The following is a 176,538-nucleotide window of genomic DNA, read 5'->3' as shown; positions in this document are numbered from 1 at the left end:
GTGCTGGGCTTCGGCTAGATAGGCCTCGCTGCGGCGCAGCTGCTGTTCTGCTCGTTTAGTCGCCGAAACATCCGTAGCTGCCCCAATAAACTCGATATCACCAGAGGCTGTCCTCGTCATTCGTGCCTGCGCATGAATGTGCTTGACCGAGCCATCCGGTAGCAGCAACCGGTATTCGTGCTCGAAATCGCTCGGGTCTCGCATCGCGCGATCGATAATTTCTCGAACCGACGCCCTATCATCTGGATGAGTGCGCTCAACGACGAGCTGCGGCCCCGGTGTTACTGTCTCAGGATCTAATTGGAAGATCCGAAATGTTTCCTTGGACCAGAAGGCCTCCCCCCTGGTGACGTTCCAGCTGAAGCTGCCCGTATGACTCAACTCCTGCGCCTGGGCCAAATGTGCTTCGCTCCGCTGCAGGGCAAGTTCGGTCCGCCTTCGCTCCGTGATACCCCCCCCCCCCCCCCCCCCCCCCCCCCCCCCCCCCTCTTCGCAGGCGACAAGGACAATGGGCTGCTCATCCGCCCAGAGCATGGCTTTGGCGCTTTCACGTACCCACAAGACCGAGCCGTCCTTCCTGACTTTCTGGACGTCCCACGTGTGCGATTGACCGATATCCTCAAGGCACGTCCGAATGCATTCCCCAACGAACGCGCGATCCTCCTCGAGAAATACGCGCAGCAGGGACTGACCAGTCAGTTCAGCACGAGCAAAACCCAGTTGTGTCGCGCCGAACGTATTGACGTTCAGGACAGTGCCGGCTTCGTCGACCATGAAGTACATGGCCGGATTGTGCTCGAAGATTGCGCGCCAGCGTTTTTCGCGATCCTCCAATTCGGCCGCACTCCGCTGAAGCTTGGTCGCAATCACACGCGCAGCCTCTCTTTCCTGACGGAGCGTACCGATCAGGTGCGTTCCCACGATCGAGGCAATAAAGAATGCAACAATCACCGGCAGATCTTGGGGGTCATCGATTCGTAGGCTGAATGCCGGCGGCGCAAAGTAGTAAGCGAGAGCAGCGAAGGTTACGATGCAAAGCGCGGACGACGCGATGAAGCTGCCCATCAGCGAAAACAGCAAGACCACTAACAAATAAGCGAACGCCGTCGCGGCGAAAGGCGCGTGAAGATACAAGCAGGCCAGTGTTACCACTGCCAGCGCTATGCTGGCGAAGGTAAACTGAAGGGCTGAACGTTCTAAACTGCTGATTTGGCTACGCATTGTGATACCGTCCGGCCTGTTCTTCGGCGGGAGAGCTATAACGTTTTAGGGCAAAGTCAGGACAATACCGGGCGCCAGGTCAGTTGTCCGCGCAGTTCCGGTTCAGGTGATTAGGCGGGTTTGCCGCGCAACCATCCCTTCATTTTGAGACCGTCCCGCATGTTGAGAGCAAGAAGTGTAATGTTTGTTGCGCCCGCGACGAGCTCGATCGCCTGCACGGCATAGAAGGTAGCATCGAATGCCGCAGCCTGAGCCTTGGACGCGAGGAAGAGCGCAGACGGGATAAGGATCAGGATGCCGTTTCCTGCAATGAATGGCATTCGCTTGAATTTGGCCCCGATCAGTCCGGCCCGGCGCCCCTTTGCCAAGATGACACCTGTACTACCGGTGGCAGCGAGCGCCGGAATCAGCAACAAGAAACCCCACGGTATGGTGCTCTTAACCGCTGCAACTGTGGCATGGGACGCGAACAGCTCGCTGAGTACCGTCGATAGCCAAAATGTGCCGATCGTTGCGATAGCCAAGGCGCCAGCGACGGGATGGATCAACTTGATCATGAGTATCTTCCCTTCCGAAAAACAGCAGGGCTAGGCAACGCAGATGCCGGGCACGGCAACTTTCTGGAACAGATGAGGGGAAGCTATCGCAGAGGCCGGATAGCTGGCAATTTTTGCTCCCCCCCCCCCCCCCCCCCCCCCCCCCCCCCCCCCCCCCCCCCCCCCCCCCCCCCCCCCCCCCCCCCCCCCCCCCCCCCCCCCCCCCCCCCCCCCCCCCCCCCCCCCCCCCCCCCCCCCCCCCCCCCCCCCCCCCCCCCCCCCCCCCCCCCCCCCCCCCCCCCCCCCCCCCCCCCCCCCCCCCCCCCCCCCCCCCCCCCCCCCCCCCCCCCCCCCCCCCCCCCCCCCCCCCCCCCCCCCCCCCCCAATAGCGATCTGGCGGTCGATCGGAAAGGAAGGGTCGAGTGGGCGTAGCAGCGACATGAGTGGCTCCATTGCTATTTAATATACGATGCCTAATTGGTATTATGATTACATAACAGCTTGACATTATGATGTCAAGATAAAACAATGGTGACAAATGAAAAGAGCCAAGCGAACCCCCGAGGGTGAAGCCCTGACCGACCTTGTTCTCGATCTATTCAGGCTCGACAGCCTACTTCTGACGGCCGGCGACCGTCTGGTCGCCCCGCTTGGCCTAACAAGCGCACGCTGGCAGGTGCTTGGCGCCATTGTGTCCGCCGAACGTCCCCAACCGGTCGCTTGGCTCGCACGCGACCTCGGCGGCAATCGTCAAAACGTGCAGCGGATTATCAATGATCTGCACAGGGAGGGCCTCGTATCTTTTGAGGTCAACCCGCATCACCGACGGGCGCAGCTCGTCGTGCTCACTGCGAATGGACAGCGCGCCTTCCAAGCCGCAATGGAATTGCAGGCTCCCTGGATCAACGATCTTTCAGAAGGGCTGTCGGTCAGGGATATACGGATTGTCCATCGCGTGATCACGGCCTTGCGAGATAAGCTTGAGGGCAGCCGTGAGGACAAGTCGGCCTGACATGGCAAAAGCATTGTGCTCGGCCGGGCGCCCGTGATTCAAGCTCCCAAACTGGGGCCACTTGTTCAGTTCGACACCTTCCGCCGTACATTCGTCAGCCGCTTCGCCGTCGCACAACTCGTTGCAACGGCTCCATGCAAATCAGCCAGCTTGCCCGCGGCGCTCAAATCCCCATAGCACCTGCGGCACGGCCTCACGTTCCCTAAGCGCGGTTTCCTGCCTTGGAGGCTTTCGGACGCCGGCCGCCGATTGCGCGGCGCTGTCCCTCGATCGACCGGCCTCCGAAACCCTTCACATGAGCGGACGTCGGTTTCGCCTTCTATTTAGCTGCCGGCTTATCGTAGAGGGGCTTGCCTTTATCGACGATATGCACCGTCGGAAGTTTCAGCGTCTTGTCGCCGACCACCTTGTAAGCCCGATGAGGCACATCCCGAACATTCATCCCAACGGCGCCGATCGGAATAGGCACCTGCTTTCCATCGGGTAACTCGATGAGACCGCCCTCAAGAAAGTAGTACGACTCGTCACCATGATGAATATGCAGCGTCGATGTCTCGCCGGGCTTTATCTCGCTGATGCTGGTGACGATTTCCATGTTCGTGCCCGTTGAGTCACCTCGCTACGAACTCGCTGATTATGAATGGATTGCCATCAAGCCCATGCTGCCGAACAAGCCGCGTGGCGTTCCGCGGGTTAACGACCGTCGTGTCCTCAATGGAATCTTCTGGGTCTTGCGCTCTGGAGCACCTTGGCGTGATCTGCCAGAGATGTGTAGTCCGACACCACATGTTACAACCGCTTTGTCCGTTGGCGGCGGGCTGGTGTCTGGGGCCGCATCACAGACGCACTTGCTGCGGCCCACGATGCCGCTGTCCAAATGATCGACACCTCGATTGTTCGCGTGCATCAACATGGAGCCTGCATCACTAGCAATTGGCGCCAATCGATGGGAAGGTCACGCGGCGGCTTGACGAGTAAAATCCATGCGGTGGTCGATAGCAATGGTTTCCCGGTACGGTTGGCCTTGAATCCGGGCGAGGCCCACGACCTTCGACTTGCCCGAAAAGCCCGGCTCAATTCTGCTTGCCGACCTTGGCTGTGACGCCGACTGGATCAGGGAGCTTGCCGCGAAGAAGGGCACGTGGGCCAACATCCCGCCGAAAAGCAACCGCAGCAATCCAATCTGCTTCAGCCCGTACCTTTATCGCGCTCGTAACCAGGTCGAACGGTTCTTCAACAAGATCAAACAATGTCGTCGTGTGGCGACGCGCTACGACAGGCTTGCGGGAAACTACCTTGCCTTCGTCCAACTCGCTTCTGTGGCTGGCAGCACGTTATGAGTTCAGGCCCTAGCTAGTTCGTTGTCGTTGGTGTCGCTAAAGCAACAAATTCCAATTTTGGGCTGCGGAGAACACCCTTACTCCACCTCGTGGTGTCGATAGACTTCCGAACGTCTAGTTGGAAGGATCCTTCCATCGGATCGTTCAAACGCCGAAATTCGGACAACCACAGATACTGCTCCGTATAGCAGAGATTTCGAGCCCCCCAATTCAGGTAGTGTGACGCGGCACAAGGCGGCATTCTAAATCTCTCCATCGAAAATGGGGAGTCCTGCAATGAACGGCGGAAGCATCGGCTCGCGAACCGCGCCAGCGAGCGACGCGCCTCCAAAGCGTATGAGCCCGTCGGAGCGGCTCGACGCGATTGACGTTCTGCGGGGCTTGGCCCTGTTCGGCGTGCTCGCCATGAAAATCGTGACCGTGTTTCGGGTCTCCATCTTCGCGCCGTTCTTGCCGAGCGCGGGGCCGCTCGACCGGGCGGTCGAGGCTGTGCTGACGGCCGCCGTCGGCTTCGAGGCGGTTGCGCTGTTCTCGCTGCTGTTCGGCGTCGGCCTCGCCATCCAATTAGAGCAGCTTGCCGGCAACGCACAGCGCATGATCTTGCTCGTGCGAAGGCAGGTGGTGTTGCTGGCGATTGGCCTGGTGCATCTCTATTTGATCTGGGACGGCGACATTCTCGTCGAATATGCGCTGGCGGGCCTCGTGGTGCTGCCGTTCCTGGGCGCGAGGTGGCCCATAGCGGGTGCAGCCCTGCTGCTCCTGGGGCTCTACGCCACCATGCTGCTGTTAGCGCCGATCGTGCCTCTGCCGGGTGCAGCCGAGATGGCCGCTCTTGCCGCGGACGCGACGCGTGCCTACGGCGCGGGGGGATTTTTCGATGTGCTCGCGTTCCGGATCCGCGAGGTGCCGGCCATTGTTCCGCTGCACGTCATGGTCTTTCCGCGCACTGTCGCGCTGTTCCTGGTCGGCGCCTTCGCGTGGCGCAGCGGGGTTTTGCGTCGGGCTTCGGCGAACCGACGCCTGCTGTTCGTCGTCGTAATCTTTGGCATTCTTATCGGCGGCGGATTGAGTCTCGCGGCAGCAGGACAAGAGCTCTTCGATGGCCGTCGCTCGGGCGGGCGCATCTTCCGGTGACACAGCTGGGGGCCGTCGTGTTGGCCCTGGGTTATGCGGCCGCAGTTATCGCCGCTGTGAACCTCTCGGGCGGACGGAGGATGCTGGGCTGGGCCGCGCCGCTTGGCCGCATGGCGCTCACCAACTACCTGGCGCAATCTGTGATCTGCGGCTGGATCTTTTACGGCTATGGTCTAGGCCAGTTTGGCCGCCTCGGTGTGGCCGGGACACTGGCGATCGGCATTTTCTTGTATGTCGCGCAGGTGGTGTTCAGCGCGTGGTGGCTGCGCCGCTATCGGTTCGGTCCTGTCGAGTGGCTCTGGTGCTCGTGCATGTATGGGCTACCGCAGCCGATGCGGGCAAAGGACAATTTAGCCATCTGCGCGCGACTATAGCGGATTGATGCGCCCCCAGATACGCAAGCTGCGTTCTGCTTCAAGCGGACGCTGCCCCCGGCGGGTACGGCTGGTTTTGACCCTTCCGGCGAACTCGGGAAATGTCCGCTCTTTCGCCGCTGTTGCGGGTAGAGCCGACATCGGGCGACCAGCTGTTTAATGAGTACACGGCATAGCACTACTTTGGCAGATTGTTGATTTTGCCGCGTTTTAGAGGATTCCCGAATCAATTTTTCAATGATTCATGGGTGGTCGGCTCTTGGAGGGCTGACCATGCCGGGATGGGAAGACGAACTCGAACGCTGGCTGATGCCGTTCTTGGACCGGCTGGGTCATAAGACCCGGCAGCGGATGTGTCCTCTATATGTTGCGGGATTGATCGGTCCTGGCGATCGCAAGAGCGTTCAGCCGATGGCAGAACGCCTTGCCACGAGCAGCTACGACCAGTTGCACCATTTCATTGCGGACGGTGTCTGGGACCCGACGCCGCTGGAGACAGAGCTGCTCAATCAGGCGGACCGACTTGTCGGCGGCAGGGATGCGGTGCTGGTTATTGATGACACCTCGCTGCCGAAGAAGGGGGAGCGCTCGGTCGGTGTTGCGGCTCAATACGCGTCGGCTCTCGGCAAAACGGCAAATTGCCAAACGCTGGTGTCTTTAACGCTTGCGCGCGGCGAAGTGCCAGTGATGGTCGCGTTACGTCTTTTTCTGCCTGACAGTTGGACAAGCAACATGCCTCGTTTGAAGCGCGCTCGCGTGCCAGTCGAACACCGAACGCCACGGTCCAAGCCGGAGATTGCTTTGGCCGAGATTGACCGCGCGATGGCGGCCAACGTGCGCTTTGGATGTGTGCTGGCGGATGCAGGATACGGACTCAGCGCACCGTTTCGACAAGGGCTAACAGAGCGCGGGCTGGCCTGGGCTGTCGGTATCCCTCGGCACCTGAAAGTGTATCCGGTCGATGTGAAGCTCATTTGGCCGATCACCAAAGTCCGCGGGAAACCACGAAAGCACCACGTGCCCGATATCTTATCGATTGCGGCAGAACAAATGCTGGCCAGCGCCAAATGGAAAACCGTGAGTTGGCGTAGCGGGACGAAAGGTCGGCTTAAAGCCCGATTTGCTGCTCTCCGTGTCCGGACCGCCGACGGCCCTCCGCAGCGGATATGGGATAAAGGTCAGCAGCATCTCCCGGGCGACGAAGCCTGGCTCATTGGCGAGCAACGTGCCTCCGGGGAGAAGAAATACTATCTCGCCAATCTTCTTGCGGCGACGGATCTGCGCACGCTGGCCGCCACCATCAAGGTACGGTGGATTTGTGAGCAGGCGCATCAGCAGTTGAAAGAGGAGCTTGGACTTGATCACTTCGAAGGGCGATCATGGCAAGGTCTTCATCGCCACGCCCTGATGACAATGATTGCCTACGCCTTCCTGCAACATCGTCGCCTCGCATGCGCGGGTCGGAAAAAAAAGAATCAACGGGCCTCCGCCTCAACCAACCATGCCCGCCGTGCGCCACGCAATCGTCGATCTCATCCTCCGGCCGCCGCCTCAGCACTGCCCATATTGCCGAAAGCAAATCCTTGAAAAACAGCGGCGAAAGCACAATCTGCCAAAGTAGTGATAGCATGCCTCGTACCGCAATCTGCCGCTAGAACCACCTCTGTTGGCCCAACACATCAACGTGGAAGTATGAATGCTGTCGGCGGTGGTATGTGTGTTTCTTGGTGCTGGCCTCGCGTTGCCAACATGAGTGACGTAGAATAGAAGGAGAACTAAGAGGCCGCGCATACCAAAGGTCCTCCCGAAGCTGTGACAATTGTGGAGCGAATTGTATTCGGTGCGTTTGATGCCGCCGATGGACGTGCGAATTCCGCTGAACTCGACCGAAGCCCTGGTTAGGCGGCACACGAGTAGCCGACCGCGCGAAGGCGCCAGCGTCAGCCCAGCAGATCGCCCCTTCCGGTGTCGAGCCGATACAGGGCCGCGACGACCTTCAGCCTGCTCTGCACAACTGCCGCGTTCAGAATCGGCCCAGTCGATTTGAGTTTGTTGACGTTATCGATTACATTTTGTCGGGGTCGCATCGGCGAACGTGTCACCAGCTTTGCTGGAGAGATCCTTTTACCGCGGGTGCAAGAGCAGCAACGAGGGATGAAATGTGCCCCGGCGGCGGCTGACCGTCGTGGAGTGACTTGATCGTGGCGTCTATCGCACCGCAATGATCGTCGCCAACTACCAGGATCACCGCCGTGTTCAGCACGGCGGCCGCATATTCCATACTGGCGAGCGTGTCATCGCTGGCGAAGTTGCCGGCGGGGCAGCAGACAAACAGATCCAAGTCCGCTATCGAAGACAAGTTCAGGCGCCACACGTGAATCGGAGCAACTCAGAACCGCTGCATATGGATTTTGCCCATCGACCAAAACCTGGCGCTCGCGTTTGAAATCATCGCCTCCTGATGCGCCCTCGACATAGCGATTGTTCCCTTCCATCAGCCGCTTCAGCGCAGCATCCGGCGAGAGCAGGTTATCAGGCTTGGGCAGCGCCCTTGTTTCCTTCGCATCGACAATGTTGTTGCTAAGCCGCAGGCAAGCCGCCGAAAAGGCGAAGAGCAATAGCGAGCGGCGCGATGTTGGTCGGATGGACAATGCGTGTTGCCTCAGCGCGCGGCTTTACGCCAGCCGGTGGCCACGGCTTCCGCTTCGCTGCATAACCAGCGCCCACCGGGCTCCTCCGCCATGTCGATTTGTCCGTAATTTAGTTGTCCGGGCAGGTGATAAATGCGATCGCCGTTGCGGTCCGGGGCGCCCTTTATCAGGCACTCGGGCGACGGCGGGTCCGATAGCAGAGCGGGTCCGAGCAGGAGCTGCCGAGCGTCGACCGGAACGGAGCTCGCGCCGACGATGATCGTCCACCTGTTGCGGCGACGCCACTCCCAAGGTGCGATGAACGCCCCCGACCACAGCCCCGCAAGGGCTGTACTCGCCACCAATTCGGATACAGCGTAGCTAGGGATAGATGGACCCCATGATAGTGCCCAGCCCGAGCGTACCATCCAGGCGTTCACATCCTCGCCTTCGATGAAGCACCTGCCGAGTGACCTTTCGTACTTATCAACTCCTGTGGTATGACAATCCCAAGTTCGCCCGTTCGAATGCTTGATAAGCTCGTCGCGAGAAGCTACGCCGCAGGCCCATTTGCCGCCGCGGGCGTCGAGGCAAATCTGATCAGTCTCAGGTGCTTCGATGCCTGAGAGCCGAACCGTGGTTTGCTCGATCTCGATCGTATTGCCGTCGACGATGCGCGGAGCGCCGCTAAGTGTCGCCGCGCAGACCGGCGATGTGATGACCGCGAGCAATGCGACCTTCATTACGCGGTGTTTCATCCCGACAATAACCTTTCGCTCTTGATCCATTTTCACGCACGACCCGGCCCCGCCGCATTCGACTGCTTGACCACACCATGTCCTTTTATTGGGCTGGCATCGCCGACGTGTGCTTTGTACAAGCTTGTCGTGAGTTTCCTACCTACGACCTGACGCAGCGTGAGATTCAAGCGATTTCTTCAGGTATCCTTCGAGCCTCGCCGGTCTCTCTCAGTGGGCGCGCACTGCACCGTTTCGGCCTAAAAGAGATCCCCACCGCTTGAACTTGCGATGCACGGAAAATCCGTACTCTCAAACGCTGTTTCTCACGGGCTTGAACAAAAAGCGTCGATGTTCGGCGGCCGAGCGGAAGTCAGGCGTGGAGGAGCGACCTTGCGACGCTTCGTGCAACTTTCATCGGCAGACAGAAGGCTGCCGGCGGTTTCGACGAGGCGATGACACTTCGCCGTAAATTTTCGTCACGAACACTTCAATGTTCCGAAAGAAATCTGGTCTCGCTTCCTCGGACCATTTTGGACAAAGGCGCGCGGAGTTCAGCTCAACGCTCGCCTCGTAAATGAGTCGCTCTCTCATTTGCGCGAATGCTGCAGAACCTGGAGCCCTCTTTCGTGGAGCAGACAGGCTGGTGGTGATCACATTATGGTGTTTCGCCTCCGCGCTGCACCTGATCTATCGGCCTCGTTCGGACAACTGAATCAGATTGTTCATGACGCAGGCGGCCGACGGGCGGCTGCTCTTGCGTGGTACTGACCGCATATTGACCCGCCACGCGGACCGATGCAGCTTTTCTAGGTAAGCAAGCGTCGTCGATCGTCGAGGCTCAATCAGCATGCTACATACTCACCCAACAGATCGGCTGATCTGACCAGGCCCTCGCTGCGTGGCCATTTACTGAAGGCTTTCGCGCCCCTCCAATCCTTCCAGTTTCTTGCGATCGAACCAGGAGCCAGGAGGAAAGGCCGCGATGCGCTTGGCAAGGGAGGATTGCGGCTGCCAATCTTGTCCTTCGCCCTTCTCGAAAGTGATGAGCCCGTTGTGGGTAAAAAAACGGGGCCCTGGGGAATTACAGTTCACCAAAAGCAGAACGCGCCACACACCACCTTTCTCGGTCAGCTCGTCGTTCGGCTTCGGCAAGTAGTCCACTCCAACAGGTTCAACGATAGTGCAGCGGCCCTGCCGCAGAAGGGTGCCGAGCTGGCCTTGCATGGTCGTCACAAAGTTGAAGTTGGCCGGATCATGAAGAAAGCGAAGATTTGCGTTCTTTTCGCCATCCGAGACCTCACTGGCGATCAACGAGAGCGCCAGGGCGTGCCAGCCCAATTCCATCGGCTTTGCATAGGTGGACGCAAGTTCAACCCTTCCGTCAAGCGCTATCTTCCAGGTGATAACGTACTGTTCGTCCGACTTATTGCCCCGGTGCCTGGTCCACGAAACGAAAACAGATTCATCTCGGTCAACCCCTTGAGCTACGCCCCACGTTCCAGGAACGAACTGTGCCACCTTGGAGACGTTGGAGAGAATTTGCTCTATCGTTTCACCGTCTTGCGCTCGCCACGTTAACTTGACTCTTTCGATAAGGGAGCTGTCGTTCGCGCCAACACCGTTGCTCGTGGCAACCAGCACCGCAAGGCAAATCAGAGAACGACTGAGACAGAACCATAGCGCGCGTTTTCCAGACATTCTCTTCACAACTGCTGGCCTTCCTGGTCTTCATCCACACGTCATTTCAAGCGGGAAACGTCTCCTATGTGCGAGCGCACGAAGTTAGCGGCGACGCGACGGGGTGCCCGCTTGTCCTACGCGGGCAGGCGCTCCCCTCTATGTCACGCGCCGCTAACCTCAGTCTCCAGCGGCAGCCCTAATTGCCGTCTGGACATGCCCAGCAGGAGAAGCCTGGGCATGCCGAGGACTTGCATTGTTCGTGCCAGGTAATAGGCGGCAGTTCGCATCGCTTTTCGTGTCCTCTTTGTCGACTTTCCGACTTGCGCACGTTTGGACGGCTCCATTTAGCCCACCCCTCGCGGCTACATCAGCCGCGCATTTCTGCGATCTCAAGGCTCCATCGAGATTATGAGGAGCGAAAGCGACCGGCGGTCACATTGTGGAACGTGCCGGAACCAGAGCTCAGGAAGGCTCGGCCATGCCGTTTGCTCCGGTGGTCGAGCAAGCAATCATATTGCGCGGAAGCCGTTCTGTCGTACGGCAGCCTACGCCGGGCGAGCATCCGTATTCAATCGGACGAGCATGAGCTCGACCTCCGGCAGCAGTCAACACAGCCCATCCGTTTTGGGCGCCGTGTCGCGGGTTACCGGCCTAGGCGGACGAACGCGCGAGCGAGCTCCGTTCGGCCTCAGCTTCTTGCGCCAATTGCAGAATATGCGCTCTTAGTGCATCGGAAGTCGCTGCCGCAGCCTTGCTGAATAGCGGATCTCCATGATCGGTGAGGGCGGAAGCGATTTCGGTCCAATGTTGAGCCGAGAGAGCCTTCAGGGCGGCGGGAAAGAAATCTCGTTCTTCCCACATCATGTGGTGCCGCTCGCGTACGATAAAGTCTCGTACGATGTTGCCGACGTCTTGCCGAAGGACTTCACGGTCCGCGAGGATGGCATCGATAGCTTGCGCGAAGTGATGCAAACGGTGGACGACCTCCTGGTGTTCCAGGGCGAGGTCGCCGACGATTGTAGCGATATCCGGATCGCGAGCCTTGAGTTTGGCAAAAATCAAGTCTTCCTGCGGATGATGATACACCTCCGGGTAAACCTCGAAATAGCTGATAATCGCGCGAATGACCTCATAGTCGGGACGGATCCCTTTCTCAAAAATCTCCAATTCGCGTTGAAGAGCGACGAGGAGCAGATCGATGTTGCGATGCTCTCGAAGCAAAAGATCCATGATCATTGCGGTGCTCCTGGAGGCACAATGTAGGCTGGAAGAGTTTCTGCCATTTCACGGTCTACGGTCTTGAGTGGCCCACGCAAGACGCCGGTCCGATGACGGCGGGTCTCGGTAACACTGGCTGGCTTGACCTGCGCGGCGGAGCTATGTTGCGAACGTAGATGGACGCACATTGGCTGCTCCTGACGAGCCCGGAAATTTGGATGTTTTCCGTAGGTAGAAGCCCCTAAGTATTTACACGTAAGCCCGGTGAGGAGGGCACGTTGAATGGAGATGACGCCGATTGCGACGGCGTTTTTACCTCATCTGGAATTCTTGCCGTCAGTGCGAGGTCAGCGATGAGATGGCGGTCGCATCAAGGATATCTCCCGCGATACCGCCGAGTATCGAGAACGGCCCTAGCCGCCTATCACCAGCAGGTCGAGGCTGATACATGAATAAGCCACCGGCGCCACTTTGCGCGGCTGTCAGAGTCCTGCAGTAATGGCGATTCGCATCAACTCAGAGATGCTGCGGACATTGGCCTTGGCCATGAGGTTCGCGCGGTAAACCTCGACCGTCCTTGGACTGATGCCGAGATCATGGGCGATGACCTTGTTAATCTTGCCGGCTACTAGCCCCTGCAGGACGTCACGCTCGCGCGACGAGAGGCCCGCGAGGCGAGCTTGCGCCTGCAGTTTCGCTGCGTCATCGGCCGGCCTCGTTGGCCGGGCTTCCAAGGCGCTATCGATTGCACGCAATAGAACCTCCTCTTGGAAAGGCTTCTCGATGAAGTCGACCGCACCCGCTTTCATCGCTTCTACTGCGAGCGATACATCGCCATGGCCAGTTATCAGAACCACGCGGCATTCGACGCGATCGGCTTTCACTTTGCGGACCAGTTCGAGACCGCTCATACCTGGCATGCGGACGTCTGACACAATGCAGTCAACCGGACCGCTCGCGACGTCGTTGAGAAACGCGGTCGCCGTCGCATAGGTTGCTACGTAGAAGCCGTTAACATCAAGCAGAAACGCGAGCGAGTCCCGAATCGCCGCGTCATCGTCGATCACAAGAATGCGCCGTCCAATCATGTCTCTTCACTGAGCTCCGCAACTCGCGCGGTGAACTGAAAGATCGTGCTGCCGCCCGGGTTCACTTCCGCGACGACGTGACCGCTATATGTCTTTATGATCGTTCGGCAGATTGACAGCCCTAGAACCGTGCCATGCTCTTTAGTCGTGACACAGGGTTGGAACAGGCGCTCGGCGCAGGGCTGATGCGGGGTCGCCTATGAGCAACGGTAAACCTATCGACCTGACAACTGGGACGTCAATTCGCGGCGAGGGCAAGGAAGCCATGGCCTCGATTGAGTTGCGTATCAGGCTCAGCGCGACCTGCTGAATCTGGATCTCGGCGACGATCATTGATGGCAGATCGCTGGTCGTTGCGATCATGTTTGCGGAGTTGGTCTGAGGCCCTTCGCAAGAAGGGCGACGCTGATGAGGAGCAGAGCAGATAGCAGTACCAGATGTGGTCAGACATGTTTCGTGTCACGCCTCTCATCGATCCAATTGTTTCCCACGAGAAGCCACCGGACGCAGTCGGGGCCTCAACTCACGTCAATCTATTGTGTAGGCTGAACGGTGCTACTGGGCCAGATCCGCCAGTGCGTCGGCTGCACGGTGACGTGTTCTCCGGACTTGGCCTTGATCCAGCCGCCGAAGATCCGGCGGCAAGGGAAGACCACCCGGTGAATGGTATTGCCCTCAATCACGGCAATCTCCAGATCCCGATCAAAGGGAGGCGCCGTTTCGAGTCGCTCCCAGGTCAGGTCGCCAATAGACGTCAGGCGGAGTTCATTGCTGCGGGCTGACAAATTCAGGCAACCTTCGGAACACTACGGACGAGATCGCTTGGCCGCCACGCGGGCAGGCTCAGCGCGGTGTTATCAAGGCGGCGCGTGGTCTCGATCGCGTCAGCCGCGGCCGGGATCTTATCGGCCGTGGCGCTGTTGAACCTATCGTGCTGGGACATGATCCGCTCGCCAACTGAAATATTAGGATTGGCGCTGCGAAGCAACTCCCCGGCTTGGATCGATTTGATTTGGATCAGCTCAAGCCGTCGACGGTTCGTATTCGTCGCTGTTCTGCCGAAGCTAAGCTGGCCGGCCGATCCCGCAATCTGGCCCGTGCCGTGGCAAATGTCGCGGTGGTCTGTCATGTCGAAACATCTCCTCCGTTGGTGACCAATCTCCTTGTCCCACGAGGCGAGCGTGGGCGTTCGGTTGTGATGACGTCGGCCCCGCCCTTGCGAGCGGGGCGGCTTCCCAAAAGGAGAACGGGAAGACGTCGGAGTTCGCTAGACGCCGTTCGGATGGGTCTAGCTGCGCTCGGCACCGATCATCGCGCCGGTCCGCAGGTCGATGAAGTGGACGCCATCGCAAGCGGCACAGGACATCGGGTGCAGGTCATCGCACACGGCTCGGGTGAGTCCGACAGAAGTCCTTGAACTCGGTCGCCGGTATTTGGACATGAAAAGATGATGGGGCGCCAAGTCTTTCTCTATGCCATGTATGGACCTTGGACCGGAAGATCACTTTTATCAGTAGGCGGCCGCCGCAGTATTGATACAGGTCAAAACTTGCCGATGCGCGTCCAGAATGGCTGAGCTCGAGCGTCCGCTGCGAGCCGGACAGTGATCGAGTATGGGATCGATAGAGATCAACAGTCGGCAGTCTCGGGCAGCGCATGCTGCTCTCAATCGTCTGTTCGAGACCTTCCTCGATCATTGACTCGATCTTGTCGGTCGAGGGCATGAGCGGACCGGAAGGCGCTCTCCATCGGCCGTTTCAAACAGAGCGAGATTAGCAAGCTCAGACGGAAAGCGATGGCGGGATCTCTGGGATAACAGAAGCGCTCGCGCCGCGCCGCTATTGACCACAGCTCGGGAGCGGACATCCCCCCGGGGATGCTGCTTGAGGCAGATCAAATACTCTTGTCGTTCGAATGGCAGAATGAAAGATGAGCAAACCACGGGAAGATCGTACCATGCCTTCATTTAACGTTCGGTTCATTAAGACCGTTTGTGACGATATGGGCCACGAGCATCGCGCCTGTCAGGCAGCGTTCAAGGTCGACGCCGCCTCGCTGGGTGCTGCTGCACAGCAGGCGGAAACCGATTTCTGCAAGCAAAAAAGCGTCCGAGATTGGACAGTCTTCGCCGACGTGATAGAACTTCGAACCCCGCCTGCACTGCAAGCCGATATGGGGCGGTTAGCTTGAGTTTGGCCGGGAAAGTCCGTGCAATTGAATTGCGGCGTGAATCTGCAAACTAGGCGCGATCCGATCGCCCCGATAACTTGGTGTAGTACATTCTGCCGTCCAAGAGCCTGCAGAGAGGCGTAACTGGTAGACAGCGGATCGCCCGCGGCGCTTGTTGATGCGCCTGTTCGCCCCAATGCGGGCCGGAGCCTCAGCTCTATGCACGCTCACGGGAGGGCGAACCGGAGAAGATCCGTGTAGAGCCTCTAGACGCGACTGTTGCTTTCATGTCACCAAATAGATGAACCGGCGATCTACGCTCGTGTCGAACGAGGGACGGCATGTTCGATATTTATTTGAACGGAAAACGCGATCTTTTAGTCGTTCCGCGAGGCTTCGCGATCCCCGTGGGATTGGAGGGCAACTGGAAGCGAAAGAAGCGGGCGGTACGTTTAGTGAGCGAACTCATTCGCAAAGATGTGCAACAGCGCGGCTACCACCGACGTAGTTTGGTCTCAAATCGGTCGAAGGCTGCAGTTGGGAGCTCGTCAAACGCGTAGCCGCGGCGGCATCTAAGTTGACCCGTTCTTGGAAAACAAGTTGGGCAGGATGTTGCCGATGCCGTCGAGAACCTTGCTTACGGCATCGCCAGCAGGCGGGTACCTTGCTTCATTAGTCTTAAGGAGCGAGGTTCTTTCGAAACGGGGCGTACGGGCGCTGCGCTTTTCCGCAGGACAAGTATTATGAAGCTTTTCCTTGAGTCGATTGCATGCGCGCGTGAGTGTTCAGCTGTCCATACTGAAGATACTTGCCGGACAGCCGTACGGCCGGGCCATCATCGAAGTCATTAAACAGCATTTAGTCATCTATTACAGCAGCGGCACAGAGTGGCCGGCGCGAATAAAGCATCGCGAGCCGCGCGCCTCAACTCGATATTTTCGGCCAAAGGCTGACCGAGCGGGAGGCGGGGTGCTGTATTATCACGGAGGAGGGAAGGAAGGCCCTTGAGACGCTCGAACAGCGCGATCAGGAGGCTTCGCGAGGTCAGGTTGAGCGGCAGATCCCGGAAGAAGCTCAATAATCTCCGCTGGTGTCTCAGCCGTGAACGAGCGCGCGCGGAAAGCGCTCCCCGCGATGAGTCCGCGCAAAGGGCTGGCGTGACGGCTTGCCACTCAAGCCTTGCTGATGGCGACGTGCTCCCGTTAGATTGCGCAAGTGCAGTTTGGAGATAATGCGGTGGCGATGGGTACTGTAAAGTGGTTCAGCGCGGTCAAGGGCTATGTTTCATCCAATCTGAGGATGCAGGAGCTGACGTCTTCGGGCACATCGGCGCGTTCGAAGGCCGGCTACACCAATCTTGCGCAAGGCGCCCGGGTCAGTTACGAGATGAAGGAGAGTCGTTCAGGCAAAATCGGTGCGGAGAACCTGGGTATTGGTTGACGACGTCGCCTGGCCAGGGATCCTGCCTGGCCTTCTACGCTCTGACCGCGACCGCCTCTGGCGTCCTGACGGGGAGTCTGGCTTCTTACGAAGCCGTCGATATGGCCTCAGCATGTCATCTGGAAGGCTTCTCGTACTTCTCTTTCAGCAAACAGCTTATCCCCGAAATTGGGCATGATGATCGTGAGATTGGGTGGAGGGCGTCAATTGCGCGGGCATCGAGCGCGATCTGTCGCACATTCCGATGTGACCTCGGCACGTGTGAACCTCACCGCTAGGCTCGTGTCGAGGACCACCGCGCGATCAAAGCTGAAGCCTAGCCCGTGATCTTCACGTCGGCCGCCTCTCTCCAAAACATCACAGGGAACGCTGAAACCACAGCGTCTTTCCATCTACGTCCTTCTTGAAAAGACGTGAAAGCCCTTCCTTCCCCGAGCCGTTGAGCTGAGCCCGGACGAGGGGCACGAAGACGAGACTGTTCTCGTATTTGAGCGCAGCTCCGAGGGAGCTCCGCGTCTTGATAACACAGCGGGCCAACCGTTAAGGCGACGACCACAGCAAGAGACCCGCGATGTCTCACACGGCCTCGATGTTTGATCGCCCTAGGCTTAATTCGAATCACGAACGTCCCGAGTCGGAGCTGTTCAGGTTCATTCCGATTGGAATGCTCATTCCAGAACATGTAGGTCTTCCTGCTTAGCTTCGAGTAGAAAGGCTCGATTGAGGGCTGCATTTCAACATAACGAAGCCCGCAAACACCGCGTGAAGACATTACCGAGCTTTTACCCTGGCGCGAGTTCCTATGATTGCCTCATTTTTACGATCGTCCCTCCGGAAAAACTATGCTACAAGCCGCTCGTCTCAAAAGGAGCATTCATCGTGAAAAAGGCAACCAAGAAACGCGTTAAGCGGCGCGAGTGGACGAAGGCAGATGTCAAAGACCTCAAAGCTCATTCGAAGGCTCGGACCCCTGTCATAAAGCTAGCAAAAATGACCAAACGCAGCGTCGGTGCGCTACGCCAAAAGGCGCTAAATCTTGGAATCGGACTGGGACATCAGCGGTAATGTTGAGCAACGCTGGGTACAGGCGCGGTAGGGCGGCTCGCGGGCCGCTCTCCACAGTGAGACGAAATTTTATCGCCAACTAGCTTTTCCGATCCGCGCGGAGAGAGTTTTTCGCGGACGTGCAAATGGCCTCTTGTCGCGGAACGGGCTCCAGCGCCTCCTCATCTTTGATGAAGTGTCTTAGTCGACTTCGAGAACGAAGACCGCGTGCGATGGATGATTGCGAGTGAAGACGTAGTCTCAACCATAGCCCCATTTCGAAGGTTTCCCCGCAAGAAATTGCCGAGAGGGCGCTCGGCGCCGTTGGATGTTTGAAGAAAAGCAGCGGCGCCACAATTGTGGCTGTTGGCCATCTCAGCTGGCTTCAGGTCGAGGCCCTTTGCAAGCTTTGCTGTACGGCTCTCAGTGAATCCGCGAATGGTGTCGTTCTGTTCGGAGACCGGTGGCTGCCCGTTGCGGCGATCGACGAGCAGCAGCGACCATTGGGTGCCGCATTGTTCAGGACGATCGGCATCATCGGCGAAACAAGAACTCGGCAGTATCGTTGCCATTTCGATCGATGAGACGTTGGAATTGACGGGTCGGGCCTCGGTATCGCCGGCCCTCCGAGCGCGATTCATAATGGGCGACAAAGAGGATCAAGCAGCTGCGTCCCGGCGCCGAGATCCAGATAGTTCTCCGCTGCTCGGAGCAGCTCGTTGTCCTACTCAGTGTGCTGGTCCACGAGTCATTGTGTATCCCAGCATCAGTCCCGGGCCTCGGGAAGCGGCCTTCGGGGCCAAACCTCCAATCTTGAGCAGCCGAGACCGCCAGGAGACGCTCGCCCGGAATTTTGCTCGGGCCGCGTGGGCGTATTCAGATCAGCAACAGAGAGATCGTCGCAACTATGTCACTTAGCGTTGGCGGGTGCGCCGGTGTAAAGTGAGCGTCGTCGCGCAGTTGGCCGGAGTCGGCGCATTCAGACCAACAATAGATCAACGAAGATGTGTGAGCGAGCCGTGGCCGTCGGTAGTGACGCAGGTTCCTTGCATGGCCTAACGAAAGAAAGCCGCACTGCCTCCGCTCGGCGTGGACGCGGGAAGTACCGCGGCAGATTGGGGTCCAGCCGAGCTCAGATCTGGGCATAAGCAGCTCAGAAAGCGGTAAAAGCTCCATCTCGGAATGACTTGCCAGGTTGGAAGCCGCCGAAACAACGCGCCAGTGCTGGGCGCGTTAAGTTTCGAGAAGCTGACCAGTCTCGACGAATTACCGCAGGGGGCGCCGAATCCACCATCTGTTTGGCGAGCAGCATCTTCAACTTCGGCAAGGCCGCCTTGTTGGGCCAAACAGATCGCTGATCAGTTTAGCCAAATGGAACGACCACATAATTCCTCGAAGCTCATGCCATGCTAAAGTTTGGGCGTAAGCGGACGTGGCCGCGCCTGTTGGCTAGCTCGAGCTTCGAGGCAATATGGCGCGCTTAGCAGCAATTGAAAAAGAGCTCTGTTGGCCTGATAGATGGCGTCGGAGCGGCTACGTCCTGACCCCGTCATGACTTGCTTCCCTTCGCCGGTCTGAACGGACCATAACCATCTTCGCCCGCGCTGCTTCAAGAAATACTCGAAGGCCGGGAGAGTCGACATGTCTAGCCAGCTTCATGTCTGATGATTGCGCGTTTTGCGCTCCGAACGCCAGAACGGGTCCTCTCCAGGCGATGCTTCACTTGCAGCGAGCTCGGCAAAGGGGCGAGATGCTCGCGCGTTTTCGTTGTCACCGACATCAGCGCGATCCGCGTCGCTTGCCAAGGACTTGCGCCGCAGGAAACCGTTTTTCTCGCTCAGCTTTGGGGTGGGTCGTCACCAACGAAGGCGCGACCAGCATCAAGCGTGACACAGGCTGACCGGTACACTGATTGTCTTTGCCGCCCAAAAGGCTACCACCGTCAGGATCGTCCCCGTGGCCCATTGATGCCAGGCACATTGGCACAATTCGGCAAGTTCTCCCACACATGGACCGACCCGATCTCCCACCTCGAGGGCCGGACAATCTTCGTCTCGGTTGATCGCGATACGGCCAAGCGCGCTTGCTGGATCAGGTAAATCCGATGGCATCTTAAGTCAGTTCCACCCTTTACCGGTCTACCTTAGGGCGGATCAGGAGAAGGGACAACGCTGCAAGAGCCGGTAAATCAAATCCTTCGTACCGTTCGAGCGGATGGGCTTGCGAAAAACAGGCAGGCCCGAGCTCTGGGTCAGCGTGTCTTGGCGGACCAACGGCAGCATTCACGGTCCTGTTGGGAGCGATGCGCGCCGACCAGAATGCTGCATCCTGGCCACATGATCTGCTTCTTTGCCGCACTCGCCGTGCGGTCCGCTCTTTTGCAGGGACTTCTTTGGTGTATGCAGAGCATCAGCGAGGTGCATGTCGCATTTACGTCTTCAGCGCCGCAGAGGACTATACGTAATAACTTCCATGTGCCAAGTGCGTTGTTCGGCAAACGTCGGTATAGTTGGTTCCAACCTTCCCATATACCCAATCAATGTTCGTGCAATTGAGCTGGCGCGTGACTTCGTTTCAACTGCCGAGCAATCGAGGAGGCGATTGCAGTTATCCTTCTGTGATCCAGCCGATCGATCGAACTGAACGGTTCTCAAGTCATGAGTGGCAGACAAAATTCTTGTCGTTTAAGCGCTTTGCTGCTGGCGTTGTTTCGATCAATCGAGCGATCGCCGACAGGGTTCGCTTTTCAATCACGAGGGTCTGAACGATGAGCGGACGTTTTGGCCGTTCGCCGGCGGTGTGCTTTCTGCTCGGTCTTCCACGATCCGGGACAACACTCCTGGCGCATTTGCTCCAGCATCATCCAGACATTGTGGCTCCGCCTGAACCCTGGTTGATGCTGGCCCTTGAAGCATTTGGCAGGGTGGATCAGCGCCATCCGGCGGGTAGCTCATTGATTGAGGCGGCGACCTCCGAATTCCTGGGGCGGATAGATCGCATGCTCGCCAGCCGCGCTTTTGCCGATTCGGCATATGATCAGTATCTGGCAGAAGCGGGAAAGCGCATCATCCTAGACAAGACACCACGCTATTGGACGGCGCTTGAGTTTCTTGAATCTGTCTATCCAGAAGCGCCACACATCCTTCTGATGCGCAATCCCTATGCCATCGCCGCTTCGCTGAAATCGACGTGGGGCATCCCACTGCGGGTGGAAAGCCCGCATTCGATCAGCGTCTCCGGTCTCGCCGATCTCATGCTCCGTCTGCCCGACGCCATCATAACTTCACTCGCCGATTTGGCTCTGGGCCTTCCCACGCTGGCCGCGCATCGCACTCGCCCGCGGACACACTTCGCTAAATACGAACTGCTCGTGGCGTATCCCGACGAGGAAATCCGGCGTCTCTTAACCGGGCTGGGCTGTGATCCAGCGGCCGTCGCGTCGGCCGGGATGAGACAAGCAGATTATCTTCAATCGAGCAGCTTCGGAGATCGAAAAATCCTGCAACGAAACGCCGTTGACCAAAGCTCTGTCAACGCATGGCAATCCCAATTGAGCGTCGAAGAGATGCAAACCGTGACCGATCTGGTCGGCGTCGAGCTTTTGGTCGATCTCGGATATGAGCAGGAACTGCTACATGCACAGCAAGCCGGAGTCCTGGATAGGGGAAGGGAGGTAACCGAACTTTATCGTCAGACATTCCGAACCTGGTGGGATTTGCGAAGTGCCAAGGCGGGAGCGTCATCCGGCCCGTCCGCCGCTGGAGAGTCGGTCCACATGATGGCTGCGCAGTTACAACAGGCGCTGTTGGCGTCAGAAGCTGATCGAGCTGGGGGGCTAGACGCCATTCGCAACCGCGACGCGGCTATCGAGTTATTGCGAGGCGAGGTCACGCGGCTTGAGCGGATTCTCAATATCCGCTAGGCGATCCGACTGCTTGGGATCGAAACACGCGGGCTGAGTTAGCCAAGTTCCTTGACTCGCACGAGCTGATCTCCCGATCAGGTGTGACGCGGGGCCGGCCGCGCCAGCGGTGGAATGCGAGATGCTCCCGTCCGCCAGTCAGCCGTCCAACGGGCTTGAGCTCATGGAGGAGCCATGCGTCGTCTCCAGCCGGTTCGGCCGGGATATTCTCGCTCCGGGCTGGAGTCATCGAACGGCGGAGAACAGAGATCTCCCATTGAAAAGAAGACATATGCTACCGAAACATCTGCGCCGTCTCGAATCTGAATCGATTGAAATCATGCGTGATGTGGTCGCCGAGTTCAAAAGGCCCGTCATGCTTTACTCGATCGGAAAAGACTCAAGCGTGATGCTGCACGTTGCGATCAAGGCGTTCTATCCGGCAAAATTGCCTTTCCCCCTGCTTCACGTCGACACGACGTGGAAGTTTCGTGAGATGATCAGCTTCCGGGACGCGACAGCCAGACGACTCGGCATCGACCTGATCGTCCATGTCAACGAGGAGGGCATCGCTCGCGGGGTCAATCCGATCGAGTCCGGCTCCACGCTCCATACCCAGGTGATGAAGACCGACGCGCTAAAACAGGCGCTCGACCTTCACGGATTTGATGCCGCCTTTGGCGGAGCCAGGCGCGATGAGGAAAAGAGTCGCGCAAAAGAACGAATACTCTCCTTCCGTTCGGCCGGGCACGTGTGGGACCCCCGTGACCAGCGGCCGGAGCTCTGGAACCTGTTCAACACACGGATCCGCCAGGGCGAAACCATGCGCGTGTTCGCGATGTCAAACTGGACCGAGCTCGATGTGTGGGAATACGTCATGTTCGAGGAGATACCGGTCGTTCCGCTCTACTTCGCAAAACAAAGACCGGTAGTGCGTCGAAATGGTGCGACGATCATGGTTGACGACCACAGATTGCCGCTTAACCGCGACGAGACGCCGGAAATGCGGATGATCCGCTTTCGCACGCTTGGCTGTTATCCTTTGAGCGGGGCTATTGAATCCGAGGCGACGACGATCGAAGACATCGTCGCGGAAATGCAGAAGACAACAGTGTCGGAGCGCCAGGGACGCCTCATTGATACCGATGAAGCCGCTTCAATGGAGAAGAAGAAGCGGGAAGGCTACTTTTGATGCTTACAAACCCGACAACGGAACCGGTCCCGGCCAGGACAAAGGATCAGCTGCGATTCATCACATGTGGCTCGGTGGACGACGGCAAGTCGACGCTGATCGGCCGATTGTTGCACGACAGCAAGATGATCTACCACGATCAGCTCATGGTGCTACAACGCGACAGCATCAAGCACGGTAGCACTGGGAACGATATCGACTTTGCGCTGCTTGTGGATGGGCTGGAGGCCGAACGGGAGCAGGGCATCACCATCGACGTCGCCTACCGCTTCTTCACGACGTCGCGGCGCTCCTTCATGGTGGCCGACACTCCCGGCCACGAGCAGTATACCCGAAATATGGCTACCGGCGCCTCGCATGCCCAGCTCGCCATCATCCTGATCGATGCCCGCAAAGGCGTGATGGTTCAGACCCGCCGCCACACCTTCATCTGTTCGCTGCTCGGTATTCGTCATATCGTGCTGGCAGTGAACAAGATCGATCTTGTCGCATACAACAAGGAGTGCTTCGATCGGATTACCCGTGACTATCTGGCCTTTGCCGCCGGTCTCAACTTCACCTCGATCGCTCCGATCCCGATCTCGGCTCGCTACGGCGACAATGTCGTGGACCGCTCCGCTCGTGTTAACTGGTACCATGGTCCTTGCCTGCTCGAGTATTTGGAGAGCATTGACATTCAGTCAGGCACCGCGAGTCAGGCTTTCCGCTTTCCGGTCCAATGGGTAAACCGGCCGAACCCAGATTTTCGGGGCTATGCCGGGTCGGTGGCTTCCGGCAGGATCTCGGTGGGCGACGAGATCATTGTCGCCGCATCGGGACGGACCACGCAGGTCAAACGGATCGTGACCCACGATGGCGACCTTGTCGGCGCCGAAGCCGGGGATGCGGTTACCATTACACTGGAAGACGAAATTGATATCGGCCGTGGCGACGTTCTATCGCGACCGGACGAGCGACCGAGGGTCTCCGACCAGTTTGCCGCTTATGTGATCTGGATGGACAAGGAGCCGCTCGCTCCCGGACGCAACTACGTCCTGCGGATTGGATCGCAGACGATTTCCAGCAGCATTGCCGCAATTAGGCATCGGATCGACGTCAACACGAGTGAGCATCTGGCCGCCAGGACGCTTTCCCTCAACGAGATCGCCTTCTGCGATGTTGCGACGACAATGCCCGCGGTATTCGATCCTTACGACGTCAATCGAAAGACCGGATCATTTATCATCATCGATCGTTACACGAATCGTACAGTTGGCGCAGGCATGATCGCCTTTCCGCTGCGGCGGGCCACCAATATTGCTAGGCAAGCGCTAACCGTGGACAGGAGGGAGCGCGCCGCGCTCAAGAATCAGAAGCCTTGCATCATCTGGTTCACTGGCCTGTCTGGCGCGGGAAAGTCGACGATCGCCAACCTCGTTGATCAAAAGCTGTTTGCGATGTCGCGGCATACAATGCTGCTGGATGGCGACAACCTCCGGCATGCATTAAACGTGGACCTCGGCTTCTCGGAGGCGGACCGCGCGGAGAACATTCGGCGAGTCGGTGAAGTCGCCAAGTTGATGGCGGACAGTGGCTTGATCGTGATCTGCTCGTTCATCTCGCCCAGTAAGCCCGAACGGGACAGGGTACGCAGCCTGGTTGGCAAGGAAGAGTTCATAGAAGTCTTTGTCGATACGCCGATCGAGGAATGCGCGCGGCGAGACCCCAAAGGCCTGTATTCAAAAGTGAAATCCGGCGAAATCAAGAACTTCTCAGGGGTAGATTCGTGCTACGAGGCACCAACAACACCGGACGTTCATCTCAGGACCATGGAGCAGACCCCAGAGCATTCAGCTGAAGCGGTTCTGGATGTCTTGATGGCGCGCTCAATTCTTGCTGGTTAGATCTCCCTCGCGTCGCACGAGTCGATTCGGACATTATCCTGCTGGCCCGACCAAAGCGATCCAGTTCAGGCGGGCCAACGATCGCACTTTTGGAGTTAAAGGAACAAAATGGTTGCCACTCGTCGACTGCCCGCTTCCGGTTATGTGCTCGAAGTGGATGGCCAATTCAAAACCGAGTACGCGACCAGAGACGGAGCATGGGCGGGAGCGGAGGAGCTCAAGAAACGCCGTCCCATGCTCCAGATCAGAATCTACGACGCGACGACAAAGGCGAGAGAGGAAGTCCGACTTCCAGTAAGTTGACTTTTGGCTTGGCGCTCTTCCCGTACGTGCGGCCAGCGACACGCCGAGCTCCAGTTAAAGCCGAGCCGGGCAGTCGCTCTGCCGATTTCGATCTCTCGCGCAGCATGAGGGGGCCTCGGTTGTCCTGGCCTCGCCGCGTCCGGCGAGCGGGCGCTTGATTTCAATATATTGACCGAGCCGAAGTTAGGCGTCGACCACGACTCTGTCCTGTCGGGGCTATGCGAGCCCTCGGGAAGCTTGCTTCCTTTTGGGCCGCCGCTCGTGGCGGACACCGCCTGCCCACGCCCGCGCTCTCGCCTTGCAAGACAAAGCAGCCGCGAACCTTAGCCAACCATCAACCTGTTCGAACCCGCAATAGACCGCGTCGAACGCGAGCTTGCGATCAACGAGCAGGACGCTGCGGAGGGGCCAATGCGAGAAGAGAGTCCTCAACCGCAGGCACGCTCGCCTCGTCGATGATTGTTCGGCGAGACGTTCTCGCCGGGCAGCGGCATTCAGAAACCAGAATTGCTGCGAGCCTAACGACGCCCACAGAGGATCATCTGGAGTCGAATGGGCGTGGTCCTAGCAAAGTAGGACGACAAGTTCTGGCGTCACGGCGACACGCCGAAAGGCGTCGAACTGATCGTTGCTAGAGGGACAGCAATCGCAAGGTAGCCCAGATTACCTTAGCCGAGTTCGACCACAGCCGGCCAAGGTCGCTCCATTCGAACGCAATGACGCGATAGCTGTGGTCATGTGCGACAAGGGCGCACACGTTCCAGGCGCAAGCAACCAGGAGGATCTCACCAGCATGGGGGAGAAGCTCGGTACCTCCATCTGCGGGTATGGCGAGGATCGTAGGTGAACGGGGGATTGTGACATCACCTACCTGCATGGACGCGGGTCGCAGGATGGAAGGGCGACGGTCTGATGTCGAACTCTCAAATTATCGAACTCGCTGTGAATCTCCGCGCTCAGCTGCCGAGGCAGTCTCGCGAGAAATTTCCCCGGAGAGGCTTGAAACGCCCCTAACGTCAAGTTGTAGGATCTTGAAATGGACAACTACGACAGTCATCCGCGTCCCAAACCCTACAACGAGCGGCGAAGTGCGCATGCATCAAGTCTTAGGCCCTCGCAGCAGACTCCCGCTGCTAACGATGTCGTCAAATGTGCCACGTCTCGATCTGCAGCCCGGCGCGATTAATCCGACTGCTTCGTTTTCCTAACCTCAAGTGCGCCTGAATGACGCAGGCTCACACGTAAGTCGGCCGGCCGACGTGCCGCTTGGCGACGGAAGAAGGCTACCGGTCAAGCACACGCATGCGTCATCGCCGAATAAAGCGCGCTTCGGCGGCAGTTCGCAACCCTAATTTCTAGGAGGTGACAAATGGTATCGGTAAGGAGCTTTGTGAAAGATCGCTCTACATCTACGCTGATACAGGGAGATTGGAGGTTGTCATCCGGCTGGGTTTTCGGGCGCTGACCCGAAGCGAGCCCGCGATCCATGGGCGTTTAATCGGAAGCTGTTGAGCCGAGGAAATCGGCGCTCGCCACAGGGGCGTCCCTCGTGGGTCGGCGTACCCCAGATCTATTGATGAACCCAACTTGAGGAGAAATCGTTTGACAAGACAGCGCTCTTTGCTGACGCCCGGTCCTTTGTCGTTATCGCTGGCGGTCAGGAGCCAGATGCAGCTTGACCTCGCATCGCGTGATTGTGAGTTCAAGGAAGTGACCGCCTGTATGAGGCGGCTGATGCTCAACTTACTGGGAAATGCTGACGACTATTCGGTCGTGCCTATTCAGGGAGGCGGCTCCTTTGCCATGGAAGCCGCTCTCTCTTCGTTTGTGTCCCGAGCCCACAGGCCGCTCGTTTGCATAAACGGCATCTATGGCGAGCGCATTTTACAAATCTTGCGGCTGTTGGGCGTCGAAGCACTGAAGCTTGTCAAGCGAGCGACTGATCCTTTGGATCCTCAAGAAATTGGCGAGCATCTGAGCCGAAATCCTGGCGTTACGCACCTATGTTTCGTCCATTGTGAAACGACAACCGGAATCATCAGTCCGCTTGAGGCAATCGTGGAGGAGGCGAGGCGACGTGGCGTAAAGACCATCATCGATTGCATGAGTTCCTTCGGCGCCCTTAATATCGACCTGAGCCAGCGTGGACCTGACGTCCTGGTCACGTCGAGCAACAAGTGCATAGAAGGGCCGCCGGGAGTAGCGTTTGTTATCGCGTCTCGCGAGCTGCTGGAAAAGGCGGTTCAAGAACCGAGGTCGTTTGTGCTCGACGTGAGAGACCAATGGCTCTCGCTCGAGCGTACCGGTGAGTGGCGGTCGACCCCTCCCACCCACGTCGTTCAGGCAACGACAACGGCCCTGAAGATTCTGCACGAGGAGGGCATCGAGGCTAGGCGCCGCAGGTACGAGAAGGTCAGGAACGATCTCGTCAAAGAACTCGAAGGAGTGGTGTCTCCGCTGCTGTCCGCGGACTTGCAGTCGCCGGTCTGCGTCGCGTTCAGTGCGCCATCCGGAATCGTGGACCAGGCAGGATTCGATGGGCTGTATCGCCACTTGGCGGCCCACAACCTTTACGTCTACTCGAAGCTGCATCTTGCGACGCGGAGTTTTCGCGTCGGTTGCATCGGAGAAATCCAATCCAGCTGGATCGAGCAGTTGGGGTGCGCCTTCCGTACGTATTTCCGGTCCGGCCAGGGTCGTCCAGCAAGGCCGATGTCGGACCTAGAGGCCTGCGGGGCTCGCGTAAAGATGCCCGCTCGTGCGGCTGGGGACCCGCGCCTGCCGTTTTCCACCGAGACTGCTGTTCTGCACGCGGGCTATCGACGCGACCCCGTGACGAAAGCCGTCGCAGTGCCGATTTACCAGAATACGGCTTACGAGCTCGATGGCGATCTAAACCACATTGCCGACATCTACAACGTCAAGGCCGATGGGTTTACCTACACCAGGATCATCAATCCGACGACCCGCGCGCTGGAGAAGCGCTACGCCGCCGTCGATATGGGAAGCGACTCGCTCGCCGTTGCGTCAGGTCAAGCGGCGACGTTCCTTACTATCGTTAACCTCTCAAGTGGCGAAGTGGGCGACAATGTCGTCGCCTCTCCGTATCTGTATGGCAATACTTGGAACCTACTCCACAACACACTAAAGCGTCTTGGGATCAGCGTGAAGACGGCGGATCCCCGAAGGCCGGAGACGTTCGAGCGCGCCATTGATGATCGCACGATATGTCTGTTCGGAGAGGTGGTTTCGAATCCCTGTCTGATTCCGCTCCCCGTCAAAGAGCTGGCGTCGATCGGCCGAAAGTACGGCGTGCCTTTGGTCGTGGACAATACGACGACGCCACTGATATGCCGGCCGTCAGATCTCGGCGCTGCGATTACGACTTACTCCGCCACGAAGTATATATCCGGCCATGGCACGACGCTCGGCGGACTGATCGTTGACAACGGCGAGTTTAGCTACCGGGGAGCCTCTCGCTTTCCGTTGTTCAACCGTCCCGACGATGCGCATGGCGGAATTGTCTGGCATAACGCGGTGCGCGATGTCGACGATCTTGGAAAGAGTGAGTTTCTCCTCAAGGCTCGCATGACTTGGTTGCGCGATACGGGCGCCGCGATTGCCCCGTTTGCGAGCTTTCAACTGATCCAAGGCCTTGAAACGCTGCCGCTTCGGATGAAGCAGCACTGCGCGAATGCCAGAATCGTGGCCGACGTTCTCAAGGAGCATCCTAAGGTGCGCCGTGTCTTCTACCCGGGGCTCTTTGAGGGCGCCGACCGGGAAACTGTCGAACAGACACTCAATCCCGCATACGGACACGGGGCGATGATCATGTTCGAAGTCGAGGACGAGCAGGCTGGGCGTAAGTTCATCCAGAACGTCGACTTGATGTATCACGTTTCGAATGTGGGGGATGCCCGCACGCTCGTGACCCATCCTGTCTCGACGACGCACACCACCGTCCCCCGGGAAAAACGCGAAGCTGCCGGCATATTTGGCGGCTCGATCCGACTTTGCGTCGGCATCGAAGATGTCAGCGACATCGTACGCGATCTGGACAAGGCCCTTTCCGCAATCTGACAACCCGCAAACCGATCAAAGAGGTTCTCATGAATCAGGCAGACGCTTGGAAATTGAGGTCATCGCGCTATGAGGCCGTTCAATTCAGCCGAGAGATCAACAGGCAGCTCTCCGAGCTGAGGCCCGACAACATAACGGGAGCGGCCTATATCGCCAAAGATTACGCTGTCATCACAGCGTGCACGCTCGCGACTGTGTCCGTCTCATGGTGGCTCTACCCGCTGGCCGTTCTTCTGATTGGTGCCTATCAGCGCGGATTGACAACCATCGCTCATGATGCGGCCCACCGCACGCTCGCGAAGAACACCACCTGGAATTATATGCTCGGCATTCTGTTCGCTTCCTATCCGTTGTTCCAGCGCCACTGGGCCTACCGGATCTCGCACGTCTATTTGCACCATCCCTATCTCGGCGACCCCGACAAGGATCCCGACCTGAAGTTTTTCCTGGCCAGCGGCGTTTACGACGTGCAGCCTCCGGAACGGTACGCTTTCAACATCATCTGGAAGCCGATCTTCGGCGGCGCGACAGTGGCGTATCTGAAGTATCTCTGGACCAATCGGTTTTCGATCACAGATCCCGAGGATCAGAGCCGCTCAGGCATACTGATCGATAAGTATGGCTTCTATCTCTTCTGGATTAGCGTCCTGGGCGGCTCATATGCTCTTGGGCTCCTCCATATCGTTGTCCTGTTTTGGATCGTGCCCTATCTCACCACGTTTCAGGTCCTCGGCTGGTTCATCGAGCTCGCGGAGCACTCACCTATGTGCGAAACCGAGACGCAGAACGTCTATCTCACCAGGAATCGGAAAGGAAGTTTCATCGAGCGGGCGATCCTCGGACAGAATCTGGATGAGTACCATCTTGAGCATCATCTTTCGCCCGGCATCCCCTTTTGGCTGTTGCGCAAGGCTCAGAAAATCCGAATGCAGGATCCGAACTACGCGAAGGTTGCCGCCACCTGGGGCGGGCTCTTTGTCAAGGGACCCCAAGGTCAACCTAGCGTCATGACTCAGTTGAAAGAGCGTAATCGACGGTTGTATGAGCAGTCCGTTGCCGATGTTCGCACCCGAGGGCAGGTGGCGTGACGTTGTCACGGCCAAAGGGCGCCCGAGCCGTGGTCGGCGTCACTTCGAACCGTCTTTTCGTCGATGGTGTGCATCGCGACTGGTTGCGGCGCAAGTACGTGCAGGCACTCCATCGTCATGCCGGAGTGGCCTGCGTCATATTGCCGACGGTCGACACGGAAGATGCGAGGGAAGAGGTCGCGCCGGCGATCATGCGCCGGCTCGATGGCCTGGTGTTGACAGGTGACGAATCGAACGTCGACCACGACATTCTGAGAGCGCCTGCGTCTTTGACCGAGGCTGACCGGCAGGACGTTGAGGTTGGAATACTGGACCGTCCGCGGGATAGGCTCTCCGGCGTAACGATAGAGAGAGCCATCGCGCTCGGAATGCCTATTCTGGGCATCTGCCGTGGGCTTCAGGAACTCAACGTCTATTTCGGCGGCACACTTCGCCCATCGCTTGCGAAGTGGAGGCCGGAAAGTGGCGCGATGCATGCCGAGAAGCCAGATCGTCCCAGGGACCGTCAGTATGACCCCGCGCACAGCGTCCGGATGTGTTCCGATGGCGCGCTCTTTCCAATCGCGCGGACCCTCGAAGCGCAAGTCAACTCGCTGCACAATCAAGGCATCGAGGCGCTCGCCCCGGCGCTGAGGCGGGAGGCGTGGGCGCCTGACGGTCTGGTGGAGGCGGCTTCGGTCATTGGTGCGCCGACGCTGCAAATGGGGGTGCAATGGCACCCCGAATGGCATGTCTCAACCGACCTCCTCAGCCAGCAACTGTTCAAGGCATTTGGAGAGGCGTGTGTTGGGTACTGCCGTACCAAGAAGTAGTAGAGGCGGATTGTGACATTTCAAAACAAAGGTGGTCCGTGCAAGTCCCTTGGAGCCGGCGCACGCGCCTGGTCAGGCCAGAAAGGTGCTCCGCCGCGCGGGCGCAAAAAGAGCGCGCGATTGACCAATCGCTTCGCTCTCGGAGTGTTCTTTGTGGCGCTTTATGTCGTCGTGAGCGCGGCAGGCGAGGTTTATGCGGCAGCGTATTCTCAGCAAGCAGATACGTTCGTCGCGCTCCTGCTGTCCTTCGCTGTGGTTTGTCTGACGTTCAATCTCATGCCTTGCCGCGAGACAGGCGAGGCAGGCGAGGCAACGGTGGCGAAATGGTCGCTCCTGGTCTTCGTCGCGCTCAATGTCGTGACAGCGATCAGCTGGATCGGCCTATTTATCGGACTGCAATACGCTGAACCTGCGATCGTCGTCGCCTTCATGGTGGCGTTGGGACCCACCGCAACGGTGTGGTTAAACGCACTGATCAGGCGCCAGGGTGCCCCTCCAGCATCCGATATTGTCGTGAGCGTTACGATCGCGACGATCGGGAGTTACATGGTTTGGATCTCGGCCAGCGGCGACGCGGGCGTGGAGTGGGGGGCTCGATCATCATTTGGCATCCTCTTGGCCATCGTGGCCGGCCTATCGCTGGCCCTCACAAATATACTTGTCAAATTGCTGTTCGACCGTGGGTTTTCTGGCCGACAAGTGCTGGCGCATCGCTTCTATGGAACGATTCTCTTGCTGCTGGGGCTGGTCGACCATTCATCTATCGTGCCTGAGATCTCGCAGCATTGGTCTGCGATCACAACAATTGGGCTGTCGACGATCATTGTTCCTTTGCTCCTGATCCAGCAGGGCATTCGCCGCGTCGAGCCCTACACCGTCAACATGGTCCTATCCACCGCTCCTATCATCACCTTTCTGTTCCAGTACTTCGATTCTCGCATCGTGCCTTCGTTACATACGTTCGTTGGAAATGTTCTCATTACGGCTGTCGCTGTTAGCAACATCTACCTGCACTATCGGAGATCCGCATGAAGGAACGAAATTGTGTGATCGTGGACGCGTACTCTACCGGCCGTTTGCTACCGGAAGAATTCAAGCGTTATGGAATTAGAACGGTGCACGTAATGTCGGCCGCGCAGATTCCACCCATATTTCAATCGCATTTCAATGCGGATTTGTATGATGAACTCATTCGTCCCACCCACGGCATGGGGTTTGACGATATCGTTGAATATCATCTTCAGGCTCTCCATGGCAGGAAAGTGGACTTCGCTATCGCAGGCTGCGAGACAGGAGTTGAGCTTGCCGATTCTTTGTCGGAGCGGCTTGGCTTACCTTCAAATGGCACCGCACTATCGGCTGCTCGGCGCGACAAGGCGCGGTTGTCCTACGCGCTAACCTGCGCTGGCGTGCGGTCAATCAGACAAGTTGTGTCCGATAGTGCGGTAGAGATCGCAAGCTGGAAGCGCGAAGCGAAGTTCGACGAGATCGTAATCAAGCCTTTGAACAGCACGGGTACTGAGGATGTATTCTTTTGTTCGGCAGATGCTGATATTCAGCGAGCTGTAAGTGCAATTCTCGGGAAGACGAACCGTGCCGGAGCGTTGAATAGTTTTGCCCTCGGGCAGGAAAAAATAAACGGCCAGCAATATACCGTAAATGCCGTCTCGATCGACGGGGAAGCCTTCATCACGGAGGCCTGGACCTATGACACCGTTCCTGTTGAGGGGGCATCATCGGTCTGCTCACTTGAGCGATTGTTGGAGGGCAGCGAACCAATCGTTCAGGAGCTGTCCGACTACTTGATGCGTGCGTTGCAGGCGCTTCAGATCGTCGACGGACCGGCTCATGCGGAGGTCATAGTCGATCATCGGGGGCCGGTTCTGGTGGACTTCGGAGCACGGCTTCAAGGGACCATGTCGGCAAAGGCACGAACCCAGGCGTTGGGGCACAACCATATGACGCTGACGGCCTGGCGCTACGCGGATCCGAAAGGCTTTGGGGAGTATATGAGGTTGCGCGGGCCCTACAAGCGGCGGGCTCACGCACTATGCGTCTCGCTGATCTCCGATATGAGCGGTGTCGTTGCCGGTTACCCGGGACTCGAAGCAATCCGCAAGCTTCCGAGCTTCGCGGATGCGATTGCATTCGTTGCGATTGGCCAAGAGCTGGTTCCGACCATCGACTTGGTGTCGACACCAGGCATCGTGTATCTCGTGAATAGCGACTTAACTCAGCTCGAGGAGGATTATCGCAAGTTGCGAGCAATGAGGATGGACCAGGTGTTCGATTTACTCACTCAGGATCGCGGCTAATGCGAACTGATGCCAAGTTGACTGGGGCGAATGCAGCCGGCGCCGCGATGATCGGCGTGAGCGACTTCGATGGCGTCCTGCGAGGCAAACACGTCTTAGGTGAAGATCTCTCAGATGGAGATAAAGTTATCAAGTTCTCTGAAGCTGTGCTGGCGTGGGATTGTTCGGACCGGGTCATTCCGGCCAGTTTCACGCAAAAGCCGCTATCAGCATTCGGAGATGCTGATTTGCGTATTCTGTCAGACACCGGCCGCTCGGTGTCTTATGTCGGCGATCAATATCTTTACCTGGCCGAGTTCATGGGCGCACATGAAAACATCTGCCCCCGCGGTATTCTGCGTAAGGTCCTGAGGAGGGCCGCTGACCACGGGTACGTCTGCGCCGCCGGTTTCGAGTTTGAATTTATGTTGTTCAAGGAGAACGCCGACACCATTGAAGATAAGCCGTTCGCCCACTGGGTTCCTTTAACCCGGGGGCCGTTTGGCTATTCGATTGCGCGCTCTGTCGCGCGACATGAGCTGTTCGATGAGATCTTGGCCCTTTGTGAGAAGGCTAGAATACCTCTAAGCGGACTGCACTTTGAAACGGGGCCTGGGGTGGTCGAAGCGTCGCTTCGTCATTGTGATGCGCTGGAAGCTGCTGATCGAGCAACCATATTCAAGTCGATGATAAAAGCGTGGGCGCAAACGCGAGGCATGATGGCTACATTCATGGCCAAGGTTTCCGAGGAATGGCCGGGCCAGTCCGGCCATATTCACATCTCGATGTCCTCGGATGGTGAGAATGCGTTTTACGACAGCGATGCGTCCCGCAACCTCTCAAAGCTTATGACCCAATTCATCGCCGGACAACTAGAGTACATGAATGAATTCTGTGTGCTAGCTGCGCCGAACTTCAATAGCTACAAGAGATTGGTACCTGGCTGCTGGGCACCGATTTCTCCGAGCTGGGGGGTTGACAACCGCTCCTGCGCAGTCCGGGTCATTCCCGGAGAGCCGTCTGCTCACCGGCTGGAGTATAGGCTGGGGGGCGCGGACGTGAACCCTTACCTCGCCCTCGCATGTGCCATTGCTTCCGGCATACTGGGCGTCGAAACAGATGCGGCACTACCGGCTTCGATCGTCGGTGATGCAGGCGTGGAGATGTGTCCTCCGTCCGCGAGACTCCCTCAAAGCCTATCAGAGGCAACATCTCGGTTCGCAAAGTCGGCAGCGGCCTATGATGTCTTCGGAGAAAGGTTTGTTGAAGCCTTTTCTTGCTCCCGACGTTGGGAATGGGACGCCGTTCAACATCGCGTCACCGACTTTGAACGTCGAAGATATTTCGAGATTATTTAGCTTGAGCTCGTCGACACTGTGCACCTCGGTTCCGTCGTCAGCGAATGGCGCTGGAGTCATCGACATTGCGAAGTCTGATGTTGGATGTCGTTCCTGGAGCCAAACTTAAGTTGCTTCTTGACCACACCCAGATAGCGGTGCCGTGGATGAAACATCGCGGCCCGGCCGCTAAAGTCCAGATCCGCTCCTTAGGGTCCCTATAGGCCAATCAGAGATTTCCGGGGATTGCGAGGCACCGCCGTTCGTCGCCTCTGCGTCCTAGAAAGCAAATATATCCCTTGTCATCTCGCTCGACCTGTCGATTACCAGCTCGAAGCTGCTGGCGATTTGGCCGTGTCGGTCACATGACCACGTCGATCGAATCTCCTGATGCGAATCGACGCAATCCGAAAGCACATCGAACTGAATCTTGTATTTTGGCTGACTATAGGCTTTAAGCCCCTCACTCCATGACTTCGGCGTGAGCGGCAAGCCATTCGTGCTGCTTTGCCGCGCTCGACCAAACGTTAAAGGACCGGCGTAGTTCATCCATCTGATCCGTTTTCGTCTCTTAAAGGAGTCTACCATGGCCAAGATGAGCAAAAGCCAGCTAATTGACGCGATTGCTGTAGGAACGCAGATTTCCAAGGCTGACGTAAAGGCCGTGATCGAGCATTTGGCAACTGTAGGCTATAGCGAGTTGAACCAATCCGGTGAGTTCGTCATTCCAGGCTTTGTTAAAATGTCGGTCGTGAACAGACCCGCTACTGAAGCCCGCAGCGGAGTTAATCCGTTCACGAAGGAGCCGATGGAATTCGCGGCCAAGCCCGCCAGTAAATCGGTTAGAGCGTCACCGCTCAAGGCTGCTAAAGACGCGGTCGCGATATGACGATGGCGCTGCCCTCCTCGATGAATTGCAACTGGGCCAGAAGGTGGGGCTGCTCTCGAGAGCCAAACGGATTGCGCTCCGAAAAAAGATCTGCGAAATTGGCACATCCCTATCGACCGATGGTCGTGACGCAAGGTCCGTCAGGGCCGGTGAGATATGCGCCGTAAGGGAGTCAAACGATCACGCAATCGCCTGAATTGAACTCGCGAAGACGCCCTCTGGCGAGCGCTCTGATCATCTGCATCACAATGATCGGACCGGCGTTCAACGCCCCTTTCAACTTGCTCGGGGATTCATGCGCTGGAGGGCGCCGGGTACGACTGAGAGGGCGGTGCCGATTAGGCTCCTTCGATGAAGGCCGCCTTGGAAGCATGGGACCGCGGAGAGCAAGCTTCTTTCATTAAGACGCCGTACAGCAAATTGATGATCCCGAAATTGTGGCCGCGACGATCGCTCGGTCAGAAAAGCCTGCCGCATATGCGCCGCGCCCGCCTGGCCGCGCATCATTCATTACTCTTGAGCACGGCCAGCGAATTGAGGCGTCGCTTCGCGCCATCAGCAATCGATAAGGCCATCTTCTCCGGAAATGCTTTTGGAAGCGCGTTCAGCACCTGATCTATGGTTTTCGCGGCTGTATCGCCGAGCTGCTGGACACGGCCTTCACTGATTTGTCAGGTAGACCGCAGCTTTTCGCGGTTTGCATGAAATGTCGTCCGAGAACCGTGTGGACGACGTAATGCCGGTTGCGGCCCATCGCCATGGCCAGGTTCATTTGGTTTTGGCTGATCTGTCCAGCGTCCAAGCTCGGTTGGGTCGAAATGATGACGTAAAGCGGGGCAAGATGAAAACGTCCGCCTGGCGCCAAATGAATGCTGAAATTTTCGCGTGCCCATCGGTGGCGGCAAGCAACCAGAACACGATCTGCGCCTTGAAAAAAATCGCCTGATCGTCCTCAGGCGTATCGCTGCCCTTGTGGAAATCCGAGATTTTGCGGATTCCGGGTCCGCCGTCGGTTTCATACTTGCGCGCGGGTGGAACGAACAGCGCCTGGCAGCAGTCTTCCTGCGGCAGCCGCAACAGGCGATCATCGCGCGTTCAGGTGCGATCGAACCGGTCAACCGCGAGCACGCGGCGCCCAGCGAAATCGAGGTCGAGAGGCTCCGTCGAGAAAACATGGGTGCGACGAGCCGGCCATGGGTAGGGACGCCGAGCAAACTACCCGACCAGACTTCCTGCAGGTCACGCCTCATGTGCGAATCGACGTGCAAGCCGCTCTCAGCCGCTCTCGGTTCCATAGGCCTTCAAAGTACCACACCCCCATAGGCCGCAGCTGCAAACTATTGATAACACGGGCATTTTAGGAGGGGTGAAGAGTTCCCCACCAGCGCTGGACTGCCGGACAATTTGGGAGCATATTACTTGAATATTGGTTGGGAGCAATCTATATTGCGTGTCTTGGCGAAAAGGACCCTGCAGGATTTTTGGCTGCTTCATCCGGATGCAGAAGAATCGTTGCTTGCTTGGTACCGGGAAGCCGAAGAGGCCGATTGGGATCAACCTGCTGCCGTCAAAGCTCAGTACCGGAGCTGCAGTATTCTGAAAAACCGACGAGTGGTTTTCAATATCAAGGGGAATGCCTACAGGCTCGTAGCTAAAATTAACTACGAACATCGCGTCATCTACATACGATTCGTGGGGACGCATTCGGATTACGACGCGATCGATGTCGATGAGGTTTAAAATGAACATCAAGCCAATTCGAACAGAGGCGGACTATCAAGCTAGTTTGGCACGCGTTGCCGAGCTGATGGATGCGCGCGTCGGTACTCCAGAAGGGAGAGAGCTTGATATCCTGGCGGACTTGATCGAGCTGTACGAATCTAAAACGATCCAGATGGGACATCCAAGCGCAGTTGCTGCGATACAATTTCGGATGGAACAGGGTGGGCTTTCGCAGCGGGACCTGATTCCGTTTATCGGAAGTCGAGCCAAAGTATCGGAAGTGCTTTCTGGAAAGCGACAACTCACGCTTCCTATGGCTCGGGCCTTGCATGAGCACCTAGGGATTCCAAGCGCTGTACTTCTGAAACAGGGGAGCGTCAAAGCAGCCGATGACGATGTCGAATGGACCAAATTTCCCCTTCAAGAAATGGCAAAGCGGGGCTGGATACCAAAGGGGCGTAATCTAAGTGATCATGCCGAAGAGCTCGTTAGGAGCTTAATGAAGCGGGCGGGCTGTACTGATCTTGCAGTCGCCGCCATGTACAGGAAAAATGATTATGCTCGCGCGAATGCCAAGACTGATCAATTCTCGTTGCAAGCTTGGTGCTTGCAACTCTTATCGATGGCAAATGCAGAGCGGCCATCATCCCCATATCGAGCGGGCACAATCACGTTAGACTTTTTACGAAAGATCGCCCGCCTTAGTTGGTCAGCGGAAGGTCCCCGATTGGCCAAAGAATTGCTGGCAAGGAACGGCATTCCACTAATTATTCTTCCCCATCTGCCAAGAACGCATCTCGATGGAGCAGCTATCAAGCTGGATGATGGAACGCCGGTTGTTGGTTTAACGCTTAGATATGATCGGCTTGATAATTTTTGGTTCTGCCTGCTCCATGAGCTTGCCCACGTTGGCCGCCATATGGGGGAGGGAAGTGATGCCAGCTTTGTTGATGATCTAACGCTGCGCAATTCCAGCAGCGTGCGACATGATCCTAGGGAAACTGAAGCTGACGAATGGGCGGAAGAAGCCTGCATTCCGCGCGATACATGGGAGGCAAGCGAAGTGCGGTATCACCCTACGCCCATGGCGGTCGTAAGCTTGGCGAAATCACTGCAGATTCATCCGGCGATAGTCGCTGGAAAAGTTCGCTACGAGCTGAACAACTATCGGCTGCTTACCCACTTTGTCGGATCCGGTGAGGTGCGCCGCCAGTTTGGCGTCGAGGCTTGAGGCGGATTGAACGAAAGAGCGAGGTCTTCGATATCCGGTTTATATCTCCTAAGTGTCCTCGAGGCTGCATGACTTTTGGGACCTGCTCCAACTAATGCAACTCCCGAGTTGGTCGCTAATTGGCTCCTAACAAAGTACCTAAAGCAGCGAGGTGGAGGGTTTAACTACAATCCGTCAATAAGCATAACGTTCGATCTGTTTCGGAGAGCCGTCACAAGAGACGAAGCTATATTGCACTGCCTCACGACCGGAAATCCTAAGGGCCGCAGACAAAACGAAGCGGTCAAACAAGTCACGGAGTATGCGCTAGAAAACGTGTCCACTTGCTATAAAATTGGCTTACGAGCAGTGGCTGTGGGGCGCGTAGCTTTGAGGCAGTGCTCTCCGTGCTAGCCATTCCTAAATTCCTCATTAGTGGGCAACAACAATTGTAGGCGATAGTCATCATCTCTCAAGGGACAATGGGACTCATAGCCCGTAGACCGAAAGTCATCACGGCGGCCTGCTCCCGTGGATGCACGGCTTGATCTTGTGACGCGCGCGAAGACGCTGCTCGCGCGCAGCCTGACTCTCCGTCTTTCTTGATCGTCGGTTTGTGGTGCGGCCGTTGAGAGGAAGAGGGCCGCGCTTCGCTCGTGACGGGTTGCAGTCCCAGAGAGGGTCTTTGGGCCGCCCGTCGCGGAGTATCACCCATGGCTGACGCCGTTCAGAAGATCACCTTGTCATCCTCGCGCGACATTCCCTTCAATAAGCTTGTGCTGAGCCAGTCGAACGTCCGGCGCGTGAAGGCCGGCCTTTCCATCGAGAAGCTGGCTGAGGACATTGCCCGGCGTACTTTGCTCCAGAGCCTCAACGTCCGGCCGGTCCTTAACTCCGAGGGCACAGAGACCGGCATGTTCGAGATCCCGGCCGGCGGACGGCGCTACCGTGCGCTGCAGTTGCTGGTGAAGCAGAAGCGCCTGGCCAAGACCGCGCCGGTGCCTTGTGTTGTCCGCGATCCGGCAACCACCATTCTCGCCGAGGACGACGCGCTTGCGGAGAATATTCAGCGGGGGCCGCTGCATCCGCTTGACCAGTTCCGGGCATTCCAGGCTTTGCGCCAGAAGGGGCAGTCCGAGGAGGATATCGCCGCCGCCTTCTTCACCTCGGTCAACGTCGCGAAGCGGCGCTTGGCCTCGCTTCAGTTTCGCCCGCGCTGCTCGACGTCTATGCCGACGACGGCATGTCGCTCGAGCAGTTGATGGCTTTCACCGTCACCGCGGATCACCGTCGCCAGGAGCAAGTCTGGCAGGCCATCTCCGGCTCTTGGCAGAACGAGCCCTATCAGATCCGCCGCATGTTGACGGAGAAAACGGTGCGCGCCTCCGACCGTCGCGCCATATATGTAGCCATCGCCGCCTACGAGGCGGCCGGTGGGGTGATGCTACGCGACCTGTTCCAATCCGACGACGGCGGCTGGCTGGAGGACATCGCTCTGCTCGATCGTCTGGTCGCCAAGAAGCTGAAGGCAGCGTCGGAAACGATCGCCGCCGAAGGTTGGAAGTGGATCGAGGTTGCGATCGAGTTCCCCTACGGCTATACGCGCGGCTTGCGCGAGCTGGACGGCGTATCCGCCGATCTCACCGCCGAAGAGCAGGCGACCATTGAGGCGCTCGAGGCCGAATATGCCAAACTCGAAGCCGAGCATGACGGCGCCGATGAGCGACCCGACGAGGTGGACCAGCGACTTGGCGAAATTGAGACGGCTCTCGGCGCCTTCAACGATCGAGCAGTGTATCGGGGTACTTCGCCTCTAAGCTTTGGCCTATCTCCGAAAATGCGCTCAAGACCGCATCGATCTCCTCCCGTCCTATTCCTGCGTAGATGACCAACCTTACGTATCGGTCGCCATAAGGGACGACAAGCACGCCCAATTCCGACAAGCGTTGGGTGAGCCTATGCGCGCTTATCTCCTCGGTTCGTAGTTTCACCAAGACGATGTTGGTTTGGAGTGAATCGAGATCGATCGACAACCAAGGGTGTTCGGAGGTGAGCACCATGCCCAAGCGTCGTGCATTTGCATGATCGTCCGTGATGCGCTTCTGCATCGACTTCAGCGCGACGACAGCCGGCGCGGCGACAATCCCAGCTGGACGCCAGTTTCCACCTAACATCCGCCTAACGCGACTAGCGTCCTTGATGAACGCGCTGCTGCCGCAAAGCATCGCTCCTAGCGGGGCACCCAAGGCTTTGTTTAGACTGACCGCAATACTGTCTGCCCCATGCGCGAGTGCCTGAGGGTCACACTTGGCATAGGCGGCAGCATTCCACAATCGCGCTCCATCGAGATGGATGGCGACACCTCGTGGCCGACATTCCTTCTCGATCTGCTGTTGCCAGCCTGATGGCATAACCGTCCCGCCCGCGCGATTGTGGGTATTTTCTAGCGAGACTACGGATACTCGCATGGCCTCGTCGTCACTTTGTTCGAGCGCCAGGGTAAGTTGCTCAGGTGACAAATGTCCACGAACTCCAGCAATTCGAAGCGTGGCCACATTTGAAACACCCGCCGTTGATGTAGCCTCGAACTCCGCGACGTGTGACTCGGCATCCGCGATGATGAAGTCGCCAGCCCGGCAGTGGACCATGAGAGCCGCCTGATTGGCCATCGTGCAGGTCGGAAAGAATAACGCGTCCTGCGTCCCAAGCGTATGCGCTGTCAGTGCTTCCAACTCTCGCACATGCCGGTCCTCGCGCGCACCATAACTCGATGGCGCGCGCGCAGTGGCGATCATTGCTTCGATCATCTCAGGCGTCGGACCCGACAACAGGTCGCTGCGCAAGTCAATCAACGACATCGAATCCTCGGCGGTTAGTGTTGAAGTACCTTGGACAGAAAGTCGCGAGCACGATCGCTCGTATTTCCCGCGAAAAATTGGTCCTTAGCGAGATCGTCGACAATTCGACCCGCATCCATGAATACGATGCGATCGCCAACTCGGCGGGCAAACCCCAGTTCGTGTGTCACAACGATCATGGTCGTCTTTCGCTCCGCGAGTGCCGTCATTACGTCGAGAACTTCATTGATCATTTCCGGGTCCAGCGCGGAAGTCGGCTCGTCGAATAGCATTACCGCCGGCCTGTTCGCGAGTGCTCGCGCGATGGCTACTCGCTGCTGTTGACCGCCAGAAAGTTGTGCCGGGTATTTCTTCGCATGATCAAGCAGGCCAACTTGGCGGAGCAGTTCGGCAGCGCGCTGCTCCGCTTCTTGGCGTGTCATCCGCAGCACGAGCCGCGGTGCTAGCGAGACGTTAGTCATAACATCCATATGAGGATAAAGGTCGAACGCCTGGAAAACCATTCCGGTGGTGGTCCGTAGCTTTTGCAGGTCGGCGCGCCGGTCGCCTACGGAGATTCCATCGACAACAATCCTCCCCTTTTGAAATTCCTCCAGCCGGTTCACACACTTGATAAGGGTGCTCTTTCCGGAACCAGATGGACCACAAACCACGACGACTTGGCCACGCTGAATTTCGGTCGAGCAGGAGTGTAGGACCTGGGTTGTGCCATACCACTTGCTCACGTTCTCAAATTTCACCATCAGGTCAGTTGCGTACGCGGTGTCCCGCTGGTCCACTACCGTTGCCACGTTCGGCTCTCCACAAGAAGGGAAATAGAAAGGCAGATTGCGAGATAAATTCCGGCTGCAAATGTGTACATTTCGATCGGCCGAGCCTCACTTTGTGCGATGATAGAAGTCGACGTGAGGAAGTCATTCAGTGCGACGACATATGCAACGGAGGTGTCCTGGAAGAGGATAATGCATTGCGTCAGCAGAATCGGGGCCATCTTCCTTACGCCTTGGGGCAAGATGATATATTGAAAGCTTTGGCGCAGCGTCAGCCCTGTCGATATGGCTGCCGCCAATTGCCCTCGAGGCACGCTCTGAATGCCCGCACGCATTGTCTCTGAAAAGTAAGCTGCCTCAAATAGGACGAATGCGATCAAGACCGAGAAAAATTGACCGACAGGTCGGCCAATGACCAACGGAACCAAAAAGTAAAACCAAAACACCACGAGCACTAGCGGCACGGAGCGGCAAAGGTTCACGTAGGCAAAAGCCATCAACCGCAATGGCAATGGGCCAAAGAGGCGCGCTAGCACGATGAGCGTGCCTAGTATCGAAGCGCCAATGATCGAAAGCAGAGTAAGCCAGAGCGTAACTTTCATGCCCTCCCAAAGGAAGGCAGCATTCGGTCCAATGATGCCAAAATCCAGGGAGAGCATTAGCTTCGCCCCTTCAGCATTCCGGGAAGACGGGTGGCGTTCTCAACCGGCAAAACAAGCGCCAGCGTAAACAAGCTGATCGCGACGTATAGGAAGGTAGCTGCAGCGAATGCTTCAAATCCGTGAAAAGTAGAGCTTTCGATTTGATGACTGCGAGCGGTGATCTCCAGCACGCCAATCGCAAGTGCAAGTGAGGTGTTCTTGAAAGTAGCGAGGAGCTCCGTCGTCAATGGCGGGATCAGCATGCGCAAACAAATTGGCATCACGATATAGCGACGAATCTGACTAACGGTCAGTCCGCTAGCAAGGGCCGCGGAAATAAACCCCCGTGGCACGGCCTGAATCCCGGCTCGTATCTGCTCACCCATGCGGGCAGCCATATAGAAGCTGAGGCAGATGACGGCAATTGTAACTTCAGGCTCGTACAGATCCCGCTTCACCCAGCGCCCGAGATTTTGGGGCAGGAGCTCCGGAAAGACGTAGAACCACAGGAACATCTGGATCAGCAATGGCACGTTCCGAAAGAGAGCTGTGTAGAGCCAGCCTATTCCGCGCACGGCTCTCGATCGAGCTGTGCGGGCCATACCGACTAAGGTTCCGATTGCGAGCGCCAGGAAGAAGCTCACAGCCGCCATCACAATTGTGAGGCGCAGACCTTCCAGCAGCCATCCAAGCTGCGGCTGCTGGAAGAGAATACTCCAGTTCCAATTGTAGGATAGCATTGGACCGAGCCGCTATTGGGGGACTGCTTGCGCTTGGAAGACCGTCTCGAGCTTCTCGCTCAAAGGAATTCCAAATTGGTCAAACCACTTGTGGTAGAGAGATGCTATCTCTCCCGAGCGAAAGAGCGCGGCCAGCGTCTTGTTGACGGTCAAGCGGAAAGCCGAGTCGTCACGGCGCATCATTAACCCGTACGGCTCGAAGGAGAGGGGGCGGCCGACGACCTCCAGACGGTCGCGCGCGGGCGACTTTTGTCGCAAAGTGTAGAGGATCGCGTCGTCCGAACAAAACGCGTCGGCGCGATCGCTATCGACCGCCAAGAGTCCTTCTGAAAAGTTCGAGATATTTAGGATTTTCACGTTCGGGACCTTTAATTTCTGGACCCATCCGTTGATTACACCAACCGTGTTGGCGCCTTGAGCCAGCGCGACTACCTTGTTGGCAAAATCGTCGATCTCCTTGATACCACTTCCGGTCTTCACCAGACATCGCGTCGATGACACGAAGTGCATCATCGAAAAATCGACTTGCTCCTGCCTGGAGAGAGTGTTCGTCGTTGATCCGCATTCCAGGTCGATTGTTCCATTTGCGAGAAGCGCCATGCGCGTGCTCGAGTTGATTGGAACAAAATTGACTTGCAAGTCTGGCGCGCTGATATCGTGCTTGATTGTATCCACCACGCGCATACAGATATCGATAGCGTAGCCTGCGGGCTTTTTGTTTGCATCGTAGGACGCGAATGGCGGCGAACTTTCGGGAAAGCCGATGACAACTTGCCCCTTGTCTTTCACCTTCTTCAGCGTGCCGTACAGCTCCGCAGCATCGGCCTCTACGGCGCCTGAGATACACCAGATCAAGAGGCCGGTTGCGACCGACCATCGAAGCGCGGACTGCAAGTATGATGCCTTCATTAGACCCCCCCTTCATTTGTCCATTGGCCTAATATTGAACCGCGCATTCGCTTGGAAAGGGATATTTGCTCAACCAGGTCGTGAACAAGAATCACGCCCTATTTGAGCGGCGCGACCTTGGGTTTGATTGAACTCGATCGTCAACTGAAGGGGGCTGGACTTGAAAACTGATCAGCTAGAGCATCTTATATAAGAGCGTCGTGCTCTAGACAGCTGCATGCCCGATTTCGCTCGCCGAGCGACGTCGGCGTCAACTCGATATGTCCAGCGAGCTTCTCCGCGGCGTGTCTCATACTGATGTTCGATGTAGTCCAGCGTTAGGACGACTCCAGCGAGATTCGTTTCGTGCTGTGAGCGGGCCTCTCCCTAAACGATCTCGCCCGGCCCCACATAATTCTGTTTGTTCGAGTGCTGCGCCTCGTCAAGCAGCCATTTTCTAAACAACAAAGAGCGCTGATTGCGGTCATCATCTGGTGTGACGACGTAATAGGCCGGCAGGGTGATTGGGCTTGAAGGGAACGGAAGAATCAATCTCCCTGCGGTGAGTTCTTCCGCCGTGAGCACGGTGCTTTCCAAGATTACGCCGAGAGCCTGCAGGGCCGCCTCGATTGCAAGAAATGAAGGCTTCAACTGTACCTGCCGGACGTCGGTTGGAAGTTCAAGGCCTTGGCTGCGAAACCAGAAATCCCACGAAACGAGGTTTTGATCTGTGCGAATGAGAGTGACGTGGCTAAGGGCCAATGGAGAGTGCAGTCCTGCTGAGTCCCTCAAAATTGGACTACACATTGGCTGAACGCTCTCTGATAGAAACAGCTGCTCCGAGCAATTTGGCAGGCCCTGCGCCCCGTAACAGATCGCCAAATCCAAACCTGGGTCACGAAAGTCGGGTGGGCCCGAGGCGGCTATGATCCTAAGATCGATCTCTGGGTGAGCGCCCATGAAGCGTCCGAGCTTGCTCAGTAGCCATCGTGTAGAAAAAGTGGGTGCACAATGCACAGTCAGACGTTGTCGTCGCGGCTTTCCAAGGACATCAGACGTAACCTCGCCGATCTCCGTAAGTGCTCCTCGAATCTTATTGTAATATCCCGCTCCGGCCGAGGTGAGAACAACACCATCTGGTCTCCGGTCAAATAGACGAAACCCGAATATCTCCTCGAGTTTCGTGATCTGGTGGCTCACCGCTGAGCGTGTCAGGTTCAACTCTTCCGCTGCAGCGGAAAAGCTCAAAAGGCGAGCAGCACATTCAAAGGTATTTAAGGCATTAAGTGAGATGGGCCGGCGAGCCTTACTCATCGTTTCCTCGAATAGGTCAACCGGAAGTCTTCCAGATCAAAGAGCGCAGCTTATAAGCCGCGGCGGCGCCTCGTCAATTCGCTTTTGTTTATGTTTGGGTTGCCCGTCCACGCGACAGGGCAACCAACATCAACTGCATGAAGTTACATCGTGGTTGCAAGCAGAGCAGTAGCATGCACTCAGCCGTACGCTAAGAGAGTGAAGGCCGTGAGGGTAAAAGATCCCTGCCCTTGCGTTGTGCACACAGGGGCCCGTGAGCGAGTCGAACCATTGAAAAGACGATCGAGCAGCCGAACAGTGATAACATCAGACGCAAGTTCTGATCGAGCGAGGCGCGCTGTCTGGCAGAGAGAGAGGAACGTATTCTCCTCCAACCGGCGCCCAAAAAAGAGAGATCGGAGGGGCGGACTGTGTGAGCGGCCAGTGCTAGCGGCCGTGTCCCGTCGCACGAACGTGCACGGATCCTAAAGCATACACCGAAAGATCGCTCTCTCTACAGTGCGCCCATGGTCAGCCGAGACTAGGCCTCCACAGGGAAGGCCGGCGCCAAACGGTCGACGCGGTAGTAGTACGGATCTCTGACCGTTCAGGTTGGAACGCCTCGATTAGCACAGACGCCGCCCTGCATGCTTCGGTACCGCCCCTCGCTAAAATGCCAATGGTAGCGTAGGAGCTCTTCGGGCATGCATGTATTACAATCTGGGCGTCAGCCATCCGCGCCACGGCGAAGAGGCGGCCATCTCCAGGAGACTTATGAAGACGAAAGCACTCTAAAGTTGAGCACGTTGCATCTATCGCCTTAGGAATCGCAACTTCAGCGATGGTCCAAGCGTCTATCTTCGTTGCTCCCCACAGTTCAACGACGAGCTGGTTGCCTCCAGTAAATCGTGTCGCAATCGCTTCGCTGTCACTCACTCAGAGTCCTCATTGATGTGGCGTCCTGGAGATCCGGATCGGCAGCGGCGCAGCGGCGAGCAGCTGGAGCGCTTGAAAGAGGTTCCCACGATAGATTGCACCTCCGAGGAGATGATCTGCGAGACGTTCGGGTGATGGATCGTTGCTCCGACAAGACCAGAAGTGTTCGATCCGCGCACAGCAAGCATTCGGCTAATGTAGGGGCAAGCGGAGCACGCAAATGCTTACGATTGAGCTCTTCGGAGAGGCTACATATACTACTCTCCCGTTCTTCGATGAGCGCGATAGGCAAGCGTTCTGGATACGACTCAGCCCCTTTTTCGTCACCCAACGCATTTGCCTCGCCAGACAAGCTGAGCCGTCGACTTTAAGTTTCTTGCCAAAGGAGTTGCTTGTGCGCTGCTTACTCTGTCGAAGCCGTCCAGTCCCCGGCTCCTAAGCTAGAGTCTCTAAACTTCAGATTCCCTCCATCGGGCATTTCTTAACGCTCCTGGATCGGAATGTACGCTACTTCTTTGCAGCCATTAAATTTCAGCAACGGGTGTATCAGGATGTTGTTGTTGGATTGCTCGATGATGTGTGCTGTCCACCCCGCGAGGCGGCAGAGGGAAAATACCGCCGCGCACAAATCAGCCGGTATGCCGAGAAGCTTGTACGAAACCGAACCGTAAAAATCGTCGTTGATGTGAATGCCGTGTCTTCCGTAGGGTTTCATCTCCTCGGCGAGAACGTTTAGAATCTGGAGATGGTGCGGCTCGGCCCTTAGCTGCGATAGGATCTCGACATGCCGGCGCAGATGGCGCGCGCGCGGGTCCTCCGTCTTGTAAGCGCGGTTGCCAAATCCAAGAATGCGCTCGCGGCGGCGTCGGCGCTCTCTTACGAACTTCAGGACTCTATCTGGTGAGCCGATCTCCTCGACCATGGCGGCAACTCCATCCATCGCGCCGCCATGTAAGACACCCTCGAAGCAAGCGAGCGCACCCGCTACGGCAGCGTGATAGCTCGACTTGGCGCTCGCAATCACCCTTGCTGTGAACGTGGAAGCATTCGCACCAAGCTCAGCGTGCAGGATAAAATCCTCATCTAGTACTGTGGCCTCTTCCCGCGTCGGAAGGGTACCCTTTAGCATCCACAGGAAGTTGGCAGCGTGAGGGAGTTCATCATTGGGTCGGGGGAGCGCTCGCCCCTCCCGTTGGGCGTGATGTGTCGCTACAGCGACAGCCATTTGGGAGAGTAAGCGTATCGATTTTCGTTGTAGAGCTTCTGTACGATTATCTGCACCGTCCGGGTCGAGTGCAACAAGCGCAGATACTGTTGTGCGCAGGGCATCCATTGGATGCGCGAGCTTCATTTCGGCCAGAAGATCGATGACTGTGGGAGGAAGTGACCGGGCTGCTTTCAGTGCTCGCTGAAACTCATCGAGCTCGCTCGCTGTTGGGAGCTTGCCGAAAATCAGGAGAAATGCTGTCTCTTCAAAGGTCGAATGTGCGACAAGGACGTCAATCGAGTGACCACGGACAGAGAGTGTCCCGTTCCTCGCGTCGACATCAGAAACTGTTGTTCGATCGACATAAACTCCCATCAGCCCACGATGCATTGTAGAAGTGCGAATGGAATTGTCACTGTTCATTGAGAAGCGCTCTGGTGGGACATTACGGCCGAGTGAGACGCCTGCAGCCGATCGAGAATGACCTCCGTGTCAGTCCCAAAGTGCTCTATCAGCGCGTATACCCAGCGTTCAACGCCGAATCCGATGCAGCCGGTATGTGCGGGTTGACCCTCGATAGTTATACCGCAGCGCTCACCAAAGAAGCGACGATGATAGTTAAGCGAGGCGATCGCCAGCGTCCCGTTGAATAAAAGCTCTTCCTTGGTCGGAAAGATGCGCGTTGCGCGGGCTGCGGTGCTGGCCTTGTCAAAGAATGGGTCGGAGGCATGCTTAACCTCAATGGTCAGACCCAAATCACCCAGGAATTCAAGTGCAATCGCTCGATACTTTCGAAGGTAAGTCTTGATGTCCTCGTCACGCCCGACGAATACAATTTCACGCAACGTGAAGGCCCGAAGCCGTCTCAGTCCCTGGTAATGGTCTTCATTGCGGAAGCAATTGGCTACGGTTGTAACGCAGCGAGTAGCGCTGAGGTGCTGACCGCGCATACTGAGGTAGACGTTATAGCACGCGGCAGGAGGAAGGCAAAATGCCGCACTCTGCAACTGACGATGATCGAGGCGCAGTAGGTCGTCTTGTCTTTTGCTAAAGTCCGCGCAAGCCGACTCGCTTATGGCGCACGCGCAGAGTGCGAGATGCGGGAAGTTTCGGAAGTAGTTCAGGCGGTCAAGATCCGCGATAGGGATAAGCGATGGATACCGAATATTTGTCGCTGGGATGAAGCTCGCCCAATCCAGGAAGATAACCTCGAGTTGCTGGATAATCGCGTGTCCGCGGTCCGTAAACGTCGCCATGCCACCTGAAGTCGAGAATAGCGTCTCAATAGAGGGCGCCGGCTTTGTTGGGTTATTTCGCGTTGTATTGGGCGCGGGTTTTAACTCGTTGTTCTTCATGAGATCCGTCGAACGTAAGGGATTGCTGTTTCTTTTAGCGTCAGCGAAGAGCCGGCGAGGTTGCGAACTCAACGCGTCCGAACACAATGTTGGAGGTCTAGCCCGAGAGCGCTCTCGCGTCGAATGGCAGGCGAGGATCAGCTTGATTTGATCGGAACGGCGATTCCTCTTTCACTCATGACAAGCAGCCGGCATAACGCCGTCCCGCATTGTTCGCTATGTTCGCGTGGTCGCCGAGAACTGGCAGCTGATTGCGCTCTCTGCTTCATCGAGGTGCCGCTCTCGACCACTTTGCGGTTGGCCCTAAATGTTGCATCGGAATGCTCCATCTTGTCTGCGTGACCTTTCTACTTGTGCATGTTTGCGCCGACCAAGGCGACCGAAGCGCCAAAAAATATCAAGCCAGAACCGAGCCACATCGCAAGTGTAGGAGTGGTGTCGAAGCACAACACGTCAATTGCCAAGCAGGCTGGAAGACGAACGAAGTCGAATGGAGCCGCGCGCGAAAGGCGAACGCGAGCGTAGCCGCTGACGAGTGCGACTTGAGCGAGTACAGCGACAATCGCAAGGAGCAGCAACAATGCCCAATCGGCGGGAGATGGCCAGACCCAAACAGGAATTGCGATCGGGAAGCCGATAACTGAACTCCATAGCATAAAGCTAAGGGACATTTGTCCGGGCCCGGCCGTGTTTGCTAGGCGCCTTACCATCAGAATCGCAAGACTGTCGAGGATAGCTCCGACCAATCCAACGACCACCCAGATGTCGAGATCGGCCAAGCCCGGTTGATTTATAATAAGCGCTCCTAAGAACCCCATAGTTGCGGCACTTCCAGTGGCAAAGCCATGAGTTTCCTTCAAGAGTAGTGTGGAAAGCAGCATGCAATAGATCGGTGACGTGTAGGATATCGATGAAGCCAAAGTGAGTGGGAGCTTTGACGAACAAGTAGCGAATGCTGCGAAGCCGCCGTAGCCGAGCGCTGATCTGAGAAAGTGCTCCTTCGAAACGTAAGCTCGGAAGTTTAGGCGACTATGTCTAGGGACAATAAAGAAGAGCAGCGGTGCAGATATCAAGCTCCGCAGGACGACGACCTCAAGGGGCGAAAGAGTCCTGGTTACAATTTTGATGATAGCTGCCATCGCAACCGACATCAGGCCGGCGAAAATAACATTCGCTATCCCGCTGAGCTCTGAATTCCGGATCATCTGTTCAAGCGAAAAGCATCATCAAAATTGAGGAGGCGCAACGCGCAAGGTTATGCCAGCTACCTGTCCGCGCTCAAAATTCCAGCCAACCGGCGAGTTCAATCTGAGAGTCGGGCTGGCCCCAACGCGTCGGGCGTAAGAGCGCCTTCGGCATAGCGGGGGGGGCAGTGCTCTTCGATGTCGCCTGAGCGGGGAGGAGTGTTCGGGCACAAAGGGTGTCCTTATCTTAGAGAATGTGCTGGCATTGGGGGCGTTGAAGTTCTCGCCCGTTACTGTCAGGACACGCTTTCGCCATCAACTACCAGAAATGGTAGGCCTCGCCGGCTCGTGATGCTTTTAGACCCGCCGCTGTGCCGAGTGGATTCAAAGTCTCAACATTGCCTTCGCGCTGAGTGCCTGCTCGTTGCAGCGCAATAGTAGGCCGGCATTGCTTCGTGCAGGATGCTTTTTTGCTGCGCATCCCGAGTGCCACGACGATCTGTTAGCGACTCGTTAGCGGATCGAGTATGGCTTGAGTTCTCATCGGCTTGACCGCCAGCGCAGCAAGCGACAGGCGTCCGCGCGTATTCAGTCTTCAAGTGCTGCCGAAGGGTGCATCGAATGAGAGAGATAGGAGCTCTATCCCCGAAAAACCGTACATCAGCGCCGAGCGTTTGTTCGGCTTGCAAGCACGTTTCTAATCGAAAAGCTCGAATGAATGCGTGAGACGCCTGGAAGTGTCGAGAGGACTTCCTTGTGGATCCGCTCAAACTCAACAGCGTTGGCTGCTTCCACTCGCAGGAAGTAATCCGCTCCCCCAGTCATGAGGTAGCATTCCTGAATCTCCGGATGCTTGCGTACCGCAGTCTCAAATTTATTTAGATACTCTACTGTCTGCCTTTCCAGCGTAATGTTGATCAGCACGGCAAGACCCTGTGAGTCGCCACCGGTCTCGACGAGTGCCGTGTACCCGCGAATGACGCCGGCCTTCTCGAGCAGCTTGATTCGTCGCAGACACGCCGAAGGAGAAAGCCCAACTTCCTCCGCCAGGTTTACATTGCTCACCCGGGCGTTCACGCGGAGCGCGCGCAAGATGTTGCGATCTATGCTGTCCATGGGCGTACGGTTTATGCGAAAAAGTTAGAAGATCGTCCGAATGTGTAGCAGCTATGAAATAATCGAGCAAGGAATGCGCGGCACTTGCTCGATTGTTGCGCTAAGCCTTTCTTCGTGAACAGCGAAGAGGCATTGGAGCGGACTGCTCCCCAGGGGTTTTGGATGGGAAAGCACAGGGCTTTTCCGGCAACATGAACGTCGATTTGGCGGCGCTGCGCCGGAACTTCGAGCGCATTGCATCGATGGCGACTCCAGCTCGCGTGGCGGGAGTGGTCAAAGCCGATGCTTATGGCTTGGGTGCCATCCGAATGGCGGCATCTCTGCTTGACGCCGGCTGCAGACACGTTTTCGTGGCATGCGGAGGAGGCCATTGCATTGCGGCCTCATCTTTCGAGGGACGCGCAGCTCTTTGTCCTGAAAGGCCTGTTACCCGGTGCGGAGGCTGTTTGCGCTGTGCCTCAAGTCATTCCTGTCATCAACTCCGTCACTCAGCTTTATCGTTGCCGTAGCCAGGCATGCATCGAGGGTCGACGTCTCCCTGCTGTTCTACAATTCGATACCGGCATGTCACGGCTCGGCTTTGCGCCCGCTGAACGCGCTGCGGTACGCATGGAAATGGCGCAATCGCCGGAACCGAGATTCTCTACGTCATGAGCCATCTCGCCTCCGCAGATGAGCCCGCCAAAGCGCAAAACGTCTCGTCAGCTCGCAGAGATGCAGATGGTCCTAAAGGAATTCGGGCCGGTGCCATCCTGCTTCGCCAACTCCGCTAGCGTGCTGATGGGTAAGGCTTATCACGGCTCTCTCGTTCGTCCAGGGATCGCGCTCTATGGCGGTGCGGCGCAGGTGAATGCCGCCAATCCGATAGAGCCCGTCATCAATCTCTCCATCGCGGCTGCGCAAACCCGCACGGTCCCGGGCGGGGCTATGGTCGGCTACAGTGGCGCTCATGTGGCTACCGGCAGTACCCGGCTTGCTACACTTTCCTCCGGCTATGCTGACGGGCTACCACGCAGCCTGAGCGGTCGCGGAGCTGTCTACTTCCACGGTGAACGTCTGCCTATCGTGGGGCGAGTCTCGATGGACAGTATGACAGTCGACATCTCCAACCTGCCGGATGACGCACTCGATCTCGGAAGCCTCGTCGAAGTGATCGGTCCTCCTCAGACCCTCGAAATGCTGGCGGCTGACGCCTCTCCTACGAAATTCTCACCGGCCTGGGTCGTCGCTTCCTCCAAAGCTATTGCTGAAGGTTAACCGCAGATGAGCCGGCATCATCAAACAAGTCATTGGAGTTGATAATGAAAGTCACAATTCTAGGCGCTGGCGTTATCGGCGTCACAACCGCATATCAACTTGCGAAGCTCGGGCACGAAGTCGTCGTTCTCGATAGGCAGTCGGGTCCGGCGCTGGAAACGAGTTTCGCAAATGCGGGGGAGGTGTCCTTTGGTTACTGTTCGCCGTGGGCTGCCCCTGGAATCCCTACGAAGGCCGTCAAGTGGATGCTCATGCGGCATCCGCCACTGATCCTCCGTCCGAACCTTGATGCAGCCATGATCTCTTGGCTCTTCCGCATGCTATCCAACTGCACGGCCAGCCGATATGCGCTCAACAAAGGACGGATGCTGCGCCTGGCCGACTACAGTCGCATGGCGCTTGCCGAGGTGAGGGGGGAGGCCTCGTTGAACTATGACGAGCGCATGCAGGGAACCCTGCAGCTGTTTCGAACTCAGCAGCAGCTCGATGCATCAGCAAAGGATGTGCAGGCTCTTGCGGCAGATGGCGTTCCTTTCGAGGTACTCGATCGCGATGGTTGTGTTCGGGCCGAACCCGCATTGCGCTACGTTTGGGATCGAATAGTTGGAGGGCTTTTAACTCCGAAGGACGAGACCGGCGACTGCTTCAAGTTCACCAATGCGCTGGAGCAAAAAGCCGTGGCGTTGGGCGTTGACTTTCGTTACGGACATTTAATCAATGGACTGGACGTCGAAACGGGTCGAGTGCGTGGTGTGATCACCGATCGTGGAACTATTCGGTCGGATGCGGTAGTTGTCGCACTCGGAAGCTATTCACCTCTTCTCCTCAAGAAGATCGGAATCAAGCTGCCAGTCTTTCCTGTCAAAGGGTACTCGCTGACAATTCCAATCACCGACGCTTCGCGAGCTCCCGAGTCGACGGTCATGGATGAGACATACAAGATTGCGATTACCCGTCTCGGAAATCGAATTCGTGTCGGCGGGATGGCTGAAATCTCAGGTTACACGAATGACCTCGTCGATGCACGTCGGCGGACCCTGGAATATTCCGTGATGGATTTATTTCCCGGTGGAGATCCCAAGAGCGCATCCTTCTGGTCAGGCCTACGACCGATGACTCCCGACGGCACCCCAGTCATCGGCCGGACGAAGATCAGAAATCTATTCTTGAATACCGGGCATGGCACTCTCGGTTGGACAATGAGCTGCGGTTCTTCGCGGGTCATAGCGGACCTTGTCTCGGGCCGCAAACCCGACATCGAAACAGAGGATCTCGGACTAGGGCGCTACCAATAGTTCTGTACAGAGGAACTGCTTTTGCAGAGCGATCTAAAGTGCGGATCGCGACCGAGCCTCTTCCACGGCGCTCATTCGATAATGTAGAGCGGGCTTCGCACAAGGCTCAACGTCAGAGCGAAGAATGGCGCACCTCACACGATTCGAACGTGTGGCCTTCGCCTTCGGAGGGCGACGCTCTATCCAGCTGAGCTATGGGTGCTGACTGCTTGCGCAGTGCTTCCGCGAAATGTTTGTGAGAGTGAAGCGACGAACGTCAGTCTCGCAAGTCCTTGTAGTTCCAATCCTTTTTCCGCTCCTGCTTTCGCAAAGAACTGGCTTGACACCTGCCTTCGGAGGGCATCGGTCAGGCTACGCCGCCAATCGAGGAATAGCTCTCTCGACCAATCGCAAGAATCGGGTGTTGCGTGCCCCGCAACCAACGAGCGCTGCGAAAGCAAGCTTCGGTGCTTGGGCGCGGCAATCGCCCGGCGGCTCTCGAAATTCCACTGGCACGGTCAAAGCCTATGGCGAGTTGCTTGTGTCCGGCTGTTTTCTCGGGCAGGCCATTCCATTTGCATGCGCTGCTTCAGCGCCTCCTTCGCTTCAATGCCAGCGCTTCCCGTGGCGGCATCTATGACCTTGATCGCCCTGACTCGGCACGGCGTGCCTCCACCGTCACGCGACCAATCATCCGTCGCCGCCGGTAGGCGGCTGATGCCACCTGGAGCGGACTTTCGGACGACGACGACATGATATCTTGAAAACGCGACCGCTTGCCATCTACAGCCATTCGCTTTTCCTATCGCACGTAGAAGAAACGCCTAATGGCTCTAACGTCGCCTTTCATGAGAATTGGGACGCGCGAAATGTGAAGCGCCGTGTAGTGCCAACATTGTGGTTCGGCCCAATAGCGCCATCGATGCATCGGCCGCAGAGTCCATCACAAGCTTCCCCGGAGATAACGCGGATTGCCGCACGGTTCGCCTCGGATTCTCCATCAGCGTGAGAGGCGGCGCCCATTATGCCTTTCAGACCACGTGCGAAGTCGCAATCCGGATAGCATCGGAGACAACCATTGAGGAAACCTCGGCAGAGCAGTCTCACGAATAGCGTGACGTTAATAACCGTGTGTATGCTGGCTGCGGTGATAGTGTCGCTTAGCGCTCTTGGGTGGATGGCAACGTCTCGATACGTCGACGGCACAAAACGAAGCCGACTCGATCAAACAATGCTTGTCGCAGCAAATGTGATGGTCCCGCACAAAGCGGTGTCCGCATAAGATTGGGCGAGAACGAACATCTTTCGTTTCTTGAAGCGACCAGCATTCTGCCAAAATTTCGAACGGACGACGCCGTCGATCAAATGTCCTCGTATACCGGCGCCCGGGTATCGATCTTTTCATACTTCGATGCGGGTGAGCAACGACCCGCCTGGGTTGCCTCTACGCGAGGCGACAAATCCAAGCCGCACTATTTTATCGCTTCGACGTCCCTACTCAATGAAAACCGAGGAAGAAGAAACGGAGAACCATTCGATGGTTCCGAAGAAACGTTGGCCCGTCTGCAGCATGGAAGCATAGCCACGGAGGAGCGGTATTACGAAGGGCAGGAGTATTTCGCGGGCTATCTCCCCGCAATGAACGCGGACAGCAAGCCGGTCGGGATGATTGCCGTGAGCGTGAAGACGGGCGACATAACCCAGTTCCTTGCGAATCTCAGATTGTATTTTGCCGGAGCCGGCCTTTTTCTTCTCGCGCTGCTAAGCGCCGCCACCTTCCTGCTGACTCGTCGATTGATGCGTCCGATTCCAATCCTCGCCAACACTATGAGGCGTCTGGCCCAAGCAGAGCCCTTGAAAAGCATTCCCTATCTGAAGCGAACGGACGAGGTTGGCCAAATGGCTGAGACCCTTCAGGTGTTCAGGGACAGCATGGCCGAAGCCGATCGACTAAGGTGCGAGCAGGAGGCGGAGAAAGCTCGCGCTGAGGCGAGCAAACGTGCGGCCATGAGCAAACTTGCCGACGAGTTCGAGCGTAGCATCAGGGGGGTGGTCGAGGGCGTTGCTGCAGCATCAACGGAGATGGAAGCGGCGGCGGAAGCCATGGCGACAACCGCAGAGCAAACCTCACGCCGTAGTAATGCGGTAACTACGTCTGTCGATCAGGCATCGGAAAACGTTCAAACCGTAGCAAGCGCGGCTGAGCAACTTGCAGCGTCAGTCGCCGAAATTGGGCGCCAAGTCGAGCATTCTTCGACCATGGCGCGCGATGCCGTCGTGGAAGCGACGCGGACCGGCGAGATCATGGATGGTCTTGCCAGCACCGCGCAGTCGATCGGCGGCGTTGTCAAGCTTATCAAGGACATCGCCGCGCAGACCAACCTGCTGGCGCTTAATGCCAGTATCGAGTCGGCTAGGGCCGGTGACGCCGGGATGGGTTTTGCGGTGGTCGCCAATGAGGTGAAAACCCTCGCCGCCCAAACTGACAAGGCAACTGAAGAGATCGCTGATCAGATCTCGACGGCTCAAGTAGCTACCGCCCGGACGGTTGATGCGATCCGTAGCATCAGCGGCGCGATCGTCAAGATCGATGAGATAGCTCATGCGATTGCATCGGCCGTTACCGAACAGGGCGCCGCTACACGAGAAATTGCAGGCAACGTCACCCAAGCAGCTCGGGTTACGGCGGAGATCGGCAGTAATATCGCGGATGTGAGTCGAGCGGCCCAGGAGACAGGTGCGGCCGCCACGAAGGTGCTGACAGCTGCTAGCGGCCTATCAAGGCAAGCCGAAACGCTTAACCAGGACGTCGACAGCTTCATCCGCGACCTCCGGGCATCCTGATAGCCGAGCGCGCAATTTGTTGCGGTTTGACGTGCCGGCGTCGGACAACACACATTGTGCAGGGCCCACAACTAAGGTTGGGTCATGAACGCGAAGTCCGCAAGAGGGGCAGCTTTCTCAACAAGCGTGAGGGCATGACGATGAGCAACTTTTTCTTCATCGGAGGACCGTGCATGCCGTGCACTGCCAAAAACCGTCTGGCCTAAGGCGTTACGCCATTAATTTCGTGGGTCGCAACGTACATCCGAGCGCCGGCACGTCTTGAGAGGGCTAAGAACTTCATCGTTGCCGGACTTACTTTATGGATCGATCGAGCAGGTCGGCAAGATCGTCCTGACGTTGTAGTCGGCCTCGAAACGTGTCGGCTTGATGAGCTGGGATCGCTCCGGCGCGGGACTGGCGCGTCGACGTCACTCCAGCTCGATAAGCAGATCCTTAGCCTCGATTTGGCTGCCCGCGCCGATATGGATGGCCTTCACTCTTGACGCCCGGTCCGCATGCAATCCGGTCTCCATCTTCATCGCCTCGATGCTCAGCAGGAGATCACCAGGCTTGACCGCTTGGCCCACGGAGACTGCAATAGACGAGATGACGCCCGGCATTGGGGCGCCGACCTGGCTCGGATCTCCTTCGGTCGCCTTCGCGCGAACCGCTATCTTGCTCTTGAGTTCACGATTGGAGACGCGGACTACGCGAGGCTGCCCGTTCAGCTCGAAAAAGACTTTTACCTCACCTTCCTCGGAGTTCTCGCCGACAGCCTGCAGACGTATTTCGAGTGTTTTGCCCGGATCGATCTCGACCGAGATCTCCTCTCCGAGTTGCATACCATAGAAGAACGTACGCGTTGGAAGCGTGCGCACCGGCCCGTAGACCTGATGGCGCTCGATGTAATCGATGAATACTTTCGGATACATGAGGTAACTGTGTAGATCCTCGTCGTTCACCACGTAGCCGTTTAACGTCGCCGTTAGTGTATTACGGGTTGCTTCGAAATCGACAGGAGCCAAGCCAAGGCCCGGTCGTGCCGTCAATGCGCCACTGCCTTTCAGCACTTTTCGTTGTATCCCCTCGGGCCAGCCTCCGTGCGGTTGGCCGATATTTCCCTTCATCATATCCACCACCGAGTCGGGGAAGGCGACATCAATGATTGGGTCCTCGACCTGCTCGCGGGTCAACCCTTGGGCGACCATAACCAGCGCCATGTCGCCGACGACCTTAGACGACGGGGTAACCTTCACGATGTCGCCGAAAATCATATTGGCTTCCGCATAGGCTTTCGCAATGTCGGACCACCGCTCTGCCAGGCCGAGCGAGCGAGCCTGCGCTTGCAGGTTGCTGAACTGTCCGCCAGGCATTTCGTGAAGGAACACCTCCGAGGCGGGTGCCGTTGGACCACATTCGAAGCCGGTATACTGTGCCCTGACGTGTTCCCAATAGTCGGAGATTTCGCGGATGGCCTCGGTATCCAGTCCCGTGTCACGCTCAGTGCGTCGAAGCGCTTCGACAATCGATCCGAGGCATGGTTGCGAGGTGCCGCCCGAAAAGGCATCCATGGCGGCATCGACTGCATCGACACCGGCCTCGCAAGCGGCGAGGACGGTCGCCGCTGAAATTCCCGAAGTGTCGTGCGTGTGGAAGTGAATCGGGAGTCCCACGTCCTCCTTGAGCGCTTTGACGAGGATACGAGCCTGTTGGGGTTTCAGGAGTCCCGCCATATCCTTCAAACCGAGGATGTGGGCACCTGCCGCCTTCAGCTCTCTCGCCCGGTCGACATAGTATTTCAGGTCGTATTTCGGACGCGCGGGATCCAGCAGGTCGCCCGTATAGCAGATCGTGCCTTCGCACACCTTGTTCGCCTCGTTCACAGCGTCCATGGCGACCCGCATGTTCTCAACCCAGTTGAACGAATCGAACACGCGGAAGAGGTCGACTCCGGACTGTGCAGCCCGCAAGACGAAGCTGCGAACCACATTGTCGGGATAGTTGGTATACCCGACCCCGTTGGCCGAACGCAGGAGCATTTGGGTGAGGATATTCGGGATCGCCGCCCGAAGGTCGCGCAACCGTTGCCACGGGCATTCCTGGAGGAAGCGATAGGCCACATCGAAGGTCGCGCCGCCCCAACATTCGATGCTGAAGAGTTGAGGGAGGTTTGCGGCATAGGCGGGCGCGATCCGGAGCATGTCGATCGAACGCATTCGGGTGGCAAGCAGCGATTGATGCCCGTCGCGCATCGTCGTGTCAGTAATCAGCACCTGCTTCTGAGCGGATAGCCAGTCCGCCAGGGCCTGAGGTCCGTGCTTTTCGAGAATGTCGCGACTGCCGACAGCTATGGCGCTTCTCGGCGGGGGCAGCCTGGGCTCGGATATCCGAACCGTCGGCTTTGGACGCGCTTTGGTCTCGGGATGTCCGTTGACCGTGACGTCCGCGATATAAGTGAGGAGCTTGGTCGCTCTGTCGCGCCGTTTGGTGAACCTTAGCAATCCAGGTGTGGTGTCAATGAACTGAGTGGTATACCCGTTGCTCCGGAATTGCGCGTCATTGAGAAGGTTCACGAGAAAGTCGATGTTGGTGCTGACACCCCTGATACGAAATTCGCCTAGCGCGCGAACCATCCGGTTGGTCGCAAGTTCTTCCGTCGGAGCCCAGGCTATCACCTTGACGAGCAACGAGTCGAAATGCCGTGTGATGACGGCGCCGGAATAGGCGGTACCGCTGTCCAAGCGGATGCCCATTCCCGTAGCCGACCGGTAGGCCGTGATTCGACCGTAATCGGGAATAAAGTTGTTCTGTGGATCCTCCGTGGTTACACGGCACTGCAAGGCATATCCGGTGTGCCGAACGTCCTCCTGTCTGGCGACGCCTGTCGCTTCCGCAAGCGTCGCGCCTTCCGTGAGCAAGATCTGCGCCTGTACAATGTCGATGCCGGTGACCTGCTCTGTTATCGTGTGTTCGACCTGGATGCGTGGATTGACCTCAATGAAGTAGAATCTCCCGGAATCGACGTCCATTAGAAATTCGACTGTTCCGGCACATCGATAACCTACGTGCAGGCATATGCGTCTTGCAAGCTCGCAGACTTCGGAACGTTGTTCAGCCGAGAGATAAGGCGCAGGGGCGCGTTCAACCACCTTTTGGTTCCGGCGCTGAACACTGCAGTCACGTTCGAACAGATGGAAGATATTGCCATAGCTATCGCCAAGGATCTGAACTTCCACATGGCGAGCCCGCTCGACAAGCCTTTCCAGATATCCCTCGGCGTTTCCAAAGGCTGCTTCCGCTTCGCGGCGGCCTTCGAGAACTTTGGACTGAAGTTCTTCCGGGTTGCGGATTGTGCGCATTCCCCGACCACCGCCGCCCCAGGACGCCTTCAGCATCAGCGGATATCCGATGTCGGATGCCTCCTTGCGGATATCATCGAAATCGTCGCCTAGGACGCCGGTTGCCGGAACAACGGGTACGCCGGCTTCGAGCGCAAGGCGACGAGCGGAGGCCTTGTCGCCGAGAAGACGCATCGTTGCGGCCGTTGGCCCGATGAAGGCGATGCCGGCAGCCTCGCACGCCTCGACGAGTTCGGGACTCTCGGAGAGAAGTCCATAGCCCGGGTGGATCGCGTCCGCGCCCGACAACCGGGCAACGCGGATAATCTCGGGTATCGATAGATAGGCGCCTACAGGCGACTTTCCCTTACCGATCAGATATGCCTCGTCGGCTTTGAACCGATGCAATGAGAGCTTGTCCTCTGAGGCATAGATCGCAACGGTCGTCTTGCCTAATTCGGTCGCCGCGCGCATGACGCGAATTGCGATTTCGCTTCGATTGGCGATCAGGATCTTATTGAACTTGCGCACGTTCAAGCATCCTCTTGCTCAAGGTATTGGATGGGAAGGAAAACGGGCACGACAACTGACGCCGTCGTGCCCGTCGCGATGTTTTCCTTATTCAGCAGATGGCTCGCAAGAGGCTGACGACCGATGCTATGGCCAGCTACATTGTGATGGCGATCTTTCCGAAGTGTGCACCACTTTTCATGTACTTGAAGGCTTCTGCTGTCTCGGACAGATCGAACGTCTTATCTACGACCGGTTTGATGCCAGCTACCTCGATCGCGCGATTCATGTCGACGAAACCCCGCCTCGAACCAACGGCGATCCCTTTGACGTTCACCATTGGACCGATCAACTGTCGGATGTTCAATTCCGTCGAATACCCAGCCACAAACCCGACGACACTGATCGTTCCCCCAAACGCAACCGCGCTCAGCGACCTGCCCAATGATGATCCAATGGTCTCGACCACGATATCGGCGCCACGGCCGGTGAGCCGCTTTACTTCGGCATCCCATTCCGGAGTGGTGCGGTAGTTCACGCAAAGGTCAGCCCCAAGCGCTTTCGCGCGCGCCAGCTTTTCGTCGGATGACGACAGAATTGTAACTCTGGCCCCCCACAGCTTGGCGAACTGAAGTGCGAAAAGCGAAACACCGCCGGTTCCCTGGAGCAGAACGTCGTCTCCGGGTTTGACGTTTGCTTGGTCCAAAGCCGACCACGCTGTAAGACCAGCGATGGGCAGCGTGGCGGCTTCCACGTCGGTCAGGTGCGACGGAGGCGTGACCGCGTCCTCTTCCGGGATGAGGATGTAATCCTGAAGAACGCCGGCCAGCGGCGCACCGAGGGTGCGCTTCGCGCGTTGCTCCGGAGTAGGTTTGCCGTCGTGCCAGCCCTGAGTGTAGATCGGGACAATTCGATTTCCCTTCTTGAAGCGGGTGACGCCCGGTCCGATCTCCGCCACAGTGCCGCACGCGTCGGAGGCGGGGACATAGGGCAGAGGAAGACCCTTGATATAGTCACCGCCCAGTACGGCCAGGTCGCGGTAGTTCAGAGTCGCCGCCCCCACCCTGACCAATACCTCTCCCTTTCCTGGCGTTGGTATCGGGACCTCGGTCAACTCGAGGCCCGAGATCGCGAACTGGTGCGCTTGTATGGCCCGCATTGTCGCCGACATGATTGCTCCTCATTTGTTTGCGGCAGTTCCCAACTATCGGATATCAGCGCCGCCCGTTCAGTGATCAAGCGTGCTTGATCACCACGGTCTTCAGGTTTGAATAGTCATCCATGGCCACAAGACCCTTTTCCCGTCCATGGCCGCTTTTGCCGGTGCCTCCGAAGGGCAACTCGATGCCCGCGCCGGCTCCGTAACAGTTCACGAACACCTGACCGGAGCGCAGCCGCTTCGCGAGACGCATTTGTCGGCCGCCATCCCTGGTCCAGACCGCTGCGACAAGGCCGAATTCAGTCCCGTTGGCGATCCGTACGGCATCATCTTCATCGTCGAACGGAATGGCGGCCAGCACTGGTCCGAACACCTCCTGTTGCGCGAGCTCGTGGTCCGTGGGCACCGGCCCGAACAGAGCAGGCCGGACAAAGAATCCATTCGGGTCGACGCCCTCCGCAATCTGGCCTTCGGCGAGGAGCGGGATTCCGCTGGCGGTGGCACGGCCGATGAAGCCCAGGACGGTCTTCTTTTGTCCGGCGGTGATAATCGGACCGCAGTCGAGATCCATCTCTGGGCTACCGACCCGCACGGCCTTGAATCGTTTGCTAAGTGTCGCGATGAAGTCGTCGAAGATGCGCCTTTGAACAAGGACACGGCTTCCAGCCGAGCAGGTTTGACCACTATTCTGGATGATGGCGGCGCAGATAGTCTGGGTAGCCGCTTCGAAATCTGCGTCTTCGAACACAAGCTGAGGCGACTTGCCGCCCAGCTCGAGAGTACAATTGATGAAGTTGTCGGCGGCTAGTTTCTGAATCTGCTGACCGACCTCGGGTGAGCCGGTGAACGAGACAAAGTTCACACCGGGATGCGTCGCAAGCGCTGCGCCCACTTTGCTTCCAAATCCAGTCACGATGTTGATTGCGCCCTCAGGAAGGCCGGCTTCCGTCGCGAGTTCGGCAAGGCGCAGAATGGAGGCCGATGCAGCCTCAGCTGGCTTGAGGACCGTTGCGTTGCCAACCGCCAGCGAAGGAGCAAGTGTCCGACCGAACATCTGGGCGGGATAGTTCCAGGGAAGGATGTGCCCCGTCACACCCTTTGGCTCGCGCACGACTGCGACGAAATGATCGTTGAGGTATGGAATCGTGTGTCCATAGACCTTGTCGGTTGCGCCACCATAGTACTCGAAGTACCGTGCGACCGCGTTGATATCGTTCCGCGCCACCGTCATGGGTTTGCCGGTGTCCCGCGCTTCGATGGCTGCAAGCTCCTCCTTCTTCTCGAGGATGCGCTGGGAAATTGCGATCAAAATGCGGCCCCGTTCCGCGGCGGTCAACTTGCCCCAAGCACCGGTTTCGAACGCGCTGCGGGCCGCCTTGACGGCCAGATCGACGTCCTCGCGGGTGCCGGCGGCGATTTTGCCGTAGGCCTTCCCCGTGCTGGGATCGATCATATCGGTCGTCTCGCCATTGGATGCCCTGACCCATTTGCCACCAATGAAGTGCTTCGACATGATGTCGACTCCTGTCTGTTGCCGCCGTCGATCTAGAAGCACGGGCGGGAGAGGGGTCTCAATGGCGTCTACGATCTACCTGCTATTATGTTGCCCTATGGGGCGCGATCGCATGGCGCGTCCACATTTGATTGCGTCGGACGGTAATCGGTCCGAAATCGTCAGTTATCGGCCCCGGACAAGATGGCCCGCGCGAGCCACTCGCCCGAGCCATCGAGAGGAAAGCGAGAGCCTATCGGCCCGTCGGCGAACGCCCCATCTACGTCACGCGTGCGAAAAGTAACGCCACGTATGGACTGGACGATGACGTCGCCGCTACTCCTGGCTGTGATTAGCCTTCGCACTGGCTCGCGTTCGAATCCGTACATCGGCGCGTATCCAAGGCGTCGCGTTCACAACTACCTCGCAGCTTGCTCTAGCGAGAATTCTTTGTTCACCTGAACGAGTGTCGTAGACGATCTCATGAAGTTGTCGTCCGGACCGCTCATCCTGGAACGCTTGAGGCGCGTGGCAAGCCAATCGCCCCGGCCGATGAGATCCCATGCGATGTTTGTCAGCGTCTCGGTAGCCTTGACTGACGCGCGCGTCACGAATTGGGATGGATTGCGCGCGAGGAATATCCCGCGTCGGAAGACGGGTTTCACGATCCGGGCTGCGGACAAATCGCCTCGCTTCAATTCTTCGGAGATGGCCGCATGCGCGAGCAGGGTATAGCCATGGCCGCTCTGAACCAAGTGCTTGATGACGGTGAGGGAGTTTATCTCGTGTTGGATGTTGAGCTTCAGCTGGGAGGAGCGTGCGCGCTCGTCGACGAAGCGCCGAAGGCCGTGTTGCCCCGTCGGCACAATGAGGGGGAAGCTGTCGACTGCACTGAGATCGACGGCGTCATCAGCAAAACCGTGACGGTCGCAGTGCTTAAAGGCGTTCGGAGGACCGACCAGAAAAAGCTCTTCGACAGCGATTTGTTCCAGCAACAGATGCCGGCTGTCCTGAATCCCGTAGAGAACGCCAACGTCAAGGTCGCCCTTGGTCAGCCACTCGCGGATATGTCCTGACATCGCCTCGATTAGTCTCAGCTGCACGCGCGGTGTCTCCTGTGCAGCCGCAGCAATGAGGGGCGCGCCGATCAATGTGGCAAAAGAGCTCGGCAAGCCAATCGTGACCTCCGATCGGACATAGCTATCCTCCGCCTTGATCTCATCCCGAGCGCGCTCGATGTCCGAAATGATGTTGCGCGCGTGCTCGCGGAAGACTTGTCCGGCTTCGGTGAGCACGACCCCGCGTGACGTTCGCTGAAAGAGCTTCGAGCCCAATTCCTCCTCGAGCCGGAGAAGCATCTGGCTCAACGACGGTTGGGCAATATCCAAGCGTTCGGCGGCTCCGGTCACCGAACCCGACTCTGAGATAACCAGGAAGCACTTAAGTTGGCGCTCGTCCATTGCGCCACCCTCTGAATTAACGGCCCGAGTTCAACCGCGCTTCACTGCCTAGCCCATCGTCGGCCGGCCAGATGAAGCGTTCCTCGTAGGCGACGACTCCGCATATCGTAGAGGTGAAGTTGGGAAGATCGGCCAACAATGTCTTGCCTTCGGGGCTCGAAAGGGACGCGTCATGGGCCTCCTTGCTTTCGAACCAGAGCTCCGAAAAGCCGTCATAGCCGGCATTAGGATAGACATCGCGATCAATGAAATTGATGACGTATCGCTTGAGCCCCGGGATCTTCTTGCACAGCTCCGCATGAACAGTTCGCCAATGCTGGACGAATTGTTCTTTCGTCATGTCTTCGCGCTTTGTGAGAAAACCTATACGTTTCGCGTATTGCGCCCTCACGTCGTTAACCTCCCGATGCTGATTTTTGAGCCAACCATAGGCGCCTTGTCCGAAGCCGGTACGGTAGTTGGCAGCTGACTGTTATTGGAAATTCTTCTAGGTTGAAATTGAAGCTAGGCCATTTTCCAGTCGAACCGGAAGCGGTATGTTCCGAATGAAGCGTTCGTCAGAGCCGAACGCGAGCACAAACTCACGAGGAAAGATGCGTTACGATCTGGTCGATCTGAGAGTGTTTCTCGCGGTTCTGGACGAGGGAAACCTATCGCGAGGTGCCCAGCGGTGTAACCTGGCGCCATCCTCCGTCAGCCAACGCATCAAACAGCTCGAAGACACTCTCGGTACTCCGCTTCTTGAACGAAATCGCGAGGGTGTCAGCCCCACGCCTGCCGGTACAGTTCTGGCTAACTATGCCCGCAAATCGTTTGATCTGCTTGAGCAGATGCACGCCGATATGCTGCCATTCTCAGCGGGGATGCGCGGGAGGATCACACTATTTGCGAATACCAACGCAGTTAATTCGTTTCTTCCAGATGATCTTGCAATCTTCTTCAAGCATCATCCATCCGTCCGTATCGCACTCGAAGAGAAGAACAGTCACGACATACTGGCCGCCGTCGCGGACCGGCGCGCCGATGTCGGGATCGTTGCGCTTCAGGCCAACCATAAGGAACTGGCCTTCTTTCCGTACCGTGATGACGAGCTGGTGGTTCTGGTGCCGCTGAGCAGCCCGATCAACAAAAATCGGCCCGTTCGTTTCGAGGAATGTCTTCGCGAGCCATTCATTAACCTGCAGCGAGGTGCAGCGATCAACACCTTCTTACTGGGCCATGCTGCAGCTCTTGGCGGGACGCTCGATATCCGAGTGCAGGTTCCCGGCTACCGGGCCGTTGCTCATCTTGTAGCGTCAGGGGCCGGCATTAGCGTTGTGCCTCGCTCGGCTGTTGAGAAAGACGAGAAGCGACTGGTGATGTTGCCTCTGGCTGAGCCTTGGGCGGAGCGAAACTTGCGGATTTGTGTCCGGCAGGACGCCCCGGCCAACCATCACCGCGACGAGCTCGTGCGGATCCTTGTCGAGTGCGCTGCCGCAACGACGACTGCCGCATAGTCGGAATGCGTTCTTCCTGTTCGTTGACCAACTCACGGCAGCCGCCGTGGTAAGGGGCCCGGATGAGCGAATCGAGTCTCGTCACGAGGCGCGAGGAATTCGGTTCGGCACCGATCGGCTGAGCGAGCACTTAGGGTAGGCTCATCAGATTCCTAGCTGAGGCTGCCCACCCCCGCAAAGGGGATGGGCTTGCTCCTATTGTGTCCGTCCCACGGACTAGCACAACAATGTAGATACCTAGTTTTGCGGCAGTGCGCCGATGCTCGCGGACCCGATGTCAAAGCCGATAGACGCGCAGGGCGTTATCGTGAAAAATCTTCTTCTTGTCGGTATCGGACAAGTCCTTCACGATCTCGAAGAATGCCTCGTAGATCCGATCGAAGCTGGCGTAGATCTTGTCGACTGGGAAGTTGCTTGCGAACATGCACCGATCGACCCCAAAGTAGTCGATCGTCTTGAGGACGAACGGCCGGATGCTTGCGACAGTCCAGTCAGGGTCGACCATTCCGAGGCCTGAGATCTTGGCATGGACGCTTGGAACGGACGCCAGAGCTCGCATGCCGTCTTGCCAGGTCTGAACGCCCTCAGCATCCCGCTGAAGAGGCATTCCGGTATGGTTCAGGATGATGGTCGTGTCCTCATGGTCACGGGCAACGCGGGCTGCGTCCATCATCTGGTGCGGATAGAGCTGAAGGTCGAAAGAGAAGTCGTACTTCTTCAGCAGGCCAAAGCCCTTCTGCCACTTAGGGTCTCGCAGCAGGTCCGAACGTTCGATGAAGGTGTAGCGAGGATCCTGATGCCAGTTGAGGATCTGGCGAATCCCACGGACCGCCTTGCTTTCCGCGTGGCTTGCAAGAACGATATCGACATTGTCGGCCTCGAGATCGGCGTGCGCAACGATGGCAGTCGGGAAGCCTGTCTTGTTCTTCATGTCCTGAAGCCAACGTGTCTCGGCGAGAATGTCGGCCGAGAGCGCGTCGAGATGCACGTCTTTCACGATATTCCATCGTTTGGAATCCTCGCGATAGTCCGCGAGTGAGTAGGATTTCATGATTGACCGGAGGCTACCTGCGATGGGAGCCACCGGTTCGCCGGTTTGGCAAAGCCAGGGATAGGAATAGTTTTCGAGGTCCCAAAGGTGATGATGGGGGTCGATAATGGCGCTGACGGACATGACGTTTCTCCGATCGGAACGGTTCTAACTATGGGTCAGCCCGCAACGTATCCGCCATCGACCATGAGAATGTGGCCGGTGATAAAGGCGGCGTCGTCACTTGCCAGGAAAACCAAGGCTTTTGCGACTTCGTCAGGTTCGGCCCAACGCTTCATCGGATGCGCGGCTTTCACGGCATCCGCACCAGCCTTCGGGTCGGGAAGGCCATTCAGATAACGCGTGAGGAACGGCGTATTGATCGCGCCCGGACCGACGGCGTTGACGCGGACGCCCGACCCGGCATACTCAACGGCTAGTTGCCGGACGAGCTGCAGAACGGCACCTTTCGAAGCGCAGTAAGCGGCCTGAGAGGGTAGTCCGACGACGCTGGAGATGGAGCCGGTCGCCGTAATCGATCCCTTCTTGGCGGCGATCATGTTTGGAAGAGCGCGCTTCGCAGTCAGGAAAAAGGATTTCGCGTTTCCCGCGAGGACAGCATCCCAGTCTTGCTCGCTGGTTTCGTGCAGCGCCTTGGCAATCATGTAGCCGGCATTGCTGATGAGGGCTTGAACAGCGCCAAACTTGTTCTCGCCAGCACTGAAAATCTTCTCGACATCGACGTTCTTCGAGACGTCGCCGGTGACCGTGGTGATCCGGGCGCCGGAGAATTGCCTATTCAGGTCGTGGACCTGATCGGCAATGTCCGTCGCGATGATCTTAGCATCGTTCTCGACGAGTTGACGCACGACTTCGATGCCGACTCCCCCGGCAGCTCCCGTCACGAGTACGACGCAATCCTTCATACCATTCCCTTTTGCCTGCATGAGCTAGTCCTCCCAAAGGTTAGCGTGAGGATGCGACGTAATCCCAGGTGGTGCGCAGGCAGCTAGGCTGCATTCATTCTGATGGCAATTGGTACTGGCTATGGCCGCCTGCCAGCGGTGGGTGCCAGCGATATCAAATTCTAATCGGTGCCAGAGCGTAGGGATAATTGCCGATCGGGGGATCCAATCGCCATGCTCGGACCGTGCCGGCGGTGAGACAGGAAGCTGGCGTCATTGCCGTGAGGTATGGCGCCGCCGTTTCCAGAACAGACCGCTCGGACGAGCCGACGTTGGGCTCGGAGAAAAATATTCCTTTGCATAGGGAGGTGGGAATGACTGTTAGCAAGCGCGACGTATTGAAGTTTTCGACGTTACTTGGGGCGTCCGTACTTGGGGCATCCGTCTTGACATCGCCGTTCATCGGTAGCGCAATCGCTGCGGACAAGAAATTCAAGCTCGGATATTCGCAATTCTGGGGCACGAACACCTTCCTTCGCACACAGATCGCTGGTGCCCGGAAGGCGATGAGCGAATGGGAAAAGAAGGGCGTGTCGGTCGAGCTCTTGGTGACCAACGGTGGTGACACCGATACCACCAAGCAGGTCGGCGATCTCGAAGACCTCTATACGCAGAACATCGATGGTCTGCTGATCTTCCCGGGTGACTCTGTCGTTCTCGCCGATCCGGTCAAGAATATCTACAACAAGAACAAGATTCCGGTTGTCGTCACCGACATCGGCCTGAACTCGGGCGACTGGGTGACCTACGTCGTGACGGCGAACGAAATGGGCGGTCGCATGGCGGCGGATCACATGTCCACGCTGGTGCCGAAGGGAGCCAAGGTCATCGTGTTCGACCATGGTCCGGCTGTGCAGTGCATCATCGATCGCAACCGCGGCTTCGAGCAGCGCGCCAAGGAGCTCGGCTTAACCGTTCTCCCGCGCAAGGTGATGAAGCTCTCCCTCGAGGACGGCCGGCGCACTATGGAAGATACGCTGACCGAGATCCCGGACATCGCCGGTGTCTTTTTCCAGAACCACGCACCGACGATCGGTGCTGAGGCAACGCTTGAGGCAGCGAAGCGCCTCGACGTGAAGCTTGTCAACTTCGATACCGATCCCACTGCCTACCGCCTCGTCAAGGAAGGCAAGATCGCGGGCACGATCGTCCAGAACCCCTTCGAGATGGGCTATGTCGGCATGAACTCGATGCTGTCCGCCCTGACCGGCGGAAAAACTGAGAAGCTGGTCGAGTTGCCGCCGAAACTGATGACCAAGGCCAACGCTGCCGAGTTCGTCAATGAACCGCAGGTCCTCGACGCCAAGGTCAATTGAAGCACAAACAGATCGTGGAGTGTCCGGCGAAGACCGGACACTCCGGACGGGGGAAACAATGGGTGACTTGGCACTCGTCTGCAAGGACGTCAAGAAAACCTTCGGCAGCATCAAGGCTCTTCGAAGCGCGAGCTTCACGCTGGAAAAGGGGCAAGTGGTCGGACTCGTCGGGGAGAACGGAGCAGGCAAGAGCACCCTTCTCAAGATTCTGGCCGGCGTGTACCAGGCAGATTCTGCCGAGAGCATCAAGTTGCTCGGGAAGGATTACAGCCCACATAATGCGATCGACGCCCTCAAGCGCGGCATTGTGACCATCCACCAGGACATCAATCTTGTGGAAGGAATGACCGTTGCGGAGAACATTTTCCTGAACAATGAGCCGACGGGTCGTCTCGGTGTTCTTACGGCTGGCAGCCTTAACGCCAAAGCACAGGAGCTTCTCGACCACTACGGAATCGAAGTCGACGCCAGTCAGCAGGTAAGTCGTCTGCCGAACGACCTGAAGAAGATGGTGCAAATCATCAAGGCGATGACTTGGAAGCCAACGATCCTGCTGATGGATGAGCCGACGTCCTCGCTGACCGCAACCGAGGTCGATGTCGTTCTCAAGCTCATTGCTGAGCTATCTCGCAGAGGTGTCGCGATCGTCTTCGTTTCCCATTATCTGTCCGAGGTATTTCGGATTTGCGACACGATTACGATACTTCGCGACGGTCAGACCATTGCCAATCTGCAGAAGGAGTCGACCTCCATTACCGAGGTTGTCCAGCACATGCTCGGACGTAAGCTGGTCGAAGTCGACGCAAGGAGCAAGCGAGGTGCGGTCGCGAGCAATGACGTGCTTCTTTCGGTCCGCGAGCTGAGCGTATCGGGGATGCTTCACGATGTTTCTTTCGATCTCCATCGTGGGGAAATCCTGGGGTTCACCGGCTTGACGGGCTCCGGCCTCACGGAGCTCGCAAAGACCTTGTTCGGAGTCGAGGGATATCAGCCGTCCAAGGGAACGATCGCGATCCGCGGTGATGTAAAGAGCCGTTGGGATCCTGGCAAGGCCATCAAGGAAGGGGTGGCCCTGCTGACCGGTGACCGGCTGCGCGAGGGGATTCTGCCCGATTTCACCATCGCGGAGAATGTTGGACTTCCCATCATCGGCAAGTTGCGCAATGCACTGGGGTTGCTGTCGAGGAGCAAGATCGATGCAATGGGAGCACGGTGCGTCCGTGAGCTCAACGTCAAGGCGCCGAGCGCGCATGTTCCGATCAGGACGCTAAGTGGCGGAAACCAGCAGAAGGTGCTGATTGCGAAGTGGCTAGAGACGCGCCCACAAATTTTCATTCTGGATGATCCGACCGTCGGTATCGACGTCGGCTCCAAGGACGAGATCAGAAAGATAATCGAACGCATTGCCTCCGAAGGTGTCGGCGTCATCATAATCAGCACCGAGATGCCGGACATCGAGAAGCTCTGTGATCGGGCTATCGTGATGTTCCGCGGCTCCATCGTTGGAGAGTTTGCCGGCGCGCAGCTGGAGCATAATCGAATCTTCGAAACTTCGGTCAGTGGGAGGAAAGCGGCATGAGCACATACACGCTAGAGGCTGGGCGCTCGAATTTGCAGGAGAGCATTCGACGCTCTTACGGTCTCATCCAGTCCGTGGCTGTCCTGCTCGTTCTGGTCGTGGTGATGTCGATCGTTTCACCGCGATTCGCGTCCGTCATAAACATTCAGAACCTGATGGCTCAGATGTCGGCAGCGCTAATCGTGGCTGCAGGCATGACCATTGTGATGATAAACGGCGAGTTCGACATCAGCGTGGGTGCCGTCCTGGCGCTGACGGCATCCATTGCCGGCAAGCTGATGCCCGAGATCGGAATCGTGGCAACGTTTGCGCTTGCGCTCGTGGTGGGTCCGTTATTCGGCCTTTTCGCCGGCGTTGTCGTGACAAAGTTTGGCATCCCGTCGTTCATAACCACGCTCGGAACGATGATGATCGCCCGAAGCCTGGCGTTCGTGACAACCCAAGGACAGGTGGTCTCCAATGTGCCTGAGGCATTCAGGATCATCGGCCTGGGGCGACCCCTTGGCATTCCGATGCCCTTCATCATCGCAATCCTGACGATTCTGGCGGGTTACGTCCTCCTCAACCACACGGCTTTCGGAAAGAAGGTTTATGCCATTGGTGCGAATCGAAATGTGGCTGCGCTGTCCGGAATCGATGTGGATCGCATCAAGATCATTTGTCTGATGATTTGTGGTCTTTGCGCCTCCTTCGCCGGGATGGTCCTGCTGGCGCGTATCGGATCGATCCAAGCTGACACGGCCCGCGGATTGGAATTCGAAGTGATTGCCGGCGTTGTTATCGGAGGTGTCAGCCTCAGTGGCGGGCAGGGCAATATCCTGCGAGTGATCATCGGCGTCGTGGTCATCGCACTGATCAGGAACTTCCTCAATCTCGCTCGCATCGACATCTTCTGGCAGGACTTCGCGACCGGCTCGATCATTCTTGCCGCGGTCCTGTTGGACGCCCTCCAAAAGCGTATTGCGGGATCGCGTTGAGTCACCCATGGGAGGTTCTGCACGGAAATCGGGGGCGAGTACGCGCAGGGCCCGATGAAAAGAACTTGCGGGCACACCGCTATCAGGACAACCGTTTGAAAAAGCCATCGACGCGTAAGTGTTGATTTGGAACGAGGAGGATGCCGTGAATACAGGCACGAAGGACATTGTGGACGCCGTTATCGTAGGCTCCGGGCCGAGTGGAGCGATCGCGGCTCGCCGGCTGGCGGAGGCTGGATTATCCGTCGTTTGCCTCGAGCAGGGCGAGTACCCGAACTACACGTCGATCAATTTCGACGAGCCGACGTTCGAGCTCAAAAGAGACCAGGTGTTCAGCTGGTACCCGAACAGGCGTATGAATGCGGCCGACTATCCGATCAATGACGAGGAGTCCGACGTTGCCCCGTTCATGTGGAATGGCGTGGGAGGAAGCTCAGTGATCTACGCCGCGGCGTGGCATCGCTTTCAGCCGAGCAATTTTCGCGTCAAGACCTTGGATGGGGTCGGTGCGGACTGGCCGCTGACCTATGATGACCTGGCTCCGTACTACACGCGGGCGGAGGAGCAAATGTCCGTGTCGGGAGTGGGGGGAGATCCATCCTATCCGCCGTTCGATCCACCGCTCCCGCCCATGCCGATGGGCGTGATCGACAAGAAACTGTTCGCAGCTCACAAGCGTCTGGGGTGGCATATTTGGCCTGGCACCAACGCCATTGCCACGGTGAAGCACAACGGCATGAACCCGTGCGTGCGGCGGGGTGCATGCATGGCTCCGGCCTGTTTCGACGGAGCGAAGGGGTCCGTCGACCGGACGCATTGGCCCACGAACATCAAGCTCGGTGTGAAACTTGTGCAGCGGGCGCGCGTGTCACGGGTCGAAACTGACGCATCGGGTCTCGCGACCGGCGTCACCTATGTTGATCGTGAGACCGGCAAGACGCATTTTCAGGCGGGACGGATCGTCATTATCAGCGCCAACGGTATCGGCAGCCCGCGGATCCTGTTGAACTCGCTTAGTGCGAAGTTCCCCAAGGGTCTCGCCAACAGCTCCGATATGGTTGGACGCCACTTGATGATGCATCCCCACGGCATGGTGATGGGCCTGTTCGATGATCACTTCGACAGTTGGCAGGGGCCGACTGGACAGAGAGCCTATTCGCAGCAATTCACAGAGACGCAACCCGGCGTCGGGTTCGTACGCGGCGCAAAGTGGCAGCTCATGGGTACGGGCGGACCGCTCGGGACGATCGGCGTCTGGCCGTGGGGTAAGCGCGCGGGCTGGGGCGCAGAGTTCCACAAGACCATTCACAAGCGGTTCGGTCGCTCCGCGATGTGGTCGATTATCGGCGAAGATCTGCCGAATCCCGAAAACAGGGTCGTGATTGATCCGACGTTGAAGGACGCGGACGGAATTCCGGCGCCGAAGGTCATCTACCGGTGTGACGACAATTCCCGAAAATTGGTCAAATGGCACGAGGAGCACGCCGCGATTTCGATGCGCGAGGCGGGGGCGTACGAGACCGTTATCGCGCCGGACTCGCGTGAAACAGGCTGGCACATTCTTGGGTCGGTTCGCATGGGGGCGGACCCCGCCACATCGGTGGTCGATGGATTCGGACGTGCCCACGATGTCCCGAATCTGTTCGTGATGGATGGCAGCGTGATGCCGACATCGGGGCCGGTAAATCCAACCGGAACGGTGGCCGCACTCGCCCTGCGCAATGCCGAAGCGATCGTGAACAGTCGTCGCGATCAGAAAGTCTCATCGAAAGTCGCCTGAGGAGCACCTTTTATGTCCACTACGTACGAAGAGATCCGCGCTCAGCTGGGCTGGCTATGCGATGCCATGATCCCGGGGGACCGTGAATTGGGTATGCCCTCCGCAAGGGCCGTCGGCGTTCTGGAGACGCTGCTCCCGCGCGCACTGAAAGCACGTCCGGATCTCGCACCACGGTTCTACGAGATCGTCTCCAGGCTGCCTGCGGAGAAGCCTCGCGATCCGCTCGCGTTCGTCAATGCGATTCCGGTTGAGGAGATGGATGTCGTCGGTCGGTTCGTCGCGGGCGCGTATTTTTCGGGGGAAGAGGTATCCAAGAATCTCGGATTCACCGGCTTCCAGGCGCTTCCCATGAATCCCGACTACGACGAGATCATGGAGACGGTCGAGCCCATCATTGCCCGGGGGCCTTGCTACGTTAAGGTCTAGGTCAAGTCGCTCCGGACTGTGAAGGGGCAGGCGTCGTCCACGTGCGGCTGGCGTGTCAGTTACTGCAATCCGGTCCTGTCGCCAAAGTCCTGTCGCCAAGTGCATCGGGCACAGGCGACGAAAAGTCGTTTCGGCACACGCCTCAGTTCAAACTGTCAAAGAAGATCGGAGAATTCGACCGATGAAGATTCTCGTCGCGGTGAAGCGCGTGGTCGATTTCAATGTCGCAATCCGTGTTAAGCCCGACGGCTCGGGCGTGGATATCGGCAACGCGAAGATGTCGATGAACCCCTTCGATGAGATCGGCGTGGAGGAGGCGGTGCGCCTCAAGGAAGCCGGAAAGGCCACTGAAGTGGTGGTTGTTTCGATCGGCCCTGCCCAGGCCCAGGAGACGCTACGCACGGCGCTGGCCATGGGAGCCGACCGGGCCATTCTGGTCAAGCACGAGGACTATGTGGAGCCGCTTGGCGTCGCCAAGGTGCTCAAGGAAGTCGCTACGACCGAAAAGCCTGACATCGTGATTTTGGGTAAGCAAGCCATTGACGATGACTGCAATCAAACGGGCCAAATGCTCGCCGCGTTGCTGGGCTGGCCACAAGGTACGTTCGCCTCGAAGATCGACATAGAGGATTCGACGTTGACCGTCGTGCGCGAGGCGGATGGCGGCCTGCAGACCGTCAGGCTTAGGATGCCGGCTATCCTTACGACGGATCTCCGGCTCAACGAGCCGCGCTATGCATCGCTGCCCAATATCATGAAGGCAAAGAAGAAGCCTTGCGCCGAACTGACTCCAGCAGACTACGGGGTTGATGTTAAACCGCGCCTCAAAATGGTGAAGACGGAGGAGCCGTTAAAACGGCAGGCAGGCGTGAAGGTGGCCTCGGTGAGCGAGCTCGCAGCAAAGCTCAAGGAAACGGGTGCGATCCGATGACCGTTCTACTCATCGCGGAACATGACAACGCGTCGCTAAAAGAAGCGACTCACAAGGCACTGTCCGCTGCCGCCAAGGTAGGTGGCGATATTCACGTACTCGTGGCGGGCTACCGGGCCGTGGCAGCTGCGGAGCACGCGGCAAAGTTGACCGGCGTAACGAGGATTCTGCATATCGACGCTGCGGAGCTCGAGCGTCCGCTGGCTGAGCCAATGGCGGCGAATATAGTCGCGCTCGCGGCCGATTACGATCACATCGTCGCGCCGGCCACCAACAACGGCAAGAACTACATGCCGCGAGTGGCCGCGATGCTCGATGTCATGCAGGTGTCTGAGGTGTCGGACGTGAAGGCTGCCGACATATTTGTCCGACTGATTTATGCGGGCAACGCCGTCCAGACGGTCCAAGCGACCGACCCGAAGAAGGTGATCACGGTGCGTATCGCCTCGTTTCCGCCGGCTAGCGAGACCGGGAACGCCGTCGTCGAGCGTAGAGACGCCGTTTCTGATCCGGGCCTATCCTCCTACGTGGGCGAAACCATCTCTCGATCGGACCTGCCTGAACTCACTTCGGCCAAGGTTGTCATTTCGGGCGGACGGGGCATGCAGTCCGGCGAAAACTTCAAATTGCTCGAAGCGGTGGCGCGGAAGTTGAACGCCGGCGTGGGCGCGTCCCGTGCGGCCGTCGATGCGGGTTTCGTGTCGAATGACTATCAGGTCGGTCAAACCGGCAAAGTGGTGGCCCCCGAACTCTACATTGCGGTCGGCATTTCCGGCGCCATTCAGCACCTCGCTGGCATGAAGGACTCTAAGATTATCGCAGCGATCAACAATGATCAGGATGCACCCATATTTCAGGTGGCGGACTTCGGCCTGGTTGCCGATCTATTCGAGGCCTTGCCAGAATTGGAAAAGGCGCTGTGAGGATGCTGGAGTTTTGCGGCGAAGAAGGGACCTGGATGGACAAGTCCCTTCTTTCAGGCGAGGTGTTGAACGGGTCGGTATCGATCACCTTATGACATGCTTCTGAAGCAATTTGGCTTGCTGGGGCATGTATGCGTTTCCTTCGCCACAGCGAACCAAGCCATCGAGGGTGTGATAGATACCAGCGGCGATTAGATGGGAAGCGCCGAGTTCATCAGCCATCTGATTGTAGTAGGAGAAATCCTTGCAAGCATTTGCCACTGTGAAGCGAAGCTGTTCGGTCTGTTCCTTTTGAATGTAAGGAATGAGCCGATCGAGCGCGACGCCGGCGCCGCCACCGCGGCTCAGGCAGTCCACAAGAGCGGCCATTGATACGCCTCCTTTGGCGGCGCAGGCCACGGCTTCCGTGATCAATGTGACGGTGCCGAGCGATACAAAATTGTGAAGCAGCTTGAGCTGGTGCCCTGACCCGACGCCGCCGGCGTAAAAGATGTTTTCCGCGAATGACGAAAGTAGAGGCTGCAAGGACTCGACCACGGCGGCGTCCCCGCCAACCAGGAGGTTGAGCCGGCCCTCTTCGGCCTCTTTCGGAGTGCGCGTCATTGGAGCGTCCACAAAGTTGCAGCCTTTTGCGGAGACCAATTCCGCTAATCTCGTCGTCGAGCTCGGAATTGCTGTCGAGCAGTCGATAAGAGTCGTACCGGGGCCGAGGGCATCAAGTACGGCGCCGCTCCCAGTCAGGACATCCTCAACTTGAGGAGTGCCCGTAACGCACAGGATGAGAACGTCGGATGCTCGCGCGAGGTCTGAAGCTGAAGGCCAGCCCACCGCGCCCTTTGCATCGAGATCGTCCGTGGGTTGATTGCCCGCGTGTCTTAGATAACTGACCTTCCATCCTCGGAGGAGGATGTTCTTGGCAATGCCGTGCCCCATCAAGCCGATTCCGATAATACCGATCTGTTTCTTCATATCTCCTCCTCTGTGGACGCGAAACTCGCCGCAACCGCTGCCGATGTTTCTAGTTCGCTGGCGGTCCCGAATGCGCTGGCTCGCGGATGAACTACGATGGCGAGGCAGATCTGCGCGCAATAGCGTCGATCCGGCGATGTATTCTGTCGTAGTCCTCAGCAATGCGTCTTGCTGCCTCGACAACCGGTGCATCCACCATCTTCCCGTCGATCCCGTGAGCGCCACCGTGGCTTGGCGTGAGAACCGCGCGGGCATGCTCGAGATCTGCTGATGGAGGGGCCATGCCGCGTAGCGCCGGCACGACCTGCTTCGGGTGGATCAGCAATTTGCCCCGAAAGCCGAGCTCTCGCGCCGCGGACGCATCGGCCTCGATTACTGACTCATCTCCTATCGAAGCTGTCACCCCATCCAGCGGCCCGGCCCCACGGGAAAGCGCCGAGGCGAAGACGACTTCCGACCGCGCCGCCAGCAGGGCGCGCGCCGAATGGGCAGCTCCAATCGAATTCGCGTAGTCGATCGATCCGAACGCCAATCTCGTGCACAGAGGTGCGAGAAGGCGCGCATTGGCGATGCCAGTAGCCGTCTCAATCAGACCCACCGTGGCGCGACCCGGAAGCAGGTCCGCAAGGCGCGAGACGTCCTCGGATTGCTCCGTTTTGGCGAGCATGACGCCGATCGAGCTTGGCAGATCCTCAAGGAGACGGACATCATCATCGTGATCCGCCGTTCGAGGTCCGTTCATACGAATGATGACCTCGCCGGGAAATTTCTGCGTTGGAAGAACGGCGCGGAGCGCTCTCCGGGCAGCGGCACGATCATGTGCCGCAACTGCATCTTCAAGATCAATAACGATCGCGTCGGCGCCGGAAGAAGCCGCCTTAGAGAAGCGGTCAGGCCTCGTAGCGGGCACGAACAAGGCAAGAAATGGGTCGCTCATCGTCATGTTCCACCCAAAGGCGCCGCCGCGCAGGTTCGGGCAGCGTTAAGCATCCGCTTGGGCGACCGCAACATCAAATCGGTGACCACTGTTATTGCGAAAACCAATGACTGTTCTCGATAGGGTAAGTCAATAGCACCTATCGGCACAATGCAGTTGCGGAGAAGGCAATTGAGCCACAGTCTTCGGGTACAGCAATGGAGGCGACGTACAATGACGGATCTCTCTAACATCATTGTCGTTGCCGTCGAGCACGCCGTCGCCGCACCTTATGCGTCCGGCAAACTCGCTGACGCCGGCGCGAGGGTGATCAAGGTCGAGCGACCGGAGGGAGACTTCGCCCGGACATATGATGCGCTCGTGAATGGCCAGAGCGCCTATTTCGTCTGGCTCAATCGCGGAAAGGAATCGATCGCGTTGGATTTGAAAGCGACCGAAGAAAAGGCGCTTCTCAAGAACATGTTGAGACAGGCCGACGTCTTCATTCAAAATCTAGGTCCCGGGGTGATCGAGTCGCTCGGTTTCAGTGCCGATGAACTCCTGATGCTCAATCCGCGGCTGGTCATTTGTAATATCAGCGGCTACGGCCGTGAGGGGCCAAGAAGCGAGCAGAAGGCCTACGACCTCTTGATACAGGCAGAGACAGGCCTTTGCGCGGTCAATGGGATCCGTGATGAACCCGCGCGTGTTGGCGTTTCCGTCTGCGACATCGCGGCCGGCATGACCGCCTACCAGGCAATCCTTGAAGGCTTGCTGGGGCGATCGAGGTCTGGAAAGGGTCGTGTGATCGACGTCTCCCTCTATCACGCGATGGCTGATTGGATGAACGTCCCGTTTCTGCAGCACAAGTACGGACAGTTTACGCCAATGCGACTTGGGCTAAGGCATCCGTCTATCGTGCCGTACGGGAAGTTTGCTTGCCGAGATGGCAAGGACGTCCTGATATCTGTGCAAAATGAGCGTGAGTGGAAGTCTTTGTGTTCCGATGTCTTGGGAGCGCCGGCGCAGGCGCTCGCTCCGGGGTTCGAGAGCAATAAGGTTCGGATCGAGAACCGAGATCAGGTCGAAACGTGGTGTGCCGAACAAATCCTAAAGCTCGATTCTGAGGAGTTCGTCTCACGCCTGTCACGAGCGCGCATCGCCTTCGGACATTTCTCGGAACTCAAGGATCTAATCGACCACCCGCAAAACAAGTACGTTACCGTGGCGACTGATGGTGGCGACATCAAGCTCCTCGCGCCCGGTAATTCGGTGCGCGGCGAGTCGAAGTGCTATGGCGGGGTCCCCAGCCTCGATCGCGATGGCAATAGAATAAGAGCCGAATTTTCGCTGGATCGCGTCCGGGTCGCAAGCAATGGATGACGCCAGTAATTCGGATCGCCAGCACGTTGACCCTGGGAACCAGGGACGCTCCAGAGCGCCACTGATACCAGATGGTTGGACGAGCGGATCGTCTTCATTCTGTCGACGGCATCATTACCTTCGGCTGTTCCCAGCATTGCAGGCACAACGCCTAGGCAGACAAGCCTTGGAGACGCATTTGTCGAAAGCGGTATGATCGCCGCGCTAGCCTGCTTGTCGTGCTAAAAGCGATTACCGCGCGCTCGTTAATGTGACGTCCAGGTCGTCGAAGTGGTCGCCGCGCGCACAGGCAATAAAGAAGCCCGGCGGAGGTGTGCCGGGCTCAAGTCAGTGGCACCCAGGAGGATGCACGGGAGAAACAGCGAGAGGATGCCAGCCAAATGGCTCTCGACCAATTGGTAAATCATTCTCGTTGCCATAGACGTTTGCAATACGTCCTACAGTTTGGATCGAAATCTACGCGACCTCGCCGGGCCAATCTCGTGGATCGAATTGCCATCTACGTCGAGGGCAACAGTTACGGGCATGTCTTCGACTTTGAATTCATAAATGGCCTCCATCCCCAGATCTTCAAATGCGACGAGACGCGACGATCTAATTGCCTTGGCCACCAGATAAGCAGCACCTCCGACGGCGACCCACGAGGCCGCACAATGGCTTTGATGGCTTCGATCGCCAGCGGGCCTCGCTCTCCCTTTCCAATCATTGCGATGAGACCTGTCAGCGCGAGCATGATCTCCGTGAACTTGTCCATCCGGGTCGCGGTCGTTGGGCCAGCCGGGCCCACGATTTGGTCTCCGACCGGATTTACCGGACCGACATAATAAATGACACGATTGCGGAAATCGGTCGGCAATAGCTCATCGCGGCGCAGGAGGTCGACCAGACGTGCGTGGGCGGCGTCGCGACCGGTTAGCAAATGGCCGGACAGGAGCAGGGTTTCGCCTGGCCGCCATTGCGCAAGGATTTCGGGAGTAAGGATATCGAGGTCGACCCGTCGAGCTGCGTGCGCGGTACTGTCGAGAGTGATCTGCGGCCAGTCCCCGAGATCGGGAGGGTCAAAACCTTGCCGGTCCTCCTCCGTGAAGCGAAAAGTGAATGTGACGGTTGGCGGCGCACTGCGGCACAAGTCCCACGGGCAAAGAAGCCGCATGAGAGGGGAATGTCTTAATTTTTACATCGACAACCGTCGTTAGGCCTCCCAAACCCTGTGCGCCGATTCGAGGGCATTGATTCCCTCATAGAGTTTCACGCGCATCTCCTCCTCCGGTGTCCTGGGACCAGGTAGGAGAAGGTCGGACATGTCGATGGGCTCAAGCAGGGATTCCTTGGCAAGCAAGAGCGACTTCTCGCAACTTCCTCCGATTCCAACTCCGATGATACCAGGTGGACACCAACCGGCTCCTAAGCGGGGAACAGGTATCCAATATCCAGTCCACGACGGAATCACTTGGATTGAGCGTGACGAACCGTGCCTTATTCTCCGACCCGCCGCCCTTCGCACAGAGTGTGATGTCGAGGTGTTCGCCGGGAACGAGTTCAGCATGAACTACCGCCGGCGAATTATCGTGCGTGTTGTTGCGCGCGAATAGTGGATCGAACACCATGGACGCTCGCAGCGGATTGTTCTGATCCGTGTAGGCAAGTCTCACGCCTTCGTCGATCAACTCGGAAAGGCTTCGAGCCGTCGCAAATCGCGCGTTCATACCGACTTTGACGAACGCACTGACGAGCCCCGTATCTTGGCAGAGGGGCCGCTTGCCGAGCGTCGGACATCCTCGAATTCACGAGAATCTGAGCGATCGCGTCCTTGGCCGACGGGCTTCTCTCGGCTTCATAGGCGTAGTCAGGTGTCGAATGTAGTCTGGCGGATGGTAGTAAGAAATATACTGAAGAGCGTCCGCGACGCTGTGAATGATGTCTTCCTCGGCAATGGGGGCGGTCATAATTGGTCTTTTCCTCGAGGAGGCTCAAATGCTGACGGAGATTGCTCAGTTGGGGATCCGGCCTAACCACGGTCGGGACTTTCATCCTCTCTCCAGGTTTTCGCAGTTGACACCTTCGGCACGGCTCTTACGACGTCGATGACGGTACCATCCCTGTACTCGACAACAGCGACGATCCTATTGTCCTCGACGGCAACCGCGTTTGGTGGGCCCGCCTTGCGCGCTGCCGCGTCCCTCAAGCATTCGATCGAGACCAGAGGCACATTCGCGCATTTCAGCCGATCGAGCAGGTCGGTGCGCCGCGGATTGACCGCGACACCAGCTTCCGTGACGACGGCGTCGACCGACTCTCCCGGAGTCGTCAACGTTTTGACGCGATCCACTATCTTCGGGACGCGCCCGGCGGTTAGTTGCGTGGTTATCAATGTGAGCTTGGATCCGGCAGCGGTATCCGCATGTCCGCCGGATCCTCCGAGGATCATTCCTCCATTTCCCGTTGTTACGTTGACGTTGAAGGCTACATCGATTTCAGCAGCGCCAAGGATGACAGCGTCCAGCTGGTTCACGACACATCCGCGGTTGTGTGGGTTGGCATACATTGAAGCCGACATGCCGTGATGAGCCGGGCTGCGGCGGTAGGATGCCACGGCTTCGAGATCGAAGGCCTGAACATCGAGCAACGCACGAAACAGGCCCACATCGAACATTTGGACGATCCCGCCGGTAATGCCTCCGGAGGCGAAGCTGCCTTGCACCTTGCGACGGATCATGATGTCTCGAAGATAAGTCGCGGCGGCCAACGACACTCCGCCGGCACCGGTCTGGAAAGAGAATCCCTCGTTCAGCAATCCCGATGCCTCGATTATCCTGGCTGCCATCTCCGCAATCTGCAAACCAAGAGGATCGCTTGTCAGACGGGTAGTTCCGGACACAATCTGCTCGGGATCGCCGATCGAGTCGACGGCGACAATGAAGTCGACGCAGTCTTGCGAAATTTCTATCGGCGTCGCGGGGTACGGGACCAGATTGTCCGTAATCGCAACGACTCTATCCGCATATTGAACGTCAGGAGCAGCATAGCCGAGCGGGCCGCAAGCGGCCCTGCCGTTGACACCGTTGAGATTCCCGTATTCGTCGGCCGTTGGCGCAGCAACGAACGCTACGTCAATGTGAAGTGCACCGGACTCGATGCAGCGCGCGCGCCCCCCATGCGTGGACATCAGTACGGGCTTAGCCAGCTGACCCCTCGAGACTGCATCGGCAAGTGGGCCATAGATGGTACTTGCGGCCAGTCCACTGACGACTTCGCGTTGGATGTGGTCCACAAGAGGAGCGTGAACGGGAAACAGCGCGCTTGCCGCCACCGTGATGTCTTTTAGACCCTTTGCCGCAATTTCCGAAAGCACCAAGTTAAGGACACGATCGCCGTTGCGAAGATGATGATGGAAGGAGATGGTCGCGCCATCGCGAAGCTCACATGCGTCGAGAGCCGCCCTAACACTTGGTAGGGTCTTTGGAACTCCAGGCGAGGCGCAACGAACCACGGTAGCGGCTCGCGATATAGGGCCAACCACTTGCAATGCTCCGGCGAAGGGCTTGGCGCGGCCGTAGCCTTCTATGGAACTTGGTACACCTCGTCCAAGGATGTCCGACATCTGCAACTCCTATCGGGTAGTGCGGACTTGGCCTAACGAGGACGATTACCAGTGTGCCGAAAACCAAGGTGTGAGTTGCCATATCCAATGTGGCTGAGAAAGAGCGAATTCGCTTGAAGAGCTAGAGCAAATACCAATGGCTGCGATGGGTGGGCGCTCACATCGGCGCCCATCTCGCAGAGACCGCGACGCATCCACTCCGCCGCGGTACCAAGCACTCACCATCCCGTGCCTCCCTCAGCTCACGGTACACAAGGCCATCGACACTTGCGCCATTCCGATTTCATTACCGGACTGCGCCCAATGCCCATACGACTTTAGATGATGCACGGCTCTACTGCGAGGCGATCGTCAGGTAGCATCAGCTTCGAAATCAAGAGATACTCGAGCTAATCATCCGTACTTAGGGCGCGTACGCATAAAGTCACGACAATACGGGGCGTCAGGACAGTTGTCCGCGCAGTTCCGGTTAGGTGATCAAGCGGATTTGCAGCGTGACCATCCCTTCATTTTGGGACCGTCCCGTATGTTGAGAGCAAGAAGTGTAATGTTTGTTGCGCCCGCGACGAGCTCGATCGCCTGCACTGCATAGAACGTGGCATCGAATTCTGCCGCCTGAACCTTCGACGCAAGGAAGAGCGCAGACGGAACAAGAATCAGGATGCCATTTCCTGCAATGAATGGCATGCGCTTGAATTTGGCGCCGATCAGCCCGGCCCGGCGCCCCTTTGCCAAGATGACACCTGAACCACCGGTCGCAGCGAGGGCCGGAATCAGCCAGAAACCCCACGGTATGGTGCTCTTAACCGCTGCAATTGTGGCATGGGATGCGAACAGCTCGCTGAGTACCGTCGATAGCCAAAATGTGCCGATCGTTGCGATAGCCAAGGCGCCAGCGACACCTGCTGCCGCTTACGGGGATCGTCGGCACATAAGCCGCCAATCTGGTCACGCTCCACCCGACCAAAAGCCTCCGGGCAACTGACCGCCTCGTGTGGAGAGGTTCCACCTTTCTGCCGCGCGAAGTCTGCCGGCTTGACAAGGACCAACGGCAGGCATGGTCGGCGAACAAGATTATTATTGAATCCTGCTTTGAGTCGTGATTGTTATACGTCAATCTTGCGGAAAAATTGCCCAATGTACTATGGCAATCCTAAGGCGGAGCGTCTCGACGATAATCACGGCGCAGCCGGCCTCGGTCGCGACTTTGCACGAACAGGAGATGTCGCATGGCGGAATCGCGTACTGTTGCGATTATTGGCGGGGGCGTAGTCGGCGTGAGTTGCGCCCTCATGCTGGCGCGGGAAGGGCACAGCGTCACCGTGGTCGAGCAGGGGCGCATCGGCCATGGCTGCTCTTGGGGCAACGGTGCTCAATACAACGCTGGATCGGCTCTGCCTATGGCTCATCCCGGCGTCATGTGGCGTGCGCTGCGCTGGTTCGCTGACACTAACGGCGCGGTGCGCCTCGCCACGCGCGAGTTACCGCGCACCTTGCCATGGCTGGTCCGCTTCCTGCGTACTGGACGTCCCGGGACGTGGGAGGCGGCGTATGCGGCGTTGCACGCTCTCAACCATCCGTGTGCCGCACTGTATCGCGATATGCTCGGCGACACCGATTGGAAACGATTGTTCCGGCCGAACGGTGCGCTCCATGTGTGGCGCGACGTATCGCTCAGCGCGCTGGATGAGCGTGTGGACAGTCTGCGGACGAAGCATGGCGTGACTTTTGAGAGGCTGAGTGCCGGGCAACTGCGCGAATTGGAGCCAGCTTTATCCCACGACTACAAGCGTGGGATATACTTTCCAAACAGTGGTCATGTGACGTCACCTCCGGGACTGGTGGAGAGCCTGATGGAGCGAGCCGCTGCGCTTGGCGTCTCAATTCGGACCGCGCGGGTTGAGGCCATAGAGCCAGGTACGGAAGGTGTAACGCTGCAGACGAGTACCGGTCCTCATTGCTGCGACACGGTGGTTATCGCAGCAGGTATCGCTAGCCGCGATCTGGCCGGCTCCCTGGGAGTTTCCCTCTCGATGGCCAGCGAGCGTGGCTATCACATCACTATGCCCGGTACGTTCGGTGCCATCAGCCGCCCCGTCACCGACGCAGCTTCGGCCTTTGTTGCCACGCCGCTCGACGAAGGGCTGCGCATCGTGGGCATCGCCGAATTCGATGCGCCCGACGCGCCGAGTGATGCGAAGCAGAACAAAAAGCTGCAGACATATGCCCGCGCAATGCTGCCGGACATATCCATCACCCAGGTGACTGACTGGATGGGCGTAAGGCCATCGACGCCAGATAGCCTCCCGATCATCGGTCCCCATCCGAGGCACGCCGCTATCCTGTTCGCCACTGGCCATGGTCACATGGGCATCAGCGGAGCCCCCATGACCGCGGCCATTATCTCGGATCTGGTCGCGGGCCGCGCGCCCCGGATTTCAAACGCGCCTTATCGGCTGCGATAAGGCTGCCCGGCAGCAAGTTTATTCTTGCACGGCTACCTGAATATTGATATGTGACAATTGTAAATTGACATAGTTCAATACGAGGAGGTCTCACAATGAGCCGTTGGGTAAGTGCGATCGTCGCTGCTGTGATTGGTGCGGCCATGCTGTTCGGGTCGGGCTCCGTACCCGCCCGAGCCGAGGATCCGTCCTTGGTGCTCAATCGCATCAAGGCGAGTGGCAAGTTGAAATTTCCGGTGATGGTTGCGGAGGAGCCCGGCTACATCAAGGATCCGCGCACCGGCGAATGGTCCGGATTCTTCGTCGACTGGGGCAAGGATATCGCCAGTCTGCTCGGCGTTCAGATCGAATACTACGAAACAACCTGGGGCAATCTTGCTGCCGATTTCCAGGCCGGCAAGGTGGACCTTGCGGTCGCGCTGAATCCCAATCCCCGCCGCGGTCTCGTTATCGACTATGTGCCAGGGTCCATCGTCGAAGGCGTCTGGGCGCTCGTCGCACGCCCCGGCTTCGCGCCGAAGACCTGGCGAGAGATGGACAAGAAGGAAGTGCGGGTCGCCGTGCAGAAGGGCGGCACCATGCAGGTGATCGCCGAATCCGTGATCCCCAATTCCACCATCGTCGTAGTGCCCTCGCGCGATCAAGCAGTTCTGGAATTGCAGTCAGGTAAGGTCGACGCGATCATCATCGCCGACCAGGACGCCGCGCTTCTCGATTCCAAGGGCGTCGGCAAGGCCGTGGTGCCCACACCGGTCTTGCGCAACCCGGCGACGATCGGCATCCGCCGCGAAGCTGGCAACGAGGGATTCTCCAACTTCTTGGCCAACTGGATGTCGCAGCAAAATTCTCTCGGCCTCGCCTGCTCGCGCATCACTCGCTACATGCTCGAGCGCGGCATCGACATGAAAGTGGTTCCTCAGTCCGGCAAGTATTGCTGACGCCATGCGCACGAGCCGTCTCTTCACCGTCATCGACAGCCACACCGCGGGGCATCCCACCCGAGTGGTCCTGGCGGGTATCCCACCGCTGCGCGGGCAGAGCGTGCGCGAGCAGCGGGACGATTTCCGCAACAACCATGACGGCTTGAGAACGCTACTGCTCCATGAGCCACGCGGGCATGCCGCCATGGCGGCGGCGGTGCCCGTGCCCTCCCGCGAGGCGGACCAGGGATTGTTCTTCATCTTCTCCTACGTCTACGCCGACATGTGCGGTCATGCCACGATCGGCTACATCGCCAGTCTCGCTGCTATGCGAGCCCTGCCGCAGGGCTTCGAACAAAACGGCATGTCCATCGAGACACCAGCGGGTATCATCCACGTGACCGGTACGTTCGAGTCCGGCCGGCTGACGTCCGTCCTACTACGCAACGTGCCCTCCTTCGTGCTCGCCTCCGACATTGTTTCCGAGATCGAAGGCCTCGGCAGTGTGACATGCGACATTGCCTATAGCGGTATCACGTATGCACTAGTCGACGCGAACCAAGTCGATCTCCCGTTCGACATCGACCATGCCAGCCGGTGGTGCCGCGCGGGCATTGCCATCAAGGAAGCGGTAAATGCCCGTAGCGGAGTGCCGCAGGTCGGCAGCGTGCTCTTCTATCATTCCATAGAGGGTGGCGCCCGACATCTAGTAGTTCTGGCCGGCAACAAATTCGACCGCTCGCCCTGTGGCACTGGCACCTCCGCCCGGCTGGCCCAACTCCACGCGCGCGGGCAGTTGGCGATTGGGGCCTCATATCGAGCCGAAAACATCCTGGGTGTGCCCTTCCAAGCCAAAGTAGCGGGCTTGGCCAAGGCTAACGACGGCAAACCCGCTGTCATTCCGGAGGTGCGTGGCATGGCTCACATCAGCGCATTCTCCACCCTCGTGCTGGAAGCGGACGATCCGCTGCCCGCAGGTTTCCTTCCCACCTGACGGAGAGCGCCATGAAATTCGATCCGTCCATCGTCTTCGCCAATTGGGACATCCTTGCCTACGGATTGCTCGTCACTCTGAAGTACACGATTTACACCTGCGCTATCGGACTCGCGATCGGTCTGCTTGTGGCGCTGCTTCAGCTCACTCCTTGGCCACTCTTGCGCTGGACCGGCCGCGTCTGGGTCGAGTTCTTTCGCAATATCCCGCTGCTGGTGTTGCTTATGTGGACCTACTATGCGCTGCCAATCTTCCTTCAGATCCAGATCGGCAAGGAAACGGCTGGCATTCTTGGTCTCGGATTCTATGCCAGCGGCTTCTATGCTGAGATCCTGCGCGCCGGAGTCCAGTCTATCGATCGTGGCCAGACTGACGCCGCCGTTGCGCTGGGCATGGGGTACTTTCAGCGCATGAAGCGGATTATCTTGCCGCAAGCGCTGCGCCGCATGGTGCCGCCGCTGATGGGGCAGACCATCATGCAGCTCAAAAACACGACCCTTCTCTCAGTGCTGACCATTCCTGATCTGCTCTATCAGGCGGGCTACATTGCCAGTTTCACCTACCGCCCGATGGAGGTCTATACCGTTATCGGCGCCGTCTTCATCCTCTTGCTGTTTCCGCTCAGCGCTCTTTCGCGTCGGTTCGAACGTAAGGAGGCCGCGTAATGACCGCAACATCCACCGAAGTCGTGCTGAGCGTACGAGGCATCGAGAAGTCCTACGGGAAGAATCATGTGTTACGTGGCGTCGATCTTGACGTGCATCGCGGAGAGGTGGTCTGCCTGATCGGCGCGAGCGGTTCGGGCAAGACCTCGCTGCTGCGTTGCATGAACCTATTGATGGAGCCAGACGGGGGCGAGATCGTCATCGAGGGGGCCCCACTTTTCCGCAGCACCGGAGCCGAGCGACTCAAGCTCTCTAGCAGGCAGGTTAGTGCCGTACGTATCAAAACCGGCATGGTATTCCAGAGCTTTAACCTGTTCCCTCACCGCACGGCGCTAGAGAACATTATCGAAGCCCCATTGGTGGTGAAGAAAGTGCCGCGCGCCGAAGCCGAGGCTCGGGCTCGTGAGCTCCTCACTCGCATGGGTCTTCCTGATGCTGGGCATAAATACCCTTCGCAATTGTCAGGCGGCCAGCAGCAGCGCGTCGCAATCGCCCGGGCGCTGGCTATGCAGCCCACTATTATGCTTTTCGACGAGCCGACCTCGGCGCTGGACCCGGAACTGGTGGGCGAAGTGCTCGCCGCTATCCGCCAGCTCGCCGCCGAGGGAATGACCATGGTCATCGTCACTCACGAGATCGGCTTCGCCTACGAGTTGGCCGATCGGGTGGTCTTCATGGACCAAGGAGTCGTCGCGGCTAGTGGCGCTCCGCGTGAGCTTCTGCTGTCGAATGCCAATCCGAGGCTTGCCGCATTCGTCGGACGCTTCACGGAACAGGCTCGTCTTCTCGGTCCGCTCGCCGCGCCGGCGACCGCAACTCCAGCTACATCTTCCAACAAAGGATAACAGATCATGGCCGATGCAAATTGGGCCGGTATTTTCCCCGTTCTCGTCACTCCGTTCGGAGCCGACGGCTCCATCAATGAGACCCGATACAAGGCGCTCATCGACGACGCTATTGCCAATGGCGCACAGGGCGTCGTCGCGGCTGGTAGTACCGGCGAATTCTATGCGCTCACCAAGTCTGAGCGCGCGCGCCTTTACAAGTTGTCGGTTGACCACGTGGCTGGCCGCGTCCCCGTCTTGGCGGGCGTCGCCGACCTCCGTGTCGAAGATGTACTGGAAGCTTGTCAGTCAGCTGTCGCGGCCGGCTGCGCGGGCGGTATGATCCTTCCACCTATCTACGCCATGCCGAGCCCGCGTGAGATCGTGGCCTTCTTCGAGTACATCTCCCGCAATACCTCACTGCCGCTGATGCTCTACAACAGCCCCCGCCGCGCGGGTATCGACATCACCCCGGCCCTTGTTGAGCAACTCTCTGCCCTGCCAACTGTCGTCGCTATTAAGGATAGCTCCGGCGTCATTACTCAAGTGACAGAGCTTGTGCAGCGTGTCGGAAGCAGACTTCGTGTTTTCGTCGGTTACGAGACAATGATCGTGCCGGCCCGCGCAGTTGGCGCTCATGGGGTCGTGGCCATGGCGCATCAAATCGCAGGGCCGTTGATCCGCGACTACTGGGACAAGGCTCTGAGTGGCGATAAGGCATTGGATGATCTCGGCCGCGACGTCTTCGCCTTCTACCGTTGCTTCCAGTCCGGCTCCTATTACGCGGCGATCAAAGAGACCATGAGCCAGCTTGGTCGGAGCGCCGGTGGCCCGCGCCTACCGTTGCTGCCGTTGGCAGACGAACAGAAGGCGGCCATCGCGAAGATCATCGCCGAAGCTGGCCTTACTCGCTGGGCCAAGGCCTAACGAGACAGTCTCGACTCAAGAATTCGGTCCATCGGGCCCGCGCCTAAAGGCGTCAGGACACACCTTACCCTGCTCAAGGAATAAGAATGTATACGAAACTTGCACTCCTCATCGATGGCGAATGGATTGAGGAAACCAATGCTGGAAGCGAAGCCGTTCTCAACCCAGCTACCGAACTGCCTCTCGGCATGCTGCCGCATGCCGGCACGGTAGAACTCGACCGCGCACTTGCGGCGGCAAGCCGCTCCTTTGAGGGCTGGAAGCGAACCTCGCCGTACGAGCGCGGGCAGATCTTGCGCCGCGCTGCTGACCTGATGCGCGAGCGTTTGGAGCGCATCGCTACGGTGCTGACCTTGGAGGAAGGTAAGACCCTGGCGGAAGCGAAAGGTGAGATCACCGCGGCGGCAGAGTTCTTTGACTGGTTCGCTGAGGAAGGACGGCGCAGCTATGGCCGTGTCATTCCGGCGCGCCTTCCGGATATGCGCCAGACAGTCACACAAGAGCCGGTTGGCCCGGTCGCGTGCTTCACGCCTTGGAACTTCCCGGCCGTAACGCCTGCTCGCAAGATCGCGCCAGCTCTTGCTGCTGGTTGCACTTGCATCATCAAGCCGGCTGAGGAAACGCCGGGCACCACGTTGGAAATTGCGCGGGCGCTCACCGATGCAGGGCTACCCCGAGGCGTTCTGAACGTGGTCTTCGGCGTGCCCGCGAAAATCTCCGAATATCTCCTACGCTCTCCGGTCATCCGCAAGATCTCCTTCACTGGGTCGACCCCGGTGGGGCGCCACCTCGCTCGGCTGGCGGGAGAGACTCTGACGCTAGCCACCATGGAGCTGGGCGGCCATGCGCCGGTGATTGTCGCGAAGGACGCTGAGGTGCAGCGCGCGGCGGAGCTCTCAATGGCGATCAAGCTGCGCAACACTGGCCAGGTGTGTACTTCGCCGACACGCTTCTTCGTCGAACGGCCGGTCTACGAGGAGTACCTCGAACACGCCCGTGCCTTCGTGGAGAAGCAGGTGGTGGGCGACGGTCTGCAAGCAGGTACCACCGTTGGTCCCGTCGCTAACACCCGCCGAGTCACTGCGATGGATGACCTAATCTCCGACGCCTTGTCCCATTCGGCCCGCCTTGTGGTTGGAGGCGAACGACTGAAGACGACAGGTCTAATGTATCGGCCCACGATCCTGGCGGATATGACCGACCAAGCGAGGGCTATGACAGAGGAGCCATTCGGTCCGCTTGCGCTGGTACAACCTGTTGATGGCCTAGAACAGGCCATCGCGCGGGCGAACACATTGCCTTACGGTCTGGCAGGTTATGCCTTCACTCGCTCCGCCGCGTCCGCGAACCGCATAGCGGAGAATCTGGAGGTCGGCGTTATCGGCATCAATCAGATGGTGGTGACGATACCCGAAACCCCCTTCGGCGGAATCGGCGACAGCGGCTGGGGTCGCGAAGGCGGCATCGAAGGTTTGGAATCCTATACCGTAAGAAAGTATGTCGGCCACCTTCATGTCTAGCAGGCGATGAGACCGAACCAAAAGGAGCGTGGGTACATGAGCTTGGATGGACCACTTTCGGGCTGGCGGCCTCGCCAGCTCGCCTCCGAGGGGCCGCGTTACCTTGCCTTGGTCAATGCTCTGGAGCAGGACATCGCCGACGGCCGGTTGTCGGACGGCGATCGTCTGCCGCCGCACCGTGACCTAGCTCGGGAGCTTAGTCTGTCCGTCGGCACCGTAAGCAAAGCCTATCAGGAGGCCGAACAGCGTGGTATCGTAAGCGGCCACGTCGGGCAGGGCACCTTCGTCCGGCGCCGTTCCGTCGCCCGAGCCGAGACCACGGCGAGAGATGAACCGGTCAATTTAGCGTTGAACGTGCCCGTCGAGGGAAACGAGACGCAGATCCTGTCCGCGTTTTTTGGTGAGGTCGTGCGCGAGCGTGATCTTGCACCGTTGCTCCGCTACCGCCCCCATGGGGGCATCTGGAAGCACCGCGAAATCATTGCTGCCTCTTTGTCTGATAATAGCTTCGCCATCGAGCCCGCTCAGCTGTTTCTATGCAACGGTGCTCAGCACGCCATCGACATTGCCCTCCGCCTAATGGCAAAGCCTGGCGACAGCATCTTAGTCGACATCTTCACCTATTCCGGGTTCAAAGCGATCGCTGCCGCCAGCCACCTCCACTTGGTACCGGTCGAGATGGATGACGAGGGAATGAAGCCGGACGCATTAAGAAAGGCCTGCCGCACGTCCGGAGCACGGGTGCTTTATTGCATGCCGACCTTACACAGTCCCACGGCTCGCACCATGAGTCTTGCACGCCGGCAGCGCATGGCTGAACTCGCCGAGGAACTCGATCTCACCGTCATAGAGGACGACGTCTATGGTTTTTTCTTCACCGAGCGTCCTGTGCCTATCGCCTCATTGGCACCAACCCGCACCTTCTACGTCAACTCCTACTCCAAATGCCTTGCGCCCGCCTTCCGTCTCGGCACCTTGACGGTCCCGGTAGCCTACATCGCTCAAACTGAGCTCCTCCTGCACGCCTCCGCCTGGTTTGTGGCTCCGATGCTGAGCGAGGTGGTGGTACGGCTGATCGAGAGTGGCAAGCTTGAAGAGCTTCTGCGCGAGCGGCGCCTGCAGGCGGTTGAGCGTTATCGTGTGTTCGTGGACGTCTTTCCCAAAGCCGCGAAACTTGAGTTTCCGGCCTTCTACGGATGGTTGCCGTTGCCTCAAGAGTGGTCCGCAGATCAATTTTCCGCAGCTGCCCGAGGTCGCGGCATACTTGTGACCCCGCGCATCGCGTCCGCGATTGGCGAAGCAGACCCCGGTGCAACGCGTATCTGCCTTGGCGCGCCAAGAGATATCGTAGCGCTCTCTGATGTGCTCCAGACTCTCCGCGATATCCTGGCTCGCCATCCAATAAACGTCGTTTCTGTCGCCTAACCTCCGCTCGCTCGGCTTTCGGTGCGCTCGACCTTGGCCGACACCAAACACAGCACTTTTCAAGAAGATGCGCTTTGTGTGCGCGAAATGTGTCTTATGAAATTAATTCTGCCGAGCTAGATCGGCAATCAATCAGCGGCCGCAATGGACCTCTGCATTGGCTAGTCATTTGATGTCATTAGTCTGCCTGCCAGGTTCGCAACACGCCGCTCACTGGAGAGATGGCGACTAGAGGCCCAAACACTCTCGGGCGTCAAAAAGGAATCGACGGTGCATGCGAACTCACCACGATGGCTTCGTGGTGAAGCGAGCTACCAGCCAAAACATCCCTGCGCGTCGGCGCTTTTACAACAATGAGAGGTGCGTGATGCAAGACAATTCTGCTGGCTTTCTTGAAAGCGTCGACCAGAACTTCCGCCATTCCATGACGTTTCTCGATCTCCCAGAAGGATTGGCCGAGCGGATCATTCAATGCAACTCGACCTATACGGTCCGCTTCGGCGTGAGACTACGCGGCCGTATGTATAGCTTTATCGGCTGGCGATCAGTCCACAGCGAGCACTCTGAACCCGTAAAAGGCGGTATTTCTACGCGCCAAACGCCGATGCCGAAGAGGTAGAGGCGCTTGCTGCGCTCATGTCACTCAAATGCTCGCTTGTCGATGTACCGTTTGGCGGATCGAAGGGGGCCCTCAAGATCGACCCGCGCGAATGGACTCCGCAGGAGCTCGAGCGCATCACCCGCCGCTTCACCCAGGAACTCAACAAGCGCGGTCTGATCGGCCCAGGTGTTAACGTTCCGGCCCCAATCGGCACAAGCGAGCGGGAAATGGCTTGGATGATGGACGAATTCCGCCCCGCCAACCCGACTGATGTCGTCAACGCGAGCGCCTGCGTAACGGGAAAGCCGTTGTCGAAGGGTGGTATTGCCGGTCGCGCCGAGGCGACGGGCAGGGGGGTACAGTTTGCGATCCAGAGCTATCTTCGCGATCCGCGCACCTCCGATTTGAATGGCCGACGCGATCTCAAAGAAGCTTCAGTTGTCATTCAAGGCTTTGGCAATGTCGGCTATCACGTCGCAAAGTTCCTGTCCGAGGAGGACGGCGCCCGCGTAATCGTCATTGCGGAGCGGGATGGCTATGTCGCCAATCCGAAGGGCCTCCCAGTTGAGCTGCTAAAGCAGCATCAGCTCCTAACAGGCAGCATTCTGGGCTTTCCTGACGCAACGTCCGTCGCTGGCGATATGACGGGCATCGAATTGCCCTGTGATGTCCTCATTCCTGCGGCGATGGAGAACGCCATTCATCCGGAAAACGCGGGCCGCATAAGGGCTCAGCTTGTGGTAGAAGCTGCCAACGGCCCTGTCACTTTCGAGGCTGACAAGATGCTCCGCTCCCGAGGAATAATTATCCTGCCGGATCTCTATGTGAATGCCGGCGGCGTGGTTGTTAGCTATTTCGAGCGGGCGAAAAATCTGACGCGCATCCCGTTCGGCTTGATGGAACGGCGGCGTCGCGAAAGGCGAAACCAAACGATCGCTGCGGCGCTCGAACAGATGACTGGCAAGGAGTTCCCAGCCGATATGCGGGATGAGTTTCTCGAAGGAGGCGCAGAAATCGACCTCGTTCGATCCGGTCTTGAGGACGTCATGCGGAGCACCTGGGCACGTATTGCAGATCTCATGGAAGAACAACCCGAACTCGGCGATTACAGGACCGCGGCCTATGTCGCCTCCATTCGACAAATCGCCGAAGCCTATGAAGCGATCGGGATCTGAGGAACGGAGACAATGGCGCGTTCAGCGGATCGAATCCGGCCAGCTTCGATCAAAAAATGTAAGCGCCCTGACGTAACATTAGATGACAAGTCTCTCGAGGGAAGCCACAAACGCCGAGTACACGTATCACAACGGGCGGGTGGGCTCGTGGTAGCGAGCAAAAGGCTATTGAAGCAGTCCAATCGGCGCTCCTTTCCGTGCTCAAGAGACCTGACTACGATCGCGATGTAGTTCTCGATATCTACGATGCTGACGTCAGGATCGTTCCCACCGGCCGATCGGAGCACTACACGCGTGTTGAGGTCGTGATGTTCTCTGGCAGATCGCTTGAAGCGAAGCGTGCGCTCTACAAGCTTTTGGTCGCGAACCTCTCCGCGCTCGGGGTGCCGGCGACAGAGATCAAGATCATCTTGCTGGAAGTGCCAGCGGAGAATTGGGGACTCAGAGGTGGTTATCCCGCATCAGAGATCGATTTGGATTTTAAGGTTGACGTCTAGTCGAACCAGCGACTCTGCGATTGACTAGGACGGCGAGATAGAAGCAGGCGCCGCCCGCTCGACCTAACTGGCAATGCAGTCGCTGTCTGAACATTAGTTTTAGAGATAGCAGTATGGCTGCACGGAAAGGAGTATGTACGTGCTGGCGCCTCACAGCGGAAAGCGGTCGGCGCACTTTGTCGTGGTGAGGGGCCGGACCGGTCGGTGCAAGCCATGATCGCTTGAACGGGCTCTGCCTGCTCGACATTGTCAAGGCTCGCGCTCAGCGCCACTGACTCGCCGGTTTATGGCTTTGACCGGCTAACGACGAGCCGGAGCGGCCAGGCAATCATGCCGTCGCGAGAGCCCATTCCTACTGTTATCGAAAGGGAAGCGATCACGATCGATGAGGAACTAATCGTTGCCGGCACGCAGGCGAATGCGGACCGAACTAGGCGGCTATCGGCGTGACCATCTGCCCACGCCTTGCCCACGCCTTGCCCACGTCGCGCCCTCAAGCGCAGAAATGCCAGCTTTTGGAGTACCTAGTTTTGCACCGAAATGGCGCCCGACGCGATTCGAACGTGTGGCCTCCACCTTCGGAGGGTGGCGCTCTATCCAGCTAAGCTACGGGCGCATCGCAATCTTGCCAGCCTGACTGCATTACGATGGTCAACGAACTTGGGCCAGCTTCGAGTTCGTTTCACTTCTCACGCGATCGAAACGTTTCGTCTTTTCGCTTGTCTACGCTGCCTCTCGCCTTCAGCTGCTTACGCGCTGCTTACGTGAAGGAACGCGCGCATTTGGGTCGGCTCATCGTAAACTGACAAGTCCTTGGTTTGCTTGGTTCTTCCAGGCTCCTTCAATTCTACAAACAGCTTGACACCTGCCTTCGGAGAGCAGGCCTTCGGCTCCCGCGATGGTAGTCGCGACGGCGGACGAACCTGCGCACATTAAAAATGGAGGCCAGCGGGTCGAATTCCACACAAGAAGTTTGAGTCCAAACGTTAGGCACGATCATGAGAGAGGCACACTCGCTACCGCGCGCGACAACGCATTGCATGTTCTTGCTATCGTGCCCGCAAGAAGCAGCGCTCGAATTCCGTCCGTAATTTCCATTTTGTCCGCTGGTCCAATGAGTCCTCCTAAAGGGACCGAAGCTCAGACGAGCGCTTCCCCTCTCCGTTTAGGGCACATCCGGGGAATTAACGGGGTAAGTCATTGAAATGGTGGGCGCACAAGGGATCGAACCTTGGACCTCTCCCGTGTGAACCACAATCTGTAGACCGCGGCCAACCAAATTTCGCCATAGTAAAATTAGAGAAACCGCTGCTGTATAGGGACAATTGTCCATATGCGACCATAGTGGGCATAGTTGGGCATCCCATATCTTGTATGCCCCCGCTGTGCCCATCGTGAATTCTCCCTCTGGGCACAAATAGAGTCGAAACATGGGGCGAACGGGTTGTGGGCGGGGTGTAGCAGGGCAAGGAGAAAGGGCAGGGACGATGGAAGCGAGCGACAAAGGCCTCAGCGCTGGAGTGACGACGAACTATTTGAGGCTCACTGACGCGGCGATCCGCGCGGCCATGCTGCCATCGGGCAAGTCCCAGCACTATTTACACGACACCGAGCAGCCTGGGCTTGCGCTCAGGATGCGCGCGACTGGCGGCCGGACCTGGGCCTACCTGTTCACCAAGCCTGGGGCGAGGGGCACGCAACGCAAGACGTTGGGTGCATGGCCCAAGTTCAACGAGAAGGCCGCGCGCCAAGCCGCTATCATCGCCGCAGGCGAAGTGGCCAAGGGGGCGATCCGAACGACGCCAAGCGCGAGGCCAAACGGCAACAGCTGGCCGAGCGGGAGTGCATCACGCTGGCGAACCTGATCATTGAGGACGGCCCCTACGAAACATCGCTGACTGGACGCCAAGTCGTCAACTGGAAGCCAGCGATGTCCGCGCTCAGGCGCGGTCTCAAGGCTCATGTCGATCTCGCCGTCGGCGACCTGACGCGGCGGCAAATCATGGCGGCGGTGGATAAGATCGCCAAGACCGGCAAGCGCGGCGCAGCCAAGGACTTGCGCAAGCACGCCCACACATTCCTCGAATGGTGTGTCGGTGAAGGTTATGTCGAGCACAATGTGCTCGACCGGCTATCGCGCGCCCAAGGAAACCCGGGCGCAGCGGCTCGGTCGTCGCACCAAAGGGCGGGCGCTCACCGATGGCGAGATCATCAGCGTCTGGGAGGCGGCCGGCAAGCTCGGAGCGTTTGGGCTGTTGACACGCATGTGCTTGCTTAGCGGCCCGCGCCGCAGCGAGCCAACCATGATTCAGTAGCAGAAACACATCATGGATGATCGCGTTACCTTCGACGAGGCGTGGACCAAGATGGGGTTGCATCACGACGCGCCGCGCACTCACCTCGTTGACGAGGTGCTCGCTGCCGCAAAATACTTCCAACGGGCAACGTCCGACTATGTCTTCCCGTCACCGAAGACCGGAGGTCTGATGTCAGGCTTCACCAAGATGGTCAGCCGTCTGGTCAAGGAAGCAGGTGTCGTCAAGTTCACGATGCATGATTTGAGGCGCAGCTTGCGCACCATCATGTCACGCTGCGGCTACGACAACGAAATCCAGCGGCTGTGTGTCGGGCAAAAGCCGCGGGGGATCGATCAGGTCTACAATCACAACGAACAGTGGATCATTCGCAAGATGGCGTTCGAAGCGGCTCACGACTATATCGCGCAGTTGGTCGGCGCGAAACGGGTCGGCAAGGCCGTGCGCCTGCAGCGGACCAATCCGCTCGACGCTATTAATGCCGAACTGCTCGGTCGTCTCCGCGAGCATTATGCGGCTGAGGGCGCTTAGTAGTCTTATCGCACCCAGCCAGATAGTCGCGCACTGCATCGACGCGATAGAGCGGGCGCCCATCGACGTAGCGCCATCTCAACGGGTGGTTCGGGTTGCGTCGCCATTGCTCGAGCGCTCCAGGCGTGCGCCAGATGATCGCGGCCACCTCCAATGCCGTCAAATTGGAGCTGCACGGCAGCGTATCGATATCGAACGTCGCCGGCGGCGGCATGCCACAGTTCTTGCGACGACGTTTCACATCACGCGACATTTTCCTATTACCTGGCAACCTAAATACATCGATCCGAGTGATTTCGTCCTTGTCGCCCATGTCTTCGCCTGAATCATGATACCTCCGAGGCAATAAGATAGTGGGCTTCCTTAGCAAGAAAGGAATCTAGAGCGCGGGTATGGCTGCTGGGTAGCCATGGCGTACAAACAGGACGAATACCCGTTAGTCTGTGGGCTTCGTCGTGCCCCAGAGGGTGGCAAAGCTCGGTAGAGCAAAGCCGCCCGGGCGCGGTCCCCAATAGCGCCGTAGCAGGCGGGCGGCTTTGCGGTGGTCACCGACAGTCCTCTGGTTGGACCGGGTAGCGACACGCCAACGCAACCGAGGAACCGGCGATGACCGATGGCATGATGAACCTGCTCACGCTCGTGGAGAAGACCCCGATGCCGATCTGTTGCGTGAGATGATCGGCTTTGCGGCGCAGCGCCTGATGGAGCTGGAAGACAGGCTGCTGAAAGGGACCCGCGGTGCTGAGCACAGCCCGAGTGTCAATGCCAGCCTTTTTGTCGGAGGAAATTTACGGCCATTCGCTTTTCTGATCGCACATAGACGAAACACGTAATGGCTCCAACCTTCCCTTCCATGGAACGATTTGGGTCGCACGAATCGCGAAGCAGCGTGTCGCGCAATGGGTCGCGCTGCGGTGCAACAAAGTCATCGATGTTTGGCCGCAGAGTCCACCGCGACCTTCCGCGTACAAATCGCCAGCGGGGAGAGGCTGAGTCCATTTTGCCTTCAGTAACACGCGTGAAGTCAGGATCCGGATAGCATCGGAGACAATCATTGACGAAAATTCGGCAGGGCAGTCTCGCAAACAGCGTGACGTTAATGACCGTGTGCATGCTGGCTGCAGTGATAGTTTCGCTTAGCGTGCTTGGGTGGGTGGCAACATCTCGGTATGTCGACGGCACGAAACGAAGTCGACTCGATCAAACAATGCTGGTCGCCGCAAACATAATGGTCACCGCTCAAAGCGGTGTCCGCATAAAATTGGACCAAAACGGAAATCTCTCGCTTCTTGATGCGACCAGCATTCTGCCAAAATTTCGAACAGACGACGCGGTCGATCAAATGTCCTCGTATACCGGCGCCCGGGTATCGATCTTTTCATACTTCGATGCGGGTGAGCAACGACCCGCCTGGGTTGCCTCTACGCGAGGCGACAAGTCCAAGCCTCACTATTTCATTGCTTCGACATCCCTACTCAACGAAAACCGAGGAAGAAGAAACGGAGAACCATTCGATGGTTCCGAAGAAACGTTAGCCCGTCTGCAGCATGGAAGGATAGCCACGGAGGAGGGGTATTACGAAGAGCAGGAGTATTTCACGGGCTATCTTCCGGCAATGAACACGGAGGGCAAGCCGGTCGGGATGATTGCCGTGAGCGTGAAGACGGGCGACATAACCCAGTTCCTTTCAACGCTCAAATTGTATTTTGGCGGAGCAGGCCTTTTTCTTCTCGCGCTGCTAAGCGCCGCCACCTTCCTGCTGACTCGTCGATTGATGCGACCGATTCCAATCCTCGCCAACACTATGAGGCGTCTGGCCCAAGCAGAGCCCTTGAAAAGCATTCCCTATCTGAAGCGAACGGACGAGGTTGGGCAAATGGCTGAGACCCTTCAGGTGTTCAGGGACAGCATGGCCGAAGCCGATCGACTGAGGTGCGAGCAGGAGGCGGAGAAAGCTCGCGCTGAGGCGAGGAAACGTGCGGCCATGAGCAAACTTGCCGACGAGTTCGAGCGTAGCATCAGGGGGGTGGTCGAGGGCGTTGCTGCAGCATCAACGGAGATGGAAGCGGCGGCGGAAGCCATGGCGACAACCGCAGAGCAAACCTCACGCCGTAGTAATGCGGTAACTACGTCTGTCGATCAGGCATCGGAAAACGTTCAAACCGTAGCAAGCGCGGCTGAGCAACTTGCAGCGTCAGTCGCCGAAATTGGGCGTCAAGTCGAGCATTCTTCGACCATGGCGCGCGATGCCGTCGTGGAAGCGACGCGGACCGGCGAGATCGTGGATGGTCTTGCCAGCACCGCGCAGTCGATCGGCGGCGTTGTCAAGCTTATCAAGGACATCGCCGCGCAGACCAACCTCCTGGCGCTTAATGCCAGTATTGAGTCGGCTAGGGCCGGTGACGCGGGGAAGGGTTTTGCGGTGGTCGCCAATGAGGTGAAGACCCTGGCCGCCCAAACTGACAAGGCAACCGAAGAGATCGCTGACCAGATCTCGACGATTCAAGTAGCTACCGCCCGCACGGTTGATGCGATCGGCAGCATCAGCGGCGCGATCGTCAAGATCGACGAGATAGCTCATGCGATTGCATCGGCCGTTACCGAACAGGGCGCGGCTACACGAGAAATTTCAGGCAACGTCACCCAAGCAGCTCGGGGGACGGCGGAGATCGGCAGTAATATCGCGGATGTGAGTCAAGCGGCCCAGGAGACAGGTGCGGCCGCCACGCAGGTGCTGACAGCTGCCACCGACCTATCAAGGCAAGCCGAAACGCTCAGCCGGGACGTTGACAGCTTCATCCGAGACCTCCGAGCATCTTGATAGGTGGGTAGTGTCCTTGCCGCAAATGCTGTGGGAATTGGCTGATCGCGAGCGGTTTGGAGTTAGCAATAATCGATGTTTTGTGGTTGGCACTCTTCAAGGCTGCCCAATGCGCCTTTCTTGCGATAACTTCTGTGACGAGTAAAGGATCTGTGAGCGACAGGGGGTGCTCGGTGAGTTTGGGGGCGGGAGCGCGAGAGCGATCAGGCCGCCAAAGCGCTGCGACAACAAATCCGGGAGGCCGCGCGCCGTGGCCTTGATGTTTGCGATACCGAGCGACATCTGCGTTACTGCTCCGATAGCAAGGACGAGCGGGACACTGACAATCTCCGCCGGGCAGCCAAAGAGCTACAGCGCGAGACTAACCGTTACGTGCCAACCCACGCTCACAGCGGCTCAGCTAGGCGAGTACGAAGGCCGATTGCCTTCATCCGGTTTACGCTGAAGCCCAACTCGTCATCGACAAGTAGTATGGGAAGAATGAGAATGCCTAGCACGGGGGCGACGACGATGATCTTGCGGAGTTGATGGGCAGGCGTGACAAGCCGACTGCGCTCGCGGAAATTTATGCGCTGTGAACGGTGGGGCGGCCACCATACCGAACCGACGTAGCACTGCGCCCGCCTGTCGGCGATGCTAGTGGGAGCGCTAGGAGTCAACGCCGATGATCGCCGCGGTACCGATTGCGAAAGAAGCCGCTCCATGAGATCAGACAACTTGTCTGGATCCATTGATGAATACAGTCAATAGTCAACTCAAGTAACGGCATCATCGCCCGACAGGTGCCATCTAGAAGAGATTCCAATGATTGCAAGTTGCCGTTTCTTGGGCGCGTACTCATAAAGTTACGACGATACCGGGCGTCAGGTCAGTCGTTGGCGCAGTTGCGGTTGAGGTGATCAAGCGGGTTTGCGGCGCAACCATCCCTTCATTTTGAGACCGTCCCGCATGTTGAGAGCAAGAAGTGTAATGTTTGTTGCGCCCGCGACGAGCTCGATCGCCTGCACGGCATAGAAGGTAGCATCGAATGCCGCAGCCTGAGCCTTGGACGCGAGGAAGAGCGCAGACGGGATAAGAATCAGGATGCCGTTTCCTGCAATGAATGGCATTCGCTTGAATTTGGCCCCGATCAGTCCGGCCCGGCGCCCCTTTGCCAAGATGACACCTGTACCACCGGTGGCAGCGAGCGCCGGAATCAGCAACAAGAAACCCCACGGTATGGTGCTCTTAACCGCTGCAACTGTGGCATGGGACGCGAACAGCTCGCTGAGTACCGTCGATAGCCAAAATGTGCCGATCGTTGCGATAGCCAAGGCGCCAGCGACGGGATGGATCAACTTGATCATGAGTATCTTCCCTTCCGAAAAACAGCAGGGCTAGGCAACGCAGATGCCGGGCACGGCAACTTTCTGGAACAGATGAGGGGAAGCTATCGCGGAGGCCGGATAGCTGGCGATTTTTGCGCCCCCCCCCCCCCCCCCCCCCCCCCCCCCCCCCCCCCCCCCCCCCCCCCCCCCCCCCCCCCCCCCCCCCCCCCCCCCCCCCCCCCCCCCCCCCCCCCCCCCCCCCCCCCCCCCCCCCCCCCCCCCCCCCCCCCCCCCCCCCCCCCCCCCCCCCCCCCCCCCCCCCCCCCCCCCCCCCCCCCCCCCCCCCCCCCCCCCCCCCCCCCCCCCCCCCCCCCCCCCCCCCCCCCCCCCCCCCCCCCCCCCCCCAATAGCGATCTGGCGGTCGATCGGAAAGGAAGGGTCGAGTGGGCGTAGCAGCGACATGAGTGGCTCCATTGCTATTTGATATACGATGCCTAATTGGTATTATGATTACATAACATATTGACATTATGATGTCAAGATAAAACAATGGTGACAAATGAAAAGAGCCAAGCGAACCCCCGAGGGTGAAGCCCTGACCGACCTTGTTCTCGATCTATTCAGGCTCGACAGCCTACTTCTGACGGCCGGCGACCGTCTGGTCGCCCCGCTTGGCCTAACAAGCGCACGCTGGCAGGTGCTTGGCGCCATTGTGTCCGCCGAACGTCCCCAACCGGTCGCTTGGCTCGCACGCGACCTCGGCGGCAATCGTCAAAACGTGCAGCGGATTATCAATGATCTGCACAGGGAGGGCCTCGTATCTTTTGAGGTCAACCCGCATCACCGACGGGCGCAGCTCGTCGTGCTCACTGCGAATGGACAGCGCGCCTTCCAAGCCGCAATGGAATTGCAGGCTCCCTGGATCAACGATCTTTCAGAAGGGCTGTCGGTCAAGGATATACGGATTGTCCATCGCGTGATCACGGCCTTGCGAGATAAGCTTGAGGGCAGCCGTGAGGACAAGTCGGCCTGACATGGCAAAAGCATTGTCCTCGGCCCGGCGCCCGTGATTCAAGCTCCCAAACTGGGGCTTCGAATCATGCGCCATGAACTAAGGGACTACGAATGGGCAGCATCAAGTCTATGCTACCAAACAAGACGCGTGGAGTTCCTCAGGTAAATGACTGACGCGTCCTCATCTTCTGGTCGTTCGATCTGGGGCACCTTGCCGCGATTTGCCGTATCATTTTGGCCTTACACTACCTGCGATAACCGCTTTGTTCGCTGGCGTGGGCCGGTCTCTGGAGCCGAATCATAATCCACTCGCCGCTGCTCACGATGCGGCGTTCCAGATGATCGGAGTCGGCTGGTCATCCTGGTGCCGAAGCTGGTGTCAACCGGCGAGAGGTAGAAGTTCATTTCTCCGGCGAACTCGGGCTTGATGTCTTCATTCTTCAGCTCGATCGCCACGAAGCAGCGTAACCGCAAATGATAGAAGAGAAGGTCGATGTAGTAGACTTGCCAGTCGACCTCAAGGTGATACTGGCTACCGACGAAGGCGAAGCCCTTGCCGAGTTCGAGGATGAGCGCGCGGAGGTGCTCGATCCGCCCGCGTTCGAGATCGCGCTCAAGCATCTCGGGGCCGAGCGACAGAAAATCAAAAGTGTAAGGGTCCTTGAGGATTTGCTGGGCAACCTCCGACTGCTCTGCTGCGAGAGTAAGTTTGTCAGCGAGCTGCCTTGATGAGCGAACAGGTTGCTGTCGATCTGATGGAGGAGGACGTTCGACTCCATCCGTGTTCAATCCGGCGCATCCCATTGATCGACATGAAGGCGCGCGATCTCCTCGACGCGTTGACCAGTCAGCATGATCAATTGCACAGCGCGAGGATAGGAGGGATGAACCGGTGTATCGGGACATTCCAGCCAGCGATAGAGTTGGACGAATTCTTCCTCGTCGAGCCAGCGCGTGCCCTGGACCTTGGGTTCGGTCGGAATTGCCGAAGGCTGGATTGTATGGGATACGGACGCGGCGCGGGGATGTGTTCCGATGGTCATTGTCCGATTTCATCCCCCAACTATAAGCCGCGTGGATGTAGCATCGCACGTGACCCGCCATTGAGCGGGCGCCACGCTCATAAATCGGCCGGATAAGCTCGACGATCTCTTCAGATTCGATCTCGCGCGCGAGTCGGTTGCGCCCAAGCGTGTCGGCGATCTTGTTAAGGTCTCCTTCCACGACGGTTTTCCGGCAGTCTTGAGCGATGCGACGTACCCCTCTAACAGATCGACGATGGTGCCAGGACGAGTGTCTGTTGCAATCTTGATGCTCCGGCCTTTCTGGATCACATCAGCGTAGTCTCGCTTGAAGATCTCGCGCCTGAGCCAAGGACGTCGACGGATAAGCGCCAAGCTTCTTTTTCGCGCGTTTACCGTCGCGCCACTGCTGCTCCATCCAGTCAGCGGTCCCACGCGCTTCGGCATCGGTTGAGGGCGACCTTTAGAGGACCCCGAGTCGCGGTTGCCCCTGATTGTCCGAATCCCTTGTCGCGCCTTGTCCACACGGTGCAACCACAAGCCTGGCCGCGCTGCGGTCCGACATATAAGCGAGGAATTTGGCCTTGGTGGCCGTCTGCTCGGCGTTAATGAGCCGATTATACTGCGTTGAAAGTTGTCGCGAGCTAAAGCACGTTGTGCGCGTCCCAGCTCGTTAGTCCCTGCGTGTACCGTTCCTCGCCCAGGGTTCGCTCAGCGAAACATCTTGGCAAGCTTAAAGCAATCCAACAATAGCCGAGCAAGTGCTCCGCTGACTGATGTCCGGGGAGACGACCTTTGCGGCCAACAGCGGTCGGTCGGATCATTGAGCGGAGCCCCGCGCTCAATCATTCGGACGGCGAAATGACCTCACCTCCACGGACTGGCACTTGCAGGCTCCGGACAAAAATGTCACCAATGGGCTGCTTCTCCGTAATGCGTTCTGGAGGCTCTAAACGAATTTGCAGGTCATCCAGATCGTGGACGCCTATCCCGTCACCAGCGAGCTTTGCAAGATACTCCAATAGATCGTCCTGTCGCGGCTGTCCGAATGCGAGCCGATAGATGGTCAAACTTTGCTTGAGCCACTCCAGCCGAGTGACCTCCCGGCTGAAGGGCAGCATCGGGACTCGGCGTTCGATGCGAACAGAACCCTCATAGATCCAATACGGGACGATATCAGCATGAGCTTCTGACTCGGATCTTGCCCGCTCGAACATGTAACTCCATGGATCGGGCGGAGCCGTAGCGCTCGCTCGTACGGCCCCGATCTGACGTTCGGCCAAGTTCAAACGGACGGCGTGGTTTTTGAAACGATGGATGCGCCCTTCACGCTGCTCCAGGTCGACCGGGTTGCTCGGCAAATTCCAGTGGTAGATGCGGTAGCAATATGGATGGAAATCGAGACCTTCCTGCCCGACGGAAGTCGTAGCCAGAACGAAGGGCTTGAAGGGAGAATTGAAAGCCTCGCGCACCCCACTAAGTCGAGCCACAGCGCCTTCCTCATCGCGATAGTCAGCGAGGCGCATCGCGAATCGACCACGCATTTGGAATTTTGTCAGCTTCACCGAGTCTCCCTCGAGCTGAACGTCATCCACATCGATCTGCGAAGGCCGCACTAAGAGTGCCGATGCCATTGCGCGTGATACGCCTAGGACCCGCTCCTCGGACCCGAGCGAACTCAATCCCTCCGCGTCGACCAGATAATGTGCGTACTCGTCAAGGACTGCCTGGAGATTGTGATCCAAGCCGTACGTCAGCACGCGATGCCAATACCGGTCGTCGGTGCCTCGGCGCAGCAGAGCGATAGCATCAGGTTGATTGAACAATGAGCGAAATGCCCAGGCGATCTCAGCGGCTGCCCGCAACAAAGTGGGGTGGTCCCAAGAGAGTTCGGGGGCGATCCGTCGCAAGGCACGTAGGCCGCAAATGGCAGGGCTTCCCAGCGCCAGGTCGACCAGCAAGTCAAGCTGATCGCTAACAACGTCTGAGAAATCGCTCCTGATGGCTGCTGCACCGAGTTCGGCAACATGCTCTCGGAAACCATCTTCGTTCGCTAGTCCGACCATGCCATCAGATGACGAGAGCCATGCGTCGACCGAAGAGCCAAGCAGGCGATCGATCATCGCAGGGGCAGCCCATTCGGGAATGAGGACTCCACCGGCATCTTTACCGGCCGCCTGCTCGAGCGCAGCGAGCGCGGGCCGAAGCCGTTCCGCAATAGCCTCTCGCATGGCTTGTTTGGACAATTGCTCTTGTCTTTCTGCGAAGACCACGAGGGGATCCGCCAGTTCGGCGAGCTGCGGACTAGGATAGATCAACAGGAGCGCCCGAAGGCTAGCCAGTCTGCCTTGATCCTGCCGAAACTGTAGCGGCCGCAATCTGTTTTGCTCGAAATATGCCCTGCCAGAGTCTCCGACGCCCATCCGTCGCTCAGCTTCGTAGGACAGGAGTGCCGCCACTGCATCCGGAACCATCGACCACGACGAGAAGACGAGTGATTTCGTGGGCGGAGGAGACGACCGTGCCGGTCCATAGTAGGGCATGGACGCCGGTATCCAGAGATGCTCCTCGAGCTTCGAGCTGAAAACGTCGTCAATCAAAGCTCTCATCCGACCGTTGGCGGGCTCCAGCGGCTCGTAAGCATCAAGGAGCTCGCGACGTAGCATTTGGGGCCGGGCGACCGCCAGAGCATCGCGCAGGGCGGCTGAAGGTGTGGCCGCCTGCTCCGCGAGAAGACGCTTCAAACTGTAATCGCGCATGAAGTTCAGGAGATAGGGCGCGGACTTCCAGTACTCGACGATTTCCGGAGCATCCAGAACGCGCGAGATGCTTGAGACCACGGCGGCCTGCGCGAGGTCTGCCGGTGCGATCGTGAGCGACATCTGCGGCTCTTCGACCATCGAGTCCCGGTCCTTCGTGCTTCCGACCCGTTCGGTCCGGGCTATGACACGCCGAAGGCGCTGCTCGATTCCAGCGCGACATTCGATGGCTGCGCCACGGGAGGCGGGCAAAGCCTGCAGCATTGTTCGGAACATCCGCATTTCCCGCGAAAGCTCCGCGGCCACAATCGATCCCCGGTCGCGACCATAGAGAAAGTTCAGCGTTTCGAGAAAATCCCCGTAATGGTCACCATCATCGGGTGCATCGCCGGCTAACGTCAGCATGCGGTAAGGCGTCGCCGACAAAAGCAGTGTCCTGGCGGCATGACCGTCCGGGCTAGAATAATTGAAAAGCTCCCGAGCGAGCATCGCCGCATCGGAATCCCCATGGAGAAGATCGCGGAAACGCTGAAACTCGTCCATGATGATGAGATCCGGCTGGAGCGCATCGACGCAGGCGTGAGATAGCTTAGCGCGCAGTTTCGCCACCACCGCGTTGCGTGGTTGGGTCATTTCGATAGGATATTCTTTTCTTCGACGCGGGAACATGTCGCAGACCCGCTCCAATTCCGCGAAGAGTGCGGAATCATCGATGACCTTCCCTCGAAAGCGCTCGATTATGTGAGTGTCCACACCTTTCAAGCTCATGTTGTCGACGGCACTGTCCCAACCATCGTCACCCGCGGTCACCTGGAGGAGATTGCGAAGTCCGCGCGGGCGTGACACGTCGTCGGCGAGCAAGCGGAAGAGCAAGGCTCGTTCCGGGGCGATGCCGGTGGACGAGCGCAGATCAAAGGTCGTTCCCGGGGTCAGACTTATGAAATTGACCTTATTCGAGTTCAAACCTCCGTAGCCCGAGCGCGATTCTGCCTCGCTCCGCAGCTGAAGAGGCAGCAAAGTCATGCGCGTCGGCAGGGACAGCTCGCGACGGCCAAGAACATTCAGCCGATTGATGTTCTGTGCGGCAATCGCCTGGTTTGAGCAGATGTAGAGAATGTCGATCCGTTCCGTCGTATCCCAGAGATGCTCGATCATGCGGGCGATTACGCCCCGAGCGACCATCGTCTTGCCGAGTCCGACCTCGTCCGCGACCAAAAATTGAAACGCGGGATCCGCCTGACTGTAGAGACGTTCGAAAACATAATCGACTGTGCGTCGCTGAAATACCTTGAGCGGCGCCAATGCGGACGCGGCCTCGAAGCGTTCGGTTGCCATGATTAGCTCTCTACAACTTGCACCTGGGACTTGGTACGCAAAGCAACCCGGAAGGTTTGCCAAAGGGCGTGGAAATCCGGAGGTATTGGGCTCCCAGACCCAGAATCGGTTTCTTCCAGCCGTTCGACCAAACGCTCGATCGCCTCGAGGCGATCCTCTCTTCTACAGAAAGCTCGCACCATCTCTTCGAGCAGAGGCTTGTCGTCCTCGCTTGAGCGCCAGCCTCCGTGGCTCGCGTCCTTCTGTGCAGCCAGCGCAGCGGCGAAGGGATCGCCGAACTCGGCAAGAAGCAGACGGAGGTAGCGAAAGAAGGCATCCTGGTTGTGGATTATTGAGCGTAAGATCGCTGCATTTCGTCCGATCGGCAGTCCTTCTAGAGTCAATCCCGTTGCAAACAGCAACGAAGCCCCCGTCTCACGGTCGACAACATGGCAAGCTAAAAAGCGCGTGAGATCGATTAGGGGCATCGCTCCAAGATCGACGAATTCCCCACGTTTTAGATTTTCGAGCGCATTCTTCTCGTGAGTTTCTCCTCGGGTGATGGGCCAGACGCGAAGTGCCCCAACACCGGCGAGGGGCAGAGGCTTGGCCGGCTGCACGGTCATTTCCCACAGACCTGCAGCTTCGTCGTCCAAGCCGAATCGCCTGCACATTAGCTTCAATCCGCCACTGCATATTTCGCGGCGCGCTTGATCGAGTCTTGCCTCGGCATCTCGTTGTGCTTCGTCTTCATTCCTCCACTCTTCAGGGACGAAGAGGCGCGTAAGTCTGCCGAACCCTTTATCGCCAAATATATCCTCGATACTCCCCACCTGCGATCGCCTGCCGTTCAGGGTCGCAAACAGCTCGACGTTGCGTCCCGTGATCAAGGCTGGTCGAGTCGCATTCCCCGAACCAACCGTGACCTCGGTATCCCAGCCCCGTTCGACGACGAAGATTTTCGCGTGCAATCCTTGCAAGCTGCCGGAGTCGGGTTCCTCCCCATCCTCAGCCGTCGCTACTTCATCCATCACCGCGACCCGGCTGAACCTATTCAACACGTCGCGCGACAAGCGACCGAGTTCGTCCGAGCGGCCGATCAGGAGAGGAGCTTCCATGGCGGCACGCTCGGCAAGCATGGACAATGCGTCCTCGTCACAAAAAGGAGAGACAATGCCCAGCCGGGCGCCAGGGTCGGGTCGCCAGGGCGTACCTCCGAAACCGTTAGCGGCGAACGAGACCCGTTCGAAGGGCTCTGGCAAAACCCATTCCACCCGGCGAATGTCTTCTACAAAGCCGGCCACCAGTTCGGTCGCGCCCGGCGGCAGATGAGCCACTGCCAGCCCCGGAAGGCGTCGAATGAAATCGGCAAGGGGACGATTCGTCGCTTGAGGCTTTTTGGCAACCAGCCCATCGAGCGTAAGCGCTACATCCCACGAGCGATCCCGCGTAAGATTTCGAGACATCACCAGCAAGCGGAAGCACAGCGGTTTATCAGCGTTCGTGGACTTGAAGCGAAGAGCCCACATCTTGGGATGAAAAGCTCCGCCTTTTGGGGCTGCGACCTCGACGATGATCTTCTCCAGGAGCGAGCAGAGCCGCGAGTGCGGGCGGGTCTGCACCTGGATGTGTCCATGATCTGCGAAGACTAACAGGCGTCCCGCCATACGCTCAGCTCCCTCTAGAAGAGCCAAGGGGTGATCCAGGATTTTGTCACGGCTTTCTGCCGCGGAGAGGGCCAAGCTCACCGGGACCGCCAGAGCCGTCTCGAAATCCAGCGAGAAAGTCGTGGCGATGGCCGCATCGAGCGAATAATCCGCGGGCGGCTGTAGGCTTGCTCCATAAAGCGTTCGACAGTCGGGATCTAAACTGGTCTTACTCTGCATCTATGAGATCCTTGAGGTGAGACTTAGCCTGATTCCAACGGAAGGTAAGGCGGTTCACGCCCGAGGCTCCGGTCCAGCGATCCCTCACCGAACGATTGACATATCTCGACTGTGTGGTTTTCAGCTGTCGTTCTCGCGTTTCCACGAGCCGGCGCGCCGCCGGTAGGTCGGCGATCTCTGGTGTGTCCTGTGCAATGAGTTCGAGCCACTCCGTGACGAAGCGCTTGGCGGCCGGCTTGATGCTGTGACCTGGATGCTTGACGGCATCCCAAAATTCGCCCAGCGACCAGCCGCGTGCAAGCGTAGGCCCGACCTCTTCGGTCCAAGCGGCCATTCGCCTCCGATATTCTTCGGCCCAGTCGTCTCGCCCGCGGAGCTCGCTGAGAGCCAGGTTGTAGAGCAGGGCGGCCCCATGCATGACCTGCGAGAAGATTTCCCCGTGGCCAACCAAGCGGCGCGCGAACCCTGGAAATTCGACGAGGCGCGGGTGAGCCCAAATGTAGTCGCAGTCCACTTCCATCGCTTCGCGAGCGAGAAAGGCAATCAGCGATCCCGCTTGAGCGTTCACCAGGCGGTCGACGATGAACTGCGCCTCCTCGACAGTTAGTTTGAACGTAGCTTTCTGCAATAGATCGGCTGGCGCGGCAGGTAATGTGCGCGCCCAGACTGCATCGAGAACTTCACTGCCCCTGATTTCATCTGATTCCTCTCGCCCTCGCTTAAGGGCCGGCAAGGATGCGAACAGACTGTCGATGGAGCCTGGAAAAGTCCGAATGCGCCACGCGCCGAGGCCAGACCAATAGACCGAACTGGGTAGTCGTTGCAGGCGGGCGCCAGCGTCTCTGCCGATGATTCCTTTTCTTTCACCGCCCGCGCTTAGTGCATCTGCGAGCCGAACCTCCAATCCGCGCGCTTCGCTCCTCAATTGATTTTCGGAAAGGTCGCGCCCCTCAAGCATCCGCAGAATCCACGGGACGAAAAGCATATACCGAAGGCGCGTTTGAATGGTGCTGGTGCCCGGAAATAGATGATCGGCAATTGAGTCGCGTATGCCTCCTAATCCAAGCTCGTCGCGTCCCTCCCGTTCATCCAGAAGAGCCATGATACGGAGGGCGCGCTGCCGTTCCGCTTCGTCGAAATCGATCCAAGCAAGAGATGACATCCAACCTCCCGGCACCGCCCCGAAATTTCGCGGAAGCGTTAGTCGCACGCCGTCGATATGGACATCGCTAAGAGAATAATGTGCAACTATTTCGGGTTGTGCTGCGCCGAGGGTATGCCCGATTCGGCGAGAAAGCCAAAGGGGCGCGCGTACATCCTGGGTCCAGGAGCCCTTCAAGAAGGTGTGGGAGCGCGATCATTTCTTCTTGGCTTGGCTCGGGGACTCGAAGAGGTTTGTAACCATAGATGAGATATCGCCAGTTCGTAAGGACTTGAATACGCAGCGGGAGACGAACCCCGCCCTGCCGCGGCAATTGCTTGATGGATCCATTGCCGAGAATGAGGGCTCCACTCACTATATCCTCTGTCTTGAGGACCAGCAGCGCGCTGCGAGCTTGTTTGAGTTAATCGGCAGAAATGCGGCTCGTCCGCGAAGTCGAGCGGGATCGCGACCGATCGGTCGTTAGATGAGCTTTTAGGTGTGCGCGCCAGGACGTGCGTGCGAAGTGGTGTCCTTCAACAATACGGCTCTGAACAGGGGGAGCCAGAGGCCTCGCTTTGCTGCTAAACCCGCAAAGCCTGAAGCTGAATCAACTGGCGCAGCGATTGAAATGTATCAGTCGTTCGTCAGGGTGGGGTGCGTCAGGGTGGGGTGCATTGGAGCGCACGAACGAAGGGACAGATCGAATCGGGACCGGCGAACTTGTGCCGAAGCAGATTCAGCCGAGTTGGACGAGCAACAAAAAGTAGCCCGTCACCACCTGAATCTGACGCTCATTCGATCCGCCAGCCAGTCGACCGTTTCACGCACTTCTTTCTCCCGATCGGACGCGCTGACGGTCGTGCCCTCTGGAAGGCCGCTTTCCTGAATGGAGTTCGCAATGCTCTTGATCAGAGCCTTGTGCTCCTTGTCGACGTCTTCCAGGTAGTGATCCTCAAATGTTATCGGCATCGTAGCCTCCGTCGGCCGGCCGTTCCAAGTACCCGAGTTTGGCGGCCATGCAAACGCAGTACCGCATCGGGCTGTTCCGGTTCGACCTCAAGCAATTTCCTGCAAATCGGTTAACACACTGTTCTCCCGGCAATATTAGGGGCTGTTGCATATATGTTACATAATGCCGAATTGTGGCCATTCCAGCAATAGCAAAACTCACATTTCTCTGAAACTAGTCACAACCCTAGGTGAAAAGCGTAAAAAAAGCGGCTCTGAATAGGAACATCCACTGATTCAGGATCGACGTCAAAGTGCCCAGAAATCCGACAGCTCTGACCGTGGGCAATGTCCTGAGACATGTTCTGCCCGAAGGGACGAGATTCGAAAATGCAAAGGCAGCCGGCACTCCCTCGAGCCGGAAGATCAGCGATTGGAAGAGGGCGCCCAATTTTCCACCAGACCTCTTCGCCATATCGGCGTATCTGCTCGACCATGGTGGCGCCTACAGCTACATCATGCCGGACTCGGCGGGAGCCTTGGACGATCGGTGCTACGTCCGCATAAGCCAAGAGGAGATCGAGCTTTGGATCGACGCTGCACGCGCAATCCGTGACGCCCCCACCCTCCCGGACACTCTTCCGGCCGCGGTCGACGAACTCTGGAAGATAATCTGGGAAGCTGCTTTCACCGAGAAGCTCCCGGTCTACGTAAATCTCGCGAGCTCCTCCGAACCTCCCGCGTGGTGGCGAGCGGCTTACGGTCTGATGGTTATAGCGGACGAAGCTTGCGTCGATGTGGGGTACGATGGTCATGCCACTGACAACGACCAAGCGCTTTCCTGGATCGCCAAGTTCGTGAAGGCGTCGTCGATGGCCATAGCTCTCAACAACGCGAGTCGCCCGGGTGGCGTGGACGACGTCAGAATGGAATTCAAGCATGTAACGATCTCGCCGTTGGCGGACCAGAGCGTTCTTTGCGTGCAGCCGAAGGCCCGCACTCCACGCGTAGGTTGTACGCTACGATCGCTTACCCACAATCTCGCGCTGCTTCCGCCGGCCGGAGTCGTGACGACCCATTGGCAGCGGCCGCCGGCGACACCTTCGGACAGCGATGCCAACTTGAATCTGCTCCTCGTCCCGCTGCCTTACACCATTCATCCGGGGTGGTTCGACGTCGGAACGGACAAGGGAGTCGGTTGGTTCGAGCTGCGGCCAAAATGGCTCCGCGAGGCTCGCAAGATCAGGCTCTTCATCGATGAGCTCGTGCAATCAGCCAAGAGGCGTGTGGACGGCAAGATCCACGGCGTCATCTTTCCCGAGTATTCGCTGAATTGGCCCCTGTTCAAGGAGCTGAGGGACATGCTTGCTGAGCACGATGTCGAGTTTTTGATCGCGGGATCGTGTCAGAACTGTTCACGGGACCAAGAAAACCTGGAGGTGGACAACATCGATAGCCGAGGTAACTTCGTTCTAGTATCGCAGCTCGCGAGATCTGCCGACAATTCCGCGACATCGGTGACCACCAGCCGTCCGAAGCACCACCGTTGGGGCATCTACGACGGCCAACCGGACGCATATGGATTGCGGACGGTCTTTCCGAACGGAAGGATAGTCTACTGGGAGAAGATCGGGCTGCCGCGTCGTGAAATCGACCTGCACGTCTTTCGCAATTCCTCCGTCTTCGCCACGATGATCTGCGAAGATCTGGCCAGGAGCGATCCTTGCCATCAGGTTCTCAGATCTCTCGGTCCCAACATCGTGTTCGTCCTGTTGATGGACGGTCCGCAACTTCCAACGCGCTGGCCCGCGCGATATGCAAGCACGCTGGCGGACGACCCAGGGAGCGCGGTGTTGACGTTCACCTCGATGGGCTTGGTTGACCGGACAAACGCTACAGCCGCCTTTCCCGCATCAAGGGCCATCGCCATGTGGAAAGATGACACCGGCCGGACGAGAGAGATCGTTTGCCCATCGACCGCGCAAGGGGTCGTGATCTCATTGAAAAGCCAAGAAGCTGTCGACCAAACCCTCGACGGCCGTCGGAACGCCGACACGTGTCAGTGGCTGTTCGATTTTCAGCGTCCCATCAGCATAGATCGGGACCAGGCGGCACTTGCTGAAGACGTCTGCTGGGCAGGGATTGGCGACTGATCCAGTGGTGCTGGGTCCGTCAGACAGCGGGCAATCGACTGCGGTGAAAAACGCCAGCCGGAGCGGCGCACCGCATCACCGAATATCTGACGAGCATGTGCAGGTCGGATCTACATGATTGCAAGGCGAACAGTACGGAGAAAAAAGCATCTGCCGGGTTTGGAAGGCAGCACCGTGCCCGGGCGTATAACTTTAAACCTTTCCGGCGAAACGGCGGAAATGATCAATGCGATGGCTGGCCGACAGTCCGTCAGCAAGAACAGCGTTGCCGAGGCGCTCATAAGGAAGGCCATCCTTGACCGCGGCATTGAGAAGGCCGCAGCTCGCACCAGCCAACAAGCGGTTCTCCGCTACGCTCGATTACTAATCGAAGCACTTGAAGAAGCCGAGAGCTACGATCCTTCCCGGCACCATAACCACGATGCACCGGATCTGAGGATTGCTGATGATGACCGATTTCTTCATGAGCTGCGCGCGCTTACAGTCGAGCTAAAAAGGCTCAACGATATCCTGGGGAAGAGCAGGCGACCGGGTGCTGCCACCCGAAAGGAAGCTTCGTCGCTCGGAAAGCACTTCGATCGATTTTTCTCCAGCTACGCTGCTGCGTTCGGCAGGTCCGCAGGAAGGGGCACATGGTGCCTTCTTGTCGGCGGCGTTGCTGGTTTGCTTCATCACGCAGGCGTCGACAAGCATATCATCGAGGCGATATGGCGTCATCTGCACAGCCATTAACGAGGGGAACAGATGCCGCCGAGTCGACTAGATCGAGCTCTCGGCCTCCTCGGGGACGACCTCCAAAAACTGAATGCCATTGAACCGGAGCCGCTTGGCTGACGAGGCCGGCTAACGTCTTCGGTGTATACCCGCCGCATACCGTGGCAAAGGTGGCAGCCGGACCTAGGGGTTCTCCTAGCACCCTTCCAACCTGCATTGAGCCATCTTCCCGAACTCAGTGCCGCTTCTCCAAGAGCGCGCCTGACGTCGCGAGGATGGTGCCGGGCGGCTTCCTGCGATCGCAGCGGCCGGCCTGCTCAGGTTTCGCAGATGACGAAGCGCATCATCCTTCTTTTGGACGGTACATGGAACGATTCAGACTTCGGATCCTACGATACTAATATCGTCCGGATACGTGAGGCAATCTCCAGGACGCTCCGCACAAGCACCTCGGCACAATCTGAAACAGGGCTCAAGTCCGTGCCCAACGAAAAGAAGGTGGAAGCGACTGTCACTGAGCAGAAGAACAACATCGTGTTTTACGAGAGGGGGGTAGGCACCGGGGCGTTCTTGAATAGGTGGTTTGGCGGGGCTCTCGGTCAGGGATTGAGCACGAACATCCGCCGTGCCTACAAATTCCTCTCCTTTCACTACGAGCCCGGCGACGAGATATTCATCTTCGGGTTCTCTCGAGGTGCCTATACTGCCCGCTCGTTGGTCGGCTACCTTCACGCTGCGGGACTTTTGCGGAGAGAGTGCTGTACGCCTGAACTGGAGCAGACCGCCTGGAGCTTCTATCGGACCTCGCCCAATGATCGTCTGCCGGGGATCTGGTCTTCGCTGCTTCCCCACGTTTACGACCGGTCTCAGTTGCGGATCGCGCTGCTCGGCGTCTTCGACACCGTCGGTGCGCTCGGCATACCATTTTTGACCTTCAGAGTAGCCAACCGCGACAAGTACGAATTTCATGATGTCGAGCTTTCAGCGATCACAGACGTGAATCTGCACGCGCTCGCAATCGACGAGCACAGACCGCCGTTTGAAGCTGCGGTGTGGCGCAAAAGCAAATTCAAGAATTTCGCAACCAAGACGGAACAGGTCTGGTTCGCCGGCGCCCACGCAGACGTAGGCGGCGGCTACGTAAACGAGGACGCCATTGAACGCCAGCATGCTCTCGAGGACATCACCCTAGATTGGATGATCAAGCGCGTGCGGCACTATTATCCAGACTTCCCGATAGACGCCAAGGGCTGGAGGGACCTCACACCAGACGAACTAAGGGAGCGATCGCGGGCCGAGTTGCACGACTCGCGAACTTTCGCCTACAAGTTATTCGCATTCGCCTATCGTTCGATTTCAAACTATCGGGTCGAAACCAGCCGCCGTCGCCTGCCTATGACGGTGAACGTGAGCCGCGACAGGCACGCTCAACCCATCGAGGAAAGAGTTCACGTGTCTGCCTTGTATCGTGCATTTTGCCAGCCAGAACTCGAGTACGACGCGCATAATCTTCGCGGTGTCGTCGACGTGCTGGCTCGCAGCTTCGGCAAGGAAGCACCCGAGATCGGAATTGTCGGATGGGACGGCGAATTTCTCTCGCCGGACAGCTACGACGGCAATCTACTCGCGCCTTACCTAAGTCGTGCAGCGACGCCGGCTGTTGTGCAAAGGGAGTGCTGATCGGGCGCTACTCCCGGCGGACGGTCCTGCGCTCCAAGAAGTGCCTGGACGTTTCCGCCACAACGAGAGCGCCTCTCGCCATTTCTCTTTGAGGCAGGGACATCAGCAGTTCCCCGTAACATCGTCTGGACCGGGAAAGGCCGTGCGAGTCGAAGAGATATAGAAGTGACCGCGGTTAATTTATCCGCGGCGATGAAAGTGTCCCATAACGAGGCTGCACGGGAAGAGGCGATACTGCGCTCTCGGAGCTGGCGCGCGAATGGACCAGAGGCAGGCCGCATCGCGGCATGGCAGTTGAAGTTCGCGATGATCATGGGCCTAACCTTGCAGGCGAGCTTTAGCCTCACGGTGAAGTCATCGAGAGACTTGAAAGCCTTTGGCAGGAACCAAGAGAGAATGCGGTCGCCACTGCTAGGGAAATCGGGATCATCCCCCCGTTAGATTCGAAGCGTGCCGCTTACTGGTCTTTGGTCGGTGGGGCATTTCGTGCGGTCACCTGCGCTGACGACATGCCGACGAGCTCCTCGTAGAGGCGAGGATCGGTCGCGCCCTCTGTGTTGATCAGGAAGACCCGCGCATTTCCTCCAAGTCCAATCTGTTCCCGCAGGTTTTGGTCGGAAGCAACCTCCAGCAAGCCTGCAAGACCGACACCGCCACTTTCGCCTGCGACGACAGCGGGGTCGCCGTGCCTGGGATTCGCAAGCCGCCTCATGATGCTGATGGCGCCGGCGTCGTCGAAAGTCATAAACATATCCGCTACCCGTGAAAGGATGCGCCAAGCGACTAGCGAGGGTTCGTAGCATTCGAGGTCGCCATCACCGTCGACTGCCCACGATCAAGCTTGACTGGGTATCCGGCCCGGGCGCTTTCAAACAGACACGCCGCGCGCGCGGGGTCGACAACCGTAAAAAAGGGGCGGCTATCGCCCGGCAGAACTGAAAAATGACCCGCGATCGCTGCTGCGACTCCTTCCACACCCGACTGCACGAAGACGTGGGTTGGAGCTTGGGGCAATTGGCGCAGTGCTTGGCTCAAAGAGGGCGGTATATCCCTGCATCACGAGTCCCGGGATGCGCTCGTAGCCCGGCCAGGATGTATCAGACACCCTTATCCAGTCGTTTTCCTCAGCAACTTGGGAGGCTTCGGCGACGCAGTCGTCGTAGCTGCCGTTGACGCGAATTATCTGCGCGCCCAAGCGAGCGATCGCAGCGATACGCTGATCACTGACACCTGCGTGAACGAAGATGGCGCACTTCGCACCAACGAGCTGAGCACCTGGAGCCACTGATCTGCCAGGATTGCCATCTGTGGCGCACGATACGATCATTTCTCGTGCCACGGCTTTCACTTGAGGTGTGTGCAGCTCGGTTATGCCGACGACTCGGCCGATCCTCCGGCTTGCTTCCTCCAGCACAAGCCGGATCACGGCCTAGGAGCCACCCAGAGCCTTGAAACTGCCAGGGGATCGACTCTTATGCGCTTTGCGAGCGATCTTGTGAAGAAGGAGCAGATTTTTCGACCTTCGCCTCGCCTCGTGAGGGGGCATGTCGAACCACACGCACTTTTGGTTTAGTCGAGGAGTTTGCGATTTGCCGCGGAGGCTCCGATAGTAAACCATCTGCTGAGATCGGACCAGCCTTCTTGTTGCGGCCAACCCCACGAGCCACACGTCTCCCGTTCAGGGGCCGACACCGGTATATCAGTCTCCTACTGCCGATTCATCCTCAGGGTGCCGATCTTGAGAGGCTCCGCCGCGAGTGCGAAGGAGAGATTCTGCTGGGATGTCTTCTGATGGCCGCGAAGCGCCTTGATAATGGATGGGTGGTCCGTGGTGAAAAGAAGCTTTTCATCGAGGCACTCCTCCACCTCTTTTTTGGGCCGTTTGTCGGCTACGAGGCCAAGCATCAGGATGGGGCGGATCGTCGGTTTCACATTGATGCCCGGCGAGGTAGCGCGGGCGTCACCCATGACGGAATCCACTTCCCAATATTTATCGGGATCAAAGAAAACCATGGGGGTGACTTCGTCGAGGGTCTTTGCATAGTAATTACGTTCCACGTCCTGATAGATCTCCCGCATCGTGCCGCCACCGCCCCGGCCATAGACAATGCCGGCACGCGAGTTGTTGACGAGGGCCTCTTCCCTCAAGCTGTTCTGGAAATACTTGGCATAATGCGTCGCGAAAGGCATGGTCGGCTCGGCGCCGTAGAGCCAGGTCGGGATCACAAGGCTAACAGGAAGGATTGCCGGCGCCTTGGCTCGCACCTCGAGTGCTACTTTCAACCACTTGCGCGCGTCGTCGATGGCGCCGAGCTTTTCGTCCTTAATCGTCCAGGTGTCCGTAAACAGGTCATCCAGAATGGGCGCCTTCGCTACAGCGCTTATTAGGCCGATCGCTTCGTCGAGCGGGCCAACGCTCTCGAACGATGAGAAAGCGACCCCCAGATGGGCCGCCTCCATCACGCCCGGTCCTCCGCCCGTGACCAACAGAAAGTGCTCGCGGGCAAGATCGCGCGCCAGATAGGCAATCGCCTTATAGGCGGCATGGTCCCGCGGAAGGCTGTGGCCTCCCATCACGCCGACAAGCGGTCGTTGAACCGTCTTCAAAAAGATGCGTAGCGCGTCAGCAATGGCGGCGTCGTGCGCGGCTTGCGCGGCGCGGACTGTCAGCGACGTTGGCACCGGCCCGCCTTCGGTCGCGAATTCACGGTAGATCGCAAAATCCCGGGAAAGCGTAAAGCCCATGGGGTCCCACGGGTTGAAGCCTCCTAGCAGGTCCTGAGCGGTGTACAATTGGTTAGGTACAATGACGCCCATCGCAAAACCTCCAGCGAATATGACAAAAGTAAATTCAGCACGAGACTTTTCCACGAGCGTTATACACGTGCCGCACGTATTGCGCGAGCCTCGTATTCGTGCATGATGCGCGTCGAAGCGGGGAGGCACAAAGGCCGCTCTTGCCAGGGAGCGCGGCTTATGGGGCCGCTCTGATGTTTGTGTTTGTCAGACGTTGCTTGAATTTTGTTTTTTGTACTCGAACAAACCATTTCCGACCGAACCTATTCGATTGCAATCATGGCCCAAATCCCACGATCCTCGGCCCTTCTCCGCCTTTTCAAACGCTATACCATCATTGCTGTCGCGGCCTGGACTGTCGCCGGCGCCGTGATCGCAGGGGTCTGGAAGGTATACGAGTTTCAGACCGAGCAGGCCCGGCTCCTCAGCGAATCGCTTTCGAATCAGGCCGAAGCCATTGCCGAGCGCGACGAAGCGCGCAGCCAGGCCGACTAATTCGAAAGATCGAGGCGCAGAAGCCGTTCTTGCAAAGGAAGCTCGACCTCTTCTTCGAAACCATTCAGCAGGCCCAGCGCCTGATCGAGTGGGAGCTCGGCCCAAAAGACGAAACTTGGAAGCAGGCGACCAAACGCTTTTGGGAATTACGTTGGGGTGAATTGGAGATGGTAGGTGATGTCGGCATCCGGAACGCCGCGCGGCTTGTTGGTCAACAGATCACGGAGGCCGAAGAATTTCCAAGTCGCGACAGGCACGATCTCCGCTGGGCCGTCGAATGCCTGGCGGACGAGCTCCGCTATGCCCTCGAGCACGCGTGGGGGGATCGATCGAAAGGCCACGCGCGAGAGCGTCCTGCGCGGGGAGGGCGCCACGGGAAAGCTGCCCAATGGCTGCGTCGCTGGCAGCCGTGATCCTATCCATCCGGCCGGCATGCAGCCCCTGAAAGCAAAGGGAAACCTTCACCAAGTGCGGTCGCCCCAACCTGAATAGGCCGGGTCTGTTGCAAACGTCTGGAGCATTCATATGGTTATTCGCCAATCTGTCCTGATCGCCCTCGTCTTCCTGCTCGGGGCAACGCCCGCGGCTCACGCGCGGGACATCCGAATTGCGACATGGAATCTCGGTTGGCATCTCAGTCAGACCGAAGCGAAGGAGTGGATTCGTGATTGCGGTCAACCTTTCGCCCTAAATCCAGCGAGTGGATTGTTTGAACCCGCAACGGCCGGAGCAACCAAGCCGGGCTGGGAGCTCAAATGGGGACGGAACGCCAAGATCAAATGGGACATCGCCGTAAAACCCCCATGCGACGTTTACCAGGCCAATTTCAAGATCGTGCCGGTCACCGAGGCCGCCTACCGCAAACGGGCCGAGCAACTTCAGGATTTCGTCCGAACGAACCTCGATCCTGACATCATCACCTTTCAGGAGGTCAGCGGGGCCACCGCCGTTCGCGAGGTTTTGCCTAACAACGGTGTCGACTACGAGATTTGTTCGTTCGACACGTTCAAGGTCCAGCGGCTCGCGATCGCGTGGAAAAAGAACCTTGGGACGGGGTCCGATTGCAGCGTCATTGCGCCCCTATCCCTTCCGGATCTCGCCGCTGCCGATCAGGTGCGACCTGGATTATCCCTGACGCTGCAGATTGATGGCAAGCCGTTGCGCGTGATGACGGTGCACCTCAAATCCTCCTGCGTGAGCCCGCTTGAAGACCGCGGCAAGCTTGACGGCGGCGGCGAGGCCTGTGCCATCCTGCAGAAGCAGGTGCATCCACTCGAGGATTGGCTGGAAGCGAGCTCTGCGAGCATGCCCGTCGTTTTGATGGGCGACTTCAACCGCAATCTTTCGCATGAGAAGAATTCGATCCCCAAATCAGCTATTCGCTCCGACGGAAGCGACCCCGCTTCCCCCCTTCCGACCGGTGTACTGGTCCGCAGCCTCTATGGCGAGGTCAATGACGGTGCTCCCGCTTCCAGTGCGCTTCTCCATCTGGAGCCGGAATGCCAAGTCAACCCTGTGGCCAAGCAACTCTGCGAACGCTCGAAGCGCGAGCTGTTCGATCAAGAGGCCCTCAAGCCGCTGACAAAGGGCGAAAGTCTCGGCTGCCGCAATCCCGTGGGCCTTGACCAAATGCTCGTGAGCGCGAGCCTCTCGGTTCCAGACCCTGCTATCAAGGTTGCGATCGGGCGCTTCGGCGGAACGCGCCCCGCAGGTCCAGGCCATCCGGATCCTTTGCTGGCCATTTCAGATCATTGTCCGTCCAAAGCGACGCTTCGTTTCTAGGGCAAGGGTAGCCGGACATCCATTGCGCTGTACCCGCTGGTCGACTATCGATCGGGTTCGTTGATTTTGCTGCAGTTTTGTTCGAGCTCGATCGCGTTCGTTGCGGTTCGTTCACGCCGTTTCTGGTGCGAAACTGGTGCGGTTGCCCGTTCGTGTTTTCAAAGATAGACCATCGTTTGGCCGGTGCTGACCACCTAAGGCGCTTACAAGTTTGGCGCGTTGTGGAGGCCAACGGCATCGACGCAACGTAGAGCTCAAGCGACAACGTGATCGGAAGAATGTCGACAAGCGCTTCGAGCCAGCAGGCCTTGCACGCGCGCTGTCTTCTGCGCCCAGTTCCAGTGCCAGCTTTGCCGCCACTGCTCGAACGGGGCGGGACGGGACTCGACGTCGTCCCGATCCCTACGACAGCGACCCCGAGTGGTACGGCAATCTCGTCAGCCAGGACGACGGCTCGTTCCTCAAAGACGAGCATCCCGCTGCATCTGGAGTTCGCCGCCAAGCGCAACCGCGCGCAGGAGAAGCACTTCGCGCAGATCGTCCGACTCGTGAAGTTGTTCGGTCGAACTACTATGCGGCGTCGTCGGTCGGCGCCTTCAGCGACACGGTGCAGACCATCGAACCGGTGTCTTCTCCTCGGGGGTGATCATTAGACGCGGGAGCGCTTTCGCATCCTCGCGTTCGTGGAACGTGCCGGATCGGAGCATGTCGAGCGGGTTAGCTGGCGCGGCGTCGCCGGGTGATGGCGCTGTTCTCGCCCTTGATGTCGGTGCAGACCACCGAGCCGCAGTAGTCGAACAGGTTGGGGATCACCACGCCGATGCCCTTGCCGGCGCCCATCTCAGAATGCGTGAGGCAGTCTTTTGATCTCGATAGCGGTGGGCGCCACTGCCGCCATGCGCGCTGGCCAGGCAGGCCCTCAAAGCATGGCCTGGAGCCATGGGTCTTCCGGCGAGACACCTGGTTCAGGGGCCTAACCAGTATTGCAGGTGCAGGCAGATCTAAGTTCAACCCCATGTTGCGCGATTGACACAGCTGAAGATTCTTCGACCTTGTCCAATCAGGGGCCGTTGTGACCGAGCATAGAGTGTGTCGTCATGCCGTAGGTCTAGTTTTCATTAGGCGGTTTTCATCATGCGGATTTGTGGGCTTCTGCTGTGCGCGGCGGCTATTGGGCTTTTCGGCGGCTGCGGGGCTTACGTGCCGGAGATGCAAGAGTGGCACGAGCCTCCTGAAAGTCAAAAGATCACCGAGAATCGCATCATCAACCACGTCAAGTGCGAACTGCACAAGGGAGTGGATGACGCCATCCGGAAATACTATGGGGCGGGGCAACGGAGCGGCAACAAGGCCGACTGGATCAAAGACTGGTTGGCAACAGTTACTCTGAAGTTGACCGTTGATGAGAAGGGTAGCGCGAACCCAGGCCTGTCGTGGATGCGAACTCTTTCCGATACGAGGTCATTCACGCTCGGCGCTGGTGTGAATGCCTCTTCAGAGGCGACAAGAATCGAAACGATCTCCTTCACCTATCCGCTTAGGGAACTGCGCTCCGCCCGGCCGATTGTGAATCCCTGTGAGAAGCCGGGAGAGATTCTGATCGAGGGAGATCTCAAGATCGGTCAGTTCCTCGATAAGAAGATCTTCTTGTCGACCGTGCCGGGGACGATTATTGGTCCTTACAGCGCATTCAGCTATCAGGTGACGTTCGTCGTTGTTTATGGTGGTTCGCTTACGCCAACATGGAAGCTGGTGGAGTTTACGGCCAACCCGGACTCTCCATTCCTGAACGCCACACGCACACGTACCCACGATGTGACCATCACGATAGCGCCGCCCGGGGACGCCGCCGCCGCTGAGGCTGCCGCAATTCACAACGCCGCACTGATCGGACAAGCCGTCGCGGCAGCCATTCGCAAAGGAGGGCCATAAATGGCAGACGCAGTAAAGATTCCCGAGACGGTCGAGGAAGCGCATCAGCAGGGCTACGCCACCGAGCGGAAGACGCTTGAAGAGGCGCAGGCGATAATGAGGGCGGGAGCCAGGGCCGGTATTCTGCGTAATGGTCCGCACCGGGATTGCAGCACTCTTCCTCCTAACCATAAATGCTGGGAGGGAGACTGTGACCCCTCCGGATGGAAAGAGGTTTTGTTCTGCGACGGGACGCAAGGCTGCACCATCTATGCGAAGGTGCGCTGCCGCTAGATGGGCCCGCCGCTCGCAAACATAGGGGGGAAAGATTGACTGCGAAGCACTTCTTCAATTTGGCGACGGCCGGTTTTGCGATCCTGGCCGCCGGTTTGTGGTTCTTGTCTGCGAAGGTGAATTCAGGGAACAAGTTTGCTGGAGCCAAAGGTCCGATTGGGATGAGGGAAGAGGCTGAAAAGCTCAACGCGCTGGGAGCTGCCTATAACCTCCAGAGCACCTTCAACGCCTTGGCCGCTAGCGCAGCTGGTGCTTCGGCTCTTTGTCAGACGGTTGTCGTATTCCTGGACTGGTAGGGAGACGTGGCTAAACGCCCGGAATTCTCCAAGTCGAGTTGTCCGAGGATTCTGTTTTTTCGAATAACAATGGCGTAGAGCGCGCCTGTCATGTCGCCATATGCATAAGACTATAGTAGCTATTGCGAGGCGGTAGGTGGTGGGAAGCAAATGATATCCGGCACTTAGATGGAAGGTTCTGATTTTTCATCGGCGCTCTTGAACCTCTTCTTTTGCCTTCCAACATAACGAGAGCGAGCAACTCGACTGCTCGCATGGAGGAACAGATGCGCTGCTCTCGTCCGTCAGCACCGGTCATCGTCAGGGCAAATTCGACGCTCTGCGGCGGTTAAGGATGCAAAAGGCTTCTCGGGCGTTTTTCGCCCGAGAAGTTCTTTGGGGTGAGGAGCATGGGCATTTCGCGCAAAGCACGAGCAGGCAAGCCGCTCGCATTACCTCCGAGATTTCTGCTTGCAAAAAGGTATTGGAAGCGGGTTCGCGACACGGTGCGGCCGCTGGCGCCTGATGTGGTGCGTCAGGGCCTAAAAGCGGCGCTAGGTTTTATCGTGGCAGCCGTCGTTGTCGGGTTTATTCGCGACCCGTTCGAGCAAAACGTCATTCCCTGGCTCATAAGAAAGTTGAGCCTTGAGCAGGCCCTGTACATCTATACTGATCCTTCCGGCAGCGCAGACGATCAATACGATTTTCTCGTGCCCCGACATATTCTCGCGTCCGGGAGGATGATTCAGGATCGAGCCGTCGCTGAACGTGACAACCGGAAAAACAATCCGCGCAACTTCAAGGTAAAGGGCTCTCGCTCCGGCGATCTTCTGATGTTCACGTACATATCGAGCACTGACAAGCTGGGGATGGGCGCGTTTGTGGGCCAGCGGCTCGACACTGATAACGATGACATCTTCATTGGAAATCTTACCGGGTGGGGCCACGGCAAGGATGGGCACTGCACGATCGTTTCGTACTGGGCAGTAATCGGCCCTGCGAAAGAGAAACAAAGGTTTGACGATCTCCTTAAGAACTCCGTTGGCGGTGCTGCACCAGCAAAAGCGACCACTTCCGATGCATCTTTGAAGTGCAGCGAACCCAAAGGCTGAGTCCAAATATAGTTCAACAAAAGTGCCCCGCATCGTTTCCAATGCGGGGCAAGCAGCTCTGCACCTTGCGGGTCATCAGCTCTCAACGGACTTCAACCATTCCAAGGCTTGAGGATGGTCTCCCTTGCCACGCCAGCGCGCCTCGCCGCTGCTCCGGGAAGAATCGCACAGAGCCACGTCGGTGTCCTCAGGCTCCTCGCATGATCAGCCGGTGGCTTCCTTGCGAACGCGGATGACGAGCTTTCCGCCGACGGGTAGGGCGATCAGGTCGACGTTGAAGCCTTTGCCGTCCTCATGTGGCCAGACCGCGCCGATCTTGGTCCAGAACGCACTTTCGCCTTCGCCTGTGATGACGAAGGCCTCGTGGCTCGGCTTCTTGGCTTTGGGTTTTGCAGGCATTGCATTCTCCAGGTGGGGTTTGCCGCAAGGCCAGGACCGGCCGGGAGAAAACGATCTGGTGCCGGTCGTTACCGGCATGCGGTTATTCTCAACTTAGCAGGATAGGGCGCGGCGACTATTCCGAGAGGCCACTTCCAGCGTCAAAGGGTGGCGGCAACGGCACGCTTTGTCAGACGTAGGATACCTCGAAAGGCTACGGCGCCTTCAGTGCGGCAGGAAAACCGGGTCCGGTGCATGCATGCCGAACAGTTTGGAGTCGCGATGGTTCTTCCAGCGCTTGATGCGGTCGGCGATGGCGCTCTCGAAGGTTGGCGTAAACCTTTCCAGCACCGGATTCGGGGCTTCGGTTGCCAGATCCGACGGCTTGAACCGACCATCCACGATCTTGAAGAGTAGAACGCTGTAGCGCCAAAGATCCTCCAGGTTTGTGGCCGTAGCCATCAGATGCGACCAGTGCTTCGACCATCTGTGGCGATCCATTGCGTAGGTGGCCGCCTTGTATGCTTCATGGAGGAAACCCTTGCTGTCTTTGAGCATCTTTATCGTTTCAAGCGCCCAGGGTCCGGCGGGAGATAGTCCGGCGAGCATCGCGGCGCGCGCTCGATGGGCAGGCTCGACCCGGCTGCGGCGGTCGAGAACGTAGTCTCGAAGATTTTCCTCCCGTTTTGCGCGAATGGCTGCAAGTACCTCGTTGGCCAGATCATGGTCATTTCCGATGCGGTCGAGCCTGGCAAACCGGAGTGCTGTGGTCTCAGCGTCGGTCGCGGCCGACCAGACTGTCACCGCGTCAATGCTAAGGTGATTCCTGCCGAAAGTGGCGCGGACGGGAGGTGCTCCCTGGGACAGGCGTTCCATCAACGCGCGCGCGCCCGTTGAATCCCGGTGCGAAACTGCTTCCGCCACCGCTGATGCCGTGTTGTGCAAGTTATTCAGGGCTTCCTGGTCGATGGTAAGGAACCGCTTGAGCCATTTGTCGACGGTCCGCGGGCTCGCCTTGTCGATTTCCCGGATGAGGCCGGATGTAATGGATCGGATGATAAGTTGCGCTCCAGCTTCAGAAAGCTCGCGCTCGAACTGTTCAACGGCATCGTAATTACGCTTTTGCCTCTCGTACCAGGCGTCGCCAGCATCGGAGAGCTCCCTGAGCTGTTCTGGCGAGAAGGTCTTTTTGGAGGTCGGCCGATCTGAAACGTTCAGAAGAGACTGCCAGTGTTGATCTTCTAACCGCTGCTCGATGTCCGGGAGATTGCGCTCGATCTTGAAGCCTGCAGCCTTATCAATGGCGATATCCAGCCGACCTGCAATCGCCAATGCAGCGGGCGAGCCGAGAAGCTCCACCAAGTTGCGATAAGCCGAGAAGTCAATGCGTTCCAGGCAGGTTTCAATCGAGATGAGGCCGATTTTCGACGCTAAGACCAACGCATCCGACCCATGTGTGATCTCGACCCTGTCTGCGGCATTGTCGAGTGCGGTGGCGGTCCAACCGCTTCCAACTACAGCCGCCAGGAGGGCGGCATCCTGAGAGGTCCGGATGAGACCCAAACACGACAAACGGACGTGTCTATGAGCTGACTTCAAAAGGCCGCCAGCCAGCTCGATGGTGCGCGTGGTAAGAGGTGTTCGGGAATGCTCCGCGAAGGCGAGGGCGCGGAACTGTGCGACTTCGTTGCCATCGGCAATCGCTTTTTCGAGACCGGCTTCTAATCTCGTCGGATGGCAAGGCTGAAATAGGTCTGCCAATCCCCGAATGAAGGTCGCATCTTTCGGATGAGTAAGAAGTGCATCAAGCTGCTCATCTCCGCTCATGTGCGGAAACGCTATGAGGAGCGCATATTGGGCAGCAACGTGCTTTTCGTCGTTCTTGTCACCCTCTAATGCTTCCGTCGCAAGTTCTGCGGCCTTCATGACAAAACGCTTTGCGAGGGAGGCATCCAGAGCAGCGGTGTGCTTTTCAAGCGAGAACGCCGCGATACGGAAATCGTCTGAGGTCCTTGAAAGTGCCTGATTTGCGAAGCGGCGCATCACCTCGATGGCGACCGGCGGCTTGAAGCGAGCTAACCCAGCGCGCGCCATTTCAAAGAAATGATCTTCCTGGCCATTCCCCATGTGTAAGCGAAGCTTGGAGACGTCGATTGTCGCATATCTCTGAGCGGTCTTCTCTATATTGGCCGGGCATGAGGAAGAGGGATCGCACGGGTCAGTGGCGCAGAAATCTTCAACGAGGCGCCATCCTGCAAAGCGCTCTCTGTCTTTCGTCAGCTCTTGAACGATTTCATCGGCCGCCGCCGCATCGTCGCTGTCTGCGGTCGCATAGAGCAAGTATGCCAGGGCCCACCGGCCGGTATCGGATGTACCTGGGCTCTGCAAGAGTTTGGCGGACTCAAGAATAGCCGTACGGGTTTCACTCCAATCTGAGACGTTCAACTGGATCAGATCATTGAATTCCTGATGGTGATTGCGGAATCCGCCGTTGAAAGCCGCCGCAAAGGCCCAGTTGCGAAAGCTGTCCGCATATTCTGCCAGGGGGTAGCCGCCTAAAAACTGGAAGGCCAGAGCACTAAGTCGGCTGTAGTCGCCGTGCTTCTGGAGAATGAGTCCGTCCAAAACCGCCCGTTCTGAATCCAACAGAGTCTTTAACTTGTCGGCGATCTCTGCTTCGCGTTTCGCGCGTTCTTCCTTACGCTTCTCGTCCGGCGCGCCCTGGTGAGTTGGCACCATCATCCGTTCCGGCTGATCGGAGTACATGCTCAGCCAACGGCGGATTGCGTCTTTCAGCGCGGCTGAACACGCTGGCGTTGCCCGTCCGTCCTGTACCGCTTGAATGAGCCATGACTGGTTGGCTGTAACACCTTCCGTGAGTGCTGAGTTTTCCAGCGCAGCAAGGAAAGAGACTGTATCTTGCCGCAGCAATGCCTGGAATTCAGGGTAAAGCGTCTGGTCGAGATTCTGCAGGGCGATGAAGGACTGTACTAGAGCCGCCGTGACTTCCTTAGGAGCTTCATCCAGAACGGAAGCAACGATGGCGGCGATAAGAACGTCGCTGGTTCTATCCAGTGCGGCTATAGGATCGAGTACGTTCCTAAGAGCCTCAAGGACGTTCTTCCCCTGTCGCAATGCGGTTCGCGCAGAACTCACTAGCGACAGTCCAAGAGCGAGCGAAAGCCCATCCTCTTTCAGCATGTACTTGGCTGGATCGTCCTCAAGGATTTCAAAGAAGCGTCCGGCCGAGATAAGGGCAAATTGCTCGGCCACCGTTTGTGGAGAGTGACCAGTAAAGGGGCTGGGGCGGTCGAATACGGTCAGGTCAGCTTGCTGATTGTCTTTGAGCCTATTGATGATCTGATCGGCGTGCACGCGAATATCTTGAACAAATTGACGCGGCGCAATCGAGTTGTTGTCCGAAACCGCGCCGAGCCGGATGTGCTCGAAGAGCAGACGGTTGACGCTGAGCTCCCCGAATTCATCGATCTTTCGGTCTTTGAGGAGGGCCGCTGCGATCCCAAACAGTCGGGGATTGCGCAGGCTACGGACAACGTCCGCGTTGAGCTGTGAAATTGAAGTTCCAAGCGGAGCCAGCAGCGATTCCAGCTCGGAGTCGCTCCATTCAGGCACATCAAACTTCCTGACATTGCTGACGAGACGTCCTTCCATTTGGTCCCTGTAGAAGAGGGTCCTGCAGCTGATGACAAGCTTCCCGCCGATTTCCGCGAGCAGCTCACTCAGGATGTCGATCAGGTGAGGCCAGTTCGCGATCTCCCGCTGGTTCAGGCCGTCAACGAAAACAACCAGTCGTGGTTTGTCGGTGTTTTTGTGCTGCCGCCATCTTTTCAGATGATCGCGCCAACGGTTTTCCGCGATTGCGGTAAAGTTGTCGCCGGTTTGTCCAATCAGCTTCGCAATGAGAAGATCACGCATGGATTCAAGCGAAGACGGCAATTTGAAATCGTCAGGTAGCAAGATGATGGTCAGCGGCTTGACCTGCTGATGCGTCCAAGACTGCGCGAACATCCACGATTTGCCGTTGCCATCTGCTCCCAGGATCGCGGCCACGGAGCCGTCCGGCTTGGCGAAGATGGCATCTGCAAGCTTCGCTCGCAGATCAGGACGGTCCAACACTCCCGCTGTCGATGCATCGGCCGGAGACAGCGCCTGCCCAAACACCACGCGAGCCAACTTCTTGTCTGCGAATGCTGCCGACATCCAAGCAATGTTGTCCTGGAGCGCGAACGCGGGCGCCAGGCTTGGCTGCTGGAGGCCCGCCTTGAGTTCGGCCGATCTTGCGGGAAACTGAGGATGGAGAGTGACCGCCTGCAACTGGGCGACGGCATCTGCATGGGAGGTCGAAGTGTTGCGAGCAAAGAAGTCGGCCGACGTGGCGGGTGCCATAGCAAGCAGCGCCGCCAGTTCGGACAAGCCGGTTGCTGGCCAGGAGAGCACCTTGACAGCGATACCAAGTTTTCTGCCTGCCTTTTGCGCCGTGTTGATGTGCTGCACCGAAATCGGGCCTGTTGATGCCAATATCCAGAGTTCGGTTTGGCCTTCCTCATCAGCAGCCAATTCCGCAATCTTTGAGAGGATTTGGTCTTTCGCCACCGCGTCCTCGTAGAGCTTGCCCTCAAAAGAGATCGTGCCATCGTCCAGAACCGACTGTCCATCCTTGCCACGTTGGGACCCGGAGCTGGCAAGCGCAAAGGTGCGGCCTGTAAGCTCTGTCAGAACGGCCGCCATCAAGCCTTCGAATCCATTTGGGCCGGTGGCGTCGAGCTTGCGGACAGTTTCGCGGAGGTCGTCAAGGGTCTGCATGTTTGGCTCTATGAATGCTTATGCGATTTCCGACGGCTTCGCGGAGGTTATCGTTGCAGTAGTCGTAACCCCCACCATAGGGGCGGTGATGCGAGGACGAGAATGGCTGCAAACACGCAATAGGCAGCGATGTTGAACATCATGAATTTGCGCCTTGCGACGCGGGCATTGACGGATATCTGAACGCACAGGTCATCGAGATAGCGCTCAGTGACACTGCGGTTCTCGCCAGGCTTGTAGCGTTCGGTCACCCGCTCATGATATCGGCCCACGGGGATGTCCGCGATGTGCTCCCAGTAAAGCAGGCTCTTTGCATCGTCCTCCGGCTGATGGAAACGCGCCAAAACCTGCGGAACGAACGAGAGAATACAAACAAGTCCGGCAAGCGCAAAAAGCGGAAGAGCTACACAGAAGGCGACGTTATAGCCGAGGGGAAGGATACTTTGGCCGGTCAGCAGATTGATAGAACCGATGATCCAAGCCGAGGAAAAGGTGAGCAGTGCGGCATTTTTCGTCTCCGCGAACTTTACGAAGTCGATATTGCGGCTAAGTTGCGTTGATAGCACCTTTTCAAATGCTTCTTCTTGATCGTTTTTCATGGTCAACTGTCAGCGTTTCAAATCGATTAGCGAGTAGCTTGTGCTCCGGCCTCCGGCTGCGTCCTTCTTGAGGATGCCTTGGCCGACAAGTTCGTCGATGTCCCTCGCGGCGGTCGCCTGGGAAACTTTCGTGAGTTTCGCCCATTTCGACGATGTAAGCTTCCCTTCGAATCCATCGAAGAGGCGGTTGAGCACAAGCCGCTGGCGCTCATTAAGTTGCCGCGCCGCGTGACGGTCCCAGAAGTCCGCCTTGCGGAGGATGCTGCCGAGAATGGTGTCGGCGCCGTCGAAGGCGCGATCCAAGCAGTCGAGAAACCACGTCAGCCAGTCGGTGACGTCGAGACTACCTCTCTGGGTTCTCTCCAGGATGGCGTAATACTCACTTCTCTCAAGGCGGATTTGAGCGGACATACTGTAGAACCTCTGGGCGCTCTGCTCGGATCTGGCGAGAGCGAGGTCAGCGATGGCACGTGCGATCCGGCCATTGCCATCCTCGAAGGGGTGGATGGTTACGAACCATAGGTGCGCAAGCGCAGCTTTCAGAACAGGGTCGATGCCGCTGGCGCTGCCGTTAAACCAGTCTAGGAACGTCTGCATTTCCTTGTCGAGACGATCGGCGTGTGGCGCTTCATAGTGGACAAGTGCTCGCCCGATGGGGCCCGAGATGACCTGCATTGGTCCGGTTTCAGCAGTACGCCACGCGCCGACTACAATTTTTGTCATGCCGCTCCGCCCGGTGGGAAAGAGCGCAGCATGCCAGCCGAAGAGACGCTCGGCCGTGAGTTCGGCATCGTAGTGTTCGGTGGCATCAAGGATCATTTCCACCACGCCCTCCACGTGGCGATCCGTCGGAGGCAGGGCGCCGATGTCCAGCCCAAGTCGGCGGGCAATGGATGAACGAACTTGGTCGCGATCCAGGACCTCTCCCTCAATTTCGCTGGACTTCACTACCTCCTCGGTGAGGGTCTGGAGAGTTGCTTCGGCTTTTAGAGGGAATCCGAGACGTTCCATCCGCCCGAGGAGGCGCCCCTGCTTGTGACGCACGGAAGCCAAGTGGGCGGCAATTCGCTCCAAGTTCCATTGGAAGGTCGGCCAATCCCCGAGTTCATGAATGTAGACCATAATCTCATCATCCTTTGCAGAGATTATGGATCCCAATCTCGTCATCGACAAGCCTATTCTCGTCAATTATTGCAGAGAAAAGGCGACTAAATTTCTTTGGCCCGGAAATACGGGGAAAACTGCCTATATTTTTTCCATGCATATTCCGAAAGTTCCTCTTATGTTCTAAATATACGCGCTTCGCGTGCAAGGGCAATGAATACCTTCGCGGCGCGGACATCAAACAGCGCTGCTACTGCCGGTTGTGCCTCATTTCAGGTCCCGCTCGTGCCGCGCAACAACGGAGCACAGCAATGGCAGGCCGGAATTGGAATAAGGAGCGGGCTACAAAGCGGATCGACGCCAAGATCGACGGGCTTCCGCTCAAGGCGATCGAGATCAAGGAATACGTCCGCGACACCGATCTCTCAAACCTGGCGAACACGGTGGCGTACCGCGTGGATGGCGTGCATCTCTACGCCGACATTCTCAACGTCAAGGATATGCTGGCGGTCACCGAGATTGAGGGTGAGACCTGCCACAAGCGCACGCTCCGGTTTCTGAACATGCACTACCGCGCGGCGCACCGGATTATCGCGCGTGTAGACGCCATCCTGGTCGACTTCCACAACCAGCGCCTCCACTCCGTGGTTGCCAAGCCTTACGATAACGAAGCCAAGCGCGTGCATCGGGCCGTGGCGACAGCGCAACTAGTCATCGACGTTTTGGCGCAAACTGGCGAAGACGCCGATCATCCTGCCGCCAAGGTGCGTGTCGGCATCGACACCGGCAAGGCCTTGGCGGTGAACAATGGCCGTCGCGGCCACCGCGAGCCGCTGTTCCTGGGCGAGCCAGCGAACTACGGGGCCAAGCGCGCTGGTGGAGGTACTACAACGGGCATCTATCTGACCAACAAGGCGCGAAAAGCCATCGGGCTTTCGGAGACCAGCAACGTCGATACCACAGCGCTTACGGCCGCCGAGATCGCGACCAGTCAAAAGGAAGCCAGGCTTGAGGTCACCGCCACGGAGATCGTGAAGGAGTGGCAGGATGACCTCAAAAACAACCCCATCGGGGCCTTCGAGTTTTCCGGGCATACGCCGCCGTATTCGGCCCTCGATATCGAAACGCTGTCCGCTAAGAACTCGCGCCGCCAGGATGCGTGCACGGTCTATGGAGATCTGGACGGTTTCACCAACTATGTCGGCAACAACATCGCCACCGATGCAGGCGCGAAGCACGTCGTTCGCGCGCTCCACGTGTTGAGGGCCGAGCTTGATGCAGCGCTTCACGAGGATTTCAAGGGTGTGAAAGTCCGGTTCATCGGCGATTGCGTACACGGCCTTCTGGTCGAAGGCACCGCGCAGACCACCGATGTGCAAGAGACCATCAGCAACATGACCCTCTGCGCTGGTGGAATGCGGAGCAGCTTCAACCTGGCTGTTTCCCGCCTTAAGGCAAACGGTACCGATGCGTCCAGCCTGGGTCTAGCCATCGGCTTTGATTTCGGGCCTATGAACGTCACGCGGCTGGGTATGAAGGGCGAACTCATCCGCTGCTCGGTGAGCCGTGGGGTGTTGGCGGCAGAGAAGGAGCAATCCCGCTGCGCCGGGACTGAAACTGCCATCGGTCAGAACGCATATGCCAAGGCCTCGGAGCCGGTGCGCACGATCTTTGGTTCAGGCCGCAAACGCGCCGGTTTGGATTACGACACCGCTGTCAACGAGTTGTCGGCCAAAGGCGACAAGGCGGCAAGGGCCGCCAAAGCACTTTCAACCGGATCGCTCCTGCAGCCTGCCGCCGCCGCAGCCCAGCCGTTCAGCTTTCCCAACCGCGCGACCGGACCGGCGACGCCGGGCGGCTTTGCTTGATGTGGTGGTATCTTTCCGATCTCGCCCGTTTTAAGAGCGAACGGCTAGGGCTTGACGCCCTGGCCGCAAACGCGGATTGGCTCACGCCGCTTGGGTGGCGGACCGATGACGCGAAGAGATTGATTTTCGACGCTGACATCACGATCGGAACGCGCACCTATCCGGTTTTCCTCAGCTATCCCGCGCATTTCCCCAACACACCCCCTTCGGTCTATCCACGTGGTGAGCAGACCACTTTGTGGTCAAACCATCAGTTCGGTCCCGGTGGCGAGCTTTGCCTCGAATACCGCCCTGACAACTGGACCAGCGACGTCACCGGCGCGATGCTGCTGGAAAGCGCGCATCGCTTGCTCTTCACGGAAAATCCACCCGAAGGCAAAGCGGAGAGAGTACCTTCGGCTCACGAAGTATCGCTGGGCCAATCGCTGCGCACGCGTACGTTCCGACTGCTGATGACACGCAAGTTGGCTGACTTCTTTGCGGAGATGCAGGCAGGCGAGATGCTCAAGGGCAACATGCTGGTGCATTACCGGCCTGAGAGCAACGTCTACATTATCGACAAGGTCACAAAGAGCGATGGCGAGGTCTGGATCAATCCCGACGTGCCGCCGACCTTGAGCAGCGAAACCTACGAGCGCACGGTGCCGATTTTGCGGATTGCGAAAGACCAAGCGCTGCCACCGACCTCCAATCCGGCAGACTACAAGGCCGCCATTGCGGCATTGGGGTTCGAAGAGGATGCGTCAATCATTGTGGTCCTGAAGGGCAATAAGGCGCATTGTTTCTGGGGAGCCGCCGAGTTCGCTATTCAGTATGCAACGATTCCGCAGGAGCCCGAGGTCCGGAGGCTGGATGACAGCCACGAACGGCTGCGCGGCATGAGCGTCGCAGTGATCGGCTGCGGATCGTTGGGGAGTAAAGTCGCGGCAATGCTCGCGCGTTCCGGGGTTGAAAACTTCTACCTCGTCGACGACGACCTGCTGCTGCCCGATAACCTGGTCAGGCACGACCTCGACTGGCGCGATGTCGGCACCCACAAAGTGGATGCTGTAACCCAGCGGATCAAAAACGTGAATCCGAACGCCAAAGTGTACGTCCGCAAGGTCCGCATGGCCGGTCAGGAAGCGAGCGGTAGTGCCGAGGCCGCCATTACCTCGCTGCTTGCACGAGACCTCATTGTCAACGCCACCGCCAATCCCAATGTCCACAACTTGGTTTCCGCCGTCGCCGAGTCCGCCGCGAAGCCCGTTGTCTGGGCGGAGGTGTACGGCGGAGGATTCGGCGGTCTGATCGCTCGCTACCGACCCGGCGTTGAGCCGTCACCTCAGCTCATGCGCCGCGCGATCGAGAACTGGTTTGCCGAGCGGAACTATCAGCCCAAGGCGGCGACGAGAGATTACGCGACGGGCGGCGAAGGTCCGCCGATGATCGCGGATGACGCCGATGTCACCAGCATCGCCGCCGCGACCGCGCGCTTAGCCATCGATACGCTCCTGGCACGCGATCCATCTTACTTTCCTGTGCCGGTCTACGTGTTAGGACTCGCTCCGGAAGAGGGACTTTTCACGCAAGCCTTTGAAACCTATCCCATTCCGATGCCGGAAGCCTCTCCGATAGAGAAAGCAATGACTCTCTCGGCCGAAGAGGCGACTGCGGAAATCGTCGAGATTGCCAAGATCTTCGACGTAAAATGAGAATGATCCTTCCTCACGCCGCCGTCAAAACGCTGGTTGCAGAGCTCAAGCGAGCTGGCGTTCGCGAGATCGGTGGAGTTCTTGTCGGTGAGCATGTCGGCGACGAGACGTTTCGGATCGCTGACCTATCAATCCAGCGCAGCGGAGGCTCGGCGACCCATTTCGTCAGAGACCTAGACCACAACCGCGCTTTCCTGAATGAGTTCTTCGCGCGGACGGGACACAATTACCAACGCTTCAACTATCTCGGCGAATGGCACTCCCATCCGTCGTTTGAGCCACTGCCGAGCGTACAAGACCAGAAGGCGATGCGCGACATCGTCGAAGACCCAGACGTCGGCGTCAATTTTGCGGTGCTGTTGATTGTCACGCTTGCGCGCCGCTCGACGCTGCACCTCTCTGCGACGGCGTTCCGCGCACAAGCATCGCCGCTCGTCGTTGAAGTGGAAACTGAAAGGGAAGCCAACCCCAAGCGGGGCTGGTTCGTGCGGCTTATCGATCTTCTTCGATAGCGAAGGTGCGCACACCTAGCCTCTTCACGAGTTCGCGGATCGTTTCGCACACCGGCGCGATGCGCTCAGCGACGGTTGCGTCGTCACCTGCTTGGTAGGGGACGAGGGTCAGGCCCTGGAGATCCGAGGGAAGCTTTAGGTCTTTCACTCTCGGATGAACAAGGATGGTGCGGTACCGGCTCAACTTGCCCATGAAGAGGCCCAGCTCGAAGAGCACGTTGTCACGCACGGTCGGCGCTCTTTTCCCCCGTGATTCCGAGATGTCGTCAGGCTCGGCGATGGCAACGGCAAAATCGGCCTCGCTCACCTGCTTCTCCAGAGCCTCAAGAGGGTAATCGCCCGCGAAAAAGACCCCGTCATCCCAAACAGTGCTGAATACCTCTTTCTCTAAGCCGGTGCGAAGCGCGTGCGCGATTTTGAGCGCCTCGGATGAGGACATGATGAAGAGCTTGGGAGCTTGGTTCGGAAGATAGATGGTCTTGTTGCGCTGATGCAGCCGTTTGGACAGCTCCTGGGCAATCGGCAGCCACACGCTGGGAAACTTCTCGCTGATCCCCATAAACGCGGCGCTGCTCAATTTGAGCGCTACCGCTTGCTCAAGGACGGTGACCGTTGCCGAGCGCGGCAGTGATGCCTCGATGGCTGCCATCTCGCCAATGTGTTGCCCGGCTGATCGCGTGGCAACTTGTGCGCCATTTACGATGATAGCGATTTTGCCAGCAACAAGCAGATAGATGTCATTATCTACAGCATGTTGCACGGTCATGTTCTCGCCGGGTCTAAACTCGACCAGTTCTCCTGCGTCCGCCAGAGCCTGGGCGATCTCAAGCTGGCCGCCTGCGAAATCCTGACGACGGAGCGATGCAACGAGCTGCGGACGGTTCTGCTCCCCTTCAAATCGCTCTTTCATCGGCGTCCCAATTCATCTGAATGTTCTGGTGCGGGCGGCCGGACTCGAACCGGCACAGGCCTTGGGCCCCACGGATTTTCTTACCACTTCGGCTTTCGCCGCCGCCCCTCCGGCGCTCGTGGTCTGGACTATCCCTTCACCCTGGCGATGTCCGCTGTAGGTGCTGCCCGTCTAGTCTCTACACCTTCCCCCTGGCGGGGGGCTTGGCTCGGGATTGCCAGTTAAGGTTCCCCGATTTTGAGCAGTTCTGCTCCTGGGGGTTCCCCCAGGGCACTCAATGGCTTAAGTCCGATGCGTCTACCAATTGCGACACGCCCGCATCGGCCCATCTATACGGCGCATTTCGCCTAAGGCCAAGAGAATCCAACAGTTTTCGCACATCTCTTGAGCAGCTAGCGGAGCGTTTCAAGCTCGCCACGGCGGATTTCCGCCACTTCCTTCTTCGGTGGGCTTCTTCTTGCGGACGTTGATGGCGCTGGCATCCAGCACGTCCTTGAGGTGGGCAGCATAGTATTTCTCGATCATCTCGACGCTGGTCCGGCAGTTCTTGGCCAGCATGTAGATGTCGGCGCCCTCCATCAGGCGGAAGCAGATATAGGTGTGCCGCAGGCTGTAGAGCGTGCGGGGCCGTCCCTCGCGGTCGTGCTTCAATCCAAGCTCGACCAGGATCTGATTGAACATCGGCATGGTGCGATTTGGGGAAGATCTTGTCGGTGGGCTGCGGCTTGTTGCGCTTCTTCAAGCGCTCGAACACAGGCACGGCATTTTGCGTGCTCTTGCAGGGGCCGTATCCGACACAACTCGATGAGGTTTTGCCGAAAGTTCTGACCGGCAGCTGGCGGACCAGCGATGACTAAAGTCGCCGAAACAGAGCGGATCGCCCAAAACGAGCGTATAATGCGTGAAATGGCGGGCAAGAAGCTTGACTGAGCCGCTGTTCACCAAACTTAGGTGTCAATCGGCCTGCAAATTTGATCCCTCATCGGCGTCCAATTTGACCCCTTCGTGCGGCGGGTGTTGCTGGTAGCGCTCGTCTCGTCGGAGCTGGCCGGGATAGCGGAGGCGAGACGAGCGCGGGCGGCGTGATCGTCGTCTCGGCTCTTGAACCGACAGCTATCGTTGCCGGTCTCGACAATGTCGCAGTGATGGGCCAATCGGTCGAGCAGCGCGGAGGTCATTTTGGCGTCGCCGAACACGCTCAGCCATTCGCCGAAGGCGAGATTGGTGGTCACGATGACGGAGGCTCGCTCATAGAGCCGGCTGACGGGATCCGCCCTGCAATCGATTTGAGGATCATGCGTGTCCGGTTAAAGGGATATTCACAAAATGCCAGTTGCGGCTTTCTTCGTGCTCAGCGCGATAGTCGTCTGCCCAACTCGCAATGGATCCCAGGGCACACATGACCTTCTTGAACATCGGGCAAAAGGTCGGTCTGCAAAGGGCTCGAATGCTTAGGTGGTTTGGCCCAGACGATGCGCCGCGATTCGGCGACCATCGAGTGACCCTCCTGGCGCCAAGGCAGAACGGATCGACCCGAACTAGAAGGGCGATAGCGACCAAGAATAGCAGTCTCATGTGGACCCTCAACGCGTGTTGCATCAGGGCGCTGGGACATTGACTGGAGTTGGAGCACCTTCCTTGTCGCCGTCGAACAAGATCAGGACACGCAGCTCCAAGCCGCGCTTTTCCAAAGGCAGCAGAGCTTCCGGTTTCCGGAGGAGCGAAAACATAGTGCGGATAGCGGTTTGACGTTTTCCGTCCGCCCGTCCCAGGAATAGACGGCATAAGTCCCTGGGCCGTCCTTGCCGGCCCTGCGAGGATCAATATCAACTCGCCATGGGTGGTAAGATCACGCACGCCGCGCCCATCCAAGGGAAGCTGGAACAGCTGGTGTGCCGTGCCGCTTCCGCCAAAGAGGGTGTCGATCTCGACTGAAACCATCGCTGCTCGCCTGTCCTTAACCACCGGGCCGCGAAAGCCTGCATAGAGCCGGCCATCCTTGTCCCTCAATGCTCAGGCCATTGTCCTCCAGTCGTCTGTCCAGATAACGGGTGAGAACTTGATCAGAGGCAATGATCACTCGCAGCCTTGGTTTCCGCTCGATGTCGACCGCAATACTGTGTTGCTCATCGGGGTGAAAGCGCACGACCTGACTGCTTGCCCGGAGGCGAGCCGCCGATGAGCTCGTGCTTGACGGGCCAGCTGTTGTCGGCTCTCGCTAGAGAAGACGTCGCTGCGACGGCGGAAGCAACGATCCTCAGTGCTGCAAAGCGAACGACCGCGGCATATGAAAAACCTATGACAGCCATCATCGTGAGCGACAAAAAGTCTTAGTTGTATTCGGCTACGATACACCGAATACTCGATTACACAACCTTTCATTTTAGAGCATTTGAGCCATGTTGTTTGTTGATCGCAGCTTGGGGATTGCCGTCCCGACAGCGTTTCTGACCCTTCTCAAGGCCATACTCCGGCCGGTCCGGAATCACTGAGACGTATCTTTACACGGGGTCCCTCGCGAATCCGCTTCTCTCAAACGTAGTCTGACCTTTAGGACGATCACCATGACCGCAGAAATGGATAATGATCCTGACTTCAATTCCGTCTTTCTGGAGCGGGCAGCAGAAGCTGCCAAACGATGGCGGGAGCGCACCGCAGTCCGCGAGCAAAAAGCCATAGCCGTCGAGGAAGGACGTGCGCTCGTCGCCGATACGCCGCCGCGTGTCGCCCTTCGCTTGAATAGACTGATTGACCAAGTACGAAAGAGCGTAAGCGATGGTCGCCTCCCTGACAACCCGACGCTTCAAGACTTGATCAATCGCCCAACGCCGCTCGCCGCTGAAGATCTCAACGAACAACTCGTTCAGGAAGTCGTGCTTGGCGTGCGCAACTTCTTGTCTGTCGAGTTCCTGGCTCGCGGCATACAAGCAAGCCGGCGCGTCGGCCGCATTCTCATCTATACCGGCGGAGGCCTTCGAGCGCGCCGTCCGGCTTTCTCATTGGCAACGGTGTTGTTCTGACAAATGAGCACGTGCTTCGTACGCAAGAGCAGGCCGCGACTTGCTTCATTCAGATGGACTATGAACAAAATCGCTTCGCGCCAAATCCTCAACCGCAACTCTTCGCTTTCGAGCCGGACCGATTGTTCCTCAATAATCGAAGGCTGGACTTTGCGATCGTAGCCGTTGCGCCGAGGAGCAATCAGGGCGCCGGGATCGACCAGTATGGCTGGCTTACTCTGAACGAGGCTCAGGGAAAGATCACGGTAACACCGGATGACTTCGTCAACATCGTCCAGCATCCTCTCGGCCGCGAGAAGGAGGTTGTCGTTCGCGATAACCGGCTTCTTGACATTTCGACGAGCAGCCAGGAAGTCAACTCTCTTGGCCCATTTCTTCACTACGAGGCTGACACCGAAAAGGGTTCGTCGGGGTCGCCGGTCCTCAACGATCAGTGGGAGGTTGTCGCACTCCACCATACGGGTGTCCCCGTCGAGGATGCGGGCGGGCGTTGGCTCGATAAGGAAGGCAAGATCTGGGACGAGAAGACGCAGTCTTCCGCCGACATTGCCTGGCGCGCGAACGAGGGCGTCCGCGTCTCGTCACTCATCGCCGAGCTCAGCCGGTTACAGCTTTCCAGCGAGCAAAAGGCACTGCTGGCCCCTGTGTTGAACAAGACGCCGCCGCCTTTGGATGTGCGCAAGGAAGCCATCGAGCTACGCAAAGCCAACGAGCCGGTCGGCCGCCGCGCGCCCGACCGGCCTCAACGCGAGCAAGTTGCGGCGATCCAACCATCTGTTCGAACGGCGCTCGAACTTGAGATCCCATTGCGTATTTCCTCGGCTATTGGCGATGCACGTCAACCGCCTGCAGGAACGCCACTTCCATCGGCACCTGCGCGAGTTCCAAGCTTTCGCGGTGAAATCCTGGAAGAAAAGCTCGAGCCAGAGGAGTATGCCGACCGTGAAGGTTACGATCGGCGGTTCCTCGGGGTGAACGTCCCGTTTCCAACCATGAAGGCGCAGCCGCGTTTTGGGCGTGCGTTGCGCGTGCCTCGGCCTGCGCGACCGCGCGATACCATCGAGCTTCGCTACCACCGCTTTAGTATCATCATGAACGAGCGACGGCGCATTGCCTATGTGTCCGCATGCAACGTGAACTTCAATCCACCAGAGTCAGTTTCGCGGGACGAAGGCGGTCAGTCTTGGCGGCTTGATCCACGTATCGATCCGCAAGACCAGCTCGGGGCGAGCTACTACAACGATAATGACTACGACAAAGGGCATCTTACTCGGCGTGATGATGCTGCGTGGGGCAGCGACAAGGAGGATGCCCTGGCAGCGAATTGGGATACTTTCCACTACACAAATGCCGCGCCGCAGCACTATCTGCTAAATCGGTCGACCGATTTCACTGGCGCAGATCTCGACCTGTGGGGTGACCTGGAGAACTTCATCTCGGAGCAGGGCGGGCAGCAAAGAACGCGATTGTCGGTCTTCAACGGCCCCATTTTCGGGGATCGGGACAAGAAATTGGACGATGCTCGCGTCCCCTGGGCATTCTTTAAAATCGTGATTTGGCGCGACCGGAACGAGCGTCCCGGCGCGATCGGATTCGTTCTCAGCCAGCGTGACCTGATCGAGAATTTGGCCTAGGAAGCCATCGATCCGGGCCGATTTTCGATACGGCAGAAGCGCATCAGCCAGATCGAACGCGATCTCGACATCAGCTTCGGTCCGGTGACCGATTGGGACCAGATGTTGCCACGCGGCGCAGAGGAGAGTCTGGACGAAGAGGGCATTGAGATCACACGTGTCTCGGATATCCTAATCCGATCTGACAGGCCAACGTCAACGGCCGTCGCCGCGACACTGACAGCCAACGTTCGCGATGATGCACTCAGCCAGGCCATTGATATCCAAGGTGGGGTCGTCCAACTTGATCGATTGGCGAGGGTAGAATACCACCAAAGTCTGCAGGAGATCGTTGACGAAAAGGACAAGGAAAGAGCAGCTCGGCGTCTGGGACGTCTGGTGGGAGTGGTGCTCAAAGAGCCCTTTGCCAACCCATCAGAGCTGAAGGAAAAATCTCGCCGCACCTCGGCGTATCGAAGCTGGGAACTGAAGCCACAACAGGATTTCGAAGCGGCGGCCAAGACTCACCCTGAGGCATTGAAGCGATTGGAATGGCTGCGTGGAGAGCTGTCGAAGCAGGGTATGATGACCACCGATTCCTATCAGCTCGCGTTGCAGGCACATCACGAATCAGGATTCTTCGCCTTATTGATGCGGGTTGTGCGCGGCTATATTTGCGGTGATCCCAAAATTCGAAAGATGATCGACGAGGCCTTCAAGAAGATCGGAAGGCTCGGCAAAGCACCGACGCCAGAAACCGTGGTCGGGGCTGGGGGGCTAACACTCGGAGCCTACCTCGTGCAGTTGATTCCGGCGTTGGGTATGCTGGGGGCGCCCGTCATCGCAGCCCTAATTCTCATCCTCTACCTCCTCGGCAGCAAGGCGTTCTGCGAGTGGTCGGGCCAGCTCAATACGACCAACGAAGAAGAGGGTTAGGCAGCAAGGACTCGACCGCAAGAGAAACCGGCGGGATCTTACGGTGCTCTTGCTGTCGTTCAAACTCCATTTGGATGCGATTTCTTGTCGTCGTTAGCGGCTGTCGCGGCGATGTTCGTGCTTTCATTGACGGGTACTGTCGAGCGGGCGCGGGCATCCGAAATCCGAGCGCACAGAACAATTTGTGCGCCATCGCGGCATCATCTTGGCCACTCGACGACGAAATCTCAGCGCTATCGGCCCACACACCAGCAAAGACCCAGCTCCAGGAGAAAGGCAGTTACGCCGGCGGAAGGGCAAGATAAAAGCACTGGCGGTACGGAGCGCTCAAGTCGTTGCCTGCACATCTAGGATTTGGCGCTTCGTGCATCTTCGCCGTCACCAGGTTCGACCAACCCAATGGCGACTTTAGGCAATTGCGTCTGCGTCTTGGCGATCGCTAGTCGGCTTCACATATCGGCGTCTTCTCCAAACATCAGATGCGAGCCATGCGAGAAATCGACGATGGATTCGAAGTGAAGCCTGGACGGACCGGTAACCTGGAGAGCCAGGGGGCGACCAAGCTTTCTTCGACGCATCCGTTCGGGGCGGCAACACTCTCTGCTGCGTAACAATCAGGTCGCCGCCATGTAGATCCGATTCAGGTTCGTGCCCGAATGTCAGCTCAAACAAGTTCGCGCTCTCGTCGACAGCGCCAATCTCAACCGCCAACCAGAGCTGCGAAAAGTGGCATGGCTCCATGGGTACGCCATTGCGCTAAGCGTTCAGGCAGCCTCGTTCACACACTTTACGGAAGGTGCATTTAGAGAGGTGTCCACCCCGGGGACAGGCTCAAGAAACTGTGGTGATGGCTACGCGAGGCTACCTTGCTCGCGTTCGCAGGAGGCCGTATCGGGAAAGAGGAACCAAGGTTTGATGCTGATCCCTTTGCGAAGCGAATACATGTAAAAGATTGGAAGCCTTTGGGGAAAAAGCCTTCGAAATTCGCTTCCATTGAAGGTGATGAAAATTGAGTCAGGAAATGCACGTTCGACCGCACGTTTTTCGACCATGTTCATCCGGTAATATTCTAATGCGCCCTCTTCACAACTTCCATTTCCACGATACCATTTCATAGCGCTAGCAAGCAGCCGCTGAAACGTCGGCTCCGGTACGATCTCATCGATCAAAGTACTTGTGTTATCCGCTTCAGCGGCCTTTGTGAGGTTGCCCAACCAGCAGCTCTCGAAACCGCGTTCGCGGGCGCCATCCGCAACCTCATCAAAATATTGGCGTATGTCCCGTGATGAATGTCCGTTCAATTCCGCGTGGGTATCGGTGAAAATCAATCTTAGTGTCGCCCCGGGGGCATATGTTTTACTTATTCGGCTGGTGAACGCAGCCAAATAGTTCAGACATTCGAAGTCTGGCTTATCGATGTTGGACCGCGGACCTTTTCCCCAATAGAGCACAAACGGGACGGGATTTCTGACCGCAATCGATTTGGAAATGCTTTGCAACATTGCAATAGAGTTGTCAGGCTGCTCACGCTTGAAAGCCCAGGTGTTGAAGGCTTGCAGGACCTTTTCCGGCGCAATCTCCTTGGCTCGAAGAGTGACAGGCGCCGCATCGATTGATCTTTCCGATACTCCGTCAACTGCTTTGTCGCCAAAGGGTTGCCCACAAGCCGTTATTTCAGTGTTGGTTAAGGCGTCTTCGTTCGGACCAACCGCATCGCGACCTGACATATGAACTCCGAAAGAAGATCTTTTTATCGCGGGTTAATAATCGGTTATTTTTCTCAACGTCAACTCGGAAGAGTAGTGGCCCATCTATTAAGGTTAACCCTCCATGCACCGGTGGCCGATCAATGAAGTTAAGTCGCCCGAAATATCAGACGAGTAAGCCCGGCAGATAGGGGGGCCTGTTCTCGGCATGAATTTACAAGTCCTAGAGCTGCCAAAGTTGATTGCTGAGCGTCGGAGCTCGGCAATCTTCGGCCTGGTGATCATCGCCATGATGTGGGCAGGAATTGTTGTAAAATACCTCGGCGATGTTCGGGGGGACGAAAGAGAGACGCATAGGGACGCTCATAACTTTGCGCTGGTATTCGAAGAGAATGTTCTTCGATCAATCGGAGAAATTGATAAGGCGCTCTTATATTTGCGACGGAGCATTGAGACCCGAAAAAATTCGGTTAGCTTTAGCGCCATTGCCAACACGACCGACGTATTGAGCGACATCATCGTCCAAGTCGCCATTATCGATGACAAGGGAATTATGCGCGCGTCGAACACCGGCCCTCAACCCGCGCCTGCCCTGGATCTGAGCGATCGGGAGCACTTTAGATTTCATCTGAACAACATCGCGGATGAGCTTTTTATCAGCAAACCGGTGATTGGCCGTGCCAGCGGAAAATGGTCCGTGCAATTCACGCGGCGCTTCGTGAACAGTGACCAGACGTTCGGCGGCGTCGTCGTGGCCTCGCTCAATCCGGACCATTTGACGAAATTCTACAACAATATCGATTTTGGATCGGCGGCGGCGATCGCCCTGATCGGAAGTGATGGCGTTGTTCGTTCGAGTGGCGGAAGCGCGGTCGGCTACGCACTTGGAGACGATCTTAGCGGAACAGAACTGCTCGACCAAATGCGAGCCGGGGTGGAAACTACATTTGAGAGCATTGATCCTGCCAGCAACGAGACGCGTTTCATTACTGTCCGCAAGGTCAAGGGCTATCCATTGTGGGTTAGCGTTAGCTTGAGCAAAAGCCAGATCTTCGAAAGCTCTCGGAATGCCCTCAAGTTGAATTCATTGGTGGGCACAGTACTTACTTTGCTGGTTCTGATTGCGCTTGAGCAGCTTCTACGGATAGACGCGAAGGCGCGACAAAAAGCGAATCAGCTTGACCTTACGCTCGAGTATATGAACCAAGGAATTATGCTGGTTACCTATGATCAGCAGATTCCGATTATCAATCGTCGCTGCGGCGAGTTGCTCGATTTGCCCGTAGAGTTCATACAGAACCCACCAAGGGTCGATCAACTAGCCGAATACGAGACACCTACGGGCAGATTGACCGAGGTTTCTGTTCGGATCTTGGGAGATCTTGTCGCAGGAGAACTCGGCGTTAGCGAACGAGCGATGCCGGATGGATCAATCATCGAGATTCGCCGGGAAAGTCTTCCCGATGGTGGATTCGTCCAAACCTTCACCGACGTCACGAAAAGATCACGCGCTGAAGCAGATGCCGTCCGCCTTAGCTCCGAGGATTCACTCACCGGTCTCCCAAACCGGCGGATGTTCCGCTCCATGCTCGACCAGATGAGTCGCCGGCAACTATCGGCAGTAGACAACGGCCCGCCAGCGGCGGAATTCGCCGTCCTATTTCTTGATCTTGATCGTTTTAAAGCTATTAACGATACGCTTGGCCATCAGACCGGTGACTTGCTCTTGCAGGAGATGGCCCGGCGCTTAAAGAGTACGTTTGGTGCAAGTGAAGTGCTGGCACGCCTAGGCGGCGATGAATTCGCAGTTGTTGTGCCGACGGTTGAGTCTCGAGCAGCGATCGAGTCCCTAGCGAATAGTATGATCGAGGCAGCACAGGCGCCCTTTGAGATTGGCGGCCACCGAATCCGTTCCGGAGTCAGTATAGGTATCGCCATTGGACCGCGCGATGGAGTAAATTGCGACGACCTTCTGATAGCCGCCGATCTAGCACTGTACGCGGTCAAAGCCCAAGGTCGCGGCAGCTATAAATTCTATCATGCTGCAATGAACAGGGAGCTTAGGGAACGACGGCAGCTTGAGATCGATTTGCGCGAGGCAATCGAGCAGAATGAGATGGAATTATATTATCAGCCTATCCTCAATTTGCGGAGCAACATCATAACCGGATTCGAAGCCCTGGTGCGCTGGCGCCATCCGGTCAATGGCATGATACCGCCGGCGACATTCATCTCGGTAGCCGAGGATACTGGACTCATTCAACCTCTTGGCGAATGGGCGTTGAGAGAGGCGTGCCGCTGCGCAGCGCACTGGCCGAACGATCTTAAGATAGCAGTCAATCTTTCTCCGATTCAGTTTTCATCTTCCAAACTCTCCGACGTCGTGAGACACGCGCTGGCGGAAACCGGACTTCAGCCGCATTGCCTTGAGCTTGAAATTACCGAGGGAGTATTCATGACCAATAATGAATCCACCCTATCTACCCTGCGTCAGTTGAAGCAACTCGGCGTCCGTATTTCGTTGGACGACTTCGGTACAGGGTATTCCTCTCTCAGTTACCTCCGTAGCTTTCCATTCGACAAAATCAAGATAGATAGGTCGTTTGTTTCTGACCTTGCTGAAGGCACCGAGCACGTTGTGATTGTGCAAGCCGTGGTGAGTATTGCTCGCGCTCTGGGAATGACGACGTTGGCAGAAGGCATCGAAACCGTCGAACAGTACGATTTTCTTGCTGCGCTCGATTGCGACGAAGGGCAAGGCTATCTGTTCAGCCCGCCTGTTCCAATAGCTAAAGTTCCTGAAATGATTGCCAAATGGCCGCCCGGGCGCAAATTTGTCGCTTAGAGCTTGGGACCTGCTCCTCTACCCCGCGACTTTCTGAAGGCTGGATTCTCCAGTTTGTTCAACGAAGATCGGCTTCTTGGTTGGTCGCCGAGCCTCGTGCACGAGCAGGAACAGGCCTGATGCAACAACAATGCCGGACCCGATCAGAAGAAAAAGCGTCGGTACGTCGCCCCAAACGAAAAATCCGATTGCAAGTGCCCAGACGAGCGTCAGGTAATAGAATGGCGAGACGGCGGCGGCCGGGGCTAGGTGGAGCGCTTGCGTCCAAAAATATTGTGCCGCAGCATTTGTAAGACCGCTCAGGATCAACATGATTGCGTCAGCCGGCGTCGGCATCCGGAATCCAAACAGCAGTAAGAAGGAGTGAAAAAAGGTTACCGTAAGCATCTGCCACATTAACAGCGTCTTTGCAGACTCCGTCGCGGTCATTCCGCGAACGGCAACCGTGACGCTGCCATACATAACCGCGTTCGCTAGCGCAAATAATGCGCCAATCTGCAACGAATCTGCACCTGGATTTGCCACAACGACGACTCCGACGAATCCCGTTACCAGCGCGCTCCAACGCGCGATTCCGGCACGCTCCTTAAGCCAGATTAATGACAGCAAAGCCGCCCACAACGATGCAGAAAAATTGATCGCGATCGCTCCTGCAAGGGGCATCAGACTAACGGCGATGACAGTGAACGTCTGCGAGATCGACTGCGACAGCCCGCGCGCAAGGTGGGCGCGGGGCCGCCGAGTGTTAAAGACTGACATGCCCGTTGCCGGGAGAATCAATGCAGCACAGAGGACAAACGCGGAAACGGAGCGAAAAAACATAACCTCGCCAACGGGATAGAGAGCGGCTTCCCATTTCGATAGTGCGCTCGATAGTGCGAACATCACGCTCGCGGCGATCATGCAATATATTCCGCGAACAACGTCATCCTTCCGTAAGCCGGGAATGGCCAGCGGGTTCTGTGGATGGCTGACGGTGTGCGTAAGATCGCTCATCATGCGTTTCCATGAAAAGGGGAAGATTGCGTCAGCGTTTGCCGCACGACTATCGCTTGCGAGCCGCTAGCACTTAGCCTCGCTTAGCTTAAGTCTTAAGAAACTGTTATGGGTAACAGAAACAATTCTTGGTTAATGTTCGCGAAACATGGCGGCGTCCGATTGCAGAACAGCCCAGCCAAACACGCTCTTGCCTGGCCGCGTGCGCTAGGTAATTGCCGAGCAAATGCCTAAAAGTGTTCATTTTCTTCCAAGCAAATCTTGAACCATTCGGGATAGGCTGCCGACACCGAAATCTGAATTGTGGGGAGCGGAGATCGTGAAAGTTGAGCTGAACGACCCGCGTTCTGGCAAGGGATGTAAAAGTCTCGTCTCTTCACCCTTGATATGCTTGGACGGAACGTGGTGGGCAATCGATGTCAACGATCCAGATCTAGAAGTATATTTAGAACGGGCGGCTCGCTGCGGCCTTGATGGCCATCGTCGCCGCGCACCAGGCGAGCTCGGCGAACAGTCGCGGTAGGCCCTTACAGAGCATCGAATGATTGTCGCGGCAGGGCTCATTCGCCGAAGCTGAGGTGAGTCCGTTGGACGCCGGCCGCGTTTCCGGCCTCTGGTTCAGATCGGCCTTTTGACTGTGGCACACATCGCCAGTCACGCGGCTTAGGCTAATCGACGAGGTTCAGAAGTCGTGCAACGCCAGCGGTTGAAGCTGGTTATGACGTTGATGATGCTAGCGTCCCAAAATAACGGGCAGAATATCATCGTGGAAGTGGTTCGTTATTTACGGGATGGCCTGTTGCGGCAGGGCGGCGGCTTCTCGGCTCCGATGTACCTATCGATAGCCCTTCGACTTATTTGATCGATATCGGTGGGTCCGGCGATTACCGTTCCCAGTCTTGAGGCGTTGCGATTGAGGAGGCCGACAATCGATCGTCTCGCGAGCGCGTCACACCAATGCGACTACCACATCCCGGTGTTCAAGCCCGCGGAGGACGCAATCGAGCCATGGCTCAACCTTGGCAAGTCCGTAAACGCGCCCTGTGCGCTGACGATCAACCGACAGAAGCGGATGGCCCTCGATATGTTGTATGCAGAATGAGATTGGTTGAGAACGCATTTCGGAATTTGTCGAATGCCATTCAGACAGCAGGTGACGTGCATGCATTTGAACGCATTGCCGAAAGGCTGACGCAAAAGCTTGGGTTTCGACGATTTGCCTATTCGCTCCTAGACGGGGCCAAACCCAAGTTGATCTCGTCCTACCCCAAATCCTGGACGAGCCGGTACTACCAACCTGGGTATCAGCAGCTTGATCCTGTGGTTTTGCGCGCCAGACTGGAGCGTGACCCTTAGGGTTGGGGCGGTGCAGCGCGCGCCTCGGTCGAGGGCAAGGATGTTGGGGAATGGCTTGTGCGCAACGGTCTCGCGCTGGATTGGCCTCAATATTCGAAGGGCAGATATCACGAAGCGCAGCGGGCAGGCTGAGCGCGCGGGCCAAGGCCTCTGGAAGGGCAGCTACGTCGAGCCGTGGCGCTATCGTGCATGCATCGGCGCCAACGGAAACCCGACCGCCTGTTCGGATGATGCAAATGTCCATCCTTGACGCGATCCATTGCGAGGCGTCAATCCACAACGTGCGATGGCTGATCACCGCACTCGGGCAGGTGGGTCTAGCGCACTTTGGGCGACTCACGCTAGGCATCATTCTCAACGACCTCACTGCACAATGGGAATGAAATGGTTGCAGCCAATCGTGAACTGCCGGCCTCTGGATACGCGCTTGAAGTGGATGGCCGCCTCAAAGCCGAATTCGCAACCAAAGACGGTGCCAGGGCAGGTGGAGAAGAACTAAAGAAGCGTTTTCCCATGCTGCAGATCAGGATCTATGACGCGCAGACGCATGCGCGTGAGGAAATCTAGATCCTCGCACCAGCGGATTTTTTCCGCTTCGCGCGTGCGGCCTCCGCCGCACCGGGCTCTCGTGAACCGAGCCGCTTTGCGTCTCGCCCATCCGGCTTCGATCCCTCGCGCAAGGACTGCGGAGCTCCTCGCCGGAGGCACTCGGGAAAGGGGCTCGCCTCTCGGCGATCGCTATCACTGCCCCGTTCCCGGGTGCCGCTATTGAACCGGTCTCGTCGCTGCACTCGGACCCGCGTGCCCCTTCCGGTCGCTATGCTCACGCTCTCCGGGTGCCATTTTGCGTTTGGGGCGATGCGCCCTTGGCGCACGCCTGGTTGGGCCTCCGGTCGACCTCATGGCCAAATCCCGAAGAATGGAACGGAAGGCGGAGCGCGCCGCAGATTTCGCATTCTGTCACTTGTCTGCGTGCGGCGCTGTCGCAAATCACGCGGCGTCGATTCCGCCTGAAGAGGTTGAGAGTAAGAGTGCCGGCCGGGTTTTGCCGTGACGGGTTACAGGCCGCGAGAGAGGCTCGCGGCGCCCGTCGCGGAGATCCGCGATGTCCAGGCACTATCTTCGGGGGCGCGCCGGCGAGGACCGGTCAAGCCTTTATGACGAAATCACCAACAAGATCATCGGCGAACTGGAGGCCGGCCGAGTCCCGTGGGTGCAGCCCTGGGGTACCCCGGCGGAGACGGCGTCATTGGCCATGCCGAAAAGCGCTGCGACTGGCCGTCAATACAGCGGCATCAACGTTTTAATCCTCTGGGGGGCTGCCACCGAACGCGCATTCACAGGTCAGAGCTGGCTTACCTTCCGCCAGGCGCTGTCGCTCGGCGGTCACGTCCGCAAGGGCGAGCGCGGCACCACCGTCGTTTATGCCGATCGCTTTGTGCCGGTCGACGAAAAGCGGCACGCCAGCGAAACAGGCGACGAAGCGCGGGCCATCCCCTTCCTTAAGCGCTTCACGGTCTTCAATACCGATCAGTGCGACGGCTTGCCTTCGGAGATCGCAACGACGGCGCCACCTCCGCCGCCAGCCCTCATCGAGCCAAAGCTTGAATACCTGATTAAGGCGACCGGAATCGACTTCCGCATCGGCGGCAACCGCGCCTTCTATGCGCCGGCAGAAGATTATGTGCAGGTGCCGCCACCGCAAGCCTATTTCGAGCCGATCAACTGGCATCGAACCGCCTTGCACGAGTTGGCGCATGCCAGCGGCCATGCATCGCGTCTCAACCGCGATTTGTCAGGCGGCTACGGCACCAAGAAGTACGCCTTTGAGGAGCTCATCGCAGAGATATCGTCAGCGTTCAGTTGCGCTTCGCTCGGTATTGTGCCGACCGTGCGCCACGCCGACTATATCGGCTGCTGGCTTGAAGTGCTGCGAGAGGATAATCGCGCGATTGTGCGAGCTGCCTCGCAAGCCAGCAAGGTTGCCGATTATCTCCTTGGGTTCTTGCCGGAAGAGGTTGTCGGCATGACGACGGACACAGCGGAGCAGGAACCGACGTGAGGTTCTCCTCGGCCACCGCGGGTAAGAGAGTGAGAGGGGAGGGTCGTTTTCCGCGACGGGTTGAAGGCCGAGAGAGGCTCACGGCTGCCCGTCGTGGAGAATCGACATGACGGGCTGTCCAAAAGATCACCCTGTCGCCCTCACGCGACATTCCGTTCGACAAGCTGGTGCTGAGCCAATCCAATGTCCGTCATGTGAAGGCGGGCATCTCGAGCAACTCGCCGAAAGCATCGCGGCACGCACGCTCCTGCAGAGCCTCAACGTTCGGGCCGTAGTTGATGCCGAAGGCAACGAGACCGGCATCTTCGAAGTGCCTGCAGGCGGCAGGCGCTATCGTGCCCTCGAACTGCTTGTGAAACAAAAGCACATGGCGAAGACCCAAGCGGTTCCGTGCATTGTTCGGGACCAAGGTATCGTGGAAAATGACGCGATTGCGGAGAATGACGAGCGGATCGGGCTGCACCCCCCTCGATGAGTTCCGCGCCTTTCAGTGTCTCCCACCAAGGCGCCACGAGCCAAGAAGAGATCGCCGCCAGGCACTTTGTGGCGCCAGCTGTCGTGAAGCAGCGGCTTCGACTGGCAGGCTGCACGAGATCTACGCCGAGGGCGGTATGACGCTCGAGCAACTCATGGGGTTCTCGGTGACCGCGGATCATGCTCGCCAGGAGCAAGTCTGGGAGCAGGTCAGCCGCTCACGCTACGACGAGCCATTCCAGATCCGGCGCTTGCTGGCAGAACAAACGGTCCTCGCGTCCGACCGCCGCGCTCCGTCCATTGGCCTCGAAGCTTACGAACAGACGAGCGACGCCGTTATGCGCGACCTCTTCAAGCCACGCGCTCACAGCTCCCCACAGTGCCGCTCAAGCGTTCCTGTTCGCTCGCAATTTGCGGTCAACGCTCTCCGAACCAGCCAACCGCTACAATCAGGGCCACGTCTGCGCCCATGGTGTCCGCACGCGTCTCGATCAAGCCAATGTACTGGCGCGCGCGGTCGGGCTCGATATGGTGCAGGCCGGCTGGGAACCGACCATCGACAGCAGCCTCGGCCGGGTCACCAAGCCTCGCATTCTGGAGGCGGTGGGAGAAGCAAAGGGCGAAAGCTTTTGCGCAGTTGATCGACGATTTGAAAAAGGCCGACATGGCCAAGCAGGGCGAGCGTCTACTCAACGTTTCCGGCTGGTTGCCAAAGCCGCTGAGTTCCGTCGACTCCAGCGTGTCGTCAGTCGAGCAAGAGAGTGACGCGGGCCCCCGCCCGAATTCCTCGCCGAGGATGGGGATCGGGAGAATGCCGGCGGCGATGACCCGCAACAGCTCGATGCGGGTGAGTGACACAAAGCCGGGTCGCCCCGGCCATCCCGCCGTTGTTGAGAACCGGTGTGCAACGCCGGTTCACATTCTTATGGGCGAGGGCTGAGAGCGAGAGCAGGGCCAGGGGAGGGTTGAGCCGTCGGGTCAAAGGAGAGCGCCTGATGGTTCGACCCATTCCTGCTCTCCTGAGAAATCGTGCCATGACCGAATCTCTCGCCGGCGGCGGTGCCGCCGCGCCGCTCTCAATGCGTGCCGCTGCAAGTCTCACCTCAGCCGCGGTCAGGGCCGCTCGACAGCTCTTGGTCGATCTCGAACGCGGCCGTCGCATCGATGCAGCCATCCTACGTAGCGCCGTGGAGGCGGCCTTCGGCGCCTCGGACGCGGACGGTGCCTGGAGCTGGAAGACTGCCTATGACGTCTGCGAGGCGGCAACTGTTCTCTTCATTCGCAAGTTCGGTCCGGCCATGAAGGCTGGCTCAACGGCTGCCATGCTGCCAACGCTCGCGACAATCGCCAGCTGTCTGCCGACCCGTACGTGGCCTTCCGAGCACAGTCAGGCGCTTCAGCAATTTTCGACACTGATCCCGCTTGGGCTGGCCGCATGCACCGGAGCCGGCACTACGCCTGCCGACCGCCTCCTGGAGCCGTCCGCGGGGAGCGGCTTGCTCGCCATCCTGGCCGAGCTCGCCGGCGGCTCTCTGATGTTGAACGAATTGGCTGAAAGCCCCGCAGTGCTGCTAGATGTTTTGTTTGCCAACGTTGAGGTCACGTGGCTCGACGCCGCGCAGATCGATGATCAACTCGACGCGAGGGTCGCACCGAGCGTGGTTCTGACGAACCCATCGTTCTCCGTGGTAGCGAATGTCGGTGGTAGGATCGCAGACGCCACTTGCGGGCACATCGCTTCGGCGCCCGCGAGTCTTTGCGATGGTGGGTGGCTGGTCGCCGTCGTTCGTGCAGGCCTTGCGCCGGATAACCCGGCGTGGCGAGAGGCCTTTGTTCGCCTCCAAGAGCGCGGACAGGTCGTGTTGTCTGCCGCGATCGACGGCGACGTCTACGTCAAGCACGGCACTCAGACGGAAACGAGACTGCTCGTCATCGACAAGCGGCCCGCCGCTGATCCGAAGGCTTTTCCGGCCTCGCAAGGCATAACCGGCGATGTCGCCACCTTGCTCAATTGGGTCACCCAGCACCTGGCTCCAAGGCTGCCCGTCGCCGCGCCGGTCGTCGCCTACGTGACAGGGCGCCCCCCAATGAGCCGATCGGCGGGTGCGATTGCACCAAGCCCCTCTTCCACTTCGGGGAGCGCACCAGACGGTGTGGAGCTTACGTACGAGACCGTCGAACGGTCGCCGCCGGTAAGCGCCCGCCTCACCGATGCGCTCTCTGTGGAGTACAGATTGCAGTCGATCCATATTCGCGGAACGTGCGCACATCCGACCAAGCTCGTGCAGTCCGTGGCGATGGCATCCGCTGCGCCACCGAGGCCGTGTCGTCCGCACCGGCCTTCAAGTCTGGTGGGCGGAGTTCTGTCGGACGCCCAGATCGAGAGCGTCATTTATGCCGGCGAGGCTCATTCCGAATTCCTGGCGGGCTCCTGGATGGTCAATGCGACCTTTGATGTTGTGGCCGCCGCGCACGACGAGGCGGAGAATGCCGTCCGCTTTCGCGGCGGCTGGTTTCTCGGCGATGGTACTGGCGCGGGCAAGGGGCGGCAGGTTGCCGGGATCCTGCTCGACAATTGGCTCAAAGACCGCCGCCGTGCGGTCTGGATCAGCAAATCCGACAAGTTGATTGAAGATGCCCAGCACGACTGGTCCGCGCTCGGGATGGAGCGGCTGCTTGTTCTTTCCCGGTTTCGCCAAGGCGCCCAGATCCAGCTTTCGAAAAGCATCCTTTTTGCCACCTACACCACGCTACGCATCAACGAGCGTGGCGAGCAGCTTTCGCATGTCGGGCAGATCGTTGAATGGTTGGGCACCGACTTCGATGGAGTGATCGTCTTCGAGAGCCACGCCATGCAGAACGCAGCCGGCGGCAAGGGTGAGCGCGGTGAACAGGCGGCCCCTCAGCAGGGGGGCGCGGGCCTGGAGCTCCAGCACGCCTTGCCCAATGCTCGCCTGGTTTATGGGTCGGCTACTGGCGCAGCGACGGTCCCTAACCTCGAATATGCGCAACGCCTCGGCTTTTGGGGCGGTGCCGATTTCCCGTTCGCCACACGCGCCGAGTTCGTTGAGGCAATCGAGGAGGGCAGGGTCGCAGTGATGGAGGTGCTGGCGCCCGCCCCCAAGGCGCTTCGTCTCTACGATGCCCGCTCATTGTCCTATGCGGGCTTCGAGTACGAGCTCGTTGAACACCAGCTTACGCCCGAGCAGGTTCGCATCTACGACGCTTATGCCGATGCGTTCAGCATCATCCATGACAACCTCGACGCGGCGGTGCGAGCCGCCAACATCACCGGAGAAGCCGAAACCCTAAACGGGCAGGCAAAATCCGCGGGCCGATCCGCCTTCGAGAGCACCAAACAGCGATTCTTCGGTCATCTGGTGACCTCGATGAAGACGCCGTGGCTCATCCGATCGATCGACCGGGTCGCAAATGTCGTCTTGGCAGATGCGCCCATGCTGGCGCCGGACGCTGCCTTCGCCGCTGTGATGGAGGGACGTACCGTCCTCGAGCTTGCCGAGGGGCTCCAGCTTCGTCGCGTCCGGGTGATGGGCGCAGCCCGCTCCGAGCTGTCGGGATCCAACGACACTGTGCGCGATCGCCTCCTCGCTTACGGCCTCTTTGGAGATATCATATCCTGGAAGCTGCGGATGTTCGTGCCGACGGACGAAAGCGGCCTCGGGATCCTGACAAAGGTGCTCGACACTTACCCGTTCGCGCGTGTCAGTGAGCGGGAGGCCGCGTGATGTCCGCCGCGCCTTGCGAACTGGCACGCCGCCTCGCGCGCGAGGCCGAGGCCGTGTGCCAATACTACCTCTGCAATGGCAAGCGGGCGGGGCGGTACTGGGTGGTCGGCGACGTCCGCAACACGCCGGGCCGCTCGATGTTCGTGCGGCTCCAGGAATCACCTAAGGGCCCCGCCGGCAAGTGGACTGACGCTGCGACCGGCGAGCATGGCGATCTCCTCGACATCATCCGCGAATGCCGGGGTTTGCGCAAGTTCAGCGAGGTCGCCGAGGAAGCGAGGCGGTTTTTGAAGCTGCCTCATCCTGAGCCGCAACTGGTCTCGAAACCCGTTCGTTCAGTGGCGCCAAATGGATCGCAAGAAGCCGCCCGTCGGCTCTTTGCGATATCCAGGCCGATCGAGGGCACAGTAGTCGAGACGTATTTGCAGCGTCGTGGGATAACCCGCATCCACCATGGTGGAAGTCTCCGCTTCCACGCTCGTTGCTACTATCGGCCGGACGAGCATTCGCCGACAGAAACCTGGCCGGCGATGATTGCCCGCGTCACGGACCTTGAGGGGCGGATCACCGGCGCGCAGCGAACCTGGCTCGATCCAGACGGATTTGATCGCATTCGTCTTGGCAAGGCTCCGATCGCCACGCCACGGCGAGCGATGGGCGACCTTCTCGGCAACGCCGTTCGCTTCGGCGTGGTGGACGACGTGCTCGCCGCCGGCGAGGGAATCGAGACTATGCTTTCATTGCGTTACGTGCTGCCGACCATGCCTATGGCTGCGGCGCTCTCGGCCAATCACCTCTCAGCCATGTTGCTGCCGTCTGGCCTGCGTCGGCTCTATATCGCCCGCGACGCAGATGCCGCCGGAGATGCCGTGCAGGCTATTCTCACCCAGCGTGCAAAGGCCGTCGGCGTTGAAGTGATTGCGTTGTCGCCCCGGCTAGTCGATTTCAACGAAGACCTGCACATCTTCGGTTCCGAGACCCTCCGAGCAGCGTTGCGGCTTCAACTCGTACCAGAGGACGTCGTCCGCTTCCTGCATTCGTCGATGGTGGTCGCGGAATAGACCGCTGCTTCGATCGACGTTGAGCGTCGGTCATAACGAGGCCATTGCCGGAAGAGGACGCGACCTCGGCCTTCTAGAGGGCGATCGGACGGCAACCGGACCCGGCCGGCAATGGCTACGGCCGGCTATTTTCCGCCCCGCGCCGGCGATAAGCAGACACAACAGCCATCAAAGTGGCGCGCTTTGCATCGCGAAGCAAAATAGCCGGCCTCCGCCATCCTCCGCTGCCGCTTCGGCCCTTGCGGGTTCTGGCCCGCTCCGCCCGCCGTCTGAGTGATCGCCACGAAGGCCGCGATGGGCGCGGTCGATCCGGCAAAGGACCTCCCCGATGACCGACCACGACGACATCGAACCGCACTTCGCTTCTTCTCCGACCGATCACGTTCTCACCGAATTGCAACTCTTCGGGTACCGCCCCTTCGACGACCAGCCGGATCCACGGCCGCTTCCCGAGGGCAAGATGATCGCTGGCGCCGTCGCCGATGTCTTCGACGCCCTGGTCGCGACGTTGAGCGACACGCGGCTCGAGCCGGACCTCGATGATCTGCTCTGGTCGACCGTCAACCTGTTCCACCGAGCCGTTGACCGTATCGGACGCCATCTCGACGATAACGAGCAGGCTCAGCAAAAGAGCCAGCGCGAGCAGAATGGCTCTGAGGTTCGATCGGCCGAACTCGAGCGCTTGACCGCTGAAGGCATCACTTTGATCGAGCGCCGCAACTGCCTTGAGCTCTTCCGCGACCAAGCCATTGAACGCTTCGAAACTCACACCGGAGCGGTCTGGCGCCCTCGATCGGGATCGCTCGTAAACCACCGTACGCTGACCGCAGCAATGATCGACTCTCGCGACTTCATCGCAGCCAAGCGCCGCGCTCAAACCGAGCTCTTGTTGCCGGCAGGACCGAAGATCGCACTCACCGGCGGGCTCGACTTCAATGACCATCACCTCATCTGGGACGGCCTCGACAAGGTCTACGCCAAGCATCCCGACATGGTCCTGCTCCATGGCGGCTCGCCCAAAGGTGCGGAGCTTATCGCCTCGAAATGGGCGACCAATCGCAAGGTGCCTCAGATCGCCTTCAGGCCCGACTGGACAAAGCACGCCAAGGCGGCCCCATTCAAGCGCAATGACGCCATGCTCGAACTCCTTCCGATCGGCGTCATGCATTTCCCCGGCACGGGAATCCAGGACAACCTGGCGGACAAGGCGAAGCGCCTCGGCATCCCCGTCTGGAGGTTCGGCGGCGCGTGAGCGCTCCCTTCTCGTGCCCAGGCTTTAAGACGGAGTTGCATGCGCCGCAACTCCGCCTCGTTTCGACCCTATGTCCAGGTTGCGCCATGGTGGTGGTGGAAGGCGCGACCGGTAGATGTGCACATGGAGCCACCACCATGCTCGCCCTTGGGCTTGTTCTCAACACACTCGGCATCGGCTTGTTCTGCTGGGCGATCTTTGCGCTCGCTGTGTATGCCTTGCCGTTTTTTGTCGCACTGAGCATCGCCATGACCGCGTTTCAGAGCGGCGCCGGCCTCATTGGTGCGCTGCTTATCGCGACGGCGGGCGGTGCGCTGACGCTCGTCCTCGGCCAAGTCGCCGTCGCAATTACCCGGTCCTTGGCTTTGCGCCTCGCGATCGCGACAGCATTTGCTATTCCCGCGGCTGTTGCCGGCTATCAAGTGGTGTTCGCCGTGTCCCAGATCGGGGTGCCTTCGTTGGCTTGGCGTGAAGTCTTCGCTTGCGTGGGCGCGGTTTGCATCGGCGTCACGTCATGGACGCGCTTGATCGTTCCGGCGGAGACCCGCCCGTTCAAGCCAGGTGGGGTGGTGGAGAGTCCGTCCTAACCGTTCTTTACGGCCGCAAGGCGGAGGATGACCGTTTACCGCCTTCATCGTCACGAGAAGTTCGCGTAAATCGGCGCGGTGAACGGGGATGATCGAGACCTGACGCGGAAGAGTCAGTCCTCCTCGGAGCTCCTCGATCAAGCCGCCGGCATTTCCGTCTGGCCCACGCAGCGCGGCGGAGCAGTATTGCCTCGATCCGTTCTTGCAGACGATACCGCCCTTTGCAGCAGATTGTTTCTCTTTATGCGCTGAGCATTCCGACCTCTTGTTCAGCTAAACCGACATGAGCCATGTCTTCTCCCGAGATTGCGATTCAGCACGCGGACGCACGTGGCCTCCTTGATGGCTTGATCTGGCCGAAGACCGGCTTCGCCTCGATCGTCTGAGCCGCAACGCCGTTGATGCTACTTTCTTCCCCTGGGCTTTGCCCATTCCTCGCGAGACAAGAAAGTCGCCGCAACGGCGTCCTCCGCTCCGCTACGGCCCTTCAAGCGGGTGCGTCGCCGATCGTCTTCGGCCTACAGATCGCCATCGAGGCCGCGGTGGTCGCGGGCTCGAAACACAACAGGAGAAGTGACATGGCTAACATCGGTTCTTTCAAGAAGGTCGGCAACGATTTCCAAGGCGAGATCGTCACCCTGAGCCTGCAAGCCAAGGGCGTCCGCATCGTCGCCGAGACCAACCGTTCCAACGACAACGCTCCCAGCCACCGCATCTACGTGGGTCGCGCGGAGATCGGCGCCGCCTGGTCGAAGCGCTCCGAGGAGGGGCGCGACTACCTCTCGCTCAAGCTCGACGATCCCTCCTTCAACGCTCCGATTTACGCGAACCTCTTTGATGACGAAGGCGGCGAAGGCTACACGCTCCTCTGGTCGCGGCCGCGCAAGAGCGGCGAGTAAGCTCGCTCAATCAAGCCCCGTCCGGTTCGCCGGGCGGGGTTTTTTCGCGGCTGGTCCTGAGGTGCGGATTACGCTTTGCTAAGCCGCGCAACGTTTTCGAGCAGGTCTCCGGATTCGATCCCCAATGCTTCGGAAATTTGCCGGAGCACGGTGACGCTTGCTGATACGTCGCCGCGCACGGTGGCGCCGACCAGACCCGCGCTCGGCCCGCACTCCTGTAGATCGTGGCTTTTCCGACGCAGTCATGATCTCTTTGAGATCCACGGCTATATGGGGGCTAAGCCGGAACGATCATTCTAGGAACGATCGTTCTGATTCGTGTCCGAACATGCTATCGACACTGCCGACGCTATTTGCGCGGGCGAACTCGGTAGCTGATCTACCGAACGAACATCCAGATTGCACCGGCAAAGGCGGTATGGATTGCGACCAAGCATGGCGTAGCTCATACGCGTCCTAAAAGCAGATATGACGCAGACGCAATTCCTAGATCCAGACGTAACGGACACGGCGCCGGACGAGCCGACGTTGACGGCCTATGACGAACAGCATGTTGTCACGTAGGCAAAACAGACTCATCTTGCGCGCGCCAAATGGTGACCGAGCATGGGCCCTCCTACGCGGCACAGGCTCAAAATAGAAGAAAATATTGACTGGCGACTTGCAGGCAGAACCATTTGTTTTCTGCTAGCCGATGGTCATTTCGGCGCCACGTGGTGCCAAACTAGGGGCTTCCTACGCTTCTTTCATAATTATTGCGCCGCAATCCTTGTAGCTGCGCTGCGGTGGGGCGCATTCAATGCCTGAATTCGAATGGCGGGTGCCGGCGCCGAAATCACCGACATCGCGGGGAATGATCCCGCCGCAACGCCGACTATCGGCGTCAGTACGAGGTGATGATTGCCAACAAGCCGAGCGGCGAAGTGGCTGACGAATTCAGGAGGAAATGGATATCTGCTTTCGCCATCACCCGCAGAGGTCGTTCGACGAGCAGACGATCTTTTCGGGCGCCTGAGGTTCTTGCGGCGATCGTTCCGGTCAAGGTTGCCTGTGCTGCCGATCGGAGTTCAGCGTCACAACCGCTGCTTGACCTTGCAGCAGGCCAGGTGCGGCGCGCCGCGGACGGCTGGGACGCGGTGCTGCGCATCGGCTCGGCGGACTACCGTGTCTGTCCAAGGACCCGTGGCGCGTCATTGCAGCCGAACTGCCGTTTGACGGCGATTTCGAAGCGCGAGCGTATGCAGCCCGGCGGCTGGGGCGTGTGATGGACCGCGTCCGGTCCAGCCTTTCACCAATTGTCTGAACAGCGGCGCGGGCGCCTCAGCGCCACCATTCGTGCGCTCGATGCTCACGGCGCCGGCGGTAGCTATCGCGTTATCGCCGAAGCGCTGTTCGGCAAAAAGCGAATGCCGGTCGTGCCTGGAAGACTCATAATCTGCGCAATCGAACAATCCGCTTGGTGCAGGGCGGTCTCGCGTTCATGGGCGGTGGATACCGCAAGCTCCTGCGGCTCGGGCGCAGGGACGAGTAGCGCAGTCCCCGAGGGGTGCCGAAAATCGTATCGCCAAAATTCGGCATCCCACTCCGAGGTCGCGCTCCTCCATGATGAGCGCACACACGCCGGCCTAGCCAAGCGCAGTGCGCTGTCCTCTTGGAGTTCTCAAATGCCCGATCCGATGGCCAGTCTTCCCCCGCGATTCCTGCGTACACCTGAGGCCGCGCGCTATCTTGGCCTGTCCGGTCGCACGCTCGAGAAGCACCGAACGTACGGTACCGGACCGACCTATCGGAAGATCGGCGGACGTGTTGTCTACGCCGTCGATGACCTGAAAGCGTGGGCCGATCTCGGCTCCAAAACGTCAACGTCAGATCCTGGGAAGGGCACTGTGCTGCCGGCCAAGAAGCATACGGTCCTGCGCCCCTATGCCGGCCAGGAACGTCGCTGATTGACGCGTGAGAACAGCGACCATGCGGCGCAAACGCCATTCAGAGCGCGAGCAGCTTGAGCTCTTTCGGGCGCTACCCGGCGATCTTGCACCCCGCGACGCGCAGGATCTGATGGCATATCCGTTCTTCTCGCTCGCAAAGACCAAGCGCATCGTGCCGATCGATTTTCGTGCCGGTGCGATTGCAATTCGTGTCGAAGCGGTGCCGGAACACGGCATGGCGACCATCTGGGATGCGGACGTTCTGATTTGGGCGGCGTCCCAGATTGTCGAAGCCCGTGACGCAGGCTTGAAGACCTCGCGCCTAATGGCTGCAACGCCCTACGAGATTTTGACGTTCGTAGGCCGCGGCACCAGCGCACGTGACTATGACCGCCTGAAGGCCGGTCTCGACAGACTTCAGTCAACGACCGTGCTGACGTCGATCCGTCAGCCGACAGAACGGCGGCGACACCGCTTCTCCTGGATCAACGAATGGAAGGAGACGGCCGATGCAAACGGTCGTCCATTTGGGATCGAGCTGATCCTGCCGGATTGGTTCTATGCTGGCGTCATCGATGAAGCGCTCGTCCTGACGATCGATCGCGCCTATTTCGAGCTCACGGGCGGACTTGAGCGGTGGCTCTACCGGCTTGTGCGCAAGCATGGCGGTCGGCAGGACGGCGGCTGGAGTTTTGATCTTGTGCACCTCCATGCCAAATCCGGCATCCTCTCTCCGCTGAAGCATTTTGCTTACGACGTACGTCAGATCGTCCAGCGCCAGACATTGCCCGGCTATCAACTCGTGCTCACGCGCGATCCTGATGGCCCCGAGCGACTGAACTTCGCGCCCATCCCTGTTGATCCCTTAGCGGCACGCTTGCGCCGCCGCGGTCTCATTCCAGATTCGGAGGACAACCTGTGAATCAGCTCGTGCCATCGGGGACCGCAACCCTCGTGCTATTGGGGACCCGATCCTCGTGCTATCGGGGACCGGAATCAAGCTTAAGGGCTTGTTTCTCCGTGCTTTCCAGTCGCTCTAACTTTACTAACAGGAAATCCTTCGGATTTCCTCTAACGGAACAGGCCGAAAGCCGCATTGGCGGCGCCCCGCAACGGCAGCCCGACAGGCCAGCCTGCCTTTGCAGGCCATACACACTCTCGACCAAGCCCAAGCTCACGACCGCCAGCTCCAGCGCCGGGGAGCCGTGGCATGAGTGATCTCACGGAAGTGGAAGTGTTGTGGCTCGAGAAGCGCATCGAAAACCGCGTTCGGTTCGGTCGCATCGTCGAGGAACGGAAGCTTGATCGCCATCGGCGTGTCCTGTCATTCGCGCCGGGTAGCATCTTTGCCTTCGTCCGTTGGACCTCGAACGACTTCGGCACGGTCATTTCGCGGATCGACATCTTGCGCGCAGTCGGTCCGCGACAGCGCTGCTCGACCGTCCCGTATGTGAAGCCTGGCGGAGAGATTTTGCTGCGTCTGTCCGGCTGGCTAAAGGTCGAGCGCGTGCTGCAGATGATAGATGCCGTCGAGGCACTCGGCATCGATCCAGCTGATGTCGCGCCTGATCATTGGCATCACGTTCATAACCGCCTGTCCGTCAACGAAAACCCGCGCCCTTATACGAAAGCGCGCCATCAGGCCTGGCTTCATCGCCGAAAGGTGATGCGATGACAAGCCGCCTAATGATGCTGGCCGTGACGATTGTGCTCGCTTCTGCGCTCATCGCGACGATCGTCCTGGAGCCGCTTCCGCTTTACATCTGGAACACCTCCGCGAGCGTGCCGATCGGTTTCTACCGCCTCCGACCGGCGGACCAGTTCCAAGTCACTGAATTGGTCGCCGTGCAGCCGCCGGAGCCGCTCGCGGCCTTCCTTGACCTTAACGGCTATTTGCCCATTGGCGTCCCCATGCTGAAGCGCGTGCTCGCCCTTCCCGGGCAGAGTGTTTGCAGAACCGGCCCCACGATCTCGGTCGACAACGTCGCGGTAGGCGAGGCGAAGGATCACGACAGACGAGGCAGGCCGCTGCCGAAATGGCAGGGATGCCGCGTCGTCGGCAACGGCGAGCTGTTTCTGATGAACTGGCAGTCGGACGACTCTCTTGATGGCCGGTATTTCGGATTTCTTCCGGCATCTAGCGTGATCGGCCGTGCGATGCCGGTGTGGACGTGGGAGGAGTGATCGTGCGTATCAGACGTGTTCTCCTCGCCATTCCCTTGTTTGATCGATTGCGGGATCATTCCTCCGTCTCGATCGATGTCTGCAAGACCGGCGCGAGCCCGACCGCGTGCTTGGGTCGGTTGGGCAGGCGCGTTTGTGCTGTCGTGCCGCTGATGCTTCTTCTGACCGCGTTCGACAGTGCTGGTTCGGCCCAGAGCGGATCAGCCGCCCAGCCGGCGGTGCGTCAGGCCCCTCGCTCGTTTGCCGGCTTCATCAATGAAGCCTCACAACGCTTTGCGATTGCGCCGAACTGGATCCGATCAGTCCAAACCATCGAGAGTGCTGGGGATGTGCACGCCAGATCGCCAAAGGGCGCGATGGGCCTGATGCAGATCATGCCGGCGACTTGGGCGGAACTTCGCGAGCGCTACAATCTCGGGAACGATCCCTACGACCCGCACGACAACATTCTGGCCGGCGCGGCCTATTTGCGCGAACTGCTCGATCGATATGGCTCGCCCGGCGTGTTTGCCGCGTACAACGCGGGACCATCTCGCTATGAAGAGCATCTCGCAGGCGGCTCTCTGCCAGACGAGACGCGAGCATACGTCGTAAAGCTTGCAAATCTGCTTGCCATCGAACTACCGCCGAGGTGGACGTCCAGCGGCCAGTCATCAGCAGCTGCGATGCTATTCATCACGCGATCCGATGTCATGAAAACGCGCGATTGGTCGCTGGCACTCATACCGTCGACCGGTGTCACGACCGCAATCTCGGCGCCCAATGTTTCGCACATGGTTCCCCGGCCAACTGGCATGTTCGTCCCTCGATCGGATTCGGGAGCATCGCAATGACCAAGTGTGCGGGTTCGCAAGCTTTGGTATGCTTCACCAAGCAGGTGGCGCGTGCTGATGGCGTATGGGCGATGCCTTCGGCCCGCGCTCTACTCGTCGCTTCGCTCCTCACCGAGCCACCCTTCGGGTGTCTCGGCCCTTCGGGTAACGATCGCTATCGCAAGCGCTCGGAAGCAGTGGGGGCTTCGCGAGTTGGCTGCCAAGTCGCTGCTGCTTTTTCGGGAACCGGCGACCGGGGGACCACGACGGCAGGACGGCGAGATAAAAGGGGCTCGCCGGTCGAACCGCAAGCCATTGACATGGCCTGGGTTCTGGCGTGCCGGTCGGTCGGGGCGCGTGCCGCGCCTTGCATTTTGCGTAACGCAATCAAAGACGTTTTCGGCACTGTGCGTGCTTTTGATGGTTTGGAGGCCCGGCCGTGAGCGTGGGCGACAGCGATCTGCGTATTCGGCCTGGGCGCATTCGCAGCACCCGCGCGCCGAAGCAGAAAAGCTTCATCAATCAGGTCCTGCGTGCCGCGAAGAAAGCAGGACACACCTCGGGTCAGACAGGGGCGGGCAGGCGTTCGGCAGCCTATGGGCGCTCCACGTTTGGCCGCGGGCGACTCGCCTTTAGCCGCGCCAGATTGTTCAGCCCGACCAGGCGCGTCGTGGTGAAGGCGCGTGTGGTTCGTCACAAAGGGCGAGCCTTCCGTTCAGCGCCATTGACCGCGCACCTCTCATATCTGAAGCGGGACGGAGTCACCCGGAGCGGCGAGCGGGCCGAGATGTTCGACGCTCGCAGCGACCGTGCTGATAGCGCGGCTTTCGCAGAACGGTGCAAGGACGACCGGCATCATTTCCGGTTCATCGTCTCGCCAGAAGACGCCGGCGACATGACCGACCTCAAGGCCTTCACCCGCGATCTCGCCAAGCAGATGGAGACCGATCTCGGCACGCGGCTCGATTGGGTGGCTGCCGATCATTGGAACACCGACAACCCTCATGTTCATCTTCTCGTTCGGGGAGTAGGTGAGGAAGGGGCGGATCTCGTGATCTCCCGCCACTACATCGGCCAGGGCCTGCGCTCACGCGCCGAGGAACTGGTCGCCATCGAACTGGGACCAAAACCAGAGCACGAAATCCGCAACTCGCTGGAGAAGGAAGTTACGGCGGAACGATGGACGCGGCTCGATCGGGAGATCCGGCTGGCGGCAGATGAGACCGGCTCGATCGATCTTCGCCCGGAGAATCCCGGCAAGTCCGACGCCGAGATCCGGCGCCTGATGGTCGGTCGCCTTCAACACTTGGAGAGGATGGGCCTTGCTGCCTCCGCCGCACCAGGCGAGTGGATGGTCGGGCTTGAGGCCGAGCGTAGCTTGCGCGATCTCGGCTTGCGTGGTGACATCATCAAGACCATGCACCGCGCCTTCACCGAGCGTGGGGAAGCGCGTGGCGTTGCCGACTTCGTCATCGAGGGTGGACAGCCGACGGCCCAGATTATCGGACGGCTGGTCGACCGTGGATTGCATGACGAACTGACCGGCGAGGCTTACGCCCTGATCGACGGAACAGACGGACGGGCGCACTATGTGCGCTTTCGAGGGCTCGAGGCTTTCGAATATGCACCGCCGGTCGGCGGCATCGTCGAGGTTCGACGCTTCGGTCCACCCGGCGACCCGCGCCCCACCGTGGTGCTCGCGACCCGTTCCGATCTCGATCTCGGTGGGCAGGCCACGGCTAAAGGAGCAACCTGGCTCGACCACAGGCTCGTCGAACGCGACCCGATGCCGCTCGCCATGGGCGGGTTCGGCCGCGAGACTCGCGAGGCCATGGAAGCCCGTACCGAGCATCTGATCCAGCAGGGCCTGGCGCGGCGGCAGGGCCACCGCATCATCCTGCAGCGCGATCTCCTGGACACGCTGCGTCGACGTGAACTGGACGAGGTGGCCGCAAAACTCTCGGCCGACAGCGGCCTGCCTCGCGTGAATGCCGCCTCTGGGGAGCATGTGGCGGGCACGTATCGCCAGCGGCTGACGCTGACCTCGGGTCGGTTCGCCATGATCGACAACGGGCTCGGCTTCCAGCTCGTGCCCTGGTCGCGCGAACTGGAAAAGAGGCTCGGCCAACACGTCACCGGTGTCGTGAAGGACGGCGGCGGCATTGAATGGGGCTTTGGTCGCAAGCGCGATCTCGGCCTCTAGCAATCTCTCCATTTCAGATGCGGAAGGGCGTTCGGGATGTCCGGAACCAAAATACTCTGGGGGCAGGTGATCGTTGTCGGCCTGATCGTCCTGCTGGCCATCTGGGGAGCAACCGAGTGGACGGCCTGGCGGCTCGCCTACCAGCCCGAGCTTGGGCGGCCCTGGTTCGAGCTGTTGGGCTTCAAAATCTATTACCCGCCCGTCTTCTTCTGGTGGTGGTTCGTCTACGACGCCTATGCGCCACAGGTCTTTGTCGAAGGTGCGTTCATCGCGGCATCGGGGACCTTCGTTTCGATCGCGGCGGCCATCGGCATGTCGGTCTGGCGGGCGCGGGAGGCAAAGAATGTCGAGACCTATGGTTCGGCGCGCTGGGCTGACGTAGAAGAGATTCGAGCGGCCGGACTGATCGGTCCGGATGGTGTGGTGCTGGGCAAGCTCGACCGCGACTACCTCCGCCATGATGGGCCGGAGCACGTGTTGTGTTTTGCACCCACCCGATCCGGAAAGGGTGTCGGTCTCGTCGTTCCTTCGTTGTTGGCATGGCCGGGCTCGGCCATCGTGCACGATATCAAAGGTGAGAACTGGCAGCTGACGGCGGGGTTTCGTTCGCGGCATGGCCGCGTCCTGTTGTTCGACCCGACCAACCCAAAATCCTCGGCCTACAACCCGCTGCTCGAGGTCCGGCGCGGGCAATGGGAGGTTCGCGACGTCCAGAACGTCGCCGACGTCCTGGTCGATCCCGAAGGCTCCCTCGACAAGCGGAACCATTGGGAGAAGACGAGTCATTCGCTCCTAGTGGGTGCCATCCTCCATGTTCTCTATGCCGAGGCGGACAAGACTTTGGCCGGCGTGGCGGCCTTTCTGTCCGACCCGAAGCGGCCCATCGAGGCGACGCTCAAGGAGATGATGACATCCGCGCATCTTGGCGAGCAGGGCGCCCATCCCGTGGTCGCCTCGACCGCGCGCGAACTCCTCAACAAATCCGAGAATGAACGCTCGGGCGTCCTGTCCACCGCGATGTCGTTCCTCGGGCTGTATCGCGACCCCGTCGTGGCCCAGGTGACCTGCCGCTGTGACTGGAGGATTGCCGATCTGATCGCGAATAGCCCCCCGACGACGCTTTACCTGGTGGTGCCGCCCTCCGATATCTCGCGGACCAAACCATTGATCCGTCTGGTCCTGAATCAGATCGGCCGGCGCCTGACCGAGGATCTCCATGCCCGCGACCGCCGGCATCGGGTCCTGATGATGCTCGACGAGTTCCCGGCACTGGGCCGGCTTGATTTCTTCGAGTCAGCGCTCGCCTTCATGGCGGGCTATGGCATCAAGAGCTTTTTGATCGCGCAGTCGCTCAATCAGATTGAGAAGGCCTATGGGCCGAACAACGCCATTCTTGACAACTGCCACGTCCGGGTCAGCTTCGCGACCAACGACGAGCGGACGGCCAAGCGGGTGTCCGATGCGCTGGGCACGGCGACCGAGATGCGGGCAATGAAGAACTATGCCGGTCACAGGCTTAACCCCTGGCTCGGGCACTTGATGGTATCCCGCCAAGAGACGGCAAGGCCGCTCTTGACCCCGGGCGAAGTCATGCAGCTTCCGCCGATGGACGAGATCGTCATGGTGGCAGGGACGGCGCCGATCAGGGCGAAGAAGGTCCGCTATTACGAGGATCGCCGGTTCACCGAGCGGGTTCTGCCGCCGCCTGACCCGGCGACGGCCGGCCGATCACTGCGAACGGACGGATGGTCAGCGCTCGGACCGCTGAAGCCGACTGCAGGTCCAACTGACAAAGCTGCTGATGCCGAGGAAGATACGGCGAATAGCGGGCTCCGTCGTGAGCCTGAACTCCCCGATCACGTTGCTATCGCTAAGGAGAAGACGGAGCCGACGCCGGCAGAAGAATTTGCCGTCGTTCTTGACGACGATGAGGACGCGGTCCGCCAATCTCGACTACTTCGTCAGCAGATGCGTGGCGTGGCCCGCCAGGTTGCGATGGATCCCAATGACGGTATGGAGCTCTGAGGCAATATGCGCGACCGGATGAACGTATATTTTCCGCCGGAGTTGCTGAAACAGATCTCGGACCTCGCCGATCGCAAGAAGCTTTCCCGCTCTGCGATCGTGGAGGCGGCTGTCGCCTCCTTTCTTTCGCCCGACGGAGCGGACAGGCGGGAGGCAGCGTTCGCCCGGCGCCTCGATCGGCTGTCGCGTCAGATGCAGAGGTTGGAGCGCGACGTAGGTTTGACGGCCGAAAGCTTGGCGCTCTTCATACGGTTCTGGCTGACGATCACGCCGCCACTGCCCAACGACGCGCAGGCGGCCGCGCAAGCAAAAGGCCGGGAGCGGTTTGAAGGATTTGTCGAGGCACTCGGCCGCCGCCTGCAAAAGGGGCAAAGCTTTCTGCGTGAGATTCCGGAAGATATCCTCAGTCAGGAACCGGTCGAAGAAACCTGATTGAACCATGTAGGCAGACCATTTCGCCGGTCCTTCTTTTTCTACGCCAGCCTACGATCGCAGCAATTTGGCCAAGCCCACCAAAAGCTGGACGCGCTATCGGCTCCAATGAATTGAGGAGCAAGAAGGGCCAGCATGCAGATTTCAGGGGCATGGCGTCTCACCGCGCGCGTATTTCTCCCGTTTGCTGCTGGTTACTATCTTTCGTATCTGTTTCGAACGATCAACGCTTTGATCGCCGCTCATCTCAGCTCTGATACCGGCCTTGGTTCCGCCGATCTCGGGTTGCTTACGTCAGTGTATTTCCTTGTTTTCGCGGCGGCTCAGATCCCCGTCGGCATATTGTTGGACCGATTTGGTCCGCGTCGCGTCCAGAGTGTTCTGCTCTTGCTCGCGGCCACGGGCGCCGGACTGTTCGCGGTATCGACCGGCTTCCTGTCACTTTTGATCGCACGTGCAATGATCGGGCTTGGCGTGGCGGCGGCCCTGACGGCAGGTCTGAAATCCATCATCCTTTGGTTCCCCAGAGAACGAGTTGCCTTGCTTAACGGCTACATGATCATGCTGGGATCGCTCGGAGCGGTGACCGCTACGGCTCCCGTCGAACACTTGCTCGCCTGGATGGGCTGGCGGCAGCTCTTTGGGATCCTGGCGGCCGCTACCGGTGCGACGGCCGCTCTCATCTATGTCGTGGTGCCAGAACGAGGCATTGTCTCGTCGATGGCGTCAACCCCCACGACCCTAGGCTCCGTTTTCGGCGATCGGCGCTTTTGGCGAATGGCCCCGTTGTCGGCGACTTGCATTGGATCGGCCTGGTCCCTGCAGGGATTGTGGGCATCGCTATGGCTGACCGACGTGGAGGGGTTCGATCGAGTAACTGTCGTAAGACAGCTGTTCATAATGTCCATTGTATTGAGCGGTGGCGCTTGGCTATTCGGTACCACGGTCCATTCCATCAAGCGGAGAGGAATTGAAAGGGAGACGATCTTGGCGATGGTTGCAGTGCTGTTTATCGCGGCCGAGCTAGGCTTGATCCTTCGAGTGCCTCTCCCGTCCATCTTGCCCTGGTCGGCTATAGCAATTGCCGGAACGGCAACCGTGGTCAGCTTCGCGGTGATAGCAGATTACTTTCCGCCGCAACTTGCGGGTCGTGCCAACGGTGCCTTGAACGTCTTGCACTTTGGTTGGGCTTTTCTGGCACAATACGCGACAGGTCTTATCCTGGAGCAATGGCCGGCGAATGATGGCCATCGGCCGCTCCAGGCCTATCAAGTCGCTTTCGGCCTCAACGTAGCGCTGCAGATCGCGGCGTTGGTCTGGTTCGCGCTGCCCGGGGGCCGATCCATCACTCCGTGGATGAGTTCAGTCCTAGTCTTCAAGCCGGCTGATGATTCCTGCGCCGTCGAGCCAGTTTGGTTATATGAGGATTCGGTCATCCTCCTGCCTGCGGATGACGATGCGGAGTGGTGAGCTGCCGGCCGATTACGATGCGATTGAGTAGGCCTCAAACATCAGTTCTCAGTCTTTCTTTTTCTACGCTAGCCTACGATCACGGAAAGCGGTTGTTGCGCCAAGTCCATTGGTGCCTTTTCTAATCATCCCCATCCGAGGACGCGCTTTGGGCGTCCTCATTCGTGGGGGGCGAGCGGTGACAATCCATTCCATTCAATCGGAAGCGAATTCGCGCGGTGCGCGAATGTTGCGCAGCGCACTTGGCTCTGCGATTGCCGGTTACCTCGAAGACGAAGCGATCATTGAGGTGATGCTCAACCCGGATGGACGGCTGTGGATCGACCGGTTGTCGAGGGGCCTGATCGACACAGGCGAAACTCTCTCCGCAGCCGATGGCGAGCGCATTGTTCGCTTGGTCGCGCATCACGTGGGCGCGGAGGTGCATGCCGGTGCGCCGAGGGTATCGGCCGAACTGCCCGGGACCGGTGAGCGCTTCGAAGGACTCTTGCCCCCGGTCGTTGCAGCGCCGGCCTTTGCCATCCGCAAGCCCGCAGTCGCCGTGTTTACGCTCGACGACTACGTCGCCAGGGGGATCATGACCTCGGCGCAGGCCGAGATCTTGCAGAACGCGGTCGCCACACGGAAAAATATTTTGGTCGCCGGTGGGACATCGACCGGCAAGACAACATTGACGAATGCGCTCCTCGCCGAGGTGGCGAAGAGCTCCGATCGGGTCGTACTGATCGAAGATACGCGCGAGCTTCAGTGCAAAGCGCCCAATCTCGTGGCGTTAAGGACCAAGGACGGCGTAGCGACGCTGTCGGACCTCGTCCGCTCCTCGTTGCGACTACGGCCCGACCGCATTCCGGTTGGCGAAGTCCGCGGCGCCGAAGCGCTCGATTTGCTTAAGGCTTGGGGTACAGGCCATCCCGGCGGCATCGGCACCATTCATGCGGGCACCGCGCTCGGCGCGCTGCGGCGGCTCGAGCAACTCATCCAAGAAGCCGTCATCACGGTTCCGCGTGCTTTGATCGCCGAAACCATCAACCTTGTCGCCGTGCTTGCAGGCCGCGGCGCCGATCGTCGCCTCGCTGAACTCGCCCTCATCTCGGGGCTCAGCGCCAGCGGCGACTACAATCTTTCAACAGCAGGAGACTGACATGCGTCAGCAATTTCGCTTTCTTCGAGGTACATCGTTGGCCGCCTACGGCACCATGTTTTTGGCAGTTCAGCCCGCATGGGCGGCTGGCTCGAACATGCCATGGGAGCAGCCGCTCAATCAGATCTTGCAGTCAGTCGAGGGGCCGGTCGCAAAGATCATCGCGGTCATCATCATCGTCGTGACCGGCCTAACGCTCGCATTCGGGGATTCCTCCGGCGGTTTCCGCAGACTGATCCAGATCGTGTTCGGTCTGTCGATCGCGTTTGCCGCCTCGAGCTTCTTCTTGTCGTTCTTCTCCTTCGGCGGTGGCGTGGTGATCTGATGGAAGGACCTGTCACAGGCTTTGTTGTGCCGGTTCATCGCGCACTCACTGAGCCGATCCTGATGGGTGGCGCGCCCCGATCGGTTGCGATCGTCAACGGCACGCTTGCGGCAGCCCTGGGTCTGGGGCTGCGGCTCTGGATCGCGGGTCTGGTCTTCTGGTTCATCGGCCACATGGCCGCCGTCTGGGCCGCCAAGCGCGACCCCGCGTTCGTCGACGTGGTGCGCCGACATCTGCGCATCCCCGCTCATCTCAACACCTGAGCTCTCGGTCATGATGAACCTTGCCGAATATCGCCATTCCAATTCGCGGCTCGCCGACTTCCTGCCCTGGGCAGCCCTGGTCGACGAGGGAATCATCCTGAACAAGGACGGCTCGTTCCAGCGGACGGCAAAGTTCCGGGGACCCGACCTCGACAGCGCCGTGCCGGCTGAACTCGTCGCCGTCGCCGGCCGTCTGAACAACGCCCTGCGCCGCCTGGGATCCGGCTGGGCCGTGTTCGTCGAGGCGCAGCGCCATTTTGCAGGAGCCTATCCTCCGAGCACCTTTCCGGATGTCGCATCCGCGCTGGTCGACGCGGAGCGCAGAGCTCAGTTTGAAGAGGCGGGCACCCACTATGAGTCCAGCTATTTCCTGACTTTCCTTTATTTGCCACCGGAGGAGGGCGCTGCCAAGGCAGAACGACTTCTCTATGAGGGCCGGGATCGCACCGTTGGAGCAGACGCGCACGAGGTTCTCCGCGGATTTATCGACCAAACTAACCGCGTGCTTCAACTCGTCGAAGGGTTCATGCCGGAATGCGCCTGGCTCGATGATCAGGACACGCTGAGCTATCTGCATTCCACGATCTCGACCAAGCGCCATCGGGTTCGGGTGCCCGAAATTCCCATGTACATCGATGCGCTGTTGGCCGACCAGCCGCTGACCAGTGGGCTCGAGCCGATGTTGGGCTCGGCCAATTTGCGGGTGCTGACGATCGTGGGCTTTCCTGGGGCGACGACCCCGGGGGTTCTGGATGACCTCAATCGCCTGCCGTTTTCTTATCGATGGTCGACCCGTGCGATCATGCTCGACAAGACGGATGCGACCAAACTGCTGACCAAGATTCGGCGGCAGTGGTTCGCGAAGAGAAAATCTATCAGCGGCATCCTCAAGGAGGTCATGACGAACGAGGCGTCGACGCTGGTCGATACCGACGCCCACAATAAGTCGCTTGATGCCGACGCAGCGTTGCAGGAACTGGGGTCCGATCAGATCGGACAAGCCTTTGTCACTGCGACCATCACTGTCTGGGACCTTGATCCCAATGCTGCCGATGAAAAGCTACGCCTGGTCGAGAAGGTCATTCAGGGCCGCGATTTCACTTGCATGATTGAAACGGTGAACGCTGTCGAAGCCTGGCTCGGTGGCTTGCCGGGACATGTGTACGCCAATGTGCGGCAGCCACCTGTGTCGACCCTCAACCTCGCCCACATGATCCCGATTTCGGCGGTGTGGGCCGGCGAGGCGAGGGACCTGCATTTCAAAGGTCCGCCGCTTCTGTTCGGCAAGACGGAGGGATCGACCCCATTCCGATTCTCACTCCACGTCGGCGACGTCGGCCACACGCTCGTGGTAGGGCCGACGGGTGCCGGCAAGTCGGTCTTGCTAGCTCTGATGGCGCTACAGTTCCGTCGTTACCCGAACTCGCAGGTCTTTGCGTTCGATTTTGGTGGTTCAATCCGGGCGGCCGCGCTCGTCATGGGCGGTGATTGGCACGATCTCGGCGGTGCATTTTCTGATGGAAGTGATCAAGCCGTCGCGCTGCAGCCGCTGGCCTGGATCGACGATCCCTCAGAGCGCGGATGGGCCACGGAATGGATTGGCGCGATCCTGGCCCGGGAAAAGGTCGAAATCACCCCGGAGGTCAAGGATCATCTGTGGTCGGCGCTCACCTCTCTTGCTTCGGCGCCAAGGGAGGAGCGCACCCTCACGGGCCTCTCGGTCTTGTTGCAATCCAATTCCCTGAAAAGGGCCTTGCAACCCTATTGCCTGGGTGGTCCCTCTGGACGCTTGCTCGATGCCGAATTCGAGCGCCTCGGCGACGCGACGGTCCAGGCATTTGAGACCGAGGGCTTGATCGGAACGAGTGCTGCGCCGGCCGTGTTGGCGTATCTCTTCCATCGCATCGGTGATCGTCTCGATGGCCGGCCGACACTCCTCATTGTCGATGAAGGCTGGCTTGCCCTCGATGACGAAGATTTCGCGGGCCAGCTCCGGGAATGGCTGAAGACGCTTCGCAAGAAGAATGCCTCCGTCATCTTCGCTACCCAGTCGCTGTCGGATATTGACGGGTCCGCAATCGCGCCTGCGATCATCGAAAGCTGCCCAACGCGCCTGTTGCTGCCGAACGAACGGGCGATCGAGCCACAGATCACGGCCATCTACCGCCGCTTTGGCCTGAACGACCGCCAGATCGAGCTTCTGAGCCGGGCAACGCCGAAGCGCGACTACTATTGTCAGTCTCGCCGCGGCAACCGAATGTTCGAACTCGGCCTTGGCGAGGTCGCTCTGGCCTTTACCGCAGCCTCTTCCAAGGCAGACCAGGCAGCTATCGCGCAACTCCTCGCCGAACATGGCTCTGACGGCTTCGTGTCAGCCTGGCTACGGCACCGTGGCGTCGCCTGGGCCACCGACCTGATCCCCAATCTCATCAATCTGGAGAAATCGCCATGAGACGTATTGGCCTATTGGCGGCCGCTGGCACGGTCGCGCTGACGCTTGGCCTAGCGGTTCCTGCAAGGGCGCTGATCGTCTTCGATCCAAACAACTACGTTCAGAACGTCCTGACAGCTGCGCGAGAGCTCGAGCAGATCAATAACCAGATTACCTCGTTACAGAACGAGGCGCAGATGCTGATCAATCAGGCGAAGAACCTGGTTAGCCTGCCGTATTCCTCGCTGCAGCAACTGCAATCCTCGATCCAGCGCACCCAGCAATTGCTTGCCCAGGCGCAGCGCATCGCCTACGACGTCCAGCAGATTGATCGCGCCTTCTCGACCAGCTACGCGCCCGCGACCAGCAACCAGTCGAATCAGTTGCTGATCTCGAACGCTCAATCGCGATGGCAGAATTCTTATGCCGCAACGCAAGACGCGCTTCGTGTCCAGGCCGGCATCGTTGGCAACCTCGACACCAATCGCGTCCAGACCTCCGCGCTCGTCAGTTCAAGCCAAGGTGCTAGCGGTGCTTTGCAGGCAACACAGGCCAGCAATCAGATTCTCGCACTGAATGCGCAGCAACTCGCCGACCTCACCGCCGTCGTGACGGCGCAGGGCAGGGCGCAAAGCCTTGAAGCAGCGCAACGCGCCTCGGCCCAGGACCAGAACAGCTCCGGCGGTTTCTTACGCCAGGGCGGGGTTATCAATCATCCAACGTGCAGATGTTCCACTGATGACCGACATCAGGGCTTTCAAGGCGTTGTCGCTGCTTACGACAATTGGCGTGTTGGTCGTCACTGCCTGCACGATGCAGCTTCGCGGCGGAGACGGTCCTCCGCCGAAAGCGGAGCAGACGACAGACGCAACCAGCTCAGACCTCGCGCGCTGCCGCAGCGTCACTGCGGAGCAAGCAGAGGGTTATGAGCATTGCAAGCAAGTTTGGGCCGAAAACCGCCGACGCTTCTTGGGCAAGAAAGACGGTGCAGCAGTTCCAGGACGCGACGATTCCGCCGGCGGCGGGGCGCTCCCTCCAAAGGATCAAAGCCGGATCCCGCAGGGATATCCGAACCTGGCGACCCCTGAGGCGAGCAAGCCATGACCGGTACGGGGATCATCGACCAGTTCCTGGAAACGTTCACGCGTTATATCGACAACGGATTTGGATTGCTGGGGACCGAGGTCGGATACCTCGCAACGACCTTTGCTGCGATCGACATCACGCTCGCAGCGTTGTTCTGGAGTTGGGGAACGGACGATGACATCATCGCGCGCCTCGTCAAGAAAACGCTCTTCGTAGGCGTCTTTGCCTACCTGATCGGCAACTGGAACAGCTTGGCGCGCATCGTCTTCGAGAGCTTCGCCGGTCTTGGACTGAAAGCATCGGGCGCAAGCCTGTCCGCATCGGATTTCCTGCGACCGGGAAAGATTGCTCAGGTCGGGCTGGACGCCGGCCGACCGCTGCTCGATTCCATCTCGAACCTGATGGGCTACATCAGTTTCTTCGAGAATTTCGTCCAGATCACCGTTCTCCTATTCGCGTGGGTCGTGGTGCTGCTCGCCTTCTTCATTCTGGCGATCCAGTGTCAATCGGCTTGCAAATTTGACCCCTCATCGGCGTCCAATTTTGACCCCTTTGCGCGGCGGGGTTTGCTGGTAGC

Annotated in this window: 133 protein-coding genes, 2 tRNA genes and 19 pseudogenes; 92 read left to right on the top strand and 62 right to left on the bottom strand. The window is 58.5% G+C overall.

Features of this window, described 5'->3' with window-relative positions:
* From XI03_RS21095 to XI03_RS21085, 3 genes and pseudogenes are all read right to left on the bottom strand, one after another.
* On the bottom strand, nucleotides 1–1,221 hold a 1,221-nt coding region (locus tag XI03_RS21095), incomplete at its 3' end, for a PAS domain-containing protein (protein ID WP_271593156.1).
* Between the two features lie 110 nt (nucleotides 1,222–1,331).
* On the bottom strand, nucleotides 1,332–1,778 hold the full coding sequence (locus tag XI03_RS21090; RefSeq protein ID WP_271593155.1) for a hypothetical protein: 447 nt from the start codon (nucleotides 1,776–1,778) through the stop codon (nucleotides 1,332–1,334).
* Between the two features lie 30 nt (nucleotides 1,779–1,808).
* Nucleotides 1,809–1,895 (bottom strand): annotated as a pseudogene (locus XI03_RS21085) (antibiotic biosynthesis monooxygenase); the annotation flags it as partial.
* Between the two features lie 400 nt (nucleotides 1,896–2,295).
* On the opposite strand from XI03_RS21085, the gene XI03_RS21080 reads away from it, so the two are divergent.
* Complete coding sequence (locus XI03_RS21080; RefSeq protein ID WP_271593154.1) at nucleotides 2,296–2,769, top strand: MarR family winged helix-turn-helix transcriptional regulator; 474 nt, start codon at nucleotides 2,296–2,298, stop codon at nucleotides 2,767–2,769.
* 319 nt (nucleotides 2,770–3,088) lie between these two features.
* Here XI03_RS21080 and XI03_RS21075 read toward each other — a convergent pair whose 3' ends face one another.
* Entirely contained in the window at nucleotides 3,089–3,364 is a 276-nt protein-coding gene (locus XI03_RS21075) for a cupin domain-containing protein (RefSeq protein ID WP_271593153.1), read from the bottom strand.
* Here XI03_RS21075 and XI03_RS21070 point away from each other — a divergent pair.
* The 4 genes and pseudogenes from XI03_RS21070 (at nucleotide 3,363) to XI03_RS21055 (ending at nucleotide 7,204) form a co-directional block, all read left to right on the top strand.
* A pseudogene (locus XI03_RS21070) lies at nucleotides 3,363–4,109 on the top strand (IS5 family transposase). The gene XI03_RS21075 and the pseudogene XI03_RS21070 sit on opposite strands and share 2 nt — an antisense overlap.
* 276 nt (nucleotides 4,110–4,385) lie before the next feature.
* Nucleotides 4,386–5,243, top strand: coding sequence for a DUF418 domain-containing protein (locus XI03_RS21065; RefSeq protein WP_271593152.1), 858 nt, complete (start codon nucleotides 4,386–4,388; stop codon nucleotides 5,241–5,243).
* Nucleotides 5,244–5,260: 17 nt separating this feature from the next.
* Complete coding sequence (locus tag XI03_RS21060) at nucleotides 5,261–5,617, top strand: DUF418 domain-containing protein (protein WP_271593151.1); 357 nt, start codon at nucleotides 5,261–5,263, stop codon at nucleotides 5,615–5,617.
* A 237-nt stretch (nucleotides 5,618–5,854) separates the two neighbouring features.
* On the top strand, nucleotides 5,855–7,204 hold the full coding sequence (locus tag XI03_RS21055; RefSeq protein ID WP_271593150.1) for an IS701 family transposase: 1,350 nt from the start codon (nucleotides 5,855–5,857) through the stop codon (nucleotides 7,202–7,204).
* Between the two features lie 353 nt (nucleotides 7,205–7,557).
* Here XI03_RS21055 and XI03_RS40560 read toward each other — a convergent pair.
* The 8 genes and pseudogenes from XI03_RS40560 to XI03_RS21020 all read right to left on the bottom strand — a co-directional run bounded on the left by XI03_RS40560 (nucleotide 7,558) and on the right by XI03_RS21020 (nucleotide 14,102).
* Nucleotides 7,558–8,283, bottom strand: a pseudogene (locus tag XI03_RS40560) (carbonic anhydrase).
* On the bottom strand, nucleotides 8,280–9,035 hold the full coding sequence (locus XI03_RS21045) for a thermonuclease family protein (RefSeq protein WP_271593168.1): 756 nt from the start codon (nucleotides 9,033–9,035) through the stop codon (nucleotides 8,280–8,282). The pseudogene XI03_RS40560 and the gene XI03_RS21045 overlap by 4 nt, the downstream one beginning before the upstream one ends.
* An 858-nt stretch (nucleotides 9,036–9,893) precedes the next feature.
* Entirely contained in the window at nucleotides 9,894–10,685 is a 792-nt protein-coding gene (locus XI03_RS21040; protein ID WP_271593149.1) for a nodulate formation efficiency C protein, read from the bottom strand.
* A 633-nt stretch (nucleotides 10,686–11,318) separates the two neighbouring features.
* Nucleotides 11,319–11,903, bottom strand: coding sequence for a hemerythrin domain-containing protein (locus XI03_RS21035; protein ID WP_271593148.1), 585 nt, complete (start codon nucleotides 11,901–11,903; stop codon nucleotides 11,319–11,321).
* A 464-nt stretch (nucleotides 11,904–12,367) separates the two neighbouring features.
* On the bottom strand, nucleotides 12,368–12,973 hold the full coding sequence (gene fixJ, locus XI03_RS21030) for a response regulator FixJ (protein WP_271593147.1): 606 nt from the start codon (nucleotides 12,971–12,973) through the stop codon (nucleotides 12,368–12,370).
* Nucleotides 12,970–13,086 carry a hypothetical protein gene (locus XI03_RS40310; RefSeq protein ID WP_333936097.1) on the bottom strand — a complete coding sequence of 39 codons (117 nt, stop codon included), beginning with the start codon at nucleotides 13,084–13,086 and terminating at the stop codon, nucleotides 12,970–12,972. Before XI03_RS40310 ends, fixJ begins: the two co-directional genes overlap by 4 nt.
* 420 nt (nucleotides 13,087–13,506) lie before the next feature.
* The gene (locus XI03_RS21025) at nucleotides 13,507–13,758 is read right to left on the bottom strand and encodes a hypothetical protein (RefSeq protein ID WP_271593146.1); all 252 of its coding nucleotides are present in this window, start codon (nucleotides 13,756–13,758) and stop codon (nucleotides 13,507–13,509) included.
* Nucleotides 13,759–13,760: 2 nt separating this feature from the next.
* Complete coding sequence (locus XI03_RS21020; RefSeq protein ID WP_271593145.1) at nucleotides 13,761–14,102, bottom strand: hypothetical protein; 342 nt, start codon at nucleotides 14,100–14,102, stop codon at nucleotides 13,761–13,763.
* A gap of 800 nt (nucleotides 14,103–14,902) precedes the next feature.
* On the opposite strand from XI03_RS21020, the gene XI03_RS21015 reads away from it, so the two are divergent.
* Nucleotides 14,903–15,163 (top strand): hypothetical protein, encoded by a 261-nt coding sequence (locus XI03_RS21015; RefSeq protein ID WP_271593144.1) that lies wholly within the window; start codon nucleotides 14,903–14,905, stop codon nucleotides 15,161–15,163.
* A 1,215-nt stretch (nucleotides 15,164–16,378) separates the two neighbouring features.
* Nucleotides 16,379–16,582 (top strand): annotated as a pseudogene (locus XI03_RS21010) (cold-shock protein).
* 1,226 nt (nucleotides 16,583–17,808) lie between these two features.
* Here XI03_RS21010 and XI03_RS21005 read toward each other — a convergent pair.
* Entirely contained in the window at nucleotides 17,809–18,198 is a 390-nt protein-coding gene (locus tag XI03_RS21005) for a hypothetical protein (RefSeq protein WP_271593143.1), read from the bottom strand.
* A 2,195-nt stretch (nucleotides 18,199–20,393) separates the two neighbouring features.
* Here XI03_RS21005 and XI03_RS21000 point away from each other — a divergent pair.
* The 11 genes from XI03_RS21000 to XI03_RS20950 all read left to right on the top strand — a co-directional run bounded on the left by XI03_RS21000 (nucleotide 20,394) and on the right by XI03_RS20950 (nucleotide 36,020).
* Nucleotides 20,394–21,548 carry a sulfotransferase family protein gene (locus XI03_RS21000; protein WP_271593142.1) on the top strand — a complete coding sequence of 385 codons (1,155 nt, stop codon included), beginning with the start codon at nucleotides 20,394–20,396 and terminating at the stop codon, nucleotides 21,546–21,548.
* A 271-nt stretch (nucleotides 21,549–21,819) separates the two neighbouring features.
* The gene (cysD, locus tag XI03_RS20995; RefSeq protein ID WP_271593166.1) at nucleotides 21,820–22,719 is read left to right on the top strand and encodes a sulfate adenylyltransferase subunit CysD; all 900 of its coding nucleotides are present in this window, start codon (nucleotides 21,820–21,822) and stop codon (nucleotides 22,717–22,719) included.
* Nucleotides 22,719–24,602 carry a sulfate adenylyltransferase subunit CysN gene (cysN, locus tag XI03_RS20990; protein ID WP_271593165.1) on the top strand — a complete coding sequence of 628 codons (1,884 nt, stop codon included), beginning with the start codon at nucleotides 22,719–22,721 and terminating at the stop codon, nucleotides 24,600–24,602. The genes cysD and cysN overlap by 1 nt, the downstream gene beginning before the upstream one ends.
* 1,971 nt (nucleotides 24,603–26,573) lie before the next feature.
* Entirely contained in the window at nucleotides 26,574–28,985 is a 2,412-nt protein-coding gene (locus XI03_RS20985) for a 2-aminoethylphosphonate--pyruvate transaminase (RefSeq protein ID WP_442869728.1), read from the top strand.
* A gap of 29 nt (nucleotides 28,986–29,014) precedes the next feature.
* Complete coding sequence (gene rtxC / locus XI03_RS20980; protein WP_271593141.1) at nucleotides 29,015–30,073, top strand: dhydrorhizobitoxine desaturase; 1,059 nt, start codon at nucleotides 29,015–29,017, stop codon at nucleotides 30,071–30,073.
* 29 nt (nucleotides 30,074–30,102) lie between these two features.
* Nucleotides 30,103–30,885: a gamma-glutamyl-gamma-aminobutyrate hydrolase family protein gene (locus XI03_RS20975; protein WP_271593140.1), complete on the top strand. Its 783-nt coding sequence runs from the start codon at nucleotides 30,103–30,105 to the stop codon at nucleotides 30,883–30,885.
* A gap of 120 nt (nucleotides 30,886–31,005) precedes the next feature.
* Nucleotides 31,006–31,917 carry a DMT family transporter gene (locus XI03_RS20970; protein ID WP_271593139.1) on the top strand — a complete coding sequence of 304 codons (912 nt, stop codon included), beginning with the start codon at nucleotides 31,006–31,008 and terminating at the stop codon, nucleotides 31,915–31,917.
* Nucleotides 31,914–33,200, top strand: coding sequence for an ATP-grasp domain-containing protein (locus tag XI03_RS20965; protein WP_271593138.1), 1,287 nt, complete (start codon nucleotides 31,914–31,916; stop codon nucleotides 33,198–33,200). The genes XI03_RS20970 and XI03_RS20965 overlap by 4 nt, the downstream gene beginning before the upstream one ends.
* Nucleotides 33,200–34,537 (top strand): glutamine synthetase family protein, encoded by a 1,338-nt coding sequence (locus XI03_RS20960; RefSeq protein ID WP_271593137.1) that lies wholly within the window; start codon nucleotides 33,200–33,202, stop codon nucleotides 34,535–34,537. The genes XI03_RS20965 and XI03_RS20960 overlap by 1 nt, the downstream gene beginning before the upstream one ends.
* A 565-nt stretch (nucleotides 34,538–35,102) precedes the next feature.
* Nucleotides 35,103–35,405, top strand: coding sequence for an HU family DNA-binding protein (locus XI03_RS20955; protein ID WP_271593136.1), 303 nt, complete (start codon nucleotides 35,103–35,105; stop codon nucleotides 35,403–35,405).
* Between the two features lie 351 nt (nucleotides 35,406–35,756).
* Complete coding sequence (locus tag XI03_RS20950) at nucleotides 35,757–36,020, top strand: hypothetical protein (RefSeq protein ID WP_271593135.1); 264 nt, start codon at nucleotides 35,757–35,759, stop codon at nucleotides 36,018–36,020.
* A 153-nt stretch (nucleotides 36,021–36,173) separates the two neighbouring features.
* On the opposite strand, the gene XI03_RS20945 is transcribed toward XI03_RS20950, so the two are convergent.
* Nucleotides 36,174–36,482, bottom strand: a complete 309-nt coding sequence (locus XI03_RS20945; RefSeq protein ID WP_271593134.1) for a HipA domain-containing protein — start codon at nucleotides 36,480–36,482, stop codon at nucleotides 36,174–36,176.
* A 342-nt stretch (nucleotides 36,483–36,824) separates the two neighbouring features.
* Here XI03_RS20945 and XI03_RS20940 point away from each other — a divergent pair, with 342 nt between their 5' ends.
* The 3 genes and pseudogenes from XI03_RS20940 to XI03_RS20930 form a co-directional block, all read left to right on the top strand.
* A complete protein-coding gene (locus tag XI03_RS20940; protein WP_271593133.1) occupies nucleotides 36,825–37,145 on the top strand; it encodes a type II toxin-antitoxin system HigB family toxin in 321 nt (106 codons plus the stop codon).
* Nucleotide 37,146: 1 nt separating this feature from the next.
* A complete protein-coding gene (locus tag XI03_RS40305) occupies nucleotides 37,147–38,358 on the top strand; it encodes a hypothetical protein (RefSeq protein ID WP_333936091.1) in 1,212 nt (403 codons plus the stop codon).
* Nucleotides 38,359–39,050: 692 nt separating this feature from the next.
* Nucleotides 39,051–40,132 (top strand): annotated as a pseudogene (locus tag XI03_RS20930) (ParB/RepB/Spo0J family partition protein); the annotation flags it as partial.
* Here the strand turns inward: XI03_RS20930 and XI03_RS20925 are convergent.
* The 11 genes from XI03_RS20925 to XI03_RS20880 all read right to left on the bottom strand — a co-directional run bounded on the left by XI03_RS20925 (nucleotide 40,116) and on the right by XI03_RS20880 (nucleotide 51,325).
* Nucleotides 40,116–41,195 carry a threonine aldolase family protein gene (locus tag XI03_RS20925; RefSeq protein ID WP_271593132.1) on the bottom strand — a complete coding sequence of 360 codons (1,080 nt, stop codon included), beginning with the start codon at nucleotides 41,193–41,195 and terminating at the stop codon, nucleotides 40,116–40,118. The pseudogene XI03_RS20930 and the gene XI03_RS20925 overlap by 17 nt on opposite strands.
* A gap of 14 nt (nucleotides 41,196–41,209) precedes the next feature.
* A complete protein-coding gene (locus XI03_RS20920; protein ID WP_271593163.1) occupies nucleotides 41,210–41,938 on the bottom strand; it encodes an amino acid ABC transporter ATP-binding protein in 729 nt (242 codons plus the stop codon).
* 35 nt (nucleotides 41,939–41,973) lie between these two features.
* Nucleotides 41,974–42,624, bottom strand: a complete 651-nt coding sequence (locus tag XI03_RS20915) for an amino acid ABC transporter permease (RefSeq protein ID WP_271593131.1) — start codon at nucleotides 42,622–42,624, stop codon at nucleotides 41,974–41,976.
* On the bottom strand, nucleotides 42,624–43,346 hold the full coding sequence (locus tag XI03_RS20910; protein WP_271593130.1) for an amino acid ABC transporter permease: 723 nt from the start codon (nucleotides 43,344–43,346) through the stop codon (nucleotides 42,624–42,626). Before XI03_RS20910 ends, XI03_RS20915 begins: the two co-directional genes overlap by 1 nt.
* Before the next feature lie 12 nt (nucleotides 43,347–43,358).
* Nucleotides 43,359–44,255 (bottom strand): amino acid ABC transporter substrate-binding protein, encoded by an 897-nt coding sequence (locus tag XI03_RS20905; RefSeq protein ID WP_271593129.1) that lies wholly within the window; start codon nucleotides 44,253–44,255, stop codon nucleotides 43,359–43,361.
* Between the two features lie 366 nt (nucleotides 44,256–44,621).
* Nucleotides 44,622–45,548, bottom strand: a complete 927-nt coding sequence (locus tag XI03_RS20900; protein WP_271593128.1) for a LysR family transcriptional regulator — start codon at nucleotides 45,546–45,548, stop codon at nucleotides 44,622–44,624.
* Between the two features lie 510 nt (nucleotides 45,549–46,058).
* On the bottom strand, nucleotides 46,059–46,463 hold the full coding sequence (locus tag XI03_RS40555; RefSeq protein ID WP_442869727.1) for an S-adenosylmethionine decarboxylase: 405 nt from the start codon (nucleotides 46,461–46,463) through the stop codon (nucleotides 46,059–46,061).
* A gap of 481 nt (nucleotides 46,464–46,944) precedes the next feature.
* Complete coding sequence (locus XI03_RS20895) at nucleotides 46,945–48,093, bottom strand: citrate/2-methylcitrate synthase (protein WP_271593127.1); 1,149 nt, start codon at nucleotides 48,091–48,093, stop codon at nucleotides 46,945–46,947.
* Nucleotides 48,090–49,025 carry an aminoacyl--tRNA ligase-related protein gene (locus tag XI03_RS20890; RefSeq protein WP_271593126.1) on the bottom strand — a complete coding sequence of 312 codons (936 nt, stop codon included), beginning with the start codon at nucleotides 49,023–49,025 and terminating at the stop codon, nucleotides 48,090–48,092. The genes XI03_RS20895 and XI03_RS20890 overlap by 4 nt, the downstream gene beginning before the upstream one ends.
* A gap of 347 nt (nucleotides 49,026–49,372) precedes the next feature.
* The gene (locus tag XI03_RS20885; RefSeq protein ID WP_271593125.1) at nucleotides 49,373–50,230 is read right to left on the bottom strand and encodes a DMT family transporter; all 858 of its coding nucleotides are present in this window, start codon (nucleotides 50,228–50,230) and stop codon (nucleotides 49,373–49,375) included.
* Between the two features lie 639 nt (nucleotides 50,231–50,869).
* Nucleotides 50,870–51,325 carry an Lrp/AsnC family transcriptional regulator gene (locus XI03_RS20880; RefSeq protein ID WP_271593124.1) on the bottom strand — a complete coding sequence of 152 codons (456 nt, stop codon included), beginning with the start codon at nucleotides 51,323–51,325 and terminating at the stop codon, nucleotides 50,870–50,872.
* Nucleotides 51,326–51,516: 191 nt separating this feature from the next.
* Between XI03_RS20880 and XI03_RS40550 the strand changes: the two are divergent.
* The 3 genes and pseudogenes from XI03_RS40550 to XI03_RS20870 all read left to right on the top strand — a co-directional run.
* Nucleotides 51,517–52,102, top strand: a pseudogene (locus tag XI03_RS40550) (alanine racemase); the annotation flags it as partial.
* A 3-nt stretch (nucleotides 52,103–52,105) separates the two neighbouring features.
* On the top strand, nucleotides 52,106–52,582 hold the full coding sequence (locus XI03_RS40290; RefSeq protein WP_333936096.1) for an alanine racemase: 477 nt from the start codon (nucleotides 52,106–52,108) through the stop codon (nucleotides 52,580–52,582).
* Between the two features lie 44 nt (nucleotides 52,583–52,626).
* On the top strand, nucleotides 52,627–53,877 hold the full coding sequence (locus XI03_RS20870) for a D-amino acid dehydrogenase (protein WP_271593123.1): 1,251 nt from the start codon (nucleotides 52,627–52,629) through the stop codon (nucleotides 53,875–53,877).
* 125 nt (nucleotides 53,878–54,002) lie between these two features.
* On the opposite strand, the gene XI03_RS20865 is transcribed toward XI03_RS20870, so the two are convergent.
* Nucleotides 54,003–54,079 (bottom strand) — tRNA-Arg (locus XI03_RS20865).
* A gap of 1,061 nt (nucleotides 54,080–55,140) precedes the next feature.
* On the opposite strand from XI03_RS20865, the gene XI03_RS20860 reads away from it, so the two are divergent.
* A complete protein-coding gene (locus XI03_RS20860; RefSeq protein WP_271593122.1) occupies nucleotides 55,141–56,700 on the top strand; it encodes a methyl-accepting chemotaxis protein in 1,560 nt (519 codons plus the stop codon).
* A 410-nt stretch (nucleotides 56,701–57,110) separates the two neighbouring features.
* On the opposite strand, the gene pyc is transcribed toward XI03_RS20860, so the two are convergent.
* From pyc to XI03_RS20835, 5 genes are all read right to left on the bottom strand, one after another.
* Nucleotides 57,111–60,551, bottom strand: coding sequence for a pyruvate carboxylase (pyc, locus tag XI03_RS20855; protein WP_271593162.1), 3,441 nt, complete (start codon nucleotides 60,549–60,551; stop codon nucleotides 57,111–57,113).
* 136 nt (nucleotides 60,552–60,687) lie between these two features.
* Nucleotides 60,688–61,701: a zinc-dependent alcohol dehydrogenase family protein gene (locus tag XI03_RS20850; protein ID WP_271593121.1), complete on the bottom strand. Its 1,014-nt coding sequence runs from the start codon at nucleotides 61,699–61,701 to the stop codon at nucleotides 60,688–60,690.
* A 64-nt stretch (nucleotides 61,702–61,765) separates the two neighbouring features.
* On the bottom strand, nucleotides 61,766–63,202 hold the full coding sequence (locus XI03_RS20845; protein WP_271593120.1) for an aldehyde dehydrogenase family protein: 1,437 nt from the start codon (nucleotides 63,200–63,202) through the stop codon (nucleotides 61,766–61,768).
* Between the two features lie 398 nt (nucleotides 63,203–63,600).
* A complete protein-coding gene (locus XI03_RS20840) occupies nucleotides 63,601–64,641 on the bottom strand; it encodes a LysR family transcriptional regulator (protein WP_271593119.1) in 1,041 nt (346 codons plus the stop codon).
* A 16-nt stretch (nucleotides 64,642–64,657) separates the two neighbouring features.
* Nucleotides 64,658–65,032: an EthD family reductase gene (locus XI03_RS20835; RefSeq protein WP_271593118.1), complete on the bottom strand. Its 375-nt coding sequence runs from the start codon at nucleotides 65,030–65,032 to the stop codon at nucleotides 64,658–64,660.
* A 202-nt stretch (nucleotides 65,033–65,234) separates the two neighbouring features.
* Here XI03_RS20835 and XI03_RS20830 point away from each other — a divergent pair, with 202 nt between their 5' ends.
* Entirely contained in the window at nucleotides 65,235–66,137 is a 903-nt protein-coding gene (locus tag XI03_RS20830; protein WP_271593117.1) for a LysR family transcriptional regulator, read from the top strand.
* Between the two features lie 277 nt (nucleotides 66,138–66,414).
* On the opposite strand, the gene XI03_RS20825 is transcribed toward XI03_RS20830, so the two are convergent.
* Together XI03_RS20825 and XI03_RS20820 are read right to left on the bottom strand one after the other, a co-directional pair.
* A complete protein-coding gene (locus XI03_RS20825) occupies nucleotides 66,415–67,311 on the bottom strand; it encodes an amidohydrolase family protein (RefSeq protein WP_271593116.1) in 897 nt (298 codons plus the stop codon).
* A 35-nt stretch (nucleotides 67,312–67,346) separates the two neighbouring features.
* A complete protein-coding gene (locus XI03_RS20820) occupies nucleotides 67,347–68,114 on the bottom strand; it encodes an SDR family NAD(P)-dependent oxidoreductase (RefSeq protein WP_271593115.1) in 768 nt (255 codons plus the stop codon).
* A 212-nt stretch (nucleotides 68,115–68,326) separates the two neighbouring features.
* Here XI03_RS20820 and XI03_RS20815 point away from each other — a divergent pair, with 212 nt between their 5' ends.
* From XI03_RS20815 to XI03_RS20785, 7 genes are all read left to right on the top strand, one after another.
* Nucleotides 68,327–69,448 (top strand): substrate-binding domain-containing protein, encoded by a 1,122-nt coding sequence (locus XI03_RS20815; RefSeq protein ID WP_271593114.1) that lies wholly within the window; start codon nucleotides 68,327–68,329, stop codon nucleotides 69,446–69,448.
* Nucleotides 69,449–69,506: 58 nt separating this feature from the next.
* Nucleotides 69,507–71,027 (top strand): sugar ABC transporter ATP-binding protein, encoded by a 1,521-nt coding sequence (locus XI03_RS20810; protein ID WP_271593113.1) that lies wholly within the window; start codon nucleotides 69,507–69,509, stop codon nucleotides 71,025–71,027.
* On the top strand, nucleotides 71,024–72,004 hold the full coding sequence (locus XI03_RS20805) for an ABC transporter permease (RefSeq protein ID WP_271593112.1): 981 nt from the start codon (nucleotides 71,024–71,026) through the stop codon (nucleotides 72,002–72,004). The genes XI03_RS20810 and XI03_RS20805 overlap by 4 nt, the downstream gene beginning before the upstream one ends.
* A gap of 145 nt (nucleotides 72,005–72,149) precedes the next feature.
* Entirely contained in the window at nucleotides 72,150–73,784 is a 1,635-nt protein-coding gene (locus XI03_RS20800; RefSeq protein WP_271593111.1) for a GMC family oxidoreductase, read from the top strand.
* Nucleotides 73,785–73,796: 12 nt separating this feature from the next.
* Nucleotides 73,797–74,210: a hypothetical protein gene (locus tag XI03_RS20795; protein WP_271593110.1), complete on the top strand. Its 414-nt coding sequence runs from the start codon at nucleotides 73,797–73,799 to the stop codon at nucleotides 74,208–74,210.
* 181 nt (nucleotides 74,211–74,391) lie between these two features.
* Nucleotides 74,392–75,141, top strand: a complete 750-nt coding sequence (locus tag XI03_RS20790; RefSeq protein WP_271593109.1) for an electron transfer flavoprotein subunit beta/FixA family protein — start codon at nucleotides 74,392–74,394, stop codon at nucleotides 75,139–75,141.
* Nucleotides 75,138–76,064 (top strand): electron transfer flavoprotein subunit alpha/FixB family protein, encoded by a 927-nt coding sequence (locus tag XI03_RS20785; protein ID WP_271593108.1) that lies wholly within the window; start codon nucleotides 75,138–75,140, stop codon nucleotides 76,062–76,064. Before XI03_RS20790 ends, XI03_RS20785 begins: the two co-directional genes overlap by 4 nt.
* A gap of 84 nt (nucleotides 76,065–76,148) precedes the next feature.
* On the opposite strand, the gene XI03_RS20780 is transcribed toward XI03_RS20785, so the two are convergent.
* Nucleotides 76,149–77,033, bottom strand: coding sequence for an NAD(P)-dependent oxidoreductase (locus XI03_RS20780; protein WP_271593107.1), 885 nt, complete (start codon nucleotides 77,031–77,033; stop codon nucleotides 76,149–76,151).
* 91 nt (nucleotides 77,034–77,124) lie between these two features.
* On the bottom strand, nucleotides 77,125–77,970 hold the full coding sequence (locus XI03_RS20775) for an HpcH/HpaI aldolase/citrate lyase family protein (protein WP_271593106.1): 846 nt from the start codon (nucleotides 77,968–77,970) through the stop codon (nucleotides 77,125–77,127).
* 213 nt (nucleotides 77,971–78,183) lie between these two features.
* Here XI03_RS20775 and XI03_RS20770 point away from each other — a divergent pair, with 213 nt between their 5' ends.
* The gene (locus XI03_RS20770; RefSeq protein ID WP_271593105.1) at nucleotides 78,184–79,332 is read left to right on the top strand and encodes a CaiB/BaiF CoA transferase family protein; all 1,149 of its coding nucleotides are present in this window, start codon (nucleotides 78,184–78,186) and stop codon (nucleotides 79,330–79,332) included.
* A gap of 437 nt (nucleotides 79,333–79,769) precedes the next feature.
* Here XI03_RS20770 and XI03_RS20765 read toward each other — a convergent pair.
* The 3 genes and pseudogenes from XI03_RS20765 to XI03_RS20755 all read right to left on the bottom strand — a co-directional run bounded on the left by XI03_RS20765 (nucleotide 79,770) and on the right by XI03_RS20755 (nucleotide 83,821).
* Nucleotides 79,770–81,278, bottom strand: a pseudogene (locus tag XI03_RS20765) (fumarate hydratase).
* A 62-nt stretch (nucleotides 81,279–81,340) separates the two neighbouring features.
* Nucleotides 81,341–82,933, bottom strand: coding sequence for a citrate lyase subunit alpha (gene citF, locus XI03_RS20760; protein ID WP_271593104.1), 1,593 nt, complete (start codon nucleotides 82,931–82,933; stop codon nucleotides 81,341–81,343).
* A 477-nt stretch (nucleotides 82,934–83,410) separates the two neighbouring features.
* On the bottom strand, nucleotides 83,411–83,821 hold the full coding sequence (locus XI03_RS20755) for a hypothetical protein (protein WP_271593103.1): 411 nt from the start codon (nucleotides 83,819–83,821) through the stop codon (nucleotides 83,411–83,413).
* Between the two features lie 341 nt (nucleotides 83,822–84,162).
* Here XI03_RS20755 and XI03_RS20750 point away from each other — a divergent pair, with 341 nt between their 5' ends.
* The 8 genes from XI03_RS20750 to XI03_RS20715 all read left to right on the top strand — a co-directional run bounded on the left by XI03_RS20750 (nucleotide 84,163) and on the right by XI03_RS20715 (nucleotide 92,673).
* Entirely contained in the window at nucleotides 84,163–85,398 is a 1,236-nt protein-coding gene (locus XI03_RS20750) for an NAD(P)/FAD-dependent oxidoreductase (protein WP_271593102.1), read from the top strand.
* A gap of 95 nt (nucleotides 85,399–85,493) precedes the next feature.
* On the top strand, nucleotides 85,494–86,336 hold the full coding sequence (locus XI03_RS20745; RefSeq protein ID WP_271593101.1) for a transporter substrate-binding domain-containing protein: 843 nt from the start codon (nucleotides 85,494–85,496) through the stop codon (nucleotides 86,334–86,336).
* Nucleotides 86,337–86,340: 4 nt separating this feature from the next.
* A complete protein-coding gene (locus tag XI03_RS20740; protein WP_271593100.1) occupies nucleotides 86,341–87,312 on the top strand; it encodes a proline racemase family protein in 972 nt (323 codons plus the stop codon).
* Between the two features lie 11 nt (nucleotides 87,313–87,323).
* Complete coding sequence (locus tag XI03_RS20735; RefSeq protein WP_271593099.1) at nucleotides 87,324–87,977, top strand: amino acid ABC transporter permease; 654 nt, start codon at nucleotides 87,324–87,326, stop codon at nucleotides 87,975–87,977.
* On the top strand, nucleotides 87,977–88,822 hold the full coding sequence (locus XI03_RS20730; RefSeq protein ID WP_271593098.1) for an amino acid ABC transporter ATP-binding protein: 846 nt from the start codon (nucleotides 87,977–87,979) through the stop codon (nucleotides 88,820–88,822). The genes XI03_RS20735 and XI03_RS20730 overlap by 1 nt, the downstream gene beginning before the upstream one ends.
* 6 nt (nucleotides 88,823–88,828) lie before the next feature.
* Complete coding sequence (locus tag XI03_RS20725; protein ID WP_271593097.1) at nucleotides 88,829–89,728, top strand: dihydrodipicolinate synthase family protein; 900 nt, start codon at nucleotides 88,829–88,831, stop codon at nucleotides 89,726–89,728.
* An 86-nt stretch (nucleotides 89,729–89,814) separates the two neighbouring features.
* Entirely contained in the window at nucleotides 89,815–91,248 is a 1,434-nt protein-coding gene (locus XI03_RS20720) for an NAD-dependent succinate-semialdehyde dehydrogenase (RefSeq protein WP_271593096.1), read from the top strand.
* A 36-nt stretch (nucleotides 91,249–91,284) separates the two neighbouring features.
* Nucleotides 91,285–92,673: an aminotransferase-like domain-containing protein gene (locus XI03_RS20715; RefSeq protein WP_271593095.1), complete on the top strand. Its 1,389-nt coding sequence runs from the start codon at nucleotides 91,285–91,287 to the stop codon at nucleotides 92,671–92,673.
* A gap of 253 nt (nucleotides 92,674–92,926) precedes the next feature.
* On the opposite strand, the gene XI03_RS20710 is transcribed toward XI03_RS20715, so the two are convergent.
* On the bottom strand, nucleotides 92,927–93,145 hold the full coding sequence (locus tag XI03_RS20710; protein WP_271593169.1) for a hypothetical protein: 219 nt from the start codon (nucleotides 93,143–93,145) through the stop codon (nucleotides 92,927–92,929).
* Here XI03_RS20710 and XI03_RS20705 point away from each other — a divergent pair.
* Together XI03_RS20705 and XI03_RS20700 are read left to right on the top strand one after the other, a co-directional pair.
* A pseudogene (locus XI03_RS20705) lies at nucleotides 93,098–94,449 on the top strand (Glu/Leu/Phe/Val family dehydrogenase). The gene XI03_RS20710 and the pseudogene XI03_RS20705 sit on opposite strands and share 48 nt — an antisense overlap.
* Nucleotides 94,450–94,646: 197 nt before the next feature.
* Nucleotides 94,647–94,946: a tautomerase family protein gene (locus XI03_RS20700; RefSeq protein WP_271593094.1), complete on the top strand. Its 300-nt coding sequence runs from the start codon at nucleotides 94,647–94,649 to the stop codon at nucleotides 94,944–94,946.
* 542 nt (nucleotides 94,947–95,488) lie between these two features.
* Here XI03_RS20700 and XI03_RS20695 read toward each other — a convergent pair.
* Nucleotides 95,489–95,562, bottom strand: a tRNA-Arg gene (locus XI03_RS20695).
* Between the two features lie 871 nt (nucleotides 95,563–96,433).
* Here XI03_RS20695 and XI03_RS40285 point away from each other — a divergent pair.
* Nucleotides 96,434–97,792 (top strand): annotated as a pseudogene (locus XI03_RS40285) (tyrosine-type recombinase/integrase).
* Nucleotides 97,793–98,846: 1,054 nt separating this feature from the next.
* Complete coding sequence (locus XI03_RS20675) at nucleotides 98,847–100,613, top strand: methyl-accepting chemotaxis protein (protein WP_271593091.1); 1,767 nt, start codon at nucleotides 98,847–98,849, stop codon at nucleotides 100,611–100,613.
* Between the two features lie 899 nt (nucleotides 100,614–101,512).
* Here XI03_RS20675 and XI03_RS20670 read toward each other — a convergent pair.
* Nucleotides 101,513–101,959, bottom strand: coding sequence for a hypothetical protein (locus XI03_RS20670; protein ID WP_271593090.1), 447 nt, complete (start codon nucleotides 101,957–101,959; stop codon nucleotides 101,513–101,515).
* A 30-nt stretch (nucleotides 101,960–101,989) separates the two neighbouring features.
* A pseudogene (locus XI03_RS20665) lies at nucleotides 101,990–102,076 on the bottom strand (antibiotic biosynthesis monooxygenase); the annotation flags it as partial.
* 403 nt (nucleotides 102,077–102,479) lie between these two features.
* On the opposite strand from XI03_RS20665, the gene XI03_RS20660 reads away from it, so the two are divergent.
* On the top strand, nucleotides 102,480–102,953 hold the full coding sequence (locus tag XI03_RS20660) for a MarR family winged helix-turn-helix transcriptional regulator (protein WP_271593089.1): 474 nt from the start codon (nucleotides 102,480–102,482) through the stop codon (nucleotides 102,951–102,953).
* A gap of 66 nt (nucleotides 102,954–103,019) precedes the next feature.
* Nucleotides 103,020–103,278: pseudogene (locus tag XI03_RS20655) on the top strand (transposase); the annotation flags it as partial.
* A gap of 88 nt (nucleotides 103,279–103,366) precedes the next feature.
* On the opposite strand, the pseudogene XI03_RS20650 reads toward XI03_RS20655, so the two are convergent.
* From XI03_RS20650 to XI03_RS20625, 6 genes and pseudogenes are all read right to left on the bottom strand, one after another.
* Nucleotides 103,367–103,555, bottom strand: a pseudogene (locus XI03_RS20650) (PDDEXK nuclease domain-containing protein); the annotation flags it as partial.
* Nucleotides 103,556–103,722: 167 nt separating this feature from the next.
* A pseudogene (locus tag XI03_RS20645) lies at nucleotides 103,723–104,409 on the bottom strand (tyrosine-type recombinase/integrase); the annotation flags it as partial.
* 392 nt (nucleotides 104,410–104,801) lie between these two features.
* Complete coding sequence (locus XI03_RS20640; RefSeq protein WP_271593088.1) at nucleotides 104,802–108,050, bottom strand: helicase-related protein; 3,249 nt, start codon at nucleotides 108,048–108,050, stop codon at nucleotides 104,802–104,804.
* A gap of 2 nt (nucleotides 108,051–108,052) precedes the next feature.
* Entirely contained in the window at nucleotides 108,053–109,915 is a 1,863-nt protein-coding gene (locus XI03_RS20635; protein WP_271593087.1) for a phospholipase D family protein, read from the bottom strand.
* Nucleotides 109,905–111,077 (bottom strand): DUF6361 family protein, encoded by a 1,173-nt coding sequence (locus XI03_RS20630; protein ID WP_271593086.1) that lies wholly within the window; start codon nucleotides 111,075–111,077, stop codon nucleotides 109,905–109,907. Before XI03_RS20630 ends, XI03_RS20635 begins: the two co-directional genes overlap by 11 nt.
* 753 nt (nucleotides 111,078–111,830) lie before the next feature.
* Complete coding sequence (locus tag XI03_RS20625) at nucleotides 111,831–112,028, bottom strand: hypothetical protein (protein WP_271593085.1); 198 nt, start codon at nucleotides 112,026–112,028, stop codon at nucleotides 111,831–111,833.
* Nucleotides 112,029–112,321: 293 nt separating this feature from the next.
* Here XI03_RS20625 and XI03_RS20620 point away from each other — a divergent pair, with 293 nt between their 5' ends.
* From XI03_RS20620 to XI03_RS20610, 3 genes are all read left to right on the top strand, one after another.
* On the top strand, nucleotides 112,322–114,160 hold the full coding sequence (locus XI03_RS20620) for a hypothetical protein (RefSeq protein ID WP_271593084.1): 1,839 nt from the start codon (nucleotides 112,322–112,324) through the stop codon (nucleotides 114,158–114,160).
* A 114-nt stretch (nucleotides 114,161–114,274) separates the two neighbouring features.
* Nucleotides 114,275–114,892 (top strand): hypothetical protein, encoded by a 618-nt coding sequence (locus XI03_RS20615; RefSeq protein ID WP_271593083.1) that lies wholly within the window; start codon nucleotides 114,275–114,277, stop codon nucleotides 114,890–114,892.
* A 312-nt stretch (nucleotides 114,893–115,204) separates the two neighbouring features.
* The gene (locus tag XI03_RS20610; RefSeq protein WP_271593082.1) at nucleotides 115,205–116,554 is read left to right on the top strand and encodes a DUF2235 domain-containing protein; all 1,350 of its coding nucleotides are present in this window, start codon (nucleotides 115,205–115,207) and stop codon (nucleotides 116,552–116,554) included.
* Between the two features lie 457 nt (nucleotides 116,555–117,011).
* Here XI03_RS20610 and XI03_RS20605 read toward each other — a convergent pair.
* Together XI03_RS20605 and XI03_RS20600 are read right to left on the bottom strand one after the other, a co-directional pair.
* Nucleotides 117,012–118,013: pseudogene (locus XI03_RS20605) on the bottom strand (diaminopropionate ammonia-lyase); the annotation flags it as partial.
* Nucleotides 118,014–118,261: 248 nt separating this feature from the next.
* Complete coding sequence (locus XI03_RS20600; protein WP_271593081.1) at nucleotides 118,262–119,371, bottom strand: hypothetical protein; 1,110 nt, start codon at nucleotides 119,369–119,371, stop codon at nucleotides 118,262–118,264.
* A 258-nt stretch (nucleotides 119,372–119,629) separates the two neighbouring features.
* Here XI03_RS20600 and XI03_RS20595 point away from each other — a divergent pair, with 258 nt between their 5' ends.
* The 3 genes from XI03_RS20595 to XI03_RS20585 all read left to right on the top strand — a co-directional run bounded on the left by XI03_RS20595 (nucleotide 119,630) and on the right by XI03_RS20585 (nucleotide 121,627).
* The gene (locus XI03_RS20595; RefSeq protein ID WP_271593080.1) at nucleotides 119,630–119,845 is read left to right on the top strand and encodes a hypothetical protein; all 216 of its coding nucleotides are present in this window, start codon (nucleotides 119,630–119,632) and stop codon (nucleotides 119,843–119,845) included.
* A 29-nt stretch (nucleotides 119,846–119,874) separates the two neighbouring features.
* Nucleotides 119,875–120,258 (top strand): hypothetical protein, encoded by a 384-nt coding sequence (locus XI03_RS20590; RefSeq protein WP_271593079.1) that lies wholly within the window; start codon nucleotides 119,875–119,877, stop codon nucleotides 120,256–120,258.
* A gap of 112 nt (nucleotides 120,259–120,370) precedes the next feature.
* Nucleotides 120,371–121,627 carry an endonuclease/exonuclease/phosphatase family protein gene (locus XI03_RS20585; protein ID WP_271593078.1) on the top strand — a complete coding sequence of 419 codons (1,257 nt, stop codon included), beginning with the start codon at nucleotides 120,371–120,373 and terminating at the stop codon, nucleotides 121,625–121,627.
* A gap of 717 nt (nucleotides 121,628–122,344) precedes the next feature.
* Here the strand turns inward: XI03_RS20585 and XI03_RS20580 are convergent.
* The gene (locus XI03_RS20580; RefSeq protein WP_271593077.1) at nucleotides 122,345–122,467 is read right to left on the bottom strand and encodes a type IV secretory system conjugative DNA transfer family protein; all 123 of its coding nucleotides are present in this window, start codon (nucleotides 122,465–122,467) and stop codon (nucleotides 122,345–122,347) included.
* Nucleotides 122,468–122,761: 294 nt separating this feature from the next.
* Here XI03_RS20580 and XI03_RS20575 point away from each other — a divergent pair, with 294 nt between their 5' ends.
* From XI03_RS20575 to XI03_RS20560, 4 genes are all read left to right on the top strand, one after another.
* Nucleotides 122,762–123,559: a hypothetical protein gene (locus XI03_RS20575; RefSeq protein ID WP_271593076.1), complete on the top strand. Its 798-nt coding sequence runs from the start codon at nucleotides 122,762–122,764 to the stop codon at nucleotides 123,557–123,559.
* Nucleotides 123,560–123,832, top strand: coding sequence for a hypothetical protein (locus XI03_RS20570; protein WP_271593075.1), 273 nt, complete (start codon nucleotides 123,560–123,562; stop codon nucleotides 123,830–123,832).
* A gap of 35 nt (nucleotides 123,833–123,867) precedes the next feature.
* On the top strand, nucleotides 123,868–124,128 hold the full coding sequence (locus tag XI03_RS20565; protein WP_271593074.1) for a hypothetical protein: 261 nt from the start codon (nucleotides 123,868–123,870) through the stop codon (nucleotides 124,126–124,128).
* 389 nt (nucleotides 124,129–124,517) lie between these two features.
* Entirely contained in the window at nucleotides 124,518–125,219 is a 702-nt protein-coding gene (locus tag XI03_RS20560) for a hypothetical protein (protein WP_271593073.1), read from the top strand.
* Nucleotides 125,220–125,423: 204 nt separating this feature from the next.
* Here the strand turns inward: XI03_RS20560 and XI03_RS20555 are convergent, their stop codons facing one another.
* The 4 genes from XI03_RS20555 to XI03_RS20540 all read right to left on the bottom strand — a co-directional run bounded on the left by XI03_RS20555 (nucleotide 125,424) and on the right by XI03_RS20540 (nucleotide 132,142).
* Complete coding sequence (locus XI03_RS20555; RefSeq protein WP_271593072.1) at nucleotides 125,424–125,618, bottom strand: hypothetical protein; 195 nt, start codon at nucleotides 125,616–125,618, stop codon at nucleotides 125,424–125,426.
* 204 nt (nucleotides 125,619–125,822) lie between these two features.
* Nucleotides 125,823–130,421, bottom strand: coding sequence for a hypothetical protein (locus tag XI03_RS20550; protein ID WP_271593071.1), 4,599 nt, complete (start codon nucleotides 130,419–130,421; stop codon nucleotides 125,823–125,825).
* Nucleotides 130,422–130,468: 47 nt separating this feature from the next.
* A complete protein-coding gene (locus XI03_RS20545; RefSeq protein WP_271593070.1) occupies nucleotides 130,469–131,020 on the bottom strand; it encodes a Pycsar system effector family protein in 552 nt (183 codons plus the stop codon).
* 9 nt (nucleotides 131,021–131,029) lie between these two features.
* On the bottom strand, nucleotides 131,030–132,142 hold the full coding sequence (locus XI03_RS20540; protein ID WP_271593069.1) for a Fic family protein: 1,113 nt from the start codon (nucleotides 132,140–132,142) through the stop codon (nucleotides 131,030–131,032).
* Between the two features lie 293 nt (nucleotides 132,143–132,435).
* Between XI03_RS20540 and XI03_RS20535 the strand changes: the two genes are divergently transcribed.
* Genes XI03_RS20535 through XI03_RS20525 form a run of 3 tightly spaced genes read left to right on the top strand, consistent with a single transcriptional unit; the run spans nucleotide 132,436 to nucleotide 136,198 of the window.
* Complete coding sequence (locus XI03_RS20535; protein WP_271593068.1) at nucleotides 132,436–133,992, top strand: transcriptional regulator; 1,557 nt, start codon at nucleotides 132,436–132,438, stop codon at nucleotides 133,990–133,992.
* Complete coding sequence (locus XI03_RS20530) at nucleotides 133,992–135,686, top strand: ThiF family adenylyltransferase (protein ID WP_271593067.1); 1,695 nt, start codon at nucleotides 133,992–133,994, stop codon at nucleotides 135,684–135,686. The genes XI03_RS20535 and XI03_RS20530 overlap by 1 nt, the downstream gene beginning before the upstream one ends.
* A complete protein-coding gene (locus tag XI03_RS20525; RefSeq protein ID WP_271593066.1) occupies nucleotides 135,683–136,198 on the top strand; it encodes a Mov34/MPN/PAD-1 family protein in 516 nt (171 codons plus the stop codon). The genes XI03_RS20530 and XI03_RS20525 overlap by 4 nt, the downstream gene beginning before the upstream one ends.
* On the opposite strand, the gene XI03_RS20520 is transcribed toward XI03_RS20525, so the two are convergent.
* From XI03_RS20520 to XI03_RS40545, 4 genes and pseudogenes are all read right to left on the bottom strand, one after another.
* Nucleotides 136,179–137,108, bottom strand: coding sequence for a TIR domain-containing protein (locus XI03_RS20520; RefSeq protein WP_271593065.1), 930 nt, complete (start codon nucleotides 137,106–137,108; stop codon nucleotides 136,179–136,181). The two genes, XI03_RS20525 and XI03_RS20520, sit on opposite strands and share 20 nt — an antisense overlap.
* Nucleotides 137,109–137,513: 405 nt before the next feature.
* Nucleotides 137,514–137,795 carry a hypothetical protein gene (locus XI03_RS20515; RefSeq protein WP_271593064.1) on the bottom strand — a complete coding sequence of 94 codons (282 nt, stop codon included), beginning with the start codon at nucleotides 137,793–137,795 and terminating at the stop codon, nucleotides 137,514–137,516.
* A 267-nt stretch (nucleotides 137,796–138,062) separates the two neighbouring features.
* Nucleotides 138,063–138,373: pseudogene (locus tag XI03_RS20510) on the bottom strand (ATP-binding protein); the annotation flags it as partial.
* Between the two features lie 28 nt (nucleotides 138,374–138,401).
* Nucleotides 138,402–139,118 (bottom strand): DUF3616 domain-containing protein, encoded by a 717-nt coding sequence (locus tag XI03_RS40545; protein ID WP_442869726.1) that lies wholly within the window; start codon nucleotides 139,116–139,118, stop codon nucleotides 138,402–138,404.
* Nucleotides 139,119–139,672: 554 nt separating this feature from the next.
* Between XI03_RS40545 and XI03_RS20505 the strand changes: the two genes are divergently transcribed.
* From XI03_RS20505 to XI03_RS20495, 3 genes are all read left to right on the top strand, one after another.
* Nucleotides 139,673–140,128, top strand: coding sequence for a hypothetical protein (locus XI03_RS20505; RefSeq protein ID WP_271593063.1), 456 nt, complete (start codon nucleotides 139,673–139,675; stop codon nucleotides 140,126–140,128).
* Nucleotides 140,129–140,139: 11 nt separating this feature from the next.
* Nucleotides 140,140–141,762, top strand: coding sequence for a DNA/RNA non-specific endonuclease (locus tag XI03_RS20500; protein ID WP_271593062.1), 1,623 nt, complete (start codon nucleotides 140,140–140,142; stop codon nucleotides 141,760–141,762).
* 84 nt (nucleotides 141,763–141,846) lie between these two features.
* Nucleotides 141,847–142,677 carry a hypothetical protein gene (locus tag XI03_RS20495; protein ID WP_271593061.1) on the top strand — a complete coding sequence of 277 codons (831 nt, stop codon included), beginning with the start codon at nucleotides 141,847–141,849 and terminating at the stop codon, nucleotides 142,675–142,677.
* An 851-nt stretch (nucleotides 142,678–143,528) separates the two neighbouring features.
* On the opposite strand, the gene XI03_RS20490 is transcribed toward XI03_RS20495, so the two are convergent.
* On the bottom strand, nucleotides 143,529–144,404 hold the full coding sequence (locus XI03_RS20490) for a hypothetical protein (protein ID WP_271593060.1): 876 nt from the start codon (nucleotides 144,402–144,404) through the stop codon (nucleotides 143,529–143,531).
* A 187-nt stretch (nucleotides 144,405–144,591) separates the two neighbouring features.
* On the opposite strand from XI03_RS20490, the gene XI03_RS20485 reads away from it, so the two are divergent.
* The gene (locus XI03_RS20485) at nucleotides 144,592–147,228 is read left to right on the top strand and encodes a bifunctional diguanylate cyclase/phosphodiesterase (RefSeq protein ID WP_271593059.1); all 2,637 of its coding nucleotides are present in this window, start codon (nucleotides 144,592–144,594) and stop codon (nucleotides 147,226–147,228) included.
* 18 nt (nucleotides 147,229–147,246) lie between these two features.
* Here the strand turns inward: XI03_RS20485 and XI03_RS20480 are convergent, their stop codons facing one another.
* Nucleotides 147,247–148,227 (bottom strand): DMT family transporter, encoded by a 981-nt coding sequence (locus XI03_RS20480; RefSeq protein ID WP_271593058.1) that lies wholly within the window; start codon nucleotides 148,225–148,227, stop codon nucleotides 147,247–147,249.
* A gap of 954 nt (nucleotides 148,228–149,181) precedes the next feature.
* Here XI03_RS20480 and XI03_RS40280 point away from each other — a divergent pair.
* From XI03_RS40280 to XI03_RS40540, 4 genes and pseudogenes are all read left to right on the top strand, one after another.
* The gene (locus XI03_RS40280) at nucleotides 149,182–149,580 is read left to right on the top strand and encodes an autoinducer binding domain-containing protein (RefSeq protein WP_333936085.1); all 399 of its coding nucleotides are present in this window, start codon (nucleotides 149,182–149,184) and stop codon (nucleotides 149,578–149,580) included.
* Between the two features lie 384 nt (nucleotides 149,581–149,964).
* The gene (locus XI03_RS20465; RefSeq protein WP_271593057.1) at nucleotides 149,965–150,147 is read left to right on the top strand and encodes a hypothetical protein; all 183 of its coding nucleotides are present in this window, start codon (nucleotides 149,965–149,967) and stop codon (nucleotides 150,145–150,147) included.
* A gap of 538 nt (nucleotides 150,148–150,685) precedes the next feature.
* On the top strand, nucleotides 150,686–151,642 hold the full coding sequence (locus XI03_RS20460) for an ArdC family protein (protein ID WP_271593056.1): 957 nt from the start codon (nucleotides 150,686–150,688) through the stop codon (nucleotides 151,640–151,642).
* Nucleotides 151,643–151,767: 125 nt separating this feature from the next.
* Nucleotides 151,768–152,472: pseudogene (locus XI03_RS40540) on the top strand (ParB/RepB/Spo0J family partition protein); the annotation flags it as partial.
* Nucleotides 152,473–152,533: 61 nt separating this feature from the next.
* Here XI03_RS40540 and XI03_RS40535 read toward each other — a convergent pair.
* Nucleotides 152,534–152,974 (bottom strand): hypothetical protein, encoded by a 441-nt coding sequence (locus tag XI03_RS40535; RefSeq protein ID WP_442869725.1) that lies wholly within the window; start codon nucleotides 152,972–152,974, stop codon nucleotides 152,534–152,536.
* Between the two features lie 176 nt (nucleotides 152,975–153,150).
* On the opposite strand from XI03_RS40535, the pseudogene XI03_RS20450 reads away from it, so the two are divergent.
* From XI03_RS20450 to XI03_RS20340, 23 genes and pseudogenes are all read left to right on the top strand, one after another.
* Nucleotides 153,151–155,541, top strand: a pseudogene (locus XI03_RS20450) (strawberry notch-like NTP hydrolase domain-containing protein); the annotation flags it as partial.
* 320 nt (nucleotides 155,542–155,861) lie between these two features.
* Nucleotides 155,862–156,923: a DUF7146 domain-containing protein gene (locus XI03_RS20445; RefSeq protein ID WP_271593055.1), complete on the top strand. Its 1,062-nt coding sequence runs from the start codon at nucleotides 155,862–155,864 to the stop codon at nucleotides 156,921–156,923.
* A gap of 328 nt (nucleotides 156,924–157,251) precedes the next feature.
* Nucleotides 157,252–158,175 carry a DUF2493 domain-containing protein gene (locus tag XI03_RS20440; RefSeq protein WP_271593054.1) on the top strand — a complete coding sequence of 308 codons (924 nt, stop codon included), beginning with the start codon at nucleotides 157,252–157,254 and terminating at the stop codon, nucleotides 158,173–158,175.
* Nucleotides 158,176–158,312: 137 nt separating this feature from the next.
* The gene (locus tag XI03_RS20435; protein WP_271593159.1) at nucleotides 158,313–158,762 is read left to right on the top strand and encodes a hypothetical protein; all 450 of its coding nucleotides are present in this window, start codon (nucleotides 158,313–158,315) and stop codon (nucleotides 158,760–158,762) included.
* A 578-nt stretch (nucleotides 158,763–159,340) separates the two neighbouring features.
* Entirely contained in the window at nucleotides 159,341–159,661 is a 321-nt protein-coding gene (locus XI03_RS20430; RefSeq protein WP_027562526.1) for a DUF736 domain-containing protein, read from the top strand.
* Nucleotides 159,662–160,557: 896 nt separating this feature from the next.
* Nucleotides 160,558–160,926, top strand: coding sequence for a hypothetical protein (locus XI03_RS20425; protein WP_271593053.1), 369 nt, complete (start codon nucleotides 160,558–160,560; stop codon nucleotides 160,924–160,926).
* A gap of 27 nt (nucleotides 160,927–160,953) precedes the next feature.
* Nucleotides 160,954–161,192, top strand: a pseudogene (locus tag XI03_RS40530) (DUF2285 domain-containing protein); the annotation flags it as partial.
* A gap of 133 nt (nucleotides 161,193–161,325) precedes the next feature.
* The gene (locus XI03_RS20415; RefSeq protein ID WP_271593158.1) at nucleotides 161,326–161,607 is read left to right on the top strand and encodes a helix-turn-helix transcriptional regulator; all 282 of its coding nucleotides are present in this window, start codon (nucleotides 161,326–161,328) and stop codon (nucleotides 161,605–161,607) included.
* A 22-nt stretch (nucleotides 161,608–161,629) separates the two neighbouring features.
* Nucleotides 161,630–162,511 (top strand): replication initiator protein A, encoded by an 882-nt coding sequence (locus tag XI03_RS20410; protein WP_271593052.1) that lies wholly within the window; start codon nucleotides 161,630–161,632, stop codon nucleotides 162,509–162,511.
* A 288-nt stretch (nucleotides 162,512–162,799) separates the two neighbouring features.
* Nucleotides 162,800–163,264: a DUF2840 domain-containing protein gene (locus XI03_RS20405; protein WP_271593051.1), complete on the top strand. Its 465-nt coding sequence runs from the start codon at nucleotides 162,800–162,802 to the stop codon at nucleotides 163,262–163,264.
* Nucleotides 163,261–163,773, top strand: a complete 513-nt coding sequence (locus tag XI03_RS20400; protein ID WP_271593050.1) for a S26 family signal peptidase — start codon at nucleotides 163,261–163,263, stop codon at nucleotides 163,771–163,773. The genes XI03_RS20405 and XI03_RS20400 overlap by 4 nt, the downstream gene beginning before the upstream one ends.
* Nucleotides 163,774–163,775: 2 nt before the next feature.
* Nucleotides 163,776–164,606, top strand: a complete 831-nt coding sequence (locus XI03_RS20395; protein ID WP_271593049.1) for a lytic transglycosylase domain-containing protein — start codon at nucleotides 163,776–163,778, stop codon at nucleotides 164,604–164,606.
* A 418-nt stretch (nucleotides 164,607–165,024) separates the two neighbouring features.
* Nucleotides 165,025–166,788 (top strand): relaxase/mobilization nuclease domain-containing protein, encoded by a 1,764-nt coding sequence (locus XI03_RS20390; protein ID WP_271593048.1) that lies wholly within the window; start codon nucleotides 165,025–165,027, stop codon nucleotides 166,786–166,788.
* Between the two features lie 36 nt (nucleotides 166,789–166,824).
* The gene (locus XI03_RS20385; RefSeq protein ID WP_271593047.1) at nucleotides 166,825–168,813 is read left to right on the top strand and encodes a conjugal transfer protein TraG; all 1,989 of its coding nucleotides are present in this window, start codon (nucleotides 166,825–166,827) and stop codon (nucleotides 168,811–168,813) included.
* A gap of 6 nt (nucleotides 168,814–168,819) precedes the next feature.
* Complete coding sequence (locus tag XI03_RS20380) at nucleotides 168,820–169,245, top strand: CopG family transcriptional regulator (RefSeq protein WP_271593046.1); 426 nt, start codon at nucleotides 168,820–168,822, stop codon at nucleotides 169,243–169,245.
* 135 nt (nucleotides 169,246–169,380) lie between these two features.
* Nucleotides 169,381–170,715 carry an MFS transporter gene (locus XI03_RS20375; protein WP_271593045.1) on the top strand — a complete coding sequence of 445 codons (1,335 nt, stop codon included), beginning with the start codon at nucleotides 169,381–169,383 and terminating at the stop codon, nucleotides 170,713–170,715.
* 226 nt (nucleotides 170,716–170,941) lie between these two features.
* Nucleotides 170,942–171,856, top strand: a complete 915-nt coding sequence (gene trbB, locus XI03_RS20370; protein WP_271593157.1) for a P-type conjugative transfer ATPase TrbB — start codon at nucleotides 170,942–170,944, stop codon at nucleotides 171,854–171,856.
* Between the two features lies 1 nt (nucleotide 171,857).
* On the top strand, nucleotides 171,858–172,181 hold the full coding sequence (locus XI03_RS20365) for a TrbC/VirB2 family protein (protein ID WP_183244462.1): 324 nt from the start codon (nucleotides 171,858–171,860) through the stop codon (nucleotides 172,179–172,181).
* Nucleotides 172,181–172,444 (top strand): VirB3 family type IV secretion system protein, encoded by a 264-nt coding sequence (locus tag XI03_RS20360; RefSeq protein WP_271593044.1) that lies wholly within the window; start codon nucleotides 172,181–172,183, stop codon nucleotides 172,442–172,444. Before XI03_RS20365 ends, XI03_RS20360 begins: the two co-directional genes overlap by 1 nt.
* A gap of 10 nt (nucleotides 172,445–172,454) precedes the next feature.
* On the top strand, nucleotides 172,455–174,896 hold the full coding sequence (gene trbE / locus XI03_RS20355; protein ID WP_271593043.1) for a conjugal transfer protein TrbE: 2,442 nt from the start codon (nucleotides 172,455–172,457) through the stop codon (nucleotides 174,894–174,896).
* Nucleotides 174,893–175,614, top strand: a pseudogene (trbJ, locus tag XI03_RS20350) (P-type conjugative transfer protein TrbJ). The gene trbE and the pseudogene trbJ overlap by 4 nt, the downstream one beginning before the upstream one ends.
* Nucleotides 175,614–175,979 carry a putative entry exclusion protein TrbK-alt gene (gene trbK-alt / locus XI03_RS20345; protein ID WP_271593042.1) on the top strand — a complete coding sequence of 122 codons (366 nt, stop codon included), beginning with the start codon at nucleotides 175,614–175,616 and terminating at the stop codon, nucleotides 175,977–175,979. The pseudogene trbJ and the gene trbK-alt overlap by 1 nt, the downstream one beginning before the upstream one ends.
* Nucleotides 175,976–176,538, top strand: a 563-nt coding sequence (locus tag XI03_RS20340; protein WP_271593041.1) for a type IV secretion system protein, incomplete at its 3' end; no start/stop codon positions are given. The genes trbK-alt and XI03_RS20340, both read left to right, overlap by 4 nt.

Source organism: Bradyrhizobium sp. CCBAU 65884 (assembly GCF_028128835.1).
Taxonomy (GTDB): domain Bacteria; phylum Pseudomonadota; class Alphaproteobacteria; order Rhizobiales; family Xanthobacteraceae; genus Bradyrhizobium; species Bradyrhizobium ottawaense.
Note: the sequence above shows the minus strand (reverse complement) of the source record. Positions and strands in the feature narration are given on the sequence as shown.

Coding starts and splice junctions, on each gene's coding strand:
- XI03_RS21090 (WP_271593155.1), bottom strand. CDS start 1,778: ATGATCAAGTTGATCCATCCCGTCGCTGGCGCCTTGGCTATCGCAACG.
- XI03_RS21080 (WP_271593154.1), top strand. CDS start 2,296: ATGAAAAGAGCCAAGCGAACCCCCGAGGGTGAAGCCCTGACCGACCTT.
- XI03_RS21075 (WP_271593153.1), bottom strand. CDS start 3,364: ATGGAAATCGTCACCAGCATCAGCGAGATAAAGCCCGGCGAGACATCG.
- XI03_RS21065 (WP_271593152.1), top strand. CDS start 4,386: ATGAACGGCGGAAGCATCGGCTCGCGAACCGCGCCAGCGAGCGACGCG.
- XI03_RS21055 (WP_271593150.1), top strand. CDS start 5,855: ATGATTCATGGGTGGTCGGCTCTTGGAGGGCTGACCATGCCGGGATGG.
- XI03_RS21045 (WP_271593168.1), bottom strand. CDS start 9,035: ATGGATCAAGAGCGAAAGGTTATTGTCGGGATGAAACACCGCGTAATG.
- XI03_RS21040 (WP_271593149.1), bottom strand. CDS start 10,685: ATGTCTGGAAAACGCGCGCTATGGTTCTGTCTCAGTCGTTCTCTGATT.
- XI03_RS21035 (WP_271593148.1), bottom strand. CDS start 11,903: ATGATCATGGATCTTTTGCTTCGAGAGCATCGCAACATCGATCTGCTC.
- fixJ (WP_271593147.1), bottom strand. CDS start 12,973: ATGATTGGACGGCGCATTCTTGTGATCGACGATGACGCGGCGATTCGG.
- XI03_RS21020 (WP_271593145.1), bottom strand. CDS start 14,102: ATGACAGACCACCGCGACATTTGCCACGGCACGGGCCAGATTGCGGGA.
- XI03_RS21015 (WP_271593144.1), top strand. CDS start 14,903: ATGAGCAAACCACGGGAAGATCGTACCATGCCTTCATTTAACGTTCGG.
- XI03_RS21005 (WP_271593143.1), bottom strand. CDS start 18,198: ATGGCAACGATACTGCCGAGTTCTTGTTTCGCCGATGATGCCGATCGT.
- XI03_RS21000 (WP_271593142.1), top strand. CDS start 20,394: ATGAGCGGACGTTTTGGCCGTTCGCCGGCGGTGTGCTTTCTGCTCGGT.
- cysD (WP_271593166.1), top strand. CDS start 21,820: ATGCTACCGAAACATCTGCGCCGTCTCGAATCTGAATCGATTGAAATC.
- cysN (WP_271593165.1), top strand. CDS start 22,719: ATGCTTACAAACCCGACAACGGAACCGGTCCCGGCCAGGACAAAGGAT.
- XI03_RS20985 (WP_442869728.1), top strand. CDS start 26,574: ATGCAGCTTGACCTCGCATCGCGTGATTGTGAGTTCAAGGAAGTGACC.
- rtxC (WP_271593141.1), top strand. CDS start 29,015: ATGAATCAGGCAGACGCTTGGAAATTGAGGTCATCGCGCTATGAGGCC.
- XI03_RS20965 (WP_271593138.1), top strand. CDS start 31,914: ATGAAGGAACGAAATTGTGTGATCGTGGACGCGTACTCTACCGGCCGT.
- XI03_RS20960 (WP_271593137.1), top strand. CDS start 33,200: ATGCGAACTGATGCCAAGTTGACTGGGGCGAATGCAGCCGGCGCCGCG.
- XI03_RS20955 (WP_271593136.1), top strand. CDS start 35,103: ATGGCCAAGATGAGCAAAAGCCAGCTAATTGACGCGATTGCTGTAGGA.
- XI03_RS20950 (WP_271593135.1), top strand. CDS start 35,757: ATGAAGGCCGCCTTGGAAGCATGGGACCGCGGAGAGCAAGCTTCTTTC.
- XI03_RS40305 (WP_333936091.1), top strand. CDS start 37,147: ATGAACATCAAGCCAATTCGAACAGAGGCGGACTATCAAGCTAGTTTG.
- XI03_RS20925 (WP_271593132.1), bottom strand. CDS start 41,195: ATGTCGTTGATTGACTTGCGCAGCGACCTGTTGTCGGGTCCGACGCCT.
- XI03_RS20920 (WP_271593163.1), bottom strand. CDS start 41,938: ATGGTGAAATTTGAGAACGTGAGCAAGTGGTATGGCACAACCCAGGTC.
- XI03_RS20915 (WP_271593131.1), bottom strand. CDS start 42,624: ATGCTCTCCCTGGATTTTGGCATCATTGGACCGAATGCTGCCTTCCTT.
- XI03_RS20910 (WP_271593130.1), bottom strand. CDS start 43,346: ATGCTATCCTACAATTGGAACTGGAGTATTCTCTTCCAGCAGCCGCAG.
- XI03_RS20905 (WP_271593129.1), bottom strand. CDS start 44,255: ATGAAGGCATCATACTTGCAGTCCGCGCTTCGATGGTCGGTCGCAACC.
- XI03_RS20900 (WP_271593128.1), bottom strand. CDS start 45,548: ATGAGTAAGGCTCGCCGGCCCATCTCACTTAATGCCTTAAATACCTTT.
- XI03_RS20895 (WP_271593127.1), bottom strand. CDS start 48,093: ATGAACAGTGACAATTCCATTCGCACTTCTACAATGCATCGTGGGCTG.
- XI03_RS20890 (WP_271593126.1), bottom strand. CDS start 49,025: ATGAAGAACAACGAGTTAAAACCCGCGCCCAATACAACGCGAAATAAC.
- XI03_RS20885 (WP_271593125.1), bottom strand. CDS start 50,230: ATGATCCGGAATTCAGAGCTCAGCGGGATAGCGAATGTTATTTTCGCC.
- XI03_RS20880 (WP_271593124.1), bottom strand. CDS start 51,325: ATGGACAGCATAGATCGCAACATCTTGCGCGCGCTCCGCGTGAACGCC.
- XI03_RS40290 (WP_333936096.1), top strand. CDS start 52,106: ATGGGTAAGGCTTATCACGGCTCTCTCGTTCGTCCAGGGATCGCGCTC.
- XI03_RS20870 (WP_271593123.1), top strand. CDS start 52,627: ATGAAAGTCACAATTCTAGGCGCTGGCGTTATCGGCGTCACAACCGCA.
- XI03_RS20850 (WP_271593121.1), bottom strand. CDS start 61,701: ATGTCGGCGACAATGCGGGCCATACAAGCGCACCAGTTCGCGATCTCG.
- XI03_RS20845 (WP_271593120.1), bottom strand. CDS start 63,202: ATGTCGAAGCACTTCATTGGTGGCAAATGGGTCAGGGCATCCAATGGC.
- XI03_RS20840 (WP_271593119.1), bottom strand. CDS start 64,641: ATGGACGAGCGCCAACTTAAGTGCTTCCTGGTTATCTCAGAGTCGGGT.
- XI03_RS20830 (WP_271593117.1), top strand. CDS start 65,235: ATGCGTTACGATCTGGTCGATCTGAGAGTGTTTCTCGCGGTTCTGGAC.
- XI03_RS20825 (WP_271593116.1), bottom strand. CDS start 67,311: ATGTCCGTCAGCGCCATTATCGACCCCCATCATCACCTTTGGGACCTC.
- XI03_RS20820 (WP_271593115.1), bottom strand. CDS start 68,114: ATGCAGGCAAAAGGGAATGGTATGAAGGATTGCGTCGTACTCGTGACG.
- XI03_RS20810 (WP_271593113.1), top strand. CDS start 69,507: ATGGGTGACTTGGCACTCGTCTGCAAGGACGTCAAGAAAACCTTCGGC.
- XI03_RS20805 (WP_271593112.1), top strand. CDS start 71,024: ATGAGCACATACACGCTAGAGGCTGGGCGCTCGAATTTGCAGGAGAGC.
- XI03_RS20795 (WP_271593110.1), top strand. CDS start 73,797: ATGTCCACTACGTACGAAGAGATCCGCGCTCAGCTGGGCTGGCTATGC.
- XI03_RS20790 (WP_271593109.1), top strand. CDS start 74,392: ATGAAGATTCTCGTCGCGGTGAAGCGCGTGGTCGATTTCAATGTCGCA.
- XI03_RS20785 (WP_271593108.1), top strand. CDS start 75,138: ATGACCGTTCTACTCATCGCGGAACATGACAACGCGTCGCTAAAAGAA.
- XI03_RS20780 (WP_271593107.1), bottom strand. CDS start 77,033: ATGAAGAAACAGATCGGTATTATCGGAATCGGCTTGATGGGGCACGGC.
- XI03_RS20775 (WP_271593106.1), bottom strand. CDS start 77,970: ATGAGCGACCCATTTCTTGCCTTGTTCGTGCCCGCTACGAGGCCTGAC.
- XI03_RS20770 (WP_271593105.1), top strand. CDS start 78,184: ATGACGGATCTCTCTAACATCATTGTCGTTGCCGTCGAGCACGCCGTC.
- citF (WP_271593104.1), bottom strand. CDS start 82,933: ATGTCGGACATCCTTGGACGAGGTGTACCAAGTTCCATAGAAGGCTAC.
- XI03_RS20750 (WP_271593102.1), top strand. CDS start 84,163: ATGGCGGAATCGCGTACTGTTGCGATTATTGGCGGGGGCGTAGTCGGC.
- XI03_RS20745 (WP_271593101.1), top strand. CDS start 85,494: ATGAGCCGTTGGGTAAGTGCGATCGTCGCTGCTGTGATTGGTGCGGCC.
- XI03_RS20740 (WP_271593100.1), top strand. CDS start 86,341: ATGCGCACGAGCCGTCTCTTCACCGTCATCGACAGCCACACCGCGGGG.
- XI03_RS20735 (WP_271593099.1), top strand. CDS start 87,324: ATGAAATTCGATCCGTCCATCGTCTTCGCCAATTGGGACATCCTTGCC.
- XI03_RS20730 (WP_271593098.1), top strand. CDS start 87,977: ATGACCGCAACATCCACCGAAGTCGTGCTGAGCGTACGAGGCATCGAG.
- XI03_RS20725 (WP_271593097.1), top strand. CDS start 88,829: ATGGCCGATGCAAATTGGGCCGGTATTTTCCCCGTTCTCGTCACTCCG.
- XI03_RS20720 (WP_271593096.1), top strand. CDS start 89,815: ATGTATACGAAACTTGCACTCCTCATCGATGGCGAATGGATTGAGGAA.
- XI03_RS20715 (WP_271593095.1), top strand. CDS start 91,285: ATGAGCTTGGATGGACCACTTTCGGGCTGGCGGCCTCGCCAGCTCGCC.
- XI03_RS20670 (WP_271593090.1), bottom strand. CDS start 101,959: ATGATCAAGTTGATCCATCCCGTCGCTGGCGCCTTGGCTATCGCAACG.
- XI03_RS20660 (WP_271593089.1), top strand. CDS start 102,480: ATGAAAAGAGCCAAGCGAACCCCCGAGGGTGAAGCCCTGACCGACCTT.
- XI03_RS20640 (WP_271593088.1), bottom strand. CDS start 108,050: ATGGCAACCGAACGCTTCGAGGCCGCGTCCGCATTGGCGCCGCTCAAG.
- XI03_RS20635 (WP_271593087.1), bottom strand. CDS start 109,915: ATGCAGAGTAAGACCAGTTTAGATCCCGACTGTCGAACGCTTTATGGA.
- XI03_RS20630 (WP_271593086.1), bottom strand. CDS start 111,077: ATGTCATCTCTTGCTTGGATCGATTTCGACGAAGCGGAACGGCAGCGC.
- XI03_RS20625 (WP_271593085.1), bottom strand. CDS start 112,028: ATGCCGATAACATTTGAGGATCACTACCTGGAAGACGTCGACAAGGAG.
- XI03_RS20615 (WP_271593083.1), top strand. CDS start 114,275: ATGATTGCAAGGCGAACAGTACGGAGAAAAAAGCATCTGCCGGGTTTG.
- XI03_RS20610 (WP_271593082.1), top strand. CDS start 115,205: ATGACGAAGCGCATCATCCTTCTTTTGGACGGTACATGGAACGATTCA.
- XI03_RS20600 (WP_271593081.1), bottom strand. CDS start 119,371: ATGGGCGTCATTGTACCTAACCAATTGTACACCGCTCAGGACCTGCTA.
- XI03_RS20595 (WP_271593080.1), top strand. CDS start 119,630: ATGGCCCAAATCCCACGATCCTCGGCCCTTCTCCGCCTTTTCAAACGC.
- XI03_RS20585 (WP_271593078.1), top strand. CDS start 120,371: ATGGTTATTCGCCAATCTGTCCTGATCGCCCTCGTCTTCCTGCTCGGG.
- XI03_RS20580 (WP_271593077.1), bottom strand. CDS start 122,467: ATGGGCGCCGGCAAGGGCATCGGCGTGGTGATCCCCAACCTGTTCGAC.
- XI03_RS20575 (WP_271593076.1), top strand. CDS start 122,762: ATGCGGATTTGTGGGCTTCTGCTGTGCGCGGCGGCTATTGGGCTTTTC.
- XI03_RS20570 (WP_271593075.1), top strand. CDS start 123,560: ATGGCAGACGCAGTAAAGATTCCCGAGACGGTCGAGGAAGCGCATCAG.
- XI03_RS20560 (WP_271593073.1), top strand. CDS start 124,518: ATGGGCATTTCGCGCAAAGCACGAGCAGGCAAGCCGCTCGCATTACCT.
- XI03_RS20555 (WP_271593072.1), bottom strand. CDS start 125,618: ATGCCTGCAAAACCCAAAGCCAAGAAGCCGAGCCACGAGGCCTTCGTC.
- XI03_RS20550 (WP_271593071.1), bottom strand. CDS start 130,421: ATGCAGACCCTTGACGACCTCCGCGAAACTGTCCGCAAGCTCGACGCC.
- XI03_RS20545 (WP_271593070.1), bottom strand. CDS start 131,020: ATGAAAAACGATCAAGAAGAAGCATTTGAAAAGGTGCTATCAACGCAA.
- XI03_RS20540 (WP_271593069.1), bottom strand. CDS start 132,142: ATGGTCTACATTCATGAACTCGGGGATTGGCCGACCTTCCAATGGAAC.
- XI03_RS20535 (WP_271593068.1), top strand. CDS start 132,436: ATGGCAGGCCGGAATTGGAATAAGGAGCGGGCTACAAAGCGGATCGAC.
- XI03_RS20530 (WP_271593067.1), top strand. CDS start 133,992: ATGTGGTGGTATCTTTCCGATCTCGCCCGTTTTAAGAGCGAACGGCTA.
- XI03_RS20525 (WP_271593066.1), top strand. CDS start 135,683: ATGAGAATGATCCTTCCTCACGCCGCCGTCAAAACGCTGGTTGCAGAG.
- XI03_RS20520 (WP_271593065.1), bottom strand. CDS start 137,108: ATGAAAGAGCGATTTGAAGGGGAGCAGAACCGTCCGCAGCTCGTTGCA.
- XI03_RS20515 (WP_271593064.1), bottom strand. CDS start 137,795: ATGCCGATGTTCAATCAGATCCTGGTCGAGCTTGGATTGAAGCACGAC.
- XI03_RS20505 (WP_271593063.1), top strand. CDS start 139,673: ATGACCGCAGAAATGGATAATGATCCTGACTTCAATTCCGTCTTTCTG.
- XI03_RS20490 (WP_271593060.1), bottom strand. CDS start 144,404: ATGTCAGGTCGCGATGCGGTTGGTCCGAACGAAGACGCCTTAACCAAC.
- XI03_RS20485 (WP_271593059.1), top strand. CDS start 144,592: ATGAATTTACAAGTCCTAGAGCTGCCAAAGTTGATTGCTGAGCGTCGG.
- XI03_RS20480 (WP_271593058.1), bottom strand. CDS start 148,227: ATGATGAGCGATCTTACGCACACCGTCAGCCATCCACAGAACCCGCTG.
- XI03_RS40280 (WP_333936085.1), top strand. CDS start 149,182: ATGCGACTACCACATCCCGGTGTTCAAGCCCGCGGAGGACGCAATCGA.
- XI03_RS20465 (WP_271593057.1), top strand. CDS start 149,965: ATGGTTGCAGCCAATCGTGAACTGCCGGCCTCTGGATACGCGCTTGAA.
- XI03_RS20460 (WP_271593056.1), top strand. CDS start 150,686: ATGTCCAGGCACTATCTTCGGGGGCGCGCCGGCGAGGACCGGTCAAGC.
- XI03_RS20445 (WP_271593055.1), top strand. CDS start 155,862: ATGTCCGCCGCGCCTTGCGAACTGGCACGCCGCCTCGCGCGCGAGGCC.
- XI03_RS20440 (WP_271593054.1), top strand. CDS start 157,252: ATGACCGACCACGACGACATCGAACCGCACTTCGCTTCTTCTCCGACC.
- XI03_RS20435 (WP_271593159.1), top strand. CDS start 158,313: ATGCTCGCCCTTGGGCTTGTTCTCAACACACTCGGCATCGGCTTGTTC.
- XI03_RS20430 (WP_027562526.1), top strand. CDS start 159,341: ATGGCTAACATCGGTTCTTTCAAGAAGGTCGGCAACGATTTCCAAGGC.
- XI03_RS20425 (WP_271593053.1), top strand. CDS start 160,558: ATGATTGCCAACAAGCCGAGCGGCGAAGTGGCTGACGAATTCAGGAGG.
- XI03_RS20415 (WP_271593158.1), top strand. CDS start 161,326: ATGCCCGATCCGATGGCCAGTCTTCCCCCGCGATTCCTGCGTACACCT.
- XI03_RS20410 (WP_271593052.1), top strand. CDS start 161,630: ATGCGGCGCAAACGCCATTCAGAGCGCGAGCAGCTTGAGCTCTTTCGG.
- XI03_RS20405 (WP_271593051.1), top strand. CDS start 162,800: ATGAGTGATCTCACGGAAGTGGAAGTGTTGTGGCTCGAGAAGCGCATC.
- XI03_RS20400 (WP_271593050.1), top strand. CDS start 163,261: ATGACAAGCCGCCTAATGATGCTGGCCGTGACGATTGTGCTCGCTTCT.
- XI03_RS20385 (WP_271593047.1), top strand. CDS start 166,825: ATGTCCGGAACCAAAATACTCTGGGGGCAGGTGATCGTTGTCGGCCTG.
- XI03_RS20380 (WP_271593046.1), top strand. CDS start 168,820: ATGCGCGACCGGATGAACGTATATTTTCCGCCGGAGTTGCTGAAACAG.
- XI03_RS20375 (WP_271593045.1), top strand. CDS start 169,381: ATGCAGATTTCAGGGGCATGGCGTCTCACCGCGCGCGTATTTCTCCCG.
- trbB (WP_271593157.1), top strand. CDS start 170,942: ATGTTGCGCAGCGCACTTGGCTCTGCGATTGCCGGTTACCTCGAAGAC.
- XI03_RS20365 (WP_183244462.1), top strand. CDS start 171,858: ATGCGTCAGCAATTTCGCTTTCTTCGAGGTACATCGTTGGCCGCCTAC.
- XI03_RS20360 (WP_271593044.1), top strand. CDS start 172,181: ATGGAAGGACCTGTCACAGGCTTTGTTGTGCCGGTTCATCGCGCACTC.
- trbE (WP_271593043.1), top strand. CDS start 172,455: ATGATGAACCTTGCCGAATATCGCCATTCCAATTCGCGGCTCGCCGAC.
- trbK-alt (WP_271593042.1), top strand. CDS start 175,614: ATGACCGACATCAGGGCTTTCAAGGCGTTGTCGCTGCTTACGACAATT.